The 230686-nt window shown below is 40.7% G+C and carries 249 protein-coding genes, 1 tRNA gene, 8 riboswitches and 1 other annotated feature (1 of these 259 cut by a window edge); of the genes, 71 read left to right on the plus strand and 179 right to left on the minus strand.

Annotated elements, in window-relative coordinates; translation table 11 throughout:
- Positions 1–49: 49 nt before the first annotated feature.
- Positions 50–1888: a translational GTPase TypA gene (gene typA, locus AC20OE_RS09630; protein ID WP_024424768.1), complete on the minus strand. Its 1839-nt coding sequence runs from the start codon at positions 1886–1888 to the stop codon at positions 50–52.
- 113 nt (positions 1889–2001) lie between these two features.
- On the opposite strand from typA, the gene AC20OE_RS09635 reads away from it, so the two are divergent.
- Complete coding sequence (locus AC20OE_RS09635; protein WP_024426900.1) at positions 2002–2181, plus strand: DUF5325 family protein; 180 nt, start codon at positions 2002–2004, stop codon at positions 2179–2181.
- Positions 2182–2456: 275 nt separating this feature from the next.
- Positions 2457–3092 (plus strand): hypothetical protein, encoded by a 636-nt coding sequence (locus AC20OE_RS09640; RefSeq protein WP_059377024.1) that lies wholly within the window; start codon positions 2457–2459, stop codon positions 3090–3092.
- Between the two features lie 125 nt (positions 3093–3217).
- Here AC20OE_RS09640 and AC20OE_RS09645 read toward each other — a convergent pair whose 3' ends face one another.
- On the minus strand, positions 3218–4024 hold the full coding sequence (locus AC20OE_RS09645) for an inositol monophosphatase family protein (protein WP_487268817.1): 807 nt from the start codon (positions 4022–4024) through the stop codon (positions 3218–3220).
- 133 nt (positions 4025–4157) lie between these two features.
- Positions 4158–4346, minus strand: a complete 189-nt coding sequence (locus tag AC20OE_RS09650) for a hypothetical protein (protein ID WP_039178243.1) — start codon at positions 4344–4346, stop codon at positions 4158–4160.
- Between the two features lie 287 nt (positions 4347–4633).
- On the opposite strand from AC20OE_RS09650, the gene AC20OE_RS09655 reads away from it, so the two are divergent.
- Complete coding sequence (locus AC20OE_RS09655; RefSeq protein WP_099663223.1) at positions 4634–5269, plus strand: DUF1054 domain-containing protein; 636 nt, start codon at positions 4634–4636, stop codon at positions 5267–5269.
- A 27-nt stretch (positions 5270–5296) separates the two neighbouring features.
- Here AC20OE_RS09655 and AC20OE_RS09660 read toward each other — a convergent pair whose 3' ends face one another.
- Positions 5297–5566, minus strand: coding sequence for a UPF0223 family protein (locus AC20OE_RS09660; RefSeq protein ID WP_039178240.1), 270 nt, complete (start codon positions 5564–5566; stop codon positions 5297–5299).
- A gap of 190 nt (positions 5567–5756) precedes the next feature.
- Here AC20OE_RS09660 and AC20OE_RS09665 point away from each other — a divergent pair, with 190 nt between their 5' ends.
- On the plus strand, positions 5757–7229 hold the full coding sequence (locus AC20OE_RS09665) for an aminotransferase class I/II-fold pyridoxal phosphate-dependent enzyme (RefSeq protein ID WP_487268818.1): 1473 nt from the start codon (positions 5757–5759) through the stop codon (positions 7227–7229).
- A 44-nt stretch (positions 7230–7273) separates the two neighbouring features.
- On the opposite strand, the gene AC20OE_RS09670 is transcribed toward AC20OE_RS09665, so the two are convergent.
- Complete coding sequence (locus tag AC20OE_RS09670; protein WP_003212464.1) at positions 7274–7393, minus strand: GapA-binding peptide SR1P; 120 nt, start codon at positions 7391–7393, stop codon at positions 7274–7276.
- A gap of 316 nt (positions 7394–7709) precedes the next feature.
- Here AC20OE_RS09670 and AC20OE_RS09675 point away from each other — a divergent pair, with 316 nt between their 5' ends.
- The gene (locus AC20OE_RS09675) at positions 7710–8090 is read left to right on the plus strand and encodes a hypothetical protein (protein WP_224929246.1); all 381 of its coding nucleotides are present in this window, start codon (positions 7710–7712) and stop codon (positions 8088–8090) included.
- A gap of 124 nt (positions 8091–8214) precedes the next feature.
- On the opposite strand, the gene lpdA (AC20OE_RS09680) is transcribed toward AC20OE_RS09675, so the two are convergent.
- The 5 genes from lpdA (AC20OE_RS09680) to AC20OE_RS09700 all read right to left on the minus strand — a co-directional run bounded on the left by lpdA (AC20OE_RS09680) (position 8215) and on the right by AC20OE_RS09700 (position 14254).
- Entirely contained in the window at positions 8215–9627 is a 1413-nt protein-coding gene (gene lpdA, locus AC20OE_RS09680) for a dihydrolipoyl dehydrogenase (RefSeq protein ID WP_039178233.1), read from the minus strand.
- A gap of 4 nt (positions 9628–9631) precedes the next feature.
- Positions 9632–10972: a dihydrolipoamide acetyltransferase family protein gene (locus AC20OE_RS09685; RefSeq protein WP_059377016.1), complete on the minus strand. Its 1341-nt coding sequence runs from the start codon at positions 10970–10972 to the stop codon at positions 9632–9634.
- Positions 10973–11079: 107 nt separating this feature from the next.
- The gene (pdhB, locus tag AC20OE_RS09690; RefSeq protein WP_039178226.1) at positions 11080–12057 is read right to left on the minus strand and encodes a pyruvate dehydrogenase complex E1 component subunit beta; all 978 of its coding nucleotides are present in this window, start codon (positions 12055–12057) and stop codon (positions 11080–11082) included.
- Between the two features lie 3 nt (positions 12058–12060).
- Positions 12061–13176: a pyruvate dehydrogenase (acetyl-transferring) E1 component subunit alpha gene (pdhA, locus tag AC20OE_RS09695; protein WP_039178223.1), complete on the minus strand. Its 1116-nt coding sequence runs from the start codon at positions 13174–13176 to the stop codon at positions 12061–12063.
- A gap of 409 nt (positions 13177–13585) precedes the next feature.
- A complete protein-coding gene (locus tag AC20OE_RS09700; RefSeq protein WP_059377015.1) occupies positions 13586–14254 on the minus strand; it encodes a YkyA family protein in 669 nt (222 codons plus the stop codon).
- A gap of 232 nt (positions 14255–14486) precedes the next feature.
- Between AC20OE_RS09700 and AC20OE_RS09705 the strand changes: the two genes are divergently transcribed.
- Both AC20OE_RS09705 and def read left to right on the plus strand, forming a co-directional pair.
- Positions 14487–14666, plus strand: coding sequence for a YjcZ family sporulation protein (locus tag AC20OE_RS09705; protein WP_026050085.1), 180 nt, complete (start codon positions 14487–14489; stop codon positions 14664–14666).
- Between the two features lie 111 nt (positions 14667–14777).
- Complete coding sequence (gene def / locus AC20OE_RS09710; protein WP_059377012.1) at positions 14778–15335, plus strand: peptide deformylase; 558 nt, start codon at positions 14778–14780, stop codon at positions 15333–15335.
- 38 nt (positions 15336–15373) lie between these two features.
- Here def and AC20OE_RS09715 read toward each other — a convergent pair whose 3' ends face one another.
- Positions 15374–16153, minus strand: coding sequence for a Cof-type HAD-IIB family hydrolase (locus AC20OE_RS09715; RefSeq protein WP_099663222.1), 780 nt, complete (start codon positions 16151–16153; stop codon positions 15374–15376).
- Positions 16154–16551: 398 nt separating this feature from the next.
- On the opposite strand from AC20OE_RS09715, the gene AC20OE_RS09720 reads away from it, so the two are divergent.
- Positions 16552–16761, plus strand: coding sequence for a DNA-dependent RNA polymerase subunit epsilon (locus AC20OE_RS09720; protein WP_008345114.1), 210 nt, complete (start codon positions 16552–16554; stop codon positions 16759–16761).
- A gap of 5 nt (positions 16762–16766) precedes the next feature.
- Positions 16767–18434: a ribonuclease J1 gene (gene rnjA, locus AC20OE_RS09725; RefSeq protein ID WP_012009818.1), complete on the plus strand. Its 1668-nt coding sequence runs from the start codon at positions 16767–16769 to the stop codon at positions 18432–18434.
- Between the two features lie 92 nt (positions 18435–18526).
- On the opposite strand, the gene ade is transcribed toward rnjA, so the two are convergent.
- From ade to abhA, 5 genes are all read right to left on the minus strand, one after another.
- Entirely contained in the window at positions 18527–20257 is a 1731-nt protein-coding gene (gene ade / locus AC20OE_RS09730) for an adenine deaminase (RefSeq protein ID WP_487268819.1), read from the minus strand.
- Between the two features lie 262 nt (positions 20258–20519).
- Entirely contained in the window at positions 20520–21188 is a 669-nt protein-coding gene (locus AC20OE_RS09735; RefSeq protein ID WP_008345123.1) for a potassium channel family protein, read from the minus strand.
- A gap of 37 nt (positions 21189–21225) precedes the next feature.
- Positions 21226–22062: a gamma-glutamylcyclotransferase family protein gene (locus AC20OE_RS09740; RefSeq protein WP_216431179.1), complete on the minus strand. Its 837-nt coding sequence runs from the start codon at positions 22060–22062 to the stop codon at positions 21226–21228.
- A gap of 4 nt (positions 22063–22066) precedes the next feature.
- Positions 22067–23377 (minus strand): ATP-binding protein, encoded by a 1311-nt coding sequence (locus AC20OE_RS09745; RefSeq protein WP_058837764.1) that lies wholly within the window; start codon positions 23375–23377, stop codon positions 22067–22069.
- Between the two features lie 144 nt (positions 23378–23521).
- Entirely contained in the window at positions 23522–23800 is a 279-nt protein-coding gene (gene abhA / locus AC20OE_RS09750; protein WP_017359400.1) for a transcriptional regulator AbhA, read from the minus strand.
- A 276-nt stretch (positions 23801–24076) separates the two neighbouring features.
- On the opposite strand from abhA, the gene mreBH reads away from it, so the two are divergent.
- The 3 genes from mreBH to AC20OE_RS09765 all read left to right on the plus strand — a co-directional run bounded on the left by mreBH (position 24077) and on the right by AC20OE_RS09765 (position 26630).
- On the plus strand, positions 24077–25084 hold the full coding sequence (gene mreBH, locus AC20OE_RS09755; protein WP_024424745.1) for a rod-share determining protein MreBH: 1008 nt from the start codon (positions 24077–24079) through the stop codon (positions 25082–25084).
- 74 nt (positions 25085–25158) lie between these two features.
- Entirely contained in the window at positions 25159–25290 is a 132-nt protein-coding gene (locus AC20OE_RS09760) for a protein YkpC (RefSeq protein ID WP_003210922.1), read from the plus strand.
- A 107-nt stretch (positions 25291–25397) separates the two neighbouring features.
- Positions 25398–26630 carry an aminopeptidase gene (locus tag AC20OE_RS09765; RefSeq protein ID WP_440601750.1) on the plus strand — a complete coding sequence of 411 codons (1233 nt, stop codon included), beginning with the start codon at positions 25398–25400 and terminating at the stop codon, positions 26628–26630.
- A 34-nt stretch (positions 26631–26664) separates the two neighbouring features.
- Here the strand turns inward: AC20OE_RS09765 and AC20OE_RS09770 are convergent, their stop codons facing one another.
- Complete coding sequence (locus AC20OE_RS09770) at positions 26665–28284, minus strand: ABC-F family ATP-binding cassette domain-containing protein (RefSeq protein ID WP_041084974.1); 1620 nt, start codon at positions 28282–28284, stop codon at positions 26665–26667.
- 143 nt (positions 28285–28427) lie between these two features.
- On the opposite strand from AC20OE_RS09770, the gene AC20OE_RS09775 reads away from it, so the two are divergent.
- A complete protein-coding gene (locus AC20OE_RS09775; RefSeq protein WP_039178200.1) occupies positions 28428–28703 on the plus strand; it encodes a hypothetical protein in 276 nt (91 codons plus the stop codon).
- A gap of 63 nt (positions 28704–28766) precedes the next feature.
- Here the strand turns inward: AC20OE_RS09775 and lepB are convergent, their stop codons facing one another.
- The 8 genes from lepB to yknW all read right to left on the minus strand — a co-directional run bounded on the left by lepB (position 28767) and on the right by yknW (position 37050).
- Positions 28767–29339, minus strand: coding sequence for a signal peptidase I (gene lepB / locus AC20OE_RS09780; protein ID WP_029706712.1), 573 nt, complete (start codon positions 29337–29339; stop codon positions 28767–28769).
- Between the two features lie 211 nt (positions 29340–29550).
- On the minus strand, positions 29551–31443 hold the full coding sequence (locus tag AC20OE_RS09785; RefSeq protein WP_268502112.1) for a PTS fructose transporter subunit IIABC: 1893 nt from the start codon (positions 31441–31443) through the stop codon (positions 29551–29553).
- 13 nt (positions 31444–31456) lie between these two features.
- Complete coding sequence (gene pfkB, locus AC20OE_RS09790; RefSeq protein WP_039178195.1) at positions 31457–32368, minus strand: 1-phosphofructokinase; 912 nt, start codon at positions 32366–32368, stop codon at positions 31457–31459.
- Positions 32365–33120: a DeoR/GlpR family DNA-binding transcription regulator gene (locus AC20OE_RS09795; RefSeq protein WP_039178192.1), complete on the minus strand. Its 756-nt coding sequence runs from the start codon at positions 33118–33120 to the stop codon at positions 32365–32367. The genes pfkB and AC20OE_RS09795 overlap by 4 nt, the downstream gene beginning before the upstream one ends.
- A 318-nt stretch (positions 33121–33438) precedes the next feature.
- Positions 33439–34632 carry an ABC transporter permease gene (locus AC20OE_RS09800; protein ID WP_058837768.1) on the minus strand — a complete coding sequence of 398 codons (1194 nt, stop codon included), beginning with the start codon at positions 34630–34632 and terminating at the stop codon, positions 33439–33441.
- Positions 34619–35320 carry an ABC transporter ATP-binding protein gene (locus tag AC20OE_RS09805; RefSeq protein ID WP_487268820.1) on the minus strand — a complete coding sequence of 234 codons (702 nt, stop codon included), beginning with the start codon at positions 35318–35320 and terminating at the stop codon, positions 34619–34621. Before AC20OE_RS09805 ends, AC20OE_RS09800 begins: the two co-directional genes overlap by 14 nt.
- Entirely contained in the window at positions 35317–36414 is a 1098-nt protein-coding gene (locus AC20OE_RS09810) for an efflux RND transporter periplasmic adaptor subunit (protein WP_058837770.1), read from the minus strand. Before AC20OE_RS09810 ends, AC20OE_RS09805 begins: the two co-directional genes overlap by 4 nt.
- Positions 36415–36423: 9 nt before the next feature.
- The gene (yknW, locus tag AC20OE_RS09815) at positions 36424–37050 is read right to left on the minus strand and encodes a YknW family membrane protein (RefSeq protein WP_058837771.1); all 627 of its coding nucleotides are present in this window, start codon (positions 37048–37050) and stop codon (positions 36424–36426) included.
- 517 nt (positions 37051–37567) lie between these two features.
- Here yknW and AC20OE_RS09820 point away from each other — a divergent pair.
- Complete coding sequence (locus AC20OE_RS09820) at positions 37568–37945, plus strand: Rok-like winged helix domain-containing protein (protein ID WP_034281609.1); 378 nt, start codon at positions 37568–37570, stop codon at positions 37943–37945.
- 47 nt (positions 37946–37992) lie between these two features.
- On the opposite strand, the gene moaD is transcribed toward AC20OE_RS09820, so the two are convergent.
- Genes moaD through AC20OE_RS09850 form a run of 6 tightly spaced genes read right to left on the minus strand, consistent with a single transcriptional unit; the run spans position 37993 to position 42128 of the window.
- On the minus strand, positions 37993–38226 hold the full coding sequence (gene moaD / locus AC20OE_RS09825; RefSeq protein WP_039178180.1) for a molybdopterin converting factor subunit 1: 234 nt from the start codon (positions 38224–38226) through the stop codon (positions 37993–37995).
- Positions 38219–38710, minus strand: a complete 492-nt coding sequence (locus tag AC20OE_RS09830) for a molybdenum cofactor biosynthesis protein MoaE (RefSeq protein ID WP_058837772.1) — start codon at positions 38708–38710, stop codon at positions 38219–38221. Before AC20OE_RS09830 ends, moaD begins: the two co-directional genes overlap by 8 nt.
- The gene (gene mobB, locus AC20OE_RS09835; RefSeq protein ID WP_144495014.1) at positions 38707–39231 is read right to left on the minus strand and encodes a molybdopterin-guanine dinucleotide biosynthesis protein B; all 525 of its coding nucleotides are present in this window, start codon (positions 39229–39231) and stop codon (positions 38707–38709) included. The genes AC20OE_RS09830 and mobB overlap by 4 nt, the downstream gene beginning before the upstream one ends.
- Positions 39213–40490: a molybdopterin molybdotransferase MoeA gene (locus tag AC20OE_RS09840; protein WP_186366074.1), complete on the minus strand. Its 1278-nt coding sequence runs from the start codon at positions 40488–40490 to the stop codon at positions 39213–39215. The genes mobB and AC20OE_RS09840 overlap by 19 nt, the downstream gene beginning before the upstream one ends.
- A 9-nt stretch (positions 40491–40499) precedes the next feature.
- Positions 40500–41516, minus strand: a complete 1017-nt coding sequence (locus AC20OE_RS09845) for a thiazole biosynthesis adenylyltransferase ThiF (protein WP_144495018.1) — start codon at positions 41514–41516, stop codon at positions 40500–40502.
- Positions 41517–41546: 30 nt separating this feature from the next.
- Positions 41547–42128 (minus strand): molybdenum cofactor guanylyltransferase, encoded by a 582-nt coding sequence (locus AC20OE_RS09850; protein ID WP_144495020.1) that lies wholly within the window; start codon positions 42126–42128, stop codon positions 41547–41549.
- Positions 42129–42212: 84 nt separating this feature from the next.
- Between AC20OE_RS09850 and AC20OE_RS09855 the strand changes: the two genes are divergently transcribed.
- Positions 42213–43130 (plus strand): coiled-coil domain-containing protein, encoded by a 918-nt coding sequence (locus AC20OE_RS09855; RefSeq protein ID WP_144495022.1) that lies wholly within the window; start codon positions 42213–42215, stop codon positions 43128–43130.
- A gap of 48 nt (positions 43131–43178) precedes the next feature.
- On the opposite strand, the gene rok is transcribed toward AC20OE_RS09855, so the two are convergent.
- The 3 genes from rok to ahpA form a co-directional block, all read right to left on the minus strand.
- Positions 43179–43751, minus strand: coding sequence for a transcriptional regulator Rok (gene rok, locus AC20OE_RS09860; RefSeq protein ID WP_024426871.1), 573 nt, complete (start codon positions 43749–43751; stop codon positions 43179–43181).
- 470 nt (positions 43752–44221) lie between these two features.
- Entirely contained in the window at positions 44222–44680 is a 459-nt protein-coding gene (locus AC20OE_RS09865) for a TlpA family protein disulfide reductase (protein WP_024424727.1), read from the minus strand.
- An 82-nt stretch (positions 44681–44762) separates the two neighbouring features.
- Positions 44763–45305, minus strand: a complete 543-nt coding sequence (ahpA, locus tag AC20OE_RS09870; RefSeq protein ID WP_003211758.1) for a biofilm-specific peroxidase AhpA — start codon at positions 45303–45305, stop codon at positions 44763–44765.
- 271 nt (positions 45306–45576) lie between these two features.
- On the opposite strand from ahpA, the gene AC20OE_RS09875 reads away from it, so the two are divergent.
- Positions 45577–46386 carry a mechanosensitive ion channel family protein gene (locus AC20OE_RS09875; protein WP_487268821.1) on the plus strand — a complete coding sequence of 270 codons (810 nt, stop codon included), beginning with the start codon at positions 45577–45579 and terminating at the stop codon, positions 46384–46386.
- Positions 46387–46408: 22 nt separating this feature from the next.
- Here AC20OE_RS09875 and AC20OE_RS09880 read toward each other — a convergent pair whose 3' ends face one another.
- From AC20OE_RS09880 to fadH, 14 genes are all read right to left on the minus strand, one after another.
- Positions 46409–46651 carry a YkuS family protein gene (locus AC20OE_RS09880; RefSeq protein ID WP_024424725.1) on the minus strand — a complete coding sequence of 81 codons (243 nt, stop codon included), beginning with the start codon at positions 46649–46651 and terminating at the stop codon, positions 46409–46411.
- Between the two features lie 50 nt (positions 46652–46701).
- A complete protein-coding gene (locus AC20OE_RS09885; RefSeq protein ID WP_059376977.1) occupies positions 46702–47880 on the minus strand; it encodes an N-acetyldiaminopimelate deacetylase in 1179 nt (392 codons plus the stop codon).
- Positions 47881–47914: 34 nt separating this feature from the next.
- Positions 47915–48625 (minus strand): 2,3,4,5-tetrahydropyridine-2,6-dicarboxylate N-acetyltransferase, encoded by a 711-nt coding sequence (gene dapD, locus AC20OE_RS09890; protein ID WP_039178160.1) that lies wholly within the window; start codon positions 48623–48625, stop codon positions 47915–47917.
- Between the two features lie 109 nt (positions 48626–48734).
- A complete protein-coding gene (locus AC20OE_RS09895; RefSeq protein ID WP_487268822.1) occupies positions 48735–49193 on the minus strand; it encodes a flavodoxin in 459 nt (152 codons plus the stop codon).
- Between the two features lie 16 nt (positions 49194–49209).
- Positions 49210–50103 carry a WD40/YVTN/BNR-like repeat-containing protein gene (locus tag AC20OE_RS09900; RefSeq protein ID WP_047203683.1) on the minus strand — a complete coding sequence of 298 codons (894 nt, stop codon included), beginning with the start codon at positions 50101–50103 and terminating at the stop codon, positions 49210–49212.
- Entirely contained in the window at positions 50093–50569 is a 477-nt protein-coding gene (locus tag AC20OE_RS09905) for a flavodoxin (RefSeq protein WP_059376975.1), read from the minus strand. Before AC20OE_RS09905 ends, AC20OE_RS09900 begins: the two co-directional genes overlap by 11 nt.
- 123 nt (positions 50570–50692) lie before the next feature.
- A complete protein-coding gene (gene ccpC / locus AC20OE_RS09910; protein WP_024424721.1) occupies positions 50693–51574 on the minus strand; it encodes a transcriptional regulator CcpC in 882 nt (293 codons plus the stop codon).
- A gap of 96 nt (positions 51575–51670) precedes the next feature.
- Positions 51671–52114 (minus strand): cyclic-di-AMP-binding protein CbpB, encoded by a 444-nt coding sequence (gene cbpB / locus AC20OE_RS09915; protein ID WP_039178150.1) that lies wholly within the window; start codon positions 52112–52114, stop codon positions 51671–51673.
- 146 nt (positions 52115–52260) lie between these two features.
- Positions 52261–52452, minus strand: a complete 192-nt coding sequence (gene abbA / locus AC20OE_RS09920; RefSeq protein WP_003210802.1) for an antirepressor AbbA — start codon at positions 52450–52452, stop codon at positions 52261–52263.
- A gap of 149 nt (positions 52453–52601) precedes the next feature.
- Entirely contained in the window at positions 52602–53117 is a 516-nt protein-coding gene (locus AC20OE_RS09925; protein ID WP_039178147.1) for a ribonuclease H-like YkuK family protein, read from the minus strand.
- 146 nt (positions 53118–53263) lie between these two features.
- Complete coding sequence (locus AC20OE_RS09930) at positions 53264–53506, minus strand: YkuJ family protein (protein WP_003212254.1); 243 nt, start codon at positions 53504–53506, stop codon at positions 53264–53266.
- Positions 53507–53690: 184 nt separating this feature from the next.
- Positions 53691–54587, minus strand: coding sequence for a manganese catalase family protein (locus AC20OE_RS09935; RefSeq protein WP_024424718.1), 897 nt, complete (start codon positions 54585–54587; stop codon positions 53691–53693).
- A gap of 423 nt (positions 54588–55010) precedes the next feature.
- Positions 55011–56231 (minus strand): EAL domain-containing protein, encoded by a 1221-nt coding sequence (locus AC20OE_RS09940; protein ID WP_024426863.1) that lies wholly within the window; start codon positions 56229–56231, stop codon positions 55011–55013.
- A gap of 64 nt (positions 56232–56295) precedes the next feature.
- A complete protein-coding gene (fadH, locus tag AC20OE_RS09945; protein ID WP_039178144.1) occupies positions 56296–57060 on the minus strand; it encodes a 2,4-dienoyl-CoA reductase in 765 nt (254 codons plus the stop codon).
- Positions 57061–57198: 138 nt separating this feature from the next.
- Between fadH and AC20OE_RS09950 the strand changes: the two genes are divergently transcribed.
- From AC20OE_RS09950 to AC20OE_RS09965, 4 genes are all read left to right on the plus strand, one after another.
- The gene (locus AC20OE_RS09950; RefSeq protein ID WP_059376973.1) at positions 57199–58056 is read left to right on the plus strand and encodes a metallophosphoesterase; all 858 of its coding nucleotides are present in this window, start codon (positions 57199–57201) and stop codon (positions 58054–58056) included.
- A gap of 156 nt (positions 58057–58212) precedes the next feature.
- The gene (locus AC20OE_RS09955; protein ID WP_039178139.1) at positions 58213–58710 is read left to right on the plus strand and encodes a L,D-transpeptidase family protein; all 498 of its coding nucleotides are present in this window, start codon (positions 58213–58215) and stop codon (positions 58708–58710) included.
- Positions 58711–58783: 73 nt separating this feature from the next.
- A complete protein-coding gene (locus tag AC20OE_RS09960) occupies positions 58784–60061 on the plus strand; it encodes an MFS transporter (RefSeq protein WP_039178137.1) in 1278 nt (425 codons plus the stop codon).
- A 195-nt stretch (positions 60062–60256) separates the two neighbouring features.
- Positions 60257–60472, plus strand: a complete 216-nt coding sequence (locus AC20OE_RS09965) for a hypothetical protein (RefSeq protein WP_039178134.1) — start codon at positions 60257–60259, stop codon at positions 60470–60472.
- A gap of 181 nt (positions 60473–60653) precedes the next feature.
- Here the strand turns inward: AC20OE_RS09965 and AC20OE_RS09970 are convergent, their stop codons facing one another.
- Entirely contained in the window at positions 60654–61550 is an 897-nt protein-coding gene (locus AC20OE_RS09970; RefSeq protein ID WP_487268823.1) for a DMT family transporter, read from the minus strand.
- A 113-nt stretch (positions 61551–61663) separates the two neighbouring features.
- On the opposite strand from AC20OE_RS09970, the gene AC20OE_RS09975 reads away from it, so the two are divergent.
- The gene (locus AC20OE_RS09975) at positions 61664–62581 is read left to right on the plus strand and encodes an AraC family transcriptional regulator (RefSeq protein ID WP_487268824.1); all 918 of its coding nucleotides are present in this window, start codon (positions 61664–61666) and stop codon (positions 62579–62581) included.
- A gap of 92 nt (positions 62582–62673) precedes the next feature.
- Here AC20OE_RS09975 and AC20OE_RS09980 read toward each other — a convergent pair whose 3' ends face one another.
- A complete protein-coding gene (locus AC20OE_RS09980) occupies positions 62674–62850 on the minus strand; it encodes a hypothetical protein (RefSeq protein ID WP_487268825.1) in 177 nt (58 codons plus the stop codon).
- A 235-nt stretch (positions 62851–63085) separates the two neighbouring features.
- Between AC20OE_RS09980 and AC20OE_RS09985 the strand changes: the two genes are divergently transcribed.
- The gene (locus tag AC20OE_RS09985) at positions 63086–63547 is read left to right on the plus strand and encodes a YkyB family protein (RefSeq protein WP_008356877.1); all 462 of its coding nucleotides are present in this window, start codon (positions 63086–63088) and stop codon (positions 63545–63547) included.
- 36 nt (positions 63548–63583) lie between these two features.
- Here the strand turns inward: AC20OE_RS09985 and AC20OE_RS09990 are convergent, their stop codons facing one another.
- From AC20OE_RS09990 to AC20OE_RS10000, 3 genes are all read right to left on the minus strand, one after another.
- Positions 63584–64492 carry a chemotaxis protein gene (locus tag AC20OE_RS09990; RefSeq protein ID WP_024424709.1) on the minus strand — a complete coding sequence of 303 codons (909 nt, stop codon included), beginning with the start codon at positions 64490–64492 and terminating at the stop codon, positions 63584–63586.
- 73 nt (positions 64493–64565) lie between these two features.
- On the minus strand, positions 64566–65876 hold the full coding sequence (locus tag AC20OE_RS09995; protein WP_487268826.1) for an MFS transporter: 1311 nt from the start codon (positions 65874–65876) through the stop codon (positions 64566–64568).
- Positions 65877–66000: 124 nt separating this feature from the next.
- Entirely contained in the window at positions 66001–66540 is a 540-nt protein-coding gene (locus AC20OE_RS10000) for an RDD family protein (protein WP_058837782.1), read from the minus strand.
- 301 nt (positions 66541–66841) lie between these two features.
- On the opposite strand from AC20OE_RS10000, the gene AC20OE_RS10005 reads away from it, so the two are divergent.
- The gene (locus AC20OE_RS10005; protein ID WP_180272403.1) at positions 66842–66994 is read left to right on the plus strand and encodes a hypothetical protein; all 153 of its coding nucleotides are present in this window, start codon (positions 66842–66844) and stop codon (positions 66992–66994) included.
- A 63-nt stretch (positions 66995–67057) separates the two neighbouring features.
- On the opposite strand, the gene AC20OE_RS10010 is transcribed toward AC20OE_RS10005, so the two are convergent.
- Positions 67058–67942 carry a cation diffusion facilitator family transporter gene (locus tag AC20OE_RS10010; RefSeq protein ID WP_058837783.1) on the minus strand — a complete coding sequence of 295 codons (885 nt, stop codon included), beginning with the start codon at positions 67940–67942 and terminating at the stop codon, positions 67058–67060.
- Positions 67943–68235: 293 nt separating this feature from the next.
- On the opposite strand from AC20OE_RS10010, the gene AC20OE_RS10015 reads away from it, so the two are divergent.
- A complete protein-coding gene (locus AC20OE_RS10015; RefSeq protein ID WP_059376961.1) occupies positions 68236–69405 on the plus strand; it encodes an aminotransferase A in 1170 nt (389 codons plus the stop codon).
- Between the two features lie 25 nt (positions 69406–69430).
- Here AC20OE_RS10015 and AC20OE_RS10020 read toward each other — a convergent pair whose 3' ends face one another.
- Positions 69431–71260, minus strand: coding sequence for a PAS domain-containing sensor histidine kinase (locus tag AC20OE_RS10020; RefSeq protein ID WP_059376958.1), 1830 nt, complete (start codon positions 71258–71260; stop codon positions 69431–69433).
- 156 nt (positions 71261–71416) lie between these two features.
- On the minus strand, positions 71417–73540 hold the full coding sequence (locus tag AC20OE_RS10025; RefSeq protein ID WP_059376955.1) for a peptidoglycan D,D-transpeptidase FtsI family protein: 2124 nt from the start codon (positions 73538–73540) through the stop codon (positions 71417–71419).
- Positions 73541–73877: 337 nt separating this feature from the next.
- Between AC20OE_RS10025 and AC20OE_RS10030 the strand changes: the two genes are divergently transcribed.
- Positions 73878–74678 (plus strand): CAP domain-containing protein, encoded by an 801-nt coding sequence (locus AC20OE_RS10030; protein WP_039178119.1) that lies wholly within the window; start codon positions 73878–73880, stop codon positions 74676–74678.
- A 112-nt stretch (positions 74679–74790) separates the two neighbouring features.
- Here the strand turns inward: AC20OE_RS10030 and AC20OE_RS10035 are convergent, their stop codons facing one another.
- The 10 genes from AC20OE_RS10035 to AC20OE_RS10080 all read right to left on the minus strand — a co-directional run bounded on the left by AC20OE_RS10035 (position 74791) and on the right by AC20OE_RS10080 (position 86346).
- On the minus strand, positions 74791–75663 hold the full coding sequence (locus tag AC20OE_RS10035) for an NAD(P)-dependent oxidoreductase (protein WP_059376952.1): 873 nt from the start codon (positions 75661–75663) through the stop codon (positions 74791–74793).
- A gap of 13 nt (positions 75664–75676) precedes the next feature.
- On the minus strand, positions 75677–76462 hold the full coding sequence (locus tag AC20OE_RS10040) for an SDR family oxidoreductase (protein WP_059376947.1): 786 nt from the start codon (positions 76460–76462) through the stop codon (positions 75677–75679).
- Between the two features lie 73 nt (positions 76463–76535).
- The gene (locus AC20OE_RS10045; protein ID WP_039178114.1) at positions 76536–78497 is read right to left on the minus strand and encodes a methyl-accepting chemotaxis protein; all 1962 of its coding nucleotides are present in this window, start codon (positions 78495–78497) and stop codon (positions 76536–76538) included.
- A 116-nt stretch (positions 78498–78613) separates the two neighbouring features.
- Complete coding sequence (gene splB / locus AC20OE_RS10050; RefSeq protein WP_064498377.1) at positions 78614–79642, minus strand: spore photoproduct lyase; 1029 nt, start codon at positions 79640–79642, stop codon at positions 78614–78616.
- 82 nt (positions 79643–79724) lie between these two features.
- Complete coding sequence (locus tag AC20OE_RS10055) at positions 79725–79952, minus strand: transcriptional regulator SplA domain-containing protein (protein ID WP_003211490.1); 228 nt, start codon at positions 79950–79952, stop codon at positions 79725–79727.
- 115 nt (positions 79953–80067) lie between these two features.
- Positions 80068–81786 (minus strand): phosphoenolpyruvate--protein phosphotransferase, encoded by a 1719-nt coding sequence (gene ptsP / locus AC20OE_RS10060; RefSeq protein WP_039178109.1) that lies wholly within the window; start codon positions 81784–81786, stop codon positions 80068–80070.
- Positions 81786–82052, minus strand: a complete 267-nt coding sequence (locus AC20OE_RS10065) for a phosphocarrier protein HPr (RefSeq protein ID WP_003211078.1) — start codon at positions 82050–82052, stop codon at positions 81786–81788. The genes ptsP and AC20OE_RS10065 overlap by 1 nt, the downstream gene beginning before the upstream one ends.
- Before the next feature lie 93 nt (positions 82053–82145).
- Entirely contained in the window at positions 82146–84245 is a 2100-nt protein-coding gene (gene ptsG / locus AC20OE_RS10070) for a glucose-specific PTS transporter subunit IIBC (RefSeq protein WP_039178107.1), read from the minus strand.
- A gap of 201 nt (positions 84246–84446) precedes the next feature.
- Positions 84447–85301 carry a glucose PTS transporter transcription antiterminator GlcT gene (gene glcT, locus AC20OE_RS10075; protein WP_039178106.1) on the minus strand — a complete coding sequence of 285 codons (855 nt, stop codon included), beginning with the start codon at positions 85299–85301 and terminating at the stop codon, positions 84447–84449.
- Positions 85302–85356: 55 nt separating this feature from the next.
- A complete protein-coding gene (locus AC20OE_RS10080) occupies positions 85357–86346 on the minus strand; it encodes a LacI family DNA-binding transcriptional regulator (protein ID WP_487268827.1) in 990 nt (329 codons plus the stop codon).
- Between the two features lie 93 nt (positions 86347–86439).
- On the opposite strand from AC20OE_RS10080, the gene AC20OE_RS10085 reads away from it, so the two are divergent.
- Positions 86440–86583 (plus strand): hypothetical protein, encoded by a 144-nt coding sequence (locus tag AC20OE_RS10085; RefSeq protein ID WP_162842493.1) that lies wholly within the window; start codon positions 86440–86442, stop codon positions 86581–86583.
- A gap of 54 nt (positions 86584–86637) precedes the next feature.
- Here the strand turns inward: AC20OE_RS10085 and AC20OE_RS10090 are convergent, their stop codons facing one another.
- The 6 genes from AC20OE_RS10090 to AC20OE_RS10115 form a co-directional block, all read right to left on the minus strand.
- Entirely contained in the window at positions 86638–87732 is a 1095-nt protein-coding gene (locus AC20OE_RS10090) for a M24 family metallopeptidase (protein ID WP_487268828.1), read from the minus strand.
- A gap of 103 nt (positions 87733–87835) precedes the next feature.
- Positions 87836–89755, minus strand: coding sequence for a heavy metal translocating P-type ATPase (locus AC20OE_RS10095; protein WP_099663209.1), 1920 nt, complete (start codon positions 89753–89755; stop codon positions 87836–87838).
- Positions 89756–90044: 289 nt separating this feature from the next.
- Positions 90045–90533: an endospore biogenesis thiol-disulfide oxidoreductase StoA gene (gene stoA, locus AC20OE_RS10100; protein ID WP_039178098.1), complete on the minus strand. Its 489-nt coding sequence runs from the start codon at positions 90531–90533 to the stop codon at positions 90045–90047.
- 54 nt (positions 90534–90587) lie between these two features.
- On the minus strand, positions 90588–91904 hold the full coding sequence (locus AC20OE_RS10105) for a polysaccharide biosynthesis protein (RefSeq protein ID WP_487268829.1): 1317 nt from the start codon (positions 91902–91904) through the stop codon (positions 90588–90590).
- 112 nt (positions 91905–92016) lie between these two features.
- Positions 92017–92667 carry a cell wall hydrolase gene (locus tag AC20OE_RS10110; RefSeq protein ID WP_059376935.1) on the minus strand — a complete coding sequence of 217 codons (651 nt, stop codon included), beginning with the start codon at positions 92665–92667 and terminating at the stop codon, positions 92017–92019.
- Between the two features lie 306 nt (positions 92668–92973).
- A complete protein-coding gene (locus tag AC20OE_RS10115) occupies positions 92974–93168 on the minus strand; it encodes a hypothetical protein (protein WP_039178090.1) in 195 nt (64 codons plus the stop codon).
- Between the two features lie 167 nt (positions 93169–93335).
- Between AC20OE_RS10115 and AC20OE_RS10120 the strand changes: the two genes are divergently transcribed.
- A complete protein-coding gene (locus AC20OE_RS10120; protein WP_003211747.1) occupies positions 93336–93524 on the plus strand; it encodes a YkvS family protein in 189 nt (62 codons plus the stop codon).
- A gap of 144 nt (positions 93525–93668) precedes the next feature.
- Positions 93669–94193: an N-acetyltransferase family protein gene (locus tag AC20OE_RS10125; RefSeq protein ID WP_487268830.1), complete on the plus strand. Its 525-nt coding sequence runs from the start codon at positions 93669–93671 to the stop codon at positions 94191–94193.
- A 101-nt stretch (positions 94194–94294) separates the two neighbouring features.
- Here AC20OE_RS10125 and AC20OE_RS10130 read toward each other — a convergent pair whose 3' ends face one another.
- The 6 genes from AC20OE_RS10130 to AC20OE_RS10155 all read right to left on the minus strand — a co-directional run bounded on the left by AC20OE_RS10130 (position 94295) and on the right by AC20OE_RS10155 (position 98427).
- Positions 94295–94513, minus strand: coding sequence for a hypothetical protein (locus tag AC20OE_RS10130; protein ID WP_039178087.1), 219 nt, complete (start codon positions 94511–94513; stop codon positions 94295–94297).
- A gap of 260 nt (positions 94514–94773) precedes the next feature.
- Positions 94774–95271 (minus strand): preQ(1) synthase, encoded by a 498-nt coding sequence (queF, locus tag AC20OE_RS10135; RefSeq protein WP_003211403.1) that lies wholly within the window; start codon positions 95269–95271, stop codon positions 94774–94776.
- Between the two features lie 15 nt (positions 95272–95286).
- Positions 95287–96018 carry a 7-carboxy-7-deazaguanine synthase QueE gene (gene queE / locus AC20OE_RS10140; protein ID WP_059376931.1) on the minus strand — a complete coding sequence of 244 codons (732 nt, stop codon included), beginning with the start codon at positions 96016–96018 and terminating at the stop codon, positions 95287–95289.
- Entirely contained in the window at positions 96011–96451 is a 441-nt protein-coding gene (gene queD / locus AC20OE_RS10145) for a 6-carboxytetrahydropterin synthase QueD (RefSeq protein WP_047202222.1), read from the minus strand. The genes queE and queD overlap by 8 nt, the downstream gene beginning before the upstream one ends.
- Positions 96452–97108 carry a 7-cyano-7-deazaguanine synthase QueC gene (gene queC, locus AC20OE_RS10150; protein ID WP_059376926.1) on the minus strand — a complete coding sequence of 219 codons (657 nt, stop codon included), beginning with the start codon at positions 97106–97108 and terminating at the stop codon, positions 96452–96454.
- Positions 97109–97267: 159 nt separating this feature from the next.
- Positions 97268–97312, minus strand: a riboswitch (PreQ1 riboswitch).
- Positions 97313–97383: 71 nt separating this feature from the next.
- Positions 97384–98427 (minus strand): YkvI family membrane protein, encoded by a 1044-nt coding sequence (locus AC20OE_RS10155; protein WP_059376923.1) that lies wholly within the window; start codon positions 98425–98427, stop codon positions 97384–97386.
- A gap of 244 nt (positions 98428–98671) precedes the next feature.
- Between AC20OE_RS10155 and AC20OE_RS10160 the strand changes: the two genes are divergently transcribed.
- The 3 genes from AC20OE_RS10160 to motB all read left to right on the plus strand — a co-directional run bounded on the left by AC20OE_RS10160 (position 98672) and on the right by motB (position 102711).
- A complete protein-coding gene (locus AC20OE_RS10160) occupies positions 98672–100774 on the plus strand; it encodes an ATP-dependent Clp protease ATP-binding subunit (protein ID WP_059376921.1) in 2103 nt (700 codons plus the stop codon).
- 379 nt (positions 100775–101153) lie between these two features.
- Positions 101154–101948: a flagellar motor stator protein MotA gene (gene motA, locus AC20OE_RS10165; RefSeq protein WP_024424680.1), complete on the plus strand. Its 795-nt coding sequence runs from the start codon at positions 101154–101156 to the stop codon at positions 101946–101948.
- Positions 101941–102711, plus strand: a complete 771-nt coding sequence (motB, locus tag AC20OE_RS10170; RefSeq protein ID WP_039178076.1) for a flagellar motor protein MotB — start codon at positions 101941–101943, stop codon at positions 102709–102711. The genes motA and motB overlap by 8 nt, the downstream gene beginning before the upstream one ends.
- Positions 102712–102739: 28 nt before the next feature.
- Here the strand turns inward: motB and mhqR are convergent, their stop codons facing one another.
- Entirely contained in the window at positions 102740–103195 is a 456-nt protein-coding gene (mhqR, locus tag AC20OE_RS10175; RefSeq protein ID WP_034281539.1) for a MarR family transcriptional regulator MhqR, read from the minus strand.
- 204 nt (positions 103196–103399) lie between these two features.
- On the opposite strand from mhqR, the gene kinD reads away from it, so the two are divergent.
- On the plus strand, positions 103400–104905 hold the full coding sequence (gene kinD / locus AC20OE_RS10180) for a sporulation kinase KinD (protein ID WP_058838975.1): 1506 nt from the start codon (positions 103400–103402) through the stop codon (positions 104903–104905).
- 46 nt (positions 104906–104951) lie between these two features.
- Here kinD and AC20OE_RS10185 read toward each other — a convergent pair whose 3' ends face one another.
- From AC20OE_RS10185 to AC20OE_RS10210, 6 genes are all read right to left on the minus strand, one after another.
- Entirely contained in the window at positions 104952–105194 is a 243-nt protein-coding gene (locus AC20OE_RS10185; RefSeq protein ID WP_039178071.1) for an aspartyl-phosphate phosphatase Spo0E family protein, read from the minus strand.
- Positions 105195–105494: 300 nt separating this feature from the next.
- The gene (locus AC20OE_RS10190) at positions 105495–106025 is read right to left on the minus strand and encodes a 1,2-dihydroxy-3-keto-5-methylthiopentene dioxygenase (protein WP_024426834.1); all 531 of its coding nucleotides are present in this window, start codon (positions 106023–106025) and stop codon (positions 105495–105497) included.
- A 16-nt stretch (positions 106026–106041) separates the two neighbouring features.
- The gene (locus AC20OE_RS10195) at positions 106042–106680 is read right to left on the minus strand and encodes a methylthioribulose 1-phosphate dehydratase (RefSeq protein WP_059376919.1); all 639 of its coding nucleotides are present in this window, start codon (positions 106678–106680) and stop codon (positions 106042–106044) included.
- On the minus strand, positions 106644–107339 hold the full coding sequence (locus tag AC20OE_RS10200; RefSeq protein ID WP_058838973.1) for a 2-hydroxy-3-keto-5-methylthiopentenyl-1-phosphate phosphatase: 696 nt from the start codon (positions 107337–107339) through the stop codon (positions 106644–106646). Before AC20OE_RS10200 ends, AC20OE_RS10195 begins: the two co-directional genes overlap by 37 nt.
- A complete protein-coding gene (gene mtnW / locus AC20OE_RS10205) occupies positions 107339–108559 on the minus strand; it encodes a 2,3-diketo-5-methylthiopentyl-1-phosphate enolase (RefSeq protein ID WP_487268831.1) in 1221 nt (406 codons plus the stop codon). The genes AC20OE_RS10200 and mtnW overlap by 1 nt, the downstream gene beginning before the upstream one ends.
- A gap of 102 nt (positions 108560–108661) precedes the next feature.
- Positions 108662–108763, minus strand: a riboswitch (SAM riboswitch).
- Positions 108764–108807: 44 nt separating this feature from the next.
- Positions 108808–109998, minus strand: a complete 1191-nt coding sequence (locus AC20OE_RS10210; protein ID WP_039178065.1) for a pyridoxal phosphate-dependent aminotransferase — start codon at positions 109996–109998, stop codon at positions 108808–108810.
- Positions 109999–110162: 164 nt separating this feature from the next.
- Positions 110163–110320, plus strand: a riboswitch (SAM riboswitch).
- An 80-nt stretch (positions 110321–110400) separates the two neighbouring features.
- On the opposite strand from AC20OE_RS10210, the gene mtnK reads away from it, so the two are divergent.
- Positions 110401–111594, plus strand: coding sequence for an S-methyl-5-thioribose kinase (mtnK, locus tag AC20OE_RS10215; RefSeq protein ID WP_372555915.1), 1194 nt, complete (start codon positions 110401–110403; stop codon positions 111592–111594).
- Positions 111595–111600: 6 nt separating this feature from the next.
- Positions 111601–112662 (plus strand): S-methyl-5-thioribose-1-phosphate isomerase, encoded by a 1062-nt coding sequence (gene mtnA, locus AC20OE_RS10220; protein ID WP_059376918.1) that lies wholly within the window; start codon positions 111601–111603, stop codon positions 112660–112662.
- Between the two features lie 24 nt (positions 112663–112686).
- On the opposite strand, the gene AC20OE_RS10225 is transcribed toward mtnA, so the two are convergent.
- From AC20OE_RS10225 to AC20OE_RS10235, 3 genes are all read right to left on the minus strand, one after another.
- Entirely contained in the window at positions 112687–112824 is a 138-nt protein-coding gene (locus tag AC20OE_RS10225; protein ID WP_180272401.1) for a hypothetical protein, read from the minus strand.
- Between the two features lie 89 nt (positions 112825–112913).
- Positions 112914–113405, minus strand: coding sequence for a methylated-DNA--[protein]-cysteine S-methyltransferase (locus tag AC20OE_RS10230; protein WP_059376914.1), 492 nt, complete (start codon positions 113403–113405; stop codon positions 112914–112916).
- Between the two features lies 1 nt (position 113406).
- A complete protein-coding gene (locus tag AC20OE_RS10235) occupies positions 113407–115617 on the minus strand; it encodes a PAS domain-containing sensor histidine kinase (protein WP_039178058.1) in 2211 nt (736 codons plus the stop codon).
- 293 nt (positions 115618–115910) lie between these two features.
- On the opposite strand from AC20OE_RS10235, the gene AC20OE_RS10240 reads away from it, so the two are divergent.
- Entirely contained in the window at positions 115911–116930 is a 1020-nt protein-coding gene (locus tag AC20OE_RS10240) for an acyltransferase family protein (protein WP_039178056.1), read from the plus strand.
- 27 nt (positions 116931–116957) lie between these two features.
- Here AC20OE_RS10240 and AC20OE_RS10245 read toward each other — a convergent pair whose 3' ends face one another.
- The 5 genes from AC20OE_RS10245 to htpX all read right to left on the minus strand — a co-directional run bounded on the left by AC20OE_RS10245 (position 116958) and on the right by htpX (position 120301).
- Positions 116958–117131, minus strand: a complete 174-nt coding sequence (locus tag AC20OE_RS10245; protein WP_175297136.1) for a hypothetical protein — start codon at positions 117129–117131, stop codon at positions 116958–116960.
- Positions 117124–117288, minus strand: a complete 165-nt coding sequence (locus tag AC20OE_RS10250; protein WP_087975542.1) for a hypothetical protein — start codon at positions 117286–117288, stop codon at positions 117124–117126. Before AC20OE_RS10250 ends, AC20OE_RS10245 begins: the two co-directional genes overlap by 8 nt.
- 6 nt (positions 117289–117294) lie before the next feature.
- Complete coding sequence (locus AC20OE_RS10255; RefSeq protein ID WP_144491161.1) at positions 117295–117813, minus strand: DUF421 domain-containing protein; 519 nt, start codon at positions 117811–117813, stop codon at positions 117295–117297.
- A 97-nt stretch (positions 117814–117910) separates the two neighbouring features.
- A complete protein-coding gene (locus tag AC20OE_RS10260; RefSeq protein WP_151284234.1) occupies positions 117911–119257 on the minus strand; it encodes a TrkH family potassium uptake protein in 1347 nt (448 codons plus the stop codon).
- A 144-nt stretch (positions 119258–119401) separates the two neighbouring features.
- Positions 119402–120301: a protease HtpX gene (htpX, locus tag AC20OE_RS10265; RefSeq protein WP_144464785.1), complete on the minus strand. Its 900-nt coding sequence runs from the start codon at positions 120299–120301 to the stop codon at positions 119402–119404.
- 279 nt (positions 120302–120580) lie between these two features.
- Here htpX and AC20OE_RS10270 point away from each other — a divergent pair, with 279 nt between their 5' ends.
- Together AC20OE_RS10270 and AC20OE_RS10275 are read left to right on the plus strand one after the other, a co-directional pair.
- Positions 120581–121297: a DUF1836 domain-containing protein gene (locus tag AC20OE_RS10270; protein WP_144495079.1), complete on the plus strand. Its 717-nt coding sequence runs from the start codon at positions 120581–120583 to the stop codon at positions 121295–121297.
- Between the two features lie 123 nt (positions 121298–121420).
- Complete coding sequence (locus AC20OE_RS10275) at positions 121421–121615, plus strand: alpha/beta-type small acid-soluble spore protein (RefSeq protein ID WP_024424662.1); 195 nt, start codon at positions 121421–121423, stop codon at positions 121613–121615.
- 39 nt (positions 121616–121654) lie between these two features.
- On the opposite strand, the gene AC20OE_RS10280 is transcribed toward AC20OE_RS10275, so the two are convergent.
- The 4 genes from AC20OE_RS10280 to AC20OE_RS10295 form a co-directional block, all read right to left on the minus strand.
- Positions 121655–122833, minus strand: coding sequence for an anti-sigma factor domain-containing protein (locus AC20OE_RS10280; RefSeq protein WP_487268832.1), 1179 nt, complete (start codon positions 122831–122833; stop codon positions 121655–121657).
- Positions 122830–123585, minus strand: a complete 756-nt coding sequence (gene sigI / locus AC20OE_RS10285; protein WP_039178045.1) for an RNA polymerase sigma factor SigI — start codon at positions 123583–123585, stop codon at positions 122830–122832. The genes AC20OE_RS10280 and sigI overlap by 4 nt, the downstream gene beginning before the upstream one ends.
- 215 nt (positions 123586–123800) lie before the next feature.
- On the minus strand, positions 123801–124592 hold the full coding sequence (locus tag AC20OE_RS10290; RefSeq protein WP_064498365.1) for a TerC family protein: 792 nt from the start codon (positions 124590–124592) through the stop codon (positions 123801–123803).
- Positions 124593–124623: 31 nt separating this feature from the next.
- A riboswitch (yybP-ykoY riboswitch) is annotated at positions 124624–124794 on the minus strand.
- 77 nt (positions 124795–124871) lie between these two features.
- The gene (locus AC20OE_RS10295; protein ID WP_039178042.1) at positions 124872–125486 is read right to left on the minus strand and encodes a DedA family protein; all 615 of its coding nucleotides are present in this window, start codon (positions 125484–125486) and stop codon (positions 124872–124874) included.
- A 246-nt stretch (positions 125487–125732) separates the two neighbouring features.
- Between AC20OE_RS10295 and AC20OE_RS10300 the strand changes: the two genes are divergently transcribed.
- Entirely contained in the window at positions 125733–128153 is a 2421-nt protein-coding gene (locus AC20OE_RS10300) for a bifunctional diguanylate cyclase/phosphodiesterase (RefSeq protein ID WP_064498364.1), read from the plus strand.
- Between the two features lie 234 nt (positions 128154–128387).
- Here the strand turns inward: AC20OE_RS10300 and AC20OE_RS10305 are convergent, their stop codons facing one another.
- From AC20OE_RS10305 to AC20OE_RS10315, 3 genes are all read right to left on the minus strand, one after another.
- Entirely contained in the window at positions 128388–128852 is a 465-nt protein-coding gene (locus tag AC20OE_RS10305) for a MarR family winged helix-turn-helix transcriptional regulator (RefSeq protein ID WP_095408317.1), read from the minus strand.
- A 357-nt stretch (positions 128853–129209) separates the two neighbouring features.
- Positions 129210–129374, minus strand: coding sequence for a hypothetical protein (locus tag AC20OE_RS10310; protein ID WP_024426818.1), 165 nt, complete (start codon positions 129372–129374; stop codon positions 129210–129212).
- Between the two features lie 38 nt (positions 129375–129412).
- A complete protein-coding gene (locus AC20OE_RS10315; protein ID WP_099663201.1) occupies positions 129413–129568 on the minus strand; it encodes a hypothetical protein in 156 nt (51 codons plus the stop codon).
- Between the two features lie 192 nt (positions 129569–129760).
- Here AC20OE_RS10315 and AC20OE_RS10320 point away from each other — a divergent pair, with 192 nt between their 5' ends.
- The gene (locus AC20OE_RS10320; protein ID WP_024424656.1) at positions 129761–130090 is read left to right on the plus strand and encodes a MerR family transcriptional regulator; all 330 of its coding nucleotides are present in this window, start codon (positions 129761–129763) and stop codon (positions 130088–130090) included.
- Between the two features lie 127 nt (positions 130091–130217).
- Here AC20OE_RS10320 and AC20OE_RS10325 read toward each other — a convergent pair whose 3' ends face one another.
- Complete coding sequence (locus AC20OE_RS10325; protein ID WP_082700857.1) at positions 130218–130589, minus strand: cupin domain-containing protein; 372 nt, start codon at positions 130587–130589, stop codon at positions 130218–130220.
- A gap of 208 nt (positions 130590–130797) precedes the next feature.
- Between AC20OE_RS10325 and AC20OE_RS10330 the strand changes: the two genes are divergently transcribed.
- Entirely contained in the window at positions 130798–131661 is an 864-nt protein-coding gene (locus tag AC20OE_RS10330; RefSeq protein WP_047202741.1) for a LysR family transcriptional regulator, read from the plus strand.
- Between the two features lie 65 nt (positions 131662–131726).
- Here AC20OE_RS10330 and AC20OE_RS10335 read toward each other — a convergent pair whose 3' ends face one another.
- The 8 genes from AC20OE_RS10335 to AC20OE_RS10370 all read right to left on the minus strand — a co-directional run bounded on the left by AC20OE_RS10335 (position 131727) and on the right by AC20OE_RS10370 (position 138320).
- Entirely contained in the window at positions 131727–132125 is a 399-nt protein-coding gene (locus AC20OE_RS10335) for a hypothetical protein (RefSeq protein WP_059376903.1), read from the minus strand.
- Positions 132126–132415: 290 nt separating this feature from the next.
- On the minus strand, positions 132416–133774 hold the full coding sequence (gene mgtE / locus AC20OE_RS10340) for a magnesium transporter (protein ID WP_039178033.1): 1359 nt from the start codon (positions 133772–133774) through the stop codon (positions 132416–132418).
- A gap of 208 nt (positions 133775–133982) precedes the next feature.
- A riboswitch (M-box (ykoK) riboswitch) is annotated at positions 133983–134147 on the minus strand.
- Between the two features lie 133 nt (positions 134148–134280).
- Positions 134281–134421 carry a hypothetical protein gene (locus tag AC20OE_RS10345; RefSeq protein ID WP_180272400.1) on the minus strand — a complete coding sequence of 47 codons (141 nt, stop codon included), beginning with the start codon at positions 134419–134421 and terminating at the stop codon, positions 134281–134283.
- 76 nt (positions 134422–134497) lie between these two features.
- A complete protein-coding gene (locus AC20OE_RS10350; protein WP_039178030.1) occupies positions 134498–135016 on the minus strand; it encodes a PepSY domain-containing protein in 519 nt (172 codons plus the stop codon).
- Between the two features lie 93 nt (positions 135017–135109).
- Positions 135110–135799 (minus strand): PepSY domain-containing protein, encoded by a 690-nt coding sequence (locus AC20OE_RS10355; protein WP_058838962.1) that lies wholly within the window; start codon positions 135797–135799, stop codon positions 135110–135112.
- A gap of 66 nt (positions 135800–135865) precedes the next feature.
- On the minus strand, positions 135866–137215 hold the full coding sequence (locus tag AC20OE_RS10360) for an ATP-binding protein (protein WP_039178026.1): 1350 nt from the start codon (positions 137213–137215) through the stop codon (positions 135866–135868).
- A 3-nt stretch (positions 137216–137218) separates the two neighbouring features.
- Positions 137219–137905 (minus strand): response regulator transcription factor, encoded by a 687-nt coding sequence (locus tag AC20OE_RS10365; RefSeq protein WP_039178024.1) that lies wholly within the window; start codon positions 137903–137905, stop codon positions 137219–137221.
- A 211-nt stretch (positions 137906–138116) separates the two neighbouring features.
- Complete coding sequence (locus tag AC20OE_RS10370; protein WP_039178022.1) at positions 138117–138320, minus strand: helix-turn-helix transcriptional regulator; 204 nt, start codon at positions 138318–138320, stop codon at positions 138117–138119.
- A 752-nt stretch (positions 138321–139072) separates the two neighbouring features.
- Between AC20OE_RS10370 and AC20OE_RS10375 the strand changes: the two genes are divergently transcribed.
- The 3 genes from AC20OE_RS10375 (at position 139073) to guaD (ending at position 143386) form a co-directional block, all read left to right on the plus strand.
- A complete protein-coding gene (locus AC20OE_RS10375; RefSeq protein WP_041085049.1) occupies positions 139073–140032 on the plus strand; it encodes a S8 family peptidase in 960 nt (319 codons plus the stop codon).
- A gap of 112 nt (positions 140033–140144) precedes the next feature.
- Positions 140145–140336, plus strand: a riboswitch (cobalamin riboswitch).
- 151 nt (positions 140337–140487) lie between these two features.
- The gene (gene metE, locus AC20OE_RS10380; RefSeq protein WP_144490636.1) at positions 140488–142776 is read left to right on the plus strand and encodes a 5-methyltetrahydropteroyltriglutamate--homocysteine S-methyltransferase; all 2289 of its coding nucleotides are present in this window, start codon (positions 140488–140490) and stop codon (positions 142774–142776) included.
- A 139-nt stretch (positions 142777–142915) separates the two neighbouring features.
- Positions 142916–143386 (plus strand): guanine deaminase, encoded by a 471-nt coding sequence (guaD, locus tag AC20OE_RS10385; RefSeq protein ID WP_039178016.1) that lies wholly within the window; start codon positions 142916–142918, stop codon positions 143384–143386.
- Between the two features lie 37 nt (positions 143387–143423).
- On the opposite strand, the gene ohrB is transcribed toward guaD, so the two are convergent.
- Positions 143424–143840 (minus strand): organic hydroperoxide resistance protein OhrB, encoded by a 417-nt coding sequence (ohrB, locus tag AC20OE_RS10390; RefSeq protein WP_268465276.1) that lies wholly within the window; start codon positions 143838–143840, stop codon positions 143424–143426.
- Positions 143841–144001: 161 nt separating this feature from the next.
- Here ohrB and AC20OE_RS10395 point away from each other — a divergent pair, with 161 nt between their 5' ends.
- On the plus strand, positions 144002–144448 hold the full coding sequence (locus AC20OE_RS10395; RefSeq protein WP_039178012.1) for a MarR family winged helix-turn-helix transcriptional regulator: 447 nt from the start codon (positions 144002–144004) through the stop codon (positions 144446–144448).
- A 35-nt stretch (positions 144449–144483) separates the two neighbouring features.
- On the opposite strand, the gene AC20OE_RS10400 is transcribed toward AC20OE_RS10395, so the two are convergent.
- The 6 genes from AC20OE_RS10400 to purU all read right to left on the minus strand — a co-directional run bounded on the left by AC20OE_RS10400 (position 144484) and on the right by purU (position 150044).
- Positions 144484–144912 (minus strand): organic hydroperoxide resistance protein, encoded by a 429-nt coding sequence (locus AC20OE_RS10400; RefSeq protein WP_039178010.1) that lies wholly within the window; start codon positions 144910–144912, stop codon positions 144484–144486.
- A gap of 169 nt (positions 144913–145081) precedes the next feature.
- Positions 145082–145216, minus strand: coding sequence for a hypothetical protein (locus AC20OE_RS10405; protein ID WP_024424642.1), 135 nt, complete (start codon positions 145214–145216; stop codon positions 145082–145084).
- Positions 145206–146342 (minus strand): Rap family tetratricopeptide repeat protein, encoded by a 1137-nt coding sequence (locus tag AC20OE_RS10410; protein WP_058838957.1) that lies wholly within the window; start codon positions 146340–146342, stop codon positions 145206–145208. Before AC20OE_RS10410 ends, AC20OE_RS10405 begins: the two co-directional genes overlap by 11 nt.
- Before the next feature lie 124 nt (positions 146343–146466).
- A complete protein-coding gene (locus AC20OE_RS10415) occupies positions 146467–147714 on the minus strand; it encodes a glutamate-5-semialdehyde dehydrogenase (RefSeq protein WP_058838956.1) in 1248 nt (415 codons plus the stop codon).
- A gap of 12 nt (positions 147715–147726) precedes the next feature.
- On the minus strand, positions 147727–148824 hold the full coding sequence (gene proB / locus AC20OE_RS10420; protein ID WP_041085058.1) for a glutamate 5-kinase: 1098 nt from the start codon (positions 148822–148824) through the stop codon (positions 147727–147729).
- A 55-nt stretch (positions 148825–148879) separates the two neighbouring features.
- Positions 148880–149098, minus strand: a binding site (T-box leader).
- A gap of 43 nt (positions 149099–149141) precedes the next feature.
- Positions 149142–150044 carry a formyltetrahydrofolate deformylase gene (gene purU / locus AC20OE_RS10425; protein ID WP_039178002.1) on the minus strand — a complete coding sequence of 301 codons (903 nt, stop codon included), beginning with the start codon at positions 150042–150044 and terminating at the stop codon, positions 149142–149144.
- Between the two features lie 161 nt (positions 150045–150205).
- Between purU and AC20OE_RS10430 the strand changes: the two genes are divergently transcribed.
- Positions 150206–150391 carry a hypothetical protein gene (locus tag AC20OE_RS10430; protein WP_144495104.1) on the plus strand — a complete coding sequence of 62 codons (186 nt, stop codon included), beginning with the start codon at positions 150206–150208 and terminating at the stop codon, positions 150389–150391.
- Between the two features lie 35 nt (positions 150392–150426).
- On the opposite strand, the gene AC20OE_RS10435 is transcribed toward AC20OE_RS10430, so the two are convergent.
- Both AC20OE_RS10435 and AC20OE_RS10440 read right to left on the minus strand, forming a co-directional pair.
- Positions 150427–150741 (minus strand): DMT family transporter, encoded by a 315-nt coding sequence (locus tag AC20OE_RS10435; protein WP_117730044.1) that lies wholly within the window; start codon positions 150739–150741, stop codon positions 150427–150429.
- Positions 150738–151067: a DMT family transporter gene (locus AC20OE_RS10440; protein WP_268465283.1), complete on the minus strand. Its 330-nt coding sequence runs from the start codon at positions 151065–151067 to the stop codon at positions 150738–150740. The genes AC20OE_RS10435 and AC20OE_RS10440 overlap by 4 nt, the downstream gene beginning before the upstream one ends.
- A 67-nt stretch (positions 151068–151134) precedes the next feature.
- Positions 151135–151243: riboswitch (guanidine-I (ykkC/yxkD leader) on the minus strand.
- A 216-nt stretch (positions 151244–151459) separates the two neighbouring features.
- Between AC20OE_RS10440 and AC20OE_RS10445 the strand changes: the two genes are divergently transcribed.
- Both AC20OE_RS10445 and AC20OE_RS10450 read left to right on the plus strand, forming a co-directional pair.
- The gene (locus AC20OE_RS10445; protein WP_073204910.1) at positions 151460–151594 is read left to right on the plus strand and encodes a YrzI family small protein; all 135 of its coding nucleotides are present in this window, start codon (positions 151460–151462) and stop codon (positions 151592–151594) included.
- 172 nt (positions 151595–151766) lie between these two features.
- A complete protein-coding gene (locus tag AC20OE_RS10450) occupies positions 151767–152810 on the plus strand; it encodes a bifunctional transcriptional activator/DNA repair enzyme AdaA (RefSeq protein WP_268465285.1) in 1044 nt (347 codons plus the stop codon).
- An 18-nt stretch (positions 152811–152828) separates the two neighbouring features.
- On the opposite strand, the gene AC20OE_RS10455 is transcribed toward AC20OE_RS10450, so the two are convergent.
- The 5 genes from AC20OE_RS10455 to AC20OE_RS10475 form a co-directional block, all read right to left on the minus strand.
- On the minus strand, positions 152829–153374 hold the full coding sequence (locus AC20OE_RS10455) for a GNAT family N-acetyltransferase (RefSeq protein WP_151284228.1): 546 nt from the start codon (positions 153372–153374) through the stop codon (positions 152829–152831).
- A gap of 18 nt (positions 153375–153392) precedes the next feature.
- Positions 153393–153881, minus strand: a complete 489-nt coding sequence (locus tag AC20OE_RS10460) for a small multi-drug export protein (RefSeq protein ID WP_039177994.1) — start codon at positions 153879–153881, stop codon at positions 153393–153395.
- Between the two features lie 105 nt (positions 153882–153986).
- On the minus strand, positions 153987–154745 hold the full coding sequence (locus AC20OE_RS10465) for an HAAS domain-containing protein (RefSeq protein ID WP_064498355.1): 759 nt from the start codon (positions 154743–154745) through the stop codon (positions 153987–153989).
- 4 nt (positions 154746–154749) lie between these two features.
- Entirely contained in the window at positions 154750–155076 is a 327-nt protein-coding gene (locus AC20OE_RS10470; protein ID WP_058838949.1) for a PadR family transcriptional regulator, read from the minus strand.
- A gap of 114 nt (positions 155077–155190) precedes the next feature.
- A complete protein-coding gene (locus AC20OE_RS10475) occupies positions 155191–155712 on the minus strand; it encodes an acyl-CoA thioesterase (RefSeq protein ID WP_008346212.1) in 522 nt (173 codons plus the stop codon).
- A gap of 179 nt (positions 155713–155891) precedes the next feature.
- Between AC20OE_RS10475 and AC20OE_RS10480 the strand changes: the two genes are divergently transcribed.
- Positions 155892–156773 (plus strand): dimethylarginine dimethylaminohydrolase family protein, encoded by an 882-nt coding sequence (locus tag AC20OE_RS10480; RefSeq protein WP_268465291.1) that lies wholly within the window; start codon positions 155892–155894, stop codon positions 156771–156773.
- A gap of 39 nt (positions 156774–156812) precedes the next feature.
- Here AC20OE_RS10480 and AC20OE_RS10485 read toward each other — a convergent pair whose 3' ends face one another.
- The 10 genes from AC20OE_RS10485 to proG all read right to left on the minus strand — a co-directional run bounded on the left by AC20OE_RS10485 (position 156813) and on the right by proG (position 167207).
- Positions 156813–157781, minus strand: coding sequence for an ABC transporter ATP-binding protein (locus AC20OE_RS10485; protein WP_144495115.1), 969 nt, complete (start codon positions 157779–157781; stop codon positions 156813–156815).
- A complete protein-coding gene (locus AC20OE_RS10490) occupies positions 157771–158688 on the minus strand; it encodes a C40 family peptidase (protein WP_268465294.1) in 918 nt (305 codons plus the stop codon). The genes AC20OE_RS10485 and AC20OE_RS10490 overlap by 11 nt, the downstream gene beginning before the upstream one ends.
- On the minus strand, positions 158688–159767 hold the full coding sequence (locus tag AC20OE_RS10495) for a dipeptide epimerase (RefSeq protein WP_342503173.1): 1080 nt from the start codon (positions 159765–159767) through the stop codon (positions 158688–158690). Before AC20OE_RS10495 ends, AC20OE_RS10490 begins: the two co-directional genes overlap by 1 nt.
- The gene (locus AC20OE_RS10500) at positions 159764–160705 is read right to left on the minus strand and encodes a S66 peptidase family protein (protein ID WP_058838945.1); all 942 of its coding nucleotides are present in this window, start codon (positions 160703–160705) and stop codon (positions 159764–159766) included. Before AC20OE_RS10500 ends, AC20OE_RS10495 begins: the two co-directional genes overlap by 4 nt.
- Before the next feature lie 110 nt (positions 160706–160815).
- The gene (locus tag AC20OE_RS10505) at positions 160816–162438 is read right to left on the minus strand and encodes a peptide ABC transporter substrate-binding protein (RefSeq protein ID WP_099663192.1); all 1623 of its coding nucleotides are present in this window, start codon (positions 162436–162438) and stop codon (positions 160816–160818) included.
- Entirely contained in the window at positions 162438–163448 is a 1011-nt protein-coding gene (locus AC20OE_RS10510; protein ID WP_106025249.1) for an ABC transporter ATP-binding protein, read from the minus strand. Before AC20OE_RS10510 ends, AC20OE_RS10505 begins: the two co-directional genes overlap by 1 nt.
- 7 nt (positions 163449–163455) lie before the next feature.
- A complete protein-coding gene (locus tag AC20OE_RS10515) occupies positions 163456–164418 on the minus strand; it encodes an ABC transporter permease (RefSeq protein WP_058838943.1) in 963 nt (320 codons plus the stop codon).
- Positions 164415–165350: an ABC transporter permease gene (locus AC20OE_RS10520; protein ID WP_039177974.1), complete on the minus strand. Its 936-nt coding sequence runs from the start codon at positions 165348–165350 to the stop codon at positions 164415–164417. Before AC20OE_RS10520 ends, AC20OE_RS10515 begins: the two co-directional genes overlap by 4 nt.
- A gap of 18 nt (positions 165351–165368) precedes the next feature.
- Positions 165369–166193, minus strand: coding sequence for a M55 family metallopeptidase (locus AC20OE_RS10525; RefSeq protein ID WP_039177972.1), 825 nt, complete (start codon positions 166191–166193; stop codon positions 165369–165371).
- A 189-nt stretch (positions 166194–166382) separates the two neighbouring features.
- Entirely contained in the window at positions 166383–167207 is an 825-nt protein-coding gene (gene proG, locus AC20OE_RS10530) for a pyrroline-5-carboxylate reductase ProG (protein ID WP_366204663.1), read from the minus strand.
- Positions 167208–167375: 168 nt separating this feature from the next.
- Here proG and AC20OE_RS10535 point away from each other — a divergent pair, with 168 nt between their 5' ends.
- Positions 167376–168662: a S1C family serine protease gene (locus tag AC20OE_RS10535; RefSeq protein ID WP_366204662.1), complete on the plus strand. Its 1287-nt coding sequence runs from the start codon at positions 167376–167378 to the stop codon at positions 168660–168662.
- A gap of 31 nt (positions 168663–168693) precedes the next feature.
- On the opposite strand, the gene AC20OE_RS10540 is transcribed toward AC20OE_RS10535, so the two are convergent.
- Positions 168694–169650, minus strand: a complete 957-nt coding sequence (locus AC20OE_RS10540; protein ID WP_047203045.1) for a ring-cleaving dioxygenase — start codon at positions 169648–169650, stop codon at positions 168694–168696.
- Between the two features lie 329 nt (positions 169651–169979).
- Here AC20OE_RS10540 and AC20OE_RS10545 point away from each other — a divergent pair, with 329 nt between their 5' ends.
- The gene (locus AC20OE_RS10545) at positions 169980–171305 is read left to right on the plus strand and encodes an APC family permease (protein WP_039177966.1); all 1326 of its coding nucleotides are present in this window, start codon (positions 169980–169982) and stop codon (positions 171303–171305) included.
- A 13-nt stretch (positions 171306–171318) separates the two neighbouring features.
- On the opposite strand, the gene AC20OE_RS10550 is transcribed toward AC20OE_RS10545, so the two are convergent.
- The 18 genes from AC20OE_RS10550 to ggt all read right to left on the minus strand — a co-directional run bounded on the left by AC20OE_RS10550 (position 171319) and on the right by ggt (position 188662).
- Positions 171319–171648, minus strand: coding sequence for a hypothetical protein (locus tag AC20OE_RS10550; protein ID WP_024426788.1), 330 nt, complete (start codon positions 171646–171648; stop codon positions 171319–171321).
- A gap of 63 nt (positions 171649–171711) precedes the next feature.
- Positions 171712–172668: a sugar-binding transcriptional regulator gene (locus AC20OE_RS10555; RefSeq protein WP_024424944.1), complete on the minus strand. Its 957-nt coding sequence runs from the start codon at positions 172666–172668 to the stop codon at positions 171712–171714.
- 93 nt (positions 172669–172761) lie between these two features.
- A complete protein-coding gene (locus AC20OE_RS10560) occupies positions 172762–173547 on the minus strand; it encodes an SDR family NAD(P)-dependent oxidoreductase (RefSeq protein WP_059376856.1) in 786 nt (261 codons plus the stop codon).
- Positions 173525–174220, minus strand: coding sequence for an SDR family NAD(P)-dependent oxidoreductase (locus AC20OE_RS10565; RefSeq protein WP_487268833.1), 696 nt, complete (start codon positions 174218–174220; stop codon positions 173525–173527). Before AC20OE_RS10565 ends, AC20OE_RS10560 begins: the two co-directional genes overlap by 23 nt.
- Positions 174221–174251: 31 nt before the next feature.
- Positions 174252–175634 (minus strand): dihydrolipoyl dehydrogenase, encoded by a 1383-nt coding sequence (gene lpdA, locus AC20OE_RS10570; protein WP_224928053.1) that lies wholly within the window; start codon positions 175632–175634, stop codon positions 174252–174254.
- 12 nt (positions 175635–175646) lie between these two features.
- Positions 175647–176972 carry a dihydrolipoamide acetyltransferase family protein gene (locus AC20OE_RS10575; protein ID WP_059376849.1) on the minus strand — a complete coding sequence of 442 codons (1326 nt, stop codon included), beginning with the start codon at positions 176970–176972 and terminating at the stop codon, positions 175647–175649.
- Between the two features lie 17 nt (positions 176973–176989).
- The gene (locus AC20OE_RS10580; protein ID WP_034281944.1) at positions 176990–177970 is read right to left on the minus strand and encodes an alpha-ketoacid dehydrogenase subunit beta; all 981 of its coding nucleotides are present in this window, start codon (positions 177968–177970) and stop codon (positions 176990–176992) included.
- Between the two features lie 31 nt (positions 177971–178001).
- Positions 178002–178985, minus strand: coding sequence for a pyruvate dehydrogenase (acetyl-transferring) E1 component subunit alpha (gene pdhA, locus AC20OE_RS10585; protein WP_039177954.1), 984 nt, complete (start codon positions 178983–178985; stop codon positions 178002–178004).
- 180 nt (positions 178986–179165) lie between these two features.
- Positions 179166–180197 (minus strand): alcohol dehydrogenase catalytic domain-containing protein, encoded by a 1032-nt coding sequence (locus AC20OE_RS10590; protein WP_487268834.1) that lies wholly within the window; start codon positions 180195–180197, stop codon positions 179166–179168.
- Positions 180194–180640, minus strand: a complete 447-nt coding sequence (locus AC20OE_RS10595; protein ID WP_039177951.1) for a hypothetical protein — start codon at positions 180638–180640, stop codon at positions 180194–180196. The genes AC20OE_RS10590 and AC20OE_RS10595 overlap by 4 nt, the downstream gene beginning before the upstream one ends.
- A 61-nt stretch (positions 180641–180701) precedes the next feature.
- Positions 180702–180980 carry a PTS sugar transporter subunit IIB gene (locus tag AC20OE_RS10600; protein ID WP_039177949.1) on the minus strand — a complete coding sequence of 93 codons (279 nt, stop codon included), beginning with the start codon at positions 180978–180980 and terminating at the stop codon, positions 180702–180704.
- Between the two features lie 19 nt (positions 180981–180999).
- Positions 181000–182373: a PTS galactitol transporter subunit IIC gene (locus tag AC20OE_RS10605; protein WP_487268835.1), complete on the minus strand. Its 1374-nt coding sequence runs from the start codon at positions 182371–182373 to the stop codon at positions 181000–181002.
- Between the two features lie 53 nt (positions 182374–182426).
- Positions 182427–182894, minus strand: a complete 468-nt coding sequence (locus AC20OE_RS10610; protein WP_059376844.1) for a PTS sugar transporter subunit IIA — start codon at positions 182892–182894, stop codon at positions 182427–182429.
- A 239-nt stretch (positions 182895–183133) separates the two neighbouring features.
- Positions 183134–183865, minus strand: a complete 732-nt coding sequence (locus AC20OE_RS10615) for a sulfate/molybdate ABC transporter ATP-binding protein (protein ID WP_058838932.1) — start codon at positions 183863–183865, stop codon at positions 183134–183136.
- Positions 183866–183880: 15 nt separating this feature from the next.
- Positions 183881–184750, minus strand: a complete 870-nt coding sequence (cysW, locus tag AC20OE_RS10620) for a sulfate ABC transporter permease subunit CysW (protein ID WP_059376840.1) — start codon at positions 184748–184750, stop codon at positions 183881–183883.
- Positions 184751–184755: 5 nt separating this feature from the next.
- A complete protein-coding gene (cysT, locus tag AC20OE_RS10625) occupies positions 184756–185601 on the minus strand; it encodes a sulfate ABC transporter permease subunit CysT (protein WP_039177942.1) in 846 nt (281 codons plus the stop codon).
- A gap of 11 nt (positions 185602–185612) precedes the next feature.
- Positions 185613–186650 (minus strand): sulfate ABC transporter substrate-binding protein, encoded by a 1038-nt coding sequence (locus AC20OE_RS10630; RefSeq protein ID WP_268499432.1) that lies wholly within the window; start codon positions 186648–186650, stop codon positions 185613–185615.
- A gap of 260 nt (positions 186651–186910) precedes the next feature.
- Complete coding sequence (ggt, locus tag AC20OE_RS10635; RefSeq protein ID WP_058838928.1) at positions 186911–188662, minus strand: gamma-glutamyltransferase; 1752 nt, start codon at positions 188660–188662, stop codon at positions 186911–186913.
- A gap of 228 nt (positions 188663–188890) precedes the next feature.
- On the opposite strand from ggt, the gene AC20OE_RS10640 reads away from it, so the two are divergent.
- From AC20OE_RS10640 to AC20OE_RS10660, 5 genes are all read left to right on the plus strand, one after another.
- The gene (locus AC20OE_RS10640) at positions 188891–189349 is read left to right on the plus strand and encodes an ASCH domain-containing protein (protein WP_039177937.1); all 459 of its coding nucleotides are present in this window, start codon (positions 188891–188893) and stop codon (positions 189347–189349) included.
- A 206-nt stretch (positions 189350–189555) separates the two neighbouring features.
- On the plus strand, positions 189556–190173 hold the full coding sequence (locus tag AC20OE_RS10645) for a DUF47 domain-containing protein (RefSeq protein ID WP_024426775.1): 618 nt from the start codon (positions 189556–189558) through the stop codon (positions 190171–190173).
- Between the two features lie 15 nt (positions 190174–190188).
- Positions 190189–191187, plus strand: a complete 999-nt coding sequence (locus AC20OE_RS10650; RefSeq protein ID WP_017359158.1) for an inorganic phosphate transporter — start codon at positions 190189–190191, stop codon at positions 191185–191187.
- Positions 191188–191333: 146 nt separating this feature from the next.
- Complete coding sequence (locus AC20OE_RS10655; protein ID WP_064498335.1) at positions 191334–192104, plus strand: type II toxin-antitoxin system SpoIISA family toxin; 771 nt, start codon at positions 191334–191336, stop codon at positions 192102–192104.
- Positions 192079–192249, plus strand: coding sequence for a type II toxin-antitoxin system SpoIISB family antitoxin (locus AC20OE_RS10660; RefSeq protein WP_024424961.1), 171 nt, complete (start codon positions 192079–192081; stop codon positions 192247–192249). The genes AC20OE_RS10655 and AC20OE_RS10660 overlap by 26 nt, the downstream gene beginning before the upstream one ends.
- 218 nt (positions 192250–192467) lie before the next feature.
- On the opposite strand, the gene AC20OE_RS10665 is transcribed toward AC20OE_RS10660, so the two are convergent.
- Complete coding sequence (locus tag AC20OE_RS10665) at positions 192468–193367, minus strand: N-acetylmuramoyl-L-alanine amidase (protein ID WP_487268836.1); 900 nt, start codon at positions 193365–193367, stop codon at positions 192468–192470.
- A gap of 308 nt (positions 193368–193675) precedes the next feature.
- Here AC20OE_RS10665 and AC20OE_RS10670 point away from each other — a divergent pair, with 308 nt between their 5' ends.
- Positions 193676–194224, plus strand: coding sequence for an ImmA/IrrE family metallo-endopeptidase (locus AC20OE_RS10670; protein WP_039177931.1), 549 nt, complete (start codon positions 193676–193678; stop codon positions 194222–194224).
- Between the two features lie 26 nt (positions 194225–194250).
- Here AC20OE_RS10670 and AC20OE_RS10675 read toward each other — a convergent pair whose 3' ends face one another.
- A complete protein-coding gene (locus tag AC20OE_RS10675; protein WP_059376833.1) occupies positions 194251–194874 on the minus strand; it encodes a poly-gamma-glutamate hydrolase family protein in 624 nt (207 codons plus the stop codon).
- 242 nt (positions 194875–195116) lie between these two features.
- Between AC20OE_RS10675 and AC20OE_RS10680 the strand changes: the two genes are divergently transcribed.
- Positions 195117–195488 (plus strand): DUF5412 domain-containing protein, encoded by a 372-nt coding sequence (locus AC20OE_RS10680; RefSeq protein WP_039177928.1) that lies wholly within the window; start codon positions 195117–195119, stop codon positions 195486–195488.
- 36 nt (positions 195489–195524) lie between these two features.
- Here the strand turns inward: AC20OE_RS10680 and AC20OE_RS10685 are convergent, their stop codons facing one another.
- Entirely contained in the window at positions 195525–196349 is an 825-nt protein-coding gene (locus AC20OE_RS10685; RefSeq protein ID WP_099663179.1) for a methyl-accepting chemotaxis protein, read from the minus strand.
- A 217-nt stretch (positions 196350–196566) separates the two neighbouring features.
- On the opposite strand from AC20OE_RS10685, the gene AC20OE_RS10690 reads away from it, so the two are divergent.
- Positions 196567–198039 (plus strand): NAD(P)/FAD-dependent oxidoreductase, encoded by a 1473-nt coding sequence (locus tag AC20OE_RS10690; protein WP_251180680.1) that lies wholly within the window; start codon positions 196567–196569, stop codon positions 198037–198039.
- Between the two features lie 33 nt (positions 198040–198072).
- Here AC20OE_RS10690 and hag (AC20OE_RS10695) read toward each other — a convergent pair whose 3' ends face one another.
- The 5 genes from hag (AC20OE_RS10695) to AC20OE_RS10715 all read right to left on the minus strand — a co-directional run bounded on the left by hag (AC20OE_RS10695) (position 198073) and on the right by AC20OE_RS10715 (position 203906).
- On the minus strand, positions 198073–198894 hold the full coding sequence (hag, locus tag AC20OE_RS10695; RefSeq protein ID WP_024424967.1) for a flagellin Hag: 822 nt from the start codon (positions 198892–198894) through the stop codon (positions 198073–198075).
- A 289-nt stretch (positions 198895–199183) separates the two neighbouring features.
- Positions 199184–200074, minus strand: a complete 891-nt coding sequence (hag, locus tag AC20OE_RS10700) for a flagellin Hag (protein WP_059376828.1) — start codon at positions 200072–200074, stop codon at positions 199184–199186.
- Positions 200075–200304: 230 nt separating this feature from the next.
- A complete protein-coding gene (locus tag AC20OE_RS10705; protein WP_487268837.1) occupies positions 200305–201828 on the minus strand; it encodes a Kelch repeat-containing protein in 1524 nt (507 codons plus the stop codon).
- 102 nt (positions 201829–201930) lie between these two features.
- Entirely contained in the window at positions 201931–203112 is a 1182-nt protein-coding gene (alr, locus tag AC20OE_RS10710; protein ID WP_260775862.1) for an alanine racemase, read from the minus strand.
- A 182-nt stretch (positions 203113–203294) separates the two neighbouring features.
- The gene (locus AC20OE_RS10715; protein WP_330544976.1) at positions 203295–203906 is read right to left on the minus strand and encodes a hypothetical protein; all 612 of its coding nucleotides are present in this window, start codon (positions 203904–203906) and stop codon (positions 203295–203297) included.
- Positions 203907–204049: 143 nt separating this feature from the next.
- Here AC20OE_RS10715 and AC20OE_RS10720 point away from each other — a divergent pair, with 143 nt between their 5' ends.
- Positions 204050–204406, plus strand: coding sequence for a YunG family protein (locus AC20OE_RS10720; protein ID WP_260776083.1), 357 nt, complete (start codon positions 204050–204052; stop codon positions 204404–204406).
- Positions 204407–204452: 46 nt separating this feature from the next.
- Here AC20OE_RS10720 and AC20OE_RS10725 read toward each other — a convergent pair whose 3' ends face one another.
- From AC20OE_RS10725 to AC20OE_RS10750, 6 genes are all read right to left on the minus strand, one after another.
- The gene (locus AC20OE_RS10725) at positions 204453–204902 is read right to left on the minus strand and encodes an AraC family transcriptional regulator (RefSeq protein WP_487268838.1); all 450 of its coding nucleotides are present in this window, start codon (positions 204900–204902) and stop codon (positions 204453–204455) included.
- Between the two features lie 174 nt (positions 204903–205076).
- Positions 205077–205310, minus strand: coding sequence for a hypothetical protein (locus tag AC20OE_RS10730; protein WP_039177908.1), 234 nt, complete (start codon positions 205308–205310; stop codon positions 205077–205079).
- A 99-nt stretch (positions 205311–205409) separates the two neighbouring features.
- Positions 205410–205547: an aspartate phosphatase gene (locus tag AC20OE_RS10735; protein ID WP_095408252.1), complete on the minus strand. Its 138-nt coding sequence runs from the start codon at positions 205545–205547 to the stop codon at positions 205410–205412.
- Positions 205537–206670: a Rap family tetratricopeptide repeat protein gene (locus tag AC20OE_RS10740; RefSeq protein ID WP_039177907.1), complete on the minus strand. Its 1134-nt coding sequence runs from the start codon at positions 206668–206670 to the stop codon at positions 205537–205539. The genes AC20OE_RS10735 and AC20OE_RS10740 overlap by 11 nt, the downstream gene beginning before the upstream one ends.
- A 129-nt stretch (positions 206671–206799) precedes the next feature.
- Complete coding sequence (locus tag AC20OE_RS10745) at positions 206800–207219, minus strand: GNAT family N-acetyltransferase (protein WP_126681721.1); 420 nt, start codon at positions 207217–207219, stop codon at positions 206800–206802.
- A gap of 31 nt (positions 207220–207250) precedes the next feature.
- Positions 207251–207820 (minus strand): TetR/AcrR family transcriptional regulator, encoded by a 570-nt coding sequence (locus tag AC20OE_RS10750; protein WP_106025262.1) that lies wholly within the window; start codon positions 207818–207820, stop codon positions 207251–207253.
- 164 nt (positions 207821–207984) lie between these two features.
- On the opposite strand from AC20OE_RS10750, the gene lpdA (AC20OE_RS10755) reads away from it, so the two are divergent.
- Positions 207985–209379 carry a dihydrolipoyl dehydrogenase gene (lpdA, locus tag AC20OE_RS10755; RefSeq protein ID WP_126681720.1) on the plus strand — a complete coding sequence of 465 codons (1395 nt, stop codon included), beginning with the start codon at positions 207985–207987 and terminating at the stop codon, positions 209377–209379.
- A gap of 110 nt (positions 209380–209489) precedes the next feature.
- On the opposite strand, the gene AC20OE_RS10760 is transcribed toward lpdA (AC20OE_RS10755), so the two are convergent.
- Positions 209490–210647, minus strand: coding sequence for an MFS transporter (locus AC20OE_RS10760; protein ID WP_059377839.1), 1158 nt, complete (start codon positions 210645–210647; stop codon positions 209490–209492).
- Positions 210648–210768: 121 nt separating this feature from the next.
- Between AC20OE_RS10760 and AC20OE_RS10765 the strand changes: the two genes are divergently transcribed.
- Together AC20OE_RS10765 and AC20OE_RS10770 are read left to right on the plus strand one after the other, a co-directional pair.
- Positions 210769–211659, plus strand: coding sequence for a LysR family transcriptional regulator (locus AC20OE_RS10765; RefSeq protein ID WP_487268839.1), 891 nt, complete (start codon positions 210769–210771; stop codon positions 211657–211659).
- Positions 211660–211675: 16 nt separating this feature from the next.
- Complete coding sequence (locus tag AC20OE_RS10770; RefSeq protein ID WP_487268840.1) at positions 211676–212239, plus strand: GNAT family N-acetyltransferase; 564 nt, start codon at positions 211676–211678, stop codon at positions 212237–212239.
- 4 nt (positions 212240–212243) lie between these two features.
- On the opposite strand, the gene AC20OE_RS10775 is transcribed toward AC20OE_RS10770, so the two are convergent.
- From AC20OE_RS10775 to AC20OE_RS10795, 5 genes are all read right to left on the minus strand, one after another.
- Positions 212244–212768 (minus strand): DinB family protein, encoded by a 525-nt coding sequence (locus AC20OE_RS10775; protein ID WP_039177893.1) that lies wholly within the window; start codon positions 212766–212768, stop codon positions 212244–212246.
- Between the two features lie 168 nt (positions 212769–212936).
- Positions 212937–213767 carry an SMI1/KNR4 family protein gene (locus tag AC20OE_RS10780; protein ID WP_487268841.1) on the minus strand — a complete coding sequence of 277 codons (831 nt, stop codon included), beginning with the start codon at positions 213765–213767 and terminating at the stop codon, positions 212937–212939.
- Positions 213768–214042: 275 nt separating this feature from the next.
- On the minus strand, positions 214043–215161 hold the full coding sequence (locus AC20OE_RS10785; RefSeq protein WP_487268842.1) for a response regulator aspartate phosphatase: 1119 nt from the start codon (positions 215159–215161) through the stop codon (positions 214043–214045).
- A 188-nt stretch (positions 215162–215349) separates the two neighbouring features.
- Positions 215350–216009: a type A chloramphenicol O-acetyltransferase gene (catA, locus tag AC20OE_RS10790; protein ID WP_487268843.1), complete on the minus strand. Its 660-nt coding sequence runs from the start codon at positions 216007–216009 to the stop codon at positions 215350–215352.
- A 238-nt stretch (positions 216010–216247) separates the two neighbouring features.
- A complete protein-coding gene (locus AC20OE_RS10795; protein WP_268503074.1) occupies positions 216248–216571 on the minus strand; it encodes a SunI/YnzG family protein in 324 nt (107 codons plus the stop codon).
- Positions 216572–216902: 331 nt separating this feature from the next.
- Between AC20OE_RS10795 and AC20OE_RS10800 the strand changes: the two genes are divergently transcribed.
- Entirely contained in the window at positions 216903–217091 is a 189-nt protein-coding gene (locus AC20OE_RS10800; RefSeq protein ID WP_487268844.1) for a hypothetical protein, read from the plus strand.
- A gap of 229 nt (positions 217092–217320) precedes the next feature.
- Here the strand turns inward: AC20OE_RS10800 and hag (AC20OE_RS10805) are convergent, their stop codons facing one another.
- On the minus strand, positions 217321–218292 hold the full coding sequence (gene hag, locus AC20OE_RS10805) for a flagellin Hag (RefSeq protein WP_058838866.1): 972 nt from the start codon (positions 218290–218292) through the stop codon (positions 217321–217323).
- Between the two features lie 447 nt (positions 218293–218739).
- Here hag (AC20OE_RS10805) and AC20OE_RS10810 point away from each other — a divergent pair, with 447 nt between their 5' ends.
- Together AC20OE_RS10810 and AC20OE_RS10815 are read left to right on the plus strand one after the other, a co-directional pair.
- Positions 218740–219186: a MarR family winged helix-turn-helix transcriptional regulator gene (locus tag AC20OE_RS10810; protein WP_330544965.1), complete on the plus strand. Its 447-nt coding sequence runs from the start codon at positions 218740–218742 to the stop codon at positions 219184–219186.
- Between the two features lie 23 nt (positions 219187–219209).
- The gene (locus AC20OE_RS10815) at positions 219210–220151 is read left to right on the plus strand and encodes an acetyl-CoA carboxylase carboxyltransferase subunit alpha (RefSeq protein ID WP_126681993.1); all 942 of its coding nucleotides are present in this window, start codon (positions 219210–219212) and stop codon (positions 220149–220151) included.
- Between the two features lie 520 nt (positions 220152–220671).
- On the opposite strand, the gene AC20OE_RS10820 is transcribed toward AC20OE_RS10815, so the two are convergent.
- A complete protein-coding gene (locus AC20OE_RS10820; RefSeq protein WP_106025275.1) occupies positions 220672–221091 on the minus strand; it encodes a MarR family winged helix-turn-helix transcriptional regulator in 420 nt (139 codons plus the stop codon).
- Between the two features lie 112 nt (positions 221092–221203).
- On the opposite strand from AC20OE_RS10820, the gene AC20OE_RS10825 reads away from it, so the two are divergent.
- Positions 221204–222190 carry a YhdH/YhfP family quinone oxidoreductase gene (locus AC20OE_RS10825; protein WP_059377820.1) on the plus strand — a complete coding sequence of 329 codons (987 nt, stop codon included), beginning with the start codon at positions 221204–221206 and terminating at the stop codon, positions 222188–222190.
- Positions 222191–222676: 486 nt separating this feature from the next.
- On the opposite strand, the gene AC20OE_RS10830 is transcribed toward AC20OE_RS10825, so the two are convergent.
- Positions 222677–222901, minus strand: coding sequence for a hypothetical protein (locus AC20OE_RS10830; RefSeq protein ID WP_212043404.1), 225 nt, complete (start codon positions 222899–222901; stop codon positions 222677–222679).
- Between the two features lie 138 nt (positions 222902–223039).
- Between AC20OE_RS10830 and AC20OE_RS10835 the strand changes: the two genes are divergently transcribed.
- Positions 223040–224446, plus strand: a complete 1407-nt coding sequence (locus AC20OE_RS10835) for a toll/interleukin-1 receptor domain-containing protein (protein ID WP_487268845.1) — start codon at positions 223040–223042, stop codon at positions 224444–224446.
- 517 nt (positions 224447–224963) lie between these two features.
- On the opposite strand, the gene AC20OE_RS10840 is transcribed toward AC20OE_RS10835, so the two are convergent.
- The 3 genes from AC20OE_RS10840 to AC20OE_RS10850 form a co-directional block, all read right to left on the minus strand.
- Positions 224964–225036 (minus strand) — tRNA-Val (locus tag AC20OE_RS10840).
- A 132-nt stretch (positions 225037–225168) separates the two neighbouring features.
- Positions 225169–226347, minus strand: a complete 1179-nt coding sequence (gene metC / locus AC20OE_RS10845) for a cystathionine beta-lyase (protein WP_039177864.1) — start codon at positions 226345–226347, stop codon at positions 225169–225171.
- Positions 226344–227462, minus strand: coding sequence for a methionine biosynthesis PLP-dependent protein (locus AC20OE_RS10850; protein WP_024426452.1), 1119 nt, complete (start codon positions 227460–227462; stop codon positions 226344–226346). Before AC20OE_RS10850 ends, metC begins: the two co-directional genes overlap by 4 nt.
- A gap of 78 nt (positions 227463–227540) precedes the next feature.
- Positions 227541–227662, minus strand: a riboswitch (SAM riboswitch).
- A gap of 221 nt (positions 227663–227883) precedes the next feature.
- Here AC20OE_RS10850 and AC20OE_RS10855 point away from each other — a divergent pair.
- From AC20OE_RS10855 to AC20OE_RS10865, 3 genes are read left to right on the plus strand one after another with little or no spacing between them, the layout of a single operon-like run.
- Positions 227884–228624, plus strand: coding sequence for an alpha/beta hydrolase (locus AC20OE_RS10855; RefSeq protein WP_099663163.1), 741 nt, complete (start codon positions 227884–227886; stop codon positions 228622–228624).
- 52 nt (positions 228625–228676) lie between these two features.
- A complete protein-coding gene (locus AC20OE_RS10860) occupies positions 228677–229192 on the plus strand; it encodes a YjcG family protein (protein ID WP_039177859.1) in 516 nt (171 codons plus the stop codon).
- Positions 229193–229198: 6 nt separating this feature from the next.
- Positions 229199–229633, plus strand: coding sequence for a GNAT family N-acetyltransferase (locus AC20OE_RS10865; RefSeq protein WP_039177857.1), 435 nt, complete (start codon positions 229199–229201; stop codon positions 229631–229633).
- Between the two features lie 82 nt (positions 229634–229715).
- Here AC20OE_RS10865 and AC20OE_RS10870 read toward each other — a convergent pair whose 3' ends face one another.
- Positions 229716–229973 (minus strand): hypothetical protein, encoded by a 258-nt coding sequence (locus AC20OE_RS10870; RefSeq protein ID WP_003210759.1) that lies wholly within the window; start codon positions 229971–229973, stop codon positions 229716–229718.
- A 126-nt stretch (positions 229974–230099) separates the two neighbouring features.
- Here AC20OE_RS10870 and AC20OE_RS10875 point away from each other — a divergent pair, with 126 nt between their 5' ends.
- Positions 230100–230686: the beginning of a UvrD-helicase domain-containing protein gene (locus AC20OE_RS10875; protein WP_487268846.1), read on the plus strand. It continues 1726 nt past the right edge of the window; the window shows 587 of its 2313 coding nt (coding positions 1–587); it begins with the start codon at positions 230100–230102; the stop codon falls past the right edge of the window.

A 230686-nucleotide genomic window follows, 5' to 3' on the forward strand; every position in this document is an offset into this window, starting at 1 on the left:
TTCCCTCCCCTTATCTTTCAGGGTTCTATCTTTTTAATTCTTCATGGAATTAAGATAATCCTGCTAGCTTTTTCTTCTTCGCTGCTTTCTCACGTTCGTTTTTGTCTAAAATTTTCTTTCTAAGACGAATGGATTCAGGTGTAACCTCACAGTATTCGTCTTCATTCAAGTACTCAAGAGATTCCTCAAGTGACATAATACGAGGTTTTTTCATGCTAACCGTTTGATCTTTCGTCGCTGAACGTACGTTTGTTTGTTGTTTCATACGGCTTACGTTTACAACAAGGTCGTTCTCACGGTTATGCTCCCCAACAATCATCCCTTGGTATACTTCAGTACCTGGCTCAACGAAGATCACACCGCGCTCTTCAACACCTTGGATTCCGTAAGCAGTCGCTTTACCTGTTTCCATTGAAACAAGTACACCTTGACGGCGTCCGCCGACTTGACCAGACTGCATTGGCTGGTAGCTGTCAAACGTATGGTTCAAAATACCAAAACCACGAGTTAATGAAAGAAATTCAGTTGTATATCCAATTAAACCACGTGATGGCACTGTAAAGATCAGGCGAACTTGACCGTTACCATTGTTGATCATGTCAATCATTTCACCTTTTCTTGCACCCATTGATTCCATAACAGAGCCAGTATGCTCTTCCGGTACATCAATTTGAACGCGCTCAACAGGCTCACATCGAACACCATCAACTTCTTTTACAATAACTTCTGGCTTCGATACTTGTAATTCAAATCCTTCACGTCTCATATTCTCAATGAGAATGGATAAGTGAAGCTCTCCGCGTCCAGAAACAACCCAAGCATCAGGTGAATCAGTTGGATCCACACGAAGACTGACGTCTGTTTGAAGCTGCTGCTCTAAGCGCTCTTCGATTTTACGTGATGTCACGTATTTTCCTTCACGGCCTGCAAATGGGCTGTTGTTTACAACAAACGTCATTTGAAGTGTCGGCTCATCAATACGAAGGATTGGAAGTGCCTCTTGGTGTTCTACCGGACAAACCGTTTCACCTACGTTGATGTCTTCCATTCCAGATACAGCGACAAGATCTCCCGCTTTCGCTTCGTTGATTTCCACTCGTTTTAACCCTTGGAAACCAAAGATCTTTGTTACACGGAATTGTTTCACAGTGCCGTCGACTTTCATCAAGGCTACCTGCTGTCCTACTTGCATTGTTCCTCTGAATACACGGCCAATTCCAATTCTGCCAACATAATCATTGTAATCAAGTAGCGCCACTTGGAATTGAAGCGGCTCTTCATGGTTATCAACCGGGCAAGGAATATGGTTCACAATAGCTTCAAACAAAGATTCCATGTTTTCATCTTGCTTGCTCGCATCGTTACTTGCTGTACCATTGATTGCTGATGCATAGACAACTGGGAACTCAAGCTGTTCTTCTGTTGCATCCAATTCAATGAACAAGTCAATCACTTCATCGACTACTTCAGCCGGACGAGCAAAGTCGCGGTCAATTTTATTGACGACAACGATTGGTGTTAAGTTTTGCTCAAGTGCTTTTTTCAGCACAAAGCGTGTTTGAGGCATACAGCCTTCATAAGCATCCACAACAAGGAGTACACCATCTACCATTTTCATGATACGCTCAACTTCACCACCGAAATCGGCGTGTCCTGGTGTATCTAAAATATTAATGCGTGTATCTTTATAATTTATCGCAGTATTTTTAGCTAAAATCGTAATACCGCGCTCTCGCTCTAAATCATTTGAATCCATGGCTCTCTCAGCGATATTTTCATTCGCACGGAAAGTACCAGCTTGATGGAGCAATTGGTCAACAAGCGTCGTTTTACCATGGTCAACGTGGGCAATAATTGCGATGTTGCGAAGGTCTTTTCGAAGTTTCACATTTTCATCTCCTAAAATAATTAGATAACTTTCATATTATATCACAATCCCCTTTAAATGCCGATCGTTTTTCTGTAAACTTATATTAACTCTAAAAAAAGGGATGGGGACATATGAAACAAATCAAATGGCTTCTATTATTATGTGCATTACTTGCAGTTGTCAGTATGGCGTTTATTGGGGTAACTCTTGCAGAAAAAAACATACTGGGCATATGTCTAAGCATTGTATTCGCCATGATTTTCATGGGTACAGGATTTACATTAAAAAGAAAATTAAACGTGCAATCATAAAATTAGGTAAAAGTCTTTTACATTCTACATGTAGAAGGCTTTTTATTTTGAGTAAAAACAAGACAATTCACCTATGAAAGCTCCATTCATCAGACGAAACGTATATTGAAGGATTGACAAAAATAAGCAATCAGAACCCCTCCATTTTTCGACAAGAACTTTTATAGTTCTCCAAAAACAAACATAAAGTTACAATTTTCCTATTCTTCCATAAAGTTTCTCATGGTATGCTGTTCTTGCAACAAAATTTAACAGAAAAGGGAGAGAAAAGAAGCATGAAGAAGTTTTTGAGCAAATCGCTCAGCTCTGTTGTATTTTTCGCTTTAGCTATCATTCTTACTTTCACAACAGTAGCTCCTGGGCAAGCAAGCGCTGCAACTTTCAAAGGCATTCCTTTTGAACAGCAGCAAATCATTAAAGAATTATTGGAGAAAAACGAGCGAGTCATCAACATTCTCATCAATTCATTTGTTGAGGAAGACAACAACTACACATTTGATGTGAAAAAAGCTGTTGAGCTCGGACTAACTGAAGAAGAAGCGGCGACTGCTGAGAAATTCTTAGATCGCGCAGCTGTTCTTACAATCGTTTTCAGTGAAAGCATCACTAAAAACGAAAAAGGGAAATTGGTTTTTGATGCAGCAAAAGCTGTTGAACTTGGTCTTACAAAAGAAGAAGCGGCTAAATTCGAAAAGCTTTTCAAATCAGTGATCAGAATTGCTGATCTTGCTGGTGATGCGCTTGTTCTAGACAAAAAAGGAAACGTTGTGATTGATTCAAAAATCGCAAAAGGTCTTGGATTCAGCTCTACTGAATTACTTGTTTTCAACCAAATGCTTAAGAAAATTCCTCAAGAGCAATTAAAAACGTTTTATGATGCAATTCAAATTGCGAAAGAAAAATTAAGCTAAGCTAGAAAAACCCCCATCTGGATAAACCAGATGAGGGTTTTTTATTTCAGCCAATAAGACATTCGCCTTACAAAAAAGTTTCAGGAAAAACAAAAAATCACTTCATTCTCATGAAGTGATTCCGTTTATTTTTTATTTCCGCTTCCTTTTATGTAATCATGCAAGATTTTTTCACAAATGGATCGATTTCCGGCGACTATGCTGTTTTTATCTAGGAACGTAAGACGATCTCCGTGAATATTTGAGTAAACAGCCCCTACTTCATCAAGCAGTACGCAGCCCGCTGCATAATCCCATGGCGCAAGCCTTAACGTGACATATGCGTCACTTCTGCCGCTTGCAATATAAGCAAGCTCAAGGGCTGCGGATCCAATCGTTCGTGTCCCTCTCACGTCACGCACAAGACGGGCAAATGGTTTGGCGTCAAAATAAGGGCTTTCGATCGCCCATGTCGGATTAATCCCCACAATGGCTTTTTCAATCTCCACATCTTTTAATCGAGGGAGGAGGGTATCGTTCATATAAGCTCCTTCTCCTTTGATGGCATGGTAGAGCTCGTTATGAATGACGTCATAAATAAGACCGATTTTCCCAACACCATTTTCAAATATCCCGATTGAAATGGCAAAGTTGCGTTTTTGATGGACAAAGTTCATTGTGCCATCGATCGGATCAATGATCCACACAATTCCATCGAGTGAGGTCACCTCTTCCCCTTGTCCCTCTTCTCCTAAAATGTGATGGTCTGAAAATGTCGACTGTATTTTTTCAATAAAAAAACGCTCTGTTTCTTTATCAATATTCGTGACAAGATCATTTGGATTTGATTTTGTTTCAATTGATAGACCTTCCTGCATGGACGCTTTAATACGGCTCCCTGCTTCTTTTACCCAGAGCTTTGCAAGACGGTCAATTTCCACCCAGTTTGTCATCAGATTGTAAACCTCTTTTCTATGTAGGACCTATTTGTAATAGCATACTGATATTATGTACGTAAAAGCAAGAAAAAAGCAGCTTCATACAAAAACGAACCGATGAATTGGTTCGTTTTTACCTCACGCTGTTTTACCCTTGAAGCTGCTCCCATTCTTTTCTTAGGCGCTCAAGCTTTCGTTTGCTGCGTTCGATTTGGATGTCATCTTTATGCTCGATGGCTTCATGAAGCGTAGAAAGCTCATAATCAACCTCTAATCTCCACACAGCGATGCGATTCTTCTTCTCCTGCCTATACCCCTGCTTCACGATTTGCTTCATTGGTCAACGCCCCTTCCAGAGAATGATTCATTCCTTGTCAGTTTTCATTGATAAAAAATTCAATCGATAAGAGAAATGGTTCTTGCTTATATCGTATGAAGCGATCGCATAACCGCAACGACATTCTGAAAATTGTGTCTTTACCTATTTGTTATGTACCACAAAATTGATGATTTTAAACGCTGCACCACGACCTTCATAAACTTTGATCTAACGGTGCATCTTTTTTTGAGCTTGACCCAAGCTATGATAAAATATGATCAGCGAAAAGATACAGGAGGCATAACATGAGTGAAATGCGTTTTAGAGATGAAGATTTTGAAACATTCACAGTTGATGGTTTAGATGAACGAATGACTGTATTAAAAGAAAGAGTCCGGCCAAAGCTTGAGGCACTTGGCGAACATTTTGCACCACTTCTTTCTTCTATTACAGGAGACGAAATGTTTGTACACGTCGCAAAGCATGCTAGAAGATCTGTCAACCCGCCAAATGATACGTGGGTTGCTTTTGCAAACAGTAAGCGCGGATATAAAAAACTCCCTCATTTTCAAATCGGGCTTTGGAAAACACATGTCTTTGTCTGGTTTGCACTCATTTATGAATCTCCAGTAAAAGGTGAGTACGGCCAGCTATTTGAAAAGGAGCTAGACACCATCCAGCAGAAAATACCGCAAGATTTTGTTTGGTCTAAAGATCATATGAAACCAGATGTCATGCGTCACAGCGAACTAGATTCCGAACAGCTGAAAACGCTGTTTGAACGTGTTCAAACAGTCAAGAAAGCCGAGCTTCTTTGCGGCATTCAGCTGCCTAGAGAGGTAGTCGTTCAAATGAATAATGAAGAATTCCTCTCGAAAATCGAAAATGCCTTCCGCACGCTGACGTATCTATACCGTTTTACACAGAAAGAATCTGTATGAAAAAACGAGCCCTTTGAGGCTCGTTTTTTACATGCGTATAATAGCAGTCTCTTCTGCCTCTCTTGCGGTTTTTACTGCATGATAAGGGGAATACCCGCTTCCCTTTTCAAACGCCGCACAATGCGTTTTTTCCTCTGCTTTTGATGGCACAACCTCTTTAAATCGTTTATATGCGTCTAATAACTCCTGCTTCGCAATTCCTTTTTCGTAGGCTTTTTCAACAGCCTGAAAAAATGAAATGACCGCAATCTTTTCCTCTGTCGTCCAGTCGACATCCATTGGATATTGATATTCCATTTACTTGTCCCTCACTTTAATACTCATTTCTGATTTGAACTTTTATTATAGCATCTGTTTGTTAAGAAACCGATTGATTTTATGCTTTACATTCCGATCAGTTCATAATATAATTCTTTTGTTTTATGCAATGAAATCTGCTGTAATTGGCACAATAATAGCAGGTATTTCGATGAAGGTGGGAAAGCAATTGTCACAACATGATACACCCTTATACACTGGACTAAAAAAACACGCAGCAACCAATCCAGTCCAATTTCACATTCCAGGCCATAAAAAAGGAGCCGGAATGGATCCTGAATTTAGAGCATTCATTGGCGACAATGCATTAAGCATTGACCTCATTAATATAGAACCTCTCGATGATTTACATTCACCTCGAGGGATGATAAAAGAAGCACAGGAGCTTGCTGCTGAAGCCTTCGGTGCTGATCATACGTTTTTCTCTATTCAAGGAACAAGCGGCGCCATCATGACAATGGTGATGACGGTATGCGGACCTGGAGATAAAATTATCGTTCCTCGTAACGTTCATAAATCAATTATGTCCGCGATTGTATTTTCTGGCGCCATTCCTGTTTTTATTCACCCAGAAATAGACAAAGAGCTTGGCATCTCTCACGGTATTACACCTGAATCAGCCAAAAAGGCGCTCACTGAGCATCCAGATGCGAAAGGTTTACTTGTCATTAATCCAACGTATTTTGGTATTTCAGCAGACTTAAAATCAATCGTAGACATTGCCCATTCATTTGCTGTGCCTGTCCTTGTCGATGAAGCACACGGTGTGCATATCCATTTTCATGATGAGCTTCCCCTCTCTGCGATGCAGGCAGGTGCCGACATGGCAGCAACAAGTGTCCATAAACTTGGCGGCTCTCTTACGCAAAGCTCTATTTTAAATATGAAGGAAGGGCTTGTTTCAAAAGACCGTGTGCAATCAATTTTGAGTATGCTGACGACAACGTCCACTTCTTATTTGCTCTTAGCATCACTGGATGTCGCTCGAAAACGATTAGCCACTGAAGGAAAGGCACTTGCTGATGAAGCCATTCGTTTGGCTGAATCAGCTAGAAACCGCTTGAATCAAATTGACGGCATTAGCTGCATTGGCAAGGAAATACTCGGTTCAGCTTCTACTTACGATTATGACCCAACGAAATTAATTATCTCCATTAAAGACCTTGGGTTAAACGGACATGATGTCGAAAAATGGCTGAGAGAAAGCTATCGAATTGAAGTAGAGCTCTCTGACCTTTACAATATCTTATGTATCGTAACCCCTGGCGATTCAGATGAGACAATTGATACGCTCGTGACGGCGATGCAGGAAATTGCCGCAGTCTCTACTCGTGATGGCGGCAAACAAGCGGTAACAGAGGTACTGCTGCCTGAGATCCCATCGCTTGCTATGACGCCGCGTGACGCCTTTTATGCCACAACAGAAGTCGTTCCTTTTAAGGAAGCAGTCGGCCGCATCACCGCAGAGTTTGTGATGGTATATCCGCCAGGTATTCCAATTTTTATACCAGGTGAAATTATCACAGAAGAAAATATATCGTATATCTTTAAAAATATTGAAATTGGCCTCCCTGTCCAAGGACCTGAAGATTCAACGCTTGAAATGATCCGTGTGATTAAGGAACAAAAACCAATTTTATAAAAAAGAAACATGCAGCCCCAAATGGAGCTGCATGCTTTTTTTATTTATTCAGAGGCTTCATCACAGCAATGACAGTGACCGCACGTTCCGTATAGCGTTGTCACTTTTTCATTTTCAAATTGATCAATGGTTTCATTGCAATCTTGACAAATAATTGTACCCACGTACATTCCCCTTTTCTTCATTCATAGTTTGAAAGCGTTTGATCTATTTCTTATCTCTATAATATGATGTCACATTTAAGTTGTCAACGGTTAATTGTATGACACATTTAATCATTTTTTATAAATATGTGCTTTTTTCTCATCATATTGAGGGAACGTTTCAATTGTATTTTGCTTCATATCAATTCTGTAACAATTGAGTAACAATCGAAAATTGTCAAAAGGGACATGATACACTAGAGTGACTAACAGGGAACAAGCTCCTAAAAATGTTGGGACAACCCCAAATGATTTTGAGGTGAATAGATTGAATTTTATGAGGACACTTCTCATTATATTCCCCATGCTCTTTGTACTTAGTTCATGCTCATTTGCGTATATCATACCGACTCAGACCGACCAAGTCAGTCATATTCAAAAACCGAGAATTCTCTTTTTTACTGATGCAGAAAACCTTGATAAAGAAAGCCCTTATTATGATGCAGTCCTCGATTTAAAGAATGAATACCCTAAGGAAATGTCAAAAATGATTGTGAAAGAAGATCGTAAAGGCTGGAAAAATGAAGTTGATGAACTGCCGGCTATTTTACTTGTCAATGATGAAAAAGTCATCGTGAAGGTTGAAGGAAATGTTCGCAGTAAACAGGAGATCTTATCGCCCTTATGCCATGCTTTAGACCGCGTCAATACAAACTAATGATATTTTCCTTGCACTTATATATAACCATATGAAAAAACCCCTCACCTCATGAGGGGTTTTTCATATGGTGTTCAGGGCGCAAAAAAACCCTCTCCATCAAGGAGAGGGTTTCATAGGTTCATTATTTTACGATGTGGATTGGGCTTCCAATTGCTACTTCAGCCGTTTCCATTGTAATTTCACCTAATGTTGGGTGAGCATGAATTGTCATAGCGATGTCTTCAGCAGTCACTCCTGCTTCGATTGCAAGGCTAAGCTCTGAAATCATATCAGAAGCGCCAACACCTGCGATTTGAGCACCGATAACTAGACCATCCTCTTTACGAGTGATCATTTTCATGAAGCCATCAGTTGCATCAAGAGAAAGTGCACGTCCGTTCGCTGCGAATGGGAATTTCGCTGCAACGATTTCGATTCCTTCTGCTTTTGCTTCTGCTTCAGTGTATCCAACAGTTGCAAGTTCTGGCTCAGAGAATACAACAGCAGGAATACCAAGGTAATCAATTTCAGCTGGCTCTCCAGCGATTGCTTCAGCTGCAATTTTACCTTCGTAAGAAGCTTTGTGTGCAAGTGGTGGTCCATCAACGATGTCACCAATTGCATAGATGTTAGATACGCTTGTACGGCATTGTTTGTCTGTTTTGACAACTCCGCGGTCAGTCAATTCAACACCAACTTGCTCAAGACCAAGCTCATCAGTGTTTGGACGACGACCAACAGTCACAAGTACGTAATCAGCATCAACTGTTTTTTCTTCACCTTTTACTTCGAATGTAACAGTGACACCATCAGATTTTTCTTCAACGCCTTTTGCAAGAGCGTTTGTATGGATTTCAACGTTTCCTTTTTTCTTCAGGTTACGTTTAACCAATGAGCTCATTTGCTTTTCGAAACCTGGAAGGATTTCGTCTCCACCTTCAAGGATCACAACTTCTGTTCCAAAGTTTGCATAAGCAGTACCAAGCTCAGTACCGATGTATCCACCACCGATAACAACTAACTTTTTAGGTACTTCTTTAAGCGCTAAAGCACCAGTTGAGTTGATCACGCGGTCTGTGTATTTAAAAGTAGGCAATTCGATTGGACGAGATCCAGTAGCAAGAATTGCATTTTTGAAAGTGTAAGTCTGTGCTGAATTTTCATCCATTACACGTACAGAGTTGCTGTCTACGAAATAAGCTTCACCTTTAACGATGTCTACTTTATTTCCTTTAAGAAGACCTTGAACTCCACCTGTTAATTTGTTTACAACAGAAGCTTTCCACTCTTGAACTTTTGTGAAATCAACTGTTACGTTTTCAGCTTTGATACCCATGTCTTCAGAATGCTTAGCATTTTCGAAACGATGGCCAGCATTGATTAATGCTTTTGAAGGAATACAACCAACGTTTAGACATACACCGCCAAGTGTTCCTTTTTCAACGATTGTTACTTTTTGTCCAAGCTGTGCAGCACGAATAGCAGCTACATATCCACCAGGACCTGCACCGATGACAAGAGTATCTGTTTCGATTGGGAAATCTCCTACTACCATGACATTACGCCTCCATTAAAATTAATTGTGGATCATTCAATAAACGCTTGATGTGGTTAAGGGCATTTTGCGCAGTAGCTCCGTCAATCATACGGTGGTCAAAGCTTAGGGAAAGAGCTAAGACTGGAGCTGCAACGATTTCGCCATCACGAACAACCGCTTTCTCAGCGATACGGCCAATACCAAGGATCGCTACTTCTGGGTGGTTGATGACTGGAGTAAACCATTGTCCACCAGCAGAACCGATGTTTGTGATTGTGCAAGATGCACCTTTCATTTCAGCTGGAGCCAATTTACCATCACGTGCTTTTGTTGCAAGCTCGTTGATTTCGTTAGACACTTCGAAAATTGCTTTGCGATCTGCATTTTTCACAACTGGAACGAGCAAGCCTTTTTCAGTATCAGCTGCAATTCCGATGTTGTAGTAATGCTTTTGAACAACTTCATCCGTTTTATCATCGATAGAAGTGTTAAGTACTGGGTACTTTTTCAAAGCAGAAGTTAGAGCTTTTACAACGTAAGGCAAGTAAGTTAACTTGATTCCTTGATCAGCTGCAACTTGTTTGAATTGTTTACGATGAGCAACAAGGTTTGTTACATCAACTTCATCCATTAATGTTACGTGAGGAGCTGTATGCTTAGAGTTCACCATTGCTTTCGCGATTGCTTTGCGGATTCCGCTCATTTTCTCGCGAGTTTCTGGGAATTCTCCTTCAAGAACTGGAGCTGCTGCCGCTTTAGGAGCTGCTTCTTCTTTCACACTTTCAGCTGCTTGAGGTGCTGCTGCTGGAGCTGCAGAACCACCATTAACGAAGCTGTCGATATCTTCTTTTAACACACGTCCGTTTTTACCAGAACCTGCAACTTTGTAAATTTCAACGCCTTTTTCGCGAGCATATTTACGTACAGATGGCATAGCGATCACGCGTTTGTTTGGATCAGCATCTACTTGCTCTTGTGCGCCTGCACCAGTTGCTGCTGCCGCTTCTTCTTGTGCTACTTCTTTCTTCTCTGGCTCGTTACCAGCTTCAGCAGTACCTTGTACTTGAGCTTCAGTTTTTGCTTCGCCTTCTTCTTCGCTGCCTTTAAATTGAAGATTTTCGTAACCAGGTGCATCAAACGTAATGATTGTTTGTCCTACAGTTGCAACTGTTCCCTCTTCAACTTTTAATTCTAATACTTTTCCTTTAACAGGTGAAGGAATTTCTACAACTGCTTTATCATTTTGTACCTCTGCTAAAACGTCATCTTCATTGATTTCGTCGTTTGGTTTAACAAACCACTTAACGATCTCACCTTCGTGGATACCTTCTCCGATGTCCGGAAGTTTAAATTCAAATGCCACTGTTTTTCGCCTCCTAGATTTTGTTGAACCCTTGTTGTGTATGTTTACACGGTCATGTAATTGATAAAGGGGAAGAGAAATAAATTCTGTTCCCCTCTGTCATTTAATTAAAATTCAAGAACTTTTTTCGCTGTTTCAAGTACATCTTTATGGTTTGGAAGCCATACGCTCTCAGCTTGAGAGAAAGCAAATACAGTATCAGGTGCAGCTACACGAAGTACTGGTGCTTCCAGGCTAAGGATCGCTCTGTCATTGATTTCAGCTACTACGTTTGCAGCAATACCAGCTTGTTTTTGTGCTTCTTGAACAACGATCGCACGTCCTGTTTTTTCAACAGAAGCGATGATTGTTTCAATATCAAGCGGGCTTACTGTGCGAAGGTCGATAACTTCAGCAGAAACGCCTTCTTTTTCTAGCTCTTCAGCAGCTTTTAGTGATTCGTGAACCATTGCACCGTAAGTGATGATTGAAAGGTCAGTACCTTCACGTTTCACGTCAGCTTTACCGATTTCAATTGTGTACTCTTCTTCAGGAACTTCCTGACGGAAAGAACGATAAAGTTTCATATGCTCAAGGAACACTACAGGATCGTTGTCACGAATTGCAGAAATTAAAAGTCCTTTTGCATCATAAGGTGTTGAAGGAATGACAACCTTGATACCAGGCTGTTGTGCGATAAGACCTTCTAAGCTGTCAGCGTGAAGCTCAGGTGTGTGAACTCCTCCACCGAATGGAGAACGGATTGTCACTGGAGAATGCCAGCGTCCGCCAGAACGGTAACGCATACGAGCCATTTGTCCAGAAACAGAATCTAATACTTCGTAAACGAATCCGAAGAATTGAATTTCCATTACTGGGCGGAATTCTTGTAGTCCAAGGCCAATTGCAAGACCGCCAATACCAGATTCAGCAAGTGGAGTATCGAATACACGATCCTCACCAAACTCTTTTTGCAATCCTTCAGTCGCACGGAATACGCCGCCGTTTTTACCAACGTCTTCTCCGAAAACGAGAACGTTTTCGTCATTTTTCAGTTCTGTGCGTAACGCATCAGTGATCGCTTGAATCATTGTCATTTGCGCCATGGCTTACTTCGACTCCTTCTGTTTGTAAATTTCAAGCTGTTCAACTAAGTTGAATGGTTTCACATCGTACATGTTTTCAATCAAGTCAGTGACTTTTTGCTTAGGCTGTTCGTCAGCTTCTTTGATCGCTTGTTTGATTTGTTCTTTTGCATCTTCGATCACTTTATTCTCTTCTTCTTCAGACCATAGGCCTTTGTTTTCCAAGAATTTGCGGTAGCGTACCAATGGATCTTTTTGCTCCCACTCGTTTTCATCTTCTTTTGTACGATATCTTGTTGGATCGTCACCAGCCATTGTATGTGGGCCGTAACGGAATGTAAGAGTTTCGATTAATGTTGGACCTTCACCATTTACAGCGCGCTCACGAGCTTCAGCAGTTGCTGCATAAACAGCTAATGCATCCATACCGTCAACTTGTACGCCTACGATACCAGCTGCAGCTGCTTTTTGTGCAATTGTTTGTGCAGCAGACTGCTTTTCAACAGGTGTAGAGATCGCATATCTGTTGTTTTGGACAACAAAAATCGCTGGCGCTTTGTAAGCCCCTGCAAAGTTAATACCTTCGTAGAAATCACCTTGTGAAGCTCCACCGTCACCAGTGTAAGTGATTGCAACAGCTTTTTTACCGCGCTTTTTCAAACCAAGAGCTACACCAGCAGCTTGAATGATTTGTGCACCGATAATGATTTGCGGTGAAAGTGCATTCACATCATCAGGCATTTGGTTACCAACAAAGTGTCCGCGAGAGAACAAGAATGCTTTTGTTAGCGGAAGACCATGCCAGATTAATTGTGGTACATCACGATATCCTGGAAGAATGAAATCTTCTTTCTCAAGTGCAAAGTGAGTTGCAAGCTGAGAAGCCTCTTGTCCAGCTGTTGGCGCATAGAAGCCAAGACGTCCTTGACGGTTCAATGAAATTGAACGTTGATCTAATACACGTGTAAACACCATACGGCGCATTAATTCTTTTAATTGGTCATCTGAAAGATCCGGCATTGCCGCTTCGTTTACGACTTCGCCTTTTTCGTTTAAAATTTGAAACGTTTCAAACTGCTTTTTGATGGCATCAAATTGCTTTTTGCTATCAACAATTGCTTTTTTTGTTTTTGCAGCCATTCTAAAGTCACCTCTTCCTTTCTTTTAACAGTCCATTTGTCGTGAATCCATTTATACATACAGATATAGGATAACCCAAAATACTCATATGACTCCTGTATATAATAGCCACTAAGATCGTTGTCGAAACATAGGTTGACCACTCTTTTTTGAGTCCTTCTAACTGTATTAACGATAGTTCACAAAAAACTAATACAACTTCTGTTAACAAGGAATAGTTTACAACAAGAAAAATAGTCCGTCAATTGATTTAACGGCTTTATTTAAATAAATGTATTCGCTTTACTTTTTATGGTGAACTGTATCAATCTGTTTAACAAACAACCTAATCTGTACTAGTATAGAGTGTACTACTGTACTACAATAGAAAATGTTTGTTTTTGTCGAAAAATAAAAAAAGAGCTGTTTTTCAGCTCTTTTTTGACTCTTGTTCTGCTGCTTTATACAAAGCCTTTTTATGATCATTCAATTGATCTGTATATCGATTGAACTTCTTACTTTCTTTTCTGACTTTGCTATATGAACGATTGACGGTCTTCAGCTTAGACTTCAGCTCTTCATATCCTAGATCCTTTTTCTTTAAAGATTGATACAAATGCTGATCTTGTTTCAGCGCCTTTTGATACTCCTTGTATAGCTGATCATATGATGCATATCGTTTCTCGATCGATTTGACTGTTTGATCTGCTTTCTCTTTTAACTCGGCATCTTGCAATCGTGCGGCAGATTCCTTTACCGTATTCAATTCTTTTTTCGATTCATCCATGCTGTCTTTTTCTGTTTTTAAATGTTCTTCTCGTTTCGCTGCCGATGCTAATGCCTGATCAGAAAGGCTTGACACTGTTTTTGTATGGTCCTTTGTTGTTTGAATCATTTTTGTATACAGCTTCTGCTCTTTTTTCTCATAGCTTTGCAGTGTACCTTGCTCTTTTTCGAAGGAAGCTTCTTTTTCACTCATTTTCGTCATCGCATCCTGCATGTCATTGAATGGATTTTGACCTCCGCATCCTGTCAGCAAAAGGGTACATATCCCCGCTAAAGCAGCACCTGCTTTCATGCTTCTTTTCATCTGTCTCATCACAAGGTCCCCCTTTACATCTCCACATACCACTATAATTTTTATAGGCGTTTGTGACAAGAAAAGAGGTCAGTCAGATGAGACGGAGAAGATTTTTTTCAAGCAATAGGCTCATGACTATACAAATAGTGCATTCATACATAGTTTATATTACACGCTTCGCCTTCACTTATGAGAGGCCGAGTGTATTTCCAAAGGAGGTAAAAGTATGTCTAATTATAGTCATGGAAGTATGTATGGTGGATACGGCGGTTACGGGTATGGATACGGCGGCGGCTGTTGTTACCCAAGTTATGGCGGTGGATACGGATGCGGATACGGCGGCGGACGTACATTCGCTTTAATCGTTGTGCTTTTCATCCTATTAATCATCGTTGGCGCAGCATTCTTAGGCGGCGGTGGCTGCTGCTAAGGCTGTTTAAGCCTCTGACCGGTCTCAAAGGACCGGTCTTCTTTATTTCATTGCATATGTTGTGTATCATTTTATATACTTTACATACAAAGGAAATAGGAGTGAAGTTTTGTGATTACCATGGATGATATCGTAAGGGACGGACATCCCGTCTTAAGACAAACAGCTGAAGCGGTCGAGCTCCCGCCGACAGAAGAGGAAAAACAGCAATTAGCTGACATGATCGAATTCGTCAAAAACAGTCAGGATGCTGACATTGCTGAAAAATACGGACTAAGACCCGGCGTTGGATTAGCTGCTCCGCAGATCAATATTAGTAAACGGATGATCGCAGTTCACTGTGAGGATGAAGACGGAGAAGAATACAGCTATGCTCTGTTCAACCCGCGTATTGTCAGTCATTCAGTCAAAAGAGCTTATTTAGCTACTGGTGAAGGCTGTTTATCAGTTGATGAAGCCATCCCTGGATTTGTTCCTCGATATCAAAAAATCAGGGTGAAGGCCACAACGCTTGAAGGAGAGGACATTGATATCCGTCTAAAAGGATTCCCTGCTATTGTCTTTCAGCATGAAATTGACCATTTAAATGGCATTATGTTTTATGATCATATTCAAAAGGATCAGCCATTCTCTGAGCCAGAAAACTCTGTTGCGATTGGCAGATCATAACATAAAAAAGAAGACCCCACATCTAAGGGTCTTCTTTTTTATTCTTCAATAAGGCCAAGATGGGTCACTGCATGGAATATGCCGTCCTCATCTACTGGCTTTGTCACAAAATCAGCCAATGCTTTCAGTTCACTCACAGCATTTCCCATCGCAACGCCTGTTCCAGCAAACGAAATCATTTCTCTATCGTTCAGTCCGTCTCCAAAGGCAATGGTATCCTTTTGATCGTAAGGAAGTCTTTCGATGACTCGTTTGATTCCTTCAGCTTTTGATCCACCTTTTGGCAGAACATCTGTTGACAGCTCATGCCATCTGACAAGGTCAATCTCATCGTAGAATGCCTTATATTGCTCTTCCTCTTCTGCCTTACAAAATAACAGCATTTGAAAAATGTCGTTTTCTTTAAAGAAAGACAAATCGTGCTCAGGATGCTCTGTTTTTAAAGTACCGATTCCTTCATGGATAAACGGATGGTTCGGCACAGACGCCTTCATCGTTTCTTCTCCCATAAAAACAAGCGGATGATCATGACGATCCGCTGTCTCATAAATTCGCTCCATTAACTCCTGCTTCAGCGGATTACCGTAAATAACATCTCCCTCATACATGACATACTGACCGTTATAAGCAATGAATGAGTCAAGCCCTAATTCTTCTAAAATGGGCTGAATCAGAAAAGGAGAACGCCCAGATGCAATAAAGAGATGATGACCTTTTTCTTTTAATAAATGAACCGCTCGCTTCGTTGACTCAGGTATTCTTTTATCATGATCATATAAAGTACCATCGATATCAAAGAAGATGACTTTTTTATTCATATCTCGCCCTCCTGCCCTTTGTTATGTATACACACTCCCTTTCATCATACAGAAAGATTTCCGCTTTCGAAACCAAATCCTTTTGAAAACGCCTATTTTCCCAGATATATCCATGTAACATTCATTGGAAACATCATATAATACAAGTATATAGAGAGATCGGAATACGCTGTTTAAGCTTACTTTAAACCGAAAGGAGGCGGCCTGTGATGCTTCGTCGTCTGCGCAAGAAAATTCGAAGACAATGGAAGGACATGCTTCGTAAAAAATCGATTGCTTAAAGGGATCTTTCGCACATTTGCCGAAGATCCTTTTTTCTCAGAGACTTTTCTTATGCGCGTTTTTTTAATATAATAGAATAAGCGAGTGTAACATACGGTATTTAAGGAGAGATTTGGATGATATATAAGGTATTTTTTCAGGCAAGTACTACTGAGGTACCTGTAAGAGAACACACAGATTCACTATACGTTGAAGCGGTTTCTGAAAGAGACGTACGCGATAAGTTGAAAAAACATAACTACAACATTGAATTCATTCAGCCTGTAGACGGTGCTTTTTTAGACTATGAACGAGAAAGTGAAAATTTTAAAGTATTGGAGCTATGAGAGGAATGAAATTTGTAAAAAACGATCAGGCGGCAGTTTTTGCGCTCGGCGGTTTAGGCGAGATCGGTAAAAACACGTATGGCGTTCAATTTCAAGATGAAATCATTTTAATTGATGCTGGTATTAAGTTTCCTGAAGATGAGCTTCTTGGAATTGACTACGTCATCCCTGACTATACGTACTTAGTTAAAAACGAAGATAAAATCAAAGGTCTTTTCATCACTCACGGACATGAAGATCACATCGGCGGTATCCCTTACCTTCTCAAGCAAGTGAATATTCCAGTTTACGGCGGCAAACTCGCAATCGGCCTACTTCGTAATAAATTGGAAGAGCATGGTCTCTTGAGACAAACAAAACTTCACATTTTTGAAGAAGAAGATACCATTAAATTTAGAAAAACAGCTGTGTCTTTCTTTAGAACGACACACAGTATTCCAGATTCTTATGGAATTGTCGTCAAGACACCTCCTGGTAACATCGTACATACAGGTGATTTCAAGTTTGACTTTACTCCTGTTGGCGAGCCTGCCAATTTAACCAAAATGGCTGAGATCGGAAAAGAAGGCGTACTTTGTCTTTTATCTGATAGTACAAACAGTGAAATCCCAGAATTTACGATGTCTGAAAGACGTGTAGGTGAAAGCATTGATGACATCTTTAGAAAAGTCGACGGACGTATCATCTTTGCCACGTTTGCTTCAAACATTCACAGACTTCAGCAAGTGATTGAGTCTGCTGTTGCCAACGGCAGAAAAGTCGCTGTATTTGGACGCAGTATGGAGTCTGCTATTGATATTGGACAAGATCTTGGCTATATTAAATGTCCAAAAAACACGTTTATCGAACATAATGAAATCAACCGCCTTCCAGCAAACAAAGTAACCATTCTTTGTACTGGTAGCCAGGGTGAACCGATGGCAGCTCTTTCTCGTATTGCGAACGGTACTCACCGCCAGATTTCGATTAACCCTGGAGACACTGTTGTCTTCTCATCTTCACCAATCCCAGGTAACAATATTAGCGTAAGCCGCACCATTAACCAGCTTTATCGTGCAGGCGCTGAGGTCATTCATGGCTCGCTTAATAATATTCATACATCTGGTCACGGCGGACAAGAAGAACAAAAACTGATGCTCCGTTTAATTAAACCAAAATTCTTTATGCCGATTCACGGTGAATACCGCATGCAAAAAACGCATATCAAGCTTGCGAATGACTGCGGCATCCCTGAGGAAAACTGCTTTATCATGGATAACGGTGAAGTTCTTGCACTGAAAGGTGACGAAGCAAGTGTCGCTGGCAAAATTCCATCAGGCAACGTGTATATCGATGGAAGCGGTATTGGCGATATCGGAAACATCGTTTTAAGAGACCGCCGCATTCTTTCTGAAGAGGGTCTTGTCATTGTAGTCGTCAGCATGGACATGAAAGAATTCAAAATCTCTGCTGGACCTGATTTGATCTCAAGAGGTTTTGTCTACATGAGAGAATCTGGAGACCTTATCAACGATGCACAGGATTTAATTTCAAAGCATCTTGAAAAAGTAATGGAACGTAAGACAACTCAGTGGTCTGAAATCAAGAACGAAATTACTGACACTCTTGCACCTTTCCTTTATGAAAAAACAAGACGCCGTCCAATGATCTTACCGATTATTATGGAAGTGTAATCACAAAAAAGAGACACAAGCCGCTTGGCTCTGTCTCTTTTTTTCACCATTCATTGAAAAAACCGCATATATACATATGCGGTTTCTCTTTTTTATGATTGAATTGGGAGATGCTGAAAGCTTCTGACATCAAACAAACCCTTTGTCGTCATTTTCACATCAGGAATGACTGGGAGTGCCAAGAAGGACAGCGTCAAAAATGGATTAAAGTCTAAATTAAAGCCTGTTTCTTTTAACGCTTCATGGAGCGCATGAAGGCTTTCATTTACAAGATGTGCCGGCTGATCTGAAAGTAAACCAGATATCGGTAATGGCAGCGTATGAAGAGACTCGCCATTTTTGACAACAGTCAAACCGCCGCCTGCTTCTTTTAACACGTCAATGGCTTTTACGATATCAGCATCATTTGTGCCAACCGCAATTAAATTGTGAGAATCATGCGCAACCGTTGTTGCAATTGCGCCCTTTTCTAATCCAAAGCCGCTGACAACCCCTATCCCCATTTCAGATAAGCCTTGATGGCGTTCGACAAGCACCATTTTTAATACATCTCTTTCTGTATCACTAGTGAATTGTCCGTTCGTTTCTGAAGGAGAGACTTGTTCTAATTTTGTTTCTAGCTGATTCGGAATAATGCGGATCACATTCATTTTTTGATGAGCTGTGATAGGCAGTGCCAGATCTTGCTCTTGAACGTCTATAGTATGAACAGATTGTAATAATGCTGGACTCGGTGCAATTTTTTCGACACTTGGCTTGTACTCTCCATGCTGCGCCACCAATTCTCCTGCAATAAATACGCTGGTGATGTCGACTTGATGAAGATCAGAGACGAGCATAAAATCAGCATCAAAGCCTGGCGCAATGGCTCCCTTTGTTTTGAGGCCAAAACACTCTGCTGCGTTTAAACTTCCCATTTGATACGCTAAAAATGGGTCTAACCCTTCTTTTATAGACATACGTACTTGTTCGTCAATACTTCCCTCTGCCATTAAATCATCTAAATGTTTATCATCGGTACAAAAGAAAAAACGTCTCGCATTCTTTTCATTCACAGCTGGTAAAACGTTTTTCACGTTTTTGGCAACAGAGCCTTCTCTTAGCATGACATACATGCCTCGTTTTACACGTTCAAGGGCTTCGCTGGCTGTTGTTACCTCATGATCTGTTTGGACACTTGCTGTGCGGTAAACGTTTATTAATCGGTCTGTTAAGCCTGCTAGATGGCCATCAATCAGTTTATGTTCGTTTTGTGCATCAAGCAGCTTTTGAAGCATATCTTCTTCTGCCTGCTCTACACCGACGTAATCCATCACCTCAGCAAGACCAAGAACCTCTTTCTCTTGATACAAAGGCTTTAAATCTTTCGCTTTTAAAACAGCACCTGATCGTTCAAAACTAACTGCCGGTACGCAGGATGGCAGCATGAAATAAATATTTAAGGCAGCTTTTCTCGCTTCTTCCAGCATAAAACGGATGCCTGAGATCCCTGACACGTTGGCAATTTCATGCGGGTCTGTTACGACAGTTGTCACACCGTGCGGGACGACAGCTTTGGAGAATTCAGCAGGGGTCACCATAGAGGACTCGATATGAACGTGGCCATCAATAAAACCGGGTACAAGCATTTGACCTGCTGCATCCAGCTCCTGTTCTCCCTCGTACTCTCCAATTCCTACTATTTGTCCATTTTCAACAGCGACATCAGCGTCTATCCATTCCTGGTTAAACACGTCCATAACCTTCGCATGTTTAATCACTAAGGCTGCTTTTTTTCTCTTTGCAGCTACTTCAATTTGATGTCTGAAAAGCTCCTTATCCAACGACACTGCCTCCTCCAAGTAAACAATATAATGTTTCTTATCGTAAACGAATCTGTTTGCCCAGTCAATGACATTTAGAGAAAATCATCCAGATAAAAAGGCTGATTTTTATTTCTGAATAGTGATAATTGCACGAAAAATATGATGATTGGCTTTTGCTGTTTATGCAGAACAAAACAACCCTTTTTTAGTGTCTTCTTCTCTCCTCACTGTCCGTCCTGTGTGTACACAACAATATAAAAAACACCCCGCTCCGGAGTGTTTAATAATCGTTCTGCATTTCTCGTTTTTCAAAGCGTCCAATATCGGCTACTGCCCCGATGACAATGAGAATATCTTCTTTTTGAATCATTTCATCTGCGAGTGGTGAAACAATCACTTCTTTCCCACGCTTTATCGCCACAATATTAATGCCATATCTCGCTCTAATATCGAGATCTAAAAGAGAATGCCCTGCAAGCCTGCTGTTGGCAACGATTTCAATGAGGCTGTACTCATCTGACAGCTCAAGATAATCTAATACGTTGTTGGAGATGATTTTATGTGCAATTCGTCTGCCCATGTCTCGCTCTGGATGAACGATGCGATCAGCCCCAATTTTATTTAGTACCTTTTCGTGATAGTCGTTTTGCGCCTTTACTGTGACCATTTTGACGCCAAGCTCTTTCAGCATAATCGTCGTCAAAATACTGGCCTGAATGTTTTCACCAATCGCAACGATGACATGATCAAAATTACGAATACCGAGATTTTTTAAAACCGATTCGTCTGTCGAATCGCCAATGACCGCATGTGAAGCAATTTTCGCGTATTCGTTCACTCGATCTTCATTCATATCCATGGCCATGACTTCAAGTCCTTCTTCGCTCAGCGCTTTGCAAATACTTCCGCCAAAGCGTCCAAGACCAATGACTGCATATTCCTTTTTCATGTTCAGACTCCTTTTATCTCACTTACCATGCATTTTACTACGGTTTGATTAATGAATCCATATGCGAGCGAATTTTTTTACGGAACGCTTCACTTAAGTAGAGGTCTGCTCCTTTTTCAATTTCACTGCGGTAATGACCTGGTGGAGCAATTTCTTCGCTCTTTTGAAGAACAAGAAAGGTTAAACAGTCCTCATATATTTGGTCACCTATTTTAACATCCACAAAAGCTGGACGATATGTGCCCTCATATACGCCTTCTCGTTTGTACAAATATCGAATGGCATCAAAAGGAACCTCATATAAAACGCCCTCTGTTTCTCCGCCGTCTTCTACCATATCGGCTCTTGACCCATCAGGCCTCACCAATGTAAATCTAGTTGTAAAGCCGTTCAGAGCACCACCGCCGATGATTTGTTTAAAATAATGATCGACTTCTGCCAGTTTAAATCTTGCATCATCCATACAAGAGCCATAGGCAAAATAATAGAAGGATGCCGGCCTCTGCTGCCATAGTCTATATTCCTTCCAGCAGCCAGTCTCGATTTCCTTCAGCGCTGATGCCTTCTGTTTTGGTAAAGTGTATGTAATAGCCGCCACCAGCCCCCGGTCTGTCATGACATCGACCACCTGCTTGTCATACCCTTCCTCAAGTAAATCTATCTTATTCAGCGTGCTTGCGGTTACCTCGTACAATTCTCCATATACTGTGCTTGTTTCTTCTGGAACGCACGCAGGGTATCCTTGACCTGTATCATAGATTTTGCCGCTGATCCAAGCTGATTTAGCTAATGGTCTGCTTTCTTTCATATATGTCTCGTGGTGTTCTTCATGCTGCAGAAGCGTCCCATATACAAATAAAGCTTTCGCCTTCATGAAATCACGTCCTCTCGCCTTGCTGCTGTCTGCTTTTTTGACACACAGGTAAATAGATATGAAAAGTTGTACCTTTTCCCAGCTCACTGACCACATCCATCCTACCGTGATGATCTTTTAAAATCGTTGCACAGATGGTGAGGCCAAGTCCCGTCCCTTCTGTTTTCGTGGAGAAGAAAGGATCATAGATTTTCTGAATATCCTCTTCAGACATCCCTTTTCCTTCATCTTGAATGGTAATTTTCCATTCGTTCATCACTTTTTCTGTTGATATGTATATGCTGCCGCCTTCAGGCATTGCCTCAATGGCATTTTTGATTAAATTAATGAACAGCTGCTTCATTTGGTTAGCGTCTGCTAATATAGCTCCGGCATCCTGCTTTTTAAATGGCTGTTTGAGATCAATATTCGAAAGGACTGCATTGGTTTTTAGCAATGTAATGACCTGCTCTAACAGTCCATGAAGCTGAACTTCTTGAAAATGGACCGACTGCGGCTTTGCCAGCACAAGCAGTTCACTTAAAACAAAATCAATCCGTTTAATTTCGGAAAAGATAATGTCAAAATAATCGGTTCTTTCAGGATATTGAGTTTTCATCAGCTGCAAAAAGCCGTTTACTGAGGTCAGCGGATTTCTGACTTCATGGGCGATTCCAGCGGCGATTTGTCCTGCAACGGCCAGCTTTTGCGCCTGCATTTGCAATTGTTGATTTGACCTTTCAAGCTCAAGCTTTGCCAGCTTTTGTTTTGTAATATCTGCAACTGTTCCTATACCTCCAGTAAACTGGTGCTCTTCATCAAAGTAGAGCTTATAATGAACGTCTCCCCATACTTTCTTTCCCTCTTTATGAAGAAGCTGGAGCTCGATCCGTCCTGAATCTTTATGTTCTTTGATGACAGATGACAAATGCTGAATAACTCTTTCTTCTTGATCAAAGTACTGATTGTACATCGTACCTAGACATTCATCTATGTCATAGCCGGTCATTTGTTTCCATGCTTGATTTAAGAAAATGATGTGCCCTTTTTCATCTGTTTCAAAGACGATTTCCTGCAAGTTATCTGTAATTCGATTCAGCCGCTCTGTCAGTTCGTGTGCTTCTTTTTCTCTTTTATTTAGATCTGACACAAGCAAAGTCAAGCGGTCTACATACCCTGAGACAACCCAGATCCCTGCTAACACAACGACTGTAAAGGCTAAATCGAGCGGCCAATTAATTTGATAGCCGCCTAGATAATAAAAGAAATCCCAGCTTATGATTAAGATAAATGCAAGAACAGATAACACGATCCGCACTTGATATGTTTTGTTCAAATAATTCCACCTGCCGCCCTGAGATTCTTTGTCAATTGTACCATTTTCCACTTATTTTTTGAGGGAGATGGGGCATTTTTAAGGAACTTTTTTAAAGAAAAATAGCCTGTTCTCAGCACAAAGGAAGAGAGCAGGCTATTTCGATTACTGCTGAAGAGCTTCTTGCAGCTCTTTTAACAGCAGTTCTGCGCCTTCAGCGCTTAATGTAATTTGACCATTTCCGTATTCATGGTTCTCTGATGTAATCTCACCAGTCATGAGACAAACACCCTCTGGCTGATATTTTTTCAAGACGATTTTATCTCCATCTATAAAAAATTCCATACTGTCTTTAATAGCGATATCAAGTGCTCTTCTCAATTCGATTGGCATGACAATACGCCCTAGTTCGTCTACTTTTCTTACGACTCCGATAGATTTCAATTTCGTTCCCTCTTTCTTTCATTAGCTCAAGATCAATCTGTTTTTCACCAATTGATATATCGTAGACGTAAGAGATTCTTAAAAGGTTTCTCCTCTATAAAATTTTTTTTCATAAAAGAAAAAACAAAGGGAAAATTTATTGTGATTGTCAAAATGATACTTGAATTTTACAGATTCATTTCAAGGTGATCACAAACCCCCACAAATGACATCAACCCTCTGAACTTTTAAATGTAAAATTGTTTAAAACAGCAAAAATAGAGATTGGGTGAAAACATGTTTCAAAATGCCGAAATTGGAATTGATTTAGGAACAGCTAACATATTGGTTTATAGTAAAAATAAGGGAATTATTTTAAATGAACCGTCCGTCGTGGCAGTCGATACAGAAACAAAGACTGTACTTGCCGTCGGATCAGAAGCAAAAGAAATGATCGGGAAAACACCTGGGAAAATTGTTGCGATCCGTCCGATGAAAGACGGTGTTATCGCTGATTATGATATGACAACAGATTTACTTAAACAGATCATGAAAAAAGCAGGAAAAAATATCGGGTTTACCTTTAGAAAACCAACTGTCGTTGTATGTACACCTTCTGGATCAACAGCTGTTGAGCGCCGCGCCATCAGCGATGCTGTGAAAAACTGTGGAGCAAAACATGTGCATTTAATTGAAGAACCTGTTGCAGCTGCAATCGGTGCTGATCTTCCGGTAGACGAGCCTGTTGCGAACGTCGTAGTCGATATTGGCGGCGGAACAACAGAAGTTGCGATTATTTCATTTGGCGGTGTTGTCTCTTGTCATTCGATCCGAATTGGCGGCGATCAGCTGGATGAAGATATCATTACGTTTGTCAGAAAGAAATATAACCTATTAATCGGCGAACGGACTGCCGAGCAGGTGAAAATGGAAATTGGGTATGGTCTTATTGAGCATGAGCCTGAATCATTAGAAGTGCGCGGGCGCGACCTTGTGACAGGTCTGCCAAAAACGATCACACTTGTCTCTCATGAAATTCAAGGCGCTATGCGAGAATCACTTCTTCATATTTTAGAAGCGATTCGTGCCACATTAGAGGACAGCCCTCCAGAGCTAAGCGGAGATATTGTAGACCGCGGCGTCATTTTAACTGGCGGAGGCGCTCTGTTAAATGGAATTCAAGAATGGCTCTCTCAAGAGATTGTTGTTCCAGTTCATATTGCAGCTAATCCACTTGAGTCTGTTGCCATTGGAACAGGTCGTTCATTAGAAGTCATCGACAAATTGCAAAAAACATTAAAATAATCTTCACGTTCTACTTCTTTTTTCGTCATTTCGATCATATCGTGAGAAATGGATAAACGTGAAGGAGGAAGAACATGTTGCTTGATTTAGGTAAACGGGTCGTTGTCACAGTCATTTTAACGGGTATTATTTTAGGAGGAATGAGCCTGTCGTTTTCACATATGCCGCCTTCTAATGCACAGCCTGTGAAACAACTGAACCGCTAAAAAAGCCGCACGAAAGCGGCTTTTTTATTTTGGCTTTAAGCGTGCTCCCCATTTTCCTTTTCGGTCATAAATCTGATATGATGAACATGACTAAAGGAGGGTTTTTTATGAGTTCATTTGAAAAACAACTAGATCAATATGCTAAGACCATCGTTGAAGTCGGTGTGAATGTACAAAAGGGGCAGGAAGTGGTTGTATCCGCATTTACTGAATCTGCACACCTTGTTCGTCTTGTCGCGAAACACGCGTATGAGCGCGGGGCGAAAAACATACATATCCGCTGGAGTGATGGTGTTCTCACCCGTTTAAAATTTGAACATGCGCCACAGGATGTCTTTGAGCAATTCCCAGAATGGGAAGCACAGATGATGGAAACCATCGCAAAACGCGGCGGTGCTTTTATTACCATCCTGTCAGAAAGCCCTGACCTTCTGCGAGGCATTGATTCGAAAAAAATCGCTGCACAGCAAAAAGCTGCTGGTTCAGCACTACATACATATCGTCAATACGTTCAATCTGACAAAGTCGCTTGGACGGTCGTAGGTGCTGCATCAAAAGAATGGGCGAAAAAGATTTTCCCTGATCATACAGATGAAGAAGCTGTCACTTTATTGTGGGATCAAATCTTTAAAGTCGCACGCGCTGATCAAGCAGATCCTGTTGAGGCTTGGAAAAAGCATGATGCGTCATTAAATGAAAAGGTCAAAATACTCAATGAACGCCACTACCACAAGCTTCATTATGAAGCACCGGGCACAGACTTAACGATTGAGCTTCCAGAGCAGCATATTTGGGTAGGTGCTGGCAGCGTAAGTGAACGCGGCGTCTCCTTCATGGCCAACATGCCTACAGAAGAAGTCTTTACCGTACCGAAAAAAGACGGTGTCAATGGGACCGTCTCAAGCACTAAGCCGCTCAGCTATGCTGGAAACATCATTGATGAATTTTCATTAAGCTTTGAAAATGGCCGGATTGTGGATGTGAAAGCAAAAGAAGGCGAAGATATTTTAAAATCTCTCGTTGAAACAGATGAAGGCTCTCATTATCTAGGTGAGGTTGCCCTCGTACCAGATGATTCACCAATTTCTAATTCCAATATTCTTTATTACAATACACTTTACGATGAAAATGCATCAAATCACCTTGCGATCGGCAGCGGATATGCGTTTAATATCGAAGGCGGAAAAGAAATGAAACGAGAAGAATTAGACGCAGCAGGTGTGAACAGCAGTATTACACACGTTGATTTCATGATTGGTTCAAAGGAAATGAATATTGACGGGATTACAAAAGACGGGAAACGCGAACCGATCTTCCGAAATGGAAATTGGGCGATTTAATCAAAAAAGACATCCATAGGATGTCTTTTCTTTGTTATGCGTAAAGCTCTTCAAGTCTTTTTTGGATGTCTTGATCTGATAAGAACTCATCATATGTTGTTTGTTTATCGACGATGCCATTTGGCGTCACTTCGATAATTCGGTTTGCGACTGTTTCAACAAACTGATGGTCATGAGATGAGAAGAGCATTGCTCCTTTAAAGCTCATGAGGCCGTTATTCAGCGCTGTAATGGATTCTAGGTCTAAGTGGTTCGTTGGCTCATCCAGCAGCAAAATATTCGCTCCAGACAGCATCATTTTTGATAACATACAACGAACCTTTTCTCCTCCTGATAAGACACTTGCTTTTTTCTTCACTTCTTCCCCAGAGAAAAGCATACGTCCTAAGAAACCACGCAGGAAGCTCTCACTTTGATCATTCGGAGAATATTGACGAAGCCAATCAACGAGATCAACATCGTTTCCTTCAAAATATTCACTATTGTCTTTCGGGAAAAAGGCTTGTGACGTTGTGACACCCCATTTAAATGATCCGCTGTCTGGCTCCATTTCACCAGCAAGGATTTTAAATAACGTGGACACAGCAAGCTCATTACGGCTTAAGAACGCAATTTTATCTTCACGGTTCATAATAAAGCTGACATTATCAAGTACTTTCACACCGTCAATTGTTTTTGATAGACCTTCTACTTGAAGGACATCATTTCCGATTTCGCGCTCTGGCGCAAAATGAACATACGGATATTTACGTGAAGACGGCTTAATGTCATCTAAAGAGATTTTATCAAGCAATTTCTTTCTTGATGTCGCTTGCTTCGATTTAGAAGCGTTCGCACTAAACCGGGCAACGAATTCTTGAAGCTGCTTAATTTGTTCTTCTTTTTTCTTATTTGCTTCTTGGCTTAGTTTCAGCGCTAACTGACTGGACTCATACCAAAAATCATAGTTACCGACGTATACTTGGATTTTTCCGAAATCAAGGTCCGCAATATGTGTACATACTTTGTTTAAGAAATGACGATCATGCGAAACGACGATGACGGTATTTTCAAAGTTAATGAGGAACTCTTCGAGCCACTGGATTGCTTGTAAGTCCAAGTGGTTCGTCGGCTCATCGAGAAGAAGAACGTCAGGCTTGCCGAATAAAGCTTGAGCTAAAAGTACTTTTACCTTTTCAGAACCGCCAAGCTCAGACATTTTCTTCGATTGAAGGCTTTCTGGAATGCCAAGACCCTTTAATAGGATCGCTGCTTCACTTTCAGCTTCCCATCCGTTTAATTCAGCAAACTCACCTTCAAGCTCGGCTGCACGAATCCCGTCTTCATCTGAGAAATCAGGTTTCATATAGATCGCATCTTTCTCCTGCATCACGTCATATAGACGTTTGTGACCCATGATGACGACTTTTAGCACTTCAAACTCTTCGTATTCAAAGTGGTTCTGTTTTAAAATCGCTAAACGCTCACCAGGGCTCATATGAACATCACCCGTTTGAGCCTCAATTTCTCCAGAAAGAATCTTTAGGAACGTTGATTTACCAGCTCCATTGGCACCAATTAATCCGTAGCAGTTGCCAGGAGTGAATTTAATATTTACTTCTTCAAATAGTTTACGATCAGCAAAGCGCAAACTAACATTATTTACTGCAATCATTTATTAATCCTCCATCACTCATTCATCATTATGAAGTATAACATGAATAACGTTTGATAGAAACGTCTCTCGCTAAGAACGAAGGCTTTTTGTCCATTATGGTATAATAAACGGGAATGATTGATTGAAGGAGTTCGGGCGATTTGAGATTACTCACACTGATGGAATACTGTTTATTGATTTTCTTTATGGGCATTTATTTATCTGCAACAGGCTTTAATGCGAAGGACTTTGGCCTTTATATTGGGCTTGTCCTCATTTACACACTGGTCCACATCTTTTCCAAACGCTTTTTACAAAAGCGGGGAAAAGAAAACAAAAAAATCGGATTGTTTCGATCCGTATTAGCCATTACCGGATCTGTATTCGCTTCGGTACTAGCCATTGTGATCATTGTTACAGTGCTCACGCCAAATTAAAAACGACCCTTCTGTAAGGGTCGCTCGTTCAAGCACCTTTCTCTTGCCTCTGAGAAGGTGCTTTTATTTTGTCTGTCGAATGTCGCCAAACGGGAAGAAAACAAATTCTGATGTCCCGACAACCCGATCCTTTTCAATGAGGCCAAGTCCATTTCTGCTGTCCATGGAATTGAGTCTATTGTCCCCCATCACAAAGTAATCGTTTTTCGGTACTTTCACTGGACCAAAATCTCCAGTTAAATGCACTTCATACTCTTTCGCATGCGCCTTGTTCTCTTTTAAATAAGGCTCATCTACTTTTTTACCATTAATGTAAAGCGTATCATCCTTCATTTCAATCGTATCACCTGGAAGGCCGATCAATCGTTTGACATAATGAATCTTCTGTCCATCTTTTCCATTAATAATCACGATGTCACCGCGTTTCACACCACCGAGATAGTTAATGGTTTTGTTGACAAACAGCTTTTCCCCGTCATGAAGTGTCGGTTCCATTGACTCTCCTTCCACTACATACGGTTCAAATATAAATGTACGGATGAGCAAGACGAGCGCAAGTGCAATTAAAATGGCTTTGATCCATTCAAACAGTGAACTTTTCTTCTCTGTTTTGGCTTGCTTCGCATCAGATTGAATGTCATTTTCGTTTTGTTTGTTTTCTTCGTTCAAAATACTGCTTCCTCCTAAGACTTTCTGCTAAAAGACTTGAAACGTGAATTGAATAACTTTACTTTATCATATGTCATTTAAAAATTCACAAGACAACCATCTAATTAGATATTTTTTCCTAATTCACAGATGATTAAACAAAAAGAAGCACCGTTTTTCACGATGCTTCTCTTCTGCATTACGCTTCTTGTTGAACCGGTTTTTTCAAAATACCCAGTAAAATCGCTGTCACAATAGCACCGATTAAGATGCTGATGATGTAAAGAACTGGATGGTTTGTTACCCAGAAAACAAATAGTCCGCCATGCGGTGCAGGAAGCGTCACTCTAAAGAATTCCGTTAATCCGCCAGCAACTGCTGCACCAATAACAGCTGAAGGAATCACACGAAGAGGATCTGCCGCCGCAAACGGGATCGCCCCTTCAGTAATGAAGGCAGCTCCCATGAAGTAGCATGTAATCCCTGCCTCACGGTCACGTTTTGAGAACTTATTTCTAAAGATCGTTGTTGCAAGTGCAATACCTAGTGGTGGAACCATTCCGCCTGCCATAATCGCAGCATGCGGTGCATAGTTGCCAGCAGCAATCATTGCAAGACCAAATGTGTAAGCCGCTTTGTTAATTGGGCCACCCATATCAATTGCCATCATACCAGCTAAAATAATACCCATTAAAACAAGGTTTCCAGTACCTAATGATTCAAGCCAATGTGTTAATCCGTCCATTACCATTTTCACTGGTGTGTTGACAATATAATGCATGATAATGCCTGTGAAGAAAATACCGAACAATGGATACAGCAGGACCGGTTTAATTCCGTCGAGTGTCTGCGGTACGAATGTGAATACTTTTTTGAGCAGCACAACAATGTAACCTGCTAGGAAACCAGCAATCAGTCCACCTAAGAACCCTGCACCTGCTGCTGACGCCATAAATCCACCGACCATACCTGGCGCAAAACCTGGACGATCTGCAATACTCATGGCAATAAATCCAGCTAATACCGCAACGATTAAGGCAAGCGCATTATCGCCGCCAATTCCTTTTAAGACAGCTGCAAATGAATTAAATGAAGGATCCTTAGGATCTGCTGAGTTAATACCCCAGAAGAATGAAATCGCAACTAATATACCGCCTCCGACAACAAATGGAAGCATGTTACTTACACCACTCATTAAGTGCTTGTAAAATCCGCTTCTTCCTTTGCCAGATGATTCATTTTCGTCTTTAGAAGAACTGCCGCCTGAACCTTTATAAATCGGCGCATCTTGATTGATGGCTTTTTCAATTAATTCCTGCGGACGGCGAATACCTGCTGTTACAGGGACTTCAATGACATGTTTGCCTTTAAAGCGTTCCATTTCAACTTGCTTGTCCGCTGCCACAATGATGGCTGGTGCTTCTTCAATTTCTTTTGCTGTAAGGGCATGTTTAATACCGCCAGAGCCGTTTGTTTCAACTTTAATGTCAACGCCCATTTCTTTTGCTTTTTCTTTCAAAGCATCTGCTGCCATAAATGTATGTGCAATGCCGGTCGGGCAAGCTGTTACCGCTAAAATTTTAGCAGGTTTTCCTTCTGCAGCCGGCTCTTCTTGAACTTCCTCTTCTTCTTCATCATCTTGATCATGTGTATTGATGATCTCAATGATTTCATCTTCAGTCGCCGCTTCAAGAAGCTGCTTTCGAATTTCTTCACGCATAAGAAGTGTAGATAAACGAGAAAGTGCCTCTAAGTGCGTGTTGTTTGCGCCTTCAGTTGCGGCAATCATAAAGACAAGATGACTCGGCTGAGCGTCCAGTGATTCATAATCTACACCAGCAGTGGAGCGGCCAAATGCAATGGCAGGCTCTTTTACACTTGCTGTTTTAGCGTGCGGGATGGCAATTCCTTCACCAATACCAGTAGAGCTCTGTTTTTCACGATTAATCACAGCTTCTTTATAGCCCTCTTTATCATTTAACTTGCCTGCTGTATCTAAAACAGTGACAAGCTCTTCAATGACTGCTTCTTTCTGCTGGCTGTCTAATTGAAGCTTAATGGTATGCTTCGTGAGTAGTTCTGTAATTTTCATGATGACTCCTCCTTTAAATGCGTGTGACTTTTACTTGTGGTAATAGTGTGTCGACAAGCTCTTTTGTGCCAAGCTCCTCAGAAAAGGCTGTAGCGCTTCCTGAAGTGACACCAAGCTTAAATGACTCTTCAATTGAAAGGCCTTTTGAAACGCCGGCTAAAAACCCTGCAACGACTGAATCCCCTGCTCCAACTGAATTAACGAGCGTTCCTTTTGGAACATTGGACTGATAGATTCCTTCTTTACTGAATAAGAGGGCGCCATCACCAGCCATGGAGACGATGACATGCTCAGCACCTTGTTCTAACAGCTTTTTCCCATAAGGAATGGCTTCTGCTGCTGATGAAATACTCGTCTCAAACATTTCACCCAGTTCATGATGATTTGGCTTCATTAAGAACGGTTTCATGTCTGCTGCTTTTTTTAACGCTTCGCCAGAAATATCAAGAACAACTCTTACACCTTGCTCTCGGCAAACTTCAGCAATACGCTCATATGTGTTATGAGGTAATGATGAAGGAATGCTGCCAGCTAAAACAACGACATCTCCTTCAGTCAATGAAGAAAATTGAGATAGAAACGACTCAAATTGCGCTTCAGTAATAGATGGGCCGAGTCCGTTGATTTCTGTCTCTTCACCTGTTTTTAGTTTCACATTGATCCTTGTATCTTCTGACACCTCGTGAAAGGCTGTTTGTAATTGTTCGTTCTGTAAAAAATTTTGAATATATTTGCCTGTAAATCCACCAATGAATCCAAGTGCTTTCGATTCAACACCGTGACGTTTTAATAGCCTTGAGACATTGATTCCTTTACCACCTGGATATTTTTGATCATAGGTTGAACGATTTAAACCGCCGACTGCAAAATCCTCCACGTGTACGATGTAATCAACTGATGGGTTTAAAGTAACTGTATAAATCATGTTTTCACTACCTTTATAACCGTTTTTTCATGGTAATTATCGAATGAATCTTCTTTTGCGTCGTTTGTGATAATGGTGGCTTCCTGTAAACTAGCAAAGGTTGAAAACGATATTTCGCCAAACTTCGAGGCATCTGATAAGATATAGGTTTTTTTCGCCTGTTTCATGGCTCTTTTTTTCATGAGTGCTTCCTCTGGATCAGGTGTTGTAAAACCCGCCTCGGGATGAATGCCATTTGTCCCAACAAAGCTTTTGTCAAAACGATAATTCTCCATCGCTGTCAAAGCTGCGGCTCCAACCATGGCTCCTGTTCGATGTTTCACTGATCCGCCTATCAAGTAAAAGGTAATACCTTTTCTCATGAGGGCTTCAATGTGCATCACACCGTTTGTCACCACGACAATATCTTGATCTGGATCGATATATTCAATCATTTGCTGTGTGGTTGTACCAGCATCTAAATAAATACAGTCGCCCTGTTTTAAAAGAGATGCCGCTGCCTCTGCTACCAATGACTTTTCTTGAAGGTTTTTGGCAGATTTCTCAAATACATCTGGTTCAAGGCGAATACTCGAAATCTTGGCTGCTCCTCCATGAACCCTTTTAAGAAATCCTTTTTCTTCAAGGGCTGATAAATCTCTTCTAATTGTAGATTCAGACGCATCCGTCATCATCGTTAAGTCCTGTATTTTAATGACATCATTTTCTTCCAAGCTGTCGATAATGAGTTGATGTCTTTCCGGTGTTAACATGCAAACACCCCTTTTGAAAACGTATTCATTTTGCGCGCACCTTTATTGTAATCGCTTTTTTCAACATTATCAATACAAAACAATCAAATACATTCAATAACTATCAAAATCTTTCACCATGGTCATCTTACCTTTATATGTACCATTTGTAAACTGAAAAATATGTGACAATAAGATGAAAGTCATGATATTAGCATTTCTATCATTTTTTATTTCATTCAATGGAACTAAAAAAAGCTTTTATGCGATTTGCATAAAAGCTTTTGATGGGTAATGAAGGCGAATGTAAACTGTTTGTATGCTTCTTTCCTCTTCGATTTATTCATACCTGAGCGATTCAATAGGGTCTAGTCTCGCTGCTTTATTCGCAGGAATTAACCCAAAAACAATACCAATGAGCATACTAAACAGTACGCCTCCACATACTACTTGCCAAGATACAAGAGACGGCCAGCCGGCAAATAGTGATACTAACGAAGCTCCGCCTAAACCAAGTGCAATCCCCATCAACCCGCCGATGAGTGTTAAAACGACAGACTCAATTAAAAACTGGACGAGGATTTGAGCCCTTGTTGCGCCCATCGCCTTTCGAATACCGATTTCTCTTGTCCTCTCTGTCACAGAAACGAGCATAATATTCATCACACCGATTCCGCCAACAAGTAAAGAGATCCCGGCTATTGAGCCAATGATCGTTGTCATAACGGATGTTATTTGACCAATCCCTTCTGCGATTTCTTCCATATTGATCATTTCGTAAGCATCTTCTGTATGATGATTTTCATTTAATATGGCAGCCGCGCTCTTTCCTACTTCCTTCATTTGATCAGCATGTGCGACTTGAATAGACAACTTATCATATTCACTCATACCAAGTGTGGAGGTGAGCATCGCAAATGGGACATAGATTTCATTCATATCAAATGAAAACATCCCTTTCTGTTTTGCTAACACACCGATGACTTCAACTGGCTGTCCGTTCATCCAAATCAGTTCGCCTAATGCCTTTTGTCCGTTGAATAGTTCTTTTTGTAAGCCATCTGAGATAAGAGCAGCTCTTCTGCCGCTTCTAAAATCAATATCTCTTAAATCCTGTCCTTCTGCGATTTGTAATGAATGTACATTTGTATACCCTTCATTTATACCGTTAACTGTCGCATCAACTGTCGTATCTTGAAACCTCAGCTGCATTCCTTGTGCAGTCGAGGAGGCGACCTGCTCCACCCCGTTGATTGTCCTAATGCTTTTTATGTCTTCCTCAGTAAATGATGCTTCGAATAAGGCATTTGGATTTGCATTTAATTCTTCGTCAGAAGGCGTATATGTCATATCAATGGTATTGTTTGGACCTGAAATCGATCCTTTTAACATTTGCTCACCGCCTTGACCGATCGCCACGACTGCAATGACTGATCCAACACCAATAATAATCCCAAGCATCGTTAAAATAGAACGTAATTTATGAGCTAAAACCGAATTCAGCGCTATTTTGATATTTTCAAAGAGTTTCATTCATAGCGTCCCCTTGTATCCATCTATCTTCAACAAGCCGTCCATCTCTCACAACGACAGTCCGATTTGTATACGCAGCTATTTCTTCTTCATGGGTGACAAGCACAATCGTTGTCCCTTCCTCATTCAGCTGTGTAAACTGTTCCATAATTGAGATGCTTGTTTTTGAGTCGAGAGCACCAGTCGGTTCATCTGCTAAAATCAGCTGAGGCTTATTGACAATCGCACGTGCAATTGCCACCCTTTGCTTTTGTCCTCCTGACAACTCACTTGGCATATGTTTCATTCGATCTGCCAAACCAACCTTTTCCAGTGCCAATTCCGCACGTTCTTTTCTTTCCTTTTGACTGATCCCAGCGTAAATCATCGGCAGTTCCACATTGCGCCTCGCATTTAACCTTGGCAGCAGATGAAATTGCTGAAAAACAAATCCAATGGATTGATTTCGAATGACCGCAAGCTCCTGGTCCTTTGCTGCTGACAGCTCTGTACCTTGAAAATGATATTGTCCTGTCGTTGGGCGGTCTAAACAGCCAATAATATTCATTAATGTTGATTTTCCAGAGCCGGACGGGCCCATAATGGACATATACTCGCCTTTTACAATGACAAGATTCATATCACTTAATACATCAAATGTTTCGTGTGCGACCTCATAGCTTTTTGTCACGTTGGAAAGCTGAATCATTCAGCATTCACTTCCATTCCGTCATACATGTCATCTGTTGGATGAGCAATGATTTGATCCTCTGCCTTGACACCTTTTGTCACTTCAAGATCATGACCTGACGTTTCCCCTATGACCACTTTTACTTTTTTCAATTCATTTTTTTCAACAACATAAACGTATTGTCCATCAGTCTCTTTTTTTACCGCTGTTTCAGGAATTGTTTGCGCTTGGCGCTTATCTGTTTGAATTTCCATGATCATTTTAAAACCAGGCTTCGCCTCAGGTTTCTTTCCCTTTATTTCTACCTCAACAGGATATTGAACCGTTTGGTCGCTCGAAGTTGTTTCGACTGCTGTCTGGACAGGAACAGTGCCTACTTTTTTCACGACTCCTTGCCAGCTCTTCCCGCGAATGACATCAGACGTTACCTTCACTTTTTGTTTCTTTTTGATTTTTATGGCATCATACTCTGAGATCAAACCCCGCACGATCATTTTTTTATCATGACCAATATGAATGATCGGCTGCCTTTCTTCCGCCCCCCCTGCCCCTGCCTCTTGCTCAATGGAAATCACTGTTCCATCAATTTTACTATGTACGGTTAAATCTTCTATTTGAGCCTTTACTTTTTCTTGGCTGATCTCTGCTTGCTTTTGTTCTAATTCAGCCGCTTTCAGTTCTAATTGAAGCTGATCTCGCTCGCTTTTGATATTAGCGCCTGCTTTTTTCTCCTCTAATTCACTCAGCCGATTTTGCAATTGTTCCAGGTTTAATGTACTTGATTCAACGGCTAGTGCTTGCTGCTGCTCTTCAAGCTCCAGTTCCTTATTTTCATATGTAAGAAGCGGCGTTCCAGCCTTTACCTTTTCCCCTTCTTTCACAGCAATTTCCTTCAATTTCCCCTTTTCCTCTTCTTCATAGATGAACTGCTCTTCAAAGAATGAAAGTGTCCCCGGTGTCATCACGGTAGAGGTGATTTCTTTTGGCGTGAGTTTGACTGTTTTAATCGCTGCTGTAGAAGCAGGCTTTGCTTGGTTTTTCGCAATATTAAATCCAATAAATAGTCCAATCACAATAATTAAAATAGATCCAATGATGATTTTCTTTCTCATAAAAACCTTCTACCCCCAGCTTACTGATATGTTAATTGCTGTTCCTACATATTGAAAAATTAACGATAAGATATAAAAAACGCCTATAATCACCCAAGAAATTCTCGGTGATATACGCCCAACTTGGATGAATAAAAAGCCAGTTAAAACAAGATTCCAGATCACAAATAGATCGATATTGGCTAACACCGCCTGCCATGGACCAGAAATTCGAATGAGCGCGTTTAACGAGGTAACCGTGATGTCTTTTGGAACATGAAAAAGGATGACTGCCAAATGAGAAATAATTGTCCCAATGATCGTAACGGGTGTAATGAACAGGACCGCTGAAAAAAGCTGCCGAAATGATGCATCACCTTTCGCTAAAAATACGATGAGCTTATATATAGCCGCATTGATGACAATCCCAAATACGAGACCAATGAGTGTCACCACATAAACAACAGGTATCGGCAAACTTAAATCTGCCCACATTCCCTTATTTACGAGCTCAGACAAATAAGTCACAACGACTGTTAAAATAAGCACACAAGATAAAGGCCACCAAACAACTGGATTTTCCCATACTCTTTTCAGGTGCTCTGATGGTCTTGTACTCACTCCAATGATCGTAGGTTTGTCCATGTTTTCTTTCATCAAATGTCATCCTCTCTATGTCAAGCAAGTATGCAAACGCACAATAACGCTCTTTTTCTTTCTATTTTATCAAAAGATTGCCAATAAGTGATCGAACATTTGATTTTCTTATTTTCGTTGAGAAAAAATTTTATCTATTATTCTATTTTCACGAAAGAAACCCTTCAAATGACCTCATGATCCGACCATATTCATACCAAGAATCGTGCTTTTACTGACCTAAAAACATTTTATTAAGTAAACAATATGTCTTTCGGAATAAATATCCTTTTCTTTTGAATTCGCATGGTCTTAGATAGACACAACAATTTTTTGTTAAAATAATCCTATTAATTTCGACAAATCCCGGCTTTATAGGACTATGATTGGTTTCTTTTACAGAACAAATAAGTCTTTAGTATCAATACTTTCATATTAAAAAATTAAAAATAAAGGGATTTTACTTGATCAAAAGTTATTTTTTCATATAATGTAAAATAGAGGTAGGTTAAATGATAGTGGAAATGGAGTCAAGTGAATGTTAAGAGAAAAATTGAAAATGCAATTGATTTTACTGTATGAAAAGGAACAAGAAGCATGGCAATACTTTCGAAAGGAAAGAGAATCGATTTATCATGAGCTCAAATTACTTGATATGAAAGAAAGCAGACCTTCTAATGACAAAATATACTACGCTGCAAGATGTGTAGATATTATCAAAGAGAAAAAGGGAAGCATTGTGAGCACAAAAGAATTAAAGGAACAGCTTCAAGCCCAAACAGATTTCAATGTGAGACGAATCAGCGAATTGTATGATCTCATTCAGCAGCTCGATCCTCACATTTCTAAAGCAAGAAGGGGATGTTTTATTTACGAAGATCACACCCAAGTACCTCTACAAACTTTTCACACATAAAAAATTGGTTACAGCCGGGTGGCCATAACCAAATCCTCTAATATCTATTATCCACCACTTACAGGAGGAATGAGTGCAACAGTGTCCCCGCTACGCACTTCAGCATTTTCCCTCGTATATATTTCGTTGACTGCAACCATTACGTTTTGTGCAGCATCAACACCATATACCTCCTGTAATTCTATTTTAATCTCATCAACCGTTGTTTGATCTTTTTGAATGATGATTTGTTGTTTACCGGCCTTCTCAGCAAGGCCGGCGAACAATAATACATTAATCATGCTGATCACCTTCTTTCTCTGCAAGTTGAAGATTGCTAGGTTTACCTTCTGGATATGAAACCGTTTCAAGCTGATCACCTATCCAGGCCTCTCCGTCTTCCCAATATTCTTTTTTCCAAATGGGAACAATTTCCTTGATTCGTTCAATGGCATATTCATTGGCTTCGTAGGCAGCCTTCCTATGAGGAGACGAAACGGCGATCGCAACAGCAATATCCGTTATCTCAAGTGTTCCAATCCGGTGCACAATCGCTGCTTCAGTGTCAGGCCATCGATTTTTGATTTCTTGTCCAATCTGCCTTAGCATGCTTTCCGCCATTGGTATGTATGCTTCGTAGGTTAAACGCAATGTTTTCTTGCCGTTTGTCCATTCTCTGACCGTCCCAATAAACGTCGTAATCGCCCCTGCCTTTCGTCTTGTCACATGCTGAATCAATTCGTTTACCTCAATCGGCGTTTTTGTTATTTTAAAAAGTTCGCTCAAAACGTGCCGCCTCCCTTCAATAAGTGAAAAGCAAATGTCATCCCGCGCTTATCAAAAGCTGAAAACACAGGAAACGGGTAATTTTCGGTTAATTGATCTTCTTGAGAAAAATAAATAGCTGCTTGTATATTGGAAAGAGCGGAAAGGTCAATAAGCTCCTCTTCATTCTTTACACAAACGATTTTGCGATAAGGCGCCTGTTTGTACCCCTCTATGAGAACAGCGTCTAACGGAAGATGCTGACACATGTTGAGCAGCTGTTCTAACGTGAAGTCCTGCATCGAAAAGTGAAATTCACCTTCTCCTTCCACACCTGCGGCATAGGCACCTGCCTGAATATATCGATCAGTATCTTTTTCTTTGACAAGACGATCTGGTGTCCCCCCATGTCCATGGTGTTTAAAGCAGCCTAGCTTCAGTCCTTCACGTTCGGCCAGCTGACAGAGCTTTTCGATTAATGTGGTCTTGCCACTATTTTGAAAACCGACCACCTGTAATATGCTTAATTTGTCATCCAGCATGGAGACCCACCGCCTTTGTGCTGAAACAGCAGAACATCAACTTGATCACCTGCTTGAAAACCTCTTGTTCCCCCAGGCAGCATGATGAAACAGTCAGCCTCTGCAATAGAGGTCACTGCACTTGATTTATCAAGACCTGTCGGAGTCACACTGATCTGACTCCCAGTGAATTGAAGAGCCGCCCTGACAAAACGAGTAAACGGATTGGCTTTTGGAAAATCATGTGTGAGTTTCGCCTCAGCAAAAGCAGGAAACGGATTGTCTTTCATATACCATTTATAAATGATCGGTTTCACAAATAATTCAAAGCCCACAAAACAGGCAGCAGGGTTTCCAGACAGACCAAACAGCAATTGACCATTCGGCATTGCAGCCACAGTCGTCACACTTCCAGGTCTCATGGCTACTTTATTAAACAGTACCTTGGCTCCCAGCTTTTCATAAATGGCAGGCAGAAAGTCAAAATCACCCACAGACACGCCGCCTGTTGTGATCAGAATGTCTACCTTGCTCATGGCTGCTTTTACTGCATGATAACTTTTGTCAAAATCATCGGAGACTCCGCCTAAATCTAGCGGATCAGCTCCGGCCTCAAGTACCTGCGCATAGACCATACTCAGATTACTATTTCTAATCTTGCCGTCTACCATGGCATCACTTACTTGAAGAAGCTCTGTGCCCGTTGAAATAATGCCAATCACCGGTTTTTTGACAACTGGCACTACCGCATATCCAAATGTCGCCAAAAGAGCCGTGACGCCAGAAGTGACAGCTGTTCCTTTTTTGACCATCACGTTTCCTTTGAGAACCTCTTCTCCTTGACGAGAAATATTGTCTCCCTTTTTCAGCGGTCTTTTCAGTGACATGAATGATTTGCCGTCTTTTTCGAAAGTCTTCGTCAGCTCGATCATGATGACGACATTTGCTCCATTTGGAATTTTTGCCCCTGTCATAATACGGATGGCCTGAAAGGGACCGATGGTTTTTGCTGAGACCATTCCTGCACCAATATGATCAATGACCTCGAATTCAACTGGATGCGCACTTGACGCTTCTTTTGTATCTTCTGCCCGAAGCGCAAATCCATCATACGGAGAACGATCAAATGCCGGAACATCATGGTCTGCCAAAATATCTTCTGCAATAAACCTTCCAAGGCTATCCTTTAAAGGGACCCATTCTATTTCTCCATGTTTTTCGTATTGGTGAACTTTCTTTATGGCCTCTTCTACTGGTATTGGCTGCCGTCTTTCCATCACACTTCACTCCTATATCCCTAGCAGTCTTGCTAGCAATGAATTGGCTTCTTTTTCATCATTTGTTCCATGGATTAATGCACGTCCTCCTTTGAAACAGACCATCCGGTAATTTTCGTAGCGTACATGGATTAAGAAGTCGTTTACTTCCACCTCACAAATAGATGAGAGCCGCTCTTTCATATGCTGAAATGAGAGTTCTGCTAAATCCTTTGAAACAATTTGAACAGTGTCACGTCCGCAAAGAACCGTCGATTTTTTACGCTGATCATGTAAATAAGGATAGGTTCTTGCGATGCCGCAAGTTGGACAGTTCTTCTCTTTAGTTAGAGATAAATCCATTTTAAATGATGTGGACTGCCAAAGATCAAACGTGACAAATTTCCGCTCGATTTGATCTTCATGCCCTGTTAAATATTTTAGTGCCTCTGTTTGCTGATAAGCAGAAACCATTTGAACAGCAGGTGAAATAATCCCCGCTGTATCACACGTCAAGCCGCCAACAGGCATTGCCGTGAACACACATGATAAACATGGCGTTTTATCCGGCAATATGGTCATATACATCCCCTGACTGCTCACACAAGCGCCATATATCCACGGCGTCTTCGTTTCTAGTGATAAGTCATTCATCACCATTCTTGTCTCAAAATTATCTGTTGCATCAATGACGATATCTGCTCTCTGGAATAACGGCCTTAACAGCTCCGCCCCTGCATCTTCAATCAGAGCGTGTATGGTCACTTCATGATTGATCTGCTCGAGACGTTTTTGTGCCGCAGCTGCTTTTGGTACATGTGCCTTTGCATCATGTTCCGTGTAGAGCTGCTGCCGCTGTAAATTTGAAAATTCCACATAATCACGATCGACAATCGTAAGCGTACCGATGCCAGACCGGACAAGCCCTTCCGCAGAAGCGGTACCAAGTGCACCGGCTCCAACGATCAGAACATGACTTTCAGCCAGCGCATTCTGTCCTTTTTCCCCAACCGGAGGGAACAAGATTTGTCTTGAATATCGGTCATTCAATGCTGTTCTCTCCTCACCGTTTTTTATGTATCATATCATACCGTTTTCAGGTAAATCGCTTCTTTTATTGATATTACGAAATTCGTTAGATGTTACGTTCAGTTCTTCCTCTGAAACGATGTGCACCTGAAGCTTTTGAAGCAAATCTTTAATGGCTAATTGATTCTCTTTTAAACACGCGCGAATAAACGGCAGAGAGCGGCGGTGATAAAGTGCAAATAAAGGCTGTAATCTGCCCTGAACAAGCGGGATAATGGCATCTGCGTGCTCACTGCAATAGGACGATAATACTTCCGCCGTTTTCTTCCGTATGAAAGGCATGTCACACGCCGTCACTAAATACCATTCTGCTTCTTGCTTTTGCATCGCTGTATATATGCCGGCAAGCGGTCCGCATCCGCGCACCTCTTCATCATCTAAACACACACTTTGTTCCCCTCTTGCTTTGAAAAAAGGAAGAAGCGATGGTTGGCTGATGATGACAGTCTGCCCGTCTAAAAGCTGCTCTTTCACATGCTCATATAATGGTTTCCCTTGATACATATGACTTGCCTTTGGCTCTCCAAAACGTCTGGAAGCTCCTCCAGCTAAAATCACATTCACTACGTGCATCCTCTCATCCTCCTTTGATATGGTTGTTCTAATCGCACTCCTTTCGCATACTTTATTGGTAACATGAATAAGGAGGGTCTATCGATGAACAGGCGCCATGCTTCTCCCCTATTCCATGATCTATCTCAAGAGAATTTATACTTAAAAGCTGAAACTGCCAAATATCAACAAATGATCTCTGATTTACAGTCCTCATATACGTATTCTAAAAATAAGAAGCTAACTCAAGAATATCATGAGATGAAAAAGGATTACACGCAATTAAAACAACAACTGGATGAAATAACCAATGATCAACATGATGCTGCCTCAAAAATACAGGATCTCTCTTACAGCAAAACAGAATTGTTACATAAAATGGTCCTTCTCCATGAGATGCTGCAAAAGGAAACCTATCATAGAAGAAAAGAAACCGAAGAAAAACACAGGCTGCATTTGAAAGTTGTCAAATATAAGGAAATCTCGCAACAATTAAATGAACGGATAGAAGATCAAGATAAACGACTTGAAAAAGAGGAGAAAAAAGGAAATACTTTATCCGCAGTGATTGAAAAGCTGCAGCAAAATTTGGGCGATAAAAACGCAGAGCTCCATGTATTACAGGAAGGCGTCAGACACCTTCAAGAGCGTTTTTATGAAACGCAGGAGAAATTACTGCAAATTGAAAAAGCAAAAGAAGCGATTTTTTATGAAACGCTCACGAGCTATCAAAAACAGTTAGCAGAAAGCGAGGAATGGATCGCATCTCATTTTGCTGATATTGACCAGTCAGCACAAACAAATTCACAGCCATTCTCACGAGACCGCATCCTGCAAACGACAGAAGAAATCGAACCGATTTTGAAGAAACTCAACGAACAAGTTCAAACACTTCAGGAACAAGTCGATGCTGTGCAGCGTAATGGAGAAGTCATGACAGTCAAAATCGACGGCTTTAAAAAACAGCGTGATCACCTGCCTAAGGAACGCAAAATTGTCTATACAGTTGATCAAAAGAAGTAATTCTCGAAATAAAAAACTGCTGGCTTGACGCCCAGCAGTTTTTTTTATTTATTCGTCTTCTGTTTGAATGTCGCCTTCTAAAATATACTGTCCGCGATAAGGCTTCTTCACTTCAGGATACATTTTAATTAAGCTTTGCATAAACGTTGTCATATTTGGGATTTCAAGACCGCTCTCTTTTTCGATCTCTTTTTGAAGCTCTGAGCTTTTAATCGCTGCATTATGACGTTTTAACGTTTTAATCGCAGCTTCACGAAGCTTCGCTGCCTTTGAGCCAGGACGAGCTGTGCCTCTTCTGCGTCTTGTCGATCCTTCAGGAATACCTACAGGTGCACCGTTTAGCTGTCCTGTTCCTAAAGATGATGATTGTGGTTGTGCCGGCTGCTGGTAGCTTCTCATTTCTTGCGCAGCAAGCTCAGCTAATACAGGCAGTGAATCTGTCTTTCTTTCTGTACGTACTTCTTTTTTTGTATCTGACACTAGACCTGTTCCTTGACGGTCTAATTCTCTTAATTTTGCATAAATCGCATCGCGCTCAATTTGATATTCACGGATGACCTTTACTTCTGCCTCGTTTAATTGTTCCAATCGTAAACGTAACGCTTCCCTCTCATTAAACAATGGATTTCCCCCTCATCATATAAAAAATATTCTATAGTAAATATTAGATTAGAAAACTAATTTTATCAACTATTTTTTTATCATTTTACAGTTTGCTAACAGATAGGTATTTTCAACTAAAATTTTGCCAAGGAGGAAGAATCGGCACTTATTTCATTGCCACTATAGGCTTTTGACAAACCTTAAAATATTGTAAAAAAATTGAATAAACGCTTATACTACTTGATTTATATAGTTATTTACCTAACTGAAATTTCTTTTGTGCAAAAACGTTCTGAATAGTAAAAAGTTAAAATCTTTACAATTTCATTTCAAAACAAAAATGTAAATAGGTCGTTATACCTTTTTGTTTCAGGGATATTTTTTAATAAACTCCCTCATTTTCTCTTTTCTTAGGAATAATAAACTCATCCAGTGCAATACGCCGCCTGTTTTTGCCCATGAAAAAACCCCCATTTATGGGGGAAAGTCTATTCTGCAGCCTTTTCAGACTCAGAAAGCACTCGATTGACACGCTTTTCAAGCATTTTCATTCCGCTTCCGCCGGCTTGGAAGTGACGCAAAGCACCTGTTTTATCAAATACATAATATGCAGGTACATATTCGTTTTCAAAGGCTTCTGTTAGGTGATGATCACTGTCCACAAAGATTGGCTGCGTAATTTCATGTTCTTTCGCAACTTCTTTGATTTTTTCTAGATCTAGGTCATCTTCTGAACGAGGCATATGAACTGCTACAACGTTTAGTTGATCCTTGTACTCATCACGGAATTGATTGACTTGAGGCATTGCCTCTTTACAAAGATGACAGCTGACTGACCAGAAATGAATCAATGTTGGTTTGTCACCAATCAAATCTTCTTTTGTTACTTCTCCATTTAACCACTCTTTTGCACCAGTTAGTTCTGGCATTGGTTGACGTAATTTCATTATGAAGCGCCTCCATCCATTGTATGTGTCGAAACAAAAAGGTCTAACATCAGTTAGACCCTCCTGTTTCTTCAGTTATCAATTAAAGTGTTTTTTGACCAGGTTTCCAGTTCGCTGGGCAAAGTCCACCAGTTTGTAATGCTTGAAGAACACGTAATGTCTCATCTACATCACGACCGATATTGTTGTGGAATACTGTTTGGTATTGAAGTTCGCCTTCTGGGTTAATGATGAATAAACCGCGAAGAGCAATTCCTTCTTCTTCAATTAAAACGCCGTATTCTCTAGATACTGTGTGGTTAGTATCAGCAGCTAACGGGTATTTTAATTCACCTAGACCATTGTCTTTACGGTCTGTATTGATCCAAGCAAGATGCGTGTGGATTGTATCAGTAGATACACCGATGATTTCTGCATCTAAATCTTCGAACTCGTCATAACGATCGCTCATTGCTGTAATTTCAGTTGGGCAAACAAATGTGAAATCCATTGGATAGAAGAAAAGAACTGTCCATTTGTCATTCTTCATGTTTTCTTCTAAACTTACTTTACCAAATTCCTTGTTAGCAAGTACTGCTTCCATTTCAAAACGTGGAGCTTGTTTTCCTACAAAACGCTCTGCCATATGTAAATCCCTCCAAAAAATAATATCTTTATACAGTCTTCTTAGCTGTATATAAAATGAGAATCAAAACTTAAAATTCTCATTTAGTTAATAACTTCACAATTACAATTATAATACTTATGCGATTTTTAGTCAATATTAATTAATAATAAATTTAATTAACGATTTGTCACAATTCCTGCTTCACCTATCAAAAGTTTAACATGACTTGCAAAAGGGAACAAATGATTAGCTTCTCTTTTAGAGCATACATAGAAAGGTTTTGAAGATCATGAGAGCATTTCAACAAGTAGATTGGGTTTCCATTATCCTCAATAGCAGTATGATTTTGCTAAAACTAGTCGCCATTTTTGCTATTTACTTTATCATCAGAGCCATAGGAAACAAGATGATTAAGCGAGCCTATTCCACATTCGCTGAAAAGCATGAAGTCTCTTTATCAAGAGCTCAGACGCTGCAAAGTCTGACGTTAAATATTTTCGCCTACTTATTGATTTTTATTCTAGTTGTGATGATCCTCGACTTATTTCATTATAACCCGACAGCTTTGCTGGCAGGTGCAGGCGTTGTAGGACTTGCGATCGGTTTTGGCGCTCAAGGGTTAGTGAGTGATATTGTGACCGGATTCTTTATACTATTGGAAAAACAATTTGATGTAGGAGAATATATAACGGTCGCTGGATTTGATGGGATTGTCGAACAAATTGGACTAAGAACCACGCAGCTTCGAAGCTTTGACGGCACCCTTCATTTCATTCCTAATCGCAGCATACTGAATGTGAGCAATCATTCAAGAGGGACGATGCAGGCACTCGTTGATATTGAGCTGTCTCCGGATGAAAATGTGGATCAGATGATCACAGCCCTTCAAGCTGCCTGTGATGAGGTGCGGGAGGAAACTCCTCAAATTATCGAAGGTCCTCAAGTTGTCGGCGTGGAGGCGTTCGGTTCTTCTTCCCTTGTGCTACGCATCATAGCGAAAACCGAAACAATGGAGCAATGGCGGGTAGAACGAATCTTGCGCAAAAAAATGAAAGAAGTACTCGATATAGAAAAACAGCAAAAAGAACCGGGATCATAATCTACCGGTTCTTTTTCTTGTTTTATTGAACACGCTGTTCTACTTCTTGGCAAATTTCATCAGCCGTCATACCTGATGCTGTAATAACAGATGCCTTTGTTGTTGTGTCTGAAATGCCAAGAACATTTGAATCTAATCCTGTGACGACATAACAGTCACACTGATCCATTTGCTGTTCATTTTGAATACGTACGACATCATACCCTTTTTGCTTCAATAGTTCTTCTACATCGGATAAAGATTGTTCTACACCAATTCTTGTCATAATCAAGAACACCTCCTGTTCATAAGGTGTACAGGAGGCAGCTCGATTATTCATTCACCAGCTTGCTTTTTAAAATAAGCCGTCATGACATTCACAGCTGTTTCAATCGCGTTTTCATCCGGCTGGAGCTTTGCATGATGCAGGCCGTATTCTGAATCGACCCCTAACCAAAACATGAAGCCGGGATATTTTTTCAGCATGTAGCCAAAATCTTCTCCTGTCATGGCTTCTCTGCATTCAATCACATTCGCAAGTCCTTCTTCGGCTACATATGACATAAATTCCTCTGTCAAATCCTTTGAATTGTCCACTTCGTAATAAGACGAAGGGTAACGAACAGTTGCTTTGCATTCGTAGCCAATTTCAATTCCTTTTGCCAATGCCTCAATTCGCTTTCTCACCTTGTCCATAGACTCTGGCGAAAGTGTGCGAATGGTACCGTCAAGCTTTGCATGCTGCGCAATAATATTTTGAGCCGTTCCTCCGGTAATCGTGCCCACTGTAATGACCGCACTATCAAGGGGATCAACATTACGCGAAATCACCGATTGCAACTGACCTACAAGAGCACTTGCAGCAACAACCATATCATTTGCTAAATGAGGATATGCAGCGTGTCCGCCTTTTCCTTCAAGCTCAATCACAAGCTCACTCGTATTGGCAAATAACAAACCAGGCTTTGTAGCAATTGTTCCAACAGGATATTCAGGTGCGATATGCAGCGCTGTAATAAAGTCTGGCGTCCATTTTTTGAGAACATCACTTGTAAGCATTGGTTCGGCACCGCCTGGACCTTCTTCTGCCGGCTGGAAGATAAATAATACGTCTTCTTTGATCGGTTCATGAACGAAATGATCGATGATACCAAGTGCAATGGTCATATGAAGGTCATGTCCACATGCATGCATCTTCCCTTCATGCACAGATTCAAATGGATACCCTGTTTCCTCTGGTATAGACAGGCCGTCCATATCTGCACGATAAGCAAATAAACGCGTTGGATTTGTCCCTTTCACTTTTACAAAAAGCCCAGTTCGCCATGTTTCAATCTCAACTCGATCTTTTGAATAGGTGTCCAAATGCTGAATAAGATACGCTTGTGTTTTAAATTCTTGGAAACCAAGCTCAGGGATTTGGTGTAAATCTCTTCGAATGGATATTAATTGCTCACGATTTAACAAGTGAACTCGCTTCCTTTCTTCTATACGAATAAGACGTGGATATCTCATCCACGTCTTTGTCTTCAGCTGCGAATTATATGAATTAAAGCTGACGCAGTTCTTGTTTGATTTCTGTCTTACCTTTTGTTTTTTCATCGATGTCTTTGATTTTCTTAGCAGGTGTACCCGCTACAACTGTGTAAGGCTCTACATCGTTCACAACGATCGCACCAGCAGCTACTACTGCACCTTTACCAATTGTCACGCCTTCTAGAACAACAGCGTTCGCACCGATGACAACGTCATCTTCTACCACAACTGGTTTGGCAGACGGCGGCTCAATAACACCTGCAAGAACAGACCCAGCACCGATATGACAGTTCTTACCTACTGTCGCACGGCCGCCAAGCACCACGTTCATGTCAATCATCGTACCTTCGCCGATTACAGAACCGATATTAATAGAAGCACCCATCATAATAACTGCATTATCACCGATTTCAACTTGGTCACGGATGATTGCCCCTGGCTCAATACGGGCTTTAATGTTTTTCAAATCTAACATCGGAATTGCAGAGTTGCGGCGGTCATTTTCCACGACAACATCTTCAATTTTGTCTTTGTTTGATGCTAGCACTTCTTGAATTTCACTCCACTCACCGAAAACAACTCCAGTGTTTCCTGTGATGAATGTTTTTGCATGTTCACCAAACTCAATACCTTCTAAGTCACCTTTAATATAGACTTTGACAGGTGTTGATTTTGTACTATTTTGAATAAATGAAATAATTTCATTAGCGTCCATTTGTTTCATGTATGTATGTCCTCCTCTTAATTTATACTTCATTACTGTACCAAAGGAGTGTTTTAATGACAAGTGAAAGAGTCATCTCCTCAATGGAAAATAAAACAAGCGGGACCGATTATCCCGCTTCTTGCTGGTGAAGCTGAACAAATTGTTTACCAAAAGAAATTAATTCGTCTTCTTCCTCTCCTTCTGGATTCAGCTCAATTTTAACTGATGGGAGGACAATGTCACCGCCAAGCTCCTTCACTTTTTCTTCGATTAGGTCAACAGCTCCGCAAAAATGTTCGTAAGATGTATCACCAGAACCGAATACTGCAAATGCTTTTCCTGTTAAATCAAGCTCTTCCATTTCTTCATATAAATCAGTAAAATCATCCGGAAGATCGCCATCTCCCCATGTATACGCACCTAACATAATGTGCGAGTAATCATTAAGCAGCTCGGCATCAATATCCATCGCTTCATGCCGGTCCACGCTGGCTCCTGCTTCCGTTATACCTTTTTCAATTAAATCTGCCATCGCTTCTGTATTTCCAGACATCGTGGCATACACCAATAAAACCTTTTCTGTCACTTTTTCTTCCTCCTTATCAATGAATCAACGCTGGCTCCTCATACGGCCTGACAAACTTACTTTCATATAAACCCGCACAGAAAAAGTTTTCGTTTTGATTGGCTACACGAAAACCGTGTCCTTTGATCGTATCAAACCATTTGAGCTCTTTTTGCTCAATATCAAGCTGATACACTTTAGAAAATCCGTGTTCGTCTTGTGAGGTGGTCACATACACAATGCCATTATCCTCTGATACATCCAAAAATGATTCTTCTCTAGCAAAGGCCTGTGATTGAATATCATGCAGAATATTTGTATGTAAATCTAAAATTTGAACAGATCCTTTTTTGCCTTTTTTTGAACCTAATGCACAAACAAGAAGATGTTCATGACAGAGCAGCATAGAAGCTGTCATTCGGTGCTCCTCTCTGTTTAAAAGAAAAATCTGTTCACTCTGCAAGTCATACACCCATATTCCTCCGTGAACCTCATGAATCTGTGTTCCAATATAAAGGTGGTCACCTGCAGCACATAAAGAACGAATGACCGGCGGATGATTCACATGAGCAAATGGCTTCATAATTTCCCAGGAAATTCCGAAATCATTTGACACATAGATACTATGTTTTCCGTGCGCACATACAAACCCATCATTGCGTCCTGTAATAGACCAGACGACTGCGTTTGTTGGAAATGAAGATAAGGCCCATGTATTGCCTTCATCTCCTGATCTAATCACTGTGCCATTTTCACCAACACCGAATAAATAAGGACCAATATAGCTGATCGCATGAATTTTATGCTTGAGCTTAAACAGCTGCTGCCATCCGCTCTCCACACTATAGTGAAAAATACCTTCACGTTTTACAGCAACAAAGTATCCACCACTTTTAGATGCTGCAACGGCTGTTGCTCCTTTATGAAACATGATTTTCAACTCGTTTCTCAGACAAAGCGGCCCACGTTAAAAAGCTCACAGCAAATTCCTGACAGCACGCCACATCTTCATCTGTATCCGGTGCAAGCTCCATTTTTAATGTTTCAGGAAAAACAGATGCACCCGTTGATTTCAGCATGTCATGGAATGTATGGACAGCCTCGCAAAACTTTGGATAGCTGTAATCACCCGATCCAAAGACAGCTGCTTTTATGTGACTAAGTTCAAGAGTAGAGACCTCCTCATAAAAATCCTCTGCTTCATATGGCAAATCTCCATCACCCCAAGTATAAGAACCAATGAATACGTAATCGTATGAGGATAGGTCCTCTGCGTTCATATCATCAAATTCCATCATCTCTGTATGTATCCCTTTTCCTTCAAGTGTTTGCTTTAAGATCGCTGCCATATCTTCCGTATTTCCAGACATACTCGCAAATGCAATTAGTGCTTTCATCTATCGGTCACCTCATCTAAATGATAATCATTTTCAATTATTATATGTACACTTTAAATGATAATGATTTTCATTGTCAAATGATTTCATAAAAAAAAGTACCTCCCTATTCCAAGAAGGTACTTACACGGCATCATTTTCAAGCATTTCTTTAACCACACCAACAAATGCTTGTACCTGTTTTAACTGAAAAGACGCTTCATAGCCTAGCAGCCATGTGTCACGGCCGATTTGCTCTCCGTTCACATCAACAAGCGGTGTTTTATAAACACTTTTTTCGTGGTCATATAGAGTAACAGAAGGCAAAATGGCGTAGCCGATGCCGTGGTAGGCCATTTGTTTACATGTTTCAATTTGGTCTACTAAAATCGTCTGCTTTGGAGATACTTTAAATTTTTGATGCCACCAGTGCTGGATTTCCTGATAATACGTGCTGTCGCTTTTAAATTGGATAAATGGCCGCTCAGTCTTGATTAATTCATCTACGTCCTTGATCACGGAATCGACTAAATATAAATGATCTGTCATTAAGTATTCCTTTGTCCCCTTCCAATCAGGGTTTCCGCGGATGATTCCTATGTGCACGTGGTCTTCATACAAGCTTTTGAGCATTTCACTGCTCCAGCCGGTAACGAGTGACACCTTGGCATTTGGATATTTTTCGACATACCGTTTTAACACCTTTGGCAGCCAGTGCTGTCCAATAATCGACGCCACCGCAAGCTTGAGTGTACCATGAATGTCACCCTCAAGTTCATCAATTCGTTCTCTCACTCGATCCTGTTCAACCGTTACTTCTTTTGCAAATTGGATAATCTGTTCACCTGCTGAAGTCACGGTCAGCCCCTTTTGTGAACGAAAAAAGATTTTCGTTCCCCATTCCTTTTCGATTGTCTGCAATCTTTGTGATAATGCAGGCTGAGAGACAAAGAGCCGTTCCGAAGCCTTCCTCATATTCAATTCTTCACTTAGCACAACAAGCATATGTAACTCCTGAAGCTGCATGGGCGTCCCCTTTCTCTCTATAAGTTTTTCTTATTTCATATGCTCATTATATAAATTTTAACTTATGAAGGCAAAAAAAATAAGCTGGGCTCCAGCTCATTTTTTCGCGGAATGAATGACCTCATTTAAGCGCTTTAATACAACTCGTCGAGTAAAAATGCCTTCAAAGACTTGCTCCTCATTTACTACACAAACAAATCCATTATTCGTCACAGCGTGAACGCCTTTTATTACAGGATCTGTCGTTTTGAGTCTCGGAATATCTTTCAGCATAACCTCTTCGACCTTCAACTGGTCGAGCTTCTCAAATTCGATTCGTTCTAAACCGAAGATTTTATCCATAATCATATTCGTTCCAATTAACCCGTGTAAATGATAAGAAGCGTCTAATACCGGAATAGCTGTATATCCTGTTTTGGTTAGAACCAATAGGGCATGCTCAAGGTTATTGCCAATTTGAACATGTGCGACTTTATCTGCATCAATCATATGCTCGGCTACTGTGGACTCAAGCAATTGAGTCGGCTCTATCTCTATCATGTTTCTTCGACCCCTTTTCTCTCAATCATCAATCATACATTCCCCATTACAATTAAGCATAAACTAAAACGAATTTTGTCGAAAGATTTTTTCTGCATAAAAAAGATACTCAGCCCCCGAGTATCTAATAGAATGTTAAACCAATATTAATTCTCAAACCTTACTCTGTCATACAATGTGATCAATTGCTTATACGTATTGTCGTCGACATTTTTTGTTCCACATTCTATATCATTGATCTCACTGCTTAGTAATTCGACAGCATATTCCTGATTCAGCAATACGTTTAATAATAGCTTTTTCTCTTCTTCATTAAAACGATTTTCGATGACGCTCATTCAACATCAGGCCCCCTGTTTCATATATGCTTTTATATTGATTAGCAGGCTTTTGAATGTCTGCTTCCTCTCTATACAGCTAGAATAAGGAACTAGAATCGAATCGTCAACCGCACGTTTCGACAAGGTTTGGAGAAAAATGACGGAATTTATTTTGTGTATCGATTGGCATAGCAAAATGCTGCATATGAGTCGGGTTTTATTTTTGCTTCAATTCCCATAGCTGTGATCATTCCGGTCATTTCCTGGATCAGCTCTTTCGTACTTCCTTTTTTGCCAATATCCAGATGGGCTTCAAAACGAAGGTCTGCCCCTTCCTCAGCAAACGGAAGAAGCAAATCCATCAGTTCTGTTAAAGGCCCCTCAAGGATGTCTGCACATACCTTTTGGCTAAACGCTGTCTCTAATGAAATTTTTTCTCTAAGACTTTGCACGGGTCTTTCAATCACTTGTTGTGTGAGGCAGCCCCAAGCTCCTTTGCCAATCCGGTGGAGATGAATTGCAGTCATAAATGTTGTGACATTTTGATTGACCTGAGAATCCGTACCAATTGATAACACATAGGCGGATCTAGGGTCTTTTCGAATAAAGTCTTTCATTCTCATGACGACATCAGAAAACGCTAAACGATCTTCAGAAAGATTGTAGAAAAAAGAATCACTCACAGAAAGGAACTCCTTTTTAATGGTCTCTTATCCGAAAAATGCGCTGATTGATCATCTTCCATTTGTACATATCATCTATGATGATCCATGTATGCTGCCGCAATAAACGAAGGAATCCTCAGAAAAAACATTTCATACGATTCAGCTTAGGATTGTAGAAGCTCAAAAATCTCAATCGAAATCATATCAATGTTGTCAAATGGGAAAGTGTTTGGCTTATCCCCTTGTTGAAAAACAGTCAATTCAAACGTTTGATTCTTTTCGAAATACTTAACACTACAGATTTTCTCACCGTTCACTTCGAAATAACGCTGTGCCGGCTCGTTTGCAGCTTCTGCTGTCTCTTGAAGACTTTGCAGCCTTGTAATGATACCCATTAATTGTGACATTCTAAAAAAAGACTCCTTTCAAAAAAACAACTCAAGATGAACCCGTATTGATTATACACAAGTCCTACAAAGCATCATACCATAAAGTGTTCTCAGATGATATTTTTCCTCTTGAATTCAAAAAAAGAAAAAGAATCTGTTTTTTTAGTTTGAGTCTTTTTTCTAATCTCATGCACCATGATTTTTATAAACCAGCAGATCTCATCAGCCGTTTCGCAATTTCATCAAAATCCTCTTTTGAAATGCCTGGAGCAAACTCTTCCGGTAATTCTCTATAATCTGGCACAGGTGCACCTTGCGGGGTGCCTTCAATGACTGTGAGCGGTTTTCCATCAATCGGGTGGCTCCCTTTCCAAATTTTATTGATATCCTTGTAGTCCGTATCACTAAATGTATACAGCTTTGTATGAACATTCTGGTCTTCAAATTTTCTCGCTGAATCAAAGTATTTATTATCGAGATTTGGGATTGGGAGCATCTTCCCTACATCTACTCCTGTAGCGACTTCTAGTGCCTTTGCATATGCCACAATATGCACGCCGCCCCTGACAAGTAAATAACCGATCATCTCTCTTGCTGTAGGGTGGTCCGTCATTTCATATACACGCATTTTGTGCGTACGTGCTCCGCATTCAAGGAAGAAATTATGAAGGAGGTCAAGAATCAGGTTGCCGCTTGAGAACACATTCTCTCCTGTCCAAGGTTTTGCCATTGAATCAAACGGATAGCCTGTTTGGGCTGTTTGAATAAAATGCTGTGTATTTCGTTTATCGACAGCTGCCTTCATCGGCGTCGTATCTGGATCTCCTCCATGGGTAGTTCCTGTAATCATGAGATTGATGGCTGTGGTCACAAGCTCAACATGACCGAATTCTTCAGCTGTAATACTGGATACGAGGTCATAAAACGGTTTGAGTTTTCGTTTCCCTCTAAAGTTAAAGGATTGAAACATGTAATTATTTAATGTGGACATTTCACCGAATTTTCCGCCGAGTAATTCTTGCACAGCAGCGGCACCATTTGCATCTGGGTGATCTGGTCTTGGCAAATCAATGAGCAGCCGCGTGTCACGTTTGATCATGATGTTTCCCTCCTACTGTCTAACTATCATCACTTAAGATGTATGGAGGGTTTGGGCTGTCCTATGCATGAAGGGAAAGATTGAAGCACAAAAAAAACTTGGCGGGGGTAGCGCCAAGTTTTTTGGATCTTGATCTGATAGAGGGGTTGGGGAACAGAGAGTAGCTTCTCTCTATAACTAAATGATAATGATTATCAGTTTCATTGTCAACCATTTTTTAATTTTCTTTTTTCTATCAAAAAAAGCAGCCTACGAGGCTGCTCAGATTGATGACAAAAGGCTAAGATTCCTTTTATTTACATTTCAGTGTATAGAAAACCTTTGAAGTCTAGGAAGGACGGGTACCGGAGCGAATTGTACATTCATGAGCACTGCCACGCAGGACTGACAAAGAATGCGAGGATTAGTCTTCACGCCGCGTCTTCAAATTAATCCATCTTGCTCATATAAATAGGCATATGGAAGGTCTATAAACAAATACATATCTCCCTCTAAAGGATAAGAAAACGTACGTATCCTCTCACCTGTTTCTAAATCACTATAAATATCGCTGAAAAATCCTTTTCCGCTAATTCTCATTTGAAGAATATTTGCTAGGAAATAAGGACGCCAGCTCCAGTTTTTTTCTATATACTCCGGCTGAAACAACCATTCTTCTTCTTTTTTGAACACATTTCCAGTGATTTGAAAGCCTTCTTCATTACACATATAAATCCGAAAGCTGCAATCTGTTAGTTCAAGTGCCAGTTTTTGAATGAGCTCATCATTTGTGCTGCACGATTTCTTTAAAGTCGTAACAGCTTGATGAATTCGTTTATAAAATGTTTCAGAATGTTCGTAGACAGCTTGCAGCTTCTTTTTCTCATGGGCAATAAATTGCTGGAATTCTTCTCTAAGCTGATCTTTTCGGTGGCTTCGATCGATTAATTCTCCTGCAGGCTCATGAAGATAGAACCCTTGAAAATATCTCCCGCCATTTCTCCAAGCATACTGTAGCTGGAAATTTGCTTCAATGTCCTCATAAATTAAAGCAGCTCCTATTTTTCTTGCAAGCAATGAAATGCTGTACAAGACATATTCATAGGAAGGAGATGGAGCCGATGCCTTTAATGCCTGTAAATCTATTTTTAATAAATCAGGTGAAAGCAAGGCAATCCGGTCCAGATTACTGCTTTCTTTTCCTATATTTGAGACGGCGATTTTAATCCCATATGTACGATAATACGTTAACGTATGGTATAGCTGTTCAATGTCGCCGCTAAACGTATGCTCTGCAAACTCAATAACAAACCGGTTAAGCTGAATGCCCCTTGCTTCATATTCCTTTAAGAGTTCTAAAAAGCTTTCCCCGTGATCCAGCATGAGGATATTGGCATCATGATTAATAAAAATGAGCAAATCGTCATCTGCTGTTGTGAAGAGATCAAGTGCTTGAGTCAGTACTTTGTGATCTACTTCCAATTTATATTCGTCAGGAATAGATGAATCCGTAAAGAAGGAGCCTAGGCTGACCGTTTCTGACTCAAGCTTCATTCTTCCTAGAATCTCATAGCCTATCACTTTTTGCTCTTCCGCACTGAATATTGCTTGATAGTGCGGGAAAACATCTTCAATATTCGTTAAAATATCCAATGGATCGACCATTTTCATCACCTGCTTCTCTCTTTGTGTGATTATACCACATCAAAAGCAGGTCTTACATCGTCAATCAAAATGGTGATTGGTTGAGCCATTGTCCCCCATCCATCGTAATACAATCTCCATTTATATACGACGCATGCTCCGATAATAAAAAGCTCGCAAGCGCTGCAATTTCCTCAGGTGTGCCCAGTCTGCCAAGAGGAACGCTATCTAATGTTCTTTGCGCTGCTTCTTCTGATTCCCATAGTTTATCTGCTCCGCCTGTTCTCTCGATTGGGCCTGGTGCGATGGCATTGACGCGAATTCGATATTGCCTCCCCCATTCAACAGCAAGCGTTCGAGTCAGGGACAACACGCCGGCCTTTGCTGCCGCCGAATGCGCCACGCCTACACCAGCACCCCATGCATAGGTAGCCACCATGTTAAGTATACTGCCCCTTTTCTTTTGCCGAATCCAGTAATTGCCCACTGCATGGCTGCAAAAAAATGTACCATTTAACACAATATCAATCACAGCTTTCCAGCCGTTAGGAGACAGCTTTTCTGCTGGCACTAAAAAATTTCCTGCTGCGTTGTTAATGAGGGCATCGACATCACCAAATGTATCCACCGCAAACTTGACCATTTGGTCAGCATCCTCTGGGTTTCGCACATCCATTTGGAAGTAAGCGACTGCTCCGCCCTTCTGCTTCATTTCTTTTGCCGTCTTTTCCAGCGTCTCTTCCGTTCTACCAGTAATCACAACATTCCAGCCTTCAGCTGCCAAATGGGCAGCCATTGCCTTCCCCATACCGCTTGATCCCCCTGTGACAATCACTGTTTGCTTCGTCATTTGTTCTCCCCCTTTGTATGATTTGAATGACTATTCATTCATTATTGTCTATCATATCATGATTGACCCTCGGTGCACCATATGGGAGATTATCCAAATATGATGCTATACTTAATTTTATTTATAAAGGAGTCTTATATGAAGCAGCTTTCCCGTAGACAATTTTTAAAAGGAGCAGCTGGTGCGAGTATTCTCGGTTTTTTGGCTACAAGTTGTGGATATGGATATGCCAGGTACATTGAGCCGCGCATGATCGATACCGTGTCACTGACCATTCAAGATGCTCAGCTTCCAGCTTCATTTGACCAGTTTAAAATAGCCCAATTTAGTGACGTTCATTTGAGTGATACATTTCCTGCGAAGGACCTAGAAGCCATCGTTCAGAAAATCAATGCTGCATCTCCAGATCTCATTGTGTTCACAGGTGATCTCGTTGATTTTCAAGCATCCACCCAAGAGCATGAAAAAGCGAAGACTTATTTGAATAAGCTTCATGCTCCGTTCGGTAAACTAGCCATCTACGGAAATCATGACTACGGACCATTCGGAGTGGAGCTTTATGAGAAAACAATGGAGGCTTGTGGATTTACATTATGTAAAAATGATGTGTTTCTATTAGAAAAAGATCATGCACATATTCAGATTGCTGCACTGGATGATCTTATGATGAGCGTGCCTGATTACGATTTGATCAAACGGGAAGTATCATCTGATTTATTTACGTTGCTGCTCGTCCATGAGCCTGATGCAGCATTAGAGCTGAAAACAACACCTATTAACTTGCAGCTTTCCGGGCATACGCATGGCGGTCAAGTGCAGCTGCCTTTCTATGGACCGATTCTCACAGCACCTTATGGCCGTACATATGTAGAAGGTTTATACGAAAGCGATCAGCACCGCATCTATGTCAACCGTGGACTTGGGACAACACGTCTCCCGCTTCGGTTTTTAGCCAAGCCAGAGTTAACCTTTTTTACCTTTACATCTCGTGTATAAATAGAAGCCAAACCGCCCTCTCCTGCATATGTATAATCAAAGTTCTTTTTCATGACAAATGTTAGGAGAAACCTTACTGGGCCTGATTCCGTCCATATAGTATGTCAAGTGACGGCATCATGGCTTCTTTTATTTGAGTAAAAGGAGTGTACTTTGGTGCTGCGATATACAGTGAAAAGAGGAGAAACTCTTGCTTCTATAGCGCTTGATTTTCGAACAACAACAGATGCCTTAAAGGCTGCAAATCCGTCACTTCAAGCTCGCGAGCCCGAACAAAATGAGGTCATCATCATACCTGGTTTGCCAGATCCTAATACGATCCCATACCGCATCTTTGTTTCGATTTCAACGAAACGCCTCGTTTTGTTTTCTGGATCACAACTTATTCGTTCGTATCCGATTGCAACAGGGAAAATTTTAAATATGACACCGACAGGTTCTTATTATATTGTCAACAGACAGCCAAACCCAGGAGGTCCCTTTGGCGCTTATTGGCTGAGCCTCTCAAAAATTCATTACGGCATTCACGGTACGAATAACCCGTCTTCAATTGGTAAAGCTGTTTCTAGAGGATGCATTCGCATGTATAATCAGAATGTCATCGAGCTTGCTTCACTCGTTCCAAACGGAACACCTGTGACCATTAGCCAGTAGATGAAATCAATTGTACGAATGGTTAAAATTTTATATGATATAAAGTGGGATCTTCAGGTTAAGGAGCGTATTTATGGATATTTTTAAAAACAGAAATTTTGTTCGTCTCTTTTTTGCGGCACTTGCTTCGCAAATGGGGACAACAGTAGGCAATATGGCGTTTGCCTTTTATTTGCTCGACCATTTTAGTCATCAGCCCGCATACGCCACATTGGCTGAACTTATGTATTCTCTTCCTACCGTCTTTGTCTTTTTTATGGTCGGTGTGGTCGCAGACCGTTTTGATCGTAAAAAAGTCGCAGAGAATTGTGATTGGATACGAGCTGGGCTGACGATTGTATTATTCATCGTTATTTATTTTAATTCACTGCCACTTATTTTCTTGATCTTGTTTATTCGAAGTGCTATTACGAAGTTCTTCTATCCAGCTGAAGCTTCTCTCGTTCAGGCGATTTTAAATAAAGATCAATATGCAAAAGCCGCTGGCTTAAATCAAATGCTGTTTAGTTTATTTATGGTATTTGGCGTTGGGCTCGGTGCCATTATGTATAAGACGATTGGACTTCACGGTGCCATTACAATTGATTTGGTCAGCTTTATTATTTCAGGCATCCTGATTCGTTCATGTAACATTCCAATTGAAGCGCGTCAGCCAAATGGACAAGCTGGCTGGAGAGGCATGACCATCAAAACGTCTCTGAAAGATTTTAAAGAAGGCATCCTATATATTTTAAAAAATAAATTATTGGCTTCTTTAATTTTTGGCTTTTTTGTTTTCGGTCTAGTCAATGGCGCATTTGCCGTTCTGCCGATGTTTACAATGAAATATGGACTTTCACCAGACCATTTTGAACTGCATACATCCTTCTTTACCATTGCGATCGGTGCAGGCTTGCTCGTTGGAAGCTTAATGGGCTCTGTCCTCGCTAAAAAGGTAAAGATGCAATATCTCATGTCGATTCCAATTCTGGTCGCAGGTATTTTGATTTTTGTCCTTGGTTCTACCCATACATTATGGTTGTTTTACGTCACGTCATTTGTCATTGGTACATGCATTGGCCCAGTCAACATTGTCATTGGCGGCTGGCTGCCTAGAATCGTCCATCCTCGACTGATGGGCCGTGTGTCAGGATGGGTTGATCCGCTCACTATGTTTGCTCAATCGATGACATTAGGTCTGATTGCTGTATTATTTCCAAAACTCATCACAAATGTTTCTTATATTTATTACGGAATGGGCTTTATTATTTTACTTGTCTTCCTTTTTTACTTCATTACACTGCCAAAGTTCAGCAGAGAAGCTGACGACTTAGACGTGCAGCGTGAACTAAAGGGGCAGGGAGTTCAATAAGTAAATAGCAAAAAGGACTTTCTTTTCAGGAAAGTCCTTTTTTCATGGCTGAAACGTCCTTCATGCATTTCCTCTGTTGAGAGAATCTGCTTGAAGGCTTGCTTTATTGATCCATTTTTTCTTGTTTTTCACAATTAAATTCCTTTACATCTTTAAACGTTTTATAGTAGGATAGTCAGGTTGGAGGTGAAAGAAATGCTAAAAAGTTACTATTTTATTCATACTAAAAATGAACAGGGACAGTTTGTTGTACATACAGAAGATTGTGCATTTTTAGGCGATGCTGCAAGCCGTACGTTGATTGGCCTGCACATGAATGGTGAAAGCGCCATGGATGAAGCCAAACAAATGACGAATGAAACTGACTTTAATGGTTGTTTTTATTGCGCTTATTCTATTCATACAAAATAATTCACCCTGTATGCATCACATATACGCGCATATGGTGGACTGAATATATAAAAAAATATCATTTGAGAAACTACCCATTTTGATAAATAGGTAGTTATCATGAACTAATAGTTCACTTTGTTTATATTTCATTCAGTCAATCCTTCTTATCATTCCTTCTATTGTTCATCGCCCATCCCGCTCATTTTTTCGGCTGATACAATGACAAGAATAAAATCATATAGACAATACAAGCTGTCCCTATCCATTGGAAAAGTCCGAATGGCTCTTTTAACCAGAAAACAGTCGTGACGACTGCTGCAAGGGGCTCAACACTTCCAATTAAGCTCGACTCTTTTGGTGATAAGTATTGCAAACTTTCTATGTAAAACCAAAAAGCGATCATCGTTCCAAATATGACCACAAACAATAAATAGACATACGCTTCAAAAGGTAAATGAGTGAGATTGACCTTCCATGGAGGATGGATCAAGCTAAGGGCGCCTCCTCCTATAAGCATCGCCCAGCCGACAACCACTAGAGAGTCGAATTGTTTTAACAGGCTGATCGGATATAACGTATAAAACGAGAGCGCCACAGCCGATAGTATTCCCCAAATCACTGCCACAAATGGAACGGTTAATGTTGAAATAGAACCATTCGTCAATAAGAAAAACATGCCCGCTAAAGCCAATACCACTGTAACCAAATCTCTTCTAGTGAAGGTTGATTGCCTGCGAATGACCAAATACACGATAATCATGACAGGGGCTGTATACTGCAGCAGCGTTGCCACAGCAGCATTTCCATGTTGAATGGATGCCATATAAGTATATTGAACAGCCAGCATACCCATTAGCCCAAATAGAAGGACTTGCATCGCTGTCCTCTTCTTTTGCCACACACCGAACAGATGTGTTTTTTCTTTTGTCACCACATGAACAAATAAAAGCAATCCTCCTGAAATGAGCAACCGAACCGTCACAAGCCAATTGACATCAATCCCATATTGCTGGAACAATTTTTGTGAAATTGTTCCTCCTACTCCCCAGCAGATGGCGCCTATGAGTACAAGTAAAATTCCCTTTCTCCTATTCATTTTCATTCTCCTCAATTCTCAACAAATCATGATAATATAGTTGATAGTAGTTCACTTTGTTACATATTGATATATCAATTGAACATAAAAATAAAAGAATATTGAGGAGAATTATGCACAACCATCATTTTCTGATTGACTTCAACCTGAAAGAATTAACGGAGCATTCTACGACAACATGGCCTATTGCTATTTATCATACGAAAATTCGTCATCATAGAAGCGGCTACATCCCTCTTCACTGGCATGACGAGTTTCAATTTGTCTTTATTTTAGAGGGTGAAGCTGAATTTCATATCAATGAAGAGACATTATGTTTAAAGCAAGGAGATGGCATTTTTATCAATAGTGGCTGCCTGCACATGGCAAAAGATGCGAATGGGACGGCATGTACTTATGTTTGTTTAAATGTCTCTCCCTCTTTCATCACAGCGAATGAATTATTCACCACATTTGTCCACCCTTATATGCATGCGAGCCAGACACCTTATATTTTATTCAACCGAAAAGATCACTGGCCAAAGCAGATCTATCAATGCATTCAAACCATTCAACAATTAATTGATGAAACTCCGGAATATTTTGAACTTGAACTCAATATTCAGCTTATCACCATTTGGAAAAGCTTATTACAAAATGGCTTCCAAATGAAACATGATGCGCGTAAACACGATAAAAATGAACGGATGAAACATATGCTGAATTGGATTCACCAGCATTATCATGAAAAGATCCTTCTCGAAGATATTGCTCGTGCAGGACAGTTAAGCCGCTCAGAATGCTGCAGATCCTTCAAAGACATTTTAAAGAAATCACCCATGCATTATGTAAATGAATATAGAATTCAGCAAAGCCTCGTCCTGCTCCAAGAAACGGATTTCAATATTACAGAAATCGCCTACCAAGTAGGCTTTAACAGCACAAGTTATTTTATCAATTTGTTTAAAAGAATAAAAAATACGACACCTTTAGCATATAGAAAATTAAAACAGCTGGATTCTCTCCAGATAAAATGGATAGAAGAAAAATAATGCAGAAGGCGTCTTAAATGGCTTTTGTAAATACAAACGATGAGAATGGCTACATTTCAATCGCCCTCGCCTAATGCAGACTAGGGCGTTTTTTATTGCTGTTTTTGTTCTTTTAGTTTCTTAAAAATCACAAATTGATATACTCCGAATAGTACGGTGAGGATCATAATTGCTGTAAATAATTGATTGGCTGGAAGCAAGAAATATACGACAACAAAAGATAAAAGCAACACAAGATAACCTATATTGAACGCTTTTTTGAATGTCATGATATTACCTCCTTTCATTAATAACTTCTATACATACTAGATAATCAACAGAAATAGAATCAGTTGAAGTTTTTTTGGGGGAGAATGGGGGGATTCGAACACACAAAATTTTTAACCCTCCATAATCCCTTTATACCAAAGGTTTTCTTTTTACAATATCTCTATTTGCAATTTACTAATAAAAACGTATAATTTATACTAAGCACAGGAAGACGAAAGACAAAGGAGAGAAAAAATGGACGATTATGCTCATACTAAAGACATAGAACCTACAGCAGAAAACATCGCAAAAGCCATTTATACTGTTAACCGCCATGCTAAAACCGCACCAAACCCCAAGTTTCTTTATCTTTTGAAAAAACGAGCGCTGCAAAAACTATTGCAAGAAGGTAAAGGAAGAAAAGTGGGCCTACACTTCTCTAACAATCCCAAGTATAGTCAACAACAGTCCGACGTGCTGATTGAAATTGGAGATTATTATTTTCACCTGCCACCAACGAAAGAAGACTTCGAATTTTTGCCACACTTAGGAAATTTAAATCAATCATATCGCAATCCGAAAGCGAATATGTCATTAAACCGAGCAAAGCAAATACTTCAAACGTATGTCGGTTTAAAAGAAAAACCTGCCGCCACAAAACAAAAATCACATTACACAAAGCCCGTCTTCAAACGACTCGGGGAAAGTTATTTTTAAACAGAAAAAAACCACTCATGCCGAGTGGTTTTTTGTTTAGATAATAAAATGATCGACTTTTTCAATCAGCTGATGAATTTCTGGTTTACTGATTTGATCATCTGCACCGATCGTTTCCCCTTTATGACGCAAATCTTCAGTAATTAACGAAGAGAAAATAAGAATCGGAATAGAATTTGTTAAAGGATTGTCCTTCAGCAGTTTTGTTAGCCTGTGGCCATCCATTTTAGGCATTTCAATATCCGTAATAATCATATCAATTTCTTCTGTCACACTGATTCCTTTGCTGACAAGATCCATGACATGATCATATGCCTGTTTGCCATCTTCAAAGGTCACAATGTTTTTATAGCCTGCTTCGGTTAATTCATTTGTTAATAAACGCATGAGAAGCGGAGAATCTTCAACGACATACAGCTTCTTCCCTGTTCTTCTCTCGTCTTTCTCACCGTCAAACATATGATACGTATCAACACCTGAAGCGGATTCAATATCATAAATGATTTTTTCGTAATCTGGAAGGAAAATCATTTTTTCATCAAGCTTAATGATGCCCGTTAAATGACGGTCCATCCCTTGATTCAGTGCAGTCGGCTTCTCAATCTCTTCCCAGCTGACGCGGTGAATTTGTGATACTGTTCCTGTATGGAACACAAATTTCCGTTGGTTGAATTCAGTCACAATATATTTCTCTTGTTCCGACTGATCTGACTCGACATTAAAAAAGGAAAATAGATTGATGACTGGTAAAATCTCGCCTCGTAAACTAATCATCCCTTCTACATCTTGGTGAGAGTGCGGTACAACCGTCACCTCAACCGGCTGAATGATTTCTCTTACTTTCATGACGTTAATGCCGAATTGATTTGCACCAATTTCAAACTTCACAATTTCCAATTCATTGGTACCAGAGTCAAGTAAAATTTCTTGTTTATTTAAAGCCACGGAAATCCCTCTATTCTTCAATATTAGATTGTACTTTTTATATCGGCAGCATAGGTAAAAAGTTGACGTTTCTTTACGCTTTCTCTCGAACGAATTGATGAATCACAAGTCCTATCGCTGCAAGGATGAGCAAAGACCCTAGTGCTAGGCGGCTTGCGAGATTTCCGTAGTCTGCAAACAGCAGGGTAACTGAGCCATAAATAATGGGCCCAATAATGGAAGACACCTTCCCTGAGAAGGCAAAGAGGCCAAAAAACTGTCCTCGCTTTTCCTTCGGGGTCAGTTCAATAATCAAGATTCGTGATGCCCCCCAGCTTGCGCCAAGTGAAATCCCGAATAAACTGCCCGCTACCCAGAAGACCCATTCGGTTGCCGCTGTCACAGCTAGAATGAGCGCCACAATTAAAATGACATATACGACGGTAATCGAGCGTTTTGCCCCTATCGCTTTTGTGATATAACCAAACAGAAAGGAGCCAATGATACTTGAAATGGTCGACACAAGATAGAGTAAAATAAATTGCCCAGCTGTAAAGCCAATAATGATTTTGGCATAAACAGCCATCATCGCAATTGCTGTTTGTAAGGCATCATTCATAAAAAAGAAGGCGATCATAAAAATAAAAGCTGGCTTGTACCTTTTCATCTCTTTAAACGTGTGAACAATCTCTTTATACCCGCTGAAAAAAGATGCCTTTTTCTTTTGCTGAGGCAGCGGATGAGGTTCTTTTACAAAAAAGAGAAAAGGTAGAAAAAAGAGAAGGAATAAAAGAGCCGTTGGGATAAATGCTTCATGAAACTGGTCATTGCCAACAAGTAAATAAACAGAGAGGCCGACAAGTGTCCCTAAATAGCCAACGGCAATACCAAATCCAGAAATAAGCGGGATTTCATCCTTTGTCCCAAGATCGGGCAAAATGGTGTCATAGAAAACAAGACTAGAATGATAGAAAAACTTTGCGACCACAAACAAGGTAACCACAACCAATAAAGAAACCGGCAGCCCAAACCATTCACTTGAGAAATCAATCCCAGCAAAAATCCCCATCAACACCGTACAAGCAATACATATGAACGTAAACACCGTAATGTAGCGTTTCTTTTTTCCTGTACGATCAATCAGCACTCCGTATAAAGGTGTAAAAATGACGAGAAAAAAGCTGGCTAGTGCGTTTGCATAAGAAATAAAGGTGCTGGCGATCTGGTCCATTCTCGCACTGTCCCCGATCGTTTCCTGCAAGTAAAACGGGAAGAAAATGGTGATCATATTTGATGAAAAGATCGTATTTGCAAAATCATACAACGCCCAGGCTAACACAGGTGCTGTCAAAAACAGCCCGAAGCCTGCCCCTTTTTTCTGTGCGGTCTTTTTTCCTGTTCTCAATCGATTGTCTCCCTTCTCTGCCTCTTTTTTCACTATCATTCTATTTTATGTGCTGTTTCCCTCTTCCATACAATAATCTATGAAAAAAAGCACCTCTTACCATATAGCAGAGGTGCTTTTTTCATTATCTCTTCACAACAATTGTACTTGCAATCAAATCGTGAAGTGCTTGTTTTTTCTCTGTGAAAAAAGCAAGGATATATCCAATATATAAGATCGGAGACAAAAAGCCTTTTGCAAAGAAGCGGCCAGTTGCACGCCCGAATGTGACCTTTTCGCCTGTGACTTTTGTGACTTTGATGCCAAGAGCCATCTTCCCGAGTGTTCCTTGTAATTTTGATGATTCCATGATGGCGTAATAAAGCCATGTCACCACGGTCCCCATCAAGACTGCCCCTATATAGAAAATGATCAGTCCCATAATAGCTTCCCATTCCTCATCCGTTATGACGGTTGAAGAATAGTAATAACTGTCGTCATCCATCATCAGAGCTGCACCTGGGCTTGAGACAAAAAAGACTGACGCCAAAATAAACATGATAAAAGCAATTGGTACTCCGATAATGATACCGTCCAAAAGATGTGCAAGAAAACGATAGCCTACGCCTGCTAGCTCAGGATGCTTCTTTTCTTGAATGTGTGGTTCTGTTATGTTGGTTTCCATCCTATTTCTCCTTTATTATGTATGTTTTCTATAAATTTCTTATAATCATTCGTTATTATATCCTATGAATATAGCAAGATCAATGCAGCTTTACACTTTTACATACATTTTAGATCAGTTTGATCTAAATGATTTATGTGAATAAATACTGAAAATTTGTGAAAATCATGGCACTTCTAGTTCTTTTACCTCCTGATTTTTTAACATTTTGTGATATTTTCGTCTTGTTTCCATTATTCTGTTGACATTGATTCTTCAAATGGTACAATAGTCAAGGATTTTTTAAAGAAAGGTGTTCATGATGGGAACTGTTGTATTATTAAAGAACAACGAAATGACTGTAATTGAAGATATTTGCGAAGCTGATTATTTAGATATGAAGCATGGTTTGTCAAACGATGACACAGCTTATATCTCTTGGTACGAAGACTACGATACTGCTTATGGATATTGATTTCATTTCATAGATGAAGCGTAAAAAAGGCGATACAACCTGAGAATAGGTTGATCGCCTTTTTTACGTTTGTAAACTTCTTTCACTTTCAGGTTCCACATGAATAAAGATTTGCGCATGCGGAAATTCGAGCTGAATCTTCTCTTCAATTCGATCACATAATTGGTGAACATCTTCAATGGTTGTCTTTCCATCTACAATCAAATGGAAATCAATATATTCCTCTGCACCAGACCGCCTTGTTCGAAAGTCATGATATTCAATAAATTCTTGACTGAATCCTTGAATGATCGATTCAATTGATTGTTCTTCCTCTGGTGTTAAACGAGCATCAACAAGCGGCGGGAAGGCTTCCTTCATGAGTTTAAACGCTTCACGCATAATAAAGAAGGCCAGAATCATTCCAATGATCGGATCTAGGAAATACCAGTCGGTTAATGCTACAAGCAATAAACTGAATGCCACCCCTAGTGACGTATACACATCCGTTAAAAGGTGCAATGCATTTGATTTCATGGCGACTGAATGTACTCGCTCCGCCTCTTTGTTCACAATTCTCGATACAACAAAATTGATGAGCGCGCCTAGCAGCATGACCACAATGCCAAGCACGGGCAGCTTAACTGGCTCTGGATGCATTAATTTGTGAACACATTCGTATATAATCCAAATGCCAGCAACGAAAATGAGCAGGGTCTCAATCGTTCCAGAAATATTTTCGACTTTTCCATGTCCATAAGGATGTTTAGAATCTGCTGGCTTTCTTGAAATACGAACAGAAATAAATGCAATAAACGACGCCATTAAATCGAGAAACGAATGAATGGCTTCTGATAAAACCGCAACAGATCCGGTTAAGAGACCTACAATGATTTTTAAGATGACAACAAATGTGTTGCTCAGCACGGATAGAAACGCGATTTTCGATGTCTTCGCTGATTGTTCCATCTATCGTCCTCCTTTAGGAGATCGTATGTCTATGAAAGCCATTCCCATGACCATGATTCTCACGTTCTTTCAGTTTACGCAGTTTTGCCGTTTTCTAATCATTCTCATCACAGCCTGTATTTTCTCTTGAGGTTACGCTATAATAAATGTTGCTCTTTCTTCAATATATCACTCATGCGGTGATGGATAGGAGAATAGACTACATATAACGCTATCCAGTGCCTTTCGCAGGTGACATTTATGCAGTGAATGGTAAAATAGGATAAAAACATAAATTTTTAAGGTGATGAGAAATGGAGCATTTGCTGAATCCAAGAGTAAAGGATATTGAAATTTCAGGCATTCGAACATTTTCAAATCTCGTATCGTCATATGAGGATGTCGTTTCATTGACGATAGGTCAGCCCGATTTTTATACGCCGCATCATGTCAAAACAGCTGCCAAAGCAGCCATTGACGAGAATTTCACCTCATACACTCACAATGCTGGTTTCTTAGAGCTAAGACAAGCGATCCAGCATTATATCAAGAAGAAAGTGAATCTTGATTATACTGCAGAGTCAGAAATCATTGTGACAACAGGTGCAAGTCAAGCAATTGATGCTGCGTTTCGAACCATTTTAACAGAAGGCGACGAGGTCATTTTACCTGGACCTGTATACCCCGGATATGAACCGATCATTCGAATGTGTGGTGCCATGCCCGTACATATTGACACAACGAATGCCGGCTTTAAATTGAATGCCAAGCTGATTGAGGATGCGTTAACGGAAAAGACAAAGTGTGTGGTTCTTCCTTACCCTTCAAACCCGACTGGTGTCACGCTTTCAGAAGAAGAATTGAAAGAAATTGCCCAGCTCCTTGAAGGAAAAGACATCTTTATTTTATCCGATGAAATTTACAGTGAGCTGACATTTGACCGGCCGCATCATTCAATTGCCTCTTTCTTAAAAGAACAGACCATTGTCATCAATGGACTGTCTAAATCTCATAGCATGACTGGATGGAGAATTGGCTTTTTATTTGCTTCAGCTCCAATTGCTAAACATGTATTAAAAGTACATCAATATAACGTGTCTTGTGCCTCGGCTGTCTCACAAAAGGCGGCACTTGAAGCTGTGACAAATGGTGTGGATGATGCACTGATCATGAGAGAGCAATATAAGAAAAGACTCGATTATGTATATGATCGGCTCATTTCTATGGGGCTTCCGGTGATTAAACCTTCTGGCGCTTTTTATATTTTTCCATCCATTGAATCGTTTGGGATGAGTTCCTTTGATTTTTGCATGGAGCTGTTAGAAAGTACAAGACTTGCGGTCGTCCCAGGCTCTGCTTTCTCTCCACTCGGCGAAGGGTATGTGCGCCTGTCTTATGCTTATTCACTTGAAACGCTGAAAGAAGGACTTGACCGGCTAGAACAATTTGTACTTGAAAAACGTTCCATTCATTCGCTAGATTGAAACAACGGCTCTCTTGCCGTTGTTTTTATTTTGCAGGAAACATGATGTGAAATACGGTGCCCTTTTCAGGCTGACTATCCACACGGATCGTCCCATTATGATTTTCTAAAATATTAAATGTGACCATAAGGCCAAGCCCAGTTCCTTTTTCCTTTGTGGTTAAAAAGGGCTCTCCAATCCGTTTCATCACCGCTTCTGGAATGCCGACCCCTTCATCACGAATGGTGACAAGTATTCCATCACTTTCTGCTTTAGCCGTGATGTCTACCTTTCCTCCGTCCGGCATGGATTCTACGGCATTTTTGATTAAATTGATAAACACTTGCTTGAGCTGATTTTGATCCCCGTTCATCAGGAGACCTTCCTCTATCTCACTTGTGTTCATTAAAATGCCATTTAAGTTCGCTTGTGTTTCTAACAAAGCCGTAACTTCGCTGATGATTTTTTTCAAATCAAGCGTCTGCATTGAGGACGTTTGCTGCGGTTTCGCCAGCATTAGCAACTCACTCAAAATAATTTCTATTCGGCTCAGCTCAGAGAAAACAATCTCGAAGTATTGATCGCGATCTTTTGTTTTCGGTTTAATGAGCTGTAAAAAGCCTTTGATGGCGGTTAATGGGTTTCTGATTTCATGTGCAATGCCAGCCGCCAATTGACCTGCGATCGATAATTTTTCTGAGCGGAGCATGAGCTCTTCTGTCTGCTTACGTTCGGATATATCTCTTAAAATAATTTGAACCGCTGTTTCTCCAAAGAATGTAGTTGGGATACAGACCATTTCTGTATAAATCAGCTTATGCTTAAATGTATGACAGCTCATCGTGACAATCTCGGAATCTGATGCTCTTTCAATAATACGAGATAAGCTCTTTTTGACCTTCTGCTGATCACAGGAATGAATTTGATGAAAGATATCCTTTCCTATTAATTTATCGTAATGCTCGGCTTCAAATAATTTAATACCTGATTCATTCATAAACACCCATTTGTGATCATGGATGACCGCAATCGTGTCAATGGAGTTTTGAATGAGCAGCTGATACCTTTCCCGGCTTTTTTGAAGAACAGTTTGGAATTTTTTACGGGATGAGATGTCCACGAGCAGCAAAAGCTCTGCCCGCTGATTTTGATAAATCGTCGGTGATGACTTTACCTCAATATGAATACTGCTCCCATCTTGACGCTTCCATATCTGTTCAATCATTCCGACTGGAAGGCCTTGCTGCAGCCTTGTTATGCGGCTTCTGACAATATCATGGTACTCTTCAGCAATAAAATCAAACGCGGACTTGCCGATCATGTCATCTCTTGCACTTACCCCCATTAATTGCAGCATCGCATCATTCGCATACACAATTTTCCCTAAAGTCGTAATACATAACGGATTTGGCAGCATGGCAATCAATTGTTCAGCTTCACCGACATTTTGGAAAGCCGGCAGACTGCCCAGCGACTGTTCTGCTACTTTTGATGCTTCTTGAAATGCTGCTTTTTGGGGCTTAGTATCCAGCACCCTCATTTTCAGGATCATTTCTCTACTTACTTCGTTGTCTAACCCATCACAAGCAACAAAATCAATGCTTGCTTCGACCCATACAGCTGTCAGATCACTTCTTAGCAGTCTAAAGTGGCAAACCTCTAGCATGTGCTGATTGTAAAAATAACTTTCGACGAGAAATTGATCTTCGGTATGAACAAAGTCTTTCAAAAAACACCCTAGTAAATCCTTTTGTTCATAGAGCAAAAGCTGCTTACAGTTGGAAGAAATGTAGAGAAAGCGGCCATTAGAAGAAAGAACGGCATGTAAATCGATGTTCGAATACAATTGATTCGAATCTTTCATTTGTTGTTCCATCGTCGTCCGACCCTCCTTTTCATTTTTTAGGGTTGTCCTTAGATTGATGTATAAAAAAGATTCGCTAGAAAACCCGTATTTTCCTTCTGTCATCGAGGGAAACGTCCATATTTTCAGCAAAAAGGGAGCACTTTCTGCTGCTGTGCTCCCTGCGGTTTATTGTTTTTCATATTTCTTTTGTAATTCAACGTACTTATCCACAATTTTACTTGGGATATTTTTAATGACAGGATCTTTATCTGAGACATAAGGTGTCACGACACTAAACGCTACCTCTGGATTAGAAGAAGGATAATATCCTCCAAAGGTTAAATTGTACGTGGCATTTCCCCACCAGCTGCGGTTGGCACCATAGTAGAAGGTTTGCGCTGTACCCGTTTTTCCCGCGACATCATGCTGACCAAATCGGCCAGCGGCAGTTCCGCCTGTTGATGTAACCATTTTCAGTCCCGTTTTTACGCGGTCAATATCTGCTTTCGAGTTGTTAATCGTATTCAGCACCTTCGGCTCATATTTTTTTACGACTGGGCCTACTTCATTCTTCTTCGTTGGAAGATGAACACTTTTCACTACTCTTGGCTGAATACGGCTCCCTCCATTGGCAATTGTCGACATGTATTGTGCCACTTGGAGCGGTGTATACGTATCATACTGACCAATTGCTTCATCAAGCAAGAGTCCGCCGACCGTCTTAGGATGCGTCTGCATCCCGCTTGATTCCTGCGGCAGATCGATCCCTGTTTTTACGCCAAGACCGAATTGCGCATAGTAGTTTCTCATTTTTTGTAAGTGCTCAGGTCTTGCAGGTAACGGTCCATTCTTTTGATAGGTGATGCCCGCCATTCTCATTGCAACATGGAACATGTAAACGTTGGAACTTTTTTGGAGTGCCCGAAGGTCGTTCACCCACCCAAGATTGTTGTAAGACTTCTTCGGCTTTCCACTTCCTGCAAAATAGAGCGGTGTATCCATATAGGATTGGTTGTGTGACATCCCGTCCTGATAACCGCCAAGTACTGTGGCTCCTTTGACAACAGAGCCCATTTCATACTGAGTCGTAAATGTTCCGATCGCATAATCTGTGACGTCTCTGCCGTCCATTTTCTTGCCCGACATGGCGAGAACATCCCCTGTGTGAGGATCCATCATGACGACAAAGGCACGATCCATCATATAGTTTCTCGCACTGGCCGATCTAAGCTCTGATTCGACGATTTTGTCGACTTCCTTTTGCAGCTCCATATCAAATGTCAGCGCAAGATCAAGTCCTCTTCGTCCTTCTGTCCGCTTGATTTCATCAAGCAGCTTCCCGCCAACCTGTGTATATTGAACGGTTGCTTTCTCTGGGTTCAGAAAATCCTCATATTGATATTCTAAATAGCTCTTCCCTACACGGTCATTTCGCGAGTAGCCTCTTGCCATATAGTAATCTTCACGTTCTTTAATAATTCCTTGCTCTGGTGTAGTTACACCGCCAAGTACATTATAAAGGGTCTTTTCATACGGATATTTTCTTGTCCAGTCATTGATGACGTTCACACCTGGCAGTTCATCAAGATGCTCTGAGACAAGTGAAATCTCTTCATATGTCAAACTCACGGATGAAGTCTGTTTTGATTCTTTCGTTTCATCTAGTAAAGCAACTTTTTCGTCCCCTTTTTTCTCTTCGTTTGGGTCCATTGCCTTCACGATTTGAGGTTCAAAGGCATATCCGCCTGTAAATCTACGGTAGATCGCTGCAACAGCTTTTTCCTCCGCATCCTTTTCGATCGCTTTGACTTCTTTCTTTGGGACACGCTCTACTTGAAGCGGATAGACATCCTTTGCATCGATATCCTTTTTCTCCGCTTTTGAAATGAGATTATCCGCTTCTTTCGGATGGCTCGCCAGCCAAAAATCCCGAATGTCACGCTCTCTCAAAAAATCAGTATCCATTTTTATATAAGTCGCAAGTTTTCTTGCTACCTTAATCTTATCCTTCGCTTTCACACCGCTTTCTGATGTATAAACGATGGCAGGTACACTTTCGTTATCAACGACGACTCTTCCTCTCGCGTCATACATTTTTCCTCTTGGAGACGGGTATGATGCCGTTTTGACCTCTGTTCGGTTGGCTTGCTTTTTATAATCTTCACCATTGACGATTTGCAGCACACCAAGCTTGATCACAAGTCCAGCAAATAAACTAAATACAGCGAAGAAAAAGAGATTAATCCTCCAGGCGTTCCGGCGCTTCATTTTTTTCTGCTCGGCAGCACCTTGATGCTGTTTCTCTCCCACTTATGTAGCTCCTCTCATCCTTTTCAATCTTTTACAATTACCACTCATTATTGTAACACTTTTGTAATAGTTGTTACAGCGAAACGAGTGAAAAAAAGCTGTCAATCCCTAATCTGCAAAAAAATATACTAACACTTTAAAATATTGGTATGTTTATGTCGTTTTCTTTAAATGGAAAAATTCCCTATCCTTTGATATGAAGCGGCTCTTACTATGACTTTAACAAAAATGACAAACTGGTATTGTCAATGGAGGATGCTGGTACGTTTATAACAAAAAGTCCATGGTATGATTTTTTGTGAGAAAACAAAACAAAGATTTTAGGAGGAGTTACAATATGAAGAAGAAATCATTCTTTTTTTCAGCGCTGACAGCTGCTGCACTCATCACATTCACTGGGGGACATTCGGCTGATGCGAAGGAGCTTAACCTGAAACAAGTGATAAACGTACAGCATCAAGCCATTGATCTTCATACATTAGCAGCAAAATTACATATCTCTTCAGATGTAAACAAGCTAAGCAAGTCAAATCAAAAAGAGATCGAAGCTCTATTAAACAAGCTGATCAAAAGCGGCCAGCCTGTTACTGGAACAAAAGTAGTAAAAGAAGTAAACAAAGCAAAACAAGAACAAAAACAAGAATCAGTGAAAAAACCAACTGCTTCTAAACCAAGCACTCCAGCAAAAGAAAACACAAACAGCAATAGCAACACAAAAGCTGACCAAAAAGACACAAATGCATCAAAAGCAGACAGCAGCTTAAATGCATTTGAAAAAGAAGTGGTCGAGCTTACAAATAAAGAGCGTGCAAAGCAAGGCTTAAAGGCACTTTCTGTGGATTCTAAATTAAGCAAATCTGCTCGCGCAAAATCTCAAGATATGAAAGATAAAAACTATTTCTCTCATACAAGCCCAACTTATGGATCTCCATTTGATCAAATGAAGCAATTCGGTATCACTTACAAATCAGCAGGTGAAAACATTGCTCAAGGTCAAAGATCTCCTCAAGAAGTTGTAACAGCATGGATGAACAGTGAAGGCCACAGAGCGAACATTTTAAACAAAAGCTATACACATATCGGTGTTGGTTATGTGAAATCTGGCAACTACTGGACGCAGCAATTCATCGGAAAATAATATTAAAAAAACCTGTCCTTATTTGGGACAGGTTTTTAATTTGTCTAGTTTTTCAGCAATGCGAGGGCTTGTTTACACGCTGCAAACTGTTCCACATAGGCGGGGCAGTTTTTTATTTGACCCATAATTTATAGATGCTTTGTGTCCCGCTGTTTTCTTCGCCCTGTTCACTCAGCTTTTCATAAAGTGACTTCGCAAGTGAGAGCCCTGGCATTTCTTCTCCCATCAGCTCTGCTTCTTCAAGTGCAATGCCCATATCCTTGATAAAATGCTTTACATAAAACCCTGGCGCGAAATCGCCTTTCAGCATTCTTGGTGCAAGGTTTGACAAAGACCAGCTGCCGGCTGCACCTGTTGTGATGCTTTTGAGCACCTGCTCTGGATCAAGCCCTGATTTTTCGGCATAAGCCATTGCCTCTGCGACACCGACCATCCCCGCTGCGATGGCAATTTGGTTACACATTTTTGTATGCTGACCGCTTCCTGCCGGTCCTTGATATTGAATGTTTTCACCCATTTGCTCAAATACCGGCAGGCAGGCTTCATAGGCAGACTTTTCTCCGCCGATCATAATGGCCAGGGTGCCATTTTGAGCGCCTATGTCTCCCCCTGATACAGGTGCATCTAATGCAAATACACCTCTTTCCTTCGCTTTCAACTCAATTTCTTTTGCAAGCTGAGGCTTCGAGGTCGTCATATCAATGAGATATGTTCCAGGCGCGGCATGTGCCACAAGCCCATCTTCACCTAAATAGATCTCTTCTACATCCGATGGATATCCCACCATTGTGATGACAGCATCTGCATTTTCTGCAATGTCCTTTACTGCCGGTTTCCATGATGCTCCTTTTTGAATCAATGCGTCTGCTTTTGCTTTCGTTCTTGTATAAACGATCACTTCATAGCCTGCATCCATTAAATGTCCTGCCATACTGCGCCCCATTACACCGATTCCTATAAAACCAACTGTTTTGATTTGTGCCATCACTTGTTCCTCCTTAAAGAGACTTTGTCAAGCCACCATCGATGATCAGTGTTTGACCTGTCATATATGTATTGGCTTCAGATAAAAGAAAAGCTGCATATGCTGCAAATTCCTCTGGCTGTCCATAGCGGCCAAGCGGGATCGCTTGTTCAGCCTGTGCTTTGATTTCTTCAACCGTTCGATTCTCTCTTTGTGCGCGGTGCTTTTCCAGCTGTTTGACGCGGTCTGTTTCAATTTTTCCGGGTGCTAACGTATTGATCAAAACACCATCCTTTGCCAGCTCCTGAGCGACTGTTTTTGTCCAGCCGGCTATAGCTGGTCTAAATGTATTCGACAGCATCAAGCCTGGGATCGGTTCTTTCACTGACATTGACGCAATGTTTAACACACGTGCACCACGTTTTTTCAAATAAGGTAATGCCTCTTTTAATAACCGAATATAGCTGAGTAAATGAAGCTGAAATGATTCGATCCAATCTTCATCTGTTAAGGTGTCAAGCGTTCCTGTTTTAGGTCCGCCTGTATTGTTCACAAGAATGTCTAGACGTTGCTCATCGCCAGCCGCCGCTTGAACAAGCGCCTTAATTTGCCTGGCGTCAGATACGTCACATACTTGATAAGTCAGCTGTCCTTTGGCAAATGGAGACAGCTCGTTGACTGTTTCTTTCAGCGTTTGTTCATGTCTTCCCGAGAGCATTACATCCGCTCCCTCTTTTGCTAGAGCAAAGGCAATCGCTTTTCCGATACCTTGACTGCTTGCAGCGACCAATGCTTTTTTTCCAGTTAGTTTGACATCCATGTAAGCACCTCCTCTCGTTCATTTTATCATACAAAAAGAACCTTGCTCACGTCGCAAGGTTCCTTTCCGCGAATCACACCTTAAATCGGTCAACCGCCTGACGCAGTGCCTGGCTTGATTCGTTTAGCATTTCAGTTGAGGTTTTCGTTCTTTCTAACGCTTGAACTTGTTCATCTGTAGACGCATGCACTTCCTCAGCTGAGGCAGCAGATTCTTCTGAAATAGCAGCAATACTTTGAATGGATTCACTCATCTTCTGCTGTTCTTCTGTCATTTCATTGATCTGTGTATGAATGCTGTCGATTGAACCGACAAGTGCCTGCATTTCCATTGTGATGCTGCTGAGTGCCTCACCTGTTGCATTAATGGCATCACCTTGTTCCTCATTCATTCTACTTGCTGCTGTCATCGCTTCCGCCGCTTTCTTCGATTCATCTTGAATGAGTTTGACGGTTTCACTAATGTGTTTTGTTGACTGTGCAGATTGTTCAGCAAGCTTTCTGACTTCTTCTGCAACTACAGCAAATCCTCGTCCACTTTCTCCTGCTCTCGCCGCTTCAATACTTGCATTCAGTGCAAGTAAATTCGTTTGATCAGAGATTTCAGAGATAGCAGTCACGACGTTTTCAATATTTTTCGTTTTATGCTCAAGATCTAGCAGCATTTGCTCAACCTTTTTCGATTCATCGCTCGCTTGTGTTGATTTTTGGACGAGCACACCAAGTGCATCAAGCCCTTTATAGCTTGCATCTTCAGATGATTTTGAGTTGGTTTGCATTTGTGTGGCGAGTTCACCCATATGGCGCACTTTCTCATACAATTGCTCTGATTTCTCATTAATCGTTTCTGCATCCGACGCCTGCTTAGTCGCCCCTGTTGCCACCTCTTGAATCGCGGTTGCAATCTGTTCGCTAGACAGCAAGGTCTCATTTGAAATTTGGGTCACTTCATCCGCTGATTCCACAACTTGATCTGAAGCCCCTTTCACTTTTTCAATTAACTCCCTGATGTCCTCGGTCATTTGATTAAAGCTTTTCGTAAGGAAACCAATTTCATCTTGAGACTTCGTTTCAAGCGTGCTTGTTAAATCGCCTTCTGACACCTTACGAGCGTGCTCTATTAGACGCTTGATTGGCGTAGTTATGCTTCTTGCCAATAAGAAGCTGAGGATCATCGCAAGAATAATGGCAATGACGGATATAATGATGCTTGTCTGATTCATTTTTTCTGTAATCCAAAGCAGTTGCTTTTTCTCAAAGCTGACACCAACCGTCCAATCGGCTTCTTTGATTTTAGATGTGACCGTCAGTTCTTTACTGTCATCAATACCTGAGTTGTCGATCGCTTTTTTCACAGAAGCGACCTTTGATATATTTTTTCCTTGCTCTGTTGGATGCGCCAAAAGGGTGCCTGTGCCATCAACTAAGAAAGCGGTCCCCTTATAAGGAATCTCTTGTTCATTGATATAGGACTGAATCGAGGACAGCTTCAAATCAAGTCCAGCGACCCCAATGACCTTTCCATCTTTGACAATCGCCTTCGTGGCTGAGACAATCACTTTTTTCGTTGCTTCATCTACATATGGATCTGTCCAAACGACCTGATCAGGCTTTTCGGCTGCTTGTTTAAACCAGCCTTGTTTAGATGGATCATAGCCTTCGCCAAGATCGAACTCTGGGAAGCCGAGCATTTTGCCATCAATTGTTCCAATATAGGTAAACGAAATGAGTTTATCCTGTTCCTGCAATTTTTTTAGTGCATCTGTTTCATAAGCTAATGTTTGTTTTGTTTGTTTTTGCGCAAATTCTTCAGTCATTGTACTTGTTGCCACTTTGTTAATGGTATTGCCGTAATTATCAAGCTTTTCTGTAATAATGTCTTTCAGGCTTTCTGCCGTTGCTGCTGCGGTGGTTTTTGCATCTCGTTCAATAAGTGGTCTTAACACTAAGTTAGAACCCACTTGAACAGCCACGACGGTTAAAATTAAAATAACTGAGATGAAAACAGCTATTCTCACTTGAAGTTTCTTAAACATCTCCTCACACCCCTACATCTACTTTCACACCTTATTTTATATATCGGCAAAATGGGTAAAGCATTCAATAGTTGTAAGAAAATTTAAATAGAAAAAACAAGCCCTATAGGCTTGCTTTAAGTAAAATATTCAATCTTTGCAGACGGAAAGTACTGATCAATATATGATTCTAACGTCTCTCTTAGTTCTTGTTCCTCATCTTTTTGGTAGATATATTTCCCAATCCCATATCTCCCCCACTTGTATCGTCTTTTTTCTTCATCTAATTCTAATTTAGATTTCGGGTAGTTTTTTTGAATCACACGCTTTGCTGGTTTTGTAAAGCGATGCTGAATCATCTCAAAGGTAATATCACCTCTCACATCATCAGGAAGAGCTGCATCGAGCTTTTCAAATAAAACTTTATATCCTTCCTGCCAGCCTTCATGGATGTAGATGGGAGCAATAATAAAGCCAAGAGGATAGCCTGCCTTTGCGACCTTAACAGCCGCTTCAATCCGCTGATCAAGCGGTGATGTGCCAGGCTCGAAATATTTAATGACATAATCGGCATTAATACTAAAACGGAATCTTGTCCGGCCATTATGCTTTGCATCTAACAGATGATCAACATGATGGAATTTCGTGACAAATCGAAGCTTTCCTAAGTCGGTTTGCCCGAAGTATTCAATCGCTCGTTTGAGTGTATGTGTCAAATGGTCAATTCCTACGATGTCTGAAGTACATGATGCTTCAAATCTCGTGATATCCGGTGCTCGTTCGTTCATGTACTGCTCAGCTTGATCTAATATTTCTTCTACATTGACGTACGTTCGAATGTAAGGCTTACTTCCCATTGTTGTTTGCAAATAGCAATAATGACAATGTCCCATACATCCTGTTGCAAATGGGATCGCATACTCTGCAGATGGTTTAGACGAGTCAAACTTCAATGTCTTTCTCACACCAATGACAAGCGTTGACTTCGCGTTACGATACTTTTGCAGGTCATTTTTCCCCGGAATATTTCTTACCTGATTGTGTGAGGTCGTTTCTCTTATTTCGATTCCCATACCCTCGAACTTTTCCTTCAGCTCTCGTCCTAACGGGTACTCTAACGCCCGGGGTTCAATGTAAACAAGCTGGGGGACGAAAGGTTTGATCATATTAAGCACATCCTTACCTTTAACGTTTTTATACCGTTACTTTAACCGCACAGGATGGCTTTTATCCTTTCTAAAATCTCCCTTATTCAAATAAGTCTTGATAAAGTGCTTCTGCTTCTTCATATGTTGGAAAAACAGCATCATCAGGTGCTAGTGGATGATACGTTTCAAGTAAAAAGAGGGCAAGCTCTTCTTCGTTGTATGGATGTGAAACAATTTCTGCTTCTTTAATTTGTGCTACGTTTGCAGCATGTGGATTTCGATAAATGACATATACTTGATCACCTGGTTTATAGTCTGAGAAAGGCAATCTGGTCACCTCCATTTTTTAATAATAGGGTGCCCTTCTGACTGCCCAATATGACTCAATATGATAAAATTCGACAAAAAAACCAGACAGTTTCACCTGTCTGGTTTTCATTCACTTAGTTCTGTTGAAATGTTTTCTTGACGAAATCAACCACTTCTTCTGTTGTGCTAAGTGATAAAATATGCTCTTTAAATGATGCAGCTTCTTCCTTAGATAGCTTGCTTAGCTGTGTTCTAGCTGGAAGAATGGATGTTGCACTCATTGAGAATTCATCTAATCCTAATCCAAGTAGAAGCGGGATTGCGATTTCATCTCCTGCCATCTCACCGCACATGCCGACCCATTTACCCTCTTTATGCGCTGCTTCAATCACAAGCGTAATGAGACGTAAAATCGCTGGGTTGTAAGGCTGGTAAAGATAAGACACTCGTTCGTTCATTCGATCAGCAGCCATTGTGTATTGAATCAGATCATTCGTTCCAATACTGAAGAAATCTACTTCTTTTGCAAATTGGTCTGCGATGACAGCCGTTGATGGAATTTCTACCATCATTCCGATTTCAATGGAATCAGAAACGTCTGTACCAGCGGCAACCAATGCTTCTTTTTCTTCAAGTAAAATGGCTTTTGCTTCTCTAAATTCTGATAATGTCGCGATCATAGGGAACATGATTTTCAAGTTTCCATATGTACTTGCACGAAGTAAGGCGCGTAGTTGAGTTCTGAAAATCTCCTGCTCTTCCAGGCAAAGGCGAATAGCTCTATAGCCAAGGAACGGGTTCATTTCTTTTGGAAGCTGCAAGTAAGGAAGTTCTTTATCGCCACCAATATCTAGTGTGCGAACAACCACTGCTTTCCCTTCCATCTTCTCTAAAACGGTTTTATACGCATCGAACTGCTCTTCTTCTGTAGGAAGCTGGTCTCTGCCCATGTATAAAAATTCAGTACGGTACAATCCGACTGCTTCGCCGCCATTTTCAAGTACACCTTTTACATCTTCAGGTGTTCCGATATTTGCAGCTAGCTCTACGTGAACGCCGTCTTTTGTAACCGTTGGCTGGTCAACAAGTTTCGCCCATTCCGCTTTTTGAGCTAAGTAGTCTTCATGCTTTTTTTGATACGCTTTCACTTCATCTTCAGAAGGCTGAATGATGACGTCTCCAGTAATACCATCCACAATGATCAGATCATCGTTTTTCACCGTTTTTGTTGCTTCTTTTGTCCCAACAACTGCTGGAATCTCCATAGATCTCGCCATGATCGCTGAGTGAGAAGTACGACCGCCGATATCTGTCGCAAAGCCTTTAACAAATTGTCTGTTCAGCTGAGCAGTATCAGAAGGTGTTAAATCTTCAGCTATGATGATGACTTCTTCAGAAATCATGCTTGGATTTGGAATGTCAACGCCTAGCAAATGTCCAATAACACGTTTTGTGACGTCGCGAATATCCGCTGCACGTTCCTTCATGTATTCGTTGTCCATTGCTTCGAACATTGTGACAAACATCGTCGCTGTTTCTTTTAAAGCAAATTCAGCATTTACTTTGTCAGCACTAATTTTATCCTTTACTGGGTTAAGCAGTTCAGGATCACTTAACACAAGAAGGTGGGCAGAAAAGATATCTGCTTTGTCTTGGCCAAGTTCTTTTAGCGCATGTTCTTTAATTGCTTCAAGTTCTTGTTTAGAAACATGAATTGCTTCTTCAAAACGCTTCACTTCTGTCTCTGGATCGTTGATGTCTTTTTGGTGAACTGTTAAATCTGGTTCTTCCAGACGATATGCTTTTGCAATTGCAACGCCTGCTGAAGCACCGATTCCTTTCAGTTGTTGCATTACTCGCCTAGGCCTTCACTTTTCATTGTGTCTTTAAGCGCAGCAAGTGCATCATTTTCATCAGAACCAGAAGCAGAGATTGTGATTGTAGCACCTTTCGCAATTCCTAGAGACATTACACCCATAATAGATTTCAGGTTCACTGTTTTACCATTATATTCTAAGTTGATATCAGCATCATATTTACTAGCAGTTTGTACAAGAACTGTTGCAGGACGTGCGTGAATTCCAGAATCTGCAGTTACTTTGAATGTTTGTTGAGCCATTTTTATCAATCTCCTTTTTATACAATTAATACATCCACAATATTATATCATACTGCCGAGCTTGTCATCTAACAAGAACGGCAGTTATGAAAATTATTTTGAAATTTTCATGATGTTTTCTTGTCCAGCTTTGATTTCACCGGATTCTTGAAGGTCAATAAATTGTCCTTCACTTAAGTTGGTAAATACAATTGGTGTCATCAAAGATGGTACTTCAGACTTAATTTTATCAATATCAACCTCTAAAAGTTTTTGACCGATTTCTACTTGATCTCCCTCTTGTACAAATGCTTCAAATCCTTCTCCTTTGAGGCCGACCGTATCAATTCCGAAGTGGATTAAAATTTCAAGTCCACCGTCAGATTGCAGGCCAATGGCGTGTTTCGTCGGGAACACATTTAAGATCTTCCCTCTTACCGGTGAAACAACCGTTCCATCTGTTGGCAAGATAGCGAAACCGTCACCCATCATTTTCCCTGAGAATACTTGATCTGGTACATCTGTAATTGGATGAAGCTCCCCTGTAATTGGTGAAGCAAAAATTTCTTCCCCTTGTTCATTTTGAAGCGGCTTTGCAATGACTTCTTCGACCTGCTGGCTGACTTCTTCTTTTGCAGAAGGGTCTTTCGCTGGACGAGGCGTGCGGCCTGCAATGATGTCTTGCATTTGTGTTTTTAAATTATCAGAACGCGGGCCGAAAATTGCCTGGATGTTGTTCCCTACTTCGAGAACACCAGAAGCGCCAAGCTTTTTCAAGCGGTCTTTGTCCACTTTCTTCTGATCATTGACAGTAACACGTAAACGCGTGATACAAGCATCAAGGTGCTTAATGTTTTCTTGATCACCCATTGCTTCAAGGATTTCATAAGGCAAGTCATTCCCTTTTTCAGACTTCGCCTCACTTGCTCCGTCTGCTGCTTCATCCTCGCGGCCTGGCGTTTTCAGATTAAATTTGCGAATGGCGAATCTAAATCCGAAGTAGTAAATGACAGCAAGTACGAGACCTACTGGAATGACAAGCCACCAAGCGGTTCTATTCGGCAGGATACCAAATAGGAAGAAGTCGATTAACCCTCCTGAGAAGGTCATCCCGATTTTCACGTTTAGAATATCCATTATCATAAAGGATAATCCAGCAAATACACAGTGAATCGCAAATAATATCGGTGCTACAAACAAGAATGAGAATTCAAGCGGTTCAGTGATCCCTGTTAGGAAAGAAGTAAGGGCTGCTGATCCCATAATTCCTGCTACAAGCTTTTTATTCTTTGGTTTTGCTTCATGGTAAATCGCAAGAGCTGCTGCTGGAAGACCGAACATCATGAACGGATATTTCCCTGTCATGAATGTACCAGCTGTCAGCTGAACACCATCTTTGATTTGCGCCATGAAAATACGCTGGTCACCACGGATAATATCTCCTGATAAGCTCTTATAGCTAAAAAATTCATACCAGAATGGTGCGTAGAATATGTGGTGCAGACCAAACGGAATTAATGAGCGTTCAATGACTCCGAATACAAAGGCAGCCAGCGGCTCATTTGCTGCAAGCAGTCCTGTTGAAAATGAGTTCAATGCACCTTGGATTGGCGGCCAAATGACTAGCATCAAAAGCCCTAAAATAAGTGCTGAAATAGAAGTGACGATTGGAACAAAACGCTTACCTGCAAAGAAGCCAAGGTATTGCGGAAGCTCAATCTTGTAAAATTTATTAAACATATAAGCGGCTAATACCCCGACGATAATCCCGCCAAAAACGCCGGTAGACAAGGTCGGTATACCGAGCATATTCACATATGCTGGATGGCTTTCCTTAAAGAACTTAGCCAATTTGATTGAATCGGATGGAATAGATCCGTTAGCCATTAATACGGCACTCATCGTTACGTTCATGACAAGGTAACCGATGATAGCGGCAATCCCTGCCACTCCGTCTCCATTTGCAAGACCGATGGCAACCCCTACAGCAAATAATAGCGGAAGATTCGAGAAGACGATGTTCCCCGCATTCTCCATGACACTTGCAACAAGCTGAATTGTATCATTGCTTAAAAATTGAGCTACATCAATCAGCTGCGGATTTTGCATCGCATTCCCAAGTGCTAGTAAAATACCGGCAGCAGGAAGGATCGCAACTGGAAGCATAAGAGCTCGTCCAATTTTTTGCAACACACCAAAAAGTGATTTAAACACTGGTTGAACCTCCTTTTGTTTTCGCTTACAACATACATTTGGGCTGCTCCCTGACGTACATTTCATAATTAACCGTTTACATTTCACTTTCAAATGCAAAAAAGGCATGGTGATATAAGGTTGCGCAAATAACAGGATCTTATCCTGTATTTACCTTAAGTCACTCATGCCTGATCGAATCAGTTACACGTTTCAAGGAAACTATGAAATTTTATTTGTCAATCTGTACAGATGAAGTGTCAAGTAGACAGCCTCAGCATCCTGTACAGGCTTTTTCAATGCATGCTGCAAAATTTTGATCATTTTCCAAGCAGTATTGTAGCATAAAGGATATTCATTTTTCAATAGATGAAGCAATTTTTCTGGCTCCTCTAAAGATTCTCCCCGTTTAATACGCTCAATTGAAAACGTAATATGGCGTAATAAGCGTAAATAATGAATACTTTCTCTGTCTACTTTCATATGAAATGAATCTTCTATAACTTGGACCATTTGTGTAATCAGTTGCGAATGACGGTTGACCTCAGATAAAGGCCTATTCGTCAAAGCTGAATGGATATGAAGCGCTATAAAGCCGATTTCTCCTTCTGGCAGCTTCGTTTTGACATCTGGCCGCTCGTTAATCAGTTCAACGACTTCCTTTGCGACCTCGTATTCTTTCGGGTATAGCGATTGCGTCTCAAGCATAAATGGGTTCGTGATATCATAGCCTTGCTGCACCCGCTTAAAACTAAACGCAATATGGTCGGTCAGTGCAACATGAATATGCTCATTCAAGCGTTGTCCCATTTTTTCTCGTATATGATAAATGACGTCATTGGCAAGCTCGATCATGTTCTCATCAATATGATGAAGCAGTTGTTTATATTCTGTTTGTTCTTTCGTGTTTTTTAACACAAACATTTTTTCAAACACGTCTTGATCGAGAACATCCCCCGATTTTTTACCGAAGCCAATCCCTTTCCCAATCAGAACTACTTCGCCCAAAGAAGGGTGCCTTGCGATGATGACATTATTATTTAACGCTTTATCAACGGTGAAGGATTCCATGAACATCCCCACCTCCTTCTTTTTCAATCCCTCTTATCGTACAAAACAGATGAAACGTGCGTCAACGATTGTTTTTCAAAACGGTAGTTGTTCGCTCAATCAGACGAAATGGCAGCATTCTTTTCTCTGATTTCTCTCCTTTTAATGCTCGGTCAAACAAGTCAAACGCTTCCTGCCCCATTTGTTTGAGGGGAATATGAATGCTGGAAATCCCTAGCGCCTCACTCAATTGGTTATTTTGAAAGCTGAGTATGGCTGGTGATTCTCCTACTTTTATGTCATGACGCTGCGCCTCTAATAAAAAGCCTGCAGAGACTTCGTCATTTGTAATGAATAAAGCTGTAGGACGATTTTTCATTTTCTGCCATTCTGCAAATAAGTGCTTCCCATCAAGCAGGGATAACTTCCCTTCGATGATCCATTCCTCATCAATGGCCTGCCCGAGGGATTGCATCATGTCTTGATAAGCTTGAAGGCGCGACTCGCTATTTGCTCCTTCTGTTCTCGCAAGAACGATCGCAATTCGTTGATGTCCGCATGCCGCCAAATGATGCAGGCCCTCCTTAAATGCTTGATCATGTGCAATCGACACGGTTGAGCATTGATCGTGCGGCGCAGGATGACAAAATATAATCGGTCCTGATTCCTGCCACTTTAAAATATGCCTATCACTTAACGCATTTGAACAAAATATTAAACCATCCACACGGCGCTCTTTTAAACTCATTAACGCTTCTTTTTCTTTTAATGGATCGTATCCTGTTTGAAATAAAGCAAAATGCATGCCGCGCGCCTGTGCTTTTTCTGCAATACCTGTGACGAGTGAGCTGAAATAAGAGTGTTCAATGTTTGGAAGGACGATGCCAAGCATATTCGAATAGCCCTTTGCTAAATGGACCGCCTGGATGTTTCTCGTATATTTGAGCTCTTTCATCGCTTGTAGAACACGTTCCCTTTTTTCTTCTTTAACATAAGGATGCTCATTCAACACACGTGATACGGTTGTCACAGATACGCCCGCTCTTTTCGCAATCTCCCTTATGTTTGCCATTTTTTCTCCTACTTTCTCTTGATATGGTAAGCGTTTCATACTTTAAGATGTATGTGAGCTAAACAAATCACTGGATGGAAAGGGGAATTCAAGATGGGTTTCATCATATGGATTATATTATGTATGACTGTTTTGTTTTCTGCTCGTTTTGCATTACATCCTTTAGGAAAAGAACATAAAATCAAACCGTTTCAATCAATTGATGATTTTTTTGTTGATAAGGATCGAGAAGAGTGATAAAAAATCACGATGACGCTTCCAAGACCTGGACGTTCATCGTGATTTTTTTCATTACTTAATGATTGTCAGCTCTTTCGGATAATTGGTTAAAGTGACTGGACCATCTGCCGTAATGAGAACATCATCTTCAATTCTTACGCCGCCGACTCCCGGGACATAAATTCCTGGTTCAATCGTATACACCATACCTTCTTGCAGAAGGTCGTCATTTGCCTGACTCATAGAAGGAAACTCATGAACAGAAACCCCTAACCCATGTCCGAGGCGATGCGGGAAATATTCACCATATCCCGCTTCTGTGATCAGCCCGCGGGCTTTTAAGTCAAGATCACCGATTCTAACGCCAGGCTTACTCATTTCAAGTGCTGCCATTTCTGCATTTAAGACGGTTTGATAAATGTCCTTTTGTTTTTCAGAAGCTTCCTGATAGATGAATGTTCTTGTGATGTCTGAGCAATATCCATCGACAATAACGCCAAGATCAAATAACACAAAATCGCCTTTTTTCAAGGCTGCCTGCCCAGGATTTCCATGAGGCTCGCCTGATTTTTCACCAAAGAGAACCATGGTTGAAAAGGACATGCCTTGAATGCCTTTTTTCTTTAGTTCATATTCAATGACAGCGAGAACTTCTGTTTCCGTGATTCCTTCTTTTAAGGCATTAACCCCAATTTTTACACCTTCATCTGCCAATTGAGCCGCTTTTTTGAGTGTAGCAATTTCAGATTCATCTTTAATCAGTCTGAGCTGATTGAGCTCATCTTCAGCCCGGACGAACATTTCTGCCCCCGTGACAGCTTGGAGCTGCTCTGCTCTTTGAAGCGGTATCGATTCTTTTTCAATCGCAAGACGCGAGGCATGAACACCTCGTTTTTCTATCGCTGATTGAATGAAATCAAATGGATTCTCATGATCTTCATATCCAATGATATCGCCGGACCATCCTGCATTTTTTGCCTGCTCGACTTCCATTTTAGGCAAAATAAAAAATGGTTCTGCCTCTTGAAACACAAACAGCCCCATCACTCTTTCATGCGGCTCTGTGAAGTATCCAGATAGATAAAACACATTTTCCTTTGTATGTATAAATGCACCTTGAATGTCTTCTTTCTTAAGCCAAGAAGACAAGCTCTTCATTCGGTTCATCATGATCCTCCTCACACGTTTTACTACTGGTCTATTGTATCAGTTTTTGCTGTATTTCGCACAAAAGCGCACTGGCATAGATCCAGTGCGCCTTGATGATTAATTAAGATGCACGAAGCAGACGCAGACCATTTAAAATGACCAAAATCGTACTTCCTTCATGCCCGATGACGCCAAAAGGCAAATCAAGCACTTGTAAGAAATTCGCACAAATTAACAGACAGATCACCGTTAATGAGAAAATAATGTTTTGCTTAATGATTCGATTCATTTTTCTTGAAAGACGGATCATCTTTGTTAGGTTATTTAAATTGTTCTTCATTAAGATGAGATCCGCAGTCTCTAAAGCAACGTCTGTGCCTCCGCCCATCGCAACCCCAACATCTGCTGTGGCGAGTGCTGGCGCATCATTGATTCCGTCTCCTACCATGATGATTGAATTACCTTGTTTTTTTAATTGATTGACCTCATGTACCTTTTCATCTGGAAGACATTCAGCCACGACAGTTTGGATGCCGGCTTCCTGCGCAATAGCTTCAGCCGTTTTTTGCTGATCTCCTGTCAGCATGACGGTTTGGATGCCTAAATCATTTAGTTCTTGAATCATTTTTTTAGCTTCAGGTCTGATTTGATCCTTAAGGCCAAGACAGCCAACAACTTCTTCACCCTTTTGAACGTAGACCACTGTGTATCCTTGCGCCGAAAGGTCATCACCTGTCTCTTCCATCTCGCGGTCGATTGACGCCTTACCAGCGAAGTCTTTCTTCCCAATCCGCCACGTTTCCCCATTTAATTGTGCTTTCACACCAAATCCAGAAGTTTCTTCTATAGTGACATGGACTGATCTTTCTGTTTGGTGCTCTTTTGCCATATCAGAAATTGCTTTCGCTAATGGATGGTTTGATTGACTCTCAATTTGATAGAGCGCCTGATAAAAAGCAGATTCATCCTGTCCTTTAGCGATGACGACTTGCTCTACGGCTGGCTTCCCGTTTGTAATCGTCCCCGTTTTATCAAAAGCAATCATGCTGCTTGTGCCTAGTTTTTCTAAAAAGACACTACCTTTGACAAGCATTCCATTTCTCGCGCCATTTGAGATCAATGACAGTGCTGCTGGCATTATGGATGCAACTAGAGCACAAGGTGAAGCAACGACCATAAACACCATTGCCCGGTAGAAGGTTTCACTCATGCTCCAGCCGAGTACAAAATGAGGCAGAACCATTAAAATTGCGACGGTGATCAGCACACCTTTTACATAGGCACCCTCAAATTTTTCAATAAATGCTTGGCTTGGCGAAACACTTTCTTGAGCGGATTCGACAAGTTTAATAATTTTATGGAAAAGCGTTTCTTCATTATGTTTAGTGACTTCCACTGTTAAGGAACCATTTAAGTTCACTGTTCCTGCAAATACGTCTTCCCCCTGCCCTTTTTCCTGTGGAACAGATTCGCCTGTAAGTGCAGATTCGTCCACACTTGTTCTCCCGCTTAAAATCACACCATCTGCTGCAATGCGTTCCCCAGCTTTGATCATAATACGGTCACCAGGTGTTAATGATGAAGCGGCGATTTGAATGGTCGTACCATCTTCTTCAATTAAAGTTGCTTCATCTGGTGCAATGCTCATTAAAGCTGTTAAATCTTTCTTGCTTTTATTTGACGTATACGTTTCTAGCGCACCACTCAGTGAGAAAATAAAAATTAAAATAGCGCCTTCTGCCCAATAGCCGATCAGAGCTGAGCCTATTGCTGCGAAAATCATTAAAAGTTCCACATTCAAGGTCTTAGACGAAATCGTTTCTTCAATTCCTTCTTTCGCCTTTGCAAAACCACCAATGACAAATGCCAGGATGAAAAGAGGAATGCTCCACATGCTCTCATCTTTTAGAAACCATCCAATTAAAATGAGAATCCCCGATATTCCTGCTGCAATTAATTCTCCGTGCTGTGCCCATTTATGTAAGGACCATTTCGATTCCTTTTGATTTGTCGTTTGGTAAAGTACTGTATTCTCATTCATGATTGTTTTCTCCTCTCTAATTGATAATCGTTTTCACATTATCAATCGTTGCCCGTTTCTTATTCCATCTATATTTTCTGCTGTTTCAAGCTTTTTATTGGTCTGTAACTCATTATAACAGGTTCTGAACAATTTTCAATTAATAATTATTATAATTTCTTTTTGATAATAATTATCATTATTGATATAGACCGTTCCTTCTTCTTCTGAGCACAGTGTATTCAGATGAAAAGCAAATGAACACAAAAAAGAACCAACAGAATTGGTTCTTTCACAGAAAGGATTGGTTCTACGAATTCGTCCACTCTTTAATTTGTTTTTTCGTCAGTGGACCTACATGATTTTTCACCACTTCTCCTTTTTCATTAATCAAAAAGGTCGTTGGAATGGTGATAATTTGATACTTCTTCATCATTTCTCCGTGTTCATCTAGTATGATCGGGAATGTAAACCTTCTGTCTTTCACAAATTGGGCAACAGCATGTTTACTTTGTTCAGCACCTAGTAAATTCACGGTCAATATGTCAACATCACTCTGATTTTCTTTCACAATCTGTTCAAATTCGGGCAGCTCCATTTTGCAGGACGGACACCATGTTGTCCAAAAATGCAAAATGGTCTTTTTCCCTTTTGCGGGAACCATCTGCATTTCACCAGTTAATGTCGGTGCCTCTATTCTTGGCGCCATCACAGGCTCTTTTGCTTCCGCTGCTGCGCTCATTAGAAATAGCAGCATGGTCATCATTAGAAGACTGGCGGGTAGATGTTTACGATTCATCAGGATCTTCCTTCCCAGTTTTCTTATAGCTTGCCCTCTCGATGGCGATGACATTCAAGCTTTTTTCAATGTAAGAAACATTGAAACGCCGAGCTCCTTACAAATCGTCGCATAATGCAGGGCAGTCAAAAGCAGCATGCCTGTGTTCATCCCTAAAATGACCCCCATCATATTCAAGCTTTCCATTGAACCGAGGAAATACACCATAGAAAAAGAAACGACATGCACCCATATATTATGTAGGAACACATCTTTGATGAGCCCCATACCGATTAAACACGCTTGAAACGGCATCACAAACAGGTGGCATAAAAAGTATGGCCAAAGCAGCTGTAAATAGACAGCAGCTTGCGGTGAATCAAAAAAAAGCTGTGTGAGCGGGTAAGCAAAATAATACATGACCATCACTGCCGGCACCCCGTATCCAAACGTTATGAGAATCGCCTGTCTGACCCGTTTTTTCACAAGATCATACTGACCTAAAGCATAGGCTTCAGAGACACTCGGAATCATCACAATCATGATCGAATGAGCGACAAACGCTGGGAAAAAACCGATCGACATCGCGACACCAGCCAGCATGCCGTAATGATCAACAGCAAGTGTTCCAGAGATGCCTGCTGCAACGAGCGCTCCTTTGATTAAAAATGGTTCAACCGCATTAGCGATCGCATGAAAGATGCGCATGCCCGTTGTCGGTATAGAAACGGCTAATAGGCGCTTTCGCACATCAATCCCTCTTAATTCAACAGACCTGACATTCACAGCATTTTTCGCCATGACGTATTGGGAGTATAAATAAATAAAGACGACAAGATCACTCGCAACAATGACACCGATGGCGATGAGTACTGCTGTTTCAATATCAAACGAATACCAATGAAAAAACAAAAATAAGCAGATCAGCTGGATTGTTTTCTTCATCATATTGGCTAGAGCGATTCTGCCCATTTGCTGCTTTCCCATAAAGTAGCCGCGGGCAATGGAGGTAAACGCAATAATCGGGATAAGTGACAGCACTAGGCTCTTCATAAGCGGATGATACGACTGAAACACTGGAATGAAAGGCAGTACAATGGCTGCTATACCTGTTGTTGTACTTGTCACCACAAGCGTCATTTTAAAGGCATGACGAAGCATACTTTTGTGGAGACGCTCATGTGATTCTGCAATGAATTTAGAAATGGAGACTGGCAGCTCTAAGCTAGCGATCACAAGGACAAGCATGATGATTGGAAGGATACTCATATATAAACCCATTCCATGTTCTCCAAGCTCTCTCGCTAAAATCATATTGACTAAAAACTCGATACACTCCGCAATAAAAGCTGCGACAGATAGCAGAATGACCCCTTTTACAAATCGATTCATGTAGCCTCCCCTTGTCTAAAGCAAATTCTTTTCACATTCTATGAGACAAGTCCAAAAAATATTTTAATAATTGAAGACAAAAAAGAGCAATCTCATTGATCGCTCTTTTTCTTTATACGGCAAATACGTGACGTCCGATGCGTTCTACAATTTTGCGGGAACGAATCCAATGATCTGTTGCCGTTTTTGGGTTATAAAAATAGATAGCCTTTGTTGTTCTGTCATGCTCTTTTACTACCTGCTTCACAGCTTTAATGGAATCTTGATCTGCCTTATCATGAATACTTCCATTCGATACTGGCTGGAAAGCATTTCGCTGATAGATCACACCTTTCACGCTGTCAGGAAAAGAACGATGCTCCACCCTGTTTAAGACAACGCTTGCCACCGCTTTTTTCCCTTCGTAAGATTCACCTTTCGCTTCAGCGTGAACCAATCGAGAAAGCAAGTCCATTTCTTCATTAGAATACTGTTTACCGCTTGCCTTATTCGTCGTTTCAGATTTTACTTTTTTCTTTTGCTTCGGTTTTGAAGACTTTTCTTCTGTTGACGTACTTAGCATTTTCACTTTTGGCTGACGCTTCTCTTCAGAAAATGCTGGGATGACTTGATCGTGACGTTGATCTATATATGAAAGCTGATGTTTAACAGGTGCTTGTGAAAGTTCGTGACTTAATGTGCCTTGCTGCTCTTGTATATTGTCCATCTTCATTGCTGCAACGAGCATAAGGATGACAAAAAGAGCTGTATGAATTTTAATCATTCGCCTTTTTCCTCCTTTAATTAAAGTAGGCTGTAAGATACTTGTCCACTCTAACAAGACCTCATTCTATTTTCACGCACAAAGATTTACATGCCTGTCCAAATTCCGTCATTAAATGGCATGTCCTAGTTTTGCGCACATAAAATGGAATTGTTAGCGCTTAAAAAGGTCCCTTTTTCACCTATCATCATCCTTATGCTCCTGTTTATGGGTTATTACATTTTCTTTTCATATGTATCAAAGTGGTTTGAAGTGTGACAAAAGAACGAAAATAAAAAAGCTTTCTCTCATCAATGAGAAAAAGCTTTAGCTTCTTGCTTCTGTAAGATATTCAAAAATAACATCTCCACCATGTTTGGCGATTCCGCGAAAATGTTTAAAATCATCTTGATTCACCAATACAGAACGAAACGTTAAAAAGTCATCTTTTTGGATAGTCACCTGTTTTTCCGTCCCATTCCGTAAAGATTCGATGATTGTGAGGATTTGTTCTTCAGTCAAAAAAACCGCTCCTTTTCAGCCATGATCAAATATTAAATATACCATTCGTTAGAAGAGCATACAACGAAAACAAAACAAAAACGTCTTTATCCTTTACATTGGTATGAAAATATTGCAAAATACTTTTTAATAGGGAATGAAATCTGTTTTTAAAGGAGAGGGATCGGTTGAAGATTGCAAAAATTGGAAATGTGATCGAATTTAGAAATGGTTTAACAGGTGTAGTTGAAAAAGTGAATGAAAACTCTGTCATTGTGGATGTCACCATTATGGACAACTATAGAGATTTAGAACTGGATTCACTAACAGTCGTTAATCATAAAAACTATAAAATCATCAAAGACTCCGTACATTAATTTGCAATCCTCAATACAGACGATCGGTACATACGTATATATAAAGCAAAGCTAATCACGATTCGACAAATGGTGATTGCTATTTCAGTACCCTTCTAAAAAAATGATAAGATTCAGTATTAGCTCTAGACAGGAGAAACTAATATGCAAAATTCCAATGATATCATTGTACGTTTTGGAAAAATGGAAGATGCTGAAATGACTTTAGAAATACAGAAATCAGTTATTGCTGAATCAGATTATCTTCTTACATCACCTGAAGAAAACAAAAAAACCCTCTTAGAACACAGGAAATGGATACAGAAAAGAATTGAAAATGAAAACGAGACGTACATAGTTGCTCAAACTGATGAGAAAGTCATTGGATGGATAGCCTTTGAACATTCATCAAATAGAAAAAGAACTTCTCATACGGGATCATTCGGGCTGATGGTGCATAAGAGCTATAGAGGTTTAGGCGTAGGGGGAAAGTTACTAACAGCTTTATTACATTGGGCAGAAAAGAATCCTTCAATTGAAAAGGTTAGTTTAGCCGTTTTCTCTACAAATCAAAAGGCCATTTCTTTGTACAAGAAGATGGGGTTTATAGAAGAAGGACGTAAAATAAAAGAATTTAAGATAAATGATCATGAATACTGTGATGATGTTTTAATGTATAAGCTGGTTTAATGCTGTGAAAACGAATTGCAGAAATAAGGACATAATATCAATTGAGTCATCAATTTGTTATGTCCTTTTCTTTATCTCGCCATACATCATATCAGTAAGCATTAGTCTTTTTGCGTATGAAAGGTTTGCATTTCCGCCTTCGTCTTGTACATCTCGACTTCCTCAGGGGTGATCACTCCTTTATCAATCAAGAGGGCAATCACTCCAAGCAATGTGGAGGCACTCCATTTATACCGTTCTTTGTTTTGATGTTCAAGCATTTGAAGCTCTTCTCTAAGCTCCATTAGCAGCTGCTCTGCCCGCTCTTCTTTGTTTGCCAAATCAAACGCCTCCATTTATCATTCAATACCCCTATTTTATCTTAAATCAAATGAGATAAGCAAAAAAAGCATGATTCGCCTTTACAAACATACGTTCTGCCATGTATAATATATTTACGAGCTGGTAGCCCCCAGCCGTCCTAGCAAGTTCTATTCCCATTCGTATGAGAAGAGTGACATGACTCTTCTCTTTTTTTATGATTGAATCGCTACAATCCCATAAAAAAAAGACATGCATCTGGCATGTCTTTTCCTATTTATTAGCGATTATCAATCGTTTCTGGATACATATCATGGTTCATCATACGATACGATGCCATTTCTTCATACTTTGTCCCAGGTTTCCCATAGTTCGTATACGGATCAATTGAAATACCGCCTCTTGGCGTAAATTTGCCCCAAACTTCAATATATCTTGGGTCCATCAATTCGATTAAGTCGTTCATAATAATGTTCATACAATCCTCATGGAAGTCACCGTGGTTACGGAAGCTGAACAAATATAATTTTAGGGATTTACTTTCGACCATGATTTCATTTGGGATGTAGCTGATATAAACTGTTGCAAAATCCGGTTGTCCTGTTTGCGGACATAGTGATGTAAATTCTGGGCAGTTGAATTTTACAAAGTAATCTCTATTTGTATGTTTATTTGGGAACGTTTCAAGCACTTGTGGTGCGTAATCAAACAAATAATTGGTTCCTTGGTTTCCTAGTAACGTGACACCTTCTAATTCTTCCGGTTTTCTTGTCGTCATGACATCTCTTCCTTTCTATACGCCTCGTTTATTTCCCCACAATAACGTGTGCAGCTGTGGCAGCACTCTTACGCGGTTTAAGTCTGGATCTTGTGCGACTTGATCTACAAGCGCTTCATATTTCTTTAATAAATGCGTCAATAAGTACGCATCATCACCTGTCGTCGTGTCGTCATTTCCTACCTGCAAATAAAAAGGAAGCTCAGGGTATTTCGCATGAACATCCTTCGCATAGGCTAGATCACGATCATCAAAGATCACGACCTTCAGGCTTGCATGCTGCAATCTATTTCCGTTTTTCAGCTCATCTATGATACGTGTTAGTTTCGTAAAATCTGTTTTCATATTCGAGCTTGGCGGCTTAGGGGAAATGGTTAAATCATCAATTTTCAAAAACCATTCCTGATACATCGTCCCTTGTGTTTCAAGCGCTGTATCAATCCCCTCTTCATGCAGTAAATCAATGAGGGATTCCATTTGTTTTAAAAGCGCCGGGTTTCCTCCTGAAATGGTGACATGAGAAAAAGCCTGTCCGCCTATTCTTTTTAATTCTTTGACAATGTCTTCTGCCTCAAGCCACCGAATATCATGCTTCGCTGAGCCGTCCCATGTAAAGGAGGAATCACACCAGCTGCAAGAGTAGTCACAGCCAGCCGTTCTGACAAACATCGTTTTTTGTCCAATCACCATTCCTTCTCCTTGAATGGTTGGACCAAAGATTTCTAATACAGGAATCGCTTTAGCCATTGATCTCAACTCGTTTCGGACGGTAAATGCAGTAGCTTGTTGGTGTTTCTCTGACAAAGACTTGAACACATGTTGGCTTGTTCGCTAAAGTCGATAAATACGCTGCGACTTTGTCATATACGGTCTTTGCCACCACCTCAGTGGTTGGCATCGCGTATCGATCGTTTGATGAGAATTCCTCGTGATCATTGAGCAGCGTGTGATCGTACTGCCCATGAATGAGCTTCTTCAATGTACTAAAATTGACAAGGAAACCCGATTCATCTAGGTCGTCGCCCGCAATTGTGATGTTGATGGTGTACGTATGACCATGAACACGGCTGCATGCGCCCGCATCTTCTCGTGGGATGAAATGGGCAGCCGATACATGCATGTCTTTATTCAATTCAAATGAAAATGGATGATCGGTTTGTGGATAGATTTGAGAAAGCATTTATTTTGCCTCCTTCATTTCCATATAAGTGTCATAGCCGTTTTTCCGCAGCTTACACGCAGGACATTCTCCGCAGCCATCAGAGATGATGCCGTTATAGCAAGTGAGCGTTTCATTTTTCACAAATTCCAGTGCATTGAGCTCATCTGCCAGCTTCCATGTTTCTGCTTTATTCAGCCACATCAGTGGTGTATGAATCACAAATGGTTTTTCCATTGCTAAATTCACTGTGACGTTGCATGATTTCACAAACTCGTCACGGCAATCTGGATAGCCGCTAAAGTCTGTCTCACAAACACCAGTGATGATATGTCTTGCTCCAATTTGATACGCCAGAATAGAGGCAAAGGATAAGAACACTAAGTTTCTTCCTGGCACAAATGTAGAAGGAAGCTCTCCTTCTTTTTCCTCAATGTCAATGTCATCTCTTGTTAAAGCATTAGGTGCCAACTGATTTAAAAGTGACATATCTAATAAATGATTCTTCACACCTAACTTGTCAGCGATTCTTTTGGCGACATCAATTTCTTCTTGATGACGTTGATTATAATGAAAGGTCACTGTTTCTACCTCTTCAAATTGTTGAAGTGCCCATAATAAACATGTCGTACTGTCCTGTCCCCCGCTAAAGACAACGACTGCTTTTTCATTTTTCATTTTCTGTTCTCCTCCTTTTGCAGATGCGTACAACCGTACAACACTGCATCTGAAAGGCTCCTGAAAACCCCTATTTTTCTCAAAAGAAAAGACACCTTTACATGTGTATGAGGTGTCCCAGCCATAAAAAATAAAAAATGCCACATCCAAGGATACGGCAAGTCCTTAGTTTTTTATAGAGGGTTTTGCTAGAACCTCTCCCGTCTTCACGGATTTTTGTTCAATTTTCACAGAGGATAGTGTACCACATATTTTTCATGCAGGCTATCCTTTCTTTACTTACCTAGCGGTGCAGGCACTTTTTTTAGACAAAGAAAGAGGATAAAAAAGATGCTGACATAGCCAAAAACCGGGTAAACCGTTGATATCAGTGTACCGTAACCAATTTTACTAATCACATAGCAGCATATGAGAATAAGGGATATCGTAAAGATGCTGTTCATTCGGATATATGCCCTTACTTGTCTCTCCAGCCCGTATAAATTGCCTATGACGGATGTAAAAACTTCACCGAAGATGACAAATAAATAAATGAGATGAATGGAGTTTGCGACTTGATACACCACCTGGGCCATTGGAATATCAAACGCCTCCAGCATATTTAATGAAGAAAGAGATAAAAAGCAAGCAAGCAAAATGAGTGTCAGCATGACGCCCCCAAGCACCGCTCCCTTTTTAATGACTGCTTCAGAGGTCATTTCATTTGCAACGGGTACTAACACTGCCTGTGACAGTGCTAAATTAAAGGCACCATAGGACACTGCTGAGAGTATCCACTCGCCCTCACCCATTTGCAGCGCAAGAACATAACTTTCACTGCTGCTAAAAACAAATGAATCAAGAAACACAATCAATGAAAAGAAAATCAGCATTGGAACGACAAGGACGTTAACACCAAATAGCCCTTTTGAACCTTTAAAGAGTACAATGACGCTCAGAATGATCGTCAAAAAGATCCCATACTCCTTCGAAATGCCAAGCTGTTCTTCAAAAATAGCCCCTGCGCCTGAAATCATGACTGAGGTAACACCGAGTAAAATAAAAAACATCACAATATTAATATATCGACTCGCAGCTGCGCCAAATAAAAACCGGTTCATATCTTGATAAGATTCTGCTTTGATTCGTTTCGAAATCAGCATCATTTTTGCACCAAGGCCAGTAAAAATAACACCGCTAATCAGGATTCCTAATAGTCCAACCCAGCCAAAACGAACAAAAAATTCTACGATTTCTTTTCCTGTCGCAAACCCAGCTCCAACCACTGTTCCTACATATACAAAGGCAAGCTGAAAAGCGGATTCATTTGAACGTTTCATGTGACCCCTCCGCACCCATCACTTTCGATTGTCTCTTTTTTATCCTATGAGACAAGTTCCTTGAAAAGAAGGACAAACCATGATTAAATGCAAAAAAGGATTTTTATCCGTCTTTGAGCAAAACAGTTGAAAGTCAAAATAGGTCAGAGTATACTATAGTCAAAGATGGTCAAACAACAGACCATTTTCTTTAACATTCATTGGTCAAATAAAGTCAAACTTTATTTTAAGGAGGTCATGGCAAATGCGTTGTCAACATTGTCAAGTAAATGAAGCAACTATTCGCCTGAATATGCAAGTAAATTCGTCCCGGAGCCAAATGGTTTTATGTGAAGACTGCTATACCTCTTTGATGGAGCAGTCAAAAATGAAAATGGGACCTCAGCTTTTTGGAGGAAGTTCATTCTTCTCTCAACAGGCAGGTCATGCCCCAAACATGGAGCAGCCAAAACAAAAAGGCTTACTCGATGAGCTTGGCCGTAACTTAACAGATGGAGCAAATGCTGGCTTAATTGATCCAGTCATTGGCCGTGATGAAGAAGTCGCAAGAGTCATTGAGATTTTAAATAGAAGAAATAAAAATAACCCTGTTCTTATTGGTGAACCAGGTGTTGGGAAAACAGCGATCGCAGAAGGACTCGCACTGAAAATTGCGAGCGGCGATGTACCAAATAAATTAAAGAACAAACAAATCTATTTATTAGATGTTTCTTCACTTGTCGCAAACACAGGTGTACGCGGTCAATTTGAGGAAAGAATGAAGCAGTTAATTAAAGAACTTCAGAGCCGTAAAAATATCATCTTATTTGTAGATGAAATCCACCTTCTTGTGGGCGCAGGATCTGCAGAAGGATCAATGGATGCTGGAAACATTTTAAAACCAGCCCTTGCAAGAGGCGAACTGCAGCTAGTAGGTGCGACGACATTAAAAGAATATCGCCAAATTGAAAAAGATGCTGCACTCGAACGACGCTTCCAGCCCGTTATCGTGGATGAGCCAACACCAGATGAAGCGATCGACATCTTAAAAGGCATTCAAGATAAGTACGAGGCCTATCATGGTGTCACCTATTCAGATGAAGCCATCAAAGCGTGCGTTCAATTATCTTCCCGGTATATTCAAGACCGTCATTTGCCGGATAAAGCCATTGATCTAATGGATGAAGCTGGTTCAAAAGCGAACCTCTCCATTGATGCTGCAAGTGAAGATGAACTGACAAACCGACTTGCGCAAATTGCCGCAGAAAAACAGGCTGCGCTAAAAGAAGAACAATATGAAAAAGCAGCGAAGCTTCGCGACGAAGAAGAAGCGATAGAAGCAAGACTTCAAAACAAAACAACTGACAAAGAGCATATTGTCACAGCAGAGGACATTCAGGCCATTGTGGAACAAAAAACAGGCATTCCTGTCGGCAAACTGCAAGCAGACGAACAAACCAAAATGAAAGAAATTGATGTCCGTCTAAAAGCACGAGTAATTGGGCAGGAGCATGCGGTTGATAAAGTGGCGAAAGCCGTGAAAAGAAGCAGAGCTGGATTAAAATCGAAACATAGACCGACAGGCTCCTTCCTTTTCGTAGGACCAACAGGTGTCGGGAAAACCGAATTGTCTAAAACGCTGGCTGAAGAATTATTCGGTTCAAGAGATGCGATCATTCGTTTAGATATGAGTGAGTATATGGAAAAACACTCTGTGTCCAAACTCATCGGTTCTCCTCCTGGTTATGTTGGACATGATGAAGCTGGCCAGCTGACTGAAAAAGTGCGCAGAAAACCTTACAGCATCATTTTGCTGGATGAAATCGAAAAAGCACACCCAGATGTACAGCACATGTTCCTTCAAATCATGGAAGATGGCCGTTTAACAGACAGCCAAGGTAGAACGGTCAGCTTTAAAGATACAGTCATCATCATGACAAGTAACGCAGGCAGCGCAGATAAAACGGTCAAGGTCGGCTTCCAGTCTGATCAGGACGAAGCGATTGAGGAACAATCACTCATTGATTCGCTCAGCAGCTATTTCAAACCAGAATTTTTGAACCGTTTTGACAGCATCATTCAATTTGATTCACTAGACAGAGAGGACTTAGTGAAGATTGTTGATCTTCTGCTCAATGAACTGTCAGAGCAATTAAAAGAACAAAATTTAACAGTCCATGTCACAAATGAAGCGAAAGAAAAAATCGCAGAGCTTGGATATCACCCTGCATTTGGTGCTCGTCCACTTCGAAGAACCATCCAAGAGCACGTTGAAGATCAAATGACAGAGATCCTGCTTGAAGAGGAGCAGCTTTCTGGATTTACTGTGGATGTTGAACATGACGAAATCGTCGTAAAAAAAGGATAACTACATCTTCAGGATGATATGCACCTCCATCATGTTGCGGCGGCTAAGTTCCATCTGAACGCTGACGCTCCCCCGCCTCTTTTCCTTTACGATAAAAGAAAAAGAGGTGGATCACATGATGAATTGGAGCTACGATCTTGTCAAAATCATGTATGAAGAAAAACTAAAAGAGCTGCTTCATTTAGATGAACCAGCACAAAATGATTAGATGGAGACTCCCTTTATATGAGAGGGAGTTTCTTCTTTTTACATATACAGAAAGCGCTTTCGTCAAAAATTCTTCACAGAAACTGTCTTAATTTTATATTCTGACTAAAACCCTTCTAGAACACACCGATATTAACTATAGAAAAAGATAGTTAAAGGATTTGGTGAGATAATGGACAAAACATCGTTAATTGGTATTATTTTAGCATTTATTGCACTAGGTGTCGGTATGGTTTTGAAAGGTGTGAGTCTAACTGCTCTTCTCAACCCGGCGGCTATATTAATCATCATTGTTGGGACGGTTGCAGCTGTTGTCATCGCATTCCCTTCTAGTGAAATTAAGAAAACACCAAAATTGTTCGGCAAAATTTTCAAAGACAGCCAGCTTCCAACGATTCAAGAAATGATCCCTCTATTTTCAAACTGGGCACAAATTGCGCGTCGTGAAGGCCTTTTGGCATTAGAAGCAAGTCTTGAGGAAGTCGATGATGATTTTCTAAAGAACGGGTTAAGCATGGCAGTTGACGGCCAAAGTGCTGAATTTATTCGAGACGTTTTAACAGAAGAAGTTGATGCCATGTCTGAACGACATCAGTCAGGCGCATTAATCTTTACACAAGCTGGTACATACGCTCCGACACTAGGGGTACTTGGCGCCGTTGTCGGACTTATTGCAGCACTTGCCAACATGGGAGATATTGAAGCACTTGGACATGCAATCAGTGCTGCCTTCGTCGCCACACTGCTTGGGATTTTTACCGGGTATGTATTATGGCACCCATTTGCCAACAAATTGAAGCGTAAATCAAAGGAAGAAGTAAAGCTTCGTCTAATTATGATCGAAGGCATTCTTTCTGTTCTTGAAGGTCAATCTCCAAAAGTCATTGAACAAAAACTTCTTATGTACTTACCAGCAAAAGAACGTGCAAATCTTGTCATTGAAGAAGGAGAAAATCAAAATGGCTAGGAAACGTAAAAACCATGATCATGAAGACCATGTAGATGAATCTTGGCTTATCCCTTATGCCGATCTTCTGACACTTCTTCTCGCCCTCTTCATTGTGCTTTTTGCATCTAGTTCGATTGATGCGGCAAAATATGAACAGATGGCTAAGTCTTTTAATGTTGTTTTTACTGGCGGTACTGGTGTCATGGATCAATCCAGCATGCAAAGCACGGAAGAAACTGAACATAGCAACCAAGTCAAGAAAGCAGCCGAGGAAGAGAAAGATGAAGAAGCCAAAGCAAAGGCTCGAGACCAAGCGGTTCTCACAAAGGTCAAACAGCAGGTCGATTCATTCATTGCAAATAAAAAACTTGGTTCCAAGCTCGAAACAAAGCTTACGGATGAAGGACTTCTCATTACGATTGAGGATAGTATCTTCTTTGATTCCGGGCGGGCAGTTATTCGATCTCAGGATGTCCCGTTAGCAAAAGAAATCTCAAAGCTGCTCGTCATTAATCCCGCTCGTGACATCGTCATTAGCGGACATACAGATAATGTACCGATCAGAAATTCAGAATTTGAATCAAACTGGTATTTAAGCGCCATTCGTGCTGTGAACTTTTTAAATATTCTTCTTGAAAACAGCAACCTAGATCAAGAGAACTTTAGTACAAAAGGATACGGCGAATTCAAACCGATTGCCTCAAACGATACAGCAGAAGGCAGAAGTAAAAACCGGCGTGTAGAAGTACTCATTTTACCGATTGAGAAAAAAGCGAAATAAAAAAGGAAGCCAGCGGCTTCCTTTTTATTTATTCTTGATGATCATATAAATGCTTTGCACGCAGCCCTACATGTTTGAGCATATCGATGCAGGCATCTTTCTCTTCTTCGCTCAGGACACTGATCATCTCATGAATTTCTTTCGCATGATCTGGGAAGATGTCATCAAGCAAAGCTCGTCCCTGCTTAGTAATATGCGCAAATGTCACCCTGCGGTCTTCTGCACAAGCCTTCCTGCTGAGGAGTTCTTTCTTCTCCAATTTATCGACCACATACGTGATGCTGCCGCTTGCAAGTAAGATCTTATCACCGATTTGCTGAAGCGGCTGATCACCTTTATGATACAGCAATTCTAGCACAGCAAATTCAGTTGGATTCAGCCCGTGCTTCACAATATGTTTGTTCATGTGATGATTAATTGAGCGATAGGCACGTGATAATACAATAAATAATTTCAATGATTTTTCAACATTATGATTTTCCATTTTTTATCATCCTTTATGAAATGCAACCCACTAATGTGACATTAATAAACAATAAGTAAAATGTCAACATTTTGATCCATCTTTAGCACGAAAATGAGACCAGAACGAATCACCTAATTTTTTAAAAATCACACAAGTCATCGTAATAAAGATAGGTTCAATGCTATAATAAGTCTATTAGGTAATACGTTGGAGCGATGAATGATGAGTATACTCAAAGGGTTTTGGAAGAAGATCAGACTTTACCTTATTTTGGTCATGCTTCCAACCCTAATCATTAGTTATTTTATCTACGAAAAAGAAACTGAAAAAATCGATTTAAAGAACAAACAAACCGCTACACTTATGTTAAATATTCACAAAAACCAAATGAATTATTTAATAAGTGAAACAGAAGCGAGATTAACTTCCCTTGCCATGGGATTTGACCAGCCGGTTGAGACGAAAAAAGTACAAAACATCCTAGAGAAAATTTATAAACAAGAACCTCGTTTTTCAGGTCTGTATCTCCTAGACAAAAAAGGAAATGTAACAGCAAGCACCACCCCGTTAAAGGAAAAAATCAACCTATCATTCAGAGATTACTTTAAACGCATTCAAGTGACCAAGCAGACCGTGATCACAGACAACTATGTGAGCCGAATTACAAAACAGCGGATTCTCTCCATTTGTGTGCCTGTTCTCGATGAAAATGAAGAGGTCACCAATGTGCTGATTGCCGCCATTCAAATTGATTATTTAAGAAATATTATGAATGTATTGAATCCTGATCTTCATTTTAAAATGCTGAATCAAAATGGACATGTCGTGTTTACAAGTGGTCCACAGCCAGTACCTGAGGGCGGCAGCACCGTGTCTACATATTTAGATGAAAACAGCTGGAAGCTGGAGGTCTTTCCGCAGCGTGCTTCAACAAGTGAAGTGCTGTCTGTGATGCTCATCCCTTTATCCAGTGCGTTTATTTTATTAAATATTTTATTCACACTAGTCCAGTATATCGTGTTAAGGCGGCAAACTCAGCAGGAGCGTCATCAAAATGAAGCGCAAAAGCTTGAATTGATCGGAACACTCGCAGCAAGTACAGCACACGAAATTCGCAACCCATTAACTGGGATCAGCGGATTTATCCAGCTATTGCAAAAGAAGTATCATTCAGAAGAAGATCAGCTCTATTTTTCTGTCATCGAGGAAGAAATTAAACGGATCAACCAAATCGTCAGTGAATTTCTTGTATTAGGAAAACCAACGGCAGAAAAATGGCAGAATAACTCTGTTAAAGAAATTGTAAGTGAGATCATGCCGATCGTTTTCTCTGAGGCAAACCTTTATAATGTCGAAGTGGACCTACAAATCAATACGATTCAAGATGTGGGCGTGTATTGCACGAAGGATCATATTAAACAAGTCGTTTTAAATGTAGCAAAGAACTCTTTAGAAGCGATGCCAAACGGCGGTCATTTGAAGATTGTGATCGAAGCTGAAAAAGAACATGTCATCATTAAAGTAGCGGATACAGGTGAAGGCATACCAGAAGAGATGTTAAAGCACATCTTCCTCCCCTTTATTACGTCGAAGGAAAAAGGCACGGGTCTTGGGCTTGTCGTGTGTAAACGAATCATTTCGATGTATGGCGGAACAATTGATATTCATAGCGAAGTGAATAAAGGAACGACTGTTATGATCATGCTTCCTTCTGCTCACTCAGCATAGCTGAAGATGTCAGCCGGTTTTGCTTATGCAAGACCGGTTTTTCATGTCAATAAGAGGGGCGGTTCACAGATAAAAGACTCATTTGAGACACAAGATCATGAAAGGAGGGGGCAGATTGTTTCTCATGAAAAAGAAGATGCTGATACTCATTCATCAGGTTGTCCAGTTCTTGACTATATTTAATTGTCATCTCACCAGTGTACCCTTCCACTTGAGCAGCTTCTACCATCTGTTTTCTCTTCTCATCAATGGACATCAGCAATTGTTCTTTCCTTACATAAATATTCATGATCTCAGCTCCCGCAATGATTTCGACTGTCTATGCTCAAAATGATCCGACACCAAAATTATACTTTATTTGTAAATTAAATTAAATATGCTTATTTTATTTAATTTTTTACAGCCTAAAGACCTTTTACCCAATCAAATTTGGGGGTAAACTTCAAATTTGGACAGGACTGTCACATTGATTAAACAGAATTTTATCCTATACAGAAGATCAAAATCAACTATTTTCTTTCACATTTTATGTCTAATTTCCTAAAAAAAAGCTGATCTTCCGCCTCATGCGGAATGATCAGCTCTATCATTAAACCGTTTCTTCCTCGTAAATTGGCACCCAGCCCTCAGTTGTGACAAATATGCGAACTGCGACCACTTTGCGATCCTCTTGAAGTGTAAAGTAATGACGGATGTTTGGCGGAACAGAAATTAAATCACCTGGGTTCAATCTTACATCAAAAAAGACGCCATCCTTGCCTTGAATAGCAAAGATTCCGTGCCCGCTCACAATAAAGCGTACTTCATCATCTGTATGGTGATGCTCACGTTTAAAGTTTTGGAGCAGCTCATCAAGATTTGGCGTGGCATCAGATAATGAAATCACATCCTGCGCTTTGTACCCTCTTTTTTCAGAAATACTTTGGATTTCCTTTTGGAAAACAGTCAAAATCTCTTCCTTTTCCTCATCGGTTAAATCATACTTTTCTGATAAACGGTTTGGCAGCTTTTCAATATCCCAATGCTCATAAATAACCCCTTGGTTTTCTAAATATGATGCAACCTCTTGCTCGTTCTCAAGTAATGTGTTCTCTTCATTGTGAATCAAAATCGTCGCCATGTGCTTTTCCTCCTTTTTATCTTACAAGCTGCTGTTGATACAGCGCTAATTTTAAGTGATAGCTAAATAAAAATTCATATGCTTCTAATACTCGTTTTGCTTCAAAGGCTGTTTTTCCCCAGACCGTGATGCCATGATTGCGAATGAGTACAGCACCAGATGACGCCTCTAGTGTCAGATGTTTGGCAAATTGCTCTGCAAGATGCGGAATATGAGCTGGATTTTCAATAATCGGAATCGACACTTCTGCATCCTCTTCCCAATAACCAAGCGCTTTGATGATTTCGTTGCCTTTAAAACGAATCTCTCCCTTATCCCCATACAGCTCTGACATCACATTATTATCAATGGTGTGGACATGGAGACAGCAGCCTGCTTTCGTCCGTTCATACACGTACGTGTGAAGCAGTGTTTCAGCTGATGGCCTAAGCGTCTCGTTCGGATCATGGGGCTGGCCTGCCGCATTTACTAGCACAAAATCTTCATTTGTTTCTTTTCGTTTATCTTTGCCGCTTGCCGTCACCAAAAACGTGATTGGATCATCCGACACCTTGATCGATAAATTACCGCTTGTTCCGAAAAACCAGTCTCTTTGGGCCAGTTCACGTTTAACGTCTGCTAGCTCCTGCCAGCGTTTGCTCTTTGCGTCTGCCATTCCTTCACTTCCTTTATTTGAACAAATTGCGCGTGTAGATCAACAAATGTGTCAAACTCCTTATGTACGAGCCCGAGCTCTTGACATTCATTGAGCAAGTAGTCGCGCGCAAACGTAAGATCTGCATGTTTCGCCGCCTCCACATCAGTCACTGAATCTCCGATCATGATGATGAAATCATCCTCATGAGTCAGGTTTCGAATGATTGAGGGCTTGCAGCATCCGCATCCATTTTGACATTGCGTATCGCAGGCATGCGGCCATTCAATCTGAATATGCTCTTCCCCAAATGATGCATGATTGCAATAAATATCGTCTCGATCGACAATGCCTTCGAGGATGGGGTAGACAAAAAAGTCCATCCCCCCACTAAGTACATAGAAAGGAATGTCTGCTTTTTTTACCTCATCCACAAATTCCTTAAATCCTTCTCGAATCTCTGTATCCTCTAAAATAAATGATTGAATGGCTTCCTTCTGATCACTTGTCAGTAATTGAAACATCTGCCCGACGCCTTCTTGAATGGTAATTTCCTTTGACAGGACACCATCCTTCAGTTTCGTCCATTCACTCGGTGCAAACTGTTTCATGATGCGGATGATATTATCATTTTTTGTAATTGTTCCATCAAAATCACAACACACAATTGGTTTTTTCATTATTCTGCTACCCTTCCCCAAAGATCAAGTGCCGCTTTTAAGTCTTGGCAGGAAGCCGCCTTATCTTGGATAGACTCTTCCTGTATAACGGCATCAATGATCGAACGAAATGCCTTCCCTCCGCCGATGGCTCCCCGCGGATGTCCGTGAATGCCTCCACCTGCGTTAATCACATGATCAATTCCAAAATCTTTGATCAATACTGGAACCATTCCTGGATGAATGCCTGCTGACGGGACAGGGAATGTTTTTTGAACCGTATCCTCTTTCACGCAAGCTTCATAGATTCCAAGGGCATCCTTTTTCGGAAGTGCAACCGATCCATAAGGTGAGGGAAAGAGGCTCAGATCAGCGCCAGCATATCGGTTTAATTTGCCTAAAAGAAGAGAATGCGAGAATCCATATTCAGTAGAGGATGTCAATGCACCACTCACTGCGGGATGCGCCATAATAGGCAGTGGAATATCTGGATCCTCAGCTAAGCTTTGCATGACATCAAGACCGTAAGCAAAGACATTGAATAAGAGCGCATCTGCTCCAAGTTCAGCGGCCTTTCTCGCTCGATCCCTCAGGTCAAAGGTTCTGCCCGTTAAATTGACAGCATACAGCGTGCGGTGTCCTGTCTCTTCATAGATTTCTTTTAAAATCTCTTTTCCTTCTTTGATTCGCTCTTCAAAAGGAGCTAATGGACTTTCAAATAAAATTTCATCGTCTTTGATGAGGTCAACCTCGCCTAATGCCTGTAAACGGAGCTGCTCTTTTAAATCCTGCATATCACGGCCGATAACACCTTTAAAAATACTCATCAATAATGGACGATCAAATACATTTACCTTATTTCGTATGCCATCAATTCCAAATGCCGGTCCTGGCAGGCTTTTTTTAAATTCTTCAGAAAATTGGATATCGACTAGCTTCACTTTTCCGTCTAGTGAAAGCTTTCCAAAAATCGTCGTGAAAACAGCTGGTAAATCTGCTGAAAAGTTTGCCTCAGGATAAGCAATGGTCACCTCTGATTGATAAAGGCCATTTTCGGCTGGAGCAGCCTTTTCTAATACTTTTTCAACTCGGCCTTTATGCTTTTGAAGCTGCTCCTTTTTGAGCTGAGGCAAATCCGTCCATGATCCAACTGTTAAACCAAGCGCGATCTGCTCCGCTTTTCGATTTATTTGTTCATCCTCTCGATGTGTTAATACGTATGTTGCCAGTAATTCACTCACTAGGAATCCCCTTTCGATTGCATCATGCATATGTTCAATAAAAAAACCTCTTCAAGTGCTTCTTGAGCGCCTTAAAGAGGTTATTTCGTGTTATTCATCCGAATCTTATCTCTCAGCGCTTGCTGCAAGAATTAGCACCGTGCTTCATGGAAGTCGGTTGCCGGGCTTCATTGGGCTAGTCCCTCTGCCTACTCTTGATAAGAATATTCAATTTTCTTAAATATTGCCTGAATTATCGCACCATTTTTTTATGTTGTCAATGGCTTTTTTTCAAACAGCTTCAAGGCAGCGATGCGCTGAGCAGCTTCTTGTAACCGCTCCTCGCTTGTTAGAAGCCCTACTCTCACGTACCCTTCACCGTGAGCACCAAAGCCATTACCTGGCGCTACAACAACATGCGCTTTTTCTAATAATAAATCAGAAAAGGCTTCAGATGTATATCCTTCTGGCACCTTTAACCAAGCAAAAAATGATCCCTTTGGAGCACTGACTTCCCAGCCAATTTCTTTGCAGGCAGCTATCCACACATTCCGTCTTTTCTCATATCGGTCATTTTGCACCCGTACGCACGTTTGATCGCTTAATAGGGCTTCCGCTGCTGCATCTTGCGTGGCTTTAAACAACGAGACAAACAAATGATCCTGATAAAGCTCAATCGCTTCAATAACAGACGGATTACCTGCTGCAAATCCTACTCTCCACCCTGCCATATTGTACGTTTTAGACAATGTGTAAATTTCTATTCCCGTCTCTTTCGCTCCATCTACTTGCAGAAAGCTGATCGGCTTTTCTCCATCAAATCCAATGCCGCCATATGCAAAATCATGAACAACACAAAGCTTGTGATCTTTCGCAAATGTCACGGTTTCTTCAAAAAATGAACGGCTTGCCGTAGCCCCCGTCGGATTGTTGGGGTAATTTAAGTACATTAATTTCGCCTTTTTCTTATCATCCTCAGGCAGCAAATCGTAGTCAGGTAAAAAATCATTTTTTTCAAGAAGTGGCATGGTCACCATATGAGCTCCAGCAAGTACAGCACCTGACCAATAATCAGGATAACCTGGGTCAGGGACGAGAAGCGTATCACCCGGATTCAGCAGGCATTGAGGCAGCTCAACAAGCCCTGCTTTCCCGCCAAATAAAATCGCAATTTCCGTCTTTGGATCAAGCGTAACGCCATATTCTCTTTCATAAAAAGCGGCAGCGGCCTTTTTTAATTTCGCTGTTCCACGGAATGAGGAGTATTGATGATTTTCAGGTTTTGCTACCGCTTCCTGCATGGCTTTTACAATGTGCGGAGGAGTTGGCTGATCAGGATTTCCCTGCCCCAAATTAATGATATCTGCCCCTTCCTGCACTTTTTTCTGCACCTTTTGGACAAGGGACGCAAAAAATTGTTTCGGTAATTGTTTCAACACATCTGATTGCTGGAATTCCATTTCTTCACCTTCTATTCAAGTTACGTAACAATACAATCACTGTAATGGATTGTTTTATGAATTGTAAAGCAATTTTGAAAAAAGATTGACATGTAAAGCGCAGCTCTGATAATATCTTGAATTAAGAAATGCAAACAGACACGAAACAATTACATATTGATTTCTCTTATCGAGAGTTGGGCGAGGGATTTGGCCTTTTGACCCCAACAGCAACCGACCGTTAATACCACTGTGAAGTGGGGCGCAGCAAGTAACGCGCCAAGACAATTGTCTTATAGGGCACGGTGCTAATTCCATCAGACGTATGTGCTGAGAGATAAGAGAGGCTTTGAGCATACACACCATCAAGCCTCTTTCTCTCAGGAGAAAGAGGCTTTTTTATATGATTTGGAGGGGAAGCAATTGGTTACACTTACGGCATCATATGAAGAACTAACAGAAAGCTCGGCAGTTGCACTCGCAATTAGACTTGGCTTAATCCAAGAAAGCAGTCATTTGACTTGTACTGAAATCGGCGACGGGAATTTAAATTACGTCTTTCATATTTATGATCACAAACAAGAAAAAGGATTGATCATCAAGCAGGCGTTGCCTTATGCAAAGGTGGTTGGTGAGAGCTGGCCTCTTACATTAGACCGGGCAAGAATTGAAAGTGCTGCCCTGATCAAACAGTCAGAATATGCGCCGCATCTCGTACCAGCAGTCTATTATTCAGATACAGCTCTTGCAGTGACAGCCATGGAGGATCTCTCACACTTAGAAATCGTCAGAAAAGGGCTAATTGACGGAAAACAATATCCGCATTTATCTGATCATGTTGGAGAATTTTTAGGAAAAACACTTTTTTATACATCTGACTTTGCGACAAATCCTAAAATCAAAAAACAATTTGTGAAGCAATTTACGAACCCTGACCTGTGTGATATCACAGAAAAACTTGTCTTCACAGACCCTTTCTTTGATAGTGAAACAAATGACTTCGAAGAAGAATTAAGAGAATCAGCAGAAGCGCTTTGGGCAGATCTTGAGCTGCAAGCCAAAGCAGCAGAATTGAAGCGTATCTTCCTCACATCAGCTGAAACATTGGTTCATGGAGATCTTCATACAGGCAGTATTTTTGCAAATGAGACTGAAACGAAAATCATTGATCCAGAATTCGCGTTTTACGGTCCCTTTGGATTCGATATCGGCCACTTTATCGCCAATTTGTTCCTGAATGCTTTATCTCGCGAGAATGAACACGAGCAGCAGCACCTTTTTGACCATGTCGTCAATGTATGGGCAACATTCAAAGAAGTGTTCACAAAAGCTTGGAAAGAGGACAGCATTGAAGCATTTAGTGTATCGGACAGCTTTTTAGAAACAACGTTTGATCGGATTTTAAAAGAAGCGACAGGCTTTGCCGGCTGTGAGCTTGTCCGCCGAACAATTGGTCTTGCTCATGCCGCTGATCTTGATGCGATTCCATCACCAACTAGACGGATTCAGCAGAAAAAAGCAGCACTGACACTTGGAAAAACATTTATCAAACAATATCATGCAGTGGAAACAGCGTCTGACCTCGTCGCATTATTCCAGCCATCTGTAAAGGAGTGACGGGTTTTGTCAAAAGAATTTGAAGTCCCCCGTTCTGTCGAATGGGAAGAAAACCGTATTCACATTTTAAATCAGCAAAAATTACCGGCCGAAACCGTCTTTGAGCATTTATATACGAAAGAAGATGTGTATGATGCAATTGTGACATTAAAAGTACGCGGAGCGCCTGCGATTGGCATTACAGCAGCATTTGGACTGGCGCTTAGTGCGCAAGCCATTGAGACAGAAGAAATTGATGTTTTTAAACAAGAAGTGATTCGGATCAAAGAATATTTAAACAGTGCTCGTCCAACTGCTGTAAACCTCGCCTGGGCATTAGACCGGCTGCTGCAGCGCATTCAGCGTGCAGCGTCAGTGAATGCAGCTAAAACAGATCTTGTCCATGAAGCCATTCAAATTCAAATTGAAGATGAAGAAACATGCAGACAAATCGGTCAAAATGCACTCCAGCTCTTTAAATCAGGTGACCGTATCATGACCATTTGTAATGCAGGTTCCATCGCAACGAGCCGGTACGGAACAGCCCTTGCTCCTTTTTATTTAGCCAAAAAGAAAAATCTTGACCTTCACATTTATGCATGTGAAACACGCCCTGTTCTTCAAGGCGCTCGTCTGACAACATGGGAGCTCATGCAAGGCGGCGTGGATGTGACGCTCATTACTGATAACATGGCGGCCCATACGATGAAAGAAAAGCAAATTTCTGCTGTCATTGTTGGAGCAGACCGTATCGCTCGTAATGGAGATACAGCGAATAAGATTGGAACGTTGGGTCTTGCCGTTCTAGCCAAGCATTTTCACATTCCGTTTTTTGTAGCAGCACCGCTTTCAACCTTTGATGTATCCACCCGAGACGGATCAGATATCCCAATTGAAGAGCGCGACCCGCTGGAAGTAAAGGAATTAAACGGTGTCCCCATTGCACCGCCCGATGTTCAAGTATTCAATCCCGCCTTTGATGTCACTCCTCATCATCTTATTTCAGGCATCATTACAGAAAAGGGAATTATCACATCGAACTATGCAGAAGAGATTGATGCTCTTTTCGCCGAAAGCATCTCCCAATGATCGCAAAAAAGCGCCGTGTTCTTGTCATTTAAGAGCACCGCGCTTTTTTGTTTCTTGATTCGTTTTCGTTAAAATTTCTTCTTTCTGTTCTTCCGTCAAAACGTTCATTTTGACACATAGTGACGTAACGGCATACACTTTACCTTTTTTGCCCCAAAACATGCCAGCGCCCTCCTTTTTCCCTCAACCAACTTTTTTAGCTTAATAAAAGGATATGTCGCTCAGGAAAAATTCGGAACAGGTCAATCGATTTATTTTTGAACAAATGGGATGCCTTCTAATTCAAGGAGGACCGCTTTCATGTCTGTCTTCGATCCTGCATAGCCCGTCAGAGACCGGTCTTTTCCAATCACCCTGTGACACGGAATAAAAATAGGTAATGCATTTCGTCTGTTAGCTTGTCCGATGGCTCTTACAGCCTTGGGATTGCCTATCGCTTCTGCAATGTCTGCATAGCTTTTTGATTCACCATATGGAATGGCCGACAATGCTCCCCACACCTGCTCTTGGAACGGAGAACCTGTTTGCTTGAGCGGGAGATCGAACACTTGACGCTCTCCCTTGAAATATTCATCTAGCTGCTTTTTCGCTTCTTGTAAGACAGGCGTATCTGCTTGCTTTAGATTCACTGCCTGCTTTTTTGCTAAAAACGGCTTATCATCAAACATCACCTCGATGATGGCACCGTCCTTTTCTAGTATGTATAATGCCCCGATGGGTGCGTGATAGACGGTATAATACACGTTACTGCTCTCCTTCTTGTTTCTGCTGCCTTAGTGGAAGCGTGAGATGGAAGACGGTTCCTACGCCTTCCTCACTTTCTACTTCAATGGTTCCTTGATGCTCTTCAATAATTTTATAACTAACCATTAAACCAAGTCCAGTTCCTCTTTCTTTCGTAGTATAAAAAGGCTCACCTAGACGCTTTAGCTTATCCTCTGCCATTCCGCAGCCTTCATCACGCAGTGAAATGACAATATGCTCCTCGCCCTTCCGCTGAATGCTCACATAGACATTTCCTTTGCGCGGCATGACTTCAATTGCATTTTTTAAAATGTTAATAAAGACTTGCTTTAATTGGTTTTGTTCACAATAAATGAGCGGAATCTCATCCAGCACATTGAGATGCATTTGAACATTGCCAAGATTAGCCTGTGCGTGCAGAAGATCCATCGTGTCCTTCACAATTTGCACCACATTTTTTTCTTCATATACAATAGCTTGTGGTTTCGCTAAAATCAAAAATTCCGTGATGATGGATTCAATTCTTTTCAGCTCTGATGTGATGACATTAAAATAGAGCGAATACTCTCCTTCTATATTTCCTTTTAACAGCTGAATGAAGCCTTTTAATGCTGTCATCGGGTTTCTAATTTCATGAGCAATTCCAGCAGCAAGCTCTCCGACCACATGAAGGGTATCTGATTTTCTCACCCGCTCTTCTAATTCCTTCCGCTCTGTCACATCTCTAAAGATGGCCAAATTCATATTATGGATAATGTTACGTTTAAAAGAGAATTCCAATATACGCTGATCTGGATGGTTCAGTACAAATGGAACCTCATTGTCCATTTCATCTAATGACATCGCCTCGGCTGGTTGAGCCAAATTTTCAATTTGATAAGGGGCAAGGATGTGGAAAAGATTCATTTCTGTTAAATGATCGTCCTTCAATTGAAGCAGCTCGCTTGCAGATGGATTGACTTCAATGATTCGGTATTGATTATCAAAAAGAACAATTCCGTCCATTGACCCATTAAATACTTTACGGAATTTGAGCTCACTTTCGCGCAGCTCCTGCTCCATTCTTTTTCGATCACTTACATTACGTAAAATGGTTAGGTGCTGTCCTTCTAATACCGCATGTTTTGATGTAAACTCAAGCTCTTTATACTGCCCATTTGCCATTTTGAACAATAGCTCTTCCCTTATTTCATGATTGCGGATATAGCGTCTTCTTGTTGGTCTATATCTCTTATCAGATTTGACGAGAAAGTCGGTAAGTTTTTTGCCAATCAGCGAGTGCATCGGTAATTCAAAAATTCGACAGGCTGATTCATTGGCTCTCACAATCTCTCCATCATCCGCCCATATGATGATGGCATCCATTGCATTTTCGAAAATTTCTCTAAAGCGTTCTTCACTTTTTAACAGTTTCTCTTCCATCAGTCTTTTTTCTGTAATATCCCGCATGATGGACATATAAAAACCACTCATCACATTTGATGTAATGGTGAGTTCGAATAATTTTTGCTGGCCAGATTGAAGGGTAACAGGAAGCTCCCCTTTTGCTTTCCCTGTTTCTTTAAGTGACGTTAAAAGATGCTGCAAAGCTGGAAGATTATCTCCTTCAACAAATTCATGCAAATACCGATCGGTTAAATCAGTCTTTTGCAGCTCAAAGCTCTGACAAAAAGAATGATTCGCATCAATCATGCAGCCATCCTGATCAAATATGACCATCCCGTCAATGGCTCGGTCAAACAAATCTTTGAACAGCTGCTCATTCATGGAGCGTTCTCGTTCTAATATTTTTTTGGAGGAAATGTCTCGCATGACCACAATATATTGCTGATTCATGGTGTCATGCTCTGCAACAAATTCAATGTATTTTGTTTCACCACTTTCAAGCTGAATGGAGATTTCTCTTTTTAACGTACCTTTTCGAAAAAATAGATCGAGTGAGCATTCAACTTTATCTTTCGGGATGCCGTATAGGAAATCTAGAACGGATTTATTGAGGAGGTCTTCTTTCGGTGTCTGTACAAGCCTGCATGTTGCTTCGTTGGCTTGGATGATGTTGAGGTGTTGATCAAATATAAAAATGGCATCTAGCGTCTTATTTAACAGCATTTTTTGCTGCATCAACTCAGTTCGCAAATATTCGTTCTCTTTTTCTAATTTTCTGATATCTCCTGCAGGGGTTAACCTATTACCATCGAGCGTTTCAGTCATTCTCTTACACTCCTTTTCCAGCCTCATTCCTCTACAATATTTCTACAATATTTTCATTGTTCCTTCATTCGACTCATAAAAAAAGATAACTTTTTACACGAAGACTGTCTCATTTATTTCATTTGGATGACAGGATTGTATAACAATTCACTTTTCTTACGCTTCTTTTACAACCGTTCTACAATTTCACATCAAATAACGAATTAAGCAAAAATGTATTTTAGAATGGGGCAAATAAGGGAACAGTGCACTTAGAACATTTATGTTTGAAATCGAGCAGGAAAGGTGATGTTATGGCATCTTCACGAGATAGTTATTTTGATAATGCAAAATTCCTTCTGATTTTTCTAGTTGTTTTTGGTCATTTGTTACGATCATTCATTCACGATAATGACTGGATGCTCTATTTATACAAGTTTATTTATACCTTTCACATGCCCGCCTTTATTTTAGTTTCTGGCTTTTTTGCAAAAGGGTTTAGAAAACCGGGCTTTATGAAAAAAGTCGCCGTTAAGCTGATCATCCCATATTTAATCTTTCAGGTGATCTATTCGGTTTACTATTACCTATTACAGGATCAAAGCATAACCAATTTAAATCCAATTGATCCGCAATGGTCCTTATGGTTTTTAATTAGTTTATTCTTTTGGAATTTGCTGCTTATTCCTTTTTCAAAACTACCGTTCCACTGGGCGATGATCGTCAGTTTATCGATTGCATTACTTGTCGGTTATGTGGACAGCATCAGCAATACACTCAGCTTATCACGTACGTTTGTCTTTTTGCCTATGTTTTTAGCTGGATTTTATTTAAAAAAGCAGCATTTTGAATTCATTCGTACAAGCAAAGGAAAACTGGCAGCACTTTTTGTATTGATGGCTGTCTTCCTGTTTTGCTACTTCTATGAATTTGATTATTCCTTCTTATTTGGCTCAAAGTCGTATGCTTCTCTAGGAGATGAAGGAATGATTGCGGCGATGAAACGAATGGCTTGGTATTTGCTTGCATTTGGTGCTACATTCAGCTTCTTTGCATTAGTTCCAACACGCCGTTTCTTCTTTACAAAATGGGGAACAAGAACGTTATATGTTTATTTATTACATGGCTTTGTGATCAAGCTGCTAAGAACCACTTGGTTTGATGACTGGGCGCTAAATGCAGCAAGTGTTCTTATTTTATTGCTGCTGACCATTCTGTTAACCTTTACCCTGTCTAGCACTTTTGTTAAAACCGTTGCACAGCCAGTGATTGAGCTCAAAATGAACAACTTCATGCGAACGATCACCGGCAGGCAAGGGAGTTATATCAAATAAAAAACGATCCTTATTGGATCGTTTTTTCTATTTCTTATTCTGTTTACATGCAGCATCTTTCTTTGGCTTCATCAACGTATCAATCCATTTGCTGCTGTTGATATCTCCAAGCTCACTGCCAAATTCCTCTTCTAAAATATCTGGGTCCATCGGCTTTTTATGATCCTTCATCTCTTTGCTCTTCATATGCTTCTTAGTCACGAGATGCTCCCCCTTGTTTCCCTTTATGAGAATTACGGTTTGCCTGACGATCTCTTGATTGTTCGTCAAATTGGGTTTGCCCTTGATCATGTGCCATGCTTTCTGTCGGCGTCATATTATTTGTTAATGCTTCATTTTTCGCTGCTTTTCTTTTCATCTGAAATCAGTCCTTTTTTGTCAGGTTTAGTTCTTCTCTTAATTGGTCAAGGAGTTCCTTCATTTGCTTGACCGTCACTGGCTTTTCCTCAGGTTTTAACTCAAAGCCAATTTGTCCATTGGCTTCTAGCGTGGCTTTTTTGAGACAGCTGATGTCAGTGATGCCTTGCTGCTTTAAACGCATTTTAAATTGATCCCTTGTGAGCCTTATTTTCTTCAGCTTATGATCAAGCATTTCGCCATCCTGTAAAATCACGACTGATTTTCCAGAAAGTAACTTTTCAAAGAAATCAGATTGAATCGACAGCTTTTCCATAATGACAAGTGCCACAATAAAGATGGTAGCTGCATAAATGGTTTCAAGTAAACTATGCTCAATAAAGGGTTGGATAATAATCGATCCGATTGAAATCATAATGACTGTTTGTTGTACAGTTAATTGACTAATGGATTTAGGTCCTGCTATTCTCAGCAGCAAGGTACCAACTAGCAGCATGACAATTGCTTTCCATAACACATCCAGCACGTCTCGTTCACCTCTTACCTATAGATTGCGAACATCCCATGTGATTTAGCCAGTTAGATAATGGAAATAAAAAAACAGCATTCAAATTGAATGCTGTTTAGCCAATGATGACGCGCTCTTTCGGATAATGATAATTCGCTTCGCTTTCTCTTCGGCCGATTAAATATAAAAAGCTTGGAATACCGATCCGTCCAATAAACATGACAATCATGATGATACATTTACCAAACACAGTGAGATCTGAGGTAATCCCAAGCGACAGTCCCGTTGTTCCGAAAGCAGAGCAAACTTCAAATAAATTTTCAAGAAGTGTATTATGCTCTGTTAAGGATAACAGGAACGTAGCGCCAAAAACCAAAATAAAGGCCATCATGGTCACCATAAGGGATTTATTAATATCCGCTTGATGAAGCTCCCTCTTGAAGATTTTTATGGACTTATTTCCCCTAGCATAATGAAACAATGCGAGTAAATTAAGGGCAAACGTAGTTGTCCGAATTCCGCCCCCCACAGAGCTTGGGGAAGCCCCTATAAACATGAGCATACATAAAAATAAAAGCGTCGGTTCGGTCAGCTGCGTAATATCTAACGTTGTCAGCCCCCCGCTTCTTGTTGCAGTCGATTGAAACAAAGAGTAAAACAAGATTTCGTGCCAGCTTTTCCCTACGAAGCTAAACCCGGCTTCAAGTGCATAGATTCCAAGCGCTCCAACAACGACAAGACCGCCAAACGTGAGCGTTGTGATTTTTGTAAACAATGAGAACGATGCGTGCTTTCGGTCCTGATTGAACAAATAATCCTTCACTTCCACGAGCACAGGAAAACCAATCGCTCCAAAGATGATCAGCAGCATTGTAATAAACTGGACGAAATAATCATCTTTGTAAGGGATAAGCGAGCTCCCCGTAATATCGAAGCCCCCATTGGTTGTCGCACTAATACTCGAGAAGAAGCCATGTAAGAAAGCTCCTTGCACATCATAATATTTGAGAAAATACATGCTTAATATCAGCCCGCCGACAAACTCAATCAGTAAAATTAAATATAAGACCTGCTTCATTAGTTTTACAATTCCAGATAAATTGCTCTGGTTTTGATCTGCCATGATAAGTTTTCTTTCTTTAATCCCAATTCTTTTTCGCATGACAAGCCATACGAAGGTACCGAGCGTCATAATGCCAATGCCTCCGATTTGCAGAACAAACGCAAGGATCCACATCCCTGTGACACTAAATGTTTGTGAGGTGTCGACAACAGTCAGTCCTGTGACACTTACAGCACTCACCGCTGTAAACAAGGCATCAATGAATGTCCATTTGACTCCCTCTTGATGAGCCACTGGAAGGCTGAGAAGAATAAGCGACACGGTTACAGCAAGAAAATAATAAAGGGCAATCAACTGAAACGCTGACAGCCGGTCAATTAGCTTTTTTATAGGATTCATTGTCATTCCTTCTTTTATCTATCTTTTCGAATACCTTTATCATTTTAATGAAAAGAGACATGATTTTAAAGCTATTTTATGCTTTATTTTCTTTTTCATCAAAAAGAAAAAGACATCCTGTAAAAGAATGTCTTTTCGTCCTTCTTATTTTGCTTCAAGTCTTCTGATTCTTTCATTTAAATCAGGGTGTGTTGAGAAAAGAGAAGCTTTTCGTTTACCGCTGATTTTTAGCGTAGCGACTGCTGTTTGATCATCATCTTTGATTCTTGACGTGTACGCCTCAAGTGAACGAAGCGCATGAATCATTTTATCTTTACCTGCAAGGTCGGCTCCGCCGCGGTCTGCATGGAATTCACGGTGTCTAGAATATGCAAACACGACAAGGCTTCCTAGGATAGAGAAAATGATTTGGAAAACAATCACAGCGATAAAGTGAACAATCGGCACAAGTTCTTCACGTGAAACAAAACGGCTTGCGATCCATGCCGCAATTCTTGAAAGGAAGACAACGAACGTGTTGACGATTCCTTGAAGCAGCGTCATCGTCACCATGTCACCATTAGCAACGTGAGCAACTTCGTGGGCGATTACACCTTCAACTGCTGCATCATCCATTTCATGAAGCAATCCAGTTGATACCGCAACAAGTGATCTTCTCTTAGAAGGACCTGTTGCAAATGCATTTACTTCAGATGATTGATAAATACCAACCTCAGGCATTTTAGAAAGGCCTGCTGCTCTTGAAAGTCTGTGCACGCGGTCAACAAGCTGCTGCTCATCATATGTTAATGAATCCTTTTCTGGATTTAACACACGTACACCCATCATCATTTTTGCCATCCAACGAGACATTGCAAGTGACATAAACGAGCCAACAAAACCAACAACTGCACTGAATACAAGAAGATAAAGGATATCAAGTCTTCCGTCTGCTCCTATATAAGAACCAACACCAGTTGCTGCACTAATAACCGACAGTACAATACCAATCGTAGTGATAACAAGAATGTTCGTTAATATAAACAGAAATATTCTCTTACCCATACATAACCTCCGCTGTCATATTAAGTTCAAATGAACTTATTAATAAAATTATAAAAATAAACGTCTCAAATTGCAAGGAAAAAGGAATCACTTTCTCTGTTTATCATAACGGCTAAAGCCCCGTCACATCAATATTTACGACATTTGCCCCAGCATAAAAGTGAACAAATTGTGACGCGCCGGCTTTGATTTTGAGTTTATTTTGCATTTTCATCAAAAAGAGACTATGATGTTGAATTAGATCAATAATCACGTTTTGACGTACAAATGAGGTGGAACATGGTTACTTTTAAATTAACGAGAATTGACATGACAAGACTTCTGTATTCTCTAAAAGGAGAGGGAGATCTGACTCCGCTTCAGCTTTTGAAACTATCTGTAAAAAATGGCAAGGATCATGACTATGATGAATTAAAGATCCCGTCTTTTTTTGAGAAGCTTGAACGGCGGAAGCAAAAATCAGAGCATGGTCTTTCTACAAATGAAATTGTTGAGCTTGGCAACTTGTGTGAGCTGACTTCTCTTAAATCGACGGCGATTCAAAATTGGATCAAACGTGATATTAAAGATATGATTGGCCATCCAGAGCTTGGCAAAAAATACTCTATTGATCAGGTCGTTATTTTATTAATTGTCAGGGATTTAAAATCAGTTTTTGACTTCGATACCATTCGTATGATCTTATCTGCCTTATTTAACACCATCACAGATCGAACAGATGATATTATTAGTCCAATCCGTTTTTATGAAGCATATGCGCACGTCCTTGATTTTATTTATCACCATACACAATTTCCATTAAAGGAAACAAATTTACGAGAAATAACCGAAGAGCAGACAGACAAGCTCCATGACGAGTTTACAGAATTGACGAAGAGCCAATGGCATTTGATTAAAGGGATTATCAGTTCTACCGTCTTCTCTGTCTTTACTTCTCATTTGCAAAGCACAGCTCAAGAAATGATGTATAATACGCTGCAGCTGAATAAGGGATAAATAACAACCGAGGTGACTTCCATCACCTCGGCTTTTTTGTACAGCAATTGCCAGCATAATTGCACGCCGTTTTTTTCAAAATAAGAAGGCGCAACAAACATGAGGTGAAAGGAGGAATATGACATGGCAAATCGAAATCAACTTCTTGTTCCTGGAGTAGAACAAGCTTTAGATCAATTTAAATACGAGATCGCGCAAGAATTTGGCGTCACTCTCGGTTCAGATACAGTCTCACGTGCTAACGGTTCTGTTGGTGGTGAAATCACAAAAAGACTCGTTCAACAAGCTCAATCACAAATGGGCAATCAATCTAAATAAAGACATGGTGAAATACGCCGGAGCTATTCTGGCGTTTTTTTATTGTTCATATGTGTGCTCATGCCGGTTCTCGCGATAAGGAAACGGTGCACCTTTCCCTTTTTGCTTTGCATGTTCTCTTTTTTGTTCAGCGGAAGGATTGTTCAGATCCCTGCCGTTTTTTTTTGCGTGTTTTTCCGCATCACCACGTGATGGTCCGTTCCAGTGTCTTCTTTCATCACGATCAGTTGAGTGATTTTTTTTTTGCTCTTTATCGAAAGAAGGAACCTTTTCTTCCTTTATTTTGTTGTCTTTGCTTTCATCCTCAGGTTTTTGAGGCTTTTGAACAGACCCTTGCTCTTCCCTCTCTGCTTCCTTCTGCTCTTTGTCCTCAGCTTCTGGAGCCTCTTGATCTGGCTGCATCTCTTTGCTATCGTCTGTTTTTACGTCTTCTTGTTTGTCTTTATCTGCTTGTTCTTCATCATGTTTCTTAGGATCTTCTTCCTTCACAGCATCGTTCTCTGCTGCGTCTTCATCCTTTTTGATATCTTCATGTTCTTTGTCTTGCATTTCTTGATTTCTAATATATGTTCCTGTTGAAATGCCTGCCTTTTGAGCTTTTTCCCTTGTTTCCAGGTCACTTTCCACAGTTTCCAGCTTATAATTGCGTTTTTGATATTCACCAGAAATGGTGTTAATTTTGCTTTTTACGTTTGTTTTATATGTATTGTCCTGCTTGTTTTCATAAACGGTTGAAATATAAATACTTTTAGAGTCGTTCACATATCCTTTTTTGTCACAGTCATCTATAATTTCCTGCACGACTTTGGTCATGTCGTTTTTTTCTAAATCCTTCATACTCGCCAGTACTTGCTTCGCATCTTTATTCAGCGGTGTGACACCGATCACTTGATAATTGTGATCAAGCTTCAGCTCAAAGCTTGGGTTAATGTCAATTGTCATATACGCATATGCTTTTTGACTTGAGAAAGATGGCATCATAGTAAAAATTACGACAATAATCGCTGCTATTGATAGGATTCCTGCATTTAAAGGACGTAAACGAAGCAGGTCAAAAAAACCGGCTCTTTTTCTTTCAAGACGTGATTCATTTGGAAATGTCACTTCTTGGCCGATTTCATAGTTTTGCTCTTCATATTTTGTCCGCAGAAATTGTCCATCAGGGGTCAGCAGCGTGACATATTTTTTGTTTTTCTCTACTATAATGCCTCTTCTCATGAATTAAGCACCCCTTTAAGGTAATCTTTCAAATACACATAATCACCTGTCATAATGATCGCCATCGCAATGATATATTTTCTATTTCTCTCAATCGTTTTGCGGCTGACTTCCACTAGCTTTTCCAGCTGTTTGACCGGCAATTGTTTTTTCTGAAATAAAATCGTTCTCAGCTCATCGTGTTCAACGAGTGTATGGGCTACTTTAATGGCATTTTGCCTAGCATCTGCATGCTTTGGTGAATGCTCAAGCAGCTCTTGAAACGTGAGACCGTATACTTTCAGTCGTTCTTTAAAATGTTCAATCTCTTCTCTTCTATGTTCTTGTTCAATTAAACGCCTATATTCATTTGCAGAGAGCTCTGCTTCAATCATGCTTTGAGAGTATTCACCATTCTCACTTTCTTGCAGGTCCATTTGAACCGTTGGCGCATTTCTTGCTTCTTTTCGAATATAGTCAATCACTTTTCTTTTAATAATTAATTCTGCGAAAGCAAGCAGTGAGTTTCCTTTTTCGGCAGAGTATTTTTCTATCGCTTCATTAAAGGCAATTAAGCCTATGCTGAATTCATCATCTTTTTCATCTATATATCGTTTACAAACGGATGAAACCGTCTTAGCGACAAATGGTTTGTATTGCTCTATTAATGCATTTTGCAGTTCGCTATCACCTTGTTGAATACTGATAGCCGACTGCTCTAATGTTTGCTTTTTCTTTCCTTTTTTAAACAAAAGGCTAAGCAATGGTTTCACCTCAGTTCTCCCTATATTACTCATTTATGATAGCTAATTTATGAGGGAAGCGCAAAGGAAGAAATGAGGAATTCATTTCCTGTTACTCAATTATGACATGTATGTCATCATCTACTTTACAATGTTTCGTCTAAAAGCAAAGAAATAAGGGGGTATCTCCCCCTTATTTGTAATATACGTGTTATGAAAATGAAATGATATTTCTTTCAAAAAAACTACTCTCCCAGGCGTGCCTCTTGTTTCTCCTCGTTTTCCTGCCCGCCTTTTCTTGATGGACTTGATAAAAACCAGCCAAATGCTGCAATTGCGAGAAGCACGGTCCAGAAAATGATTTTCCATAATGCTGAATGGATAAAATGAGACGATACGACCCCAATGGCTGGATGTGACAGTGTATAAAGCGTGAGCTTCACACCCACCCATCCGACAATGACAAATGCTGCTGTTTCTAGGCTCGGTCTTGTTTTGAGCAGTTTCACAAAGACCGTTGCTGCAAATCGCATAATAACAAGACCAATAATACCGCCTAAAAGAATGACAATAAATTGACCGCCATCGAGTCCTCCGATTTGCGGAAGACTTGTTTTCGGCAGTGTCACAGCTAAAGCGACGGCTGCTAAAATAGAATCAACAGCAAAAGCAATGTCGGCAAGCTCTACTTTCACGACTGTTGCCCAGAAACCGCTTTGTTTCATATTTGTTTCAGTTTCCTTTTTCTTAAATACGTGCGATTTTAAAATATGGTGAATGGAAATATAAAGAAGATAAATTGCGCCAATGGCTTGAACTTGCCACACATCCACTAAAAACGAAATAAGAAACAGAGAACCAAACCGCATGACAAACGCACCTGCAAGTCCATAAAACAGTGCCTTTTTTCTTTGTTTTTCAGGAAGGTGTTTGACCATCACGGCCATGACCAGCGCGTTATCAGCTGCTAAAATCCCTTCTAATCCAATCAGTACGAGCAGAACCCACCCGTACTCTAAAATAATGGCTGCATCCATCATCATTCCTCCTTGTTTTTATCTATTGTCCCACAACAGACAAAGGCTTATGAATGCAAAAAAGACCTTTGCCTGTAATGGCAAAGGTCTTGCTAGACATGTGATATGTAGAATCATGCCAACAAAGCCGATGAACATCAGTCCATGTAATGACGACTTTGTTTCCGGTAAAAACCGGACGCTACTCCCCTTTGGCGGGATTTAGAATATTTAGATTACTTATATTTTAATCAATAGACACTGGATTGTCAACAGGTGACTTTCACTTCGATCCATTGATTAGGCAGTTGGCGTTTCTGTTTTTCTTTTTCTTCGTTTTAGCAATAAGTAGAGAACAAACAATAACACAACACCGATCCCAATTGGTAAAAGATATGGATCTAAGATGGCGCCAACCTCTTTCCAGTTCTCTCCGAGCATAAATCCAAGATACACATACACAAACGTAATTGGTGTAATGGCCAAAAACGTATACAGGCAAAAGACCCACACATTCATCTTGGCAATACCGCACGGGATGGAGATAAGTGTTCTGACCCCTGGTATGAACCGGCCGCTGAATGCGACGAATCCGCCATGCTTTTCAAAGAAAGCATCAGATTTATCAAGCGACTCAGGTTTTATAAAAAAGTACTTTCCATATTTATTTAAAAAGGGTCTGCCGCCATAACGCCCTAACCAGTACAAGGTCAAAGGACCAGCCACGCCGCCAATGGAGCCGGCCGCCACAACACCGATAAAAGCCATGTCCCCTTCTGAGACCCAGTAACCCGCAAGAGGCAAAACCACTTCAGCAGGTACAAATTCAATGCATAATGCGAGGAAGATGCCAAAGTATGACAAGTTCTTAAAGGCATCAGCTAAAGAAATAATAAAATCTTCGATGTTTATCAATCCCTTTCAAACATAATCATTTGACTGATTCTATCTCTTTTAGAATCACACCATATATTAAACGAATAAAACCGAAGAAACGATTCGCTTTTCGTCGTTTTTTTACATTAAATTTGATTTTACTATAAAAGAAGGGTGAAAAAAACGTTGATTATTGTATTTAAGTGAAGGAAAGGTGAACACAGAAGCCGTTCGATCCGATATATTAAGTATATGTCTGTTTTAAAGTACTGGAGGTTTTCTTACATGACCCATTTAACAGGAAGCTACAATGGATGGCTTGTCTTTCTGTCAATCGCTGTCGCCGCTGTTGCCTCCTACTCAGCTCTTCATATAGCCAGCAGGGTAGCACAATCAAGCGGTGCAAAGAAAAAGGTATGGCTGCTCATTGGTGCAATGATCATGGGAATGGGGATATGGTCGATGCATTTTATTGGCATGATGGCATTTCAAATGCGTGTTGGCATCACATATGATACATACTTACTGATTTTATCGATTTTGGCCTCATTTATCGGATCCTTGATCGCTTTTTCAATATGCATTCAAAAGCAGCTCTCTAGAAGACGGCTGCTCATTAGTTCAATCACCATGGGTTCAGCTATTTGCAGCATGCATTATCTTGGAATGGAATCAATGGCCAATGTCTCAATCAGCTATGATCCAGTCCTCTTTTTTCTTTCGTTTTTCATTGCTGCCATTACCTCCTACTTCTCACTGAAGCTCTTCTTTCGTGTTGACCGCACTAAAAGTAAACGGGAGAATTATCTTTTAAAGGGTCTTGGTTCAATGTTGATGGGCGGTGCTATAGCAGGTATGCATTATACTGGTATGGCTGCCTCTACCATGTTTTATCATACAAATGGACAGACCGCTGAAGGTGGTTTTTTTGAAATGTCGCCATTCAGCCTGTCGCTTTTCATAGGATTGATGACACTGATTGTCCAAACGCTGATGATCTTTGGTGCCTATATTGATCACCGGATCATGACACAGTCAGATCAGCTGAAGGAAAATGAACAGCGGTTTCAATCGCTGATCAAGCATAATATAGACGGTATTATCGTGTTATCTGTCCATCGAAAGGTGCTTTCTGCAAATGACTCAGGTAAACAAATCTTAGAGTTGTGCAATTCTAAGATTGGTGATGATGTCAGCCAATATGTGATGCCTACTGAATTGTGGGAAGAATTTATTTCTCAGTCAAAAAAAGCCATTACACGCGAAGCAGAACTGAAAGCAGCAGATCGTTTTTATTATTATCATGTCACTTACATACCTGTCCATGTAAACAATTCACTCGACAGCATTTATCTTGTTTTAAAAGATTTAACGCAGCAGCGGATAGCAGAAAAAGAAATTCATGTGATGGCACATTATGATGCATTAACAGAGCTTCCTAACCGCCGCCACGGCATTAATCATTTAAATGATGTTCTCTCCGCTCAAGAAAAGTCAAAAACATCAACAGCGGTTCTGTTTCTTGACTTAAATCGTTTTAAAATTATTAATGATGCACTTGGGCATAACATCGGAGATTTACTGCTGAAAGCTGCCGCAAATAGACTGACACAATGTTTACCGGACAATGGCTTTATCGCAAGACTTGGCGGCGATGAATTTTTAATGATCTTTCCTCACATGGATCATGATACATATAAAGTCGAACAATTTTCTAAAAATATCATTCATCAATTTGAACGTCCTTTTTTCATCCAGAACCATCAACTCATTACATCGATCAGCATTGGGATCGCTATCTCTCCGCAAAATGGCAAAGACGGAATGGAGCTGATGAGAAAAGCCGATATGGCCATGTATTTATCCAAAAAACATAAGCAAAGCCGTTATGAGTTCTTTACCGAATCCATGGAAAGATTGAGTGAGGACAGGTTAAACCGGGAGCTAGAGCTGAGGGATGCCATTCAAAGAGAACAATTTGTCCTTCACTACCAGCCGCAAGTCAGTGCCAAAACAAGACAGATGACTGGGGTTGAAGCCCTTTTAAGAATGAAGGCACCAGATGGTTCCTTAAAGTCACCTGAGGCTTTTATTGAGCTGGCAGAGGAATCAGGACTGATCATCGATATTGGCAGATGGGTCATTGATACGGCTGGTAAGCAGGCAAAAAGGTGGTATGACGATGGGCTAAAGATCCCTGTGGCTGTGAATTTATCTGCGAAACAATTCAATTCTGAAGACTTAATTGATTTGATCAAGCTGACACTGAAAAAATACGACCTGAAACCGTCCCTCTTGGAGCTTGAAGTCACAGAAAGTATGACAATGGACAATATCAAGCAATCAAAACAAGTGCTAACATCGCTAAAACAACTTGGCGTCCGCATTAGTATTGATGATTTCGGTACAGGCCACAGCTCCTTAAGCTATTTAAAGGATTTACCTATTCATCGACTGAAAATTGATAAATCCTTTATTGAGGATATTTTAAGTGATTCAAAGTCAGAACAGATTACAGGGGCTATTATAGCGATGGGACACCAATTATCTCTCGAAGTGATAGCAGAAGGTGTTGAAACATTTGCACAGGCCCAGCTATTATCTGCCCAGGGCTGTGACGACCTGCAAGGGTTTTATTATGCCAAGCCGCTGCCAGCAAGCGATATCGAAAAATTCATCGCCTATCCGGCTCATCTTGATACATAAAAAAGGTGCCAATCATGGCACCTTCCAGCGTGCAGACAAACCCTCGCATTCGGTGTCAGTCCTGCGTTCCGGTGCTCACGAATGCTCAATTCGCTCCGCTCCGGTACTCGTCCTTCCTAAACTTCAAAGGTTTTCTGTCACGCTGAGCTGAGAAGAAGACAAAGGGCTAAAATAAAGATCACTTTAGCCCTTTATCAACAATCGAAAAGGTGCCAATCATGGCACCTTTTCGTTTTATCTAAATAATAAATGCTGACTGTGAATACCTGCTTTTTTCAATAGACTAATCAGTTGCTCTTGTTCTTCACGCGTCAGACCAGAGAATGCACGCGCAATCCGAAGAGAGTGGATCGGATAAATCTTGTCAAGATAGCTTCGCCCTTTATCCGTTAAATGGGCATAAACCGAACGTTTATCCTTGGGGTCCTGTTCTCTTTCAATGAAACCATTTCGTTCTAATTTGTCAATTACGTACGTCACATTCCCGCTGACAAGCAGGAGTCTTGAGCCGATTTGCTGAAGCTTTTGAGCACCTCTCGTGTACAGTAATTCAAGTACGGCAAATTCAGTTGGATTAAACCCATGCTCTTTGCTGTCTCTAATACTGTGTTCTGAAACGCTTTTAAATGCTCTTGCAAAAACCTTGTAAAGCGTCATTGAGCGTTCTACTTCTTCTTCATTAAACGATAGTCTCATCACATATCTACCTCTTATAATATTTTTTTAACTTCAAGGCTGTCTTGCGGTGCAGTTGGAGCCTTTCGTAAAAAATAGAAGTACGTTTTTGAAAACCCTTTCAACCACATAAGTGACTCCATTCGTGTTATGTATAAGTTTTCGATATAAACTTTTAAAATCCTTCTTATTTTTCACAATCATCTCGAAAAAAAGCTTTTTCAGCAAACCATCAAGATGCGACACACTTTAACATAATCTGTAAAGAATCTATGGTTTCTTGCACTTCATTCGCCAAATTTCTACAAAATTCAATATTGCTATAATATTAAACACAAAAAAAGAACCCTTTATGTGACATACGCACATTTCAAGGGATTTTTACAAACAGCGCTCTGTTTTGTTGAAAAAGAAATGATACTCTTTTTTTAAGTCACTAATTGTCATGTTCTTGGCCGCATCAGGGCTGTAAACCCCCAATGAACATAGCTGCTTCGTATAATAATGTCTTTCTTTTGCTAAAGCTTCTTTTAATATACGCCGCACCGATTATCCCCTCCTATCAAGTGATTTGGATCGGGTGCTTATGAAGACCTCTTATACAAATCATTTTGCATGGCTCTTAGAAGCGCATGTGCATTCTGACCTGCAGCCTGCATGAATTGCTCGAGCAATTCATCCCTCTTCACATCTAATGCGATGATTTCTTTTGCCATACGAATGATCTGTGCTTGCTCCATTATATGCTCCTCCTCCTATGTCAACTCACCATGATTATATGCCGACGTAAGATGCATTGCACATTACCTGTTATCTTTCCTTCCATATTTTTTTCATTTTTTTCGTTTTTGTGTTATATTTTCTAACAAACGATAGGTTTTTTTACTTCTCGTTCTATATAATATGAAGAAAAGACTTGCAGGGGTGAGTATATGACGCAGGAAGATGTATCTTATAAAGATAAAAAAGTCATTTCAATCGGGATTGTCAGTGAGTTAACAGGGCTTTCCGTCAGGCAAATCCGATATTATGAGGAACGTAAACTCATTTACCCCCAGCGCTCAACAAGAGGCACACGGAAATATTCTTTTGCAGATGTTGAACGTTTAATGGACATCGCCAATAAACGGGAAGACGGTGTGCAGACAGCTGAAATTTTAAAAGACATGAAGAAAAAAGAACAAGCGCTAAAAAGCGGACAATTTAAGAAAAAAATGCTTGAAGGCCAGATTAATGCACACTTTCGGTATAAAAATCGTTAAACAAAAAAGAATCGCTTACTCTTTAAAATCAAAGCTTTGTTCGTATTGATTGTTGCAATTGCTGAATGAAAAAGAGACAGCGATTGCTGCCTCTTTTTTAACTAACGCACCTGTTAAGTGCAACGAGTTAGTGTTCATCGATTCGTTCAGGAATCGAAACGGTTCGTTCATTGACCACATTCCCAGTGTTTAGAGTCGTTTTAGGTTCAATTAATAACAAATGAACTTCTTCTTCAGCAATTGGCTGATGTTCAATTCCTTTAGGAATCACAATAAACTCCCCTTCATTAAGAACTATTTCTTTATCCCTGAAACGGATGACCAGCTTCCCTTTACATACAAAAAACATTTCATCCTCTTCATCATGGTGATGCCAAATGAATTCACCTTTAACTTTTACCATCTTAATGTATGAATCGTTCAATTCTCCGCTTATTCTAGGATTCCAATAATCATTTATTTTTAAAAATTTCTCTTGGACATTCGTCTTTGAAATCAATAGATTTCCTCCTCATTCATTGGAAACGTCTGTTTTTCTTTTCCCAGATAAAATTCCCTACCTCACCATCCTCCTCATGATCAGATACCAAGGGACACAAATAGCATCAACCTCTTATATCTTTAAGTTTACTTATTCCGTTGGATCACGTAAAATCAAAAAATAATGTATAGTTGATCACAATTTGTGATGCAAAAGGAGAGTTATTTTGGATATTAAATCTTTGGAAGTGTTTAAAGCCGTTGCAATTGAACAAAGCATCACAAAAGCGGCACAGAAATTGAATTATGTGCAGTCCAATGTTACTGCACGAATCCAACGTCTTGAACAAGAATTAGGAGTTCCTCTTCTCTATCGATATCATAAGAAGATATCTTTAACACCTGCAGGACGCGAACTATTGCCCTATGTAAACAAATTACTCTACGATTTCGAAGAAGCGATAGAGGCAGTAAAGCTTTCCTCTACTCCGCGGGGAACTTTACACATTGGATCTATAGAGTCAACCGCTTCTACAAGATTGCCAAAAATTTTTGCCGAATATCATAAGAATTTTCCACAAGTAGAATTGAGTATGTATATGGCACCTACAGTAGATCAAGTTAACGCGATTCTCAACTACAAGGTAGACGGCGCATTGGTAGATGGGCCCATTCTTCATCCGGAAATTATGGAGTATCCTGTATTGGACGAATCCCTGGTCCTGATTACAAGCTACTCCTCGGAGCAATTCCAGGTAGAATCAATTTTACACGAACCATTGCTCTCGTCATTCGCTCATTGCATCTATTTAGGCCGTTGGCAGCAATGGCTAGAGAGCAGCGGTTATCCTCCTATGAAAGTAATGGAATATGGTACTTTAGAGGGCGTGCTTAAATGCGTTGAAAACGGACTGGGAGTTACCGTATTACCAAAATCTATGGTTGAATCCCGGGTGCAAGGCGGCTTTACCTGTCATCCATTACCGGAGCCACATAGAATAGTACCCACTGTGTTTATAAGGCGCCGCGATTCTTACATGACCAGTGCCCTCTCACACTTTATGGAGTTAATGGGTATAACTGATTTGTGATAAAAAAGAGGATAGGAGAGCTAATTTTTGTCAGCTCTTCTATCCTTTTAAATATACCTTGACTTTTATTTAGAGGATGCCTCAGACCCTTCAACAACCCCTACAAAGTCAATTCGCACACCGCCTCTTTCTGGATCTTCTTTCACCCGGAGGGCAAGTGCCTTTTTCTTCCCGGTTTTTGCATCTTCATAATTCGCATGGAACACATGAATGCTGGCTTCTTCCAATTGAAAGTCCTCATAAGAAAGTGTGTCTATGCCCCATTCTTTTTTCAATTTCAGAATGTCATTTGGGCTCGGGACCGCACCTTCGACGTAGACGTCTTCCATTTTTCTTTTATTTCCTTCAGTGATGGCTTCAAGCATATGCTCTGCAGCCACTAGCCTCCGATCTTTCCCCTCGTCTTCCCTTTGACATGCATTCAGCAAAAGCAAACACATCAAAATGAATAAAAACTTCTTCATGTTTCTCTCCCACCTTCTCCTTAAAATGTAAAGGATGGAAGCGCTATATGCAATCTTTATACAAAAAAAGCCTGTAAAACGTCATGTTTTACAGGCTTAGATTGTGGACAAAGGATGGTCCTTTGTCTACCTTTCAGCGCGATCTGAAAACCTTTGAAGTCTAGGAAGGACGAGTACCGGAGCGGAGCGAATTGAACATTCGTGAGCACCGGCACGCAAGGACTGACACCGAATGCAAGGGTTTGTCAGCGCGCTGAGACTGTAAAACATCATGTTTTACAGTCTTCTTGCTACATAAGTGTATGGAGGAACGCTGTCGCAATTCCAAAATAGATGAGTAGTGATAAAATATCATTCAATGTTGTAATAAGCGGCCCAGATGCAATAGCAGGGTCGACGTTTAATCTGTGTAAAATAATAGGCACGATCGTACCTGCCATCGTTCCAATAATCAGTGTGGCAAGTAGTGAGGACCCGACAACAAAACCTAAAATCATATTGCCCTGCCACACCATTGCGACGACTGTAATAATGATGGAACAGACAATCCCAATGTAAATACTGGTTCGGAGCTCTCTAAAAATCAGGCGCATAATGGTTTTTTTCGTTAATTCCTCTTTTGAAAGTCCTCTAATGACGACCGCTAGCGACTGTGTCCCTGTATTCCCTGTCATCCCAGCAATCATTGGCATAAAGAAGGCTAAGGCGACGACTTGCTGAAGGGTATCTTCAAAGTAATTTAAAATACTGCCTGAAATCAGCCCAATGAATAAAAGTAAAATGAGCCACGGGAGACGGCGGTATGCTGCAACAAAAGCGGGCGTGTCGAATGTAATATCTTTACCGGAGGCTGCGAACTTCTCATAGTCTTCTCCTGCCTCTTGGATGACGACATCAATGATATCATCGACTGTGACGATTCCGACCAGGACATTGTTCTCTTCCACAACAGGAATGGCAAGAAAATCATACCGTTCAATCAGCTTGGCGATTTCTTCCTGATCCTGAAAGGCTCCAACGGCAATGACTCTTGTAAACATAAGATCCTGCACTTTTTCATCTGGTTCACCTAAAATGAGATCGCGGTACGACAGAACCCCTACAAGCTGCTTTTGATCGTTAATAACATATAAATAGTTGATCGATTCTGCAATTTCAGCAAAGCTTTTCAGCTTCACAACTGCGTCCTGAACCGTATAGTGCTGAGGAATCCATACATACCGGTTGGTCATGATCCGGCCTGCTGTCTCAGCTGGATAATTCATGAGAAGCTGGACGGCCTTTGATTCCTCTGCCTCCATGTTTGATAAAAGCTGATCTTTCAGCTCATCATCCATTTCATCAAACAAGTTGGCTAGGTCATCGTTATCCATTTTGTTTGTGACGAAGGTGGCTTTGTCTTTCCCTACTTTTTCAAGCACAATTTCTTGGTACTCGCGCTCAAGCTCACCCATCATTTCCGTCACATCATCGACTGTTAAAAAGCTAAGGAAGCGGCCGCGGTGTTTTTCTGGAAGTTCTTTAAATAAATAGGCCATATCATATGGCTGAAGTTCTTCCATAATGTTTTTGAATTCTTTGCGTTTGCCATCTCTTAACAAAATAATGATTCTTAAAATGAGTTCATCGTACGTAATGTTCTGTATCATCGCTGTTACCTCCCCAAAGTCAGGAGATACCCGAATCCCTTAGAATGTGCGGGGGTCAGGATCTCCTCTGTCTGATGCGTCAATCTGATCTTTTGACATACTCTCTATGTGTCTCGAATCGGGATGATCCATCCCCACACCTCCTTTTCTCATAAAAAAGCACCTTCAACCGAATGAAGGCGCTTTGTAAGCATGACAAAATAAACACTTGCTCCTTCAATCGTAGAGCTTTAGCACTGTATGGCATAGGATAAAATCCAGCTGCATTAAAAATCACCTTATGTCGATGATTTCTGTTGACCCATTGGCGTCTTTGGACATTTTTGGGCAGCAGCGTATCTCCATACAGGAGCCTCACCTAACGAAGTCTCATATTGTTAACACACTGAGATTACAGAAAAAGCGGAATGATGTCAATAAGCAAGATGCCAAGTATTCTTATGTATTCGCTTACTTTTCAAAAAAAGAGCGATGGACAACTCTTACCATCGCCCTTTCATGTCTTTTTATTCCTCTTCCGGCTGATTCATATCCTCTTGGGAGAGGAGATGAAAGGAATCATGCAAAAACAAAGCATATCCTTCTCCATCAGGATGCGGAACGTATTCCGCATAATCCATTGTCTGCTCTTCTTCTTTTTTCTTCATATTCTCTCGCCTCCTTTCCCGTAGTTTGTCCCAATGAAAAAACCTTACACATGAAAGTGTAAGGTTTGATGATGGCTTAATCATCCCATTCTTGCTTCAGGATTTTGCCCGTTTTAGCGGAAATCTCAAAATCAACTTCTTCGCCGCTAGGTGTTGTGATTTCAACTTCATAGATGTACACACCATTTTCTTTATCTAGATCAGAATCGGTGACTGTGCCTTTTACTTTTGCAAGAGCAATTTTTTCAGCTTGTTTTTTCGTGATCTTCACATTCTGTTTCTTTTCTTTGACTGGATCATTCAGCGCTTTTCCAGTTTTTGCATCGACATATACTTTATATTCAAAGCCGCCTTTTTTAATCTCGACCTCATACACCCATTTTCCTTTTTTACGCTCAAGATCCACATCGTCTACATAGCCTTTCACCACTTTTAAGGCTGCTTTTTCAGCTTGTTTCTTTGAAACAAACGACGATTTCTTTTGCACGACTTGCTCGGCGTTTGCTGTTTGATTTGTATTTTGCGCTTGAAGTGTGAAACCACCTGCGACAAGAGTTCCCGTTAATGCAGTAGCTACTAGTACTTTTTTCATCATGTTCATTTCCTCCTCTTTTTGATTTCTTCTATATCTTAAGAAAACAAGATGATAAAGGAAGGAAAGAAAGATGAGAATATCATGAGAAAAGGATTAGTTTTCGTACGTAATGCCCTCAATGTCTCCTGTATAGGCGTTCACAAGTACCTCTGCCTCTCTGCCGTCAGGCAAATCCAGCTCCACCTCAAATACGAGCATACCGCTGAATGTTTCAAGATCGGCATCATCCACTGTTCCGCCAACTTCTTTGACAGCAATTTGGATGGCTTCCTCGACAGTGATTTTTGTGAGCTTCTTTTCTTTAGAGGTTGGTTTTTTCTTTTCTGCTTCAAGCACCTTGAATGACTGTTTGTCGACCTCGACTTGATACAATTCTTTTTTTGATTGGATGGTAAAAATAAAACGATCTGTCGTCTCTTTTTTTTGAATGACGGTTCCGCTCACCTTTTTAACAGCCGCCTCTTCTGCCTGGAGCTCAGCATTTTTTTCATTCGGCTTCTGATAGCTTTTTAACTGTCTAATTTCTTTCATTTGACCGCTTGCAGAAGATGCAATGATTTGGTAGATGCCATTTGCATTTTCCAGCGTCAATGTATAGTCCTGTTTATGGTTGATTAGATCAATATGTGTAATGTTTCCATTGTAGTCTTTTGAGATCATTTTTTTCATTTCTGCTTCACTTAATATTTTATGATCAATGGTTTGGATCATGAGCATTGCAAAGGCCGCAAGAATTGCAAGACATCCTGCGAGCGCAAGCACCATTTTCGTTTTTCTAGACATGCAGCGCCTCCTTCCTATTTCCTATTTTATAAGGAGGAAATGAGAAATTGATGAGAAAAGACCCATTTATTTCTGAAAAAGAATGGTCATGGCTGTCCCTTCGCCGATACGGCTGTCTACCTTCAGCTCGGCCCCATGTTCTTCTGCAATTTGCTTCGCAATTGAAAGACCAAGACCGGTTCCGCCCGTCTCGCTGTTTCTCGCTTCATCCACACGGAAAAAGCGGTCAAAGATTTTCGGCAGATCCTCTTCTTTTATACCGATTCCTTGATCAATCACTGAAATAAATGGCTTGTCTCCTGCCCATCCGCAGGTCACATCAACCGGCTCTCTACTATATTTGACCGCATTATCAATTAAGATGGTCAAAAGCTGTTTGATTTTCTCTTCGTCTCCTTCTGCGATCAGCGGCTGGTCTGTCTGCACATGGAATTGGATCGTTCGATTAGTGGCCACCTCAAGTGTATGACATAGCTGCTTGCACAAATGACCAAGATCAACCGGCTTCATATCCAAGTATAACGGCTGACCGTTTTTCGCCAATGTCAGTAATTGATCTGTCAGTCTTTTCATTTTTTTCGCTTCATCATGAATCGCTTGGGAAGATTCTTCTACAACCTCTGGACGTGTTTGCCCCCAGCGTTTTAGTAAATTGCTGTAGCTCATAATGACGGTAATCGGAGTCTTTAATTCATGAGAGGCATCATGCAAAAATTGTTGCTCTTTTTCATAATGCTTCTCGAGAATCTCGGACATTTCATTAAAGGTTTGTCCCATTTGATATAGTTCATCCTTTGAATCGCCTGTTAATTCAATTCGTTTAAACGCCTTCTCTTTCATACTTGCCTTCATGGTACTCGTTATTCTGCTAATCGGCCGGACAATTTGCTTTGTTAACACGTGGCCTGCAAAATAGGAAAGCACAATAAACAAAACGCCGGTTGTGATTAAAATCATTTTTAATAACGCTAAGTTCTCTTCCGTATTTTCGATTTCTTCATATACTTGAAGCGACATAATCTCACCATTTGTCCAAATGACTGGAATAGCAGCGAACGCAACCATATGCTTATTGTATTCTTTGATTTCTGCCGTCTGGCCAGATTCATATGTAAAAGGCAGTGAGCTAAACGTTGATTCCTTTGTGACAGTCAGTTTTGACTCTCCCGATTCTGTCACGACACGGATCATGCCATTTTGAGGCAGGTACGCCTTCAGCAGCTCCGAGGACGGAAGACCCTCTTCCTCTGATTTTTTTAAAGCAATGGCAATATTTTCAGCCACCTCAGACAAACGGGACATATCTTTTTGCGTCAAGGTCATCGAAAAAATAAAATAAATGGCTGTATGAAACAAGAGCACCATTAAAAACAAAGACAACGACGTATAAAGCTGAATCTTATTTTTTAATCTCATTCTTTATCCTTTCATCACATAACCCACACCTCTCACTGTGTGAATCAGCTGTTTTTCGAATGGGTAATCGATTTTTTTCCTTAAATAACGGATATAGACATCTACCACGTTTGTATCACCAAAATAATCAAAACCCCAAACCGCTGTTAAAAGCTGATCTCTTGTGAGCACTTGCTGCTGATGGTTCAGTAAGTGGACAAGCAGATCATATTCTCTCGGCGTGAGTTCAAGCATTTGCCCAGCCCTTTGTATTTCTCTTGTTTTCTCGTTGACCGTTAAATCTGCTATGCTCAGCTCTGTCTCCTTTTCTTCTTGTGCATGTATATTCAGTCTTAGCTGCGCGCGAATTCGTGCTAATAATTCTTCTATGTCAAAAGGTTTTGTTATATAATCATTCGCCCCAAGATCGAGCCCGCTTACTTTATCAGGGACACTCCCCCTTGCTGTAATCAAAATAATAGGTGTCGCTGTATTTGTCTTTCGAACCCTTCTCAGCACTTCAAGACCACTTAACTCTGGAAGCATGACGTCAAGCAGCACCAAATCGAAGCTGTCTTCTTCAAGAGCCTGAAGGCCGGCCATTCCTGTCTCTTTGACTGTCACCTCATATCCTTCATATTCAAGTTCAAGTGACAGCACCCTTGCGATTTTCTTTTCATCTTCGACTACGAGTATCTTCCCTTTGTTCATCTCTATCTCTCCTATCTGAAAGGCAAGCTTGTCTTTCCATTATTATATGTTGCCTTTCTCATTTGGAACAGTCACAATCTTCACATCTATTTTTTCATGAAAGAAGAAATATATTGAATGAAGTTGTTTTTTAACACAGTAACCGCACATCAATTGAAAGGAAAATAAAACGGCTAACCACTCAAAAAAAAGACCTCATCTTGAGGCCTGTTTACTTTTTTATAGGTCTGCTGACAAAGAGCTGATCTACTGAGGTTCCTAAAACAAAAGCTATGTCAAAAGCTAATTGCAAAGTGGGGTCATATTTATCATTTTCGATCGCATTAATGGTTTGTCTCGACACCTTACAAAGTTTAGCTAATTCTTCTTGAGACAATTTATTAGATTTTCTTAGCTCTCTAATATGATTCTGCATTTAATCACCATATTTTTTTCTGTAAATGAGGAATGTGAATACATATATTATTGAAACCACAGACAGGAACGCGATAGGTGAAATCCCAATGCCCTGATTTGAGTTCCCTTGAATCGTTAGAAAGATATTCTGTGCGACTTCTAATAAAAGCATACCGAAAACCACAATAAACGCATAAGATTGAGCTTTCGAGTAAATAAATCTCTTTCGTTCATCACCCTTTTGAATCATCGAAGTGATCAAAATGAACAATCCGATCAATAATATTATAACTGAATAGACAACCTTTACGTAATCCAATCTTTAGTCCCCTTTCAAACAAAATGTCAAATACTCTTTACATTTATAATCATAGCATTAGTCCCTTAAATGTCAAATACTTTTTACATTTCTTATTCTTTATAAAGTTATCATTGAAAAGCAATAATCTGCTCTCATGGTTTATCTATTTTCTTCTCTTCTTTCATCTATTGATTCTTTTTCAATCTGCCTATTTTAGTTCTATTCACCCATTTTCATCTGTACAGGTGCAACCTCACTATGCAGCATTTCCTTCTTTTTCATATGATATCAAGAGTTTTCTTCAAAAGGTGAGCTCTTTCGTCAATAAGTGAGGAGAACTGCACTTTTGATAATAGATTAATTATTTGAAAAATTATTACAATTGACCCTTTCCGATCAAAAGTTTCTTTTATACAATAACATTACGCAGCCTGAATCTACTTTGAAAACAAAATAAGGAGGGCTTTCTTATGAAAGGTGAAATTCGCTTAATTCCGTATGAAGTAAAAGCCAATGTGATGGAAGCGAAAGAGACGCCGGAAAGTATTCAGGAGATTAAAGCACCCGAACTTTGGTCAAGTGGCTTCAAAGGAAAAGGCATAACCATTGCTGTCCTTGATACAGGCTGTGACACAGAGCATCCCGACTTAAAAGATCAGATTATCGGAGGAAAGAACTTTACCGACGATGACAATGGAGATGCTGAAAATGTCAAAGACTACAATGGGCATGGTACCCATGTAGCAGGAACGATTGCCGCAACAGATCAAAATGGCGGAATTTTAGGGGTTGCCCCTGAAGCCAAGCTGCTCATCGTGAAAGTTCTTGGCGGTGAAAATGGCAGCGGAAAATATGAATGGATCATTGATGGCATCAACTATGCTGCAGAGCAGAAGGTAGATATTATCTCCATGTCTCTCGGTGGTCCAAGCAATGAGCCAGCCCTGCAGGAAGCCATTCAAAATGCGGTGAAAAGCGGTGTGCTTGTTGTATGCGCAGCAGGAAATGAAGGGGACGGGGACGAGCGTACGGAAGAGTTCTCCTACCCAGCAGCATACAATGAAGTCATTGCCGTCGGTTCTGTTTCCCTTGCTAGAGAATCCTCTGAATTTTCTAATGCCAATAAAGAAATCGACCTCGTTGCTCCAGGAGAAGACATTTTATCCACTCTCCCTAACCATAAATATGGCAGACTCACAGGGACTTCAATGGCTGCCCCTCACGTAAGCGGTGCACTAGCCATTATCAAAAATGCCGAAGAAGAAGCGTTCCAGCGCAAGCTGACAGAGCCTGAGATCTATGCTCAGCTAGTCAGAAGAACCCTTCCATTAAAACAGTCGAAAGCCCTTGTAGGGAATGGATTTTTATATTTAACTGCGCCTGATGTCCTTTTAGAAAAAACATTGGAAGCAGATCTTTTATCTCTATAGCTTAAATAGAGGTCCTGAGAAAAGTAAGAATTTTCTCAGGATTTTTTTAATTAAAATTATTCAAAATTTACTTTGACGAAATGAAGTGAACGTTATATAATCGAACACAATAAATTCATAGTTTGAGAGTCGGTAATTCGATTACACGTCGAATTTTAATTGGGAAGACCGGTGAAAATCCGGCGCGGTCCCGCCACTGTGAGTGAGGAGAGCTTTTCTCAGTAATCCACTGTCATTAAGATGGGAAGGATGAAAAGCTTGCAGATTCACCAGCCAGGATACCAGCCACTCTATCACATCAAACCCCCTACGGTTGATAGGAGATGTCGGAAAAAGCGTCAGTGATACTCACGCCTTATTTCGCACACACATTTTGTCTTTTAAACCAGACATTTACCTCATCAATCTTGATCATGAGCGTAAATGTCTTTTTATATTTAGAGGAGGAATTGGAATTGACAATTGTTAAAACAAGTAATCTAGGCTTTCCGCGAATTGGTTTAAACAGAGAATGGAAAAAAGCACTTGAGTCTTACTGGAAAGGTCAAACAGACCGCGAAACCCTCTTAGGCACACTGGATGAACAATTTTTAACTGCCATTAAAACACAAATCGATCAACAAATTGATGTTGTACCTTCTGGAGACTTTACCTTCTATGATCACGTACTGGATACTGCTGTTATGTTCAATTGGATTCCAGAGCGCTTCCGCAGCTTAAAAGACCCGCTAGATACATACTTCGCGATGGCAAGAGGGACAAAAGATGCCGTCTCAAGTGAAATGACAAAATGGTTTAATACAAACTATCACTACATCGTTCCAGAATACGAAAAAAGCACAGAATTTAAACTCACACACAACAAACCGCTTGAAGCTTACGAAAAGGTGAAAAAGGCATTTGGTGTTGAAACAAAACCGGTTGTACTTGGTCTTTATACATTTGTCTCACTTTCTAAAGGTTATGAAGCAAATGAAGTGAAAGAAATCCAGCAGCGTCTAGTGCCGCTTTATACGCAGCTTTTAAAAGAACTTGAAGAAGCCGGCGTCAAATGGGTTCAAATTGATGAACCTGCACTTGTCACAGCTTCAAGTGAAGACGTAAAATCCGTAAAAGAAATTTATCAAACGATCAAAGAAGCCGTACCTGGCTTGAACATTCTTCTTCAAACCTACTTTGATTCAGTAGATGCGTATGAAGAGCTTGTCACATATCCTGTTGAAGCAATCGGTCTTGATTTTGTCCATGATCAAGGGCGCAACCTGGATCAAGTGAAAAAGCACGGCTTCCCGAAAGATAAAATTTTAGCAGCTGGCATCATTGATGGAAGAAATATTTGGAGATCAGATCTTGGGGAAAGATTATCCTTTATTTCTGAAGTCATTGCTGAGGCTCAGCCGAAAGAAGTGTGGCTGCAGCCATCAAGCAGCTTACTGCATGTACCAGTTGCCAAACACCCAAGTGAACAGCTTGAAGAAAAACTATTAAACGGACTATCTTATGCCACTGAAAAGCTGGCTGAATTGACATTATTAAAAGAAGGTTTAACAAAAGGAGCAGCTGCCATTGATGCCGACATTAACGAAGCAGCACAAGCACTTCTTACCTTAAAAGAGTTCGCAAAAGGAACAAATGCGGATCTCACAGCGGAACGCAACAATCTTTCATCGAAAGATTTTAAACGTCCAGTTGCCTTTGAAGAACGCCTGCGTATCCAAAACGAATCTCTTGAGCTCCCGCTTCTTCCAACCACAACGATTGGCAGCTTCCCGCAGTCTGCCGAAGTGCGCAGTGCTCGTCAAAAGTGGCGCAAAAATGAGTGGACAGATGCAGAGTATGATGAATTTATTAAGAAAGAAACAAAACGATGGATTGATATTCAAGAAGAAATTGGCCTGGATGTGCTCGTACATGGAGAATTTGAACGGACAGACATGGTTGAATACTTCGGTGAAAAGCTAGCCGGATTTGCCTTTACAAAATTTGCTTGGGTACAATCCTATGGATCACGCTGCGTGAAACCGCCAATCATTTATGGAGATGTAGAGTTTACAGAGCCAATGACAGTGAAAGAGACAGTTTACGCACAAAGTTTAACAGAGAAAAAAGTTAAAGGAATGCTGACAGGACCTGTTACCATCTTAAACTGGTCTTTCCCAAGAACGGATATCTCTCGAAAAGACATTGCTTTCCAAATCGCTTTCGCTTTGCGTAAAGAGGTAGAAGCTTTAGAGGCAGCTGGTATTCAAGTGATCCAAGTGGATGAGCCTGCGCTAAGAGAAGGACTTCCGCTCAAAGAAAGTGATTGGGCAGAATATTTAAACTGGGCAGCAGAGTCATTCCGTTTATCCACATCATCCGTTCAAAATGACACACAAATTCATACACATATGTGCTACAGTAACTTCGAGGATATTGTCGATACGATCGAAGACTTGGATGCTGACGTGATTACAATTGAACATTCACGCAGTCATGGCGGATTCCTCGATTACTTAGAAAAGCACCCGTATTTGAAAGGACTTGGACTAGGCGTTTATGACATCCATAGCCCGCGCGTTCCATCTGTTGAAGAAATGAGCGAAATCATTGATGATGCGCTAAACGTTTGTCCAACAGATCGTTTCTGGGTGAATCCGGATTGTGGGCTAAAAACTAGACAAGAGCCTGAAACCATTGCTGCTTTGAAAAACATGGTCACAGCTGCTGAAGTCGCTCGTAAAAAGCTGGCGCAGCACGCATAATTGAATGCCTCTCCCCTGCTGAACGTGGCAGGGGTTTTTTATGTGCAAATTGGCCTGTTCGATCTTCTACTATGAAGATTTCTTTTCTAGCATGATTCGTTTATACTAGAGAAGTCAGTCGAACAAAGGGAGGAAGACAATGAATCACGAAGATTTTTTACAACGCGCAATTGATCTTGCAGTAGAAGGAGTCAATAGTGGTACTGGCGGCCCTTTTGGAGCAGTCATTGTCAAGGATGGTCAGATTATTGCAGAGGGAAGCAACAATGTGACAACGAGTAATGACCCTACCGCACATGCAGAAGTCACAGCCATTCGAAATGCATGCCAAACTCTACATACATACCAATTAGAAGATTGCACTCTATACACAAGCTGCGAGCCTTGTCCGATGTGCCTTGGCGCTATTTACTGGGCTAGACCAAAGGCGGTGTATTTTGCTGCTGGACATCAGGATGCAGCGGATGCTGGTTTTGATGACTCGTTTATTTATGAAGAAATCAACAAAGAATACGAATCAAGAAATATACCATTTTACAAGCTGACACCTCAAAAAACCCTTGCGCCATTTGAAGCATGGGAAGCATACGATAAAAAGAAAGAATATTAAAAAAAGACACCTGCTCGTAAGCAGGTGTCTTCTACTATTACTCCGCCACTTCAAGCTCTACTTCAATGTTCCCTCTCGTTGCTTTTGAATATGGACAGAATTCATGTGCAGCATGGACAAGCTCTTTCACTTTGTCATGATCATGACCTTTCCCAGACACAATCAGCTTTACGCCAAGCTTAAAGCCGCCGTCGCTTTCATCTTTTAAAAGACTGACATGTCCTTCTACTTCCGATTCAATTTCTATCCCTTGCTTCTTGGCTACCTGTTCAAGTGCTCCTCCGAAACAAGCTGCATAGCCTGCTGCAAATAATTGCTCTGGGTTTGTACCAGTCTCTCCATCTTTCTTTGCGTTAGGCATGACTATGTTATAATCGAGCACACCATCTTCTGAACGAACATGTCCAGCTCTTCCATGCTGCGCCTTTACTTTTGCTGTGAATAATGGTTTCATCTTCATCTCCTCCTTTATCTATTGATCCTTTTCACGTTCTATTCATTTCTCAAACATTTATCGCACATTGAAGAATTTTTCATTTTTCGTCTGTATTTATTTTAAAAAGGAAGAAAATCTTATACAATGATAAGTATGACAAAAAATAGTTGGTGACTGACATGACAAATGAATTTGAACATATGAAGCTGGAAAATCAGCTTTGTTTCTTGTTATATGCAAGTTCACGAGAGATGACGAAGCAGTATAAACCGTTATTAGAAGAATTAAACATTACGTATCCGCAATATTTGGCACTGCTTTTATTGTGGGAGCATGGAACATTAAATGTGAAAACGATGGGAGAGCTTCTCTATTTAGACTCCGGTACACTCACACCCATGCTGAAACGAATGGAGCAAAACGGACTCATTATCCGAGAACGCTCGAAAGAGGATGAGCGGTCTGTGCAAATTCGTTTAACGGAATATGGAGAACAGCTAAAGGAAAAGGCTACTGCAATTCCGTCTCACATGCTGACTGGGACAGGCAGATCAGAAGAAGAGCTAAAAATACTGCGCGCCTCTTTACATGAGCTTTTGCAAAATTTAACACAACCAAAAGGCTGAGGGAACGATCCCCTCAGCCTTTTATTGATGTCTAATTATTGTGCGACAGCTACTAGTTCTACTTCGATATTTCCTTGAGTTGCTTTTGAATATGGACATACACCGTGTGCTTTATGAACAAGTTCTTCTAATACTGACTGCTCAATGCCAGTTCCCTTTACTTCTAATTGAACGCCTAGTTTGAAGCCGCCATCTGAACTGTCTTTTAATAAGCTGACATGTGCTGTTACTTCACTTTCAAAACGGATACGCTCTTGTCTTGCTACCATTTGAAGGGCAGAATCAAAACATGCAGAGTAGCCTGCTGCGAATAATTGCTCTGGGTTTGTTGCTTTTTCAAGTTTTTTTGCTCTTGGTGTTCCAGGCATTGCTACATCATGCTCAAGTACACCATCTGTTGAAACAACCTTTCCTTCTCTTCCTCCGACAGCTGATACCGTTGCTGTAAATAAAACGTCTGACATGAATATAACCCTCTTTCTCTCCAATAATATTTTCTACAATTTAATTGTACACAATTTAAATTACGGAGTCAATCAATAAATACTCTTTTTTAAGTTTTCCTCCCTGAACCCTTTTTATGAGCATGTCCCAAAATTGTTAGACATAAAAAAAGCCCTTTAACAAGGGCTTTTAGATCGTGTCATGCTGTGGATTCGGTTGTTCTAGCGTATGGTTTCTGTTATCTGGATCGGCATTTGCTGCTGCCAGCCACAATGCCATGATGGTGATGCTTGTACAGACGACTGCCCATTTTTTAAAATTCATATAAACAATCCCCTCTCTGAATATAGATTCGCGCATGTTCCGCTTCCCCATAGAACATGGAAGATTTTTCATAATCCCCCATTTCATTATAATACTTTGCGGTATCTAATGCCAGCTCCTCTATATCAGGATATGCATAGGCAGACTCTAAAAAATGGAAAATTTGTTTCATATGCTCCGCATCTTGTCTTAAATACAATGCTTCTAGAAATATGGTTTTCTGAATATGAATGTCATCTTGAAGAGCTTCTGCTCGCTTCATACATTCTTCTCTGTAGTGTAATGCTTCTTCGTGTTTTCCTTGTTTGTATAATATCTGAGCGGCTGTATAAAGAGGGTCTATAGATCGACGAAGATGATCGGATTGATTTTGATCAAATAACGAGATGGATTCTTTCATTAATTCGAGTGCGCGGCCTAAGTCTCCCATTCGGTAATAACTGTTGCCCATATTAAATAAAGAGGAGGCAATAAAACGCACATTCTGAAACTCTCTTGATCTCGCAAGTGCTCTTTCGAGATGTGGTAATGCTTTTTCATGCCTTCTCATATCATCGTAGTTACCGGCCACAATAAATTGACACTGAATGGTGCGAAGCGCATACAGTTCATGCTGAACATAAACATCCAGCGCTAGTTTAGCATGGTGCATCGAGATATGCGTTTGTTTCATGTGGTAATATATTTCTGACATTTTAAAATGAAATTCCGCACGTTCAATATCATCTGATACAAAAGAAAGCTTGTGCTCTGCCTTTTGATAAGACGATATGGCAGCAATATACTCCCTCCGTCCGAATTCATACATGCCTCTGAAAAAATGATAGTAGTATTCTAGCATGCCTGTGACATGCGTTTGATGCTCATCTATTTCTTTCGAAAGCTCGGAAAAGTTGGCGCGAAGCTTTCCTTCCTTTAATGGCTTTAAATAATCGAGCATGACCTCATGCCGAAATTCCATTAAAGAAAAATAGAGAAGCAAATTCTGATCTTCTTCCATTGAATCAAGAGAGGTGCGAATTTCCTGTTTTAACTGTTCTGCTTGTTCTGAATCAAATCTGCGGATTAATTCATACCACTTGTTGATTTTCACTCCAATATCCGAAGAGGGAATGATTTTCGCCATACGTTGCCTTCTCCAATCTTCTCAAAATATAAAACATTACCATATTTTATCATACTTGACCGGAGAAATACAAAAATGAAAGGAAAAAGAGAGCCTGTTGTCACAAGACTCTCTTTTGAATTCGTTATTCTCTTATTTGTCCTTGACCACGAATGACAAATTTTTCAGACGTTAAGGCTGGCAGACCCATTGGTCCTCTTGCATGAAGTTTTTGTGTACTAATACCTATTTCCGCTCCATAACCAAATTCAAATCCATCTGTGAAACGAGTAGAAGCATTATGATAAACAGCGGCAGCATCGACAGCTGTTAAGAAAAGGGCTGCATGTTCATCATTTTCCGTAATGATCGCTTCAGAGTGCTTAGAGCTATAAGTTTGAATATGCTGAATCGCTTCTTCTATGTTTTTTACTATTTTAATGCTGACAATCGGTGCTAAAAACTCCGTTGCATAGTCCTCAGTTGTCGCTAATGCAGCACTAGGAGCAAGCGCGCAAACAGCTTCATCACCGCGTATTTCTACCCCATTTGATTGAAGGGCTTCAAATAACGAAGCACCGTATGTTTTTGCCCAAGTTTCATGAATGACAATGCTCTCAATCGCATTACAAACAGATGGTCTTTGGGTTTTGGCATTCAGCACAATCCGCTCAGCCATTTCGTTTTTCGCTGTTTCATCAATGTAGATATGACAATTTCCCGCACCTGTCTCAAGCACCGGCACAGTTGACTCTCTCACTACAAGATCAATTAAATTCTTCCCGCCGCGCGGAATGAGGACATCGAGGTATTCATTTAAGGTGAACAGTGTTTTCGCCGTTTCACGGCCCGTATCTTCAATCAATTGCACACTGTCTACTGGAATATCCGTCGTATGAAGCGCTTCATGAATCACCTTTACAATCGCTTTATTACTATGAATAGCAGATGAGCTTCCGCGCAGAATCACAGCATTCCCAGTTTTCAAGCAAAGGGTCGCAGCATCGACTGTCACATTTGGTCTTGCTTCATAAATCATGCCAACCGTTCCAAGCGGTACACGGACCTTTTCGATGAATAGACCGTTTTCTTTTTGAATGGTTTCTAACGTTTCACCAATTGGGTCTTTTAGCTGAATGAGTTGAAGGGTCGCGTCTGCAATGGCTTCAATTCTCTCTTCCGTGAGTGTGATCCGGTCAATGACAGATGGCGTGAACTGCTTTTCCTCAGCCGCTTGAACATCCTTTTGGTTCTCCTCTATTAAATAAGCTGAAGATGCTTTTAGTGCACTTGCAATGGCGTGCAAGGCAGCATTTTTTTGTTCCGTCGTTTTTAGAAGCAGCTGATCTTTAGCTACACTTGCTTTTTTTGCTTTTTCAAGAACTTCATTCATCGTATTCCCTCCTCAGTTTTGTACATGCTGTACCCAGTGATCTCGGTGTATGACCTCAGGCTTCTCTTTTGAAAGCTCGTCACTTCGCATTCCTTTAATGCCAAGAAGCTCATCGGATGCGTACAAGGTTTGTCCCTTACCAACTAATCCGTTTGGCCCGACGACTTCTACAACCTCTCCTTTAGAAAAGTCACCAGCGACATCAATGACTCCTGCCGGAAGAAGACTTCTACCATTATGCAAAATCGCCGCTTCCGCTCCTGCATCAATCATGATCTTTCCAGAGACCGGTGAGTGGAATTGAATCCATTGACGGCGGTTGTTCACAGCTGATAAATCCTGTTCACCGATATACGTTCCGTCACCTTGACCCGCAAGAATGCGAAGCAGTTTGTCTTCCCCAGTGCCTGTACCAATGAAGACTTTCACACCAAGTGAAAGTGCCGTTTGTGCAGCAGACAGCTTCGATTTCATTCCGCCTGTTCCAACCTTTGAACCAGTGCTCTTTGCATATGAAAACAATTCTTCTGAAATGTGAGTCAGGACATCAAACCGCTTCGCCTCAGGATGCTCATTTGGATTTGCATCATAAATGCCATTGATGTCTGTTAATATGATCAATTGGTCTGCATGGATTAATCCACTGACAAGAGCTGACAGCATGTCATTATCCCCAAAGGTAAGCTCCTCGATGGAAACTGAATCATTTTCGTTTATGATCGGCAAAATCTTTCTTTCCAGCAGCTCCATCATCGTTGCGTAAGCATTTCGATATCTTGTTCGATCTGAAAAGTCATTACGTGTTAAAAGCATTTGAGCAGGTGTCATGTGAAACTGTGAAAAAAGCTCTGTATATTTTTGCATTAACAAGCCCTGACCAACGGCAGCGGCTGCCTGTTTCCCCTTTAAGGTCACAGGTCTTGATGGATAGCCTAGGCTTCCAAATCCTGCCGCAACGGCTCCTGATGAAATTAAAATGATTTCATGCCCTGCTTCTTTGAGCTTTGCTATCGCTCTTACATGATCCTGCATCTTTTGTTCATCAATGGCTCCTTTTTGCTCTGTTAATGAACTGCTGCCAATTTTTATGACGATCCTTTGCTTTTTCATCCTTGATTCCCTCCGCTATACCTTTAGGCACAAAAAAATCCCTTTTTCTCCTTATGTAAAGGACGAAAAGGGATTTTCCGTGGTACCACCTTCATTGAATAAGCATGCGACATGCTTATTCCACTCAACTCCTGTAACGCCAGGCACGCGCTTAGATTTTTCCTCTAAGGCTCAAAGGGCAGGTTCAGCAGCTGTCTGCGGCAAATGTTTCAGCATATCATTTGCTCTCTTTACGCATCAGTTCCTGCTTACTATTCCTTTTCAACGCTCATTAATTTTTTTATATTATCACCAATTGCTAAAGAAAAGTCAAGCGGTCAATTAAAGACAATCGTTTTATTCTCATGAACAATAATTCGATCTTCCAAGTGCCATTTGACAGCACGTGCAAGCACACTGCGCTCAATTGTCCGGCCAATATTTTTTAGAGCTTCCGCATCATCCCGGTGATCTACACGCTCAATATCCTGTTCAATGATCGGTCCTTCGTCTAAATCATTGGTCACATAATGAGAAGTCGCACCAATTAATTTGACGCCTCGTTCATATGCCCTCTTGTATGGGTTTGCACCAATAAACGCTGGCAGGAAGGAATGATGAATATTAATGATTTTATTCGGATGCTCTTCAATAAATTTAGGCGTTAAAATTTGCATGTATCGAGCAAGCACAACGGCATCAATGTCGTACTTTTCTAATAGAGCAAGCTGCTGTTTTTCTGCCTCTTGACGAATGTCTTTATTCGCCTTCACAAAATGGAATGGGATGCCGAGTGCTTCGACCGTATCCTTTGCCGTTTCATGATTGCTGATCACAACTGCGATTTCAGCCATTAAATTTCCGCTTTGCCATTCCCATAGAAGTTCATTTAAACAATGAAGCTCTTTCGATACAAAGATCGCCAGCTTTTTCAGATCACTTGCACGTGACATGCTCCATGTCATTTGAAATGATGCGGCAATTGGCTCAAAGCTATTTTTCAACTGATCTAAGTTGGCCGAAATGTCTTTCCAATCAAATTCAATTCTTAAAAAGAACCGGCCGCTTTCATGATCTGTTGTATATTGGCTGGATTCAATGATGTTCGCTCCGTGCTCAAATAAAAAGGAAGAAACAGCTGATACAATACCAGGCTGATCCGGGCAGCTGACAAGCAGTCTGCCTTTTTGCTCGTGCTTTTGTCTGTGTAATTCAAGTTTCTCTGTAATCAATGTTCTCATGTATCATGACCTCATTTACGTTTTCATTCTAATGAAATATTATACTGGACTGGAAAGAGAAAAAGCAATGAAGAGTCTATTTTTTATTGAATATTCATTCAATTCTGCACCTAGCGTGATATAATGTGAGTAGACCTTTTATCACAAAAGGAGTGATGGAGATGAAAAGCATGACTTTGTTTGGTAAAGTGAGCTTTTGGCTCGGCATCATATGTCTGATCACAGGTATTTATCTATTTATGACCGGTGAAAGACTCATTCCTTTGCTCACATTTGGTGTCTGTTTTCTGCTTGTGAGTCAGCTTTACCGCAAAAATGAAAACGATTCCAATCATCATTCGATGTAATAAAAAAGGCTGGCAGACAGATGCCAGCCCTTTTCTTATTCAATAATCTTTAACCCGACCGCCGCAGATAAAATCAGTGCGATAAAGAAAATACGTTTTGCGTCTTTCGACTCACCATAAAACAGCATGCCGACAACGGCTCCTCCAGCAGCTCCAATGCCAGTCCAAATGGCGTACGCCGTTCCCATCGGAATTGTATTCATCGCAAGAGAGAGCATGAGAAAGGACAGCGAAAATCCAGCTGCAATAAATAAAATCCATTTGACATGTCGGTCTTTCTGGAATTGATTCATCATGGTGACACAAAGCATTTCTAAAATGCCTGCCCCAATGAGTAAAAGCCAGCTCATGATTCAGTCTCTCCTTTCTTTTCTCCTGTGGTCAGCTTGAGCCCTAATACACCGCTTAAAAGCACCATGATTAAAAGTAATTTCAATAGCTGTACCGGCTCCCCCATGACCATACCTACTATGACAGTACCTGCTGTCCCAAGTCCGGTAAAAACGGCATAAAGTGTGCCAACTGGCAGTACAGTCGTAGCTTTCAGGAGTAAATAAAAGCTGACGACAATACAAACGATGGTTGCGGCCCATTCCAATAAAGAGTCAGCATATTTCAATCCCATCACCCAGCCGACTTCAAAGATCGCCGCAATCAAGACATTTCCCCATTTCATTAGATCCCTTCCTTTCTGAACGATTCCAACCAACAAAAAAAAGCCTGGAAATCGATCGTTTGATCAAATCTCCCGGGCTTTTATCCCTCCGTGTCATACGGTCTATTGTCAAGACCCTATGTGTTTTCTCTCGGTCCAGACTGCGCCACCCGCACGGAACCCTAGAAAACCAATTCATGATAAGCAGATCTGACTTAGAGCAGATTCTGTGTCAAAATTGTATCACACCCCTAAATACTGGTCTATCACTTTGCTTTCCTCAGGCAAATATACTTGTTCATTTTTCGAAAGAATTTTTATGGGACCGCCGTATACTAAGTGTTAGAAACAGGTTAACTGATCAAGAAGATTTACAGGCTGTTTCGCTGCGAACTGAAGGGAAATGAGCATATATGACAATCCATTTATTTTTTATGACATTGACGATCAAGCGTAAATACAAGGACATGGAGACCGTACTTTACGAACAAGAAGTTGAAGCATTTTATGAAGAAATGAAACAGAAGCAGCTAAAGTATATGAACTAAAACAGGAGGAGATCGACATATTTATCATGCTTGCATACGAGAAAGAAGTTTCCTTAAAGCGCGGGTACGGCAACGATCACATCGCTGATATAATGAAATAAGATTGATGTGATGATCGTTCAACTTTAGAATGCTGAAAAACATTTTATAGAAAATCAAGAGGTGGATTCATATGATGATGACCGATGAACAAAAACATGAATTTTATCAAGCACTTGTTGACAAGAATCCGCAATATGACGGCACATTCTTTGCCTGTATTAAGACAACCGGCATCTTCTGTCATGCCACATGTACGGCCAGAAAGCCAAAATATGAAAACTGTGAGTTTTTCTTTACAGCGGAGGAGGCACTGCTGGCAGGGTATCGCCCATGCAAACGCTGCACACCGTTAACATACCCTAACAGCATTCCTGAAGAAGTCAAAACACTCGTTTCAGCAGTAGAAAAAAATCCTGAGAAACGCTGGAAAGAAGAGGACTTCCGCCAATTAGGGATTCACTCTGCCACTGCTAGAAGAAAATTTAAAGACATTTACGGCATGACCTTTGTTCAATATGCAAGATCACGCCGAATGGGACTTGCCTTTAAAGAAATTTTGAACGGAAAAAAAGTAATCGATCAGCAGGTCACCTTCGGCTATGAATCTTCAAGCGCCTTCAATGATGCATTTACGAAAATCATGGGAAATCCCCCTAAAAAAGCGCAGATTCACATTCTCTATGCTAATTTTATTTCCACACCGATCGGGCGGATGATCAGCGTGACAGATGCCACACATGTGTATTTACTGGAGTTTATGGACAGGCGGGGACTCGAAAAAGAAATTGAAACATTAAGAAAGAAGCATCATGCCCGTATTTTAGTTGGAGAAACAAACGTCCATCAGCAATTAGCAAAGGAATTGGCCTTATATTTTGAGAAAAAGCTGACCAAGTTTACTGTACCCCTTTCCTTACATGGCACCCCTTTTCAAATGAAGGTGTGGGAGCAGCTTTCACTCATTCCAGCAGGCGAAACGAGATCCTATCGTGATCTAGCCACAATACTGGGCGATCCGCATTTGGTTCGTGCCGTTGGTAATGCAAATGGTGCGAATCAATTGGCGATTATCATTCCTTGCCACCGCGTGATTCAAACAAGTGGTGAACTTGGAGGCTACGGCGGGGGAATTGAACGGAAGAAATATTTGCTTCAGTTAGAACAGCGTGAATAAAAGAGAAAACGGCTCTGCTTATTCGGTAAGCGAGCCGTTTTCTCCGTTACGGGTGATGCTGTATACATCAATGATTTGGTCCCATTTTGAAATGGTTTTTTCTTTTTTCATGCCCATTTTTAAAGCGACCTTCACCGACGCTTCATTCTCAGGACGAATTAGGCTGACCATCCGTCTGACCTTCATTTCTTCAAATCCATAGGTGAGACAGCCTTTTGCAGCCTCCGCAGCATAGCCATTCCCCCACGCCGCTTTCTTTAGCATATAGCCGATCTCAAGCTCTGTTTGCCCTTCAATATTTTGCAGGACAATTCCGCTTTGTCCAAGTCGTTCATTTGTTTCTTTATCTTCAATGATCCATAGCGAGGTGTGGTACGTGCGGTCATTTTTTTGATTCCATGCAATCCACTCTTTTGTCTGCTGTTCATCCTTCAAAGAAGGATAATACTTCATCACTTCTTCGTCTTGAAACAGCTCGTCATATAAAAATGACGCATCATGTTCATTCATCGTTCTCAGTTTCAGGCGCTCTGTTTCAAATACTGTTCTTGTTTGAACTGTCATTGATGATCCTCCCTTTTTTTACTTGCTAAAAATATCTCCGAACAAACCATTTGAATCTGGGGCAAAGTAATGGAAGCCCGCACCGGTTAAACTAGCAGCCAGCGCTGTCCACATCATTAAGCTCACGGTCATCCACACCGCGACTTGCTTTCTTTTCGTTCCAAAGCTCATGCACATCAAGGCGGCTAAATGACTTCCGATGATAAAAGGACCAATGAGCGCTAATCCAGGCAGACCGTATCGTTCCCAAATTTTTCTCGCCCGCAGCTGCTTTTTCTCTCCTTTTTCATCACCTTTCTCTTCTTTTCTCTTTAACCACCATGCTTTAAACCGGTCCACAAACACAATGAGAAACAAGACTGTGAGAAAGTTGCCGATGAATCCAATCACAGCTGTTGTCACAGGATGCAGTCCACTTAAGATTGCGAATGGAACGACACCAATCACTTCAAAAAAAGGCAAAGCAGCCAATACAAAAACGAGTACATATCCCCATACGATATCCAAAAACAGAACCCCTTTTCATTTTTGTCCTCTCCCCATTGTAATGAAAAACACAATTCCATTTCTACTTTTTTTTAGAAAAAGAAAAGCACATCGGATCGGATGTGCTCAGTTTACATTCGTATTTTCATTTTTCTTATTTGCTCGGCGCAGGACAATGAGCATAAGCCCTATTAAAATCACAATAGACAGCAGGCTTTGCAGTAAAATCACACTTGGTGACGTCCAGCCAATCCATTCGAATATGAGCTGCGGTCCGAAAAAGATGAGCGGAATCAATGAAACGACATTCGCCTTTAAGATTGCATTGAATACAACGATACATAGCAGCATAAGCAGAATGACGCCCCATCTTTGTCCTGAAGTAAGTACAAGTAATGGCGTACCAAGTTTTTGATCCAAAAGTTTGATTGTCACCATTGCTGTCAGCTGAAAAATTCCTAATAACCAAAAGTAGAGGAATACCCGGCTGCTTGTTTGAAAGGCGGTCGCTCTAAACATCACAATGATCATGATCACATTGGCCACTAAAACGATTGGATATCCAATCAAAGCAAACCAAGAATACGATAAATTTTGGCTGATTGCATCTGATAAAATCATGTAAAAAAGTGACCCAATTAAAAAAGCACTGACAAACGGCACCCAGTCTTTATGATTTCCTGACAGCTCTTTTGAGAGTTCATCTGCATAGCTCCGCGGATCTCCGCCGAACACATCCTCTCCTGTTTTGCCGTCTTTTTCAGCCTCAACCGCATGTGTGGTCAGTTCGTCCATCAGCTCATCAATCTCATCCTGATTTTTTCCCTTTGATATGAGATAAAGTTGCAGCTCTAGTAAAATGTGTCGTGTTTCTTTTGATACCATAATCTCACTTCCCTTTTTGTAATAAGCGGTTTACATTATTTGAAAGCTCATCCCAGCGGGCAATAAACTCTGTGAGCGCTAGTTCACCCGCTTGTGTGAGCGTATAGTATTTCCTTTTCGGTCCGCTTGCTGAAGCTTTTGTGACAGTGGTCACCAGCTGTTCCTTTTGCATTCGCAGCAAAATCGGATAGATACTGCCTTCACTTATTTGATCAAACCCATAATGCGCGAGCTTCTTCGTCATTTCATACCCATAAATTTCACCCTCAGAAATAATCGACAGCAGGCAGCCTTCTAAAATTCCTTTTAGCATTTGTGTGGATGTTGTCATAATCGTTCCTCCGGTTTCAGTATCTTGCATCACAAGATAGCTTCATCTTACCATACACTATCTTGCCATGCAAGATACCGTACTAGAAAAAAATCACCGCTTAAAGGGTGATTTTTACGCCCAAGGTTTATCTGTCCCAAGTGCGTCAGCAAGCGCCTTACTATGTTTTCGGCGGCTTTTTCTTTCCTCTGCCCGCTGCTTCGCTGTTTGATGAAGCATGATCTCTTCTTCTGTTTCCGGCATCACCTGCGGGACTCGTTTAGGCTTTCCGTTTTCATCTAATGAGACAAATGTCAGAAATGAAGTCGCTGCGAGCCTGCGTTCTCCAGACATCAAGTTTTCTTTAATGACTTTAACGAACACTTCCATAGAAGACGTGCCGACCCATGTGACATAGGATTCCAAGCATACTGACTCCTTTTGTCCAATCGGCTCTAAAAAGTCAACAGAATCCATTGAAGCTGTGACCGTTTCACTGCGGCTGTGTCTTGCTGCCGAGATAGAGGCAATGTCATCTATATAGCTCATTAATTTCCCGCCAAATAACGTTTGGTGGTTATTCGTATCGAGAGGGAATACCCTGCTGGTTTTTACAACTTTCGATTCCTTGCAGTATTTGAAATTTTCTTCACTCATCATCATAGCTCCTTCTTGCTGTTTTCGTAGATGCGGAACGACTTTTATTAAACACTATTCTTTTAGGTTTGTCTAAACTTTTTGCTTTAGTCTTATGTGAGAGATTTTCTTTCGGAAATGTTTCAACCATGACAAGAAGAAGGAATAATAGAACTATGAACGAACAAGGAGGCCATTTGATGGATTCGATGAGAGCAGAGCAATTATACAAAATGCCGCAATGCATGAGTGAATACGACGATTTAGAAGAAGTTCTTTTATGCAGTCCTATTTATATGGAAATCAAACAAATTATCAACGAAACACAGAAACATTTTGCGAAAGAAAATATTTCTCAAATGAAAGCAGTCGCTCAGCATAAAGAATTGATCCGAACGCTTAAAGATCATCAAGTACGGCCCATCCTGCTCCCAGCGAATGACCGCTTCCCTGAGCAAGTCTTCACTCGGGATATTGGGTTTACGATTGGACATACACTGTTTGTTTCAAAGATGGCCACTCCGGTTCGGCAAGGGGAAGAACAATGTCTAAAAGAGTGGGCACAGGCAAACGGGTTATCAGCTGTCACCTTGACAGAAGGAACGATTGAAGGCGGCGATGTGCTTGTGGATCAGAACCGTGTGTTTGTTGGCACGAGCAAAAGAACTAGTCCAGCCGCTATCTACCAGCTCAAAAAGGAACTGCCGGATCACGACATCATCCCAATTCACCTTCCTCCTCACATTTTGCATCTCGATTGTGTGATGAATATTCTGTCTCATGACGAGATAATCATTTATCCTGAAGCGTTTAAGCAAAAGGATCTCCAGCTGCTCAAAACGTATTATCATTTTGTTGAAATCAGTGAACAAGAGCAATTCACACTTGGACCAAATGTTTTATCCATTGGGCAGAAAAAAGTGATCAGCTTGCCAAGCAACCAAGAAACAAATGCTGCATTAATCTCTCACGGGTACACCGTTATTGAAGTGGACTTTTCTGAAATTATTAAATCTGGCGGCTCGTTCAGATGCTGCACATTACCTATTCGGCGTTCATCTATTAAAAAAGCCAGCGTGTAGAACAGCTTGTCTACTTGCTGGCTTTTTATCTGGCTTGTCCTATTTTCTATTATATAAATGACAGGCGACTTCATGTCCTTCTTCCACTGCTTGTAATACTGGCTTTTTTTCAGCACACACATCCATCGCGGCAGGACATCTTGTTCGAAATACACAGCCGCTTGGCGGGTTCACTGGACTTGGAATTTCTCCTTTTAAAATAAACCTTTTGCGCTTGTCCTCTACGTCAGGATCTGGAATGGGGATGGCAGACAGCAAGGCTTGTGTATATGGGTGAAGCGGTGTTTGATATAATGCATCACTCGTCGTCAATTCAACGAGATGGCCTAAATACATGACACCGATTCGGTCGCTAATATATTTCACCATCGACAAGTCATGTGCAATAAAAAGAAAAGTTAATCCTTCGTCTTTTTGCAGTTTCTTCAGCAGATTCACGACCTGCGCTTGAACGGAGACGTCTAGTGCAGAAATTGGCTCATCTGCCACAATAAACTTTGGCGCCAAGGCAAGTGCTCTTGCAATGCCGATTCTCTGCCTCTGTCCTCCGCTAAATTCGTGCGGATAGCGGGTGGCAAAATCATAGCTTAACCCCACCGCTTCGAGCAGTTCTTTTACGCGGGCAATCCTTTTCTTTTGACTGCCATAAAGCTGATGAATCTCCATTGGCTCCAGCATAATATCTTTTACTGACAGTCTCGGATTTAAGGAGGAATACGGATCTTGAAAGACCATTTGCATTTGCCGGTTGAAATCAAATGATTCTTTTTTAGAAAGGCGGTGAAGACTTTTCCCTTCATATAAGGCTTCACCATCTGTTGGTTCATAAAGACGCATGAGCACTTTCCCAAGTGTGGATTTGCCGCAGCCAGATTCACCAACGAGACCAAAGGTTTCACCTTGTTTCAGCTGAAAAGAGACACCATCCAGCGCTTTTAACGTTCTCCCTTTTGATAGGTGAAAATGTTTTTTGAGGTTGTTTACTTGTAAAAGTGGTTCAACTGTCATGATCGCTCCTCCTCTCGCTTGGTAAATACCGCCTTGCACCTGCCCATTCCTTTTCATATGAAGTGCCAGAAAGGGAGAGCAGTTCAATTTGTCTGCCGGTTTTAGGCGAATGAAGCATCTTCCCGTCTCCAGCGTAGATCCCTACATGGCGGACCGCTCCCTTTCCGTTTTCATTTGCAAAAAACAACAAGTCGCCTGGTTCTAAATGGCTTGATGTCACCGGCGTTCCTTGAACTGCTTGGTCACTTGCGTCTCTCGGCAAAAGATATCCGCACGCTTTGTACATGCTGTAAGCAAAGCCTGAACAATCATAGCCAAAGCTGCTCATGCCTCCCCATAAATACGAAAGTCCAATAAATTGTTTTCCTGTGTCTACGACATCTTTGCCGGTCAAAGAGTAAGCATGTGAAACTGGGCGTACATCCGCTTTGTTGATTTCTCTTATTCCTACTGGGGTGACAACATAAAATTGATCATCTGTTTCTTTAGCTGCTGCCAGTTCTGTTAAAAAACTAATCTCCATATCGGGTTCCCCGTTTTGATAGAGCGTGGCTTTTTTCTGACAAACGATCAGAGATGCCGCTGACGCACTTCCCTCTGTTACTTGGATTAATTGCTCAGCAGGTATATAGCCTGGATAGCCTTGCGGATGTTTCCGGCTGGCCTGCTGCGGTATGACAACTTTCATCCAGCCATCTGCCTCTTCTAATCCAATCACTCGCCCGCCGAGCAGTACTTGAGATTGAATCAAATTTTCTTCACATAAAGCCAACTTTTCTTCATATGTTTGCTGGTCAATCCACTCTTTGATGTTGATGGAGTCCTGAAGTACCTTTCGATCGATTTCTCTCGGAGACTGCGGCGCTGTCCATACGTTAGCGACTGGAACCTTTGATTCATATATCATCACGAGACTCCTTTCACCCCTTGAATGCCTAACCCATGATCGAGCGGTAAAAATATGTCTTTTCCTTTGTACACGATTCCTCCGTCTATCATGTCTTCTTTCAGCATAAGCGGCGCATCAAAATCGCAGCGGGTGATATTCGGCTGACTTGCGGCGAAATGTGCCGCTGCTGTAATGCCAAGCTTTGACTCAATCATACTGCCAACCATGCACTGAACACCGTATGCTTCAGCTAGGGCATTGATTTTTAGTGCTTCTTTTATGCCGCCTGATTTCATTAATTTTAAATTGATCAGATCACAGCTTCTCGTTTCAAGCACTTTGATTGCATCATGAAAATTAAAAATGCTTTCGTCTGCCATAATCAATGTATCAGTTGCTTCTGTCACACGGCGCAGACCTTCGATATCTTCTTTCGGTACTGGCTGTTCTACTAATTCAATATTCAGTGCTTCCATTTTTCGAATGGCTGTGATCGCTTCCTTCCACGTCCATCCTTGGTTTGCGTCGAGCCTGATCTGAATGTCCGGTCCGACTTTTTCTCGAATCCGCTTGATCCGCTGAATATCCGTGTGTATGTCATCTTTCCCCACTTTCACCTTTAACGTCTGAAAGCCTTCGGCTGCGTATTGTTTCGCATCTTCTGCCATCTCGAGCGGACGGTTTACACTGACCGTATAGTCGGTTTCGAGCTGATGACGATATCCGCCAAGGTATTGATAAAGCGGAAGTCCTGCCTGCTTTGCTAACCCATCATAAATGGCCATATCGATTGCTGCCTTTGCGCTTGTGTTGCTTGCGAGCACACGGTTCATAGCAGAAAAGATTTGTTCATACTCTGGCAAGGAAGCCCCGAGCAAAATGGGTCTGATCACTTCACAGATGGCATAGTCGATGCTTTCCAGCGTTTCTCCTGTAATCACCGACGTGGGAACTGCCTCTCCGTAGCTGACGTCACCTTGATCATATGTGATGATGACGATCAGAGATGCTGCGTCATACACCGTTCTTAAAGCGGTTTTGAAAGGCTTTTTTAGCGGTACACTCGTTCTGCATGTATGAACATCCACGATTTTCATTTGATCGCCTCTTTCGCTGCGACGCCTGGGGAAATGTGCAGTTTTTTCCCCTCCGCATCTAGTGCAGCCTGCACGCCCATTGGAATGGCAAAGTTCGGTGATGAATGACCGATCCGAAAGCCGCCGAGTGCAGGTTTCTTTTGCGGCACAATATAGGTTTCCCACAGCTGTTCCAAGGTTAAGGACTGGTCTTTCTTTTTTGGTTCACATTGATGAAAATCTCCAATGATAAATCCTGCCGCATCATCCAGTTTTCCAGCAGAGGTGAGGTGCTGCATCATGCGATCGATTTTATACGGCTCTTCGTCAATATCTTCAATGAACAACAGCTTTCCCTTCGTATCAATTTCAAAAGGTGTACCAAGTGTTGTCACGATGAGGGCAAGATTCCCTCCTATGATGTCACCTGAAGCAGTGCCGGGGTAGAAGGTATGAAGAGGTGACAAGTGATGCGTATACGTAAAGGCCTTCGGGGCAAACAGCTGCAAAAAGGTATCCTTCGTATACGGATGAACCTCTTCAAGTCCCACATCAGAGGAAAGCATTGGACCATGAAAGGTCACAAGGCCGGTCTGCTGCTGGATGGCCGTATGTAAAAACGTAATGTCACTATAACCCCAAAAGATTTTCGGATTTCGGCGAATGAGATCATAGTCAATGGCTTCCGCAAGTCTTCCAGTTCCGTACCCTCCGCAGGCACAAATAACTGCTTTGACTTCTGGATCTTGAAACATGCCATGAAGATCTTCCACTCTTTCATGATCACGCCCCGCTAAATACCCGTACCGAGAATCGAGATACTTCCCTTTTTTCACCTTCAGCCCGAGGCTTTCTAAAAAGGCAATTCCTTTGGCTAATTTCAATTCATCAGGCGGGCTTGCTGGTGCAATAATCCCCACCGTATCCCCTGTTTGAAGCGCTGCTGGCAGCTGGTTCATGCCAATCCCCTCTTTCTCTTTGTTTCTTTCAATCTATGGGCATCTTCTCCATAACATGAACGAATAAAGGAACAGACGCTTTTTTCCAAAGCGTCCGTGTTTCTCATTTACTACTCTCCATCTACTTGCGCCCATTTCAAATCGATATACCCAACAGGGTGGCGGACAATCCCCTTCACGCCCTCTTTTTGTAAATGGACTTGGTTATAAAAATGAATTGGAATGATCGGTGCTTCTTCCATGAGAAGTGCCTCTGCCTCATGAAGGATGCTGTTTCTCTTTTGTTCATCTGCTTCCTGGCTCGCCTTTTTAATCAGCTGATCATAGGTGTCGTTTGACCATCCCGTCCGGTTCATCGCATTCCCTGTTTGAAAGCTCTCGAGGAAATTGATCGGATCTGCATAGTCTGCTAAAAATGAACTTTGCGAGAATTGGAATTTCAGCGCCTTTTGATCTTCTGCAAATACATTGGCTTCCATGTTCGCAAGCTTCACGTCTACACCCAGCGCTTCTTTTAATTGCTGCTGGATGGCTTCAGCTTTTTTCTTGTTCTCAGGCTTTGTGCTATATGTTAATGTGACGGGCGGCAGCTTCGAATAGTTCTCTTCTTTCAGCCCTTTTTCTAATAGCTTCGCAGCTTCACTCGTATCTTGTTTGACAAGATCGCCGCCAGCTTCTCTGAAATCTTCACCCTTTGAATCTAGAATTCCCGGTGAAACGAAGGCGCGGGCAGGCTTCTCTTTATTCTTCGTTACATAATCCACGATATCTTGCGGATTGATCGCCATTTGAAAGGCTTTGCGAATGTTCTTATTTTGAAAAGGTTCCATGTTCACATTCAGACGATAAAAGAACAGTCCTGCCTGATCTTCAATGTGCACATCTTTATTTTTCAGCAAATTTTCACTTTGTTCTGCTGGGACGAAGGCAGTATCTAAATCTCCCGATTGATACATTTGATAATCAGTGTTGCGATCACTGATCATCAGCCACTTTACCTGATCCAGCTTAACTGATTTTTTGTCCCAATACGTCTCACTTTTTTCCATAGTGAAGCTCTCATCATGCTTCCATTCTGTCAGCTGAAACGGTCCATTCCCAACAAAGGTTTTGGCATCCTTTGCCCAATTTGGGTCCTTCTCAGCTACCTTCTCATTGACAGGGAAAAAGGCAGGGTTTGCGGTCATATTTAAGAATGACTTCTGCGGGTATGCCAGTGTGACTTTTAGCGTTTTGTCATTTTCAGCACTGACTTTTACGTCCTCTTTCTTTCCCTTTCCGCTGTTAAATGCCTCTCCGCCTTCAATCATGTAAGCTAAGAACGATGCAGAGGAGCCTGTTTTCGGATCGAGCAGACGCTTCCACGCATATTCAAAGTCACTCGCTTTCACTGGATCACCATTCGACCACTTGATACCATCTCTTAAATGAAACGTGTACGTTTTTCCATCCTCTGAAATCTCCCATTTTTCAGCCATTGCAGGAGATGGTTCGTGCTTTTCATTCAGTCTCGTTAATCCTTCCATTAAGTTATTCAGCCCTTGCCACGATACATTATTAAAACCAATCGGCGGGTCAAATGACGTCGGTTCGTTTTCGTTATTTAAGGTTAATATTTTCTTTTCACCTTTACTACTTGATGATCCTTTACCTGCTTGCTCATTCGCTGTACATCCTGCGAGCAGCATGATGATGAACAAACAAACACTGATGATCCACCCTTTTTTTCTCATCAAAAACTCCCCCTTTGTGTTGAAGATAACATCGCTTGGTTCGCTCGCTCATCCTGGAGCCAGCAGTGCACTGTATGAGTAGGTGATCGCTGCGTTTCATGCGGCATGATATGATCACACACTTTCATGGCCACCGGGCAGCGATCGGTATACGGACAGCCCTTTGGTGGCGCAAATAAATCAGGCGGGCTTCCTTCAATCGGAATCAGTTCATCTTTCATATCAAGTCTTGGAACGGATTGCAGGAGCCCTTTAGTATAAGGATGCTGCGGACTGTAAAAAATATCTCGCCTTGTTCCGACTTCAACCATTTTCCCTCCGTACATGACCGCTACCCGGTCGGCAACTTGGGCTACGACCCCTAAGTCGTGTGTGATTAAAATAATGGTGACACCTGTTTTCCTCTGAATCTCTTTAAACAGCTCTAAAATTTGTGCCTGTATGGTCACGTCCAGTGCGGTCGTCGGTTCATCTGCGATCAGCACCTTTGGCTCACAAATCAGTGCCATTGCAATCATGAGCCGCTGCCTCATTCCTCCGCTGAATTGGTGCGGGTATTGCTTTAACCTCTCCTTCGGCTGCGGAATACCAACCAAATCAAGCATCTGTATGGCGGCTTCTTTCACTTCTTTTTTTGTCAGCTTTTGATGTTCCTTCGCTGCTTCCATCAGCTGATCTCCTATTGTCAAGGTTGGGTTGAGTGCCGTCATCGGATCTTGGAAGATCATCGAGATATCGACACCTCGTATGGCGCGCATTTCTTTTTCAGATAATGACAGCAAGTTGCGGTCTTGAAACCAGATTTCTCCCTGATCAACATGCGCGCTGTATGCAGGCAGAAGCCTCATAATACTTTGTGATGTCACACTTTTTCCGCAGCCTGATTCTCCTACAATGGCTAAGGTTTCTTTTTCATAAACATCGACATTCACTCCGCGTACTGCTTGAACTGAACCGCCGTATGTTCGAAAGCTGACGTGCAGATCGATAATTTGCAGAACTTTTTTCACAGCACCATCACCTCTTCATCTTTGGATCAAGCGCATCTTGCAAGCCATCACCTAAATTGTTAAAGCAAAACATCGTGAGTGAAATAAAAAATGCCGGGAAAAATAAACGCCACCAATGTCCATTGTCTGACAGCACAGTCGGCAAAGCATCATTGGCCATCACGCCCCAGCTTGCAAACGGCGCTTGAATACCTAAACCGAGAAAGCTTAGGAACGCTTCAGCAAATATCGCGGTCGGCACAGTGAGGGTCATCTGGACGATAATCGGCCCCATCGTATTCGGCAGAAGGTTGCGGCGAATGATCCGCAGGCTTTTGGCACCAAAGGTTTTGGAGGCAAGGACATATTCCTGGCCTTTCAGCTGAAGAACCTGACCTCTCACAATTCTTGCCATTCCAATCCATCCGGTGACAGTGAGCGCTACAATAATGGTGACAAGCCCTGGTCCCATGAGCACCATCAATAAAATGACGACAAGTAAATAAGGAAGTCCGTAGAGCACCTCGACAATCCGCATCATAATATGGTCATAGCGTCCGCCTTTATAGCCGGCTATGCCCCCATAAATCACACCGATGGCAAAATCAATCAGGGCTGCCATGACGCCCACAAATAACGAAATGCGTGCTCCGTACCAGGTACGTGTGAACACATCTCGCCCAAGCTCATCTGTTCCGAACCAGTGAGCAGCCGAGGGCGGCAGATTTTGCATCGAAAGACGCTGCTCTGTCACACTATTTGGCGCAAGCAATGGGCCTAAGATTGCCATGACAAAAAGGAAAATCAGGACCGATAGACTAAACATCGCAAGCTTATTTTGCTTCAGCCGCCTCCATGTATCAGCCCAATAGGAAAGAGAGGGTCTTTTAATGGCATGGGCTTCCGTTTTCTTTTGCTCTCGAGGAGAAAACCATTCGTCCGGGACTTCAGGATGCCTGTTCGGTGGATCATGCTGAAGGTGTATACTCATGCCTTTCCTCCTTTCTGATGCAGCTGAATCCTCGGATCAAGGAGACGATACGCCACATCGACAATGAAGAGAAGTGTGATTAAAATAATGCTGTAAAAAACAGTGGTTCCCATGATGACAGGATAATCACGGTTGTTAATGCTCTCGACAAAGTATTTTCCCATTCCAGGAATGGCAAATATTTTTTCAATGACAAAACTTCCTGTTAAAATACTTGCGACCAGTGTTCCAAGAATGGTCACAACGGGTAAAAGTGCATTTCGAAGCGCATGCTTAAATACAATTTTTAAGGGAGAAAGTCCTTTTGCTTTGGCAGTACGGATATAGTCTTGCGACAGCACTTCAATCATGCTCGATCTCGTTAACCTGGCGATAATGGCCATTGGCCCGACAGCAAGGGCGATTGTAGGCAGCACCATATGCATTGGACTTGTCCACATCGCTGTAGGAAAGAGCTTCAAATTGACAGCAAGCTGCTGAATTAATAAGGTAGCAAAGATAAAGTTTGGAATGGATATACCGAAAACAGCAATGGTCATAGCGATGTAATCAATCAAACCATTATGCCGGAGGGCAGCCATGACCCCTAGCAGAATGCCAGAGATGACAGCAATCAATATTGAGATAAGACCAAGTTCTAATGAGACTGGGAAGCCTCTCGCCAATAGATCATTGACACTTTCAGAAGGCTTTTTAATGGAAGGACCAAAATCAAAGGTAACAATGGATTTTAAATAGATGACATATTGAACATAGAGTGGCTCGTCTAAGTGATAGTAGCTTTCGAGGTTTCGCTGGACGGTTTCGTTTGTATTTCGTTCTTCATTGAAAGGCGATCCTGGGATGACCTTCATTAAAATAAACGTTAAAGTCGTAATCGTTAAGATCGTGGCAATCATCGCAATGAAACGCTTGAGCAAAAAGCTGGCCATCTGCTGTCTCCCCCTCGCTTAACAAAATGTTGTACGTGCGGCAAGCTCTGTCATGACAAGCATCGCTTGATAGGCTTCTAATATATTCTCTGCTTGGTACGTTACCATTGTTGTTCCTTCTATGATGGCAGTACCCGGCATTAAATTCGCCCATTCAGCTTGTCCATAGTTGGCAAACTCAATCTTAAGCAGCGGCTGATCAGGAGGCGTCAGCGGGTTCATTTGATCAATCTGTTTCATCGCGGCTTCCACTTGCTGCGAGATTTGTTTATTGACTTTGGCAGGAGGTAAGCATTTCACAGCAGATCTTGAGATGGTCTCTTTCACCGCTACTGTCTTTACACCAGGCATCAGCTCTTCTGCCTCAAGTGCTGCTTGATCATCCCCGCAAACAAGAATCACTGGAACACCATAGTAGCCTGCAATATACGCATTAAAGCCCATTTCACCAATTGGATGATCATTTATGTAAAAATGTCTGACCCCAAAAATCATACTGTGCGACATCACACCTTTCATTGATGCTCTTGCATGATAGCCTAAAAAAACAGCTGCATCATAGGTTTGATCCAACCCTTGCACCATTGAATAAGGCTTTACATCACCTGATATGAGAACTGCCTCTTCATGCAGTTCTTCGATCAAAAGATTATTCATTTTAGAATGACTGTCATTCACCAAAATGTCGGTGGCACCATGCTGAATAAGCGCCTCTACACAGGCATTCACTTCACCTGTCATAATGCGTCTGCCCCGCTCATAGTTATGCTGGCGTGAATCAACAAATGTATGATCAGCTAGACCAGTAATTCCCTCCATATCGACAGATAGATAGAGCTTCATTCCCATCCCCCTTTAATTAAACATAAAATTTGTGTATATTTTTCTAAATTTTCTAAAAAATTATATGAGAACTTGATTGATTTTTCAATACAATGTCTGAAAATAAGGAATTTAGACTCAGATAATACAGGTCAAAAGACTATTTCAGAAAGGATTTTTTTAACAAATAAAACACCACTAACTATGTCTTTAGTGGTGTTTATCCGCTTCATTAATCTGCGATTTCAGCTGTTCATATTTCTTCATGGTTTGTGTAAATAAATCATCAAACATCTGAGGTGCCTGCTGTTGAATGACCTCAGCACCTTCTCCTGTAATTCCCCCTTTTGTCGCCACTCTATCGACAGTTTCAGCAAAGGTGAGACCTCGTTCTACAAGGATTTGGCCTGTCCCTAAAAGGGCATACGTTAAAAACTCATTCGCTTCCTCTAAGGAAAGATCACTATTTCTCACAGCCGCTTTCGCCATTTCTTCAAACAGAGCAGCAATAAAACCAGGAGATGAGCTTGTCAAATTGCTTGCCACATCAAACCGGTCTTCCTCTACCTCCCTGACGATGCTAAAAGCTGAAAGCAGACGGTGTAAACGTTCTTTGTTCTCACGCCCTGCGGCTGCACCATGCGCAACAAGGGATACGCCTGTGCCAACAGCTGACGTGAGTGTTGGGATGTATCTAGACACTGGCTGTGTTGTATGTGCTTGTAACTTTTCTAATGTCACAGCTGCTGCTACTGACACAATATGTACCGCTTTCGCTTTAGATGGCAGCTGATCTAGAACATCTAGTACAGCTAGCGGCGGCACGCAGACAAACAATATATCACATGACGCAGAAAGGTCGTCTAATGAACAAATGCTGATTTCTTGGTGCTTTTCTTTAAGCTGATGCAGGCGTTCCGTTTCACTTCTTGTATGGATCATGATTTGATGAGCATCAAGTATCCCTTTTTCCAGCCACTTTTGCACCATCATATCAGCCATACTTCCATATCCAATAATTCCGATTGTCTCCACAGTTTAAACTCCTCTATTTGCTAAGATTCACTACTTATTTTAACAATTTCCCACAATGTTTTCATTTTTATCCCACACTTTTTTCTTACGATAAAATCAGTCACCACCACATACGGTAAAACACCTTGAACACATACATGAAAAAATCAATGAAAGAGAGTGATTCGGATGACTCACAAAGATGATAAACAAACTATTGAACAACCTCAAAAACAGAAGAAGCCAAATGGCTGGTTTAAACCATTCGTCAGCGGAATTGTGGGCGGTATATTAGCGTTAGGTGTCTACGTTCTTACGCCATATGCTCAGCATTCATCAGACAGCACAGCAAATGATTCGGCAGCGAAAACAGAAGCAGTATCGACAAATCACACGAATTCGTCAAAAACAACAGCCGTCCAAACAGCAAATTCATCAAACAGCATTTCCAGCATGGTCGAAAATGTATCACCAGCAATTGTCGGCATTACAAACTACCAAGCACAAACTCAAACAGACACGAGCTTTGGCGATTTCAGTAACCCTTTCGATGAATCACAGCAAAACAAAAGCAGTCAAGAGGAAAAAACCGGTACAGGCTCAGGAGTCATTTTCAAAAAATCAGGCAATAAAGCCTATATCTTAACAAACAACCACGTCATTGAAGGGGCAAACAAACTCACCGTATCCTTACACGATGGCAAAACCATTGAAGGAAAACTGGTCGGAGCTGATCCGCTCACTGACCTAGCTGTTGTGGAAATTAGCAGCAGTCATGTGACGAAGGTGGCGGCATTAGGCAATTCCTCCTCACTGCGTGCTGGAGAAACTGTCATAGCAATCGGAAACCCGCTTGGTGAAGACCTTTCAAGAACGGTGACACAAGGAATTGTCAGCGGTGTCGATCGAACAGTCTCTATGAACACATCAGCAGGCGAAAGCAGCATTAATGTCATTCAAACAGATGCAGCCATTAATCCAGGTAACAGCGGCGGCCCGCTTCTGACGCCAGACGGAAAGGTTGTGGGGATCACGAGTATGAAAATCTCTGAAACAGGTGTGGAAGGCATTGGGTTCGCGCTGCCAATCAATGATGTCAAACCAATCGCTGATCAGCTTCTCGCAAAAGGAAAAATTGAACGTCCATATATCGGTATCAGTATGCTGGATCTCGAACAAGTTCCAGATGTGTATCAGAAAGAAACACTCGGACTTAAAAGCAGTCAGCTCGATCAAGGCGTGTATGTCAAAGAAATCGCCGCTGGCTCACCTGCCGCCAAAGCAGGCTTAAAGTCAGAGGATGTCATTACCGCCATCAATGGAAAACAAATCAAAACTGGCAGCGAATTACGTCACGAGCTATACACGAATGCAAAAGTAGGAGACACCGTGAGCATCACCCTCATTCGAAACGGAAAACAAGAAACGAAGCAGGTCACATTAACACAATCTGAATCTAAGCAGGTCAGTTCCTAATGAAAAAACAGCTCAATTATGAGCTGTTTTTTTATGACGATTGAATTGGCGTTAATCTTTGTTCAATTTCTGCTCGTTTATGCTCTAGGAATGGCGGAAGGGCTAATTGATCGCCAAGTACATCCACCCCTTCATCAACTGTAAACCCAGGACCATCTGTTGAAATTTCAAATAAAATACCATTTGGCTCTCTAAAGTAAAGAGCTTTAAAGTAAAAACGTTCTACAACACCAGAATTCGTAAAGCCTGCTTTTGATATTTTTTCATACCATTTTTCAAGCTCTTCTGCATCCTTCACGCGGAATGCGACATGATGCACACTTCCTCTGCCGGAACGTTCAGAAGGCCCTTCTGTTTTTTCAATCACATGAATTTCTGTTCCAGCACCGCCATTTCCTGACTCAAAAATGGTCACGATCTCACCATCATTTGATTGTTCACGTGCTCTTTCGGTGAAACCAAGGATGTCTGTTAAAACACGGATCGTCTTATCAGCTTCTGCAACAGTTAATTCAACTGGACCTAAACCTCTAATCGCATACTCTGCAGGAATATCGTCATGCACTGGCGGTGAGCCTTCTTCTTGTGCGTTCGGTTCTACTGTTAAAAACAGCTGCTGCCCTTCTGGATCTTTAAAACGCAAGGCAGGTCTTCCGCCTCTCAAGGAAGCTGTTTCTTGCTGTACGCCTTTATCTTCAAACCGCTTTTCCCAAAACGTGAGTGCCTCTTCAGAAGAAACGAGAAGGCCTGTGCTTGTGATCGCATTTGTCCCTTCCAAACGGCGGGCAAGCATTGGAATCTCAAAGAATGTTAGCTCTGTTCCTGGTGAAGCAACCTCATCTCCATAAAACAAATGATACATAGACGGGTCATCTTGATTGACTGTTTTCTTTACAAGTTTCAAGCCAAGAATTTGGCGATAGAAATCAACATTCTTCTGAGCATTGGCTGTTAACGCAGATACGTGGTGAATCCCATTGATTTTCATTATTTTCACTCCTATTTTAAATTATCTCGAATTCGAGATAATATCCTTATGAATAAAATAGTTCATTTTTCAAGAAAAGTCAACCATTTGACTGTACGTTTACTGGATGTTCGCTTTCTGGTCATTAAATTAACATTAAATCGAAAATATTCTTTCATTGTTCGTTTTTAACACAACATTCACCCTAATATCTCCAATAAACGAACACTTTCAATCACAAATACGAAAATCAGAAAATTTTTTTAATTCTTGTTTTCCTAAAATCGTATTACAATGAACAAAATACATGTCACAGTAACGTACGAAAGTGATGCAGGAGGTCGTGTGTAATGAACAAAGAACAACCAGCGTTAAAACAAGACATCGGCTTATTTTTCGCCCTATCTCTTGTCATCGGGACCATTATCGGGTCAGGCGTCTTTATGAAGCCAGGCAACGTCCTTTCCTATTCAGGGAGCTCAGACATCGCATTATTCGCTTGGCTGTTAGGTGGAATCTTAACCCTTGCAGGCGGACTGACTGTCGCTGAAATTGGTACACAAATCCCGAGAACCGGCGGTTTATACGCCTATCTTGAAGAAGTGTATGGTGAATTTTGGGGCTACTTATGCGGCTGGGTGCAGATTATTATTTACGGACCCGCCATCATTGGAGCACTTGGTCTTTATTTTGGTTCATTATTAGCCAATTTATTTTCGCTTTCGACTTTATGGTCTACGACGATCGGCATTATCACCGTTTTATTTTTATGTATCATCAACATCATGGGAACAAAATACGGCGGATTTGTTCAGGGGCTGACCACTATTGGAAAGCTTGTCCCAATTGCCGCTATTATTGTGTTTGGCATATGGAAAGGTAACGAAAACATCTTCATGGCTGTCAACGATAGCATCGCTCAAATGAACTTCGGTGCAGCGATTTTGGCTACGTTATTTGCTTATGATGGCTGGATTTTACTTGCTGCGCTTGGTGGAGAAATGAAAAACCCTGAGAAACTGCTTCCTCGCGCGATGGCAGGCGGAATTTTAATTGTGACGGCTTGTTATCTCTTTATTAATGTCGCACTTTTGCACGTGCTGCCAGCTGATCAAATCGTCCAGCTAGGTGAAAATGCGACAAGCACTGCTGCTACCATGCTCTTTGGACCAATTGGCGGGAAAATCATTAGTATTGGGATCATCATCAGTATCTTTGGCTGTTTGAACGGAAAGGTTCTTTCATTCCCACGTGTGATTTTTGCGATGGCAGAACGAAAGCAGATTCCTTTCGCCAACGCGATTTCCCGTATTCACCCAACGTTTAAAACACCTTGGATCGCTGTATTTGTGCAAATTTTGATCGCCATTGTGTTTATGATCGTCAGTAATCCCGAGAAGCTGTCTGAAGTATCGATTTTCATGATCTACATCTTTTATGTCATGGCCTTTTTCGCCGTCTTTAAGCTGAGAAAACAAAACAGCGGAATGAAGCGTGCGTACAGTGTACCACTTTACCCGCTGACACCAATCATTGCGATTATCGGTTCATTATTCGTCTTAATCAGCACCATGATCACCGATTGGAAAAGCTGCCTGATCTCCATGCTGATCGGGATGGCTGGACTGCCTATTTATTATTATATGAAAAAAACACAAAATAAAGCAGAGCACTAATCAGTGCTCTGCTTTATTTTTTATATTGTTTGATCACTTTGTATGATTCGTTTAAATATCTCATGAGCCGGTATGGCTTACTAAGCACGCGGATTGGGAGCCTTGAGATAAATCCATTCAGGTTCGACTTATATTCCTGCGTGATCCGCTTTGGCTTTGTCGCTATTTTCTCATATACTTCTTTGTAAAATTCCTTCATGATGTCGACTTGCACACTGATCTTTTGATGACACTCTGTACACTCAACGCTTTTCATCTGATCATTCACATAAACGATGCTGTGGAGGGTCTCTTCTTGGCACCGAGTACAATGTAGGTTTGCTTCCATTTCGGTTTTCTTCAAGATACACAGCTCCTTTCTCGTTTGATGTTGCTCTTGTTATACCATTCGAACGCTGCAAGCCTTTTATTGCACGGATGCTTCCTTTAAAATGGCTGCCGCCGTTAGTTCGTCTGTCACCAGTACTTGGATGAAGCCGCCATTTAAAGCCCCTAAAATACTTTCTGCTTTATGGGTTCCTTCTACAACAGCGATGACCGTTTTGACGCTCTTTAATTGTTCCAGCGATAAGCCTATGACCTTTTGATTCAGTTCATCTTGGACAGGTTTTCCTTCTCCATCAAAGAAACGAAAACCAATATCACCGACAGCGCCTGATTGCCTTAAACCAGATAAATCCTCTTCTTTTAAATAACCGACTGTTTTTAAAGTCGACCCTTTATGCGGGTTGCCAATACCGATGAGGGCAATATCCACATTTCTGCCTTCTTCAAGCACAGCTTCTATGTCCTGCATCGCCATAAGCCGTTCTTTTAATTCTTCTGTTTCTAAAATCGCAGGGGCATATAAATAGGAACATGTGCCGTTCATTTTCTTTGCCAGCTCATATGCCAGCTGATTGGCATGAATATCGACTGCCTGCCTGCCCATTCCGCCCTCTAAAGGAATGACCTTCACATCGTTTCTTCGTTCAAACGGATATTCTTTGACAAGCTCAGCAAGTGTCGTCCCCCATGAAATACCGATTTTCTCCGCATTTTTCATGTTTTTAGACAAATAATAGGCGCCTGCTTGACCGACTGCCCGCTTCACCATCTCAGACATTGTCCCAACACTTGGGACAACGACCGCATCTGTTAATTGAAAGGTTGTTTCCAGCTGCTTCTCAAGTTCCACTGTATGAATGCTTTCGTCTTTAATGTACACTTCAACGATTCCCACATCTTTTGCTTTTTGTAAGAGCTTTGAAATGACTGGTCTTGAGACATTGAGCTTTTTTGCAATTTCTTGCTGCGTCCACCCGTCTGTATAATAAAGATGAGCAACTTTGACGAGCTGTCGTCTTTCTTCCCAATTCAGCATGTGACATCATCCTTTTAATATACTATGATTACCAGTATATCAAACATTCGTTTCCAATTGGAACAATTGTTATGAAAATGACAAAAAGAGCGATTAACTCTCCGCTCTTTTTCCCTCAGTATATTTCGGCTGATACGTTCTCCCACCGTCTAACAAGATAATTTGTCCGTGCAAATAACTCCCCTCATCACGTGTGAGAAATAAAGTGAGTCCCGCGATATCATCAGGTTTTCCTAACCTTCCGATGGGAATGAGTGATTGCAGCTGCCGTTTCTCCTCAACAGTCGGATAGAGTGTATCAAGCATTTGAGATTCAATCACGCGGGGAGCAATCACATTGATGCGTATATGATGGGAGCCTAGGTCCTTTACGAGCGATCGCATCAATCCAAAAGCACCTGCTTTTGATGCATAATATTGAATACCGCCGCCTGAGCCGGTGATGGCCGATCCCGATCCAATAATGACAACACTGCCTTCCTGCCGCTCACACATATAGGGTGCCAACGCTTTGATGCAATAGTAAAGACCATATAAGTTCACAGCCAATGTCTTTTTCCAGAGTGAAAAATCGACTTCTAAAAAAGGTAGTGATTTTGTCATTCCTGCTGAATACACAAGATGAGCAATACCGCCCAGCTCCCTTTCAGCTGCTGATATCATTTGCTGAACACTTTCCCACGATGAAACGTCAGCTTGAAATATCAGCAGCTGAGGATACTGTGTCTTTAAGAGCGAAAGTCCCTTTTCATCTATATCTGACACAGCAACTGGCTGTCCTTCTTTTAAAAAACGCTCAGCTATTTCTTTTCCGATCCCTTGTGCTCCGCCAACGATGAGAACTGGTTTTTGATCATTAGCCAGCGCTCTCACCCCCATCAAGCATAATCGCCACGCCATCTGTAAATGCACCATAGGATGTACTGAGGAACACCGTCATATGGGCCACAGTCTCCTTGATTTGCTCTGTATCAGGAACCAAATCGAGAGGCGGAGGCAGCAGCGCAAGCACCCGAATGCCTTTGTCTTTAAATTCTCTCGCTAACCCTTTTGTCATGGCATTCAGAATAGAATTCGAAGTAGCATGCGATATCCCGCCATCTCCTGTGATACTGCCTGATGACGATATATTAATGATGCAGCCTTGCTTCTGATCAACCATATGCCATACGGCAGCCTGACTGGAAAGAAAGACGGTATTTACAGCCGATTCCACTTCATCTACCCATCCATCAGGGCTGACGTCATCAAGCTCTGCACCTGCTCCTTGCTCTGCTTGATTGACCAGAATATCCAGTTTACCGCATGTATCAATCACTTGCCTCAGCATCCGTGTAGCATCACGCGGCGTTTCCAGCGGATTCTGAATAATACTCGCTTGACCGCCCATTTTTTGAATGTCTTCACGAATGGTTTTAGCCTTTGATTCATCATGAAACGTGTGTAAAAAAACATGTGCACCTGCCCGGGCTAAAGCCAGGCAGATGGCTTCTCCAAATCCATCTGTGCTACCTGTCACAAGTGCCGCTTTCTGATGAAGCTGGACGTGCACACGTATCTCCTCCCTATCCCTTGTTTGGCCATTATTTTCTCAGCTTACTCACGATATCAAGTGCCGCTTCATAAAAACCTTCTGAGATGGTCGGATGCGGATGAATCATTTTCGCCATCTCTTCTGCTGTTCCTTCTAAATACATAAAGGAGGAAGCTTCTGAAATCATCTCTGTGACGTGCGGGCCAACCATCGTCGCGCCAATCACTTCACCATAGGCTGTATCGTATACCAATTTAATAAAGCCTGTTTGCTCACCTGCCGCTAGTGCTTTACCGCTTGCCGCTAAATCAAATCGTTCTGCCCGCACGTTAAGTCCTTTGGCTTTTGCCTCTTTCTCAGTCAGACCGACACTTGCTACCTCTGGTAATGTATAAATACATCTAGGCATGATATCAGCATTCATTTTTTCAGACACACCGCAAATATTACTGACCGCAACAGCGGCCTCTGCCATCGCTGCATGAGCCAGTTGATAGCCGCCAGCAACATCCCCAACTGCATAGACACCTTCAACGCTTGTCTGCATCTTGTCATTCACCTTGATAAAAGGACCATCCAGCTGAAGGTCAAGCTGGCTGACAGCAGAAACAGTAGGTCTTCTTCCTACACAAACAAGCAGTCTTTCAGCCGTAAAGATATGCGTCTCCCCTTTATCGTCTGATGCATGAACCGCTTTGACTCCTTCGCTTTCCGTTACCTCTGTCACAGTGGTTTTCTTCGCGATATGGATGCCTTTTTTCTTTAATTCTCTTTCTAGCAGCTTAGATGCTTCCTCATCCTCTTGCGGAATAATGGACGGAGCTGCTTCAATAATCGTGACTTTTGATTGAAGGCTCTGGAATATACAAGCCAGCTCAAGTCCAATGACACCGCCGCCAATGATGACGACAGAAGCAGGAATATCTGGGATGTCAAAGATCGTATCACTTGTGTCAAATTGAATGTCTTTAAGGCCCGGTATAGGCGGAATAGCGGGTGAAGATCCAGTGGCAATCATGAGCTCTTTCGTTTCAATCGATTCTGAACCGTCTTGTTTTTCAATCTCAATCTGGTGTCTTGTCACAGCTGTACCTCTGCCGTTATATACATCAATCTTTCCTTGCTTTAATAAAAAGGCAATTCCGCCTCTGAGCTTTTCAATGACGTCATCTTTGCGCTTTCTCATTTTATCGAAGGAAAGGACCAAATCACCTGTTTCAATTCCCCAGCTTTTCGCCTTCTCAATTGATTCAATGACTTCTGCATGTTTGAGCAGTGTCTTTGAAGGAATGCAGCCCCGATTTAAACAAGTACCGCCAAGAAAATCCTCTTCAATCAATGCGACCTTCCGTCCACGCTCAGCTGCTTGAAGGGCGGCAGTATACCCGCCAGGCCCTCCGCCAATGACTGTCAGATCATACGTTTTCGTCATCCGATTCATCTCCTACATTAGCAATTCAAATGGTTGTTCAAGCACTTTTTTAAGGTCTGTTAAAAAGGCAGCCGCTGGTGCGCCATCTACCACTCGGTGATCAAACGATAAACTAACGCCCATCATCGGCCGCACCTGAATTTCTCCATCTACCACAACAGGTTTTTCTTGAATGCGCCCAACGCCTAAGATCGCCACTTCTGGCTGATTGATAATCGGGGTAAAGGTATCAATGGCATACATACCTAAGTTACTAATGGTAAAAGTGGACCCTTTCAGCTGGTCTGGCAGCAGTTTTTGGTCACGTGCGTTTCGGCCGATTTCTTTCGCCTCTTTTGTCAGCTGTTTTAATCCTTTTTGGTTCGCATGAGAAATGACTGGAACCATTAAGCCATCTTTTACAGCGACAGCGAGACCAATGTGCACATCATCATGGAAATGGAGCTCATTTTGTTCAAACGTCATATTGATATGCGGGTGTCTCGTGAGTACATTGCTAACCGCATGAATGATAATTTCTGTGAACGACAGTCTGTAGCCTGTCTCTTTTTCAATCGCTGGCAATAGCTGTTTGCGTACTTCTTTTGCTTTTGTCATATCGATTTCACTTGTTAATGTCACGTGCGGTGCTGTAAAGGCACTTTGTGACATGCGATCAGCGATCACTTTTCTCATGCCAGCTAGTTTTTGTGTTTTGACTGGAGAAGACTCAGCTGTTTGTGCAGCTGCTGCCGTTACATCACTCTTCATAATTTTTCCGTGCGCACCAGATCCAGCAACATTCGCTAAATCGATTCCTTCACGAGCAGCCACTTTCTCTGCTAGAGGTGACACGCGCTGGTCTTTCTCATTAGAGTGGACAGCCGCCTCGACGTCCCGCTTTTGAACTCTGCCTTTAGATCCTGTGCCAGATACCTCATGAATCGCCACATGATGATCCTTTGCCATTTTTCTCGCCGCAGGAGTGGCACGCACTTTTTCATTAGGTGTTTTTGGGGCTTCAGTAGAACTGGATGAAGCCGTGTCTGATGAAGCCGATTCGCTGCTGCCGGATGAATCTTCATCTGATTGTGCTGGCGGTTCGCTTGGCACCTGTTCATTTGTCTCTCCGATATATCCAATGACAGCATTGACTGGAATTTGATCATCGGCTTCATAATATTTCTTTAGAAAAATACCATCATCATAGGCTTCCACTTCGATATTGATCTTGTCTGTCATAATTTCAAAAAGAGGCTCACCGATTTCAACCGAATCTCCTTCTTCTTTAAACCATTGAAGCAAGGTGCCGACTTCCATCGTACTGCTTAGCTTCGGCATAAATATCTCTTTTGGCATGATCTTCTCCCCTTTACTTAAGAGCGCACAAGCTCTTTTGCTGCTTCAATAATATCTGGCACTTGTGGAATGACCGCTTTTTCCAGCGTCGGGTTGTATGGTATTGGAACCGCAAGACCGCCAAGTCGTTTAATTGGAGCATCTAAGTAGTCAAAGGCTTCACTTTCCGCTATCATACTTGCAATCTCTCCGCCATAGCCGCCTCGTTTTACCGCTTCATGAACCACGATACATTTACCTGTTTTCTTCACAGATTCGATAATCGTTTCTTCATCTAATGGGACAAGTGTTCTTGGGTCAATGATTTCAACATCGATTCCCTCTGCTTCTAGTTCCTTCGCAGCTTCTAACGCTTTGTGTACCATAATCGCTGTTGCTACAATCGTGACGTCCTTCCCGCTTCTTTTCACATCTGCTTTTCCTAGAGGAATTGAATATTGCTCTTCAGGCACTTCACCGATTGTTTTATATAAAAGCTTGTGCTCGTAGAAAATGACAGGGTTGTCATCATCCATCGCTGCTTTTAAAAGACCTTTTGCATCATAGGCTGTTGAAGGCTGAACCACTTTGAGTCCTGGAATATGTGCCATCCACGCTTCTAAGCTTTGTGAGTGCTGCGCCGCTGCACCCGTTCCCGATCCTGCTGGCGTTCTTACAACGAGCGGCACCTTCCCTTTTCCGCCAAACATGTATCGTGTTTTGGCTGCTTGGTTCACAAGCTGATCCATTGCGATTGTAATAAAGTCAGAGAATTGAAGTTCTAAAATCGGACGCATACCGGTTAAAGCCGCTCCGACTGCCCCACCTGCGATGGCAGCCTCTGAGATAGGTGTATTGCGAACGCGCTCTGGCCCAAATTCTTCAATCATGCCGCGCGTGACCCCAAAAGCACCTCCATATACGCCAATATCTTCACCTAAAATGAAGACATCTTGGTTTTCTCTCATTTCCTGACTCATAGCCTCTCGAACGGCTTCTAAATATGAAATCTCTCTCACTGTTGTTTTTGTCACGTGATTCCCCTCCTAATTAGGCGTATACATCCTCTAATAGTGTGTCGATTGACGGTTCTTTACTGTTTTTGGCGAATTCTACAGACGCTTCAATTTCCTGCTTCGCTTCTTCCTGTAAGCTTGCTGCCTGCTCTTCTGTCAAAACATTCAGTTCAATCAAGAGAGACTTAAAGCGCTTGATGCCGTCTTTTTGTCTCCACTCTGTCTCTTCTTCACGTGTACGGTATTTTTTCGCATCACTCTTAGAGTGACCCTTCCAGCGGTACGTTTTCATTTCAATAAGTGATGGGCCTTCTCCCGCTCTCGCACGGCTGACTGCTTCATCAACTGTGTTCATAATTTCAACCATGTCATTTCCATCAACTGTTTTCCCTGGCATTCCATAGCTTTCTGCTCTTGTTGAAATATCTTCAATGTTGATCATTTCTTTCACAGGACCAGACATACCGTACTGGTTGTTTTCACAAATAAACACAACCGGTAAATCCCAAATGGATGCGAGGTTTAAAGCTTCATGGAAGCTGCCTTCATTTGTGGCACCATCTCCGAAGAAACAAAGAACAACAAAGCCTTCCTGCTTCATTTTAGATGTGAGCGCTGCACCTGTTGCCAGCGGGATACCGCCGCCAACGATTCCATTTGCCCCAAGGTTTCCTTTTTCTAAGTCCGCAATATGCATGGAGCCGCCTTTTCCTTTACAATAGCCGGTTTCACGTCCAAACAATTCAGCCATCATTTTATTGACCTCGGCCCCTTTTGCAATACAGTGACCATGTCCTCGGTGTGTGCTGACGATCTTATCTTTATCCTTTAACACTGCAATCGATCCAACAGCTGACGCTTCCTGTCCAACACATAAATGAGTGGTGCCATGGATAAGTCCTTTTGCAAAGAATTGATCGACCTTTTCATCAAAATATCTCACTAACCACATTTGTTTATATAAATCTGCTAACTTCTCATGACTAATCTGTTCAGGCAAAGTGATTTGTTTTTGCATTTCTTCTCTCCCCTTTACATTTGTTCTTGTATGTTACATTTGTAATTATCATACGTTTAAGTGTCAACGAAGTCAAGCAATTCTCTCTCATTTTTAAGCGTTTTCATCTTTTGTCAGAAAAAAAGAGAAAGGCAAAGCCCTTTTCCAAAGCACTTCTCTTTCTCTTTTAATCTCCTACACTCATTCATCTGGATACATCATGATTTTGACGCTCTCACCCTCAGGATTCCTTGCGCATTTTATCGCCTGAAGCAGCTGGCTTAACGGATAACGGTGCGTCACCATCTTTTCAGTGTTGACCACTTTTGCTTTCAGAAGCTCAAGGGCTTCACGATAATGATATGGATGCGATGAATAGGCTCCTACTACCTTCACTTCATCATTGAAAAATCGTTCAGCAGGAATGGCCACATCTCCCTTTGGAAAATGAGCAAACACCAAAATCGTCCCGCCTCGCGCTACAGCTTGAAACGCCTCTTTTAAAAGCGCACTGCTCCCAACAGAAATAATAACGAGGTCTGCTCCCTTACCATCTGTTTCTTTCATCACCCGGTTTTCCACTGGTTCAGCTGCTGGATGAAAAGCGGCATCTGCACCTAAACTTCTCGCACGCAGCAGCCTGTTCTCATTCACATCTGTTATCATCACTTTTCCAGCTAAATAATATTTGGCAAGCTGCAATTGAATACAGCCAATTTGCCCCGCTCCAAGGATCAAGACGGAATCTCCTGGATGAACAGGTGCTCGTTCAAATCCGTGCAGGCAACAGGCAACGGGTTCTACCATCGCCCCTTGCTCATACGATACGTCTTTTGGAAGCTTGCCCATCGTGTGCTTGACATGCAAAGCAGGTATACGGATATATTCTGAAAACCCGCCTGGCTCTACATTTGTGGCTGTAAACTGCGGACACATCGTATAGAATCCCTTTTGACAAAAGTCACAGGTGAAACAAGGCACATGATGCGCCACATAGACCCTGTCCCCCGTCTGGACATGTGTCACTCGTGTGCCGGTCTCGACAATATCACCAGCGATTTCATGTCCCAGCACGGTCCCAGGAGGTACTGTCTCATGCGTTGCTTTATAAATATCCGTTCCGCATAAGCCGCAGGCTCGTAGCTTTAACAGAACTTCATCATCACCGATGGCTGGCCGGTTCCGCTCCTCATACCGAATGTCCTCTGAAGAATAAAAGACAGCTGATTTCATGTAGCGGCATCCTCCTTTTCATCACCCGTCGCAAAATCCTGTAACGTTTGAACAAGCTGCTTATACTCACTCATCTCACTTGATATCCAGTAGCGCCCTCCGAATATCCGGGCTGGTCCCACCCTGACATAGACTTTCCCAATATGAGGATATGGCTTTAAAAAAAGCTTTCCTTTAATATCAGACACTGCATATGTGTGCCATCTGCCAAAAGCCCCTATCTTCAGTTGATCTTCACTAATGACGACATTTGTCGGCTGGTTCAGTCCTGTGATACTAGACAGCATGAGAATCGGGAGTGTATAAACGCCCAGCACAGCTAACGGCTCAGGTCCTGCTGACCATAACGTATAAAGAGACCAGAGAAAAAACAGACAGATAAGCACAGCCGGAAGAAAAATAGACAACACTGCAGACGTTCGGCTATAAGCATGATGCTGCATGAGACTTCCTCCTTTCAAATCACTAGAAGGAGCCGCGAAAGCTCCTCCAGAAAATAGCCCTCTACTTGATATACTCTATGATTTTCTCGATATCATCTTCAATGCCAAATCCAGTTAAAAAGGATAATGTTTGAATCACAGGTGTCCCTTTTGTATCACTCACAGGCGTTGTTGTCACAATTAAATCGGCGCCCTCTGCTTTTTGCGGGACTTCAGATGCCTTACATTGTTCCACCACGACATCATATCCTTTTTCCTTTAACGTCTCTTCTACCTTTTTAGCCACAACCGTTGATGTTGCAACTGCCGTTCCGCATGATACTAATATTTTCTTCGCCATTAGAATCCCTCCAGCTCATTTATTGTTCTTTCTGATCTAAACCCATTTCTTTTGCATACTGCTTTTTAATATCATTTCGCACCCAGTACCATAGAAGCGCATAAGCCAGAGCACAGATAATCGCTGCAATAAAGTAAGGGTTGCTCGGATCAAGAAGTCTCACCATGATCCAAGGAATGACGTGAGAACCAAGGTCAATACCTGAAATCATGTTTGCCCCTTCTGGGAAATCAAAGCCGACGGCTTTCCCCATGGTCGTTGCAAGCGGTGCAAGGTTCGTTGCGATAAAGAAGACAATCATTAATGTAAAAATACTGTTAATAAGGCCGCGAATAATATTTCCACGAGCGGCTGCTACTGCCCAGACAACTGTAAATGGCAGAACCGATAAGTCAGCAAACGGAAGCATGCCATTGTAAGGCAGAACAACAGCGAGCAAAATCGTAATCGGCACCATTAAAAGGGCTACCGCCATATTCGCTGGATGACCAATGACAATCGCTGTATCTAAACCAATATAGACATTTTTCCCTGGGAAACGCTTTTGAATATAAGAACGAGCGCCCTCAGAGATTGGAATGAGTCCTTCCATTAATAACGCAACCATTCTTGGCATTAAGACAAGAACTGCTGCCATTTGAATCCCGAGTGTCATCACGCCTTTTGCATCATAGCCGCCGAGAAGACCAATAATGATACCAAGTATGAGACCCATCACAAGCGGTTCACCAAAGATGCCAAAGCGTTTCTTTAATGTTTCTGGATCAGCATGAATTTTGTTTAAACCAGGAATTTTATCAATGACGCGGTTGGACGCATACATCAGCGGTGCGAAGTTGACCGTTTCAGCATGAGCCATCGATACGCCTTTTAATCCAAAATGGTGTTCGATTGTCGGCGCTGTCCAATCGGCTAATTTAAGCGTGATCGCAGAAACAATCAAGCCAACAGCAAGAGCCAAGAACATATTATGATAAGCGTAGTAAGTAACAGAGGCTGCGAAAATTAAATGCCAGAAGTTCCAAATATCCACATTCAGTGTTTTCGTGAAGTTTATGGACAATAAAATCACATTTAACAAAAGTACAAGAGGAATCATGAGCGGAGCAACAGGTGTACCAAAGGATATGGCAGCGCCAATCGGCCATCCAACATCCAAAATGTCGAGCTTTAGTCCAAGGGAATTAACCATAGCTTTCGCTGCTGGCCCAAGACCGCTCACGAGCAAATTAATGACAAGATTGACACCGACAAATCCAATTCCGATCGTAATACCGGCCCTGAAGGATTTCTTAAAGCCCTGTCTTAAAATCATACCGAAAAGCGTCATAATAATCGGGAGCATAATAGTTGGTCCAAGGTCTAATATAAAATCGACGGCTTGCTTGATCATACATCCACCTCCTGAATTTTTCAGATAAAGCGCTTACATTATTTCATGAATGATTATTGGTTTAGCTCTTGTTGAAGCAAGTGAGCCGCTTCTTCATAAGAGGTCATGTGAGACAGCTTTGTCATCACTTCTTCTTTTCTAAAAAGTGTCATCAGCTTCTCGAGCATCACAAGCTGCTTACTAGGCTCAGAGATTGCTAGGACAAACACAATTTTGGCTTGCACTGGTTCATCGGGGCTCCCCATCTTATGAAACACGACAGGTTCCTTTAATGTAGCAACACTAATCGCCGGTTTGTTCACATGCTCAGGATCTGTATGCGGAATCGCTACCCCAAAAGTTGCAAGCGGGAGACCTGTAGGATATGTTTTTTCTCTTTCAAGCACTGCAGGTAAATAGCTCGATTTAATGTACCCTCCAGCTTCTAACCTATCTGCTAAGTATGTCGTCACCTCCTCTCTCGAAGATGCTTCGAACTGCAGCGTAATCAGTTGTTCATTTAACTCAAACAAGTTATTCAAACAACCACCCCTTTCATTTGGTATAAATATGAACACATGTAACAAAAAAAAGAACATTTTAGAATAGAACCTTTTATAAAGCGCTTACAATTATACATTATGAAAAATGTTCAATATTGTTACCTTTGTAAAGATATTATAATATTCAAAATTATAAGTCAATGTTCCTAGGGGAATTTTTATAAAAAAAAGACGCAGTGCTCACTGCGTCTTTCTCTACTCGCCTTCTATACTTCTTGTTAAATGTGGCTTCCTATATCTAAAAATTCAGATACAAATAGATTGTCTGTCTGTACTGCCATTTCTTCCTTTGTGCCAATTTTTTCGATTCTTCCTTCATTCATCACCACGACACGATCAGCAATATCGAATGCTTCTTCTTGATCATGTGTCACAAAAATAGTGGTCATTTGAAAGTCACGATGAACTTTTTTCAGCCAATGCCTTAATTCTTTCCTCACCTTTGTATCAAGAGCGCCAAAGGGTTCATCTAAGAGGAGTGCCTTCGGCTGAACGGCAAGTGCTCGTGCCAGTGCTACACGCTGCTTTTGTCCGCCTGACAGCTGCTCTGGATAACGCTGCTCATACTGAGTGAGCTGAACAACCTCTAAAAGCTCATGCACCCGCTCTTTGATGTCTTTTTTAGACAGTCTTTCTCCTCTAGGTTTAATTTTCAGCCCATATGCCACATTATCAAAAACCGTCATATTTCGAAAAAGTGCATATTGCTGAAACACAAAACCGATTTGCCGTTTTCGTACTGGAATGTGTGTGTAATCCTGATCTCCGAATAAAACTTGCCCGTTATTGGCGTAATCAAGACCTGCAATGATTCTTAATAACGTCGTCTTTCCAGAGCCAGATGGTCCTAATAAAGAAATCAATTCACCATTTCTTATCGATAAATCCACGTTTTGCAAAACCTTTGTCTGACCAAATTGTTTTGATATTTGTTTTGCTGTAATCCCCAAGGCCGATCCCTCCATTTATGTTGACCGCTTGCCAAGCCGGTGATCCCTCTGCTGAATGATTTGTTTAATGATTAAAGTAATGACTGCCACAAATGCCATAAGAGACGCCACAGCAAAAGCGGCTTGAAATTGGTACTCATTGTATAAAATTTCGATATGAAGCGGCATCGTATTGGTCATCCCTCGAATATGACCTGATACAACCGACACAGCACCAAATTCACCAATCGCTCTTGCCCCGGCTAAAATAACGCCGTAAAAAAGAGCCCATTTGATATTTGGGAGTGTCACAAGGAAAAAAGTCTTCCATCCGTTTGCACCAAGTGTGAGTGATGCTTCCTCCTCATGAATGCCTTCATGCTGCATAAACGGGATTAATTCTCTAGCAATAAACGGAAATGTAACGAATATGGTTGCTAGAATCATGCCTGGTACAGAATAAATGACTTTCCATCCATTCTCCATAAGCCAAGGTCCTAAAAGCCCGTTTGAACCAAATAAAAGCACAAATACAAGTCCAGCAATCACAGGCGAAACGGCAAACGGGAGATCAATCACAGTCGTTAACAAACGTTTGCCGCGGAAGTTAAATTTTGTGATAAGCCATGCAGCACTCACCCCGAAGATCATTTGAAGCGGCAAGGTAACGACGACAATGAAAACGGTCAATTTGATTGCCGCTAGTGTATCTGGATGTGAGATGGCCAGAAGGTATGAACTCCACCCTTTCTCGAATGCCTTTGAAAACACGGCGATCAGCGGTATGAGTAAAAATAAAATCAAAAAAGCATACACCACCGTAATTAATAGGATTTTCACCGCTTTAGATTCGGTTACAGGACTTTTATACTGAACATGATGCCGATGACTAAGCTCTCTCTCCAATGGTTTCACCTCACGTATACTTGTTTTTTCCGCTCAACATACCACTGAATGCCGTGAATCAATAACAGGATGAAAAACGAAAGAAGCAGCATCAAGCATGCAATCGCTGCTGCACCATGATAATCATATTGTTCAAGCTTGGACATGATCATCAGCGGTGTAATTTCTGTTTTAAACGGAATATTTCCAGCAATAAACACAACAGAGCCATATTCCCCTAGTGCTCTTGCAAACGCAAGTGAAAATCCAGTCATCACCGCAGGAAACAAGGCTGGTAGCAGCACGTGAAAAAAGGTCTGTCTCCTTGTCGCACCAAGAATCGCCGCAGCCTCTTCCACTTCCTGCTGCAGCCCTTCTATCACAGGCTGAACGGTTCGGATAACGAATGGTATGCCGATAAAAATAAGTGCCAAAATAATCCCAATCGGTGTGTATGCCACCTTTAAATGCAGAAATTGACCAATCCACCCATTTGGAGAATAAAGGGTGGTGAGAGCGATACCCGCAACAGCCGTTGGGAGCGCAAAAGGCAAATCGATGAGAGCATCTAAAATTTTCTTTCCGGGAAATGTGTACCTGGCGAGAACCCAGGCAATCAGTACACCAAACCCTGCATTGATGAGAGCAGCTGCAAAGGAAGTCGTCACGGTCAGCTGGAGCGACTTCAATACTCTTGCATCGGTAAACACCTTCCAAATCCCCTCTGCTCCTAATGAAGCCGTCCAAATAAATACCATGGATAAAGGAATGACGACAATCGCACTTACATAAACGAGCGTCACCCCAAGGCTCAGCCCAAATCCAGGCAATATACGTTTTCTTTTATTGGCGGCTGCATGTGTTTTCTTCATCACATCGCCCCCTATTTTTGTCCGCTGTATATTTGATCAAATAAGCCGCCATCATCAAAAAATCTTTTCTGCGCCTTTCTCCACCCGCCAAATGCTTGATCAATCGTCACCATATCAATCTTTTTAAACTGGTCTTTATATTTGTTTAAGACTTCTTGATTTCTAGGACGATAATAGTTTTTCGCCGCAATTTCCTGCCCTTTTTTAGAATATAAATAATCTAAATAAGCCTTTGCCACTTTCTCTGTTCCTTTACGTTTCACATTTTGATCGACGACCGCAACAGGCGGCTCTGCTAGAATACTGATTGATGGGGTGACAATCTCAAATTTGTCTTTGCCTAGTTCGTGCTGTGTTAAATAGGCTTCATTTTCCCATGCAATTAACACATCTCCAAGACCGCGTTCAACAAAGGTCGTTGTGGCTCCGCGTGCACCTGAATCAAGGACTTCGACATGTTCATATAGCTTTTTGACAAAATCCTTTGTTTTGTCTTCATTCCCATGAAATGTTTTATCGGCATATGCCCATGCAGCTAAGTAATTCCATCTCGCACCGCCGGACGTTTTCGGATTTGGTGTAATGATGGACACACCTGGCCGAATCAAGTCGTCCCAGTCTTTAATATTTTTGGGGTTCCCTTTCTTCACAAGAAACACAATGGTCGATGTATACGGAGTTGACTGATTTGGAAATTCTTTTTGCCAATCTTTCGAAAGCAGCCCGCGATCTGCAATCGCATCAATGTCATACCCTAAAGCCAGCGTTGCCACATCTGCCTCGAGTCCATCAATAATCGATCTTCCCTGCTTTCCTGATCCACCGTGAGACTGCTTGATCGTGACATCCTCACCTGTTTTGTCTTTCCAATACGTCTGAAAGGCTTGATTGTATTCCTGATACAATTCACGTGTAGGATCATACGAAACATTTAACAGCTCAACCTTCCCCTTTTGCTTTGAGGCTTCGTTTGCGTTTGAGCATGCAGCACTCGTCACAGCCAAGACCACTACGATGGTTATAACCGAGATCCATTTCCACTTTTTCACGTTATCCCGCTCCCCTGTTATCAAATAATAGTGACACCAACCTTGCCGTTTCATACGCAAAAAAGACCCTTAGCCACTTGAAATACATTACAGTCCTGTACTTCAAATTGCCAAGAGCCTTCGGTTGTCCGATCAGCTATGTATGATTGATGTTAGTCTATATATTATTCAAACTATTCACAGGTGTCAACTCTGTTTTTTATTTAAACAAAAAAAGAAACGCCATCTTGCAGAGGCGCTTCTTTTCCCGGGAAATGGTTTTAATCGGCAGATAGCTTTAAATTGACACCAACAGCGGTTCCATTTCTCGAGGAGTCAGCTACTCCAGTAAATGTCCCTGCTTTTCGATCAATGAGTAAAGCTTGCACATTTCCTATATCAATAGGCGAACTGCCAAAACGGTGACCCATGTCATTTAGCTTCGTTCTCACATCGAGGGGAACTCCTACTTCGTAACGGTAAGAAGTTGGACTGTTTGTATATATCCGCGGCTCTTCCACTGCATCTTGAAGCTCCATATCGTATTCAAGCAAGTTTAGGATGGTTTGTGAAACAGAAGCAATAATGGTCGTTCCTCCAGGTGAGCCAACAGTCATGACCGGCTCGTTATCTTTGAATATGATCGTCGGAGTCATACTGGATAATGGACGTTTATTCGGCTGGACTTCATTTGCTCCGCCTGGTCTTGCGTCAAAATCTGTTAGTTCATTGTTTAAGAAAAAGCCATATTCCGGTACAAGAATCCCTGTACCAAATAACTGTTCAATGGTTGTTGTGAATGACACGACATTTCCCCACTGATCGGCAACAGTAAAATGAGTGGTCTCGCCAATGGTTTTATCTTCTGGCTGCGGGACAATCGGGGATGGATTCTTTTCATCCTCATAAGCCCATGGATCTCCTTCTTTCGGGTTTTTATTCATTTGATCTAATTGAATGAGAGAAGCTCTTTTTGAAATGTAATCATCGTCTAGTAGTCCTTTTAGTGGAACATCTACGAATTCGGGGTCGCCTGCATATGCAGCACGGTCAGCATAGGAGAGATGCATTGTTTCAGCAAGTAGCTGATATTTTTCGAATGATTTGGGGTCATATTGTGATAGATTGAAGTGATCTAGTATTTTGAGTATTTGCAGCATAAACACACCGCCTGAGCTTGGTGGAGGCATACTTGCAAGCTGGTATCCTTTATAGTCCCCCCAGATAGGCTTGTCAGTCTTGACCTCATAACGACCAATGTCATCAGTTGTCATCGTTCCGCCAAAATCTTGGACTGTATTTGCAAGTGCCTTTGCTACTTTTCCTTCATAAAATGCTTTACTTCCTTTTTTCGCAATGAGCTTAAATGTTTTGGCAAGACCTGGCTGTACAAGCAGATCGCCTTCTTTGAGCGGCTGATCATCTGGAAGAAAGATTGGCGCTGCAGCCGTTTTTTTCAGCTTCCCTTGATGATCTTCAATGGCTTGTGCCAGAACAGAATCGATTTCAAATCCATCCTCTGCAAGCTGAATGGAAGGCTCAATCAATTCCTTCATCGAACGGGTCCCCCACTTATCCAATGCTGCCTCGAGACCTTTTACTGTCCCTGGAACACCAACCGCATTACCGTGTGTAGACCGCTCAGCAAATGGGATGACTTTTCCTTCGTCCGTTAAAAACATGTCAGGTGTTGCGCCCTGTGGTGCTCGTTCTCTACTATTGATGATGGACGTTTCTTTTGTCTTTCCATCATAAACCATCATAAAACCACCGCCGCCAATTCCAGACATCATTGGCTCTGTCACATTCAGTGCGTACTGGATGGCAACAGCAGCATCCACTGCGTTTCCACCTTTCTTCAATACATCAGCACCTACTTCTGATGCCAGCGGGTGAGCAGTAGCAACCATGCCATCTTTACCAACAGCTACTTTACTCCCATGAGATTCGTTCGCATTGACTTGGCTGACAGGCAGAAAAAACGAGAAAACAAACAGACATATGGACAAAACAGTTAGAGAAATGCGTTTCATGAACAACACCCCTTCCATATTCTTACTTTGACCTTACCGACTTCTTGACCAGAATACAATAGATTATTCTAAAATTTCTAAAATTTTCATCCTATCATCCTACATTTCCCAAATCGGACATTGTTTTTCAAAACATATGACGCACTCGATCATTAGGAATAAAGACACAGCATTTCCAACGATTCGGGTTCAAGGTATAATAAATACAACAAAGAGGGGGAAAAAACGGTGAACAACAAAAGCAGATTATTTTGGGAAGACTATTGGAAAGAGAAATCAGAACAAGCACCCGCTGACGCATTTGTATCGGCGTGGGCATTCGGATCAGATCCAGATCATTTACTTGATCTTGTCAAGCAAGGAAAGAAAACAGCCACTTGTTCTGGACACCTGTTTTATGAAAAGGAACAGGAGCCGCTTCCAAAACCCGGACAATATGCGGTCATTTTGGATAGCCAGGAAGAGCCAAAAGCCATCATTGAAATTACACATGTAGATGTCATGCCAATGAATGAAGTCCCCGAATCATTTGCAAAAGCAGAAGGTGAAGGCGATTTATCTTATGACTATTGGTATAGAGAACATAAAGAATTTTTCACAGAAGCACTCCAATCATACGGATTAGATTTCAAAGAGGATATGCTTCTTGTTTGTGAAAGGTTTAAGCTGATTCATTCGGCTTCTTAGCCTATAAGCGGTGCCAAAAATGGCCCGCTTTTTTCGTTGCTTTTCCCCTTTTAGAAAAAGGTGTGTTGAGATCACATCTTTAGGTCAGAATAAGATCAAATAGAAAAAGTGAAGAAATTTTCGACTACACCTGTTTTTTTTCGACAAAAGAATATATAATTATTTGATGTGTGCATTGTCTCATTTATACAATGGAGGGTTTTTACATGTTAAAAAGGAAAAAAGACAAGTTTTCCGTCTTGTTAACGGAAATTGCTAAAAATTTAGATGAAACTGCTGAGTATTTTGTTAGCTATAAAGTAACAAATCAAACCACTCTGAAAGAATTTTCTGACACATTGAAGGAATATGAGACAAAAGGTGATAATCATGTTCATACCATGATTAAAGAGCTGAACAAAGCCTTTATTACACCGATTGAACGTGAAGACATTCTTCAATTAACGAATAGCCTCGATGATGTTTTAGATGGAATTGAGCATTTTTCCGCAACATTAGAAATTTACTCAATCACAAGCTCTGACGAACATATCGACAAATTCAGCCACTACATCAGAGAGTGTGCGAAAGAAATTTTAATCACAATTGATTTACTAGCTGAAAATCGCTTGAAAGATATTCATCCGCACGCAATCAAGATTAAAGAGATTGAACATAATTGTGACAATCTTCATCGTAAATCATTAAAGAACTTGTTTGGAAAAGAAACAGATCCAATTAAGGTGATTCAATACAAAGAAATTTACGAAACACTTGAAGAAATCGCTGATTCCTGTCAAAGTGTTGCCAACAATCTAGAAACAATCATTATGAAGAATGCGTAACGGGGTTAGTTAAACATGGACACATTACTCATCCTTACCATACTTATTGTCATTTGTGCACTTGCTTTTGATTTCATTAACGGGTTCCACGATACAGCAAATGCCATTGCGACTTCAGTTTCAACGAAGGCATTAAAGCCTAGACATGCAATTATCATGGCAGCGTTCATGAACTTCTTAGGAGCAATGACATTTACAGGTGTGGCAAAATCCATTACAAAAGATATCGCAGATCCATTTACACTTCAAAACGGCTCTGTTGTGATCTTGGCTGCTTTAATTGCCGCCATCACATGGAACTTGCTTACTTGGTATTACGGGATTCCGAGTAGTTCTTCACATGCACTAATCGGATCAATTGCAGGAGCGGTTATTGCCTCTGCTGGTTTTGGCGCTTTAAACTATTCGGGATTCATTAAAATCATTCAAGCCCTTTTGCTTTCACCTATCCTAGCTTTCGTATTGGGATATATCGTGTATACCATTATCAAAATTATATTTAGAAACAACAATCTCGCAAAAACAAATAAACAATTCCGACGTGTTCAAATTTTAACGGCTGCACTGCAATCGTATACCCATGGAACAAACGATGCGCAAAAAGCGATGGGAATTATTACGATGGCTTTAATTGCAGGTAATTTGCATACAACAGACGACATTCCTTTCTGGGTACAATTCTCTTGTGCGCTTGCAATGGGACTCGGTACTTCTATTGGCGGCTGGAAGATTATCAAAACAGTCGGCGGTAAAATTATGAAAATTCGTCCAGTAAACGGAGTATCTGCCGACTTAACGGGTGCAGCTATTATCTTCGGTGCGACGTTTATTCACTTACCTGTTAGTACCACTCACGTGATCTCATCTTCTATTCTAGGTGTAGGTTCTGCACACAGAGTCAAAGGGGTAAACTGGGGTACGGCAAAACGTATGCTTGTCACTTGGGTGATTACATTACCGATTTCAGGAACTCTAGGAGCTCTTATATACTTTGTGTTAAATGCGATTCTCTAATTTCAAAGACCTGTCTGACAGGTCTTTTTTTATTTGTCTGCACACTTAAATATCCTTTCCCCGCAGGACATTTTTTCATGAAGCAGGGTTTCCAATCATATCCATAGAAATAAACAAGTATTCATCTGTCTATGGGAGAGAAGAACATGCTATTATTTTTTCAATTGACTGTATGGTTATTGCTAGGTGCTCTTGCTGTGTATGTATTTGCGGTATGGCGCTTTGAACAAAAAGTAAAAGAAAAGATGTTTGCCATTCGTAAAACGTGGTATTGGATTTATGTAGCGGGTGCTGTCGTGTACTGGACAAATGATCCTTCTTCTATCTTCACTGATTGGATGCACTACTTGATCATTGCCGTTTTTTTCGCATTAACCGATGCTTTCATCTTTCTTAGCTCCTATATTAAGAAACTCGGAAATCATGAGCTGGAAACCGACACCCATCAACTCCTTGAACAAAATAACGATCTGCTTCATTCTTACCTTAATAAACTAAAAACGTACCAATACCTATTGAAAAATGAACCGATCCATGTATATTATGGAAGTGTAGAGGCATATATAGAGGGAATTGAGCGGCTGATTTATTCTTTTGCCGACAAGATGAATATTCAAGCGGTGCTTTGTCCATACGATACGCAGGAACAAAAAGATGACCTGCTTCGGACACTTGACCAGCGGGCTCTCATTCAGGCGAAGCTTGACAGGCAGGAAGTATATTATGATGATTTTGGTCATTTGGTGCTCATCCCATTTTCTGTAGCAGAAGCTCATTTTGTCATTAAGCTCACCTCCGATGAGATTGTCACGGAGTTCGACTATTTATTAATGACATCACTTACAACAATTTATGACCTAATCTTGCCTGACGAAGAGGAAGGTGATGAAGATGGACCACGCACTTCAAGGGGATAACAACAATCCTAAGAAAAACCCTTTTAAAATTTTAAAGAAAAAACGCCATATCAGTATGGCCGATTATAAGGTAAGCCCCCATACTGAGCGAATTTTTAAAAAGAATGAACAGCTTCTCGATGAGTATAAAAACAAAAAGGCTTGATTACACTAAAGGACGCGGAACGAAATCCGCGTCCTGATTCCATTTTTACATAGACTTGCATACAATACGCTATACGCTGCAACGATTGAGGTGCCAAAATGAAAAAGAAAATCAAACAACTAAGATATGTTCAGTTTGCCGAATATCAGCCATCCCCATATACTAGGCGATTAATTGAAAAAAGTGAAACAGCCATCCAATCATACAAACAGAAACACTCACTGATTTAATAGTTTAAGCAGCTTTTCCTTCGTTTTAGGACCGTATACCCCATCACTTGTCAGACCGTTCACCAGCTGAAAGCGTGCCACGGCATTCGCCGTTTTTTCTCCGTAAACACCATCGATGCCTTTATCTGCAGCCGATTTATCAGGATAAAAATAAACGGCAGCAAGCGCTTTTTGGACGAGGCGTACGTGCTCTCCCTTCGTTAGAGGCGAAGTCACCTTTAAAATCCCATCCGGCAGCTCATACATCATTTTTCCATCATTTCGATAAATTTTAAGAACCTGTCCAATTTGAATCTTGTTCGAGTCGCTAATGTTATTCCACTTCTGTAGATCCTGAACTGTGACGTCATGAGCTTTAGCAATACTCGTTAACGTATCCCCGCTTTTGACGACATACGTGATGACCGTCTCAGGGTCTCCTGCCGTTTCAATTCCTTTTTTAAATTCATCCCATGTAGCAAGAAGCAGGCGTGGACATGCTTTTCCAGACCAGTGCTGATGTGTAACCACGTTAGCTAGTGGAATGTTATGTTCTTTCAGCAGCTTTTGGATGAGCCATTGCGCATGTTTGACCGCTTGCTGGAAATTCCCATCTTCATTTTCACAAATTTCAATGCCGATCGACTTTCGGTTACCATTGCCTTGTCCGTCCCCTGCATGCCAGCCATTTTCATTTAACGGCAGATGCTGAAAGATTTCATGATCATCCACTGTAAAGTGCCAGCTCACCTCTGTCGTTGGGCGTTTCACATATGCCGCATGACTTTTCGCATCCGCTCCTTTTGATGTGTTTGCTGTATTATGCACCGTCACATACATCGGTGTCATGGCGTATCCTGGGCGGTTTCCGTTTCCAACTGGAATAAAATCTTGATAAATTTCTACCATGTTCTGCACTCCCTTTTGCTAGATTGAATTGATCTTTCTCATCAATTGGTGGCGTTCGTAAGACACATGAGTTTGTTTTAGTGATAAGACTATGGTAAAATTTGAATTCAATCACTCATTTTAGTAGTGGAAAACGTAAAAATGAAGAAAAAAACAGGAATTAATTCCATTTTTCCTTGATTTTATGTTAAAATTGTTAAAAATAAGCCGATAATAAAAGTAAGCAATAGCTCAATTAGCTATTTAGTCCTATATGGACTTTTCTTTTACGCCAAAAACAGAACATACGTTTGCTTGGAGGTTTTTAAATGACTGGATTTTTAACCCATTTAGAAGAAGAGATTAAACGGTTATATGCCAAACTACAAATAAGCGGTCCTGCTTATAGAGACATGCAAAGGATCGCTTCTGAATTTCATGTATGGGTCCACTATGAGGATACTGGCAGCATGATGATCAAACATCAAGGTCTTTACAGTATTATATTAAACAGATCTCTATCGTCAGAGGAACAATGGCAGGATTTTGCCCACGAGCTTTGTCATGTGCTGAAGCATGCAGGCAATCATTTCAAGATGCACAAACTCTTTCGAGAACTGCAAGAGTTTCAGGCTAAACAATTCATGTATCACTTTTGTGTACCGACCTTTATGCTGATGCAAATGAAGCTTCCAAACCTTCGGCAGCAAGCCATTTTGCAGATTGCGCAAACATTTCACGTCACCTGGGCTTTCGCTGAAAAGCGGCTGGCCTTATTCGAACAACGGAAAGCAGGCATTCGCTTTCAACAAGAGTTTACATCTTATTTAATGAAAGCCGAAAAGGTCGCGGAAAAAGAAGCTGTTTATCAAACGTAAGCCTCTCTGCATAGGAGACCAGGCGTTTACTCATACAGGTTTAATACTTGCTTGAGTACATTTGTGTACCGATAAAATTGCTCATTTTGCGTTTCACGGCGATAGCGCCGTCTGAAATCTTGAAAGAATGCTCTTCTTTGCGCCTGACTGATTTCAAGTTGTACACTTTTTCCCGTCAGACATTGATTATTAATATTGTGAGGATGTGTTCCAGAATAACGATCAGATTCAGATAGCAGCACTGCTTGGAAGCCATTAAGCGTTAAACGTTTCACTGTTTCCGCCGCTCTTTCTCTGTCTGTCCCGCCCACTAATGTTTGAAGCATCTCCGTTTCCCCGTAGCCATGGAGCGCAAACGTGTAATGATGGGTATGCACTAGAGAAAGGCAGACCGGCTCATCGAAACGTGTGCTTGTAATGTGAAGCACATGATTGCCTTTCACTTTAAGGCCTTCAAATAAATACATAGACTGATCACTTGCGATTTCATGAATGAGCTCACTCACGCCAGATTCAATTCCTCCGGCATGAGGAGATAAAACCAAAAGCTGGTCACCTTTCCGCTCGTGAAGAATTTGATAATCGATTCCTTCTCTTTCATGAGCGGAAAGCTCTTCATAACTTTGATATGTATCAATGATTTGCGTCATTCCATCTTCCCCATTTCTCTATATGAGCATAAGTCTACTGATCTTAAATTCTTTTGTAAAGGGATTTCGAATGACCTATCGACATGAAACATCCTTAAATTTTCCTTATATTTACGGCTATCTGTTGAATTTTGAGAAAAAATGACCGATAATTGAAATGAATAGAACTTTTGGACTATATGAATCTTTTTGCATTCTCTCTCATAAATTAGAAATATTGTGATCTACATCTGGAGGAATTCATGTTAAAAAAGAAAACCACCATCACCCTTGTCATCTTATTCCTTAGCTTCGCTGGCATCATTTACTGGAAATGCTTTTCTCTTCAAGGCGTATCTCACGGAACCTTTATCCGCTCGATGACATCACCAGACGGAACATATATCATCAACACCTATCGACATAGCGGAGGGAAACTAAAGGAGAACGCAGTTAGAGCAGAAATTGAAAACAAACTCACCCACCGAAAGAAAACGATTTACTGGAAATACCCTGATAAAGACCCCCTCATCAAATGGAAAAATGGACAGCTTGTTCAAATCGGGCATGAATTTTTAAATGTGGTAAAGGGTGAAACATACGATTATCGCTTTGATCGGAACAAAAGAAAATAGCGTATTAAAAAAACGAATCCCTCTTGGATTCGTTTTTTACGTAGACATCAGATGCTGCATAAATTCTTTCATTTCTTTACTTACGCTCGTCAGTCGTTCCACAATTTCACTAAACTCTGTTACAAGTAAAGCCTGCTCTGCTGATGAACCTTTCATATGTCCCATACTCTCAAGTAATGTATGTATATTGGAGGAAATTCCTTGTAAAGAGCTTTCGATATTTTCTGTTGCACGTGAAGTTTCACTTGAAAGCTTTTGAACCTCACTGGCTACAACACTAAAACCAGCCCCTTCTTTTCCTGCCCTGGCTGCTTCGATTGACGCATTCAATCCTAGCAAACTCGTTTGTTTCGAAATCCCTTTAATCATCTTTGTAATATCGGATGTTTTTTTCGAGCTTTCAAGTGTTTGCTGCGTTTGTAAGGTCATTTCCTCACTTGTCGCAGAAAGCTCTTCTGAATGCGCCGCCACCACATGCACCTTTTCTTGAATACTATGAATGATGTCATTTAATGACTCCATATATGCTTCAAGCTCTAATTGATTTTTAAGCGGAAAACCTAAAGCGAGTGCGCCGATCACTTGTTGATTTTCATCAAAAATTGGCAGACCCATTGCGTTTAACGGTATTCCGTAAACCGATTCAGGCACAAACATACTTGATGTCTCACCTCTAAGCGCTTTTTTCATATTTAAATCATCTGGTTTAATAAGTTCTCCAGCACGAATTTGAAAATCTACATCTTTCGATGGCAAATACAGCAAGAATTTCTCTCGATCAATGACACCCATCGTTACTTCATTTTTTAAAATCTGCATCATATAAGGTGCTGCTGTCACAATACTCTGTAGTATATCCAATTTCTCTACCCCCTTATATAGTTTATCGGTCGTTCTTCTTAAATTAATAGTTACTTTTTAAAAATAATAATAATGATTGAAGAAATTCTTCATATTTACGAGTAAAAAGAAGTACGTTTCCTTTCTATATTCAAGCGGAAATTTGCTATAATTAATGAATCAACATATGATGAAATGGTCATGTAACCATTTTGTGTATTCAATGGAGGCGCATGTTTTGACACAACCCATGAAATATGAGCGGGCAATCGTCATTGGCGGAGGTATCACCGGGATGCTCGCTGCAAAAGTTTTATCAACGTTTTATCATCAAGTATTGATTATTGAAAAGGATGAACTGCCGGACTCTCCTGAGAATCGTCTCGGCACTCCTCAAGCCTTTCATCCACATAGAATGCTGCCACTTGGCAAGCAAATCGTTGAACGGCTATTTCCTGGTTATACAAAAGAGTTACTGGCAATGGGCGGATTTAATACCATGCATCGAACCTCTCGATTTATCACAAAAGATGGCGAATTAACACTCACTGATAGAGAAGAAACCGCCGTCACAAGACGCGCAATGCTAGAGTGGGTATTGATGCAAAGAATGGTAACAGAGGAACGCGTGCAGTTTTTAGAAAAACATGAAGCCATCTCCCTTCAGTTTAAAAAGGGAACTAATCAAGTCATGGGGCTTATCGTGAAGGACCGGCAAGTAAAACCTGGCAGCATTCATGAAATGAAAGCGGACTTAGTAATTGATACGTCTGGAAGAATGTCTAAATTGCCAAAATGGCTGAAAGACGCTGGACTCACCTTACCACAGACTGATGAGTTAAGTGTGTTTCTAGGCTACAGCACAAGATACTATCAAATACCATCAGGTGCGCCACCCCTGCAATCAATGGTTGTAGTTGGCCAACCAGACAAGCAAATCCCAACAGGACTGTTTGAACGGGTAGATCATGATTTAGTAGCTGTGCTTCTTTCTGCAGCCGGCGGTTCACATTATCCAACAACGGATGCTGATCAGTTTGACTCAGAAACCGCTGCACTGAGCGATCCCGCGATAGCAGAAGTCATCACCTATTTAACGCCCTTTACAAATCCAAAAGGATTTAGAGTCCCTTCTTGCGTAAGACATCACTATGAACACATGCAGGATTGGCCAAGTGGATTATTGGTGATGGGCGATTCCTTGTGTACGTTAGACCCCATTCATGGTCAAGGTATGACCAAAGCAGCTCTTGAAGCACAAACACTTGACCGTATGCTCAAACAAGCACAAAACAATGAGCGGCTGTCTTTTGAAAAGGACACATTACAACAAATGCAGCAAGCGAGTGATCTTGGCTGGTGGCTTTGTGCAATTGCTGATATGGCTTGGGACGGTGTCGAGTTAAAAGGAGAAACAACCATACCCCACTTGACGTTCGTACAAGAATTTTTAAATCGCTACGTACAATACGCCATTGTCACAAAACAGCCTGAACGTCTTGAGGTGTATCACCGAATGCATTCTTTCTTAACAGAACCGAGAGAAATCATCAACTTAGAACAGCTGCACGACATGATTCAAGCTGACCCCTCTGGAGAAACAGCCGAATGGTGGAAGCAATGGGATCAAAAGAACGATGAAGGCAACCGAGCTTTTTTCCATGAAGCGGTTCCTGACTTTCGTCTAGAGCACTTGCTGTCATTTGATTGAACTAAAAAAAGCCCCTTTAATGGGGCTTTTTCATTAACGTAATAATTGAAGTACGTTTTGTGGCTGTTGGTTTGCTTGTGCTAACATTGCTTGAGATGCTTGAGAAAGAATGTTGTTCTTTGTGAACTCACTCATTTCTTTCGCCATGTCAACGTCACGGATACGAGACTCAGCAGCTGTTAAGTTTTCAGCAGAAGCACCAAGGTTATTGATTGTGTGCTCTAGGCGGTTTTGGACTGCACCAAGAGCTGAACGCTGTTTAGATACAGCGCCGATTGCTACGTCGATTTTTGCTACTTCAGTGTCAAAGTTAAAGCCTTCTTCATTTACTTTAATATCTTTGACAGTCAATGTTTCAGCGTCCATTTTACCAATCTTTACATTGATATTTTGCTCAATGTTCGCTCCAATTTGAAATTGGAATCCATCCTCAACAGTACCATCCAACAGTTGCTTTCCGTTAAATGCTGTACGCTGAGAAATACCATCAATTTCCTCAACCAAAGCATCGAGTTCTTCTTGAATAGCTGTTAAATCTTCTGTTTGTTGAGTACCAACGTTACCCGCTTGAACTGTCAATTCACGCATACGTTGAAGAATCGCATGTGTTTCAGTTAATGCACCCTCAGCTGTTTGAATAAGAGAAATACCATCTTGTGCGTTTTTAGACGCCATTTCTAATCCGCGGATTTGTCCACGCATTTTTTCAGAGATGGCAAGACCTGCTGCGTCATCTCCTGCACGGTTGATTCGAAGACCAGAAGAAAGCTTTTCCATGTTCTTTTGCCCTGCTCCATTGTTTGCAGACAAACGGTTCAGTGTGTTAAGTGCTGCGATATTGTGGTTAATTCTCATGTTAAATAACCTCCATGTGTTTGAACCAATTGGACGTCCTTATCCAAAAGTTCTAAATTAGAATTTTTTTGTAAGCCTTACAATCCATTTATCGAACTTAAATGGAATATGTTTAACAAAAAAGGAATAAATAAGGATAAAGTCTCATTCAATATGATCGTTTCGCTAGAGTATGCCAAATTTAAAGGTCATTTTTCATGATTTATCATAGGGATTTAAGAATCATAAGAGTGGAGGAAATTCGAAGAAAAAAACAACATAAAAAAAAGCCCCATAAAGGGGCCTTTCATTAACGTAGTAATTGAAGTACGTTTTGTGGCTGTTGGTTCGCTTGTGCAAGCATTGCTTGAGACGCTTGAGAAAGAATGTTGTTCTTTGTGAACTCACTCATTTCTTTCGCCATATCAACGTCACGGATACGAGACTCAGCAGCTGTTAAGTTTTCACCAGAAGCACCAAGGTTGTTGATTGTGTGCTCTAGACGGTTTTGGACTGCTCCAAGTTTAGAACGTTGTGCAGAAACTTGTTTAATTGCATCGTCTACAATTTTCAATTGTGCATCGTAGCCAACATCTGCTTCATCAGGTGCATTATCAGCAAATTTAGTTACATCTAAAGATTTAACATTTAAAGTATCGCTTGTTCCTAACGCTGTAGATGTCATCTCTTCAATGTTCACTTCAATTTGTTGTGTAGCATTAGCTCCAATTTGGAAGACTAAATTCTTTTGATCAGCTGGAGTAGCTGTGTTTACTTTAAACTCACCAGTAAGAAGTTTCTTGCCGTTAAACTCAGTACGACCTGAAATACCATCTACCTCTGAGATCAATGCATCCATTTCATCTTTAATAGCAGTTAGATCTTCATCTTGTTGAGTACCAGTATTTCCTGCTTGAACTGTCAATTCACGCATACGTTGAAGAATCGCATGAGTTTCAGTCAATGCACCTTCAGCTGTTTGGATAAGTGAGATACCGTCTTGTGCGTTTTTAGAAGCCATTTCTAATCCGCGGATTTGTCCACGCATTTTTTCAGAGATTGCTAGACCTGCAGCGTCATCTCCTGCACGGTTGATTTTAAGACCAGAAGAAAGTTTCTCCATGTTCTTTTGGCTAGCACCGTTGTTTGCAGACAAACGGTTTAATGTGTTAAGTGCTGCGATATTGTGGTTAATTCTCATTTCCTATTACCTCCATGTATGTGGGACCTGACAGACGTCCTTGTCTGAAAAAAGTCCTTTATTCTAGGGCTTATCAACCCTGACAATTCTATTATCGGACGTGATTATAGGATGTTTAGCAGATTTTTAAAAAAATATCGTATTTTTTCATGACGTTGATCCTAATTTTAATAATTTTACAAATATAAGAGCTGCTGATCTATTATCAGCAGCTCTATCGTTTTTGAATATCAGTATTGCTTGATATCAAACATTAAGATATTTTGGTACACAACGTAATCCTTCTTACTTGTGAAAGGACCTTTATTGTGTTCATCATTGATTTCATAGAAGTTCATACCAATTCCAAAGCTTCTTTCTTTGTACCAGTTAAGAAAATCGTTGATTTCTTTCATTGAGAGCAGATAATCCTTTTGCAGTCCATTGATCATGGTTATAGAAAGTATACCTTTCGCAGTTTCTTCTCCAGGTTTTGTTCCATCCTGATCTTTTGGTTCTTCCGTGGACCCATCACCAGGTTTTGTTCCATCTTGATCTTTCGGTTCTTTCGTGGATCCATCACCAGGTTTTGTTCCGTCTTGATCTTTCGGTTCTTCCATGGACCCATCACCAGGTTTTGTTCCGTCTTGATCTTTCGGTTCTTCCGTGGATCCATCACCAGGTTTTGTTCCGTCCTGATCTTTTGGTTCTTCTGTTGCATCTTCATCTGGCTTTGCTTCATCTTCAGTTATTTGCAAGTCACTTAATGGAATAGAAATCACTGATTTGTAATCACTTTTTGCAGAAAAATTCCCCATATAATATGAGTAGTCACGTCCGCCAATGACATACAATTGATCCTCAACAATTGCTGCGACAGCTGATACTCTACCTTCTGGTAAATCATACGCTGAATTTTTAAATTGACCATCTTTCGGATTGAAAATTTGAACTTTATTCAGCAGTTCACTTGAACGATCACCAGTCCGCTGTCCACCAATAACAAAGAATTTCCCATTATATGTTTCGTAGGCTGGTTCAAATACAAATGAAGTTAAGTCACTATCTTTTAATATACTCCATTTATCTGTTGAAATATCATACTGGAACAAAGATCTTTCTCTACTATGCCCAATCGAATTTTCTCCACCTGCAACATATATTTTGCCGTCAATTGCAGAAATGGCTCTCCCATTTCGAGGTGGTAAAGCCGATGAGTCCAAACTCTTCCATTCACCAGTGGCAGTATTGAATTGATAGACATTATTTTTATAAGAGTTTTTTGAAGAGACAATATATATATTCTCTTTCACTGCAACTGCGTACAAAGTTCCCTTGCTATAAGTTGAAAAAACAGGATCTCTTGGAATTTGAATCGGTTCTTCAGCCCACTGATCAAGTTCTGCATCATAAATATCAATCGTATTATAGGCTACTTTAGTATCTTCGTTAATCCCGCCTATTAAATAGATTTTTTTACCTACAGTAGCATATGTTCCACCTGTTCTATATCTTGGCATACTTGCTTTCTCTTCCCAAACATCTTTCTTAGGGTCATACATAAAAGTTTGGTTGTTTAATTTACTTTTTTCACTTGCTCCACCAAACACATAAATCTTTCCATCAACAACTCCCACACTAGCATTAATACGTTCTTCTGGTAAATCAGCTCGTTTCGTCCATCCAGTTGAATTTTCAGCTGCATTCGCTTTGAATGGATTAATGGTACTTATTAAAAGAAGTACCAAGATAAATAGTAAAAATCTTTTTTTCATTTTTTCTTCCTCCAGTTCATGACATTCCCTCCTTTTATCGTCCTTATTTTTACTTTTTTTATCATTAAAGGTTATTATTAATCAATTTTTATGATGAAATCCTCACACATACATCACCGGCGTCGATATTTTAATAATCTTCCCGCCCCGACGATAAAACCTAGGAACGCGGCGGCTTAAAGTGGCAACAACTTCGTAGTTGATCGTATTGAGCATTTCAGCAATTTCATCGACAGAAATTTCTCCGCCCTTTTGACGACCGTAAATAACGACTTCCTCGCCTTGTTTTGCTTTCATTTCTCCTAAACTGATCATGGTCATATCCATTGTGACTCGGCCAGCAATCGGCATTCGTTTTCCGCGGAAAAGCATAAATCCTCTATTGGATAAAGCACGTGAATACCCATCTGCATAACCGATTGGTATGGTTGCTATAACTTCATCAGGTTTTGCTACATAGGTTGCCCCATAGCTGACGGTCCTTGGCTTTGTCACCATTTCCTTCACGAACGCAATCCTTGCTTTTAAACTGAGAGCGGGCTCTAGCTTAACAGCGTCTAAACTCTCAATGTATTGCGAGGGGTACAGTCCATATAGACCGATGCCGAGCCGAATCATATCTGCACTAAATTCAGGAAACGCGATGGCAGCTGCTGTATTGTTCATATGTACCGTGGGCAATGTAATGCCTTGTTTTTTTAAGAAACGAAGAAAATCAATAAAAATGCTGTGCTGAAGCAGTGTGAAATCAGGGTCAGGCTCATCCGCAGTGGAAAAATGCGTAAATATTCCATCCCATCTCAGGTTTTCACTCTCTTCAAGCGCCCCCACCACCTCTAACAGCTCTTCCTTTGTCCGTACACCTAATCGTCCCATCCCAGTATCGACATTGACATGAATCCCAAGCCGGGGCAGACTTTCTTCTTCCGCTAAAATCTCATTTGCTTGAACAATCCAGTCTTCACGAAGGCCGGAGAGGTCAATTCTCCAGGTTGCAGCTCTTTTCACACAGTCGAGCGGGGTAAATCCAAGGACGAGAATCGGTGCTTCAATTTTTGCTCTCCGCAATACAATGCCTTCTTCCAAGCTGGCAACTGCAAGCTCTGTCGCACCGCTTTCTAATGCCTGCCGCGCAACCTCCACGGAACCGTGCCCATATGCATTCGCTTTCACGACAGCCATGATCTTACTTTTCTTTGGAATATGCGCTTGAATGGCTTCGATATTTCTTTTAATCGCGTCAAGATTGACCTCGATCCAGACTTCCCTGCAAAGCTTTTGCATGTATGTTTCCTCCTCATCACATGAGTCATTTCGATATCAATGTTCGTTTTCGTGTCTAGTCTATCTTTATTCATTTTTGAGAAAAACATTCAACCGCAATGACTGGACCAGCTTTGACTTGATTGACATAAAAAAAGAAACCACCTCAAACTGTGATTTCTTCTTTATGAACAGTCATTTCATTAATCCTCAGATTTCATCATTGAATCAATTTCATGATAAATCTCCTCCAGATTTTCTCGTTCAATCAAATATTCTGCGGTGCTCTTACGAACAGGCACATCAAATTTTAGAAAGGTGAGCGTGATCGTTGATGATTCCTGATCATTCATAGTTAATCTCAATTCAAGTGTCGAGATCTCTTCATTATTATCACTCTCAACAGATTGTTCAATCGGCACACCATCTTCTAACATGTCAACTTGTTTCAACTCTTTCATGGAAAGCTCAGTAACATCAAACCTGAATTTTCGAGATGAGCCGCCAGGTTGATGTGTAATAAAGCGCATGACCTTTCGCACATCATCAATCGCAAAACCTTTATCCACATTTTGTGAAAAGATGTATGTTGAAGCCTGAAAGCCGTCTTCTTGAAAAAGCATCATCATCTTATCTAATAATATGTTTGGATCATTCTTTTCTTTTTGTCTTTGTAATCTACCAGCTATGAATAAAATGACCATTCCCCCGATGATGCTGAGAGCCGTCCCCAACCCATTCCCTACATCTACGAAAACAGTAAAGCCTAAAATAGCAACAATATAAGCGATTACAATACCTATGATGAATACCACACCGAGCTCCTCCTGTCATGAATCTTCATTGTTATATTGGTTTAGCCATAGTATAGCATCTGGATTTTGATTGAAAAAAAATCTACTATAGACTAAACAGATACTACATTCATTTCACTTTTTGAATAGAAAGGATTATTATGATGAACCTCTACACGACAGACGAAATCATTGATGCTCTTTTTAAAGCATGGTCTTCTCAATCTAGTTCAAAATGGAGTAAAGACAACCCAGCCAATGGACAATGTGGCGTTACTTCTTTAGTCGTCCATGATCTTTTAGGCGGGAAAATAAACAAGACCGCGTTACCCAACGGATGGCACTTTTATAACGTAGTGAATGGAACAAGAATCGACTTTACTTCTTCACAATTCTCTGAGGAAATCGTTTATATGGATGTACTTTCGAATCGAGAAGAAGCATTTCAAGATACGAATGAGGATCAATATCGATATTTAAAAGAAAGAGTCGTAGAATATTTAAACATATCATATTCATGAAAACAGACCATAAGAGGTCTGTTTTCATTGAAGTTTGATAAAGTGTTTAAAAGATAGGTAGTAAGAACTCACACACGCCTTCTTCTTCTCTATATCTCTCCATAATAGGTGCCTGACGCGTGTTCAATTGATTGTGTTGGATCATTTGAGGCAATTGTCTCCAAAACAAACTCACTTTTTCGGTTGTATGTGTCACTGTAAACACAGCATACTTTCCCCCTTCAAAATGACCAGTCTGAACCATTTGATCATTTGTGAAATCTCTATTTGTCATAAGCATGAGGTCGTATCTGCATTTTTCTGATGGAATTTTTCCAGGATCATCTTGAGGAACACCATAAATACCATATTCCTTTAATTCATCATTTAATTGGTGTTGCTTGATCCATTTCTTAAATCTCTTCATCATCTCAAGATTCTCTTTGCTGCCATATGATCCTATATTTCTCATATACACCGTTTTCATATTCGTTATCATTTCAATTTTGTAATTCATGATTTCCCTCCAACTCGTATTGGAAGACTGGCCAATCATTCCTTACAAACAACGGTAACATCCTTTAAAATAGAATGCAGTAGGATATTAAAAATAATGCAATGTGCGATCTAGATCATACATGTTCTCTGTCATTTTTAAAATAAAAAAGAACGGACTTTAGCCGCTCGCTCGTTATTGATTTTCTTTTGAAGATTTAGCATTGAGAAAGACGACAATCAAATAGATGATTGTTCCGAAAAACAAACCATTTAACAAACTGATAAACAACATCTTACAAACTAGGCCAATATAATAAGACGCTGGCGTTCCTGGAAACACAGCCATATTAAACAAGCTAATCATAAAGGTTAAAGCAAAAAATATAATAAAAATCCTTCTAAATAATGTTGATTTTAACATTGTCATTTTTACTTCCTCCTTAATATCTTTTCTATGGAAAAAATATTCTTTATTCATAGCATATATTCCGTCTTAAAATAAAAAGCCCTTAAAGGGCTTTTTATTTTATGCAGTGTAACCGATACTTGCAGTATGACCTCTCCTAGCTTCATCATGACTTGCTGTCACTTCAGATGTAAAATAACCAACAATACTGATAACGCTGATCATCACAAATACGACTGATAACGTTTTAAATTTCATACTGACAGTCCCCCCGCTTCACTTGAGTTTGGAAATAAAGAATTTTCTCATAAAAAAGCATCGCATTGTCTTTATCTCCCATTTCATTATAATATTTTGCAGCATCTTTTGCTAAATCTTCTAGATCAGGATACATTGACTTTATTTCTAGCAATTCCATTATTTTTTCCAACTGCTCAAAATTGTTGTCAACGTATAGTGATCTTAAAAATTTGAATATCAATAACAGCACATGGTCTTTCAGTTTTTCAGATAGTTCTATGCCGTTATTTAAAGCATATATACCTAAATCCTGTTCTTTCTTTTTGAAGTAGGCTTTTGACAACATAATAAGCGGGTCTAAGATTCTATTTAAATGTTCGTATCCCTGCTCTCTAAATGCTCGAATTGAGTCATTAAAGTGAATTATTGCTTGGGCTATTTCTTTGTTATGAAAATAACTCAACCCTAAATTATAGAGTGCTGATCCTTTTAATCGTTTTGTTGAGTTGTCGGCGGCTTTTTCTAGTGCGTGTTGAAAATGGGGTATTGCTTTTTCGGGGCAGCCCATATCTATGTAGTTTAATCCAATCACAAAAGAACATTGTATTTCTCTTACTGTGTATGTATCTTTTTCTCGATAACATTCTATCGCCTGTGCGATATGGTGCATGGACATGTGGGTTTGTTTCATGTGGTAATAGATTTCAGCCATCTTGTAATTGAACTCGGCCCGTTCAATATCGTCACTGACAAGAGACAGCTTTTTTTCTGCCCGTTTATAGAAGGTAATCGCATTTAGGTATTCATAGTTTTCAAATTCATACATGCCGTAGAAAAAATTGAAGTAATACTCGAGCAATCCTGTTAATTTCTCTTGGTCCCTTTTGATCTTCATTGCGAGTTCCTTGAAGTTAGCCCGCTCTTTCCCATTTTCTAAAGGATTCAAGTAATCAAGCATTAATTTATGTCTGAACTCCATGAGTGAGAAATACAATAATAAATCTTGATTTTCTTCCATATGATCAAGCATTGATTTGATTTCCTCTTTATATGCTTCGGCGTCCGGTACGTTAAATCTTTGAATATGATAATACCATTCATTGATTTTCAAACCGACGTGAGAAGAAAGCACTTTCTCCATCAGCCCTTACCCCTTCCTCTATTTTCCCTATAATGACATATATTATCATTTTATGAACCATTCGACACCGAAAAGAAACCGCAAAAAAGCCCTATAAAGGGCCATGCGAATGATAAGATAAAAAGACTTCTATTCATAAATAAGCACCCAGTATTCTGCCCCAGGTTCTCCTTCTTCTACAACAGCCTTCCAGCCTCTTTTTTGATAAAAAGATAAAGCTTTGTGATTTTCGGAGACACATTTGAGGGTGACCGGTGTTCCCAAAACTTTTATCGCTTGTTTGAGCAGCTGATCTCCAGCCCCTTGGCCCGCAGCTTCTGGATGTACAAACAAGAGGTGAATAAATCGATCGGGTACATATAGAGAAATGAATCCGAGGATTTTATTGTTCTCCTCAGCTAAGAAAATTTGCTCTTCCTGCGTATCTTGATCAAAATCTTGCAGATTGAGTTCTTCTGGATTGAGCCAGTGAAAACTTTGGCGCCGGGATTCTAAATAGATTTGTCTTAATTCTGGATAATCTTCTATGCTTGCTTCTCTAATCAACATCGCAACATCCCCTATGTTTTTTATTTGAGTGTTAATTCGCCTCTAGAACGCGTTTTGCCTGTATTATGCCTGCCAGTAACAATTGATCACTGAACTGCGAATCATTGACAGCACGTGCAAGAGCAATTGTACCAATCATGCTGCTTACTAGTGCGTAACTCGTAGAGAGATCTATGTTTCCAGCATCAGCTATAAACTCCATAAATCGTTTCAATTCATCGGTATAAGCATTCCGTACCTCTTGCGATAATTGAGCAATTTCTCCTGACAGCGCAGGCAGTATACAGCCGACCTCCGTCTGATCACGGTGAACCGAACTTAAATAGAATTCAATGATCGTCTGAATTCGAGGCTGATCTGCTTTCTTGTCTGCAACACTTTGCAGCAGCTTGATCGTATCAGTGATAGCAAAATGAAAAGCCTCTATCACCAACTGATCCTTGTTCTTAAAGTGAGCATAAAACCCTCCATGAGTTAGGCCTGCTCCTTTCATAATGAATGGCAAACTGATATTACGAACGCCATTTGTTCGAAATGCTCGTGCAGCACTTTCAATGATCTGCTCTCTCACTTTTGACTTATGACCTTTCGGATAAGGCATCCCTCTACCTAACCTCCTTCTTATCAAAATATTATATTCATCATATTATCTTGTGTCAATTGACTGAAATCCATCTTTCCTCACTCAGATGGGATTGACTTCATTAAAATATGACGACTATAATATATTATGATCATCATATTTTGAAGTTGGAGGTGCAAGAAATGATTCATTTAGACACAGTAGATACATTAGTAATTGGATCAGGTCCGGGAGGCTATGTGGCGGCATTACGTTCAGCTCATCTCGGCATGAAGACAGCGATTGTAGAGCGTGATCAGTTAGGTGGAGTATGCACCCATGTAGGCTGTATCCCTTCTAAGGCGCTAATAGCAGAAGCAGAGCGGTTCAAGCTCCGCACACAATGGGGTGGTTTTCAAGAAGGCGGCTCTTTCAAGGAAGCTCAAGCGTTCAAAAAAGCGGTTGTGGATAAACAAGCGGGAGGCGTACAATTTTTGTTAAAGTCAGCGGGAGTTACCATACTGGAAGGCGATGCAAGCTTGATCGATCAGCATACAGCGGTCATTCAACATGGAGAAAAAGGTGAAAAGCAAATCAACTTCAAACACCTTATACTAGCAACCGGCTCCCGTCCAATTGAAATTAAATCACTCCCTTTCGGTGGTCGTATATTGTCTTCCACTGAAGCACTATCCCTTCCCGAGATCCCTAAAAGCCTTGTCGTAGTTGGGGGTGGTTATATTGGGGTTGAATTAGGACAGATGTTTGCTAGGTTTGGAACAAAAGTCACCATCTTGGAAGGCGGCAATCAAGTATTGCCTGGCTTTGAAAGTGAGCTTGTCTCGCCTGTCGTTCGTCAATTGAAAGAAGATAAAATCACGCTGATTACAGGAGCAAACGTCACAGATGCCGAGCAGCGTATGAGCGGAATTGATCTTCATTATGAGAAACAGAAAGAAAGCTACACGGTGAAAGCGGAATATGCACTGATTACTGTCGGAAGAAAACCGAATACAGATGGAACATTAGGTCTTGATTCTATCGGGTTGTCTATTCCTTCTCACGGACGAATTGAAATTGATGAACAATGCAGAACATCCATCCCGCACATATATGCGATTGGTGATATCACAGAGGGGCCTGCTTTGGCTCATAAAGCTTCCTATGAAGCAAAAGTTGCAGCAGAAGCAATCGCTGGTAAACCTTCGATAATAGACTATAAAGCGATCCCACTTGTTGTTTTTTCCAGCCCAGAATTGACGAGTGTTGGACTAAGCGAAACGGATTGCAAGCAAAAATCCATTCCGACTGTCATTGGGAAAGCAATGTTCTCCATTAATGGCCGAGCGCTTGCATTAAAAGAACCAGAAGGTTTTGTGAAGATTGTAGCCCATGCTGAATCTGGTCTTATTCTAGGGGCACAAATCGTAGGGGCTGAAGCATCTACTCTTATATCAGAACTAGCTCTCTCTATTGAAGTTGGCGCTACAGCAGAAGATTTAGCAATGACGATTCATCCTCACCCAACATTAGGTGAAATGATCATGGAAGCTGCAGAAATGGCTACCCGTAAAGTTGAAAAATATCTTGCAAGATAATTCGTTCATGTGCAGCTTCTAAAAAAATAACCGCCATAGCCTATTTAATTAGGAATAGGCTATGGCGGTTTCCATTGTGCAATGATATAAAAGCGCCGATCAATTGATCTTTAATTCGATCCAACTTCGCGTTTTTTACCAAGATTCATGGATAACTGAACGCCAATCATCAGCATGACGATGACAACCATTGCCACAATAGAAGCATAAAAATGTCCGCTTAGATCGAAAACCAAGCCAATGAAAAATGGACCGAATCCACCTACAATGTACCCGCCCATCTGCGACATCGCTGACCAGGTTCCGGCTTCCTCTGGAGTATTCGTCTCCATAATCGGGAGCATAAGCGCTAAAGGAAATAATCCACCTGCACCCATACCTAGGAAAATGACGGCTGGCAAGATCGGCATTGGCAGAAGAAGAAAGATAAGGCCAATAAGTTCAGACAGACTGCATAAAATGAGAAATAATTTCGGTTTTCCTAATCGAGTAACGACCGCTGGAACAAGCAGTGCCACTGGAATCTGAATGAGTGTAAATATGGTCAGCAGCATGGCAGCATATTGCGGACTGTTTCCAAAGCTAAGAGCAATCGGTGAAATCCATGCCGTCAAAGAATAAAACATACTAGACATAAAGCCAAAGAACAAAGTGAATTGAATCGCCTTTTTGTTTCTCAACGGCAATTTTAACGGCAAAGTTACATGATCACTTTGCTCATTTTTGCGAACTAAACCGACCCATAGAATAAGTGCAATCACCCCTAGAATCGCCCAGCAGGACAAAGCTAACGTAAGGTGATGCTGACTGCGTAGATAAATCGGAATGGTGAAGCCGGATGCGAGCGCTGCACCTATCGTCATCGAAATTGAATACACACTGACGATACCAGGATTTCTCGGGAAATATTTTTTAATAAAACTGGACAATAAAGGACCCGCGAAGCTAATCCCTACACCTCCTGCAAACGCAGTCATGAGCAGGATAGCAACCGATTGGCTTGTACCACGTAGTGCGGTGGCAATCGTGATAAGAAGAATTGAGAAAAACAGCGTTCTTTCTAAACCAAAACGCCGGCTGAGTATCGTCGCAACAGGAGCAAATACCCCCATACAAAGGACAGGCAAAGTGGTCAAAAGACTTGCTGTCAGTGCGTTTACACCAAGCTCTGATTGAATCATGCTCATCATGGAAGCCACGGACGTAATGATGGGACGTAAGTTTAATGCCGCTAAAAATAAAGCGGCTAAATAATATATTTTTTTCATCAATACCCTTCTTTCATCTCGTTAAGGTTACTTTGAGTATAAAACTGCTGCATCCATTGATCAATACAATAAATCGTATTATGATGATAGGAAAAGGCTATCATTTATGAAAGGAGGACAAATGGATACCCGGCATATTACCTATTTTATGGCTGTATATCATCATTTGCATTTTACAAAGGCTGCTGAGGAGCTAGGCATATCACAGCCGACACTTAGCCAGCAAATTCGACTGCTTGAAGCAGAAGTTGGGATGCCGCTCTTTGATCGAATCGGCAAAAAAGTCGTGGCTACCGAAGCTGGTTCGCTACTTTATCAATATGGCATGAAAATGCTTCAAGCTGAAAGAGATGCAAAAAATGCGATGAAAGAACTATTATCAGAAAAACGAGGAACCGTTCGTCTCGCAGTACTCCCATCCGATCTTGATTTTCAGCTGGTGCCACTTTTTGTAGAATTTAAAACCCTTTATCCCGAAACCAATCTGAAGGCATATTCAAATATCTTCGTTCGTGAAGAAGTCCTTTCACATAAAGTAGACCTCGGCATCGGACTGCGAGGGCCTGCGGATAAGCGGCTCGTTCAAATTCCACTTGGGAGTGAGCCATACGAATTATTTGTTCATTTAAAAAGTGATTTAGCCCAAAAGAGTGAAGTGACATTGGAAGAGCTGACTCAGCATGCGTTGGTCATGTATCCGAAGGGATATCTAGGAAGGGATTTAGTAGATGACGTATGTAAAGAACAGGATGTTGAACTAGACACTGCCATGGAGGTTGGATCCGCATTTTCGCTATTGCAGCTGGTTGAAGCCGGGATCGGTGCAACCATTCAGCCAAGAGGATTACTAAAACAACATTCGACGTGGTCCAATATTGTTTCGATTCCTATTGCTGAGCCAGCACCTGTCCGGCACTTGGAATTAATTTATTATGCAGATCGATTTGTCAGCAAAGCACAACAGCAGCTATCTGAATGGCTGATAGACTTTTTCAAATCAAGAACAAACTAAAAAGTGAGGTTAACACATGAAGAATGCAAACAGCATATTTATAAGAACAAACCGGGTTGTTATTCGCCAATTTGACAGGCAGGATATTGAAGCATTTTATCAATACCGAGCAAATCCCTCTATTGCAAAATTTCAATCTTGGGAAAACTACACGTACGAAGATGCTGAATCATTTGTTCAACATCAAATGATACAAAAACCTAATCAACCGGGGACGTGGTTTCAATACGCTATTGCCTTATCTGAATCCAATCAGCTGATAGGAGATTGCGCCATTCATACACTTGACAGTGAGCCGAGAATTGTTGAAATAGGTTTTACACTCGCGCCTGAATACCAAGGAATGGGCTATATTCATGAAGCTCTGAGTGCAATTTTCGAATATATTTTTATGACACTAAACAAACATAAAATCATTGCCTTTACAGATGTGCGCAACGAAAAATCCATTCGAGTGCTGGAACGTTTAGAAATGAGACGCGAAGGACATTTGCTGCAAAATTATATGTCGAAGGGACATTGGGTCGATGAATATCAATATGCCATGCTTCAATCTGAGTGGGCCGCCAAGCACCATTAAACATTTATTTCCTATTCAAAATCCCTAAATAAGCGCTCCACGGGCCCACATCGGTTCGATATCGTTCCGCCATGACTCGAACAATCTGGGACATATGTGTGAAGTCATGGACAACCCACGCAGAAAGTAATTCGCTCACTTTCACGACCCCAAACTCCGGGTGAACGCCCTTTTTTTCTAAATCAAGGCCTGAATGTGTCATACGCTGTATGTATGCCACATTCTCCATCCGCATATGATGAAACTCAGATAATGCTTGTTCTATCTGTCTTTCAGATTGGTTCAAATGAGAGTAGCGGTCAAACGCAGGAAATGGTGTATTCTCTCCATCAGCTAGAATCACATTTAATCGAGGAATCCAGTTGAATTTCTCTGCTTCAATCAAATGTTCAATGACTTCAACTGGATTCCACGTCCCCTCCCCTTCACGGCTGTGAAGCCAATCCTTCGATAAACCCGACAAAAGACTTTCTAACGTGTGAGGAGTTCGACTCAACATATCCAAAGCTTCATTTAAATTAAAATTCATGTGGTTGCTCCTTTATCAGTTTTTCTTTATTTTAATGGATTTTGGATAGATTGTAACTCATACCTCAAGACAGATAAAGAAGAAAATAAAAAGCGTTTTTGATCAACCTTCAAATAGAACTTTTCTATAATGCTGGCTAATTGCCTTTTAAGGGCTTTTATTCTTTCACTATCGTTTTTTCACTGGATGAATGTCTTCTCCCAAAAGGACGGTAAGAGACTCTCCACTCTTTTCTAGAAACTCAGCAATTTCTTTCAGCTCTTTATTGATACGGTCATTCCTCGGCATATCTGGATTTAACAAAAGAATGGAGTGAACCGTCGTGGCCGCCTCATACAAAACATTCTGATCTTTTATATATTTGATGCTTTGTTTCATGCGATCGAAAAACCATTCAATCTCTTCAATGTCTTCCATTGGATAATGTGCCATTTTAAAGAGGTTCTGCTGACGAAGGTCTTGTCTCTCAAATATTTGTTCAAGCTCTTCTTTACTGACATACAAATCCGAAGATTCCTCATCAATCTCTACAACCTCGATCATCGCATCATCAGCTGTATATAACTGCTCAATAAAATCATCGAAAGTATCCGCCAGTTTAAAATCGACTCCCATCTCTAAATCAAAATAGTGAATAGGCGGGTGTTCTTTCGTTTGTCGATAATCCATTGCGATCCATGTATCTTCTTCTCCGCTGATGATCACAAGCCCCTCCGGCAGCTCCAATTCATCACTTAACTGAGGGCTAGTCATAATTCCATTACCTTTGGCGATTCCTCTTAGATGGTCAAATTGAACATGATCATCTGCCCATGAGTTCGGCCGATCAGTTGGAAACGCATTACGCACTGTAAAGCCACCGTTCCATTCTAAAATGAGCTTTTTGTATGTAGCAGGTAAAGTGACACCAAGTCTTCCCTCTGCTTCACGAATTTTCTCCTCATCTACCTTTTCTAACGTGAAAGGACTCTCTTCTTCTTTCTCCCAGAATGATTTCAAAGTGGATGCCTCCCTATATCTATTGAGGTTAGTATAACATTGACCAACTGTTCAATTGCTCATTCTACTTCATAAAAAAACAGACTATTAAAGTCTGTTTTAATCTTGTCTATACGTTTTCAGAGGTTGTATTTCGATCAATTATAGTCGTATTTCGATTTGATTTTTGTTGTTCCTCCATTGTTGTATTCCGAATTGATTTTGTTCCAATAATTTTCAAAGTTTCTGCTGTTGAAAGACTTAACAATACAATGGATAAAATGACTAGTAATTTTTTAATAATCATACAGACACTCTCCTTTTTGAATATCATTTTGAGCTTTAAGAGCCTTTCTATAATATTCGGCAGCTTTTTCAAAGTCCCCCTTTTTTTCAGAAGATAATCCGATACTTTGAGCAAATGCCTCGACATAGACATATAGTTGCTTTTCCTCAAAATAATCTAGCACTTCCTGAATTGCTTTCTCATTAGCATTTATATAAATCGCTTTTAAAGCTTTAAATAACATCAAACACAACGAATCATTTCTCTCTAAGGAGCACTTAAGACCATCTTCTACGAGTGGAGCGGCTTCATCATGTAGACTAGACTTATACAACGACCAACTTAAACTAAATAGGGTGATTGGTTTTATATCAATACTTCGTGGTGTAATAATGTCTAAAACTTCTCTGTAGCGTATGATTGCTTCAGTGTACTTTTGTTGTCGATCATATGTATTCGCTATGTTCAATAGAATTTTAGCAATTAACATATTATCGGCGAGCTCTTCTGCTATAGAAAAAGCTGTATTTTGATGCTCTAATGACTTGTCATATCGCTTGAAATCATCATAATTTCCTGCAATAACAATCAAGCTTTGTATTTGGCGAACTTTATATTGTTCATACTGCTTATAGATGTCTAAGGCCTTTATGATGTGATGCATAGAAACATGAGTTTGTTTCATAATATAGTAGGCTTCAGCCACCTTGAAGTGAAACTCCGCTTGCTCAATATCATCGACAACCAATGCGAGCTGCCTTTCAGCGATCTTATAATATTGAATAGCCTGTATGTATTCTTTCTTACTAAACTCATACATTCCTCTAAAAAAAGCATTATAGTATTGCAGCATACCAGAAAGTTGATGATTTGAATTTTCGATTTTATCAACCAAATCAGAAACAGAAGGTGATCGTTTTTCCGAAGGTTTAATATAATCAAGCATAAGCTGATGGCGAAAACACATTAGTTGATAGTAAATCAGTAAATCCTGATCTTCTTCCATCCGTTCAATTTCTTGTTCTACCTCAGCTTTCAAAATCTCTGCATCGGGTACACTGAATTGCCGAATCATTTTATACCATTCATTAATTTTCACACCAACATGTGAAGAAATCACTTTCTCCATCCCTTATTCCCCTTCCACTAATTTCCCTTATATTACATTTATTATCACATGTAAGAGATGACAAAGCACCGAAAAGAAACCGCAAAAAGAACAGTTCATAACGTGACTTTACACATTTCTGCTCACACCAGAAAAAGCAGACTCTACCAAGTCTGCCTTTTTCTATCAAATGCCTATACCTTTGAAAATTAAGTATACAATGAATCGCTTAACCACTCTTCACAATGTTCTATCAGCCATCTCAAATATTCCACATATTGACCGGCATGATAGCCATCACAAACAGCATGATGTACTTGAATGGCGACTGGCAAGATGATTTTTCCTTCTTCCACCTTAAATTTGCCTAACGTAAATATCGGCAGTAAATAAGTTTCATCTGTAGATACATTAAGGTTAAAAGAAGTAAAATCAATCCAAGGCAGGCTTGAAATATTGAACATATTTTCTGGCATATGAGGTTTCGGAAATAGTTTGTTACTTTCGCTATAAGCTTCAATATCAGCTACACAGTTTTTATAAAACCGAGCAAAGTTTTCGTCATAAGGCGTCCAAATACTTGAAAATGTCTTTGTTTCTTTATTTAGAATCGTATAACTAGGATGGAGAAGATCCCAGTGACCAAGTTCATCATTCACTAGATCCATCCGAAACTCCGGTATTTTTTGCACAGCCCTTGCTAACAAATAAATTTGCACAGGATATACTTTTAGCTTTTTTTCTTTTAATATTGAATGCAATTTCGTGATATCTAAATCGATAACTAGGCTATATGAGCATCGGGTTACCTTCATATAATGATGAAAGTGCTCTTTTCTCGGATAATTTTCATCTATTTTTTTAAACATTTTTTATCTCCTCCTGAATGTGATTTACTGTATTCAGGAGGAGACTTTATCTGTTTTCACCACCACAATCATCCTTTCAAGAGATATATTATGTTTCAGTCTATCACTTAGCCTACGATAAAACCTTCAACAACTCTTCGTAAGTCAGCTTGGCTGAAGTATTGAAGTATTCATTCTATTAGTATATCTAAGTGGAACTCGAATAAAAAAGCACCTTATATCATAGAAGGTACTTATCTTATATTCTAGCACTAGCTTTTTTATAATTTTGAAGAAAATGATGACCTTCATTTAAAAAAACTAGAAAACGCTTATTCATAGTTTCAATAACGATTCTATCTGGTTGACCATATGGAGCACCAATTCTATAATCAATATTATCTGCAACTCCATACTTGTCCGACTCTGTAATACTAACGATTTGATCAATTGGTATTTCTGTTTTAGATAAACCAAATTTTAAGACTAAGTATTTTTCACCAAAACTGTAACGAGTTTTTAGGAAAACAGTAAAAATAAAGAAAAGTGCTAATAAAAAGATTAACATAATTACATATTCCATAGAATCACTCTTTCTTATACTTTTATCTAATTTTACCATGTTTTTTACTTTTTAAAACCAACAACTTTAAGAGAAGGATTATATATGTTTTAATTCACCCTAGTAAGGCAAGTTCTATGAAGTGCTGTTTATACATTTGTATAAGGTACCTACGATTCCTCCTCCTCTATATTGGAAAGAATGACTGAGATACTTCTCACTATTTTACCAATGTAAAACTTATAAAAAAGCATCTATATATGTCCATCTTACTTTTAGTGAAGAAATCAATTGTTTTAGTTTGTTGCAAACGACCTTTGTTCGTGTAATTCCTCAAGGAGGTGCTCGGCTAGTGACACAGGAAAATAAGGCATCCAAAGGTTTGCTAATTACTTTACCCGCCGCTTTTATCGCTATTGTGTTGATTTTAGGAAAAACCGATACACCTGTAACACATATTTTATTTTATGTAGTAGCTTTTGGTGTAATGGGTTTAACTGTTTCAAGCTTAATAAAAGATTACAAAAAAAAGAAAGATTGATTACTTGTCAGGGAGCTGCTTTATGTAGCTCCCTGTTTGTTAAAACCAGGATTATGACCAACACTGAGAAATACAAAAGCCACTCTCGAATATTTGGTTAGTTGGATAGTATTATTATTTGTCGTATTCATTGGCGTTGAAGCGTCTTTTAGAACAATCTATAAAATAAGACATCGAACCGAATTAAGACAAACAAAAAAAGCCCCTTTATATAGGGGCTTTTGGTTTATTAACGTAATAATTGAAGTACGTTTTGTGGCTGTTGATTCGCTTGTGCAAGCATTGCTTGAGACGCTTGAGAAAGAATGTTGTTCTTCGTGAACTCACTCATTTCTTTTGCCATGTCAACGTCACGGATACGAGACTCAGCAGCCGTTAAGTTTTCAGAAGATGCACCCAGGTTGTTGATTGTGTGCTCTAGACGATTTTGAACTGCACCAAGTTTAGCACGTTGTGCAGAAACTTGTTTAATAGCTCCATCAACGATTGCTAACTGATCATCAAATCCACCATCGTCATCAGCTGCAATTGTTTCAAATTTAGAAACATCGATGTCTTTAACAGACTTACCTGTCTCAACTGCACCATCTGCGTCTGTAACGCCTAAAGCAGCAGCGCTCATATCTTGAATGTTGACTTTAATTTGTTGTGTAGCATTTGCACCAATTTGGAATACTAAAGCATCACCAGGAGTTGCTGGGACTGCAGGTGTACCTGTACTTGGATCATCTGGATCTGTCGGCGGAGTTGCTGGTGTGCCAGGTGTACCTACTCCATTAAACGTACCATTTAATAATTTTTTTCCGTTAAACTCAGTACGATTAGAAATACCATCGACCTCTTCAACAAGCGCTGTGATCTCATCTTTAATTGCAGCTAAGTCTTCACCTTGCTGTGTACCAGTATTTCCAGCTTGAACGACTAGTTCACGAACACGTTGAAGGATTGAATGAGTTTCAGTTAATGCACCTTCAGCTGTTTGGATAAGAGAGATACCGTCTTGTGCGTTTTTAGATGCCATTTCTAACCCGCGGATTTGTCCACGCATTTTTTCAGAGATTGCTAGACCTGCTGCGTCATCTCCTGCACGGTTGATTTTAAGACCAGAAGAAAGTTTCTCCATGTTCTTTTGGCTCGCACCGTTGTTTGCTGATAAACGGTTTAATGTGTTAAGTGCTGCGATATTGTGGTTAATTCTCATTTCCTATTACCTCCGTGTAATTTTTTTTAGAGAGCTTATCTGTAAAGTCCATTTAGATGAAAGCTCTTCCTTAGAATTTTCGATTTCTAAGGCATGTGTATAGTAGTAACGCAGAGCACCTTTTGGCTCTCAAACTTTACTACCGTATGTAACATCAGTTATGGCAATAATTATGAAACCTCCTTCTATTCGTTCAAAATGATTAGTCTTGTCACTTTTACGAGACTAGATACCCGCCATAACAATGAGTATTATGTTACCTACTATAGACTGAACTTCCATATATTTTAGTTTGTGGAAATTGTTAAATTCACAAATTAGACACATTTAACAAGAAAAAATACCTCGTCCATGTTGTCATATTGGCTTATGTTAAGCTTGTGAAAAAACCTAATTGATGTATAATACAATTGATGTATGATGCATGAATTGTAGGAGGTTGACCTTTTGAAAAGAGAAGATGCCTTAAAACTAAGAACAGATATTAAGAAAATGATTATATTAACTGGGGTTTTCGAATCTCAAAATTTGCCGAATGGATCATTTGAAAAACCTCTACCAACTTCTCAAATGATGGCGTTAGAGGAACTAGAGATGGAAAGATTAACTGTTTGGCAACTATCCAATAAACTTAGATTAGAGACTTCAACTGTAAGTAGGTTGGTAGATAAGTTAGTAAAAATGGGGCTTGTTTATCGTGAAGTAAATGAAAAAAATAGAAGAGAACTTTTTCTGCACCTCACAGAAAAGGGTCACATTACTGTTAATCGCTTAAGAGAACAATCCCTTACATTTTATCAACGTATCTTCAATAATTTATCAGAATCAGAACAAAAAATTGTTGTGGATGGTTTTGAATTATTTATTGATTCTATTTCTAAGTCTTTTGAATGAGGTCATAACCTTTGGAGGATAAAATGAGTTTGGATTTTGAACGTCCTATTATTGAACTAAAAGAGAAATTTGATGAATTAAAGAAAATGATGAAAGAAAATAATGTAGATTTATCGTCAGAAATTCATTTATTAGAAAAACGTTTAAATAAAATGCAAGATGAAATTTATTCTAATCTTACAGCTTTTCAACGAGTTCAAATTGCAAGGCTACGTAACCGGCCCACGACATTGGATTATATACCTTTATTGTTTACAAACTTTTTCGAACTTCATGGTGATCGATTATATGGTGATGATAAAGCAATGATAGGTGGTATTGCAAAATTTAAAGGAATGCCCGTTACGGTTATTGGTCATCAAAGAGGTAGAAGTACAAAGGAAAATATAGAAAGAAATTTTGGAATGGCTCATCCAGAAGGATATAGAAAAGCGCTAAGACTGATGAAACAAGCTGATAAATTTAATCGCCCTATTATTACATTTATTGATACAATAGGCGCCTATCCAGGGAAAGGGTCTGAAGAACGTGGAATTTCTGAAGCGATAGCTCGAAATCTATTTGAAATGGCTACACTTAAAGTGCCAATTGTTTGTATTGTAATTGGAGAGGCATCAAGTGGTGGAGCTCTTGGCATTAGTGTCGGTAACCATATCCATATGCTAGAGTATTCATGGTACTCGGTAATTTCACCAGAAGGAGCAGCATCTATCCTATGGAAGGACGCTAAGTATGCTCCAGAAGCTGCGGAACATATGAAAATTTCAGCAAAAGATTTAAAACAGTTAGGAATTATTGATGAAATCATCCCTGAAATGAAAGGTGGAGCACAAAATGATATCAAATCACAGGCAAAAATGATTGAATCTGTCATCGAATCATCTCTAAAAAAATTGATACCATTATCCTCAGAAGAGCTTATACAACAGCGATATGAAAAGTATAGACAAATAGAGAATATTTAAAGTCCGTATTACATTTCGGAGGATTCTTACAAAAAAGTTCTAAATATTTTGTAAGTAACCTCTTAAACTAGATATACTGATACTATTAAAAGATGTGTGATCAGTATGAAAAAGGATTTTCTTCCACCAATATTTTTCTAAATGTCCTCAAATCGTCCTCATAAAAAAACAGACCCTGCATGGTCTGTTTTCATTTTGCCTATATGTTTTGAGATTCCATCTCTCAGTCGCCGAGCCATATCTAAAGCAAAATAAGTCAAAATGCCATCGCATCCAGCGCGTTAGAACGACATTAATGATTCTTCAATTACAACATTTGCATCAAGCCAACCATTCTGAATTGCCGTCATCAACATTGAATCTTCTCCACTGAAGAAAGAATTTTGTTTATTCCTTACCTAATTTCTATAAAACACCTATATCTTATATTTATTATCACATCCAGCAATGTACAAAGCACCGAAAAAAGCTCCTGTAAAGGAGCCTTGTGATAGTTATGAAACTTGTTTATAAAAATACATCATTGAAAATTATTTATAATTGTACTTAATGCCTGCTTTAGCACAACCTTATCATCATTTGACAAGTTTTGAAGCGCTGTCTTGTTCAGCTCAATTGTTGCTGCTTCAACTTGATCTCTAATGACTAAAGATTTTTGAGTAGCCTCTACTAAAATATTTCTTCGATTGTTTGGATCTATTGTGCGTTCAATTAAGTCAGCTTTTTGCATTTTATCTAATATTCCAGAAACGGTTGAGGCTTCTAAATATACAAGTTCTCCAATTTGTTTAGGAGATAGCTGGCCCTCTCTCCATAGACAGTTCAACACACCATATTGAGCGGGTGTCAAATCACTTTCCTCTAAAAGTTTACTAAAGTACTTGAACACTTTATTTTGACTAACACTTAGTAAAAAATTTATGCACTCTGATAATTCCATTTTATCTCCCCCACATTGACTTCACCTATAATATCATGGTAGTTTTTTAATTGAAATACTTTTGCACCAGAAATATTTTGTTGTAATATATTTTTAGAGAGGAAGATACACAATGGATTCATTTAAAGCGATTCTAGTTACAGAAAAAAATGATCAAGTTAGTTATGATCTTCAAAATGTAAGTGTTAATGATTTATCTGAAGGAGAAGTATTGATTAAAGTAGCATATTCTTCAATCAATTATAAAGATATGCTGGCTGTTCAAAAAAATGGAGGTGTTATTCGTAACTATCCAATGATTCCTGGAATTGATCTAAGTGGGACTATCGTTCATACAACAGATCATCGTTTCGTAGAGGGTCAACAAGTGATTGTCACAGGTTTCGCTATGGGCATGAGCCACACTGGAGGTTTTTCTGAATATGCTAGAGTACCTGCGGATTGGATTGTACCTTTGCCAAATAACTTGACTTTAAAAGAAGCAATGATTTTTGGAACAGCAGGCTTTACCGCAGCTCTTTCTATCATGGCTTTACAGGAAAATGGTATGAGTACGAAAAAACAACCTAATATACTCGTTACAGGGTCAACTGGTGGAGTTGGTAGCATTGCTATACAATTATTATCTAAAATTGGGTACAACAATATTTTTGCTTTAGTGCGTAAGGATAATCAAGTTGATATAGCAAAATCTTTAGGAGCAGCTGATATCATTTTTGCAAACGAATTAGGAGAACTAAAAAAACCATTGAACAAGCAAAAATTTGACTTCGTCTTAGATACCGTAGGAGGAGATGTGGCTTCTGTGATCATTCCTCAAATTTCTTATGGTGGAAGCATGAGCATGTGCGGGAATGCAGGCGGAATTAAATTAACAACAACTGTGTTACCTTTTATTCTAAGAGGGATCAACCTTCTAGGGATCGATTCTGTAAATGTACCAATCAATAAACGCAAAGTAATTTGGAACGAGATAGCAAACGAATGGAATATCTCCCAAACGACTCTAGTCAATGAGATTACGCTCGATACGTTACCTGAAAAAATTGAAGCCATTAAAAATGGTCAACATTTAGGAAGAACCATTATTAAATATTAAGATAAACGAACTTTATTTATTTAAATTACACCAGACAAATATTGAATGTATTGATGCAGATACCCCATCCCAAACAGGTGGGGTACATCTATTCAAAAAAGAGCGGGACATGCTAGTGCTAAAACAACCTCAGATATTTATCATCATGTCACAAACAAATTAGAATTTAACACCGCAGAACACTTTAATCGTTTTAACCTAAAAAGAAACAATCTGCAAAAAACAAAAAAACCCTTGCTATGCAAGGGTTTCAACGATGATTCCGACTGGGCTCGAACCAGCGACCTCTACCCTGTAAAGGTAGATATATAGAATCCTGTAATTATCACCGATATCCTCAATTCACTCATAAACCTTGATACATAAGCTTCCTTTACCCTTTTGTATCCTCTTGTGTTCCTTCGTATTTTTTAAAAACCAAAAATTTTGTTACCTTTTTTGTTACCTTTTTTGTTACCTTTTTTGTTACCTTTTTATGCGCCTGTTTTAAGCTCTATCACCATTAATATATTTCACTAACATAGCTGCTGCGTACATAAAGAAAGCAGCGATTAAACCATTCACCATACTCCCAAACACGACAATCAGAATCTGTCCTGCGTAATCTGTCCATGTCTTATCTGGAAATACAGCAATGTTCCAAATACTCACCAGCATATAGAATCCAGTCACAACGATAAACGTCCAAACAACTAACTTTGATTTGAGCATTTACTGACAATCCCCCAACATCCATTTTCTTCTATGATAACATGGGTTCTTCTCCAATATCTTTGAAATATATCTATTGTATGGAAAAAACAAGAAGGCTATAATGTTAATATTAAAATCATATAGAAGGAGAAAGCAATGGATATCACTAATCCAAAAATTTTCATTTCATATAGCTGGACTACTGACGATCATCAACAATGGGTTCTAGACCTAGCAATTCGATTGTCAGAAGATGGAGTTGATGTTACTCTCGATAAATGGGATTTAAAAGAGGGACACGATAAATATGCTTTTATGGAAAAAATGGTTTCATCTGAAGAAATAGATAATGTTTTAATAATTTGTGACCGAGGTTACAAACCCAAAGCGGATAATAGGTCAGGAGGAGTTGGTGATGAAACTCAGATTATCACTCCTGAACTATACTCTGATATTCAGCAAGGCAAATTCATACCTATTGTCTCTGAACGAGACTCTAGTGGAGAAAATTTCATTCCCGCCTATATTAAAAGTAGGATATACATTGATCTTTCGAATGAAGATACTTTTGAAGATAATTATGAGCAGCTGTTAAGAACTCTTTATAAGGCTCCTAAACATAAAAAACCTGCTCTTGGAAAAGTTCCTTCTTATTTATTTGAACAAGAAATAAATCATTACAAAACACAAAATATTTTAAAACAGATGCGCTCAGCCCTAGACAAAAATCCTAATCGACTTCGGGTGATGTCAATGCAGTTTCAAGAAGCTTTCTTAGAAGAACTGGCATCATTGCATTTCACCAATGTCGATTTTCATGAGCTTGATGATAAGATAGTTGAAAGAATAGAAAATTCGAAACCTTTGAAAACAGACTTCATCGAGTTTTTAGAAATTTTAATAGAAGCTGATAAAATTAATTCAGATAATCTTAAAGACTTTTTTGAAAAATCTTTCACCTATACTAAACCACTCACTTCAAGAACAACTTATGAAATTGAATTTGATCATGTTAAATTCCTTATACATGAGCTTATTCTTTATTCTTTTCTATTATTAAACAAGTATAAATATTATAATATTATGGCTGATCTATTAAATGCTGAATTTGATTTAGAGGAAGTCACTTATGGACAAGAAATTGATTTATCAATCTTCAGATTTAATCTAAGATCATTAGACTATAGAATGGAAAAACTTAATTTACGTACTGTCTGCTTGCAAGCTGACTTGTTAGTTGAAAGAGCAGGAAAATATAAAAAAGAACTGATTGATATTGATATTTTATTACACTATTTTATCAGATCTAGAAGCTCACTTTACGGATGGTTTCCAGTAACTTATCAACATAAAGAATTTAGAAGTAAGATCAGTTTATTAAGAAATTTAAAGTCTGAAAAGCACGCGGAGTCAACAAAATCTTTATTTAATAGAAATTCGGTTGAAGAGCTTAAAGATTTTCTCATGAATTTTGGAGATATGGAGAAGCACATGAATTACTTTAGAAAGATTCCACATCCAAGAGAGTATATAAATCCCGATGAAATTGCTACTAAATATTAGTTAAAAACAAAATAAGATTGAACTTGAATTCTGAATCACTAAATCATTTACTTTCGTTATTAGTCTTGACTTGTCGTTTGCTTTTTGACTTGATAGGTTGAAAGCAATGGACAACGGCTGAACAAGTTGTCTTCCTGAATTTGCTTGTAAAAAAAATAAACAAACTCAGACAGGCGACTGATCATCTTGATAGTGTATCAAGCTTATGGTATCCGTATGTGTCACCCTATTTGCCGTTGGTTATTCTCCAAACAAGCCTACTGTGTCAAGTGTCCCTAACAGTTTCTCAGCGCTCAAACTTGGGCTTTTGATACCTGCATCGTCAGAAACGCTACACCCATCAACTTAATGGCAGCTTTCGTCCTTCAGATACATGTGCAAATAGGGAAGGACAGTGGTATGCTATTTTCATTTATTGCATTGTTATCAATGTGATTTTAAGAACTTTTTCATTTTAAATAGACAAAAGCCATCCTTGAATAATTCAAGAATGGCTTTTCATCAACGTCTTTTCATATGATTCCGACTGGGCTCGAACCAGCGACCTCTACCCTGTCAAGGTAGCGCTCTCCCAGCTGAGCTACGGAATCGGGTTATGTATCAGTTCTGGGCTTTCTGTTACTGACAGTCTCTATTATATAACCATAATAATAAAGCGTCAATGGTTTTGTTCAAAAAAGGTCAAAAAGCCGGCGGCTGTGCCGGCTTTTTTCTCTCCTTCTTTATGATTGGTTCACAAGGACGGGCTTTAACTGATCAAGTGCTTGTTTGAAGTCGCGTTTGAGGTCTTCTCCGTTTTCGACACCTACACTTAAACGAAGCAGCCCATCTGTAATCCCTCTTTTTTCTCTTTCTTCTTTTGGCATAGCCGCATGTGACATTTTGGCTGGATATGACAGAATCGATTCAACGGCACCGAGGCTGACGGCGAATACAGGTAATGTGACGGCATCCACCAATTCTTTGACTGCCGCTTGGTTTTCTAGTTCAAATGAGAGAACAGCCCCTGCTCCGCTTGCCTGCTTTCGCTGAATATCTGCACCCGGGTGATCATCTAAGCCTGGATAGTATACTTTTTTCACCGCAGGGTGTTCTTTAAGAAATGAAGCTAGTTCGAAGGCCGTTTGGCTTGCTTTTTCTAATCTCACCTGAAGGGTTTTTAACCCTCTTAACACAAGCCAGCAGTCCTGCACGCCAAGAACCGCACCGAAGGAGTTTTGCAGTGAATAGAGTTCCTCTCCCAGCTTCTCATCTTTTACCACGGCTAAGCCTGACAGCACATCACTGTGGCCGCTTAAAAATTTCGTTGCACTATGCAGAACAACATCCACACCAAGGTCCAGCGGACGCTGAAGGGCAGGCGTTAAAAACGTATTATCTAAGAAAGTCAAACAGTCATGCTCTTTCGCAATCTGTACGACACCTTCAATATCTGTAATGCCTAGTGTTGGATTTGACGGTGTTTCCATGTAAATGACCTTTGTATTCGATTGAATGCCTCTTTTGACTTCATTCAAATCCGTCATATCCACAAAGGTATGCTCAATTCCAAATCTCGACAGAACTTGAGTGATCATTCGGAAAGTCCCGCCATACACATCTCTTGTGACAAGCACATGATCTCCCTTAGATAATAGAAGAAAAGCAGTTGAAATGGCTGCCATGCCTGATGCAAAGGCAAGCCCTCTCGTTCCTCCTTCCAGCGCCGCAATCGTATCCTCTAATGCTTGACGTGTCGGAGTCCCCGATCTCGAGTAGTCATATTGACCAAATTCATCGAAGCTGCTTTGATGAAATGTGGATGCATGCTGAATCGGTACACTGACTGCACCTGTTGAACGGTCTGTTTTAAACGCATTATGAACGAGTTGTGTTTCGAGTGTCCAATCGTGTGTGGTCATTTGGCGTGTACCTCCTCTTTTACTTGTGATAGTGCCTGTTTCAGGTCTGCTTTCAGGTCATCTACATGCTCGATGCCAACAGAGAAACGGAGCAGCTTGTTACATACACCGTTTGCAATGCGAATTTCTTCTGGGATATCCATGTGCGTTTGCGTTGCAGGATACGTAATGAAGCTTTCGACTCCGCCAAGGCTTTCAGCAAAACAAATCGTTTTTAGCTGCTTTAAAAATGGATTGACCCAGTCCTCTTTAGCTACTCGAAATGACAGCATGCCTCCCTTTCCTGGATAAAGCACATCTTGAATTTCTGGCTGTTTCTTTAAAAACTCAGCCAGCTCCTTCGCATTTGCCTCGTGCTGACGCATTCTAAGAGCCAGCGTTTTCATTCCTCTCATTAAAAGCCATGAGTCAAATGGTGATAGAACCGCTCCAATCGCGTTTTGATGCTGGAACATGTCTTCAGACAGCTGCTCTCCTTTTGTCACCACAAGCCCTGCAAGAACATCATTATGTCCGCCTAAATATTTGGTTGCGCTATGAATGACAATGTCTGCTCCAAGCGTAATCGGCTTTTGCAAGACCGGTGTGTAAAAAGTATTATCGACAATCACCAAAGCGCCATGTTCTTTTGCAATCTTCGCTATTTTTTGAATATCTGCTTCCTGCATCAGTGGATTTGTCGGTGTTTCAATAAAGACCGCTTTTGTGTTTGGCGTGATTTTAGAGCGTAAACAGTCTTCATCTGAAAAATCATCATAAAGAAAACGTAAGCCGTATTTTTTCCATTCGTTTTCAAACAAACGGTATGTACCGCCATATAGGTCTGAAGAGACGATGAGTTCATCTCCACTTTCAAATAGAGCCATAATCGTTTGAATCGCAGCCATTCCCGAACTGAAGGCAAAACCGGCCGTCCCTTCTTCGAGTGAAGCAATTGCATCCTCTACGAGCTGTCTTGTTGGGTTTTTCGTTCGAATATAATCAAATCCTGTAGATTCCCCTATACCTCTATGTCTGTATGCTGTCGAAAGGTAAACGGGAGGACTGACAGTGCCAGTCACCTCTTCGCTACGGTTTCCAATCTGCGCTAATTTCGTTTCCACATGTTCTGTCATTTGACACCATCCTAAGTAAAAATCTGATTTCAAAACAGAAAACCCCTTCTTCATAAGAAGAAGGGGTTTAATCGCTTCCTCTTATCTTCCAAGCAAAAAAGCTGCTTGCTGGATTTAGCACCTTGGTACATCACATGAAGTGATGCATACCGGTTGCTGAGGTTTCAAAGGGCCAGTCCCTCCACCTCTCACGATAAGAATGTGTTGTCTGTCTGTTCTAATTCTTAATACTGTAACCCATTAAATCTCATTTTTCAAGGGGAAATGTCATGATTAATTAAAATTTTCTGTATTTTATAACAGAATCGATGTTATACGGTTTGATTGCATGTTAGCATATAGGAACAACGCTGTTTTTCGTGTTACAATGAATGGAAACGTTTCACTTTATGATGAATTTGGTTAGCTGGAGGAATGGATTATGGTGAAGAAAACAGGAATCATTCAAGAAGAAACCTTACAGTCAAAAGAACTTGGGGCGGACATGACTATTTTGATCTATTTGCCAGTCAATTACTCCCCCCTTTATACATATCATGTCATCATTGCCCAGGATGGTCATGATTATTTCCGCCTAGGCAAAATAGGCAGACAGGCAGAAGAATTGATGCAGAACAAAGAAATGGAACGCTCGATTATCATTGGTGTCCCTTATGAAAATGTTACGGAGAGACGGAACACGTATCATCCAGACGGCACAAAGTTTGAAGCGTATAAACGCTTTTTAGCTAATGAACTGGTTCCTTATATTGATGAACACTATCCAACCTATCAAATTGGATCAGGACGTACGTTTATTGGTGATTCACTGGGTGCGACGATTTCCCTCATGACAGCCATTGATTATCCTTCTTTATTTGGCGGGCTGATTTTGCAGTCCCCTTATGTTGACGAGTCGGTTCTAGAAGCCGTCAAACAGTCGACAGCCCTTTCTCATTATGCGATTATCCATCAAATTGGGCTGGAGGAAACCGCTGTGAAAACAACAGATGGCCAGGTGCTTGATTTTGTTCAGCCGAATGATGATTTAAAGGCCCTTCTTGAACAATCTGGAGCGGATTATTTATTTGAGACATTCGAAGGGGATCATAAATGGACGTATTGGCAGCCGCTCATTGCGCCTTCGTTAAAAAGAATGCTCCCATATTCGTTAATCAACTGAATTTTGTTATAATAAATAATAATAAATACTTTCTTATTCAGGAGGGAACATGATGAAATACGGAGTTGTTATATTTCCATCAAAAAAATTGCAAGATATTGCGAACTCTTACCGGAAGCGTTATGATCCGAACTATGCACTCATACCGCCTCATTTAACATTAAGAACACCTTTTGAATTAACGGATCTAGAAGCGGCTGAGGTCGTCTCAACGTTAAGAGATTATGCAAAAAATGCTTCTCCTATTACGTTACGTATTAAAAAATTCAGTTCATTCGCTCCTGTAAACAACGTCATTTATATGAAAGTAGAACCGAACGAGGACATCATGGCGCTCAATGAAAGATTGTACGCAGAGCCACTGGCTGGTACACCTGAATATGCCTTTGTTCCGCATGTGACAGTGGCTCAAAAACTATCAGATGATGAGCATTCAGACGTACTTGGTACATTAAAGCTGAGAAAGATTGACCATGAAGAAACAGTGGATCGCTTCCACCTTTTATATCAATTAGAAAACGGATCTTGGACCGTCTATGAAACATTTATTTTAGGAGAAGAGGGTTAAAGACATTTGAAAACAGTCATCGCAACAGAACAAACACAACGAGAAGATGCATATTACGTTCGAAAAGAAGTATTCGTCAAAGAACAAGAAGTTCCAGTAGAGATCGAAATAGATGAACTAGAGGACAAAGCCACCCATTTTGTCATTTACAATGATGACAAAAAGCCTCAGGCGGCCGCTAGACTGCGGATCATTGAGGGATCAAAGGCAAAGCTAGAAAGAATTTGTGTGTTAAAAGAGGCGCGCTCCTTCGGCCTTGGCCTCAAGCTATTAGAGGCGCTAGAAACAGAAGCAATTGCTAATGGAGCAAAAGAAGCGGTGATGCATGCCCAAGTCCATGCGCTTCCTTTCTACGAAAAGAAAGGCTACAAAGCGGTTTCTGAACCGTTTGAAGAAGCTGGAATCACCCATGTCAAAATGACAAAAACACTGTCTGTTTGACCAAAAGAAAAGCCAGAGCATTCAAGATGCCCTGGCTTTTTCTTTTTCATTATCGTTCGCCAATGGAAGAAAGCGCAATCATTTATATATACGTATTGATATGAACGCCTTTTCCTTCCTCCATAAACATATCTCGTACAAAGCGTTCCCGCTTTTTTTGCTGTACTTTCGTTTCCGCTTCTGTCACTAAGTCCTCTTTTTTCTCCAGCTCTCTGTAAATCTTGTCATGAAAGGTGCGAGTAACCTTTGTTACTTTCGCGTAGTCTTCTTTATCCTGAGGAGCTGGACGATTGATATATTGAAAATACAGATCCGGCTGAATCGGGGCTATATATCCCATCAAGAACGCCTCCTTTGCTTCTCTCTTACTCTACTATTCCCTAATTATGACTGTTTGAAACACGCCTCATTTGATATGATTAGATGTGTTTCATTTTAAGATTGATTGACTATTGGAGGACTAGCTTTGAAATGCGCACGACGACATGATCGAACGATCTCATTACATACGTATTCGAGAGAACATTATCAATTCCTCCATGACGAGGGAAAAAAAGGACAATTATTCTGCCCATATTGCGGACAACCGGTCTTTTTTAGATTAAATATACATGATGAACCTGCCTTTATTCATAAGCACATGTCTCAGCAAGAGATTTGTGAACAAGCTGAAGAACAAGCAGATCATAATCAAACGGCTGAACAGGAGGAAAAGGCTTCCTATAAAGAACTTGGCGGCTTCCGTTTTCCAACCGGCAAACAGATCATCTCGCAAACTAGCGAATCATATGACTGGCAGGAACCAAAGTCGATTCAATTTAGCGACGCCTTACATTTAGAAGAAAATGAACAAGTTCATACGATCGACCTCTTCCCGCATATCACCTTTAGCACACCGCAGCTTCAAGCTGTCACACATTTAGATGGTCCGATGCTTGTGCTGGCTGGTGCCGGCAGCGGGAAAACAAGAGTCCTGACGGCTAGAGCGGCTTATCTCATGTCCCATCATCATATTCCTGCTCACCATATTTTACTCGTAACTTTTACTACAAA

This window comes from Bacillus sp. SRI_025, from assembly GCF_057592095.1.

Excerpts from the sequence above, each read along its gene's own strand:
- AC20OE_RS09635 (WP_024426900.1), top strand. The coding sequence starts at position 2,002 with ATGAAACAAATCAAATGGCTTCTATTATTATGTGCATTACTTGCAGTT.
- AC20OE_RS09640 (WP_059377024.1), top strand. The coding sequence starts at position 2,457 with ATGAAGAAGTTTTTGAGCAAATCGCTCAGCTCTGTTGTATTTTTCGCT.
- AC20OE_RS09645 (WP_487268817.1), bottom strand. The coding sequence starts at position 4,024 with ATGACAAACTGGGTGGAAATTGACCGTCTTGCAAAGCTCTGGGTAAAA.
- AC20OE_RS09650 (WP_039178243.1), bottom strand. The coding sequence starts at position 4,346 with ATGAAGCAAATCGTGAAGCAGGGGTATAGGCAGGAGAAGAAGAATCGC.
- AC20OE_RS09655 (WP_099663223.1), top strand. The coding sequence starts at position 4,634 with ATGAGTGAAATGCGTTTTAGAGATGAAGATTTTGAAACATTCACAGTT.
- AC20OE_RS09660 (WP_039178240.1), bottom strand. The coding sequence starts at position 5,566 with ATGGAATATCAATATCCAATGGATGTCGACTGGACGACAGAGGAAAAG.
- AC20OE_RS09675 (WP_224929246.1), top strand. The coding sequence starts at position 7,710 with ATGAGGACACTTCTCATTATATTCCCCATGCTCTTTGTACTTAGTTCA.
- lpdA (WP_039178233.1), bottom strand. The coding sequence starts at position 9,627 with ATGGTAGTAGGAGATTTCCCAATCGAAACAGATACTCTTGTCATCGGT.
- pdhB (WP_039178226.1), bottom strand. The coding sequence starts at position 12,057 with ATGGCGCAAATGACAATGATTCAAGCGATCACTGATGCGTTACGCACA.
- pdhA (WP_039178223.1), bottom strand. The coding sequence starts at position 13,176 with ATGGCTGCAAAAACAAAAAAAGCAATTGTTGATAGCAAAAAGCAATTT.
- AC20OE_RS09700 (WP_059377015.1), bottom strand. The coding sequence starts at position 14,254 with ATGAGACAGATGAAAAGAAGCATGAAAGCAGGTGCTGCTTTAGCGGGG.
- AC20OE_RS09705 (WP_026050085.1), top strand. The coding sequence starts at position 14,487 with ATGTATGGTGGATACGGCGGTTACGGGTATGGATACGGCGGCGGCTGT.
- AC20OE_RS09715 (WP_099663222.1), bottom strand. The coding sequence starts at position 16,153 with ATGAATAAAAAAGTCATCTTCTTTGATATCGATGGTACTTTATATGAT.
- AC20OE_RS09720 (WP_008345114.1), top strand. The coding sequence starts at position 16,552 with ATGATATATAAGGTATTTTTTCAGGCAAGTACTACTGAGGTACCTGTA.
- rnjA (WP_012009818.1), top strand. The coding sequence starts at position 16,767 with ATGAAATTTGTAAAAAACGATCAGGCGGCAGTTTTTGCGCTCGGCGGT.
- AC20OE_RS09735 (WP_008345123.1), bottom strand. The coding sequence starts at position 21,188 with ATGAAAAAGGAATATGCAGTCATTGGTCTTGGACGCTTTGGCGGAAGT.
- AC20OE_RS09740 (WP_216431179.1), bottom strand. The coding sequence starts at position 22,062 with ATGAAGGCGAAAGCTTTATTTGTATATGGGACGCTTCTGCAGCATGAA.
- mreBH (WP_024424745.1), top strand. The coding sequence starts at position 24,077 with ATGTTTCAAAATGCCGAAATTGGAATTGATTTAGGAACAGCTAACATA.
- AC20OE_RS09760 (WP_003210922.1), top strand. The coding sequence starts at position 25,159 with ATGTTGCTTGATTTAGGTAAACGGGTCGTTGTCACAGTCATTTTAACG.
- AC20OE_RS09765 (WP_440601750.1), top strand. The coding sequence starts at position 25,398 with ATGAGTTCATTTGAAAAACAACTAGATCAATATGCTAAGACCATCGTT.
- AC20OE_RS09770 (WP_041084974.1), bottom strand. The coding sequence starts at position 28,284 with ATGATTGCAGTAAATAATGTTAGTTTGCGCTTTGCTGATCGTAAACTA.
- AC20OE_RS09785 (WP_268502112.1), bottom strand. The coding sequence starts at position 31,443 with ATGAAAATTACAGAACTACTCACGAAGCATACCATTAAGCTTCAATTA.
- pfkB (WP_039178195.1), bottom strand. The coding sequence starts at position 32,368 with ATGATTTATACAGTTACTTTAAACCCATCAGTTGATTACATCGTACAC.
- AC20OE_RS09795 (WP_039178192.1), bottom strand. The coding sequence starts at position 33,120 with ATGTTAACACCGGAAAGACATCAACTCATTATCGACAGCTTGGAAGAA.
- AC20OE_RS09800 (WP_058837768.1), bottom strand. The coding sequence starts at position 34,632 with ATGAAACTCTTTGAAAATATCAAAATAGCGCTGAATTCGGTTTTAGCT.
- AC20OE_RS09805 (WP_487268820.1), bottom strand. The coding sequence starts at position 35,320 with ATGATTCAGCTTTCCAACGTGACAAAAAGCTATGAGGTCGCACACGAA.
- AC20OE_RS09810 (WP_058837770.1), bottom strand. The coding sequence starts at position 36,414 with ATGAGAAAGAAAATCATCATTGGATCTATTTTAATTATTGTGATTGGA.
- yknW (WP_058837771.1), bottom strand. The coding sequence starts at position 37,050 with ATGAAAGAAAACATGGACAAACCTACGATCATTGGAGTGAGTACAAGA.
- AC20OE_RS09820 (WP_034281609.1), top strand. The coding sequence starts at position 37,568 with ATGTTAAGAGAAAAATTGAAAATGCAATTGATTTTACTGTATGAAAAG.
- moaD (WP_039178180.1), bottom strand. The coding sequence starts at position 38,226 with ATGATTAATGTATTATTGTTCGCCGGCCTTGCTGAGAAGGCCGGTAAA.
- mobB (WP_144495014.1), bottom strand. The coding sequence starts at position 39,231 with ATGCTGGATGACAAATTAAGCATATTACAGGTGGTCGGTTTTCAAAAT.
- AC20OE_RS09850 (WP_144495020.1), bottom strand. The coding sequence starts at position 42,128 with ATGCACGTAGTGAATGTGATTTTAGCTGGAGGAGCTTCCAGACGTTTT.
- AC20OE_RS09855 (WP_144495022.1), top strand. The coding sequence starts at position 42,213 with ATGAACAGGCGCCATGCTTCTCCCCTATTCCATGATCTATCTCAAGAG.
- AC20OE_RS09865 (WP_024424727.1), bottom strand. The coding sequence starts at position 44,680 with ATGAAATTACGTCAACCAATGCCAGAACTAACTGGTGCAAAAGAGTGG.
- ahpA (WP_003211758.1), bottom strand. The coding sequence starts at position 45,305 with ATGGCAGAGCGTTTTGTAGGAAAACAAGCTCCACGTTTTGAAATGGAA.
- AC20OE_RS09875 (WP_487268821.1), top strand. The coding sequence starts at position 45,577 with ATGAGAGCATTTCAACAAGTAGATTGGGTTTCCATTATCCTCAATAGC.
- AC20OE_RS09880 (WP_024424725.1), bottom strand. The coding sequence starts at position 46,651 with ATGACAAGAATTGGTGTAGAACAATCTTTATCCGATGTAGAAGAACTA.
- AC20OE_RS09885 (WP_059376977.1), bottom strand. The coding sequence starts at position 47,880 with ATGAGATATCCACGTCTTATTCGTATAGAAGAAAGGAAGCGAGTTCAC.
- dapD (WP_039178160.1), bottom strand. The coding sequence starts at position 48,625 with ATGAAACAAATGGACGCTAATGAAATTATTTCATTTATTCAAAATAGT.
- AC20OE_RS09900 (WP_047203683.1), bottom strand. The coding sequence starts at position 50,103 with ATGTTTCATAAAGGAGCAACAGCCGTTGCAGCATCTAAAAGTGGTGGA.
- AC20OE_RS09905 (WP_059376975.1), bottom strand. The coding sequence starts at position 50,569 with ATGAAAGCACTAATTGCATTTGCGAGTATGTCTGGAAATACGGAAGAT.
- ccpC (WP_024424721.1), bottom strand. The coding sequence starts at position 51,574 with ATGCAGCTTCAGGAGTTACATATGCTTGTTGTGCTAAGTGAAGAATTG.
- cbpB (WP_039178150.1), bottom strand. The coding sequence starts at position 52,114 with ATGATAGAGATAGAGCCGACTCAATTGCTTGAGTCCACAGTAGCCGAG.
- abbA (WP_003210802.1), bottom strand. The coding sequence starts at position 52,452 with ATGAGCGTCATCGAAAATCGTTTTAATGAAGAAGAGAAAAAGCTATTA.
- AC20OE_RS09930 (WP_003212254.1), bottom strand. The coding sequence starts at position 53,506 with ATGTCACAATTAATGGGTATCATTACAAGGCTGCAAAGTCTTCAAGAG.
- AC20OE_RS09935 (WP_024424718.1), bottom strand. The coding sequence starts at position 54,587 with ATGATCAAACGTGACACGCGGCTGCTCATTGATTTGCCAAGACCAGAT.
- AC20OE_RS09940 (WP_024426863.1), bottom strand. The coding sequence starts at position 56,231 with ATGGTCGATCCATTGGATATTTTAACGAATATTGAAGATGTTTTCCCG.
- fadH (WP_039178144.1), bottom strand. The coding sequence starts at position 57,060 with ATGACGAAGCAAACAGTGATTGTCACAGGGGGATCAAGCGGTATGGGG.
- AC20OE_RS09950 (WP_059376973.1), top strand. The coding sequence starts at position 57,199 with ATGAAGCAGCTTTCCCGTAGACAATTTTTAAAAGGAGCAGCTGGTGCG.
- AC20OE_RS09960 (WP_039178137.1), top strand. The coding sequence starts at position 58,784 with ATGGATATTTTTAAAAACAGAAATTTTGTTCGTCTCTTTTTTGCGGCA.
- AC20OE_RS09965 (WP_039178134.1), top strand. The coding sequence starts at position 60,257 with ATGCTAAAAAGTTACTATTTTATTCATACTAAAAATGAACAGGGACAG.
- AC20OE_RS09970 (WP_487268823.1), bottom strand. The coding sequence starts at position 61,550 with ATGAATAGGAGAAAGGGAATTTTACTTGTACTCATAGGCGCCATCTGC.
- AC20OE_RS09975 (WP_487268824.1), top strand. The coding sequence starts at position 61,664 with ATGCACAACCATCATTTTCTGATTGACTTCAACCTGAAAGAATTAACG.
- AC20OE_RS09980 (WP_487268825.1), bottom strand. The coding sequence starts at position 62,850 with ATGACATTCAAAAAAGCGTTCAATATAGGTTATCTTGTGTTGCTTTTA.
- AC20OE_RS09985 (WP_008356877.1), top strand. The coding sequence starts at position 63,086 with ATGGACGATTATGCTCATACTAAAGACATAGAACCTACAGCAGAAAAC.
- AC20OE_RS10000 (WP_058837782.1), bottom strand. The coding sequence starts at position 66,540 with ATGGAAACCAACATAACAGAACCACACATTCAAGAAAAGAAGCATCCT.
- AC20OE_RS10005 (WP_180272403.1), top strand. The coding sequence starts at position 66,842 with ATGGGAACTGTTGTATTATTAAAGAACAACGAAATGACTGTAATTGAA.
- AC20OE_RS10010 (WP_058837783.1), bottom strand. The coding sequence starts at position 67,942 with ATGGAACAATCAGCGAAGACATCGAAAATCGCGTTTCTATCCGTGCTG.
- AC20OE_RS10015 (WP_059376961.1), top strand. The coding sequence starts at position 68,236 with ATGGAGCATTTGCTGAATCCAAGAGTAAAGGATATTGAAATTTCAGGC.
- AC20OE_RS10020 (WP_059376958.1), bottom strand. The coding sequence starts at position 71,260 with ATGGAACAACAAATGAAAGATTCGAATCAATTGTATTCGAACATCGAT.
- AC20OE_RS10030 (WP_039178119.1), top strand. The coding sequence starts at position 73,878 with ATGAAGAAGAAATCATTCTTTTTTTCAGCGCTGACAGCTGCTGCACTC.
- AC20OE_RS10035 (WP_059376952.1), bottom strand. The coding sequence starts at position 75,663 with ATGGCACAAATCAAAACAGTTGGTTTTATAGGAATCGGTGTAATGGGG.
- AC20OE_RS10040 (WP_059376947.1), bottom strand. The coding sequence starts at position 76,462 with ATGGATGTCAAACTAACTGGAAAAAAAGCATTGGTCGCTGCAAGCAGT.
- AC20OE_RS10045 (WP_039178114.1), bottom strand. The coding sequence starts at position 78,497 with ATGTTTAAGAAACTTCAAGTGAGAATAGCTGTTTTCATCTCAGTTATT.
- splB (WP_064498377.1), bottom strand. The coding sequence starts at position 79,642 with ATGATCAAACCTTTCGTCCCCCAGCTTGTTTACATTGAACCCCGGGCG.
- ptsP (WP_039178109.1), bottom strand. The coding sequence starts at position 81,786 with ATGCAACAACTGAAAGGAATCGGTGCTTCAGCAGGCGTTGCAATTGCA.
- AC20OE_RS10065 (WP_003211078.1), bottom strand. The coding sequence starts at position 82,052 with ATGGCTCAACAAACATTCAAAGTAACTGCAGATTCTGGAATTCACGCA.
- glcT (WP_039178106.1), bottom strand. The coding sequence starts at position 85,301 with ATGTTCATGGAATCCTTCACCGTTGATAAAGCGTTAAATAATAATGTC.
- AC20OE_RS10080 (WP_487268827.1), bottom strand. The coding sequence starts at position 86,346 with ATGGCAAACATAAGGGAGATTGCGAAAAGAGCGGGCGTATCTGTGACA.
- AC20OE_RS10085 (WP_162842493.1), top strand. The coding sequence starts at position 86,440 with ATGGGTTTCATCATATGGATTATATTATGTATGACTGTTTTGTTTTCT.
- AC20OE_RS10090 (WP_487268828.1), bottom strand. The coding sequence starts at position 87,732 with ATGAACCGAATGAAGAGCTTGTCTTCTTGGCTTAAGAAAGAAGACATT.
- AC20OE_RS10095 (WP_099663209.1), bottom strand. The coding sequence starts at position 89,755 with ATGAATGAGAATACAGTACTTTACCAAACGACAAATCAAAAGGAATCG.
- stoA (WP_039178098.1), bottom strand. The coding sequence starts at position 90,533 with ATGAATCGTAAACATCTACCCGCCAGTCTTCTAATGATGACCATGCTG.
- AC20OE_RS10105 (WP_487268829.1), bottom strand. The coding sequence starts at position 91,904 with ATGAATCGATTTGTAAAAGGGGTCATTCTGCTATCTGTCGCAGCTTTT.
- AC20OE_RS10110 (WP_059376935.1), bottom strand. The coding sequence starts at position 92,667 with ATGATTAAAATTCATACAGCTCTTTTTGTCATCCTTATGCTCGTTGCA.
- AC20OE_RS10125 (WP_487268830.1), top strand. The coding sequence starts at position 93,669 with ATGCAAAATTCCAATGATATCATTGTACGTTTTGGAAAAATGGAAGAT.
- queF (WP_003211403.1), bottom strand. The coding sequence starts at position 95,271 with ATGACGACAAGAAAACCGGAAGAATTAGAAGGTGTCACGTTACTAGGA.
- queE (WP_059376931.1), bottom strand. The coding sequence starts at position 96,018 with ATGGCTAAAGCGATTCCTGTATTAGAAATCTTTGGTCCAACCATTCAA.
- queD (WP_047202222.1), bottom strand. The coding sequence starts at position 96,451 with ATGCTTTCTCAAATCTATCCACAAACCGATCATCCATTTTCATTTGAA.
- queC (WP_059376926.1), bottom strand. The coding sequence starts at position 97,108 with ATGAAAAATGAAAAAGCAGTCGTTGTCTTTAGCGGGGGACAGGACAGT.
- AC20OE_RS10155 (WP_059376923.1), bottom strand. The coding sequence starts at position 98,427 with ATGAAACGTTCAAATGAATCCGCTTTTCAGCTTGCCTTTGTATATGTA.
- AC20OE_RS10160 (WP_059376921.1), top strand. The coding sequence starts at position 98,672 with ATGCGTTGTCAACATTGTCAAGTAAATGAAGCAACTATTCGCCTGAAT.
- motA (WP_024424680.1), top strand. The coding sequence starts at position 101,154 with ATGGACAAAACATCGTTAATTGGTATTATTTTAGCATTTATTGCACTA.
- motB (WP_039178076.1), top strand. The coding sequence starts at position 101,941 with ATGGCTAGGAAACGTAAAAACCATGATCATGAAGACCATGTAGATGAA.
- mhqR (WP_034281539.1), bottom strand. The coding sequence starts at position 103,195 with ATGGAAAATCATAATGTTGAAAAATCATTGAAATTATTTATTGTATTA.
- kinD (WP_058838975.1), top strand. The coding sequence starts at position 103,400 with ATGAGTATACTCAAAGGGTTTTGGAAGAAGATCAGACTTTACCTTATT.
- AC20OE_RS10185 (WP_039178071.1), bottom strand. The coding sequence starts at position 105,194 with ATGAATATTTATGTAAGGAAAGAACAATTGCTGATGTCCATTGATGAG.
- AC20OE_RS10190 (WP_024426834.1), bottom strand. The coding sequence starts at position 106,025 with ATGGCGACGATTTTGATTCACAATGAAGAGAACACATTACTTGAGAAC.
- AC20OE_RS10195 (WP_059376919.1), bottom strand. The coding sequence starts at position 106,680 with ATGGCAGACGCAAAGAGCAAACGCTGGCAGGAGCTAGCAGACGTTAAA.
- AC20OE_RS10200 (WP_058838973.1), bottom strand. The coding sequence starts at position 107,339 with ATGAAAAAACCAATTGTGTGTTGTGATTTTGATGGAACAATTACAAAA.
- AC20OE_RS10210 (WP_039178065.1), bottom strand. The coding sequence starts at position 109,998 with ATGGAATTCCAGCAATCAGATGTGTTGAAACAATTACCGAAACAATTT.
- AC20OE_RS10225 (WP_180272401.1), bottom strand. The coding sequence starts at position 112,824 with ATGTTTTGGGGCAAAAAAGGTAAAGTGTATGCCGTTACGTCACTATGT.
- AC20OE_RS10235 (WP_039178058.1), bottom strand. The coding sequence starts at position 115,617 with ATGACTGAAACGCTCGATGGTAATAGGTTAACCCCTGCAGGAGATATC.
- AC20OE_RS10240 (WP_039178056.1), top strand. The coding sequence starts at position 115,911 with ATGGCATCTTCACGAGATAGTTATTTTGATAATGCAAAATTCCTTCTG.
- AC20OE_RS10250 (WP_087975542.1), bottom strand. The coding sequence starts at position 117,288 with ATGAAAAGAAAAGCAGCGAAAAATGAAGCATTAACAAATAATATGACG.
- AC20OE_RS10260 (WP_151284234.1), bottom strand. The coding sequence starts at position 119,257 with ATGAATCCTATAAAAAAGCTAATTGACCGGCTGTCAGCGTTTCAGTTG.
- htpX (WP_144464785.1), bottom strand. The coding sequence starts at position 120,301 with ATGGGTAAGAGAATATTTCTGTTTATATTAACGAACATTCTTGTTATC.
- AC20OE_RS10270 (WP_144495079.1), top strand. The coding sequence starts at position 120,581 with ATGGTTACTTTTAAATTAACGAGAATTGACATGACAAGACTTCTGTAT.
- AC20OE_RS10275 (WP_024424662.1), top strand. The coding sequence starts at position 121,421 with ATGGCAAATCGAAATCAACTTCTTGTTCCTGGAGTAGAACAAGCTTTA.
- AC20OE_RS10280 (WP_487268832.1), bottom strand. The coding sequence starts at position 122,833 with ATGAGAAGAGGCATTATAGTAGAGAAAAACAAAAAATATGTCACGCTG.
- AC20OE_RS10290 (WP_064498365.1), bottom strand. The coding sequence starts at position 124,592 with ATGGATGCAGCCATTATTTTAGAGTACGGGTGGGTTCTGCTCGTACTG.
- AC20OE_RS10300 (WP_064498364.1), top strand. The coding sequence starts at position 125,733 with ATGACCCATTTAACAGGAAGCTACAATGGATGGCTTGTCTTTCTGTCA.
- AC20OE_RS10315 (WP_099663201.1), bottom strand. The coding sequence starts at position 129,568 with ATGGAGCAAGCACAGATCATTCGTATGGCAAAAGAAATCATCGCATTA.
- AC20OE_RS10320 (WP_024424656.1), top strand. The coding sequence starts at position 129,761 with ATGACGCAGGAAGATGTATCTTATAAAGATAAAAAAGTCATTTCAATC.
- AC20OE_RS10335 (WP_059376903.1), bottom strand. The coding sequence starts at position 132,125 with ATGAAGAAGTTTTTATTCATTTTGATGTGTTTGCTTTTGCTGAATGCA.
- mgtE (WP_039178033.1), bottom strand. The coding sequence starts at position 133,774 with ATGATACAGAACATTACGTACGATGAACTCATTTTAAGAATCATTATT.
- AC20OE_RS10345 (WP_180272400.1), bottom strand. The coding sequence starts at position 134,421 with ATGAAGAAAAAAGAAGAAGAGCAGACAATGGATTATGCGGAATACGTT.
- AC20OE_RS10350 (WP_039178030.1), bottom strand. The coding sequence starts at position 135,016 with ATGATGAAAAAAGTACTAGTAGCTACTGCATTAACGGGAACTCTTGTC.
- AC20OE_RS10355 (WP_058838962.1), bottom strand. The coding sequence starts at position 135,799 with ATGTCTAGAAAAACGAAAATGGTGCTTGCGCTCGCAGGATGTCTTGCA.
- AC20OE_RS10360 (WP_039178026.1), bottom strand. The coding sequence starts at position 137,215 with ATGAGATTAAAAAATAAGATTCAGCTTTATACGTCGTTGTCTTTGTTT.
- AC20OE_RS10365 (WP_039178024.1), bottom strand. The coding sequence starts at position 137,905 with ATGAACAAAGGGAAGATACTCGTAGTCGAAGATGAAAAGAAAATCGCA.
- AC20OE_RS10370 (WP_039178022.1), bottom strand. The coding sequence starts at position 138,320 with ATGCAGAATCATATTAGAGAGCTAAGAAAATCTAATAAATTGTCTCAA.
- AC20OE_RS10375 (WP_041085049.1), top strand. The coding sequence starts at position 139,073 with ATGAAAGGTGAAATTCGCTTAATTCCGTATGAAGTAAAAGCCAATGTG.
- guaD (WP_039178016.1), top strand. The coding sequence starts at position 142,916 with ATGAATCACGAAGATTTTTTACAACGCGCAATTGATCTTGCAGTAGAA.
- ohrB (WP_268465276.1), bottom strand. The coding sequence starts at position 143,840 with ATGAAACCATTATTCACAGCAAAAGTAAAGGCGCAGCATGGAAGAGCT.
- AC20OE_RS10395 (WP_039178012.1), top strand. The coding sequence starts at position 144,002 with ATGACAAATGAATTTGAACATATGAAGCTGGAAAATCAGCTTTGTTTC.
- AC20OE_RS10400 (WP_039178010.1), bottom strand. The coding sequence starts at position 144,912 with ATGTCAGACGTTTTATTTACAGCAACGGTATCAGCTGTCGGAGGAAGA.
- AC20OE_RS10405 (WP_024424642.1), bottom strand. The coding sequence starts at position 145,216 with ATGAATTTTAAAAAATGGGCAGTCGTCTGTACAAGCATCACCATCATG.
- AC20OE_RS10410 (WP_058838957.1), bottom strand. The coding sequence starts at position 146,342 with ATGGCGAAAATCATTCCCTCTTCGGATATTGGAGTGAAAATCAACAAG.
- AC20OE_RS10415 (WP_058838956.1), bottom strand. The coding sequence starts at position 147,714 with ATGAATGAAGTTCTTGAAAAAGCAAAAAAAGCAAGTGTAGCTAAAGAT.
- proB (WP_041085058.1), bottom strand. The coding sequence starts at position 148,824 with ATGAAAAAGCAAAGGATCGTCATAAAAATTGGCAGCAGTTCATTAACA.
- purU (WP_039178002.1), bottom strand. The coding sequence starts at position 150,044 with ATGAGAACATTGATTACAGAGAAACTTGAATTACACAGACAAAAGCAC.
- AC20OE_RS10430 (WP_144495104.1), top strand. The coding sequence starts at position 150,206 with ATGAAAAGCATGACTTTGTTTGGTAAAGTGAGCTTTTGGCTCGGCATC.
- AC20OE_RS10435 (WP_117730044.1), bottom strand. The coding sequence starts at position 150,741 with ATGAGCTGGCTTTTACTCATTGGGGCAGGCATTTTAGAAATGCTTTGT.
- AC20OE_RS10440 (WP_268465283.1), bottom strand. The coding sequence starts at position 151,067 with ATGAAATGGGGAAATGTCTTGATTGCGGCGATCTTTGAAGTCGGCTGG.
- AC20OE_RS10445 (WP_073204910.1), top strand. The coding sequence starts at position 151,460 with ATGACAATCCATTTATTTTTTATGACATTGACGATCAAGCGTAAATAC.
- AC20OE_RS10450 (WP_268465285.1), top strand. The coding sequence starts at position 151,767 with ATGATGATGACCGATGAACAAAAACATGAATTTTATCAAGCACTTGTT.
- AC20OE_RS10455 (WP_151284228.1), bottom strand. The coding sequence starts at position 153,374 with ATGACAGTTCAAACAAGAACAGTATTTGAAACAGAGCGCCTGAAACTG.
- AC20OE_RS10465 (WP_064498355.1), bottom strand. The coding sequence starts at position 154,745 with ATGGTATCAAAAGAAACACGACACATTTTACTAGAGCTGCAACTTTAT.
- AC20OE_RS10470 (WP_058838949.1), bottom strand. The coding sequence starts at position 155,076 with ATGACAACATCCACACAAATGCTAAAAGGAATTTTAGAAGGCTGCCTG.
- AC20OE_RS10475 (WP_008346212.1), bottom strand. The coding sequence starts at position 155,712 with ATGAGTGAAGAAAATTTCAAATACTGCAAGGAATCGAAAGTTGTAAAA.
- AC20OE_RS10480 (WP_268465291.1), top strand. The coding sequence starts at position 155,892 with ATGGATTCGATGAGAGCAGAGCAATTATACAAAATGCCGCAATGCATG.
- AC20OE_RS10485 (WP_144495115.1), bottom strand. The coding sequence starts at position 157,781 with ATGACAGTTGAACCACTTTTACAAGTAAACAACCTCAAAAAACATTTT.
- AC20OE_RS10490 (WP_268465294.1), bottom strand. The coding sequence starts at position 158,688 with ATGATATATGAATCAAAGGTTCCAGTCGCTAACGTATGGACAGCGCCG.
- AC20OE_RS10495 (WP_342503173.1), bottom strand. The coding sequence starts at position 159,767 with ATGAAAATCGTGGATGTTCATACATGCAGAACGAGTGTACCGCTAAAA.
- AC20OE_RS10500 (WP_058838945.1), bottom strand. The coding sequence starts at position 160,705 with ATGAACCAGCTGCCAGCAGCGCTTCAAACAGGGGATACGGTGGGGATT.
- AC20OE_RS10505 (WP_099663192.1), bottom strand. The coding sequence starts at position 162,438 with ATGAGAAAAAAAGGGTGGATCATCAGTGTTTGTTTGTTCATCATCATG.
- AC20OE_RS10515 (WP_058838943.1), bottom strand. The coding sequence starts at position 164,418 with ATGAGTATACACCTTCAGCATGATCCACCGAACAGGCATCCTGAAGTC.
- AC20OE_RS10520 (WP_039177974.1), bottom strand. The coding sequence starts at position 165,350 with ATGGCCAGCTTTTTGCTCAAGCGTTTCATTGCGATGATTGCCACGATC.
- AC20OE_RS10525 (WP_039177972.1), bottom strand. The coding sequence starts at position 166,193 with ATGAAGCTCTATCTATCTGTCGATATGGAGGGAATTACTGGTCTAGCT.
- AC20OE_RS10535 (WP_366204662.1), top strand. The coding sequence starts at position 167,376 with ATGACTCACAAAGATGATAAACAAACTATTGAACAACCTCAAAAACAG.
- AC20OE_RS10540 (WP_047203045.1), bottom strand. The coding sequence starts at position 169,650 with ATGAAAATCAATGGGATTCACCACGTATCTGCGTTAACAGCCAATGCT.
- AC20OE_RS10545 (WP_039177966.1), top strand. The coding sequence starts at position 169,980 with ATGAACAAAGAACAACCAGCGTTAAAACAAGACATCGGCTTATTTTTC.
- AC20OE_RS10555 (WP_024424944.1), bottom strand. The coding sequence starts at position 172,668 with ATGCTGAATTGGGAAGAAAGACGACAGCTCGTCAAAGTTGCTCATCTT.
- AC20OE_RS10560 (WP_059376856.1), bottom strand. The coding sequence starts at position 173,547 with ATGGGGGTGAGAGCGCTGGCTAATGATCAAAAACCAGTTCTCATCGTT.
- lpdA (WP_224928053.1), bottom strand. The coding sequence starts at position 175,634 with ATGACGAAAACGTATGATCTGACAGTCATTGGCGGAGGGCCTGGCGGG.
- AC20OE_RS10575 (WP_059376849.1), bottom strand. The coding sequence starts at position 176,972 with ATGCCAAAAGAGATATTTATGCCGAAGCTAAGCAGTACGATGGAAGTC.
- pdhA (WP_039177954.1), bottom strand. The coding sequence starts at position 178,985 with ATGCAAAAACAAATCACTTTGCCTGAACAGATTAGTCATGAGAAGTTA.
- AC20OE_RS10590 (WP_487268834.1), bottom strand. The coding sequence starts at position 180,197 with ATGAAATCAGCTGTCTTTTATTCTTCAGAGGACATTCGGTATGAGGAG.
- AC20OE_RS10595 (WP_039177951.1), bottom strand. The coding sequence starts at position 180,640 with ATGCAGCATCATGCTTATAGCCGAACGTCTGCAGTGTTGTCTATTTTT.
- AC20OE_RS10600 (WP_039177949.1), bottom strand. The coding sequence starts at position 180,980 with ATGGCGAAGAAAATATTAGTATCATGCGGAACGGCAGTTGCAACATCA.
- AC20OE_RS10605 (WP_487268835.1), bottom strand. The coding sequence starts at position 182,373 with ATGATCAAGCAAGCCGTCGATTTTATATTAGACCTTGGACCAACTATT.
- cysT (WP_039177942.1), bottom strand. The coding sequence starts at position 185,601 with ATGAAGAAAACACATGCAGCCGCCAATAAAAGAAAACGTATATTGCCT.
- ggt (WP_058838928.1), bottom strand. The coding sequence starts at position 188,662 with ATGAAACGCATTTCTCTAACTGTTTTGTCCATATGTCTGTTTGTTTTC.
- AC20OE_RS10645 (WP_024426775.1), top strand. The coding sequence starts at position 189,556 with ATGTTAAAAAGGAAAAAAGACAAGTTTTCCGTCTTGTTAACGGAAATT.
- AC20OE_RS10650 (WP_017359158.1), top strand. The coding sequence starts at position 190,189 with ATGGACACATTACTCATCCTTACCATACTTATTGTCATTTGTGCACTT.
- AC20OE_RS10655 (WP_064498335.1), top strand. The coding sequence starts at position 191,334 with ATGCTATTATTTTTTCAATTGACTGTATGGTTATTGCTAGGTGCTCTT.
- AC20OE_RS10660 (WP_024424961.1), top strand. The coding sequence starts at position 192,079 with ATGGACCACGCACTTCAAGGGGATAACAACAATCCTAAGAAAAACCCT.
- AC20OE_RS10665 (WP_487268836.1), bottom strand. The coding sequence starts at position 193,367 with ATGGTAGAAATTTATCAAGATTTTATTCCAGTTGGAAACGGAAACCGC.
- AC20OE_RS10670 (WP_039177931.1), top strand. The coding sequence starts at position 193,676 with ATGACTGGATTTTTAACCCATTTAGAAGAAGAGATTAAACGGTTATAT.
- AC20OE_RS10675 (WP_059376833.1), bottom strand. The coding sequence starts at position 194,874 with ATGACGCAAATCATTGATACATATCAAAGTTATGAAGAGCTTTCCGCT.
- AC20OE_RS10680 (WP_039177928.1), top strand. The coding sequence starts at position 195,117 with ATGTTAAAAAAGAAAACCACCATCACCCTTGTCATCTTATTCCTTAGC.
- hag (WP_024424967.1), bottom strand. The coding sequence starts at position 198,894 with ATGAGAATTAACCACAATATCGCAGCACTTAACACACTGAACCGTTTG.
- hag (WP_059376828.1), bottom strand. The coding sequence starts at position 200,074 with ATGAGAATTAACCACAATATCGCAGCACTTAACACATTAAACCGTTTG.
- AC20OE_RS10705 (WP_487268837.1), bottom strand. The coding sequence starts at position 201,828 with ATGAAAAAAAGATTTTTACTATTTATCTTGGTACTTCTTTTAATAAGT.
- alr (WP_260775862.1), bottom strand. The coding sequence starts at position 203,112 with ATGCAAAAGCTTTGCAGGGAAGTCTGGATCGAGGTCAATCTTGACGCG.
- AC20OE_RS10720 (WP_260776083.1), top strand. The coding sequence starts at position 204,050 with ATGAACCTCTACACGACAGACGAAATCATTGATGCTCTTTTTAAAGCA.
- AC20OE_RS10725 (WP_487268838.1), bottom strand. The coding sequence starts at position 204,902 with ATGAATTACAAAATTGAAATGATAACGAATATGAAAACGGTGTATATG.
- AC20OE_RS10730 (WP_039177908.1), bottom strand. The coding sequence starts at position 205,310 with ATGACAATGTTAAAATCAACATTATTTAGAAGGATTTTTATTATATTT.
- AC20OE_RS10735 (WP_095408252.1), bottom strand. The coding sequence starts at position 205,547 with ATGAAATTTAAAACGTTATCAGTCGTATTTGTGATGATCAGCGTTATC.
- AC20OE_RS10740 (WP_039177907.1), bottom strand. The coding sequence starts at position 206,670 with ATGGAGAAAGTGCTTTCTTCTCACGTCGGTTTGAAAATCAATGAATGG.
- AC20OE_RS10745 (WP_126681721.1), bottom strand. The coding sequence starts at position 207,219 with ATGTTGATTAGAGAAGCAAGCATAGAAGATTATCCAGAATTAAGACAA.
- AC20OE_RS10750 (WP_106025262.1), bottom strand. The coding sequence starts at position 207,820 with ATGCCTTATCCGAAAGGTCATAAGTCAAAAGTGAGAGAGCAGATCATT.
- lpdA (WP_126681720.1), top strand. The coding sequence starts at position 207,985 with ATGATTCATTTAGACACAGTAGATACATTAGTAATTGGATCAGGTCCG.
- AC20OE_RS10760 (WP_059377839.1), bottom strand. The coding sequence starts at position 210,647 with ATGAAAAAAATATATTATTTAGCCGCTTTATTTTTAGCGGCATTAAAC.
- AC20OE_RS10765 (WP_487268839.1), top strand. The coding sequence starts at position 210,769 with ATGGATACCCGGCATATTACCTATTTTATGGCTGTATATCATCATTTG.
- AC20OE_RS10770 (WP_487268840.1), top strand. The coding sequence starts at position 211,676 with ATGAAGAATGCAAACAGCATATTTATAAGAACAAACCGGGTTGTTATT.
- AC20OE_RS10775 (WP_039177893.1), bottom strand. The coding sequence starts at position 212,768 with ATGAATTTTAATTTAAATGAAGCTTTGGATATGTTGAGTCGAACTCCT.
- AC20OE_RS10785 (WP_487268842.1), bottom strand. The coding sequence starts at position 215,161 with ATGGAGAAAGTGATTTCTTCACATGTTGGTGTGAAAATTAATGAATGG.
- catA (WP_487268843.1), bottom strand. The coding sequence starts at position 216,009 with ATGTTTAAAAAAATAGATGAAAATTATCCGAGAAAAGAGCACTTTCAT.
- AC20OE_RS10795 (WP_268503074.1), bottom strand. The coding sequence starts at position 216,571 with ATGGAATATGTAATTATGTTAATCTTTTTATTAGCACTTTTCTTTATT.
- hag (WP_058838866.1), bottom strand. The coding sequence starts at position 218,292 with ATGAGAATTAACCACAATATCGCAGCACTTAACACATTAAACCGTTTA.
- AC20OE_RS10815 (WP_126681993.1), top strand. The coding sequence starts at position 219,210 with ATGAGTTTGGATTTTGAACGTCCTATTATTGAACTAAAAGAGAAATTT.
- AC20OE_RS10820 (WP_106025275.1), bottom strand. The coding sequence starts at position 221,091 with ATGGAATTATCAGAGTGCATAAATTTTTTACTAAGTGTTAGTCAAAAT.
- AC20OE_RS10825 (WP_059377820.1), top strand. The coding sequence starts at position 221,204 with ATGGATTCATTTAAAGCGATTCTAGTTACAGAAAAAAATGATCAAGTT.
- AC20OE_RS10830 (WP_212043404.1), bottom strand. The coding sequence starts at position 222,901 with ATGCTCAAATCAAAGTTAGTTGTTTGGACGTTTATCGTTGTGACTGGA.
- AC20OE_RS10835 (WP_487268845.1), top strand. The coding sequence starts at position 223,040 with ATGGATATCACTAATCCAAAAATTTTCATTTCATATAGCTGGACTACT.
- metC (WP_039177864.1), bottom strand. The coding sequence starts at position 226,347 with ATGACCACACACGATTGGACACTCGAAACACAACTCGTTCATAATGCG.
- AC20OE_RS10850 (WP_024426452.1), bottom strand. The coding sequence starts at position 227,462 with ATGACAGAACATGTGGAAACGAAATTAGCGCAGATTGGAAACCGTAGC.
- AC20OE_RS10855 (WP_099663163.1), top strand. The coding sequence starts at position 227,884 with ATGGTGAAGAAAACAGGAATCATTCAAGAAGAAACCTTACAGTCAAAA.
- AC20OE_RS10860 (WP_039177859.1), top strand. The coding sequence starts at position 228,677 with ATGAAATACGGAGTTGTTATATTTCCATCAAAAAAATTGCAAGATATT.
- AC20OE_RS10870 (WP_003210759.1), bottom strand. The coding sequence starts at position 229,973 with ATGGGATATATAGCCCCGATTCAGCCGGATCTGTATTTTCAATATATC.